Source organism: Micromonospora sp. CPCC 205554 (assembly GCF_036902745.1).
Taxonomy (GTDB): Bacteria; Actinomycetota; Actinomycetes; order Mycobacteriales; family Micromonosporaceae; genus Micromonospora; species Micromonospora tulbaghiae.
The window spans coordinates 55426-241398 of record NZ_JBAKHP010000009.1 but is presented as its reverse complement, the minus strand read 5'-3'; the positions used below and the strand labels follow the sequence as shown (position 1 = coordinate 241398).

Annotated in this window: 174 protein-coding genes, 1 other RNA gene and 1 pseudogene (1 of these 176 only partly in view); 74 read left to right on the top strand and 102 right to left on the bottom strand. The window is 73.1% G+C overall.

What is annotated here, in order from left to right; genetic code table 11:
• Nucleotides 1-889: pseudogene (locus V6U82_RS15605) on the top strand (helix-turn-helix domain-containing protein); the annotation flags it as partial.
• 63 nt (nucleotides 890-952) lie between these two features.
• Complete coding sequence (locus V6U82_RS15600) at nucleotides 953-2035, top strand: polyprenyl synthetase family protein (RefSeq protein ID WP_128138973.1); 1083 nt, start codon at nucleotides 953-955, stop codon at nucleotides 2033-2035.
• 137 nt (nucleotides 2036-2172) lie between these two features.
• On the opposite strand, the gene V6U82_RS15595 is transcribed toward V6U82_RS15600, so the two are convergent.
• The gene (locus V6U82_RS15595; RefSeq protein ID WP_128138972.1) at nucleotides 2173-2553 is read right to left on the bottom strand and encodes an Rv2175c family DNA-binding protein; all 381 of its coding nucleotides are present in this window, start codon (nucleotides 2551-2553) and stop codon (nucleotides 2173-2175) included.
• A gap of 142 nt (nucleotides 2554-2695) precedes the next feature.
• On the opposite strand from V6U82_RS15595, the gene V6U82_RS15590 reads away from it, so the two are divergent.
• Nucleotides 2696-4681 carry a Stk1 family PASTA domain-containing Ser/Thr kinase gene (locus V6U82_RS15590; RefSeq protein ID WP_334461820.1) on the top strand — a complete coding sequence of 662 codons (1986 nt, stop codon included), beginning with the start codon at nucleotides 2696-2698 and terminating at the stop codon, nucleotides 4679-4681.
• Nucleotides 4678-5547, top strand: a complete 870-nt coding sequence (locus tag V6U82_RS15585) for a deoxyribonuclease IV (RefSeq protein ID WP_334461818.1) — start codon at nucleotides 4678-4680, stop codon at nucleotides 5545-5547. The genes V6U82_RS15590 and V6U82_RS15585 overlap by 4 nt, the downstream gene beginning before the upstream one ends.
• 106 nt (nucleotides 5548-5653) lie before the next feature.
• Here the strand turns inward: V6U82_RS15585 and V6U82_RS15580 are convergent, their stop codons facing one another.
• From V6U82_RS15580 to V6U82_RS15565, 4 genes are all read right to left on the bottom strand, one after another.
• Complete coding sequence (locus V6U82_RS15580) at nucleotides 5654-6628, bottom strand: threonine aldolase family protein (protein WP_334461843.1); 975 nt, start codon at nucleotides 6626-6628, stop codon at nucleotides 5654-5656.
• A 162-nt stretch (nucleotides 6629-6790) separates the two neighbouring features.
• A complete protein-coding gene (locus V6U82_RS15575) occupies nucleotides 6791-8197 on the bottom strand; it encodes a class II 3-deoxy-7-phosphoheptulonate synthase (protein ID WP_013475760.1) in 1407 nt (468 codons plus the stop codon).
• A gap of 57 nt (nucleotides 8198-8254) precedes the next feature.
• On the bottom strand, nucleotides 8255-8785 hold the full coding sequence (locus tag V6U82_RS15570; protein WP_334461813.1) for a hypothetical protein: 531 nt from the start codon (nucleotides 8783-8785) through the stop codon (nucleotides 8255-8257).
• Nucleotides 8786-8958: 173 nt separating this feature from the next.
• Nucleotides 8959-10593 (bottom strand): glycosyl hydrolase family 18 protein, encoded by a 1635-nt coding sequence (locus V6U82_RS15565; RefSeq protein WP_334461811.1) that lies wholly within the window; start codon nucleotides 10591-10593, stop codon nucleotides 8959-8961.
• Nucleotides 10594-10735: 142 nt separating this feature from the next.
• Here V6U82_RS15565 and V6U82_RS15560 point away from each other — a divergent pair, with 142 nt between their 5' ends.
• Complete coding sequence (locus tag V6U82_RS15560) at nucleotides 10736-11224, top strand: glutathione peroxidase (RefSeq protein WP_121683677.1); 489 nt, start codon at nucleotides 10736-10738, stop codon at nucleotides 11222-11224.
• Between the two features lie 40 nt (nucleotides 11225-11264).
• Here V6U82_RS15560 and V6U82_RS15555 read toward each other — a convergent pair whose 3' ends face one another.
• On the bottom strand, nucleotides 11265-12404 hold the full coding sequence (locus V6U82_RS15555) for a hypothetical protein (RefSeq protein ID WP_334461808.1): 1140 nt from the start codon (nucleotides 12402-12404) through the stop codon (nucleotides 11265-11267).
• Between the two features lie 395 nt (nucleotides 12405-12799).
• Here V6U82_RS15555 and V6U82_RS15550 point away from each other — a divergent pair, with 395 nt between their 5' ends.
• Nucleotides 12800-14407, top strand: coding sequence for a hypothetical protein (locus V6U82_RS15550; protein ID WP_334461805.1), 1608 nt, complete (start codon nucleotides 12800-12802; stop codon nucleotides 14405-14407).
• The gene (locus tag V6U82_RS15545) at nucleotides 14397-14756 is read left to right on the top strand and encodes a hypothetical protein (protein ID WP_128137000.1); all 360 of its coding nucleotides are present in this window, start codon (nucleotides 14397-14399) and stop codon (nucleotides 14754-14756) included. The genes V6U82_RS15550 and V6U82_RS15545 overlap by 11 nt, the downstream gene beginning before the upstream one ends.
• 58 nt (nucleotides 14757-14814) lie before the next feature.
• Here the strand turns inward: V6U82_RS15545 and V6U82_RS15540 are convergent, their stop codons facing one another.
• The 4 genes from V6U82_RS15540 to V6U82_RS15525 all read right to left on the bottom strand — a co-directional run bounded on the left by V6U82_RS15540 (nucleotide 14815) and on the right by V6U82_RS15525 (nucleotide 17174).
• A complete protein-coding gene (locus V6U82_RS15540; RefSeq protein WP_128136999.1) occupies nucleotides 14815-15618 on the bottom strand; it encodes an SGNH/GDSL hydrolase family protein in 804 nt (267 codons plus the stop codon).
• 106 nt (nucleotides 15619-15724) lie between these two features.
• Nucleotides 15725-15871: a hypothetical protein gene (locus V6U82_RS15535; RefSeq protein WP_334461803.1), complete on the bottom strand. Its 147-nt coding sequence runs from the start codon at nucleotides 15869-15871 to the stop codon at nucleotides 15725-15727.
• Nucleotides 15872-15879: 8 nt separating this feature from the next.
• The gene (locus tag V6U82_RS15530) at nucleotides 15880-16230 is read right to left on the bottom strand and encodes a DUF2203 domain-containing protein (protein WP_018785307.1); all 351 of its coding nucleotides are present in this window, start codon (nucleotides 16228-16230) and stop codon (nucleotides 15880-15882) included.
• Nucleotides 16231-16388: 158 nt separating this feature from the next.
• Nucleotides 16389-17174, bottom strand: a complete 786-nt coding sequence (locus V6U82_RS15525) for a maleylpyruvate isomerase family mycothiol-dependent enzyme (protein WP_334461799.1) — start codon at nucleotides 17172-17174, stop codon at nucleotides 16389-16391.
• Nucleotides 17175-17666: 492 nt separating this feature from the next.
• On the opposite strand from V6U82_RS15525, the gene V6U82_RS15520 reads away from it, so the two are divergent.
• Entirely contained in the window at nucleotides 17667-18395 is a 729-nt protein-coding gene (locus V6U82_RS15520; RefSeq protein WP_334461797.1) for a YoaK family protein, read from the top strand.
• A gap of 1 nt (nucleotide 18396) precedes the next feature.
• Here V6U82_RS15520 and proC read toward each other — a convergent pair whose 3' ends face one another.
• The 4 genes from proC to V6U82_RS15500 all read right to left on the bottom strand — a co-directional run bounded on the left by proC (nucleotide 18397) and on the right by V6U82_RS15500 (nucleotide 21567).
• The gene (proC, locus tag V6U82_RS15515; protein WP_334461794.1) at nucleotides 18397-19215 is read right to left on the bottom strand and encodes a pyrroline-5-carboxylate reductase; all 819 of its coding nucleotides are present in this window, start codon (nucleotides 19213-19215) and stop codon (nucleotides 18397-18399) included.
• A gap of 79 nt (nucleotides 19216-19294) precedes the next feature.
• Nucleotides 19295-20323 (bottom strand): 6-phosphofructokinase, encoded by a 1029-nt coding sequence (locus V6U82_RS15510; protein WP_030273929.1) that lies wholly within the window; start codon nucleotides 20321-20323, stop codon nucleotides 19295-19297.
• A 178-nt stretch (nucleotides 20324-20501) separates the two neighbouring features.
• Nucleotides 20502-21005 (bottom strand): pyridoxamine 5'-phosphate oxidase family protein, encoded by a 504-nt coding sequence (locus tag V6U82_RS15505; RefSeq protein WP_121683682.1) that lies wholly within the window; start codon nucleotides 21003-21005, stop codon nucleotides 20502-20504.
• Between the two features lie 58 nt (nucleotides 21006-21063).
• Entirely contained in the window at nucleotides 21064-21567 is a 504-nt protein-coding gene (locus V6U82_RS15500) for a polyadenylate-specific 3'-exoribonuclease AS (RefSeq protein ID WP_334461791.1), read from the bottom strand.
• Between the two features lie 246 nt (nucleotides 21568-21813).
• Here V6U82_RS15500 and V6U82_RS15495 point away from each other — a divergent pair, with 246 nt between their 5' ends.
• Nucleotides 21814-22506: a Crp/Fnr family transcriptional regulator gene (locus V6U82_RS15495; RefSeq protein WP_013287664.1), complete on the top strand. Its 693-nt coding sequence runs from the start codon at nucleotides 21814-21816 to the stop codon at nucleotides 22504-22506.
• Between the two features lie 63 nt (nucleotides 22507-22569).
• Here the strand turns inward: V6U82_RS15495 and V6U82_RS15490 are convergent, their stop codons facing one another.
• The gene (locus V6U82_RS15490; RefSeq protein WP_334461789.1) at nucleotides 22570-22812 is read right to left on the bottom strand and encodes a hypothetical protein; all 243 of its coding nucleotides are present in this window, start codon (nucleotides 22810-22812) and stop codon (nucleotides 22570-22572) included.
• Between the two features lie 139 nt (nucleotides 22813-22951).
• Between V6U82_RS15490 and V6U82_RS15485 the strand changes: the two genes are divergently transcribed.
• Nucleotides 22952-26419 (top strand): ATP-binding protein, encoded by a 3468-nt coding sequence (locus V6U82_RS15485; RefSeq protein WP_334461840.1) that lies wholly within the window; start codon nucleotides 22952-22954, stop codon nucleotides 26417-26419.
• Nucleotides 26420-26422: 3 nt separating this feature from the next.
• Here V6U82_RS15485 and V6U82_RS15480 read toward each other — a convergent pair whose 3' ends face one another.
• The gene (locus tag V6U82_RS15480; protein ID WP_334461787.1) at nucleotides 26423-27118 is read right to left on the bottom strand and encodes a lysophospholipid acyltransferase family protein; all 696 of its coding nucleotides are present in this window, start codon (nucleotides 27116-27118) and stop codon (nucleotides 26423-26425) included.
• Nucleotides 27119-27305: 187 nt separating this feature from the next.
• On the opposite strand from V6U82_RS15480, the gene V6U82_RS15475 reads away from it, so the two are divergent.
• Nucleotides 27306-28145, top strand: a complete 840-nt coding sequence (locus V6U82_RS15475) for a DUF308 domain-containing protein (protein ID WP_334461786.1) — start codon at nucleotides 27306-27308, stop codon at nucleotides 28143-28145.
• Between the two features lie 175 nt (nucleotides 28146-28320).
• The gene (locus V6U82_RS15470) at nucleotides 28321-29739 is read left to right on the top strand and encodes an alpha,alpha-trehalose-phosphate synthase (UDP-forming) (protein ID WP_128138811.1); all 1419 of its coding nucleotides are present in this window, start codon (nucleotides 28321-28323) and stop codon (nucleotides 29737-29739) included.
• A gap of 15 nt (nucleotides 29740-29754) precedes the next feature.
• On the opposite strand, the gene V6U82_RS15465 is transcribed toward V6U82_RS15470, so the two are convergent.
• The 6 genes from V6U82_RS15465 to V6U82_RS15440 all read right to left on the bottom strand — a co-directional run bounded on the left by V6U82_RS15465 (nucleotide 29755) and on the right by V6U82_RS15440 (nucleotide 35326).
• On the bottom strand, nucleotides 29755-30579 hold the full coding sequence (locus tag V6U82_RS15465; RefSeq protein WP_334461783.1) for an alpha/beta hydrolase: 825 nt from the start codon (nucleotides 30577-30579) through the stop codon (nucleotides 29755-29757).
• Nucleotides 30580-30693: 114 nt separating this feature from the next.
• A complete protein-coding gene (locus V6U82_RS15460) occupies nucleotides 30694-32100 on the bottom strand; it encodes a flavin-containing monooxygenase (RefSeq protein ID WP_128137295.1) in 1407 nt (468 codons plus the stop codon).
• A gap of 380 nt (nucleotides 32101-32480) precedes the next feature.
• Nucleotides 32481-33179: an endonuclease/exonuclease/phosphatase family protein gene (locus tag V6U82_RS15455; RefSeq protein ID WP_128137294.1), complete on the bottom strand. Its 699-nt coding sequence runs from the start codon at nucleotides 33177-33179 to the stop codon at nucleotides 32481-32483.
• Nucleotide 33180: 1 nt separating this feature from the next.
• Entirely contained in the window at nucleotides 33181-34128 is a 948-nt protein-coding gene (locus tag V6U82_RS15450) for an ROK family glucokinase (RefSeq protein WP_026267860.1), read from the bottom strand.
• 73 nt (nucleotides 34129-34201) lie between these two features.
• Nucleotides 34202-34828 carry a hypothetical protein gene (locus V6U82_RS15445; RefSeq protein ID WP_334461776.1) on the bottom strand — a complete coding sequence of 209 codons (627 nt, stop codon included), beginning with the start codon at nucleotides 34826-34828 and terminating at the stop codon, nucleotides 34202-34204.
• A 21-nt stretch (nucleotides 34829-34849) separates the two neighbouring features.
• Nucleotides 34850-35326 carry an SRPBCC family protein gene (locus tag V6U82_RS15440; protein WP_091420982.1) on the bottom strand — a complete coding sequence of 159 codons (477 nt, stop codon included), beginning with the start codon at nucleotides 35324-35326 and terminating at the stop codon, nucleotides 34850-34852.
• Between the two features lie 166 nt (nucleotides 35327-35492).
• On the opposite strand from V6U82_RS15440, the gene V6U82_RS15435 reads away from it, so the two are divergent.
• The 5 genes from V6U82_RS15435 to V6U82_RS15415 all read left to right on the top strand — a co-directional run bounded on the left by V6U82_RS15435 (nucleotide 35493) and on the right by V6U82_RS15415 (nucleotide 42445).
• On the top strand, nucleotides 35493-37295 hold the full coding sequence (locus V6U82_RS15435; RefSeq protein WP_334461773.1) for an AMP-dependent synthetase/ligase: 1803 nt from the start codon (nucleotides 35493-35495) through the stop codon (nucleotides 37293-37295).
• Between the two features lie 14 nt (nucleotides 37296-37309).
• Nucleotides 37310-39004: a sensor histidine kinase gene (locus V6U82_RS15430; protein ID WP_334461771.1), complete on the top strand. Its 1695-nt coding sequence runs from the start codon at nucleotides 37310-37312 to the stop codon at nucleotides 39002-39004.
• 7 nt (nucleotides 39005-39011) lie between these two features.
• Nucleotides 39012-39680 (top strand): response regulator transcription factor, encoded by a 669-nt coding sequence (locus tag V6U82_RS15425; RefSeq protein ID WP_013287678.1) that lies wholly within the window; start codon nucleotides 39012-39014, stop codon nucleotides 39678-39680.
• 199 nt (nucleotides 39681-39879) lie between these two features.
• Complete coding sequence (locus V6U82_RS15420; RefSeq protein WP_334461762.1) at nucleotides 39880-40692, top strand: SAM-dependent methyltransferase; 813 nt, start codon at nucleotides 39880-39882, stop codon at nucleotides 40690-40692.
• Nucleotides 40693-40768: 76 nt separating this feature from the next.
• Nucleotides 40769-42445 carry a putative bifunctional diguanylate cyclase/phosphodiesterase gene (locus tag V6U82_RS15415; protein WP_334461838.1) on the top strand — a complete coding sequence of 559 codons (1677 nt, stop codon included), beginning with the start codon at nucleotides 40769-40771 and terminating at the stop codon, nucleotides 42443-42445.
• A gap of 16 nt (nucleotides 42446-42461) precedes the next feature.
• Here V6U82_RS15415 and V6U82_RS15410 read toward each other — a convergent pair whose 3' ends face one another.
• From V6U82_RS15410 to V6U82_RS15395, 4 genes are all read right to left on the bottom strand, one after another.
• Nucleotides 42462-43586, bottom strand: coding sequence for a glycosyltransferase family 4 protein (locus tag V6U82_RS15410; RefSeq protein WP_334461760.1), 1125 nt, complete (start codon nucleotides 43584-43586; stop codon nucleotides 42462-42464).
• Entirely contained in the window at nucleotides 43583-44842 is a 1260-nt protein-coding gene (locus V6U82_RS15405) for a M48 family metallopeptidase (protein WP_334461758.1), read from the bottom strand. The genes V6U82_RS15410 and V6U82_RS15405 overlap by 4 nt, the downstream gene beginning before the upstream one ends.
• Before the next feature lie 449 nt (nucleotides 44843-45291).
• Complete coding sequence (locus tag V6U82_RS15400) at nucleotides 45292-45516, bottom strand: hypothetical protein (protein ID WP_128139224.1); 225 nt, start codon at nucleotides 45514-45516, stop codon at nucleotides 45292-45294.
• A 217-nt stretch (nucleotides 45517-45733) separates the two neighbouring features.
• Nucleotides 45734-47131 (bottom strand): NYN domain-containing protein, encoded by a 1398-nt coding sequence (locus V6U82_RS15395; RefSeq protein WP_334461755.1) that lies wholly within the window; start codon nucleotides 47129-47131, stop codon nucleotides 45734-45736.
• A 127-nt stretch (nucleotides 47132-47258) separates the two neighbouring features.
• On the opposite strand from V6U82_RS15395, the gene V6U82_RS15390 reads away from it, so the two are divergent.
• The 5 genes from V6U82_RS15390 to V6U82_RS15370 all read left to right on the top strand — a co-directional run bounded on the left by V6U82_RS15390 (nucleotide 47259) and on the right by V6U82_RS15370 (nucleotide 52709).
• A complete protein-coding gene (locus tag V6U82_RS15390) occupies nucleotides 47259-49013 on the top strand; it encodes a DEDD exonuclease domain-containing protein (RefSeq protein ID WP_334461754.1) in 1755 nt (584 codons plus the stop codon).
• A 129-nt stretch (nucleotides 49014-49142) separates the two neighbouring features.
• Nucleotides 49143-50930 carry a RelA/SpoT family protein gene (locus tag V6U82_RS15385; RefSeq protein ID WP_128137062.1) on the top strand — a complete coding sequence of 596 codons (1788 nt, stop codon included), beginning with the start codon at nucleotides 49143-49145 and terminating at the stop codon, nucleotides 50928-50930.
• Between the two features lie 39 nt (nucleotides 50931-50969).
• Nucleotides 50970-51497 carry an NUDIX hydrolase gene (locus tag V6U82_RS15380; protein WP_128137056.1) on the top strand — a complete coding sequence of 176 codons (528 nt, stop codon included), beginning with the start codon at nucleotides 50970-50972 and terminating at the stop codon, nucleotides 51495-51497.
• Nucleotides 51494-52369 carry a nucleotidyltransferase family protein gene (locus tag V6U82_RS15375; RefSeq protein WP_334461751.1) on the top strand — a complete coding sequence of 292 codons (876 nt, stop codon included), beginning with the start codon at nucleotides 51494-51496 and terminating at the stop codon, nucleotides 52367-52369. Before V6U82_RS15380 ends, V6U82_RS15375 begins: the two co-directional genes overlap by 4 nt.
• A 52-nt stretch (nucleotides 52370-52421) precedes the next feature.
• Nucleotides 52422-52709: an Lrp/AsnC family transcriptional regulator gene (locus tag V6U82_RS15370; protein ID WP_013287689.1), complete on the top strand. Its 288-nt coding sequence runs from the start codon at nucleotides 52422-52424 to the stop codon at nucleotides 52707-52709.
• 60 nt (nucleotides 52710-52769) lie between these two features.
• On the opposite strand, the gene V6U82_RS15365 is transcribed toward V6U82_RS15370, so the two are convergent.
• From V6U82_RS15365 to ctaE, 5 genes are all read right to left on the bottom strand, one after another.
• Nucleotides 52770-53438, bottom strand: coding sequence for a DUF4142 domain-containing protein (locus V6U82_RS15365; protein ID WP_128137057.1), 669 nt, complete (start codon nucleotides 53436-53438; stop codon nucleotides 52770-52772).
• Between the two features lie 211 nt (nucleotides 53439-53649).
• A complete protein-coding gene (gene qcrB / locus V6U82_RS15360; RefSeq protein WP_334461745.1) occupies nucleotides 53650-55281 on the bottom strand; it encodes a cytochrome bc1 complex cytochrome b subunit in 1632 nt (543 codons plus the stop codon).
• Nucleotides 55278-56366: a cytochrome bc1 complex Rieske iron-sulfur subunit gene (qcrA, locus tag V6U82_RS15355; RefSeq protein ID WP_120568760.1), complete on the bottom strand. Its 1089-nt coding sequence runs from the start codon at nucleotides 56364-56366 to the stop codon at nucleotides 55278-55280. Before qcrA ends, qcrB begins: the two co-directional genes overlap by 4 nt.
• Before the next feature lie 67 nt (nucleotides 56367-56433).
• Complete coding sequence (gene qcrC / locus V6U82_RS15350; protein ID WP_091421029.1) at nucleotides 56434-57267, bottom strand: cytochrome bc1 complex diheme cytochrome c subunit; 834 nt, start codon at nucleotides 57265-57267, stop codon at nucleotides 56434-56436.
• Between the two features lie 72 nt (nucleotides 57268-57339).
• On the bottom strand, nucleotides 57340-57939 hold the full coding sequence (gene ctaE / locus V6U82_RS15345; RefSeq protein WP_120568759.1) for an aa3-type cytochrome oxidase subunit III: 600 nt from the start codon (nucleotides 57937-57939) through the stop codon (nucleotides 57340-57342).
• A 108-nt stretch (nucleotides 57940-58047) separates the two neighbouring features.
• Between ctaE and V6U82_RS15340 the strand changes: the two genes are divergently transcribed.
• From V6U82_RS15340 to V6U82_RS15325, 4 genes are all read left to right on the top strand, one after another.
• Nucleotides 58048-59001: a cytochrome c oxidase assembly protein gene (locus V6U82_RS15340; RefSeq protein ID WP_091421037.1), complete on the top strand. Its 954-nt coding sequence runs from the start codon at nucleotides 58048-58050 to the stop codon at nucleotides 58999-59001.
• A gap of 102 nt (nucleotides 59002-59103) precedes the next feature.
• Complete coding sequence (locus V6U82_RS15335; RefSeq protein WP_334461739.1) at nucleotides 59104-59502, top strand: hypothetical protein; 399 nt, start codon at nucleotides 59104-59106, stop codon at nucleotides 59500-59502.
• A gap of 80 nt (nucleotides 59503-59582) precedes the next feature.
• Nucleotides 59583-60629, top strand: a complete 1047-nt coding sequence (trpD, locus tag V6U82_RS15330; RefSeq protein ID WP_334461736.1) for an anthranilate phosphoribosyltransferase — start codon at nucleotides 59583-59585, stop codon at nucleotides 60627-60629.
• 161 nt (nucleotides 60630-60790) lie between these two features.
• Nucleotides 60791-60997, top strand: a complete 207-nt coding sequence (locus V6U82_RS15325; RefSeq protein ID WP_151499889.1) for a hypothetical protein — start codon at nucleotides 60791-60793, stop codon at nucleotides 60995-60997.
• A 660-nt stretch (nucleotides 60998-61657) separates the two neighbouring features.
• On the opposite strand, the gene V6U82_RS15320 is transcribed toward V6U82_RS15325, so the two are convergent.
• Nucleotides 61658-62086, bottom strand: coding sequence for a cytochrome c oxidase subunit 4 (locus V6U82_RS15320; protein WP_120568755.1), 429 nt, complete (start codon nucleotides 62084-62086; stop codon nucleotides 61658-61660).
• Nucleotides 62087-62096: 10 nt separating this feature from the next.
• Entirely contained in the window at nucleotides 62097-63068 is a 972-nt protein-coding gene (gene ctaC / locus V6U82_RS15315; RefSeq protein ID WP_128137061.1) for an aa3-type cytochrome oxidase subunit II, read from the bottom strand.
• A 171-nt stretch (nucleotides 63069-63239) separates the two neighbouring features.
• Here ctaC and V6U82_RS15310 point away from each other — a divergent pair, with 171 nt between their 5' ends.
• Both V6U82_RS15310 and V6U82_RS15305 read left to right on the top strand, forming a co-directional pair.
• On the top strand, nucleotides 63240-64391 hold the full coding sequence (locus V6U82_RS15310; protein ID WP_334461729.1) for a cysteine desulfurase family protein: 1152 nt from the start codon (nucleotides 63240-63242) through the stop codon (nucleotides 64389-64391).
• Complete coding sequence (locus V6U82_RS15305; RefSeq protein ID WP_121686073.1) at nucleotides 64388-64612, top strand: sulfurtransferase TusA family protein; 225 nt, start codon at nucleotides 64388-64390, stop codon at nucleotides 64610-64612. Before V6U82_RS15310 ends, V6U82_RS15305 begins: the two co-directional genes overlap by 4 nt.
• Here V6U82_RS15305 and V6U82_RS15300 read toward each other — a convergent pair.
• The 4 genes from V6U82_RS15300 to V6U82_RS15285 all read right to left on the bottom strand — a co-directional run bounded on the left by V6U82_RS15300 (nucleotide 64609) and on the right by V6U82_RS15285 (nucleotide 67979).
• The gene (locus V6U82_RS15300; protein ID WP_334461727.1) at nucleotides 64609-65160 is read right to left on the bottom strand and encodes an AAA family ATPase; all 552 of its coding nucleotides are present in this window, start codon (nucleotides 65158-65160) and stop codon (nucleotides 64609-64611) included. The genes V6U82_RS15305 and V6U82_RS15300 overlap by 4 nt on opposite strands.
• A complete protein-coding gene (locus V6U82_RS15295) occupies nucleotides 65157-66131 on the bottom strand; it encodes a carbohydrate kinase family protein (RefSeq protein ID WP_128139100.1) in 975 nt (324 codons plus the stop codon). The genes V6U82_RS15300 and V6U82_RS15295 overlap by 4 nt, the downstream gene beginning before the upstream one ends.
• 178 nt (nucleotides 66132-66309) lie before the next feature.
• Entirely contained in the window at nucleotides 66310-66678 is a 369-nt protein-coding gene (gene erpA, locus V6U82_RS15290; protein ID WP_282310691.1) for an iron-sulfur cluster insertion protein ErpA, read from the bottom strand.
• A gap of 140 nt (nucleotides 66679-66818) precedes the next feature.
• Nucleotides 66819-67979 carry a glycerate kinase family protein gene (locus V6U82_RS15285; RefSeq protein ID WP_334461723.1) on the bottom strand — a complete coding sequence of 387 codons (1161 nt, stop codon included), beginning with the start codon at nucleotides 67977-67979 and terminating at the stop codon, nucleotides 66819-66821.
• 43 nt (nucleotides 67980-68022) lie between these two features.
• On the opposite strand from V6U82_RS15285, the gene nadA reads away from it, so the two are divergent.
• From nadA to V6U82_RS15270, 3 genes are all read left to right on the top strand, one after another.
• Nucleotides 68023-69198, top strand: a complete 1176-nt coding sequence (gene nadA, locus V6U82_RS15280; protein WP_181726748.1) for a quinolinate synthase NadA — start codon at nucleotides 68023-68025, stop codon at nucleotides 69196-69198.
• 214 nt (nucleotides 69199-69412) lie between these two features.
• A complete protein-coding gene (gene murA / locus V6U82_RS15275; protein WP_120568748.1) occupies nucleotides 69413-70768 on the top strand; it encodes a UDP-N-acetylglucosamine 1-carboxyvinyltransferase in 1356 nt (451 codons plus the stop codon).
• A 79-nt stretch (nucleotides 70769-70847) separates the two neighbouring features.
• A complete protein-coding gene (locus V6U82_RS15270) occupies nucleotides 70848-71456 on the top strand; it encodes a DUF3043 domain-containing protein (protein ID WP_334461721.1) in 609 nt (202 codons plus the stop codon).
• Nucleotides 71457-71574: 118 nt separating this feature from the next.
• Here the strand turns inward: V6U82_RS15270 and V6U82_RS15265 are convergent, their stop codons facing one another.
• The gene (locus tag V6U82_RS15265; RefSeq protein ID WP_334461719.1) at nucleotides 71575-71883 is read right to left on the bottom strand and encodes an AzlD domain-containing protein; all 309 of its coding nucleotides are present in this window, start codon (nucleotides 71881-71883) and stop codon (nucleotides 71575-71577) included.
• The gene (locus tag V6U82_RS15260) at nucleotides 71877-72722 is read right to left on the bottom strand and encodes an AzlC family ABC transporter permease (protein WP_334461718.1); all 846 of its coding nucleotides are present in this window, start codon (nucleotides 72720-72722) and stop codon (nucleotides 71877-71879) included. The genes V6U82_RS15265 and V6U82_RS15260 overlap by 7 nt, the downstream gene beginning before the upstream one ends.
• A gap of 67 nt (nucleotides 72723-72789) precedes the next feature.
• Between V6U82_RS15260 and V6U82_RS15255 the strand changes: the two genes are divergently transcribed.
• Nucleotides 72790-73350: a helix-turn-helix domain-containing protein gene (locus V6U82_RS15255; RefSeq protein ID WP_334461716.1), complete on the top strand. Its 561-nt coding sequence runs from the start codon at nucleotides 72790-72792 to the stop codon at nucleotides 73348-73350.
• Here the strand turns inward: V6U82_RS15255 and V6U82_RS15250 are convergent.
• From V6U82_RS15250 to V6U82_RS15230, 5 genes are all read right to left on the bottom strand, one after another.
• Nucleotides 73334-74326 carry an ABC transporter ATP-binding protein gene (locus V6U82_RS15250; protein WP_334461714.1) on the bottom strand — a complete coding sequence of 331 codons (993 nt, stop codon included), beginning with the start codon at nucleotides 74324-74326 and terminating at the stop codon, nucleotides 73334-73336. The two genes, V6U82_RS15255 and V6U82_RS15250, sit on opposite strands and share 17 nt — an antisense overlap.
• Nucleotides 74323-75123 (bottom strand): ABC transporter permease, encoded by an 801-nt coding sequence (locus V6U82_RS15245; protein WP_334461835.1) that lies wholly within the window; start codon nucleotides 75121-75123, stop codon nucleotides 74323-74325. Before V6U82_RS15245 ends, V6U82_RS15250 begins: the two co-directional genes overlap by 4 nt.
• A 1-nt stretch (nucleotide 75124) precedes the next feature.
• Nucleotides 75125-75976, bottom strand: a complete 852-nt coding sequence (locus tag V6U82_RS15240; RefSeq protein ID WP_334461713.1) for an ABC transporter permease — start codon at nucleotides 75974-75976, stop codon at nucleotides 75125-75127.
• 1158 nt (nucleotides 75977-77134) lie between these two features.
• The gene (locus tag V6U82_RS15235) at nucleotides 77135-77833 is read right to left on the bottom strand and encodes a hypothetical protein (RefSeq protein ID WP_334461711.1); all 699 of its coding nucleotides are present in this window, start codon (nucleotides 77831-77833) and stop codon (nucleotides 77135-77137) included.
• Between the two features lie 407 nt (nucleotides 77834-78240).
• Nucleotides 78241-78546: a hypothetical protein gene (locus V6U82_RS15230; RefSeq protein ID WP_334461710.1), complete on the bottom strand. Its 306-nt coding sequence runs from the start codon at nucleotides 78544-78546 to the stop codon at nucleotides 78241-78243.
• A gap of 1396 nt (nucleotides 78547-79942) precedes the next feature.
• On the opposite strand from V6U82_RS15230, the gene V6U82_RS15225 reads away from it, so the two are divergent.
• Nucleotides 79943-82039 (top strand): WG repeat-containing protein, encoded by a 2097-nt coding sequence (locus tag V6U82_RS15225; RefSeq protein ID WP_442933440.1) that lies wholly within the window; start codon nucleotides 79943-79945, stop codon nucleotides 82037-82039.
• Nucleotides 82040-82105: 66 nt separating this feature from the next.
• On the opposite strand, the gene V6U82_RS15220 is transcribed toward V6U82_RS15225, so the two are convergent.
• Entirely contained in the window at nucleotides 82106-82585 is a 480-nt protein-coding gene (locus V6U82_RS15220; protein WP_334461707.1) for a cupin domain-containing protein, read from the bottom strand.
• A 79-nt stretch (nucleotides 82586-82664) separates the two neighbouring features.
• Between V6U82_RS15220 and V6U82_RS15215 the strand changes: the two genes are divergently transcribed.
• Entirely contained in the window at nucleotides 82665-83324 is a 660-nt protein-coding gene (locus tag V6U82_RS15215) for a TetR/AcrR family transcriptional regulator (protein ID WP_334461705.1), read from the top strand.
• 44 nt (nucleotides 83325-83368) lie between these two features.
• The gene (locus V6U82_RS15210; RefSeq protein WP_128138699.1) at nucleotides 83369-84367 is read left to right on the top strand and encodes an aldo/keto reductase family protein; all 999 of its coding nucleotides are present in this window, start codon (nucleotides 83369-83371) and stop codon (nucleotides 84365-84367) included.
• Between the two features lie 51 nt (nucleotides 84368-84418).
• On the opposite strand, the gene V6U82_RS15205 is transcribed toward V6U82_RS15210, so the two are convergent.
• On the bottom strand, nucleotides 84419-85213 hold the full coding sequence (locus V6U82_RS15205) for a site-2 protease family protein (protein WP_128138698.1): 795 nt from the start codon (nucleotides 85211-85213) through the stop codon (nucleotides 84419-84421).
• On the bottom strand, nucleotides 85210-85410 hold the full coding sequence (locus V6U82_RS15200; RefSeq protein ID WP_120568738.1) for a hypothetical protein: 201 nt from the start codon (nucleotides 85408-85410) through the stop codon (nucleotides 85210-85212). Before V6U82_RS15200 ends, V6U82_RS15205 begins: the two co-directional genes overlap by 4 nt.
• A gap of 269 nt (nucleotides 85411-85679) precedes the next feature.
• On the opposite strand from V6U82_RS15200, the gene V6U82_RS15195 reads away from it, so the two are divergent.
• From V6U82_RS15195 to V6U82_RS15185, 3 genes are all read left to right on the top strand, one after another.
• Nucleotides 85680-87701: a bifunctional adenosylcobinamide kinase/adenosylcobinamide-phosphate guanylyltransferase gene (locus V6U82_RS15195; RefSeq protein ID WP_334461702.1), complete on the top strand. Its 2022-nt coding sequence runs from the start codon at nucleotides 85680-85682 to the stop codon at nucleotides 87699-87701.
• A complete protein-coding gene (gene cobS / locus V6U82_RS15190; RefSeq protein ID WP_334461700.1) occupies nucleotides 87691-88464 on the top strand; it encodes an adenosylcobinamide-GDP ribazoletransferase in 774 nt (257 codons plus the stop codon). Before V6U82_RS15195 ends, cobS begins: the two co-directional genes overlap by 11 nt.
• A 63-nt stretch (nucleotides 88465-88527) precedes the next feature.
• Nucleotides 88528-89817, top strand: coding sequence for a DUF2314 domain-containing protein (locus tag V6U82_RS15185; protein ID WP_334461699.1), 1290 nt, complete (start codon nucleotides 88528-88530; stop codon nucleotides 89815-89817).
• Nucleotides 89818-89827: 10 nt separating this feature from the next.
• Here the strand turns inward: V6U82_RS15185 and gcvT are convergent, their stop codons facing one another.
• On the bottom strand, nucleotides 89828-90952 hold the full coding sequence (gene gcvT, locus V6U82_RS15180) for a glycine cleavage system aminomethyltransferase GcvT (protein ID WP_334461698.1): 1125 nt from the start codon (nucleotides 90950-90952) through the stop codon (nucleotides 89828-89830).
• 166 nt (nucleotides 90953-91118) lie between these two features.
• Here gcvT and V6U82_RS15175 point away from each other — a divergent pair, with 166 nt between their 5' ends.
• Nucleotides 91119-92687, top strand: a complete 1569-nt coding sequence (locus V6U82_RS15175) for a leucyl aminopeptidase (protein ID WP_334461696.1) — start codon at nucleotides 91119-91121, stop codon at nucleotides 92685-92687.
• Nucleotides 92688-92742: 55 nt separating this feature from the next.
• On the opposite strand, the gene V6U82_RS15170 is transcribed toward V6U82_RS15175, so the two are convergent.
• Nucleotides 92743-93072 (bottom strand): hypothetical protein, encoded by a 330-nt coding sequence (locus tag V6U82_RS15170; RefSeq protein ID WP_064448299.1) that lies wholly within the window; start codon nucleotides 93070-93072, stop codon nucleotides 92743-92745.
• Between the two features lie 178 nt (nucleotides 93073-93250).
• On the opposite strand from V6U82_RS15170, the gene lpdA reads away from it, so the two are divergent.
• Together lpdA and sucB are read left to right on the top strand one after the other, a co-directional pair.
• Entirely contained in the window at nucleotides 93251-94642 is a 1392-nt protein-coding gene (gene lpdA, locus V6U82_RS15165; protein WP_334461688.1) for a dihydrolipoyl dehydrogenase, read from the top strand.
• Between the two features lie 66 nt (nucleotides 94643-94708).
• The gene (sucB, locus tag V6U82_RS15160; protein WP_334461686.1) at nucleotides 94709-96571 is read left to right on the top strand and encodes a 2-oxoglutarate dehydrogenase, E2 component, dihydrolipoamide succinyltransferase; all 1863 of its coding nucleotides are present in this window, start codon (nucleotides 94709-94711) and stop codon (nucleotides 96569-96571) included.
• A gap of 63 nt (nucleotides 96572-96634) precedes the next feature.
• On the opposite strand, the gene V6U82_RS15155 is transcribed toward sucB, so the two are convergent.
• Entirely contained in the window at nucleotides 96635-97579 is a 945-nt protein-coding gene (locus V6U82_RS15155; protein ID WP_334461684.1) for an SDR family NAD(P)-dependent oxidoreductase, read from the bottom strand.
• 148 nt (nucleotides 97580-97727) lie between these two features.
• Here V6U82_RS15155 and V6U82_RS15150 point away from each other — a divergent pair, with 148 nt between their 5' ends.
• The 5 genes from V6U82_RS15150 (at nucleotide 97728) to V6U82_RS15130 (ending at nucleotide 102748) form a co-directional block, all read left to right on the top strand.
• On the top strand, nucleotides 97728-98294 hold the full coding sequence (locus V6U82_RS15150) for a TetR/AcrR family transcriptional regulator (protein ID WP_334461682.1): 567 nt from the start codon (nucleotides 97728-97730) through the stop codon (nucleotides 98292-98294).
• A 45-nt stretch (nucleotides 98295-98339) separates the two neighbouring features.
• Nucleotides 98340-99674 (top strand): low temperature requirement protein A, encoded by a 1335-nt coding sequence (locus tag V6U82_RS15145; RefSeq protein WP_334461680.1) that lies wholly within the window; start codon nucleotides 98340-98342, stop codon nucleotides 99672-99674.
• Between the two features lie 134 nt (nucleotides 99675-99808).
• Entirely contained in the window at nucleotides 99809-100756 is a 948-nt protein-coding gene (locus tag V6U82_RS15140; protein ID WP_334461678.1) for an LLM class flavin-dependent oxidoreductase, read from the top strand.
• 11 nt (nucleotides 100757-100767) lie between these two features.
• Nucleotides 100768-101778: an aldo/keto reductase gene (locus tag V6U82_RS15135; protein WP_334461676.1), complete on the top strand. Its 1011-nt coding sequence runs from the start codon at nucleotides 100768-100770 to the stop codon at nucleotides 101776-101778.
• A gap of 70 nt (nucleotides 101779-101848) precedes the next feature.
• Nucleotides 101849-102748, top strand: a complete 900-nt coding sequence (locus V6U82_RS15130; protein ID WP_128137772.1) for a TIGR01777 family oxidoreductase — start codon at nucleotides 101849-101851, stop codon at nucleotides 102746-102748.
• A 24-nt stretch (nucleotides 102749-102772) separates the two neighbouring features.
• Here V6U82_RS15130 and V6U82_RS15125 read toward each other — a convergent pair whose 3' ends face one another.
• Nucleotides 102773-104008 (bottom strand): extracellular catalytic domain type 1 short-chain-length polyhydroxyalkanoate depolymerase, encoded by a 1236-nt coding sequence (locus V6U82_RS15125; protein WP_334461673.1) that lies wholly within the window; start codon nucleotides 104006-104008, stop codon nucleotides 102773-102775.
• Nucleotides 104009-104181: 173 nt separating this feature from the next.
• Here V6U82_RS15125 and V6U82_RS15120 point away from each other — a divergent pair, with 173 nt between their 5' ends.
• The 3 genes from V6U82_RS15120 (at nucleotide 104182) to V6U82_RS15110 (ending at nucleotide 107103) form a co-directional block, all read left to right on the top strand.
• A complete protein-coding gene (locus V6U82_RS15120) occupies nucleotides 104182-105993 on the top strand; it encodes a DUF2079 domain-containing protein (protein ID WP_334461671.1) in 1812 nt (603 codons plus the stop codon).
• A 70-nt stretch (nucleotides 105994-106063) separates the two neighbouring features.
• Nucleotides 106064-106705, top strand: coding sequence for a lipoyl(octanoyl) transferase LipB (gene lipB, locus V6U82_RS15115; protein WP_334461669.1), 642 nt, complete (start codon nucleotides 106064-106066; stop codon nucleotides 106703-106705).
• Nucleotides 106706-106710: 5 nt separating this feature from the next.
• The gene (locus V6U82_RS15110; protein ID WP_269704789.1) at nucleotides 106711-107103 is read left to right on the top strand and encodes a VOC family protein; all 393 of its coding nucleotides are present in this window, start codon (nucleotides 106711-106713) and stop codon (nucleotides 107101-107103) included.
• A 494-nt stretch (nucleotides 107104-107597) separates the two neighbouring features.
• Here V6U82_RS15110 and aspS read toward each other — a convergent pair whose 3' ends face one another.
• Nucleotides 107598-108884 carry an aspartate--tRNA(Asn) ligase gene (aspS, locus tag V6U82_RS15105; RefSeq protein ID WP_128137080.1) on the bottom strand — a complete coding sequence of 429 codons (1287 nt, stop codon included), beginning with the start codon at nucleotides 108882-108884 and terminating at the stop codon, nucleotides 107598-107600.
• 412 nt (nucleotides 108885-109296) lie between these two features.
• Here aspS and lipA point away from each other — a divergent pair, with 412 nt between their 5' ends.
• Nucleotides 109297-110286 carry a lipoyl synthase gene (gene lipA, locus V6U82_RS15100; protein WP_013287743.1) on the top strand — a complete coding sequence of 330 codons (990 nt, stop codon included), beginning with the start codon at nucleotides 109297-109299 and terminating at the stop codon, nucleotides 110284-110286.
• A gap of 60 nt (nucleotides 110287-110346) precedes the next feature.
• Nucleotides 110347-111939, top strand: a complete 1593-nt coding sequence (locus V6U82_RS15095; RefSeq protein ID WP_334461665.1) for a DUF423 domain-containing protein — start codon at nucleotides 110347-110349, stop codon at nucleotides 111937-111939.
• Here the strand turns inward: V6U82_RS15095 and V6U82_RS15090 are convergent.
• Together V6U82_RS15090 and V6U82_RS15085 are read right to left on the bottom strand one after the other, a co-directional pair.
• On the bottom strand, nucleotides 111899-114907 hold the full coding sequence (locus V6U82_RS15090; protein ID WP_334461662.1) for an ATP-binding protein: 3009 nt from the start codon (nucleotides 114905-114907) through the stop codon (nucleotides 111899-111901). The genes V6U82_RS15095 and V6U82_RS15090 overlap by 41 nt on opposite strands.
• 140 nt (nucleotides 114908-115047) lie before the next feature.
• The gene (locus V6U82_RS15085; RefSeq protein ID WP_175438738.1) at nucleotides 115048-115218 is read right to left on the bottom strand and encodes a hypothetical protein; all 171 of its coding nucleotides are present in this window, start codon (nucleotides 115216-115218) and stop codon (nucleotides 115048-115050) included.
• A gap of 215 nt (nucleotides 115219-115433) precedes the next feature.
• On the opposite strand from V6U82_RS15085, the gene V6U82_RS15080 reads away from it, so the two are divergent.
• Nucleotides 115434-116123, top strand: a complete 690-nt coding sequence (locus V6U82_RS15080; RefSeq protein WP_334461658.1) for a DUF4191 domain-containing protein — start codon at nucleotides 115434-115436, stop codon at nucleotides 116121-116123.
• A gap of 61 nt (nucleotides 116124-116184) precedes the next feature.
• Here the strand turns inward: V6U82_RS15080 and V6U82_RS15075 are convergent, their stop codons facing one another.
• The gene (locus tag V6U82_RS15075; protein ID WP_334461656.1) at nucleotides 116185-116640 is read right to left on the bottom strand and encodes an RDD family protein; all 456 of its coding nucleotides are present in this window, start codon (nucleotides 116638-116640) and stop codon (nucleotides 116185-116187) included.
• Nucleotides 116641-116768: 128 nt separating this feature from the next.
• On the opposite strand from V6U82_RS15075, the gene glnA (V6U82_RS15070) reads away from it, so the two are divergent.
• Complete coding sequence (gene glnA / locus V6U82_RS15070) at nucleotides 116769-118193, top strand: type I glutamate--ammonia ligase (RefSeq protein WP_013287749.1); 1425 nt, start codon at nucleotides 116769-116771, stop codon at nucleotides 118191-118193.
• A gap of 57 nt (nucleotides 118194-118250) precedes the next feature.
• Here the strand turns inward: glnA (V6U82_RS15070) and mptB (V6U82_RS15065) are convergent, their stop codons facing one another.
• Nucleotides 118251-119738: a polyprenol phosphomannose-dependent alpha 1,6 mannosyltransferase MptB gene (gene mptB, locus V6U82_RS15065; protein WP_334461651.1), complete on the bottom strand. Its 1488-nt coding sequence runs from the start codon at nucleotides 119736-119738 to the stop codon at nucleotides 118251-118253.
• Nucleotides 119739-119749: 11 nt separating this feature from the next.
• Nucleotides 119750-121162 carry a polyprenol phosphomannose-dependent alpha 1,6 mannosyltransferase MptB gene (gene mptB, locus V6U82_RS15060; RefSeq protein WP_435126595.1) on the bottom strand — a complete coding sequence of 471 codons (1413 nt, stop codon included), beginning with the start codon at nucleotides 121160-121162 and terminating at the stop codon, nucleotides 119750-119752.
• Between the two features lie 36 nt (nucleotides 121163-121198).
• Here mptB (V6U82_RS15060) and V6U82_RS15055 point away from each other — a divergent pair, with 36 nt between their 5' ends.
• Nucleotides 121199-122845, top strand: coding sequence for a hypothetical protein (locus V6U82_RS15055; RefSeq protein WP_334461647.1), 1647 nt, complete (start codon nucleotides 121199-121201; stop codon nucleotides 122843-122845).
• A gap of 297 nt (nucleotides 122846-123142) precedes the next feature.
• Here V6U82_RS15055 and V6U82_RS15050 read toward each other — a convergent pair whose 3' ends face one another.
• Both V6U82_RS15050 and V6U82_RS15045 read right to left on the bottom strand, forming a co-directional pair.
• Nucleotides 123143-126166, bottom strand: coding sequence for a bifunctional [glutamine synthetase] adenylyltransferase/[glutamine synthetase]-adenylyl-L-tyrosine phosphorylase (locus V6U82_RS15050; protein ID WP_334461644.1), 3024 nt, complete (start codon nucleotides 126164-126166; stop codon nucleotides 123143-123145).
• Nucleotides 126167-126168: 2 nt separating this feature from the next.
• Entirely contained in the window at nucleotides 126169-126936 is a 768-nt protein-coding gene (locus tag V6U82_RS15045) for a type 1 glutamine amidotransferase (RefSeq protein WP_334461641.1), read from the bottom strand.
• A 112-nt stretch (nucleotides 126937-127048) separates the two neighbouring features.
• Here V6U82_RS15045 and V6U82_RS15040 point away from each other — a divergent pair, with 112 nt between their 5' ends.
• A complete protein-coding gene (locus tag V6U82_RS15040; RefSeq protein ID WP_435126604.1) occupies nucleotides 127049-127924 on the top strand; it encodes a S66 peptidase family protein in 876 nt (291 codons plus the stop codon).
• Between the two features lie 160 nt (nucleotides 127925-128084).
• On the opposite strand, the gene V6U82_RS15035 is transcribed toward V6U82_RS15040, so the two are convergent.
• Nucleotides 128085-128969, bottom strand: coding sequence for a Vgb family protein (locus tag V6U82_RS15035; RefSeq protein ID WP_334461639.1), 885 nt, complete (start codon nucleotides 128967-128969; stop codon nucleotides 128085-128087).
• 181 nt (nucleotides 128970-129150) lie between these two features.
• Here V6U82_RS15035 and V6U82_RS15030 point away from each other — a divergent pair, with 181 nt between their 5' ends.
• Nucleotides 129151-129699 (top strand): hypothetical protein, encoded by a 549-nt coding sequence (locus V6U82_RS15030; protein ID WP_334461636.1) that lies wholly within the window; start codon nucleotides 129151-129153, stop codon nucleotides 129697-129699.
• A gap of 154 nt (nucleotides 129700-129853) precedes the next feature.
• Here the strand turns inward: V6U82_RS15030 and V6U82_RS15025 are convergent, their stop codons facing one another.
• From V6U82_RS15025 to glnA (V6U82_RS15010), 4 genes are all read right to left on the bottom strand, one after another.
• A complete protein-coding gene (locus V6U82_RS15025; protein ID WP_128139057.1) occupies nucleotides 129854-130219 on the bottom strand; it encodes a VOC family protein in 366 nt (121 codons plus the stop codon).
• Between the two features lie 95 nt (nucleotides 130220-130314).
• The gene (locus tag V6U82_RS15020; protein WP_334461634.1) at nucleotides 130315-131007 is read right to left on the bottom strand and encodes a helix-turn-helix transcriptional regulator; all 693 of its coding nucleotides are present in this window, start codon (nucleotides 131005-131007) and stop codon (nucleotides 130315-130317) included.
• Nucleotides 131008-131039: 32 nt separating this feature from the next.
• Nucleotides 131040-131465 carry a DUF350 domain-containing protein gene (locus V6U82_RS15015; protein WP_128138053.1) on the bottom strand — a complete coding sequence of 142 codons (426 nt, stop codon included), beginning with the start codon at nucleotides 131463-131465 and terminating at the stop codon, nucleotides 131040-131042.
• 80 nt (nucleotides 131466-131545) lie between these two features.
• Nucleotides 131546-132895: a type I glutamate--ammonia ligase gene (glnA, locus tag V6U82_RS15010; RefSeq protein WP_121683520.1), complete on the bottom strand. Its 1350-nt coding sequence runs from the start codon at nucleotides 132893-132895 to the stop codon at nucleotides 131546-131548.
• A 205-nt stretch (nucleotides 132896-133100) separates the two neighbouring features.
• Here glnA (V6U82_RS15010) and V6U82_RS15005 point away from each other — a divergent pair, with 205 nt between their 5' ends.
• The gene (locus tag V6U82_RS15005) at nucleotides 133101-134861 is read left to right on the top strand and encodes an NAD+ synthase (RefSeq protein ID WP_334461629.1); all 1761 of its coding nucleotides are present in this window, start codon (nucleotides 133101-133103) and stop codon (nucleotides 134859-134861) included.
• 119 nt (nucleotides 134862-134980) lie between these two features.
• Entirely contained in the window at nucleotides 134981-135826 is an 846-nt protein-coding gene (gene panB, locus V6U82_RS15000; RefSeq protein ID WP_334461628.1) for a 3-methyl-2-oxobutanoate hydroxymethyltransferase, read from the top strand.
• Between the two features lie 46 nt (nucleotides 135827-135872).
• Here the strand turns inward: panB and npdG are convergent, their stop codons facing one another.
• The 4 genes from npdG to V6U82_RS14980 form a co-directional block, all read right to left on the bottom strand.
• Nucleotides 135873-136571, bottom strand: a complete 699-nt coding sequence (gene npdG / locus V6U82_RS14995) for an NADPH-dependent F420 reductase (protein ID WP_128138056.1) — start codon at nucleotides 136569-136571, stop codon at nucleotides 135873-135875.
• A 66-nt stretch (nucleotides 136572-136637) separates the two neighbouring features.
• Entirely contained in the window at nucleotides 136638-138074 is a 1437-nt protein-coding gene (locus tag V6U82_RS14990; RefSeq protein ID WP_334461627.1) for an RNB domain-containing ribonuclease, read from the bottom strand.
• 62 nt (nucleotides 138075-138136) lie between these two features.
• The gene (locus V6U82_RS14985) at nucleotides 138137-138883 is read right to left on the bottom strand and encodes a histone (protein WP_334461626.1); all 747 of its coding nucleotides are present in this window, start codon (nucleotides 138881-138883) and stop codon (nucleotides 138137-138139) included.
• A gap of 78 nt (nucleotides 138884-138961) precedes the next feature.
• Nucleotides 138962-139165, bottom strand: coding sequence for a hypothetical protein (locus V6U82_RS14980; protein ID WP_030273123.1), 204 nt, complete (start codon nucleotides 139163-139165; stop codon nucleotides 138962-138964).
• Between the two features lie 165 nt (nucleotides 139166-139330).
• Between V6U82_RS14980 and V6U82_RS14975 the strand changes: the two genes are divergently transcribed.
• The gene (locus V6U82_RS14975; protein ID WP_334461620.1) at nucleotides 139331-139531 is read left to right on the top strand and encodes a hypothetical protein; all 201 of its coding nucleotides are present in this window, start codon (nucleotides 139331-139333) and stop codon (nucleotides 139529-139531) included.
• A gap of 3 nt (nucleotides 139532-139534) precedes the next feature.
• Here the strand turns inward: V6U82_RS14975 and V6U82_RS14970 are convergent, their stop codons facing one another.
• Both V6U82_RS14970 and V6U82_RS14965 read right to left on the bottom strand, forming a co-directional pair.
• The gene (locus V6U82_RS14970) at nucleotides 139535-140500 is read right to left on the bottom strand and encodes a hypothetical protein (protein ID WP_334461618.1); all 966 of its coding nucleotides are present in this window, start codon (nucleotides 140498-140500) and stop codon (nucleotides 139535-139537) included.
• Nucleotides 140494-140817 carry a PadR family transcriptional regulator gene (locus tag V6U82_RS14965; protein ID WP_334461615.1) on the bottom strand — a complete coding sequence of 108 codons (324 nt, stop codon included), beginning with the start codon at nucleotides 140815-140817 and terminating at the stop codon, nucleotides 140494-140496. The genes V6U82_RS14970 and V6U82_RS14965 overlap by 7 nt, the downstream gene beginning before the upstream one ends.
• Nucleotides 140818-141056: 239 nt before the next feature.
• On the opposite strand from V6U82_RS14965, the gene V6U82_RS14960 reads away from it, so the two are divergent.
• Nucleotides 141057-141428, top strand: a complete 372-nt coding sequence (locus V6U82_RS14960) for a hypothetical protein (RefSeq protein WP_013287772.1) — start codon at nucleotides 141057-141059, stop codon at nucleotides 141426-141428.
• Nucleotides 141425-141910: a roadblock/LC7 domain-containing protein gene (locus V6U82_RS14955; protein WP_128137435.1), complete on the top strand. Its 486-nt coding sequence runs from the start codon at nucleotides 141425-141427 to the stop codon at nucleotides 141908-141910. The genes V6U82_RS14960 and V6U82_RS14955 overlap by 4 nt, the downstream gene beginning before the upstream one ends.
• A 146-nt stretch (nucleotides 141911-142056) precedes the next feature.
• On the opposite strand, the gene V6U82_RS14950 is transcribed toward V6U82_RS14955, so the two are convergent.
• Nucleotides 142057-143013, bottom strand: a complete 957-nt coding sequence (locus V6U82_RS14950) for a threonine/serine dehydratase (protein WP_334461608.1) — start codon at nucleotides 143011-143013, stop codon at nucleotides 142057-142059.
• 173 nt (nucleotides 143014-143186) lie between these two features.
• Nucleotides 143187-143582 (bottom strand): VOC family protein, encoded by a 396-nt coding sequence (locus V6U82_RS14945; protein ID WP_334461606.1) that lies wholly within the window; start codon nucleotides 143580-143582, stop codon nucleotides 143187-143189.
• A gap of 219 nt (nucleotides 143583-143801) precedes the next feature.
• On the opposite strand from V6U82_RS14945, the gene V6U82_RS14940 reads away from it, so the two are divergent.
• Together V6U82_RS14940 and V6U82_RS14935 are read left to right on the top strand one after the other, a co-directional pair.
• The gene (locus V6U82_RS14940; RefSeq protein ID WP_128137440.1) at nucleotides 143802-144299 is read left to right on the top strand and encodes an HAD domain-containing protein; all 498 of its coding nucleotides are present in this window, start codon (nucleotides 143802-143804) and stop codon (nucleotides 144297-144299) included.
• Between the two features lie 142 nt (nucleotides 144300-144441).
• Nucleotides 144442-144858 (top strand): ADP-ribosylation/crystallin J1, encoded by a 417-nt coding sequence (locus V6U82_RS14935; protein WP_442933439.1) that lies wholly within the window; start codon nucleotides 144442-144444, stop codon nucleotides 144856-144858.
• Between the two features lie 823 nt (nucleotides 144859-145681).
• On the opposite strand, the gene V6U82_RS14930 is transcribed toward V6U82_RS14935, so the two are convergent.
• From V6U82_RS14930 to V6U82_RS14890, 9 genes are all read right to left on the bottom strand, one after another.
• Nucleotides 145682-146461, bottom strand: a complete 780-nt coding sequence (locus V6U82_RS14930) for a DUF6082 family protein (RefSeq protein WP_334461603.1) — start codon at nucleotides 146459-146461, stop codon at nucleotides 145682-145684.
• 22 nt (nucleotides 146462-146483) lie between these two features.
• Nucleotides 146484-147671, bottom strand: a complete 1188-nt coding sequence (locus V6U82_RS14925) for a tyrosine-type recombinase/integrase (protein ID WP_334461600.1) — start codon at nucleotides 147669-147671, stop codon at nucleotides 146484-146486.
• A complete protein-coding gene (locus V6U82_RS14920) occupies nucleotides 147671-147850 on the bottom strand; it encodes a helix-turn-helix transcriptional regulator (RefSeq protein WP_334461598.1) in 180 nt (59 codons plus the stop codon). Before V6U82_RS14920 ends, V6U82_RS14925 begins: the two co-directional genes overlap by 1 nt.
• A 2-nt stretch (nucleotides 147851-147852) precedes the next feature.
• On the bottom strand, nucleotides 147853-149613 hold the full coding sequence (locus tag V6U82_RS14915; protein ID WP_334461596.1) for a replication initiator: 1761 nt from the start codon (nucleotides 149611-149613) through the stop codon (nucleotides 147853-147855).
• Nucleotides 149610-150146, bottom strand: a complete 537-nt coding sequence (locus V6U82_RS14910) for a DUF2637 domain-containing protein (RefSeq protein WP_334461594.1) — start codon at nucleotides 150144-150146, stop codon at nucleotides 149610-149612. Before V6U82_RS14910 ends, V6U82_RS14915 begins: the two co-directional genes overlap by 4 nt.
• Nucleotides 150143-150331: a hypothetical protein gene (locus V6U82_RS14905; RefSeq protein ID WP_334461592.1), complete on the bottom strand. Its 189-nt coding sequence runs from the start codon at nucleotides 150329-150331 to the stop codon at nucleotides 150143-150145. Before V6U82_RS14905 ends, V6U82_RS14910 begins: the two co-directional genes overlap by 4 nt.
• Before the next feature lie 3 nt (nucleotides 150332-150334).
• Nucleotides 150335-150589, bottom strand: a complete 255-nt coding sequence (locus V6U82_RS14900) for a hypothetical protein (protein ID WP_334461590.1) — start codon at nucleotides 150587-150589, stop codon at nucleotides 150335-150337.
• On the bottom strand, nucleotides 150586-152181 hold the full coding sequence (locus V6U82_RS14895; protein ID WP_334461588.1) for an FtsK/SpoIIIE domain-containing protein: 1596 nt from the start codon (nucleotides 152179-152181) through the stop codon (nucleotides 150586-150588). The genes V6U82_RS14900 and V6U82_RS14895 overlap by 4 nt, the downstream gene beginning before the upstream one ends.
• Before the next feature lie 181 nt (nucleotides 152182-152362).
• Nucleotides 152363-152758 (bottom strand): transcriptional regulator, encoded by a 396-nt coding sequence (locus tag V6U82_RS14890; RefSeq protein ID WP_209963292.1) that lies wholly within the window; start codon nucleotides 152756-152758, stop codon nucleotides 152363-152365.
• 552 nt (nucleotides 152759-153310) lie between these two features.
• Here V6U82_RS14890 and V6U82_RS14885 point away from each other — a divergent pair.
• Nucleotides 153311-153760 (top strand): hypothetical protein, encoded by a 450-nt coding sequence (locus tag V6U82_RS14885; RefSeq protein ID WP_334461583.1) that lies wholly within the window; start codon nucleotides 153311-153313, stop codon nucleotides 153758-153760.
• On the opposite strand, the gene V6U82_RS14880 is transcribed toward V6U82_RS14885, so the two are convergent.
• From V6U82_RS14880 to V6U82_RS14865, 4 genes are read right to left on the bottom strand one after another with little or no spacing between them, the layout of a single operon-like run.
• The gene (locus tag V6U82_RS14880) at nucleotides 153741-154520 is read right to left on the bottom strand and encodes a glycosyltransferase family 2 protein (RefSeq protein WP_334461581.1); all 780 of its coding nucleotides are present in this window, start codon (nucleotides 154518-154520) and stop codon (nucleotides 153741-153743) included. The genes V6U82_RS14885 and V6U82_RS14880 overlap by 20 nt on opposite strands.
• On the bottom strand, nucleotides 154508-155473 hold the full coding sequence (locus tag V6U82_RS14875; RefSeq protein ID WP_334461579.1) for a GntR family transcriptional regulator: 966 nt from the start codon (nucleotides 155471-155473) through the stop codon (nucleotides 154508-154510). The genes V6U82_RS14880 and V6U82_RS14875 overlap by 13 nt, the downstream gene beginning before the upstream one ends.
• Complete coding sequence (locus tag V6U82_RS14870) at nucleotides 155460-155792, bottom strand: hypothetical protein (protein ID WP_334461577.1); 333 nt, start codon at nucleotides 155790-155792, stop codon at nucleotides 155460-155462. The genes V6U82_RS14875 and V6U82_RS14870 overlap by 14 nt, the downstream gene beginning before the upstream one ends.
• Nucleotides 155785-156123, bottom strand: coding sequence for a hypothetical protein (locus V6U82_RS14865; protein ID WP_334461575.1), 339 nt, complete (start codon nucleotides 156121-156123; stop codon nucleotides 155785-155787). The genes V6U82_RS14870 and V6U82_RS14865 overlap by 8 nt, the downstream gene beginning before the upstream one ends.
• 532 nt (nucleotides 156124-156655) lie before the next feature.
• Between V6U82_RS14865 and V6U82_RS14860 the strand changes: the two genes are divergently transcribed.
• From V6U82_RS14860 to V6U82_RS14850, 4 genes are all read left to right on the top strand, one after another.
• Complete coding sequence (locus V6U82_RS14860; protein ID WP_334461573.1) at nucleotides 156656-157096, top strand: GntR family transcriptional regulator; 441 nt, start codon at nucleotides 156656-156658, stop codon at nucleotides 157094-157096.
• A gap of 205 nt (nucleotides 157097-157301) precedes the next feature.
• Nucleotides 157302-158489, top strand: a complete 1188-nt coding sequence (locus tag V6U82_RS14855; RefSeq protein ID WP_334461571.1) for an ABC-three component system protein — start codon at nucleotides 157302-157304, stop codon at nucleotides 158487-158489.
• The gene (locus tag V6U82_RS31555) at nucleotides 158489-159007 is read left to right on the top strand and encodes a three component ABC system middle component (protein WP_357147969.1); all 519 of its coding nucleotides are present in this window, start codon (nucleotides 158489-158491) and stop codon (nucleotides 159005-159007) included. The genes V6U82_RS14855 and V6U82_RS31555 overlap by 1 nt, the downstream gene beginning before the upstream one ends.
• The gene (locus V6U82_RS14850; protein WP_334461569.1) at nucleotides 159004-160971 is read left to right on the top strand and encodes a DUF3732 domain-containing protein; all 1968 of its coding nucleotides are present in this window, start codon (nucleotides 159004-159006) and stop codon (nucleotides 160969-160971) included. The genes V6U82_RS31555 and V6U82_RS14850 overlap by 4 nt, the downstream gene beginning before the upstream one ends.
• Nucleotides 160972-161846: 875 nt before the next feature.
• On the opposite strand, the gene rnpB is transcribed toward V6U82_RS14850, so the two are convergent.
• Nucleotides 161847-162255: RNase P RNA component class A (gene rnpB / locus V6U82_RS14845), an RNA gene on the bottom strand.
• Between the two features lie 207 nt (nucleotides 162256-162462).
• Here rnpB and V6U82_RS14840 point away from each other — a divergent pair.
• Nucleotides 162463-163224: a sulfite exporter TauE/SafE family protein gene (locus V6U82_RS14840; RefSeq protein ID WP_334461566.1), complete on the top strand. Its 762-nt coding sequence runs from the start codon at nucleotides 162463-162465 to the stop codon at nucleotides 163222-163224.
• Nucleotides 163225-163256: 32 nt separating this feature from the next.
• On the opposite strand, the gene V6U82_RS14835 is transcribed toward V6U82_RS14840, so the two are convergent.
• Nucleotides 163257-164480, bottom strand: coding sequence for an MFS transporter (locus V6U82_RS14835; RefSeq protein ID WP_334461564.1), 1224 nt, complete (start codon nucleotides 164478-164480; stop codon nucleotides 163257-163259).
• Between the two features lie 56 nt (nucleotides 164481-164536).
• Here V6U82_RS14835 and V6U82_RS14830 point away from each other — a divergent pair, with 56 nt between their 5' ends.
• A complete protein-coding gene (locus V6U82_RS14830) occupies nucleotides 164537-165004 on the top strand; it encodes a MarR family winged helix-turn-helix transcriptional regulator (protein WP_121683530.1) in 468 nt (155 codons plus the stop codon).
• Nucleotides 165005-165048: 44 nt separating this feature from the next.
• Here V6U82_RS14830 and mctP read toward each other — a convergent pair whose 3' ends face one another.
• From mctP to V6U82_RS14795, 7 genes are all read right to left on the bottom strand, one after another.
• Nucleotides 165049-166704 carry a monocarboxylate uptake permease MctP gene (gene mctP / locus V6U82_RS14825; protein ID WP_334461560.1) on the bottom strand — a complete coding sequence of 552 codons (1656 nt, stop codon included), beginning with the start codon at nucleotides 166702-166704 and terminating at the stop codon, nucleotides 165049-165051.
• Between the two features lie 58 nt (nucleotides 166705-166762).
• On the bottom strand, nucleotides 166763-167005 hold the full coding sequence (locus V6U82_RS14820) for a DUF3311 domain-containing protein (protein WP_334461558.1): 243 nt from the start codon (nucleotides 167003-167005) through the stop codon (nucleotides 166763-166765).
• A gap of 127 nt (nucleotides 167006-167132) precedes the next feature.
• Complete coding sequence (locus tag V6U82_RS14815) at nucleotides 167133-168284, bottom strand: bifunctional RNase H/acid phosphatase (RefSeq protein ID WP_334461556.1); 1152 nt, start codon at nucleotides 168282-168284, stop codon at nucleotides 167133-167135.
• A 5-nt stretch (nucleotides 168285-168289) separates the two neighbouring features.
• Nucleotides 168290-169027, bottom strand: a complete 738-nt coding sequence (locus V6U82_RS14810; protein WP_128138452.1) for a zinc ribbon domain-containing protein — start codon at nucleotides 169025-169027, stop codon at nucleotides 168290-168292.
• A complete protein-coding gene (locus V6U82_RS14805; RefSeq protein ID WP_334461551.1) occupies nucleotides 169017-169874 on the bottom strand; it encodes a Nif3-like dinuclear metal center hexameric protein in 858 nt (285 codons plus the stop codon). Before V6U82_RS14805 ends, V6U82_RS14810 begins: the two co-directional genes overlap by 11 nt.
• A 92-nt stretch (nucleotides 169875-169966) precedes the next feature.
• Nucleotides 169967-170548 (bottom strand): flavoprotein, encoded by a 582-nt coding sequence (locus tag V6U82_RS14800; RefSeq protein WP_334461549.1) that lies wholly within the window; start codon nucleotides 170546-170548, stop codon nucleotides 169967-169969.
• Nucleotides 170545-171774 (bottom strand): helix-turn-helix domain-containing protein, encoded by a 1230-nt coding sequence (locus V6U82_RS14795; RefSeq protein ID WP_128138453.1) that lies wholly within the window; start codon nucleotides 171772-171774, stop codon nucleotides 170545-170547. Before V6U82_RS14795 ends, V6U82_RS14800 begins: the two co-directional genes overlap by 4 nt.
• A 281-nt stretch (nucleotides 171775-172055) precedes the next feature.
• On the opposite strand from V6U82_RS14795, the gene V6U82_RS14790 reads away from it, so the two are divergent.
• Nucleotides 172056-172727 carry a bifunctional DNA primase/polymerase gene (locus V6U82_RS14790; RefSeq protein ID WP_334461547.1) on the top strand — a complete coding sequence of 224 codons (672 nt, stop codon included), beginning with the start codon at nucleotides 172056-172058 and terminating at the stop codon, nucleotides 172725-172727.
• Nucleotides 172728-173210: 483 nt separating this feature from the next.
• Here the strand turns inward: V6U82_RS14790 and V6U82_RS14785 are convergent, their stop codons facing one another.
• The 5 genes from V6U82_RS14785 to V6U82_RS14765 all read right to left on the bottom strand — a co-directional run bounded on the left by V6U82_RS14785 (nucleotide 173211) and on the right by V6U82_RS14765 (nucleotide 179485).
• Entirely contained in the window at nucleotides 173211-173933 is a 723-nt protein-coding gene (locus V6U82_RS14785) for an FAD:protein FMN transferase (RefSeq protein WP_334461826.1), read from the bottom strand.
• A gap of 92 nt (nucleotides 173934-174025) precedes the next feature.
• Nucleotides 174026-174622, bottom strand: a complete 597-nt coding sequence (locus V6U82_RS14780; RefSeq protein WP_120568670.1) for an FMN-binding protein — start codon at nucleotides 174620-174622, stop codon at nucleotides 174026-174028.
• A 14-nt stretch (nucleotides 174623-174636) separates the two neighbouring features.
• Nucleotides 174637-176052: a ferredoxin reductase family protein gene (locus V6U82_RS14775; protein ID WP_334461545.1), complete on the bottom strand. Its 1416-nt coding sequence runs from the start codon at nucleotides 176050-176052 to the stop codon at nucleotides 174637-174639.
• Nucleotides 176049-177422 (bottom strand): DUF1501 domain-containing protein, encoded by a 1374-nt coding sequence (locus V6U82_RS14770; protein WP_258545431.1) that lies wholly within the window; start codon nucleotides 177420-177422, stop codon nucleotides 176049-176051. The genes V6U82_RS14775 and V6U82_RS14770 overlap by 4 nt, the downstream gene beginning before the upstream one ends.
• A gap of 14 nt (nucleotides 177423-177436) precedes the next feature.
• Nucleotides 177437-179485 carry a DUF1800 domain-containing protein gene (locus tag V6U82_RS14765; RefSeq protein WP_334461543.1) on the bottom strand — a complete coding sequence of 683 codons (2049 nt, stop codon included), beginning with the start codon at nucleotides 179483-179485 and terminating at the stop codon, nucleotides 177437-177439.
• 457 nt (nucleotides 179486-179942) lie between these two features.
• Between V6U82_RS14765 and V6U82_RS14760 the strand changes: the two genes are divergently transcribed.
• Nucleotides 179943-180200 (top strand): DUF3040 domain-containing protein, encoded by a 258-nt coding sequence (locus tag V6U82_RS14760; RefSeq protein WP_128139332.1) that lies wholly within the window; start codon nucleotides 179943-179945, stop codon nucleotides 180198-180200.
• A gap of 12 nt (nucleotides 180201-180212) precedes the next feature.
• Here the strand turns inward: V6U82_RS14760 and V6U82_RS14755 are convergent, their stop codons facing one another.
• Complete coding sequence (locus V6U82_RS14755) at nucleotides 180213-181178, bottom strand: SWIM zinc finger family protein (RefSeq protein WP_334461541.1); 966 nt, start codon at nucleotides 181176-181178, stop codon at nucleotides 180213-180215.
• Nucleotides 181175-184408, bottom strand: coding sequence for a DEAD/DEAH box helicase (locus V6U82_RS14750; RefSeq protein WP_334461540.1), 3234 nt, complete (start codon nucleotides 184406-184408; stop codon nucleotides 181175-181177). Before V6U82_RS14750 ends, V6U82_RS14755 begins: the two co-directional genes overlap by 4 nt.
• Nucleotides 184409-184492: 84 nt before the next feature.
• Between V6U82_RS14750 and V6U82_RS14745 the strand changes: the two genes are divergently transcribed.
• Nucleotides 184493-185353, top strand: a complete 861-nt coding sequence (locus tag V6U82_RS14745; protein ID WP_334461539.1) for a carbohydrate kinase family protein — start codon at nucleotides 184493-184495, stop codon at nucleotides 185351-185353.
• Between the two features lie 4 nt (nucleotides 185354-185357).
• On the opposite strand, the gene V6U82_RS14740 is transcribed toward V6U82_RS14745, so the two are convergent.
• Complete coding sequence (locus V6U82_RS14740) at nucleotides 185358-185879, bottom strand: DinB family protein (protein ID WP_334461538.1); 522 nt, start codon at nucleotides 185877-185879, stop codon at nucleotides 185358-185360.
• An 85-nt stretch (nucleotides 185880-185964) separates the two neighbouring features.
• Here V6U82_RS14740 and V6U82_RS14735 point away from each other — a divergent pair, with 85 nt between their 5' ends.
• Nucleotides 185965-185973: the beginning of a hypothetical protein gene (locus V6U82_RS14735; RefSeq protein WP_128138808.1), read on the top strand. Its footprint extends 198 nt past the window's final position; 9 of the gene's 207 nt are visible here — the first part of the coding sequence; it begins with the start codon at nucleotides 185965-185967; its stop codon lies off the right edge, out of view.

Genomic DNA, 185973 nt, shown 5'->3' with positions numbered 1-185973 from the left:
GGTGCCGCGCCCCACGCGGCGGCGCGGGGCCGACCTGGTCGGCGGCGGCGCCCCCGCCGGGCACGGCGGCCGCCGGCCGCGGCGGGCGGTCCGCGGCTACCGGCGCGCCGGGCCCGCCGGCCGGCGGGCGATGCTGCCCGCGCTCGCCGAGTCGGCGCAGCTCGCCGGCTGGCTGGCCGCCGACGCGGGCGACCACGGCGGAGGGCTGGTCGCGTACCGGCTGGCGCTGCGGGCGGCGGTGGCCGCCGGACAGCCGCCGCTGGCCGGGTACGTGCTCGCGTCGGCCAGTCACCTGCTGGCCGACGCCGGCGACCCGGCCGGCGCGCTGGTCCTGGCCCGGATCGGGTACGCCGCCGGCCGCGCCGGCGCCTCACCCGGCCTGCGGGCGCTGCTGCTGCACCGGGTGGCGCTCGCCGCCGCGCTCGCCGGGCGTCCCCGCGCCGCCGGGCAGGCGCTGGCCGGGGCCGATCGGGCCGGCACACCGGAGCCCGGCCGGGAGCCGCCCTGGCTCTACTGGCTCGACGCGGACGAACTGGCCGCGATGACCGGGCGCACGCTCGTCGCGCTGGGCCGTCCGGCCGCCGCCGTGCCGCTGCTGACCCCCGTGGTGGGCGCGCGGGGCCGCCCGCGCCGCTCGGCCGTGTACGGCGCCTGGCTGGCCCGCGGTCACCTGGGCCTGGGCGCGGTGCCCGAGGCGTGCGCGGTGGCCGGCGAGGCGCTGCTCGACGCCGTCCGGTCCGGGTCCCCGCGGGCTGTCGGCCAGCTCACCGCGTTCCGCCGCGGCCTGGCGCACGCGCCGCCCGGTCCGGCCACCCGGGGGTACGCGCGCACGCTCACCGCGGCCCGCCCGTACCTGCCGCGCCACCTGCACGGCCGTCCGTCCCGGTGAGCCACGAGGCACGCCGGGACGCCGGGCACGACGAGACCGGGCGCGAACCGCTAGCGTCGTGGCGTGACCCACGCTGCTCCCGTATCCCCCGTCGACCGCGCCGGCCTGCGCCAGCGGATCGACAAGGCGCTCACCGAGTTCCTCGCCGGCCAGCGTGGCTGGCTGACCGCCGTCGACGACGGCCTGCTGCCCGTCGCCGAGGCGATCGAGGTGTTCGTGCTGGGCGGCGGCAAGCGGCTGCGCCCGGCGTTCGGCTACTGGGGTTACCGGGGTGCCGGCGGGGTCGACTCCGACCAGGTCGTCGCCACCCTGGCCGCGCTGGAGTTCGTGCAGGCCAGCGCGCTGATCCACGATGACCTGATGGACCGGTCGGACACCCGGCGCGGCGAGCCGGCGATGCACAGGCGGTTCGCCGCCCGGCACCGTGCGGCCGGCTGGGGCGGCGACGCGGACTCCTTCGGCGACGCCGCGGCGATCCTGCTGGGCGACCTGTGCCTGGTCTGGTCCGACGAGCTGCTGCACTCCTCCGGCCTGCCGCCGGCCACCGTGGCCCGGGCCCGGCCGGTCTTCGACGAGATGCGCACCGAGGTGACCGTCGGGCAGTACCTGGACGTGCTGACCCAGGCCACCGGGGACACCTCGCTGGACCGGGCCGCCAAGGTGGCCCGGTACAAGTCGGCGAAGTACACGGTCGAGCGTCCGCTGCTGCTCGGCGCCGCGCTGGCCGGCGCGCCGCCGGAGGTGCACGCCGCGTACTCGGCGTACGGGCTGCCGCTGGGTGAGGCGTTCCAGCTCCGCGACGACGTGCTGGGGGTGTTCGGCGACCCGGAGCGCACCGGCAAGCCGGCCGGTGACGACCTGCGCGAGGGCAAGCGGACGTACCTGGTGGCGGCGGCCCTGGAGACGCTCGACCCGTCCGGCCGGGAGGCGCTGCTGGCCGGGCTCGGCGTACCGGACCTGGACGCGGCCGGGGTGGACCGGCTGCGCGAGCTGATCACCACCAGCGGCGCGCTGGATCGGGCCGAGCGGCACATCGCCGCGCTCACCGAGAGCGCCCTGGCCGCGCTCACCGCTGTCGACCTGGACACCGAGGCCCGCCAGGCCCTGGTCGACCTGGCCATAGCCGCCACCCGCCGCCCCGCCTGACGGCCACTGTCCCGCCTCGCCCGCCTCCGAAGCGGTCGATCATGAAGTTGGCGGCACTTTCGGAGATCGACTTCGCCGCCAACTTCATGATCGACGCGAACGGGCGGGGGCGGGGGGCGGGGGGCGGGGGGTGCGGGCTAGAAGGCGACGGCCTGGGCTCGGCGTTTGACCTCCCGGGCCAGGTCGCCGCCGAGGGCCACGGCGGGGGTACCGGGAAGAGTGGGGTCCTCCCGGTAGAGCCAGCGCAGCGCCTCCTCGTCGTCGTACCCGGCGTCGGCGAGCAGATTGAGCACGCCGGGCAGATGCTTGAGCACGGTGCGGTTGGCCACCAGGTCGGCCGGGATCCGGCGGACGCCGTCGCGGCGCACCGCGATCAGCTCGCGGTCACGGATCATCTGGTGCACCTTGCTGATCGACAGGTCCAGGCGCTCGGCCACGTCGGGCAGCGTCAGCCAGCCGGCCGGGTCGGCCGGTCCGGCCAGGTCGGGGCCGGTCTCGGCGGGTACGGAATCGGTCACCCGACCACCCTGCCACGTGCCCGCCGGGCCCGGTGCACGGCACCCCGCACCGCCGCCGGGAGCGCGGCGGTCCCCCGGTGTCGCAACCCGGCGGTAGCATCCTGTTCTACCTTCATCCTTCCGACACATAGACTGCCTGCCGATGGACACACAGGTCGCCGACACGTTGCTGGGCTCGCTGATCGAGGGGCGCTACCGCATCCGCGGGCGCGTCGCCCGTGGCGGCATGGCGACCGTGTACACCGCCACCGACGAGCGCCTGGAGCGCACCGTGGCGGTCAAGATCATTCACCCGACCCAGGCGCCGCAGGCCAAGGCCCGGATGGCCGGCTTCGTCGAACGCTTCACCGACGAGGCCAAGACGATCGCCCGGCTCACCCACCCGAACGTGGTGGCGGTCTACGACCAGGGCATCCACGCCGGCCTGCCGTACCTGGTGATGGAGTACGTCCGCGGCCGCACGCTGCGCGACGTGCTCGCCGAGCGCCGCCGGCTGAACCCGGACGAGGCGCTCGCGATCACCGAGCAGATGCTCGCCGCGCTCGCCGCCGCGCACCGGGCCGGCCTGGTGCACCGCGACGTCAAGCCGGAGAACGTGCTCGTCGCCGAGGTGCCCACCGGCGGCAGCCGCAACCTGGTCGACAGCGTGGTCAAGGTGGCCGACTTCGGGCTGGCCCGGGCCGTCGAGGCCAGCGCCGAGGACGAGAACGGCAACCAGCTCATGGCGACGGTGGCGTACGTGGCGCCGGAGCTGGTCACCCAGGGCCACGCGGACCCGCGCACCGACGTCTACTCGGCCGGCATCGTGCTGTTCGAGATGCTCACCGGCCGGGTGCCCTACGACGGCGACCGTCCGGTGGAGGTCGCGTGGCAGCACGTCGACCGGGACGTACCGGCGCCGTCGACGCTGGTGCCGGCGCTGCCCCCGGCTCTCGACGCGCTCGTCGCCCGGGCCACCCGGCGCGATCCGGCCGGCCGCCCGGCCGACGCCGCGGCGCTGCTGAGCGAGGTGCAGGCGGCCCGCGAGGAGCTGGGCAACCCGCACGCGCACACCACTGTGCTGCCGCAGCTCAGCGACGACACCGCGGTCCTGAGCCAGCCGACCCAGATGGTGGCCGCGCTCCAGCCGGTCGAGCGCCCGGCGTGGGCCCGGCTGCCCGAGAGCGGCGCCGCGCCGCGCCCGCACCGGCGGCGCGCGGTCGAGGACGAGGGCACGGGGACCGGGTTCGCCGCCCTGCGTACCCGGATCATGGGCTCGCCGCGCGGACGGCTGGCCGTCGCCGCGGTGGTCGTGGTGCTCGGCCTGGTCGCCGCCGGGGGCGGCTGGTGGTTCGGCGTGGGCCGTTACACGGTCGCCCCGCAGCTGGTGAGCCTGACCAAGGCCGACGCGGAGGCGCAGGCCCAGCGCGGCGGCTTCACGCTGAAGTACGCCACCCCGCGTCACGACGAGCAGGTCCCCAAGGACACCGTGCTCGGGCAGTCTCCCGGCTCGGCCGCGCGGATCGTCAAGGGCGGCACGATCACGCTGACCCTGTCACTCGGTCCGGAGCGGCTGCCGGTGCCGGACGTGGTGGGCAAGGACTACGCGCTGGCCCAGGCCGAGCTGGAGAGCGCCAACCTGGTCGTGGCCAAGGGCTCCTCCCGGTACGACGACACGCTCCCCGCGGGTGTGGTGCTGGCCACCGACCCGAAGGTGGGCAGCGTGGTCAAGCCCGGGGCGAAGGTGACCGTGATCCTCAGCAAGGGTCGCGCCCCGGTGACGGTGCCCAACCTGGTCGGCAAGAGCCTCACCGAGGCGCGCACCATCCTCGCGCAGCTCGGGCTGAAGCCGGTGGAGAACGTCAAGGACTCCGACAAGCCGAAGGACGAGATCCTCGGCCAGAGTCCGGCCGACGGCACCGGCGTGGAGAAGGGCGCCCAGGTCAAGCTGGAGATCAGCAAGGGCCCGCCGCAGGTGGCCGTCCCCCGGGTGGTCGACATGCCCTGCCAGCAGGCCAAGCAGACGCTGGAGAGCCAGGGCTTCCCGGTCAACGTCCAGCTCAACCCGAACGGCATCGTCCGGATCCAGAACCCGGCCGAGAACACGCCGGTGCCGCCGGGCACGACGATCACCGTGACGTGCCTGTGAGCGGGTGTGACGGGCGCCGGCGGGTGGGGTCGCACACCCCCACCTCCGGCGGCCTGGCCCGGGCGGCCCTGCCGTACGCGGACGCGGCCGAGTCCGAGGTGGTGCAGGTCTACGTCTCGAACTCGCGCGGCTGGGCGCTGCCGGCCGGTGATCCGGCGCAGGACACGTTGTTCCGCGACGGCTGCGGCGAGCGCGGGCTGCCCGTGTTCATCCACGCGTCGCTGCTGGTCAACCTCGGCTCCCCCACCCCGGCGACGGTGACCCGGTCGACGGAGACGCTGGCCCACGCGCTGCGGCGGGGCCGGGCGATCGGCGCCGAGGGCGTGGTGTTCCACGCCGGCAGTTCGGTCGACGCCGGTCACGACGAGGCGGCCCTGCGGCAGGTCCGGGAGGCGCTGCTCCCGCTGCTCGACGAGGTCGCGGCCACCGGCGGGCCGATGCTGCTGGTCGAGCCGAGCGCCGGCGGCGGGCGGTCACTGGCGTCCCGGGTCGAGCACCTCGGCCCCTACCTGGACGCGGTCGACCGGCACCCGATGCTCGGGGTCTGCTTCGACACCTGTCACGCCTGGGCGGCCGGTCACGACCTGGCCGCCGAGGGCGGCATGACCGCAACCCTCGACACGCTGGTCGCCGTTGTGGGCGCGGACCGGCTGCGGCTGGTGCACGCGAACGACTCGAAGGACCTGTGCGGCTCCACCCGCGACCGGCACGAGAACATCGGCAAGGGCACCATCGGCGAGCCCGCGTTCGCCGAGCTGATGCGGCATCCGGCGACCGCCGGCGTGCCCGTGCTGGTGGAGACCCCCACGGAGAAGCACATCGGCCACGCCGCCGACATCGCCACCCTCAAGCGCCTCCACCCTTGACGGGGTTCGCTCCCCTCCCCGCATCACTCCAGTGATCAAGGAGTTCGTGTCCCGCTCCGGCGCGGATTCGGACACGAACTCCTTGATCACCCAGACCCGGAGTGGGTCAGGCGCGCAGGGCGGTGTTCAGGATGGTGGCGGCGCGGTCGATCTGCGCGTCGGTGACGTCCAGGTGGGTGACCAGCCGGGCGGTACGCGGGCCGAGCACCGAGATCAGCAGCCCCTCCGCCCGCGCGGCCGCCGCCAGCGCGTGCGCGTCCAGCGGGTGCTTGGTCAGGTCCAGCGGCACGATGTTGGTCCGCACCACCGACGCGAGCACCCCGTGCGGGGCGACCGCCTCGGCCAGCCGGGCCGCCTTGACGTGGTCGTCGGCCAGCCGCTCGACGTGGTGCGCCAGCGCGTACCGGCCCGCGGCGGCGAGGATGCCGACCTGCCGCATGCCGCCGCCCATCCGCTTGCGCAGGAACCGCGCCCGGGCGATCTTCTCCGCGCTGCCCACGATCAGCGAGCCGACCGGCGCGCCGAGGCCCTTGGAGAGGCAGACCGAGAGCGTGTCGAACAGCACGCCGTACCCGGCCAGCGGCACCCCGTCGGCCACGTGCGCGTGCCAGATCCGCGCGCCGTCGCAGTGCAGGGCCACCCCGTGCTCGTCGGCGACCGCACGCATCCGGCGCAGCGTCGGCAGCGGGATCACCCCACCGCCGCCCCGGTTGTGGGTCTGCTCCACGGCGATCGCCCGCGTGGGCACCGCGAAGTAGCCGTCCGGCCGGATCATCCCGGCGACCACGTCGGGGTCCAGCTCCGCGCCCACCGCGGGCCAGGTCCGCGAGGAGATCCCCCCGTACGCGGCGGCGGCGCCGACCTCGTACGTGACCACGTGCGCGTCGGCGTCGCAGAGCAACTCGTCGCCGGGCGGTACGTGCAACTGGAGCGCGATCTGGTTGGCCATCGAGCCGCTCGGGGCGAACAGCGCCGCCTCGTGGCCGAACAGCGCGGCCACCTCGGTCTCCAGCGCGGTGACCGTCGGGTCCTCGCCGTAGACGTCGTCGCCCACCTCGGCGGCGGCCATCGCCTCCCGCATCCCCGGCGTCGGCCGGGTCACGGTGTCCGTCCGCAGATCGATGACCTCACCCACGGAGCCTCCTCCGGCTGCCGACTGCGGGGCTCGCAAGCTCACTCCTCGCGTCAGCCACTGTGATTCTTTCGGCCGCCGACTGCGGGGCTCGCAAGCTCACTCCTCGCGTCAGCCACGGAGCATCTCCGCCACCAGGAACGCCAACTCCAGCGACTGCTGGGTGTTCAGCCGGGGGTCGCAGGCCGTCTCGTACCGGTCGGGCAGGTCGAGGTCCTCGATGCCCTGGGCGCCGCCGAGGCACTCGGTGACGTCCTCGCCGGTCAGCTCGACGTGCAGGCCACCCGGGTGGGTGTCCAGGCCGCGGTGCACCTCGAAGTAGCCGAGCACCTCGTCGACGATCCGGTCGAAGTGCCGGGTCTTGTAGCCGTTGGAGGACTCGTGCGTGTTGCCGTGCATCGGGTCGCACTGCCAGACGACCTTCGCCCCGGCGGCGGTGACCTTGGCGACGATCGGCGGCAGCGCGTCCCGGACCCGGTGGTTGCCCATCCGGCTGATCAGCGTGAGCCGGCCGGGGATGTTGTCCGGGTTGAGCTTCTCGCAGAGCTCGATCGCCTCGTCCGGGGTGGTCGTCGGGCCGAGCTTGACGCCGATCGGGTTGGCGATGCGGGAGATGAAGTCGATGTGCGCGCCGTCGATCTGCCGGGTCCGCTCGCCGATCCAGAGGAAGTGCCCGGACAGGCCGTACGCCTTGCCGTTGGAGATCCGGGTCAGCGCCCGGTCGTACTCCAGCGCCAGCGCCTCGTGCGAGCAGTGCAGCGTGACGGTGCGCAGCGCCTCGTCGTCGGTCATCCCGCAGGCCCGGATGAAGGCCAGCGCCCGGTCGATCTCGCGGGCGATCGCGTCGTAGCGCTCGCCGGCCGGGGACCGCCGGACGAAGTCCTTGTTCCAGTCGTGCACGGCGTGCAGGTCGGCCAGCCCGCCGGCCAGGTACGCCCGGAGCATGTTCATCGCGGCGGCCGAGTTGGCGTACGCCCGGATCATGCGCTGCGGGTCGGCGACCCGCGCCTCCGGCGTGGCCTCCAGGGAGTTGATCATGTCGCCGCGGTAGGCGGGCAGGCCGCGGGCGTCGGTCGGCAGGGACCGGGGCTTGGTGTACTGGCCGGCGACCCGGGCGACCTTGACCACCGGCAGCGACGCGCCGTAGGTGAGCACGATGGCCATCTGGAGCAGCGTGCGGGCGTTGGCGAGCAGGTGGCTCTCGGTGTTGTCGGCGAAGGTCTCCGCGCAGTCGCCGCCCTGGAGCAGGAACGCCTTGCCCTCGCAGACCAGCGCGAGCCGCTGCCGCAACTGGTCGACCTCGTAGGGCGCGACCACGGAGGGCACCGTGTCCAGCACCCGGCAGACCTCGGCGACCTGGGCCGGGTCGTCCCAGGGCGGGGTCTGCGCGCGCGGCAGCTCCCGCCAGCGGTCGAGGCCGAGGGCCGCGTCCTCGGCGGAGTCGGCGGTCGGTCGGCTGGTCTGCAGACCAGGGCTACCCACGGCGGGGTGACTCAGCTGATGCCACTCATGGCGCATGAAGGAAAGCGTACGGCGACCGTCGCGATCACTCACCGCCGAGGGGGATGGTTCCGGTCACTGGGAGGACACCGGTGAGGGCGCCGTCGCCGGCGGCGGCGGTCCCGCCGGGTCGGCGGTCGGCTCGACCGCGCGCTCGCCGGGCGCCTCGCCGGAGATGCACCAGTCCGCGCCGTTGCGGGTGACGGTGAACAGCAGCGACCGGGCGGCCTTGCGCGAGCCGGCGGCAACCGTGATCGAGGCGCTGACCTCCTGGCCGTTCGGGCCGGAGCGGACCTCGGTGATCGTCGCCTCGGGCACCGTGAAGTGGTCGGCGAAGTCGCCGTTCGGGCCGGTGGCGGCGGAGTCGAAGGCGGCGTGCATGGGCGCGCAGAGCTGGCTGCGGCCGGCGGCGGCGTCGCGGGCGGTCAGCGCGTCCAGGTACGCCTGCACGCGTTCCCGGCTCTTGACCGCCGCCTCCTCGGCCGGCGCCTTCCCGCTGGGCGGGGTGTCGCCGCCCTGGCCGCCCGAGCCGCAGGCGGCCAGGGCCGCCGGCAGGAGCGCGAGGAGGGCGAGCCCGGTGAACCGGCCCCGGTGGCTGCGACCCATCTGTCCTCCCGTCGCGTGGACTCGTCGAGCGGCGAGTGTGCCACATCCGGCCCGGGCGGCCGGGTGACTCCCCATCCTGACCCGGATCGGCGCGCTCGGCCAGGACGGCACGCGGGCGGGGAGGGGCCGGTGCGGCCCCTCCCCGCCGGGTGGGTGGTGCGTCGGCCCTCGGCTCAGCCGAGACCGCCCTTGATGGCGCCGATCAGCTCACCGTTGCTGGTGTCACCGGAGAGCTCCCAGAAGAACGCGCCACCGAGGCCCTGGCTGTTGGCGTAGCTCATCTTCCCGCCGATGGTCGACGGGGTGTCGTAGCTCCACCAGTTGCTGCCGCACTTGGCGTACGCCGTGCCGGCGACGGTGCCGGTGGCCGGGCAGCCGTTCTTGAGCACCTTGTAGTCCTCGATGCCCGCCTCGTAGGTGCCCGGGGCCGCGCCGGTGGCGCTGCCGCCGGGTGCGGCCTGGGTCACGCCGGTCCAGCCGCGTCCGTAGAACCCGACGCCGAGCAGCAGCTTGCTGGACGGTACGCCCTTGGACTTGAGTTTCTGGATCGCCGCGTCCGACCAGAAGCCCTGCTGCGGGATGCCCGCGTAGGAGTAGAGCGGCGAGTGCGGCGCGGTCGGTCCCTGCGCGTTGAAGGCGCCGAAGTAGTCGTACGTCATCGGCATCAGCCAGTTGAGGTTGTTCGCGGCGCCGGCGTAGTCGGTGGCGTCGATCTTGCCGCCGTTGCTGCCGTCGGCGGTGATCGCCGCGGTGACCAGGAAGCTGGAGCCGAACTTGCCCCGCAACGCCGAGATCACGTTCTTGAACGCGTTCGGGCCGCTGCTGTCGCACTGGAGGCCGCAGGCGTTCGGATACTCCCAGTCGATGTCGATGCCGTCGAAGACGTCCGCCCAGCGCGGGTCCTTGACCAGGGAGTAGCAGGAGTCGGCGAACGCGGCCGGGTTCTGCGCGGCCTGGGTGAAGCCGCCGGACCAGGTCCAGCCGCCGAAGGACCAGAGCACCTTCAGGTTCGGGTACATCTTCTTCAGCTTGCGCAGCTGGTTGAAGCTGCCGCGCAGCGGCTGGTCCCAGGTGTCGGCGACGCCGTCGACGCTGTCCGCCGCGGTGTACGCCTTCTCGTAGTCGGCGTAGCTGTCCCCGATGCTGCACCGGCCGCCCGTGGTGTTGCCGAAGGCGTACAGGATGTGGGTCAGCTTCGCGGCCGAGCCGCTCGTGTGGATGTTCTTGACGTGGTAGTTGCGGGCGTAGACGCCCCACTCGGCGAAGTAGCCGACGATCTTCTTGCCACCGGGCGGTGGCGTGGTGGGCGGCTGCGTGGTCGGCGGAGCGGTCGTCGGCGGCGCGGTCGTCGGCGGCGCCGTGGTGGGCGGCGCCGTGGTCGGCGCGGTGGTCGTCGGCGTGCCGCCGCCGGTGCAGGAGCCACCGTTGATCGTGCAGCTCACCGGCGCCTTGTACGCGCCGGTGCCGTTGTAGCCCCAGCTGAAGCTGGCGCCGGGGGCGAGCGTCGCGGCCCAGCTCTTGTTGACCGCCACGTAGCGGTCACCGCTGCGGGTGATGTCGGCGTCCCAGGAGCTGCTGATCGAGGTGCCGGAGGGCAGCGTGAACTCGATGCGCCAGCCGTTGACGGTGGAACTGGTGCCGTTGGTGACTGTCACCCGCCCCTCGTGGCCGGTGCCCCAGTCCTGCACCTTGGCGAACGTGGCGGTGACGCTGCCGGCGGCCGACGCGGTGGTCATGGGCACCGCGGCGACCGCGAGCGCGACCACGGCGCCGGTGGCCCACAGGGCCCGGCGGAGCGATCTCTTCATACGGCGTCCCTCCAATAGTTAGGAAACTTTCCAAATTGATTGCTGAGACGCTACTCACGGCGTCACCACTTCGTCAAGATGTAGATGCATCGATTTCACGGGTGACGCGGGACGGTGGGCACGAGGGCCGTAGCCTCGTCCCATGACCGTTTTCGACGTCCAGATCGACGCCCTCACCGGCGGCCCGGCCGACCTCGGCCGCTACCGCGGCCGTGCCCTGCTCGTGGTCAATGTGGCCTCCCGCTGCGGCCTCACCCCGCAGTACGCGGGCCTTCAGGAACTCGCCGACACGTACGCCGGACGCGGGCTGACGGTGCTCGGCGTGCCGTGCAACCAGTTCGCCGGCCAGGAGCCGGGCAGCGCCGCCGAGATCGAGGAGTTCTGCCAGGTCAACTACGGCGTGACGTTCCCGCTGACGGAGAAGGTCGACGTCAACGGGCCGGACCGGCACCCGCTCTACGCGGAGCTGGTGTCCACGCCGGACGCCGAGGGACACACCGGCGACGTGCGCTGGAACTTCGAGAAGTTCCTCGTCGCGCCGGACGGCACGCCGGCCGCGCGATTCGGCCCGCAGGTCACGCCCGAGGACCCCGAGCTGCGCGCGGCGATCGAGAAGGTCCTGCCGGCCTGACGGTCGCGCCGGGGCCGCGCCCGGCCCCGGCGCCGCCGGGCTACGCCGCGCAGGGCCGTGACGGAACGACCGACCTGCTCCGCAGGATCCGGTACGCCCCGGACGCGCTGCCCGAGAGTTCGTAGCGGACCTGCCACAGAGTGCAGGTCTCCTGCGGGCGGTTCTTCGGCCCGTAGCCGGGATCCTGGGTGCTCCGGAAGGTCACCACGGCCGCGACCACTCCCGGGCCGGCGTCGGTCAGCGAGCGCAGCACCACCTCGGAGTCGTGCGTGGTGACGAGCTGGCGCCCGAACCGCTCCACGGCTCCGTCGTCGGCCGGGTCCAGGACGTCGCCGGCGGGGTCGAACATGGCGGCGGCCGCCGGGAAGTCGCGATCGTTGACGGCGCCGAAGTAGGTGTCGAAGGTACGGGCGACAGCAGTCGCCCGCGCGTCCGTCACGTCCGTCTCGACGGTGACGAGGCCGACCACCGTCGGCGACTCCGAAGGGGACGGCGTCAGTTCCGTCGGATCGGCGCTCGCCGGGTCGGTCACGGGCGGATCGGTGGCGGGCGGAGCGGTGGCGGTGGCCGCCGGGTCGCCGGTCCCGGCCGGGGACGCCTGACCCGGCGGCTCGGCGACCACCGGCACCCCGGCCCCGTCGTCCCGGGTCGCCCACAGGACGCCGCCGGCACCGAGGGCGACCACAGCGGTGACGGCGGCGGCCACCAGCATGGCGCGCACGAATGCCTGCCGCGACGGCTCCGGGAACCGCACCCCGGGATCGTCCACAGCCGGCCCGCCGTCCAGGACGGGACCGACGTCCGGGTCGGCGTCGACCTCCGGGGCGGCGTCGACCTCCGGGGCGGCGTCGACCTCCGGGGCGGCGTCGACCTCCGGGGCGGCGTCGACCTCCGGGGCGGCGTCGACCTCCGGGGCGGCGTCGACCTCCGGGGCGGCGTCGACCTCCGGGTCGGCCGGAACGGGGCCCGCCACCGGTTCCGGGTCGGCGCTCGCCACCGGCCCGTACTCGCCGGGCCAGGCCGGCACGACGACGTCACCCGGGGCCGCCGCGGGCTCACCCTGGCCCACCGGCGCGAACTCGTCGCTTTCCGTCGGGGCGAAAGGCGCGGCGCACACCGGGCAGAGCGACGTGCCGGGCGGAACGACCGAACCGCATTCCGCGCATTCTCGAACAGACATCAGCGACTCCCCGCGCACTCGGGAGAAAGAATTCGTCCGAGTGAATCGGAAACGGTTGTCGTCGCGCAACACCGAATCGTGCCGGCGGCTCGACTGTGTCCTGTTCGGTCGCAACTCCGTCCGGCCGTACGAGTGGACCGGCCCGTCGATCCCGACGAGCGGTACCTACGGCCGGTTTCCGGCGGCGGTCGCGAGCTCATAACGTGGCTGGCCCCGGAACATCGTCATCGATTGGTGGTCACATGACGAGCACGATCGACGGTGACAGGAACCCGACAGAAATGACGCGGTTCTTCACGCATAATCCGCCTCGGGAGCGACGACCGAGGACGATGTCGCCGACCACCCGCTATTTGTGCGGCGCGGCGTACCGCAGTGAACGATTCGCCGACGGAGTGATCTCCGAATTGGTCGACGACGGCCATCGGGCCGTGGTGCCGACCGTCGGGTACGACCTGGAACCGGTCCTGCGCCACTGCTACCACGCACGACATCTCTGGCTCCTCCAGAACGCGCTCATCTCGGCGATCCTGCTGATCGGTTTCTTCGCGGCGACCTGGTCGACCGTCCTGCTGGCGGGCATCGCGTTCCTGGCGAACCTCCTCAGCCCGTCGGCCGAACGGGCGGACCGGTCGACGGCACGCCTCATGCTCGGCGGCGTCGCGCTGGCCGCGGTGGTGTGGGTGTTCGGTCCGCCGGTGCTGGTCCTGATCGGGCTGTGGAGCGAAACACCGTCCGACACATCGGCGCCGCCGGACCTCACCACGTCGTACTGGCCCGTGCTCTGGTGGCTGATCGGGCTGGGCCTGCCAGTCCTGGCCGTCATCGCCCTCACCCGCGCGACCGTCCTGCGGACCTTCACCCGGGATCTGGCGCCCGGCGCGCGGCGCGATCCGCCGGAGGTGAGCAACCCGGCGATCCTCCACCGGATGAAGACCGTCGCGGCCGCGCAGCACGGCAACGTCGTACTCCATTCGGGTTACGACCCCTTCCTCGGCGGCGGCCACGTGGTCCGCGCCTGGTCGGTGGCGATGGAGCTGAAGCGGGATTCAGGGCCCGACGAGCACCGGCCGGGCGCCACCGGCCCGGTCGCGGTTGACCCGGTGGCGTTGAACCGGCACGTCAAACGACGCCTGGCCGCGCTCGCCTCAGCGGAGCTGCCGGCGCACGAACGCATGACCGGCCTGGTGCTGCGGGACCAGGTCGTGGCCTCGGGCGCGCAGTGGCGGAACTATCCCCTCATCGACACAGGGCTCCGGCAGCCCTTCTCGCACGCCTCGCCTCAGGCTGTCGAGGCGATCATCCGCGCGCCGCAACCGAGCGTCCGTCACTTCCTGCGGGCGAGCGTCGGCGCCGAGAACCGTGAGGCGACCGGAACCGCCGGGGACGTCATCATGCCGGCCGAGTACCAGAACGTCGTGGTCTCGACCTTCACGCACATCGCCGTCGAGGGCGGGATGCTCTACGTGGAGAGCGTCTCGACGGTCCTCGGCCCGATCCGGGACGAGTTCCTCGACCTGGACCAGCACGTCGCGGGTGACCACGCCGGATGGGAGCCGGTCCGCGAGGCCCTGCAGCTGTTCGGCGCGGCCACACTGTCCGCCCCGGTGCGGCTGGTGCGCACCGCCGTCCGCGCCGCCGGTGCCGGCCGCCGGATGACCCGGGCGGACCGGGAGACCGAACGGCTTCCCCGGTACGACTTCGGCGCGCGGGCCGAGGTCCGGCAGCTCGCCTCGGCCGGCCGCCCGGTGACGTATCTGCAACGGCTGGACGCGGAGAAGTACAGCAAGCTGATGGAGCGGCGGGTCAGTGAGGCGGTGCTCGGCTACCTCGCCGACCAGGGCATCGACACCTCCGAGTACGAGACCCGGATGAACGTCTTCAACAACCACGGCGTCTTCATCCGCGGCGACAACCACGGGCCCGCAGCCGCCGGCCCCGGAGCCACGGCGCTGCTGAACGACGGCGGCGGCAAGCGAAAGGACAAGAGCAGTGACGCATGACGGTAACCACGGTGTGGTCATCCACGGGTCGTCCAGCGGGCCGGTGGCGGCCGGACCGCACGCCACGGCGAATCAGATCAACCACATGGGTGAGGCGTCGCTGCGGGAGATCCTGGAGCAGTTGCGGTCGACCCGGCAGTGGATCGAGGGGAACCGGTCGCAGCTGGTCGAACCGGAGCTGGCTCTGGAGGAGGTCGACGACATCACCGATCTGATCCAGCAGGACCGGCCGGACCGTACGCGGATCATGGCCAAGGTCGACCGGCTGGTCAACCGGCTCAGCGCGGTCGGCGGCATCGCCGGGGGCGCCTGGGGGTTGAGCCAGCTCATCAACCAGTTCCTGCGCTGACAGTGCGGCGGCTGTGCCCCGCCCTCGGTGAGGGCGGGGCACAGCGGTCGGGCCGAGGTCAGCCGGCGGCGGCCCGGAAGACCGGGTAGTAGCCACCGGACTGCCCGGCCGCCGTCGGGTGGTACGACTTGCTCAGGCTCAGCACGTTGAGCGCGTGCAGCCACTTCGTCCCGTAGCTGCACAGCTGGTGACCGACGAAGATGGAACGCACGTCGGCGAAGGTGAAGCCGGCCGAGACGGCGGCCGTGCGGGTGATGTCGTCGAGCAGGTTGATGCCCTCGTTGATCTTCGCCCGGGACGTCGCGCTGAGGCCGACGCAGGTGGTGCCGAGCTGGTAGAAGACCGGGTAGCCGACCACCACGACGCGGGCCGAGGGCGCGCGGCTCTTGATGCCGTTGTAGACGTTGGCGAGCCGGCCCGGCATCGAGGTGCGGGCCACGTTCATGGCGGACTCCACAGCCGCCACGCACTGGGTCTCCCCCTGGAGCACGCAGGTGCTCATGATGTTGGCGAAGCCGACGTCGTTGCCGCCCACGGTGACGCTGACCAGGGTGGTCGTCGAGGAGAGCGCGGAGAGCTGGCTGTTGATGACGTCCGTCGTGGTGGCGCCGGAGCAGGCGACCGACCGGTACGACGCGGGCTTGATGTTGGTGTTGTAGAGCGCCGGGTAGGCGTTCGTGCTGCGTAGACAGTTACCGCTCTCGGATGTGTAGCTGTCGGCGCCGACGCCGGAGGCGTACGAGTCGCCGAGCGCGACGTAGCGGTCGGACGGGGCCGCCTGGGCGGGGGCGGCCAGAGACAGGGTGACCCCGACCGAGGCGGCCAGGGTCAGGGCGAGGGTGGCAAGACGGGATCTCCGCACGTCGCACTCCTGGGGGCGTGAAGTGGTGGTGAGAGATAGATATCAATAAGATCACAGCGCATGGAAGATCACCGATTTGCGGCCGGGCGCGCATAGCGACTTACGCCTACAAATCGTTGCCGGTTTCGCGGAGCGGGATGAAGGATTGTTCCGCCGGAAACGTCAGGCGCATCGCCGGGTCGGCGAGCATCAGCCCGCGCAGCCGGACCAGTTCGTCGGCGTCGGACGGCACCGCCCGGCGCGCGTCACCCACGGGCCGGCTCAGACCGGACGGCGGCCGGCGAACCCGCACTCGACCCGGTGGTACCACCGGATGTCGGTGTCCCCCTCCAGCCAGCACCAGAGCACCGCGCGGCCGTCGCGCTCACCGGGGAAGTCGAGCAGCACCGGGGCGATCCCCTTGACCGCGATGTCGTGCTGGTGGAACTCGTCCACCACCACGTGCAGCCGCGCCTCCAGCGCCTTCACCTCGGCGAGCCCGCCGAGCGCACTGACGCCGTGGTCGGCCAGGTCGACCCGCAGCTCGGCCAGGTCGGCCCGCAGCCGAATCAGCTCGTCGACGCGCGGCCGCAGCGTGGCCACCAGGTGTCGCGCCTGGGCGAGAGTGAACACCGGGCCAGTATGCGGCACGACCCGTGTCGTCCGGGTCACCGCCCGGCCGCACGTCACGAGCGAGGGCGCGGACCTGACTGCCCGGGAGGGCTGGACACATCTGTTGTCCTGCGGGGTGGCCACCGAGAGTTGCGTGCTGACATCAGCGGTGGACGCGGTTACACGGACGGATCCCAGGCCGCGAGCTGGTCGAAGACGCGACTGTCGCCCTCGAAGGCCAGGGCGTCCAGCGGTATGCGGCCGTAGAAGAACAGGACCAGGTCGCTGGCTGTGCCCCGGGCGGAGACGTCGGCCGTGTCCGGGGTCTCGCCGGCAGCGGGAGTGAGGTGGGCGACCTGCGCCCCGTCGGCGGACAGCCGGAGGCGCCAGGAGCGGCCCTCGGTGGCGTGGTAGTCGACGACGGCGGGCTGGTGCGGCCAGGCGACAGTCGTCGCGCAGAGGGTGAACTGGCAGTCGTCGAAACCGTCGAGGGCGACCTCCTCCGACAGCGGCTGCGGGGCGCCCACCGTGAGCTGGACGTCGTAGGTGTGCACCGCGATCTCGGGAACCTGGCGCCGTGCCCAGGCACCAGCGGTCTGCGGTGACGGCGAGTCGTCCCACCACGTCCAGCAACCGCGATCCGGGCCGGCCTCACGCAGCGTGCTCGTCAACTGCTCGACGGACTCGGTCCACCAGGCCAGCAGAGCCTCGCGTTCCCGGGGCGCACCCACTCCGTCCTCCCAGGCCGACTTCTCCGGCGGCCCGTCCGCGGGCCCCGCGGCGACGATCGCGGCTGCTTTGCGGCGGCCCGTGCCCACGTGCTGGACGAGATCGAACAGCGTCCGCTGCGGATGGGTCGGAACCTTCATGTCGAGGCTGGGCGCCGCGGCGACGGCGGCGCGGAAGGCGGTCGACCGTTCGTCGACGAGCCGCAGATGATCGGAGAACGTCAACGTCTTGTGCACTTCGGCTTTCTACCAGTGCACCCGGCAACCGGACAGCGGTTTTCGCCGGCGGTGGTCGACCGTCTGTCAGGATTGGACGCGTTCCGCCTCCTGCACGAACGTGGCGCTCCGGCGGGCGCCCAGCCGGTCCAGCTCGTCCAGCACCGCGCACACCCCGTCCGCGCCGCTTGTCGAATTCCTTCGGCATGAGATGCACGTCGCGACCCTTCACGCACTTTCGGCTATGTCGTCACATCAAGAGGGGTTTGCGGGGAAAACAGGCTTTCAGCAAGATCTCGGGACTCAGCGTGCGCCCGCTTGCGCCGGGCATAGCCGGCGACCCGCATCTGCTGGATCTGCTGCTCGCCGCCACCTCCACCTCGACGGTGGGCGACCGCCCACCGAAACGTACGAAAACCTACATATGCGACATATAGTAGGTTCGCCGCAGCGGTCCGACGGCGAAACCTCCGGACGTCGCCGGGGCCGCTCCTGGACACGGACGGGGGAAGGGTGAACCGGTCGGCGCCGTACGGCTCCGCGGACTCCTACCGCGAGTTCCGCTACCCGCTGGCGGCGCTCGTGCTCGCCGTCGTCACCGCCGGCGCGCTGGACGCGTTCGCGTTCCTTCGGTACGGCGCGTTCGTCGCCAACCAGTCCGGCAACGCCGTCTTCCTCGGCATGGGACCGGCCGGCGGGCATCCCACGTGGCCGGTCTCGGCGGCCTCGATCGTCGCGTTCGCCACCGCCGCCGGACTGGTGAACCTGCTCCGCCGCCGGACCCGGCCGACGGCGGCGCCACTGGTGGACATCGCCGTCACCGAGGCCGCCATGGTCGTCTGGACGGTGCTCGACCTGGCGCTCGCGTACGGCCGGCACGGCACGGCCGCGCGTGTGCTGCTCGCCGCGGCCGGCGCGATCGCCATGGGCAGCCTGACCACCGTGGCGACCCGTACCGCGGGCATCGCGACGCCGATCACCTACCAGTCGGACACCACGACGCAGACCGGTGAGCGGGCCGTCCGCTGGCTGTTCGGCCCCGCCGCCGGCCGGGGCCGGGCCCGGCGGGGCGCCCTGCTCGGGCTGCTCGCCCTGGTCAGCTACAGCGCCGGCGGCGCGGTCGGCACGCTCGCCCAGCACCGGCCCCGCTGGGTGCCGCTGTGGGGGACGATCGCCCTGGCCGTACTGATCCTGCTGCTCCGCCGGCACCGGCCGCCGGGGCCGGCGTCGCGGCCCGGCTGAGTCAGTCGGCCTGGGCTGCGAGTTCCCGGGCCCGGTCCCGGGCCGCCTCCAGCGCCGCCAGCATGGCCGCGCGTACGCCGTGGTTCTCCAGCTCGCGGATCGCGGAGATGGTGGTGCCCGCGGGCGAGGTCACCGCCTCGCGCAGCTTCACCGGGTGTTCGCCGGAGTCGCGCAGCATCACGGCCGAGCCGATCGCGGTCTGCACGATCAGCTCGTGCGCCACCTGACGCGGCAGGCCGAGCAGGATGCCCGCGTCGATCATCGCCTCGACCAGCAGGTAGAAGTAGGCCGGACCGGAGCCGGAGAGCGCGGTGACCGCGTCCTGCTGCGACTCGGGCACCCGGACGGTGGCACCGAGCGGGGAGAACATCTCCTCCGCCAGGGCCAGATGCTCGCCGGTGGCGTACGCGCCCGCCGAGATCGCGCTCATCGCCTCGTCGACAAGCGCCGGGGTGTTGGTCATGACCCGGACCACGGGGGTGCCCTCTGGTAGCCGGCGGTTGAAGAAGGATGTCGGCAGGCCGGCGCAGAGCGAGATCACCAGCTTGTCGGCCGGCACCTTCGGGCCGATCTCGTCCAGCAGCGCGGCGGCGTCCTGCGGCTTGACCGACACGGCCAGCACCTCGGCCTCGGTCACGGCGGTGAGGTTGTCCACCACCCGTACGCCGTAGCGGTCGGCCAGCTCCCGCGCCCGCGCCGGCCGCCGCGCGGTGGCGAGCAGCCGCTCCACCGGCCAGCCGGAACGCAGCAGCCCGGAGAGCATCAGCTCACCGATCTTGCCGGCGCCGATCACCGCGACCGTGTGCACCTCGCGTGCCATCAGCCGTACCCCTTCCCGGGTCACGTGGGCACGGCGTGGCGGGCCGGGTCGCCGGCCCGCCACGCCCGTGCGCCGTCGATCAGCTGCCGAAGAAGACCTCGGCCTCGGCGTACCGCTCCAGCGGCACGGTCTTCAGCTCGCGGGTGGCGTCGGCGAGCGGGACGCGGACGATGTCCGTGCTCTGCATCGCGACCATCTTGCCCCAGTCGCCCTCGTGCGCGGCGTCGATCGCGTGGAGGCCGAGCCGGGTGGCCAGCACCCGGTCGAACGCGGTCGGGGTGCCGCCGCGCTGGATGTGGCCGAGCACCACGGTGCGGGCCTCCTTGCCGGTCTTCGCCTCCAACTGCTCGGCCAGCCACTGGCCGATGCCGCCGAGACGGACGTGGCCGAACGCGTCCAGCTCCTGGTTGTGCAGGACCATCTGGCCGTCCAGCGGCTGGGCGCCCTCGGCGACCACGACGATCGGGGCGTACTGGTGCTGGAAGCGCTTCTCGACGTAGCCGGCGACCTGCTCGACGTCGAACTGCCGCTCCGGCAGCAGGATCACATTGGCACCGCCGGCGAGGCCGGCGTGCAGGGCGATCCAGCCGGCGTGCCGGCCCATGACCTCGACCACGAGCGTGCGGTGGTGGCTCTCCGCGGTGGTGTGCAGCCGGTCGATCGCCTCCATGGCGATGTTGACGGCGGTGTCGAAGCCGAACGTGTAGTCGGTCGCACCGAGGTCGTTGTCGATCGTCTTCGGCACACCGATGACGTTCACGCCCAGCTCGTGCAGCTTGGTGGCGACGCCGAGGGTGTCCTCGCCGCCGATCGCGATCAGCGCGTCCACGCCCTGGGCGGCGAGGTTGTCCTTGATCCGCTCCACGCCGTTCTCGATCTTGAACGGGTTGGTACGGGACGAGCCGAGGATGGTGCCGCCGCGGGGCAGGATGCCGCGCACCTCGGCGATGCCGAGCGGCTTGGTCAGGCCCTCGAGCGGGCCCTTCCAGCCGTCGCGGAAGCCCACGAACTCGTGACCGTAGGTGGCGACGCCCTTGCGGACCACCGCCCGAATCACCGCGTTGAGACCTGGGCAGTCGCCGCCGCCGGTGAGCACGCCGATACGCATGATCTGCTCATCCTCCTGGAGCATCAGGTGAAGCCCGGATAAGCCCCAGGATATGTGTCAGATCAGACCATCGGCGCCGTTGCCGGCCCGGGGCGGGCCGTCACTGCGCACTGTAGTCGGCGCAGGTGTACGCCGACACCGCACCCCGGGCCGTTCCGGACGGCGGACGGGCTACCCGTCAGTAGCTGACCTCGTGGTTCTCCCCCGCCTTCGGCGGCTTGCCGGTCACCGCCGCCTTGGCGAAGCCGAGCAGGTTGACCACGGTGCTGCCGGGCGAGTCCCAGTACTCAGCCGACCCGGCGTGCACCTTGATCAACGTGATCCCCGGCGTGTCCAGCCCGTCGGGGAACCACACCTTCAGCACCGGGCTCCACAGCTCCTTCGCCCGCTCGGGGTCCCACTCCTCGGTGGCGGTGCCGGCGACCGACACCCAGGCGTGGTGCCGCTGGTCGGAGAAACCGACGTTCACCTGCGGGTTCACCCGGATCTGCCGCACCTTCGCCGAGTCGGCGTAGGCGAAGAACCACAGGTCGCCGTCGAACTCCGCCTCCTGCAACCCCATCGGGCGGCTCACCAGACGCCCGTCCACGCCGGTGGTGGTGAGCAGGCAGATCCGGGCGTCCCGGATCAGCTCGGTGACCCGGCGGCGGGCGTCCGCGGCGCTGGTCGGCTCATGGCTCATGGGGCACTCCTGTCTCGGATCGGCGTAGATGCCGCTCCCGTGCCCTGGGCGGAACCGGTCAAACGTCCCGCGCCGTCATCGCCCGCCACCGCGCCAGGTTGTGCCGGGCGTCGACGAGCGCGTCGTGCCGGTCGGCCTCGGCGTCCGGCAGCCGGGGACGGCCCCGGTCGTCCCAGAGCTGGCGCAGCTCCTTGGTGAAGCGGGGGATCTCCCGGGGCAGCGCCGGCATCGCGCCCCACAGCTGGGCCAGCACGACGTGGTCGTACGCGGCGTACCAGGCCCACAGCTCCAGCTGCTCGCCCGGCCGGTCCCGCACCGGCTCCATCAGGAACTCGTGCAGGTCGTCGCGGATGCGCTCCCGGGAGCGCCAGGCCCGGTCGGCCGGCGAGGGGAGCTTGTCCAGCACGTTGCGCCGCACCCAGGGCACCGCCCGGGAGTCGTCGAACTCGGTGGAGACCGCGTAGAACTCGCGGCCGTACTCGTCGACGACGCCGATCGACACCAGGTCGACGATGCGGCCGTCCTCGATGAATTCGCAGTCGTAGAAATAGCGGTAAACCATCGCCCTCATCCTCGCCCATCACCGGCACGGGCCGTCGCCGGGGCGTCCGCCGAGGTCGGCGGCCGTGCCGGCGCCGGCCGGGCATGGTCACGGAAGTGTTTCCGGGGGTGTACAGCACGCGACGAGAGCGTCATGATCTGATGTGTACCGCCGTCGGGCGCCGAACCGGTTGAGCTGCCTCGTACCGGGACTGACAGCTTCACCCGGTGTGCGAGTCGTGACTTCTGACCGGGGAGGGGTTGAGCCGTGGAGTCTCGCCTGCCGGAGCCGGGTGACGCGCTCACGGGTGTGGAGATGTTCGCCGGGCTCGAGCCGGAGGTGCGGCAGCGTGTCATCGCCGCAGCCGTACCGCGCACGTACCGCAAGGGCCAGCTGCTCTTCGTCGAGAACGACCCCGGCGAGTCGCTGATCGTGCTGCGCCGCGGCGCGGTGGCGGTGTTCCGCACCGCACCGACCGGCGAACGCGCGGTGCTGTCGGTGATCCGACCCCCGGACGTGCTCGGCGAGGTGTCCCTGTTGGACGCCTCCACCCGCTCGGCGTCGGCCGAGGCGATCGAGGACTGCGCCGCGCTCGCGCTGTCCCGGCCCGCGTTCATGGAGCTGGTGCACTCCAACCCGCGCATCCTGGACGCGGTGATGCGCTCGCTGGGCCAGCTGATCCGCCGGCTCACCGAACAGAACGCCGACCACGTCTTCCTCGACCTGCCCGGCCGGGTGGCAAAGACGCTGGTCCGGCTGGCCGGCGAGAGCCAGGCCCCGATGATCACGATCGAGTTGAACCAGAGCCAGCTCGCCGAGATGGCCGGCGGTTCCCGGCAGAGCGTCAACCAGGCCATCGGCTCGTTCGCCAGCCGGGGCTGGCTGCGGACCGAGGGGCGCCGCATCGTGGTCACCGACGTGGCCGCGCTGCGCCGCCGGGCCGGCATGAACGACCGCTGACACGACGACGGCGGGGGCCGGCGGTCCTCCCGCCGGCCCCCGCCGCGTTCGTCGTACGCCCGGTCAGTCGTTCTCGGTGTCGGCCGGGGGCGCGCTCGGACCCGGGCCGATCTTCGACGGGTCGGTCTTCTTCGGCGGGGTCGTCGTGGTGGTCGTGGTCTCGGTCGATCCGCTACCCGCGGGCTGCTCCACCATGCCTTTTTCCTCCAGTTCGGCGAGGGTGACAGCGTCCACGTCGACCGTGTCACCGACGGCCCACACCGTCCCCCGTGGATCGGTCCATGAGGCGGACAGCCGGACGTGCACGGCAAACTCCCTGTCGACGGGACTTCCTGCTAGGGGAGACTAGACCCGGCCGAACAGCCGTGACGTCCCGCCGACCCGTCGGGTACCCGACTGCACGGCCGCGCGGGACACTGGGGACCTCACGCGTACGGAGCCGGACATCGACCTCACCTGTGGACACTGCGCCCGGACCGCCGGGCCGGACGACCGTTTCTGCGGTGGGTGCGGCCGTCCGCTGGCGGCGGCCTGCCCGTCCTGCGGCCACGCCAACGACACCGGCGCCAACTTCTGCACCAACTGCGGTCAGCCGCTGCGCGACCACGCGGTCACGGTGCAGGAGGACCGCCGCCAGGTGAGCGTGCTCTTCATCGACATCGTCGACTTCACGACATACGCCGAGCGGGCCGACCCGGAGCAGGCCCGGGGCCTGCAACAGGCCTACTTCGCCACGGTTCGCCGGCTGGTGCACCAGTACGGCGGCGTGGTGGAGAAGTACATCGGCGACGCCGTCATGGCGTTGTTCGGCGCGCCGGTGGCCACCGACAACGACGCGCTGCGCTGCGTACGCGCCGGGCTGGAGCTGCAACGCAGCCTGGCCCGGCAGCCGGCCGGACCGCATCCGCCGCTCGGGTTCCGGGTCGGCATCGCCACCGGCGAGGCCCTGGTCGACCTGTCCGCGGCGCGCGACGGCGGCCAGGCGTTCGTCACCGGCGACGTGGTGAACACCGCCAGCCGGTTGCAGGGGCTCGCCCCGGTCGGCGGCGTGGTGGTCGACGAGAGCACCTGGGCGGCCACCCGACGCGAGATGGAGTACGACGACCAGCCGCCGGTGACGTTGCGCGGCCGCTCGGCGGTGAGCCGGATCTGGCTGGCCGTACGGGCGCGGCCCCGGCGCGACGGGCAGACCGCCGAGCTGACCCCGATGGTCGACCGGGACCACGAGCGGGGCCTGCTGGTCAGCGCGTTGCACCGCACGCTGACCGAGCGCACCTCGCAGCTGCTCACCGTCTTCGGCCCGGCCGGGGTCGGCAAGAGCCGGCTGCTGCGCGAGCTGGCCCGGCACGCCGCCAGCCTGCCCGGCACCCGGGTCACCTGGCTGACCGGCCAGTGCCCGCCGTTCGGCGAGAACGTCACCTACGCCGCGCTGGCCGACATCGTCCGGAGCTGGGCCGGGCTGACCGGCGCCGACGACCCGGCCACCATCCGGGACCGGTTGCGCGAGCGGCTGGGCCACCTCGCCGACCCGCACGCGGTACGGCTGGCCGAGGCGCTGGGCCCGCTCGTCGGCGTCTCCGGCGAACGGCTCACCTCGGCCGAGACCGAGGCGGCGTGGCGGCGCTTCCTGCTCACCCTGGCCGCGACCGGTCCCACTGTGCTCGTCTTCGAGGACATGCACTGGGCCGACGAGGCGATGCTGTCCTTCGTCGAGCAGCTCGGCGCGGCGGCCCGCAACGTGCCGCTGCTCGTCGTCGCGACCGCCCGGCCGGAGCTGCGCGAGCGGCACCCGGCCTGGACCGGCACGATCAGCGGGGCGATGTCCATCTCGGTGCCGCCGATGCACGACGGGGACATCGACACCCTCTACTCGCTGCTGCTCGGCCAGGCCACGCTGCCGCAGGACGCGCGGGCGCCGCTGATCGAGTTCGCCGACGGCAACCCGCTCTACGCCCAGGAGTACGCGCGGATGCTGCTCGACGGCGGGCTGGCCGAGCGGACCGCCGCGCTCGCGCTCGTCGACCCGGCCGGGGGTGCCGGGATGCCGCGTACCGTGCAGGCGGTCATCGCCAACCGGCTGGACCTGCTCGACCCGGCCGACCGCGCGGTGCTCCAGGCCGCCTCGGTGGTCGGCGTGCAGTTCTGGGCGGCGCCGGTGGCGCTGGCGCTCGGCCGCCCGACGGAGTGGGTCGAACGGGCGCTGCACCACCTCCAGCGCCGTGACCTCGTCTACGAGCTGCCCGTCTCGACCATGCCCGGTCAGGCGGAGTACCGGTTCCGGCACGTGCTGGTCCGGGACGTCTGCTACCAGCGGCTGCCCCGGGCCGAGCGGGTCGCCCGGCACCAGCGCACCGCCGACTGGCTGGAGCAACTCGCCGACGGCCGGCTGCACGACCTGGCCGAGGTGCTGGCCAACCATCGCTGGGCGGCGCACGAGATCGCCCGTACGGTCGGGCTGGACCAGGCCCCGCACGCCGCCGCCACCCGCTCCGCGCTGCACCGGGCCGCACGCCGGGCGTACGACCTGCACGCGCTGGAGACGGCCGCCACGCTGGTGGACCGCGCGTTGAGCGTGGAGTGCGGCCCGGACCCGGCGCTCGAGCTGTTCCAGGCCGAGCTGGCGTTCTACCGGGACCGGGACGGCTTCCTCGACGGTGGCGGGACGGCGCTGCTCACCACGCTGGCGGGCCGGCTGGCCGACGCCGGTGACCGCCCCGGTGCGGCGAAGGCGTGGCGGCTGCTGGCCACGGCGGCCTTCGCGCGGGCCGACCGCTCGGAGTTGATGCGCTGCCTGGACCGGGCGATCGGGCTGCACGCCACGCTGCCGGACAGCGAGGACAAGGTGGGCGTGCTGCTGGAGCTGGCCCGGGCGCACATGCTCGACGCGGAGACCGAGCCGGCGTGCGTGGCCGCGCGCACCGCCGCCGAGCTGGCCGAGCGGCTGGAGCTGCGGGAGGCGCGGGCCAACGCCCGCATCACCCTCGCGGTGGTCCGTTACCAGGCCGGCGCCGAGGAGGCGTACGCCGAGCTGGCCGACGTGACCGAGGAGTGCCGGGTGGAGCGGCTGACCAGCCGCCGCCGCGCGGTGCACAACCTGGCCTGGGTGCTCCAGGAGGAGGGCGACCTGGCCGGCTCGGCCCGGCTGATCGACGAGCAGCGCTCGCTGGACCTGGCCGGCGAGCACGCGCTGACGGTGAGCTTCAGCGACCAGTGGGCCCGGTCGTACTACAGCGGGGACTGGACGGCGGCGCTGCGGATGGCCGAGGGGTCGACCCGGCGCCCGACCGACGAGTGGGACCTGCACATCGTGGCGGTGTCCGGCTGGATCCGGGCGCTCGGCGACGACCCCGCCGGCCCGGACGCCGGCGAGGACCTGGTGGACCAGGCGCTCGTCGCGGCCCGGCGCAGCGGCTTCCAGCGCGTGCTGCGCTCCACGCTGGCGCACGCCGCGCTCTGCCGCGCGGTACAGGGCCGCCGGGACGAGGCGGTGGCGCTGCTGACCGAGCTGGACGAGGACTGGCGGCAGACCACGATGATCCCGTTCGCCGAGTGGGTGCCGGCGGTCGGTCACGTCGCCGCGCTGCTCGGCGGCGACGCCGCGGTGCTGGTGCGCGACCTGCTGGCCCACGCGCCACGGGTGACCCGCTGGGCGCGGGAGGCCGGGCGGTCGGCCGAGGCGGCGCTGGCCCGGGGCGACGGGGACGCCGCGCGGGCGGGCCGGCTGCTCACCGCCGCGGCCGGGGGATACGCGGAGATGACCGACGTGACCGACCAGATGATCGCGTCCGCGCTGGCGGTCGGGCCGCTGACCGAGGCGGACCCGCCGGCCGCCGCGGCGACGCTGGCCCGGGTACGCGCGTTCGCCGGCCGGCACGCAGCCGGCGGGCTGCTGCGGATCGCCGGGGCCGGCTGAGGGTCAGGCCGGGAGGGGCTGCCGTGCCGCGACGCTCTTGGCCTTCTGGGCGTACGTGTCGACGTACTCGCGGCCGGACAGCTCCATCAGCTCGTACATGATCTCGTCGGTGACCGCCCGTTCGACGAACCGGTCGCCGGCCATCCCGGCGTAGCGGGAGAAGTCCAGCGGCGGCCCGAAGCGGATCCGGACCCGGCCGAGGTTCGGGATGATCTGGCCGGTGGGCTGGATCGCGTCGGAGTTGAGCATGGCCATCGGGACGACCGGGGCGCCGCTCTCCAGCGCCAGCCGCGCCACGCCGGTCTTGCCCCGGTAGAGCCGGCCGTCCGGCGACCGGGTGCCCTCGGGGTAGATCCCGGCGATGCCACCGGCGCGCAGCACCGAGAGCTGGGTGTCGAGGGCGGCCCGGGCGGCCCGCCCGCCGGAGCGGTCGACCGGGATCGTGCCGGAGCCGACGAAGAACATCTTGGTGAGCCGGCCCTTGAGTCCCTTACCGGTGAAGTATTCGGCTTTCGCGATGAAGGTGACTTTTCGCTTGACGATCAGCGGTGTGAAGATCGAATCCGAGAAGGAGAGGTGGTTGCTGGCCAGGATCACCGGGCCGGTCTCCGGAACGTGCTCCAGTCCTTCGACCTGCGGGCGGAAGATCAACCTCAGCAGCGGGCCGAGAACGACGTACTTCAGCAGCCAGTACAGCACCGGCGTCCTTCCCGTGTCGGTGGCGGCGGACGGGTCGCCGCGTGGCTCCGCAGACGCCGGCGGCGCCCGCGGGAGTCCGGGAAGAGGGTACGAACGACGAGCGGCACGCCACAACGCACTCCCGGAACCGGGTGCCGACGTGTCACGATTCAGGGCACGGGCAGGGATCGGCGAAGGGGGTGTCCGCGTGTCAGGGGGCGGGCCCCGTCGGGGACGACGGGACAACGGGCTCGACGCGGCCGAGTACGCGGTCGCGGGCGACGTCGATCCACGCGTCGGCGAGCACCTGCTCGACGTGCTCGCCGCCGGTGGCATCGCGGCCTACCTCCAGCCCTCGGCCGACCTGAACCCGGTGACCCGCACCACCACCGTCCCGGCCCGCCCGGTCGACCGGCTCTACGTCGACAGGTCGCATCTGACCACCGCCCGCGACTACCTGACCCAGCTCGCCGACGAGAGCGCGGGCGACCCGCCGCGCGCCGACGAGCCGGACATCGAGGCCGAGTGGGCCAAGATCGTCGCCGGCTTCCACACCGCGCCGAGCGCCGGCAGCCACCCCTGGCCCGCCGCCGAGGACGTGGACGACCCGCCCGCGCCGGGCACCGCCGCCGGCAGCCGGGCCGAGGAGCCCGCCGGCCCGACCGCCACCGACGTGCGCCGGCTGCCGTACGCCGCCGACGTCTCGGGCGTCTCGCTGAGCCGGGACCGGCACGACGAGCCCTCGCTGCTCGACGGTCTGGACACGTTCGGCGCGAACCTGCCCGACGAGGCGTCGGACGAGGAGCACTACACCCCGCCCCCGCCGCCCCCGCTGCCCCGCTTCTCCAAGTACGCGGTGCTCGGCGTGGCCTGCATCGTGCTCGGCTTCCTGCTGTTCCTGTCCCCCACCGTGGTGACGCTGGTCGACCCGTCGGTGGTCACGCTGCTCGGCTTCACCGGCATCCTGGCCGGCTTCGTGATGCTGATCTGGCGGCTGCGTCCGGGCGACCGGGACGACCACGACCCGGACGACGGCGCCGTCGTCTGACGCCGCAGCAACCGGGTGCCGCCCGGATCGCGGGACGCCGCCCGCCCTGGGCGGGGGCGTAACAAGCGTGTAACTTACAGTCAGTAGGAATAGGCTGAACGTCACGTCCCGCACCGGCTGTCCGGCTTGCGTCTCCTTCCGGGTCGCCGGTCCCCTGCTGAGCGGAATGCCCGAGATGCGACAGAGCCCCCTCGTGGTGGTGGCCAACCGCCTCCCCATCGACGACAGCGTGGCGCCGGACGGCGCCTTCGAGTGGCGCCGCAGCCCCGGCGGCCTGGTGAGCGCCCTGCACCCGCTGCTGCGGCACACACCCGCGACCTGGGTGGGCTGGGCCGGCGGCACCGGTCCCGCGCCCGAACTGCCGGACGTGGACGGCGTCCGGATGCACACCGTCCCGCTGAGCGCCGAGGACTTCCGCGACCACTACGAGGGCTTCGCCAACGCCACCCTCTGGCCGCTCTACCACGACGCCGTCGAGCAGCCGGAGTACCACCGCCGCTGGTGGGAGGCGTACCAGCGGGTCAACCAGCGGTTCGCCGAGGCCGCGGCCCAGGTGGCCGAGCCGGGCGGCCTGGTCTGGGTGCAGGACTACCACCTGCAGCTGGTGCCGGGCCTGCTCCGCGAGCTGCGCCCGGACCTGCGCATCGGGTTCTTCCTGCACGTGCCGTTCCCGCCGCCGGAACTGTTCATGCAGCTGCCCCGCCGGGCCGAGCTGCTGCGCGGCATGCTCGGCGCCGACCTGGTCGGCTTCCAGCGGGCCCAGGCCGCGCACAACTTCGCCCAGCTCGCCACCAAGGTGCTCGGCCTGCCCGCCACCGACCGGCGGATCGGCGTGGACGGCCGGGTGGTGCGCATCGGCGCCTTCCCGGTCGCCATCGACACCGCCGAGATGTCCGCGCTCGCCGCCCGTCCCGAGGTCGCCGACCGGGCGCACCGGCTGCGGCAGGACCTCGGCCGGCCCGAGCAGGTCATCCTCAGCGTCGACCGGATGGACTACACCAAGGGCATCGAGCAGCGCCTCAAGGCGTACCGGGAGCTGCTCGCCAACGGCGACATCAAGGTCCGCGACACGGTGCTGGTCCAGGTGGCGGTGCCCAGCCGTGACCGGGTGGCGCAGTACCAGATCCTGCGCGACCGGGTGGAGCACCAGGTCGGCCGGATCAACGGCGAGTTCGGCCGGGTCGGCGAGCCGGCGATCCACTACCTCACCCAGCCGTTCGACCGCGCCGAACTGGTCGCGCTCTACCGGGTCGCGGACGTGATGGCGGTGACGCCGCTGCGCGACGGCATGAACCTGGTCGCGAAGGAGTACGTGGCGGCCCGGGTCGACGGCACCGGCGCGCTGCTGCTGAGCGAGTTCGCCGGCGCGGCCTCCGAGCTGGAGCAGGCGTACCTGGTCAACCCGCACGACCTCGACGGCCTCAAGCAGGGGTTGCTGGCCGCGCTGCGCGCCGGCCCGGAGGACGTCGCGGCCCGGATGCGCGCGATGCGTGAACACCTGGCCCACAACGACATCCACGCCTGGGCGGCGTCCTACCTCAGCGCGCTGGAGGAGAGCGGAACGCTCGTCGGCCGGCGTCCCGCAACCCGGTGACCGGCGCCCCGACGCTCACCCGAGGGCGGGCGCCGGGTCCTTGTCCAGCCAGTCCAGGATCGCGTCGATCGGCTCGCGCCAGCGGGCGTCGAGCATCAGGTCGTGCCCCATGCCGGGGAACAGCAGCGGCGCCGAGGCGTACCGCCGGGCCGCCCCGGTCAGCGCCGTGGCCGGCACCACCCGGTCGTCCGGGCTGCCGAGCACCAGCACCGGTGGGCGGCCCACCGCCGGCTCCGGCGACCGGCCGGTCAGCAACTGCCACTGCGCCCGCCGCCCGGCCCGGCCCAGCCGGGCCAGGTGCCGCCGCGCGTCGGCGTCCGGCAACTCCCGGCTGAACAGCTGCCGCCGGTTGAGCCGCAGCCCGGCGCCGAAGACCGCCGGCACCGTGCCGACCGGGTTGCGCCGCAACGCCGTCCCGAACGTCCCCCAGCCGCCGAGCACCGGCGCCACCAGCACCGCGGCCCGCGCCGGGTAGCGGGCCAGCGCGTGCGCCACGACCCGGGCGCCGGCGCCGTGCCCCACCAGCACCGCCTGCCGCGGCAGGCTCGCCGCCACCTGCGTCACGTCATGGGTGTACGACCGCAGCGTCGCCTCCGGCGCCGGCTCACTGCCGCCGTGCCCGCGCAGGCTCAGCGCGTACGCCGGGAAGCCGCGACCGGCGGCGTGCCCCAGCCAGTGCTCGGCGAACGCCCACGCGCCGTGCCCGAACCCGGGCACGAACAGCAGCGGCGGCTTCGCCTCCTCCCGCTCCGGTACGGCGGCGAGCACCTCGCGACGGGCGGGCCGCTCCGGCCGGGCCCACTCCCAGGACCGGACCACCCGCACCCGCTCGGCCGTCACCGTGCCCGCCTCTCGTTCGCGACTGCGGGACTCCGCTGCGCTGCGTTCCTCGCGCTCACCGGGCCTGCCTTTCGTTCGCGACTGCGGGACTCCGCTGCGCTGCGTTCCTCGCGCTCACCTGGTGCCCTCCAGCTCGTGCAGCGCCCGCTGGAGCGCGCGCAGGTAGTCGGCGTGCCCGACCTCGAACCAGTGCCGGGTGCTGTCCTTGACCTTCGCCGAGTACCGCTCGCCGAGGCCGGCCCGCACCTTGCGGTCGAACGCGGCGGCCCGCTCCGGACGGGTGGCGCGCAGCGTGAGCAGCCGGGCGAACAGCACGCTCTGCCAGTGCGAGATCGGGAAGATGCCGGAGTCCGGCTGCACCAGGCCGACCACGGCGAGCGTGGGATGACCGGCGGTGAACGCGTTGAGCCACAGCCGGGGCCGCCCGGAGCCGTCCTCGTCGCCCAGCACCCGGCCCTTGAGGAACTCGAAGCGCGGCAGGTAGCCGGTGGCGAAGACGACCAGCTCCGGGTCGATCCGCCGGCCGTCGGTCAGCTCCACCGCGCGGTCGTCGAACCGGGACACGTCCGGCACCGGGGTGATCTCGCCGTGGCCGACGTAGTAGACGAGCTGGCTGTTGGCGATCGGGTGCGTCTCGTAGACGCGGTGGTCCGGCTTCGGCATGCCGAACCGGGTCAGGTCGCCGACGGTCAGCCGCAGCGTCCAGTGGTAGAGCCACTGCCGTACGCGCAGCGGCACCCGCAGCGCCAGCAGCGTGTCGTTCACCTGGTCGGCGGGGCGGCCCAGGACGTACTTCGGGGCGTACCAGTAGCCGCGGCGGGTGGAGTGCCAGCAGTGAGACGCCTGCTGGGCCGCCTCGACAGCGATGTCGCAGCCGGTGTTGCCGGCGCCGACCACGAGTACCCGCTTGCCGCGCAACTGTGCCGGGTCCTTGTAGGACGAGGCGTGCATGACCTCGCCGCGGAACTCCTCCAGCCCTTCGTAGCGGGGCAGCTTGGGCGACCAGTTGTGGCCGTTGGCGAGCACCACTGCGGCGTACCGGGAGGTGCGCTCGGGGCCGTAGCCGCCGGTGCTGCGCGTGGTCACGTCCCAGCGGTCCCCCTCGACCGGCTCGACCCGGACCACCTCGGTGCCGAACCAGACGTGCTGGCGCAGGTCGAAGTGGTCGGCGTACCGCTCGAAGTAGGACAGCAGCTGGCTGTGGTGCGGGTAGTCCGGCCAGTCGTCCGGCATCGGGAAGTCGGGGAACTGGGTGAACGGCCGGGACGAGATCAGGTGCGTGCTGCCGTACACCGGGCTGCGGTCGTGCCGCCAGTTCCAGGCGCCGCCGACGCCGGTCTCCCGCTCGTAGCAGTCGACGCCGAAGCCGGCCTCGCGCAGGTTCTTCACGGCGGTCAGGCCGCTGGCGCCGGCGCCGATGACGCAGACCGTGTCGCCCCGGTCGGAGACCGGGCGGTCGTCGCGGACCGGGACGTCCGTCCGGTCCGGATCGGGGCGGCCGGGGTCGGTGGAGGAGGACACCGCGAATTCTCCTTTGTGCGGCACGCGTGCCGGGTCGGAGCGAAATCCTGCCGAGAATGCCCGCCGTTGTCCAGCCGCCGGATCCGGCACCGCCCACCCGCCCGGCTCCCCTGACACCACGTCACCACGGAGCCGGTGACCGAGCGTGAGTGGAGCGGCCGCGCCGGAGGCGTACCCTCGTGCGCCCTTTGCTCTGCCGCCACGGACGCAGCACCGCCGCGAGCTGCGCGAACTTCCCGCGGCCGTCGGCCGGGACGCGGCCCGCCGGTCACGGCGGGTAGCTGGTGCGCATATGGCGGCAGAGCAAAGGCGGCGAAGCGGTGGTCCTGGCGGCCGCCGGGCCCCTGACCGTGCGTCACTCCCCCGGCGGTCCGCGCCGGTCAGGCGGTGGGCAGCAGCAGGTCGACCAGGACCGGGAAGTGGTCGCTGGCCCGGCGGGCCGCCGGCGTGTCCACCACGTCGTAGTCGACCACCGTGATCCGGGGGTCGACGAACAGCGCGTCGATGCGGCGGCGCGGGTCGGCGCAGGAGAACGTGAGCCGATCGGCCCGGTCGGCGGCGAGCGCCGTGTCGGTGAGCCCCTCGGCGAGCGTCTGCCAGGCCGGCCCGTCCGGGCCCTCGTTGATGTCCGCGCCGGCCACCACGGGCAGCGTGGACGCGGCCAGCTCCCGCTTGAACGCCGCCGCCTGGGCCGGCCGCTCGGCCGGGTCGGTGGACAGGTGCGAGCCGGCCAGCAGCACGTCGACGCCACCGACGCGGCAGTGCGCGTACGCGGCGCCGCGCATGTGCCGTCCCGGCGTCAGCGGGTACCGCTGGCACCTGGTGCCGACGACCCGCACCCGCAGGCTGGTCAGCAGCACGTTGCCCAGCGACGGCAGGCCACCGGCCGCCACCACCGTGCCGAACGACTCGGCCAGCGCGGCGGTCTTCTGCCGCCACCGGAACCGGCGCGGTCCCTCCTGGACGATCACCACGTCCGGTGCCGCCGTCCGGACCACCTCGGCCAGCGCGGCGGTGTCGTCGCGCTGGCTGTGGATGTTGTACGACAGGACCCGCAGCGGCACACCCGCATCCGTCATGTCAGATCCGCCGGGCCAGGTCGGCGGCGCCGATCACACCCGCGGTGTTGCCCAGCTCGGCCGGGCGCACCTCGGCGACGGGCAGGCGGCTGCGCTGGGCCAGCGCGTCGGCGAACGACCGCCGGGTCGGGCCGAGCAGCAGGTCACCGGCGTCGATCACGCCGCCGCCCACCACCAGCACCTGCGGGTCGAGGATCTGCGCCATGTCGGCGAGGCTGGTGCCGAGCCAGCGGCCGACCTGGGCGAACGCCTCGGTGGAGACCGGGTCGCCGCCCTTCGCGGCGGCGGTCACCATCGGGCCGGTGATCGTCTCGGCCTCGCCGCCGGCCAGCTCCAGCAACGCGGTCGCGCGGTGCGGCTCCTGCCGGGCGGCGGCGCGGGCGAAGCGGACCAGGGCGCTGCCGCTGGCGTACTGCTCGATGCAGCCCAGCCGGCCGCAGCCGCACTGGTGGCCGTCCGGCACGGTGAGCATGTGGCCCAGCTCGGCGGCGATGCCGTTGGCACCGCGGACCAGGCCACCGCCGAGCACGATGCCGCCGCCGACGCCGGTGCCGATGGTGAACATGACCATCGAGTCGTCGGCGTCGCGGGCCGCGCCGTAGCGGAACTCCGCCCAGGCGGCCACGTTCCCGTCGTTCTCCACGATCACCGGCAGGCCGGTGGCGTCGCCGACGTACGTGCGCAGCGGCTCGTCCCGCCAGGCCAGGTTCGGGGCGAACAGCACGGTGGAGCGGGAGGCGTCGATCCAGCCGGCGGCGCCGATGCCGACCGCCTCCACGGCGTGACCGGCGGCCAGTTCGGTGACCACCTCGATGATGACGTCGCGGGTCTTGGCCACGTCGTCGGCGGGGGTGTCCCGTCGCGTCTGCACGAGTACCGTGCCGGCGTCGTCCACGACACCGCCGGCCACCTTCGTGCCACCGACGTCGACTCCGATGGTCAGCGTCACCGCTGCCACTCCCCTCTGCTGTGCTGCCCGGGGACCGGCCGAACCGGCCGTACGGTCCCGGGATGTCCGGTGGTCAGGCCCCGTCGCCTGGTGCGTCCGCGCCCACCTCTCCGGACGCCCGCGAGGCGGGCACCACGGGACGGCCGGCCGGTGGCCGGCTCGTCGCCGGCTCCGGCGGCCCGGCGGCGGCACCCGAATCGGCCGCGCTCTCCCCCCGGGTGGCGGCGGACCACACGTCCTGCTCGGGTGCCGGCTGAGAATCATGCCCGGTACGGGTCGCCTCGCGCCACACGTGGTCCCCCGATCCGGCCGGCGCGGCGGCGCCGTCGTCGGCGGGGCGCTCCGGTTCGGCCGGGGTGAACGCGCGCAGCAGGCTGGCCACCCCGGCCGCCAGGTCCCCGGCGCCGGTGGCGAGCCGCTCGGCGAATTCCGGACTCGGGTCGCGCAACGCGGCGATACCGCGACAGACGGGGCAGACACAGCATTCCGGCGAGCCGGTGGCGAAACCGGCGGGCGCGGGCGTCTCCCGTGCGGGGCCGGCGCCGGGCGGGGTGTGACCGAGGACACCGGAGAGAATCCCACCGAGCGGACCCCAGGCACCGGAGCCCGGTGCGGCGGCGGCCATCTTCGCGCCGGCGAGCAGTGTGGCGACGAGGCGCTCGGCCTCTTCCCGGGCCGAACCCGGATCAGTGGTGCCCATGGTTCGGCTCCTCCAGCGTGACTACCGGGACGACGGTCGGGTCTCCTGCGCCGCACCGGGTGCTTCTACCCGGCGCTTGAGCTGCTTCAACGCCGCGTCCATGATCATTTTCTCGGCCTTGCGGCGGAACATGCCGAGCATCGCCACGGACAGCTCCACCTCCAGCGTGTAGGTCACCGTGGTCGTCCCGTCCGGGTTGCCCGCCAGGTCGTACGACCCGCGCTGGGAGCGCTGCATCTTCGACGGGGCGACCAGGTGCCACTCGATCCGGGAGATGTCCTCGGCGTACTCGTAGGCCAGCACGTACTCGTCCGCCATCACGCCCGCGTCGAGGGTGAACCGGACCTGGCTGGCGTAGCCGTCCTCGTACTCCTCGATCACCTCGGCCCGGCGTACCGCCTCGGCCCACTCGGGATAACTCGGGAAGTCGCAGATGACGGCCGCCACCCGGTCCGGTGACGCGCCGATGATGATCGACTGGGTGGAGGAGTCCGCCATGTGGGGAGGCTACCCGGCCGCCCACCGGCCGGTCCCGCTCCACCCGCCGGACGGCGTCCCACCAGCCGGGCGGGCAACCTCCCTGGCCGACCCCCCGGGGTGTGCGGGTAGGTTTCGACAGAGCCGACCAGGCCGGCCCCCGCCGGTAGAGCACGAGGGAGTGCAGGTGCGCGAGTTCTCCGTCCCGCCGATCGTCACCGTCGGCGACGCGGCCAACCTGACCGACCCGGTCTGGGAAAACGCCGAGGTCGCCCCGGACACCGTGCAGTTCGTCCGCCCCGGCGCGGGGACGGACGCGCGCGAGGAGGTCACCTGCCGCCAGTTCCGCGACGAGGTCGTGGCGGTGGCGCAGGGCCTGATCGCCGCCGGCGTCTCCCCCGGCGACCGGGTCGGGCTGATGAGCCGCACCCGCTACGAGTGGACGCTGCTCGACTACGCGATCTGGGCGGCCGGCGCGGTGACCGTGCCGATCTACGAGACCTCCAGCGCCGAGCAGGCCGCCTGGATCCTCGGCGACTCCGGCGCCGTCGCCGTGGTGGTGGAGAGCACCGCGCACGCCACCCTGGTCGCCGGCGTCCGCGACCGGCTGCCCGAGCTGCGCGAGGTCTGGCAGATCGAGCTGGGCGCGGTCGACGACCTGGTCGCCGCCGGCGCGTCGGTGGACCGGGCCGAGGTGGAGACCCGCCGCTCCCTGTCGAAGGCCGACGACGTCGCCACGATCATCTACACCAGCGGCACCACCGGCCGGCCCAAGGGCTGCGTGCTGACCCACCGCAACATCTACTCCGACATCGCCAACGCGGTGCCGGTCCTGCCGAACCTGTTCCGCCAGGGCGCCTCCACGCTGCTGTTCCTGCCGCTCGCGCACGCCTTCGCCCGGCTCATCCAGGTCGGCGTGGTGCACGCCCGGGCCACGATGGCCCACTGCGCGGACACCAAGAACCTGGTCGCCGAGCTCCAGGACTTCAAGCCCACGTTCGTGCTCTCCGTACCCCGGGTCTTCGAGAAGGTCTACAACGGCGCGCGGCAGAAGGCCGAGGCCGAGGGGAAGGGCAAGATCTTCGACCGCGCGGAGAAGGTCGCCATCGCGTGGAGCGAGGCCCAGGAACTGCCCGGCGGCCCCGGCCTGGGGCTGCGCGCGCAGCACGCCCTCTTCGACAAGCTGGTCTACCGCAAGCTGCGGGCGGCGATGGGCGGCCGGTGCCGCGACGCCATCTCCGGCGGCGCGCCGCTGGGCGCGCGGCTCGGGCACTTCTTCCGCGGCGTCGGGGTGACCATCTGCGAGGGGTACGGCCTCACCGAGACCTCGCCGGCCGCCGCCGCCAACCTGCCCACCGGCACCCGGATCGGCACCGTCGGCCGCCCGCTGCCCGGCGTCACCATCCGGATCGACGACGACGGCGAGGTCCTGATCGCCGGTGACATCGTCTTCCAGGGCTACTGGCACAACGACGCGGCCACCGCCGAGGCGATCACCACCGACGGCTGGTTCCGCACCGGTGACCTCGGGCAGCTCGACGAGGACGGCTACCTGAGCATCACCGGCCGGAAGAAGGAGATCATCGTGACCGCCGGCGGCAAGAACGTCGCCCCGGCGGTGCTGGAGGACCAGGTACGGGCGCACCCGCTGATCAGCCAGTGCGTGGTGGTCGGCGACCGGCAGCCGTTCATCGCCGCGCTGGTCACCATCGACGAGGAGGCGCTGCCGAAGTGGCTGGCCGGGCAGGGGCGCCCGGAGACCACGAGCATCGCCGAGCTGCGCGAGGACGCGGCGCTGCGCGCCGAGGTGCAGTCCGCGATCGACCAGGCCAACCAGGCGGTCTCCAAGGCCGAGGCGATCAAGGTGTTCCGGATCCTGCCGCAGGACTTCACCGAGACCACCGGCGAGCTGACCCCGTCGCTGAAGGTGAAGCGTCAGGTCGTGCACAAGACGTACGCCTCGGAGATCGCCGAGATCTACCGGGGCTGACTACCATCCGTCACGTGCCCGCCTCCACATCCCGCCAGCCGTCGACGCAGCCCCTCGCGGCGGCGGCTCGCGCGGTCCTCCTCGCGCTGGTCGCCGCCCTGACCCTGTTCGCCACCCGCGACGCCACCCAGCTCTGGTGGATCGCACTGCTGGGCGTCGCCGGCCTGCCCGCCGTGCTCGCCCCCCAACACCGGCTGCTCGCCCCGATCAGCCGCTTCGCCGAGGTGGTGGTGCTCGGGCTGGCCGCCAGCCAGGTCGCCGCCGACACCCATCTGTCCGGCGTGACCGGCGGGCTGGGCGCCTCGGCGGTGCTGCCGTACCTCGCCGTGCCGGTCACCGTGACCGCGCTGAGCCGCCGGTTCCGCGAGGGCGCCGCGCTGCTCGCCGTGGCGGCGGCGACGCTGCTGGCCAGCGCCGCGTTCACGCAGGTCGACGGCGGGCCGCAGCTCGGCCAGGTCGGCTACCTCGCGGTCTGCGCCCAGTGGCTGATCCTGGCCGGTCTCGGCCTCTACACCGCGGGCACGCTCCAGCGCGTCATGCGGGTGCGCGGCGAGGGCAAACCCCAGCCGTACGCCGAGGCGACCCGCCTGCTCACCCAGCTGCGTACGGTCGCCCGTCAGCTGCCCGGCGCCACCCTGGACCCGGGCGGCATCTCCGAGCACCTGCTGGAGGAGCTGCGGGTGGTGGCCAAGACCGACCGGGGCGCGGTGCTGTCCGCCAGCGGCGGCGGCCGGCTCGTGGTGCTCGCGCAGATCGGCGCGGACCGGGTCGACTGGGAGACCACGCTCGACGCCGACTCGGCCATCGCCGACGCCTGGGCCACCCAGCAGCCGACCGTCTCGGCCCGCTCGCAGGCCCGGTCCCGGCACTCCGGCGAGGTCTCCGCGCTGATCGTCCCGCTGGTGGCGGGCGTGCGCACGGTCGGCCTGGTGGTGATCGAGGCGGACACCGCCGCCGCGTACCCGCCGCCGGTGGTGTCCCGGGTGACGGCGCTGACCGGCCCGGCGGCGCTGCGGCTGGAGGCCGCGCTGCTCTTCGACGAGGTGCGCTCGCTGGCGACGAACGAGGAACGGCAGCGGCTGGCCCGGGAGATCCACGACGGGGTCGCCCAGGAACTGGTCATGGTCGGGTACGGCATCGACAACGCGCTGGCCACCGTCCACGAGGACGCGGACGAGACCGCCGACTCGCTGCGTACGCTGCGCCAGGAGGTCACCCGGGTGATCACCGAGCTGCGGCTGAGCCTGTTCGAGCTGCGCAGCGAGGTGGACCGGCACGGTGGCCTGGCCGCCGCCATCGCCGAGTACGCCCGCACCGTGGGCGCCTCCGGTGGTCTGCGGGTGCACCTGTCGCTGGACGAGTCCACCGCCCGGCTGCCGGCCGCCACCGAGGCCGAGTTGCTGCGCATCGCGCAGGAGGCGGTGACCAACGCGCGCAAGCACGCCGGCGCGTCGAACCTGTGGGTCACGTGCGAGGTGGATCCCCCGTACACCCGAATCGAAGTGTCGGATGACGGTCACGGCATCGGTGACCAGCGCCCGGACGGGCACTATGGCCTTGCGATCATGGCCGAGAGGGCGGAACGTATCCGAGGCCGGTTGGAGATCAGGCCGCGGCAGCCGAGTGGGACGACTGTGGCGGTGGTGCTCGGTTCGTCGCCCCGGCGCGATAAGGTGCGCGGCAGCGCCGCAGCAGCAGAAGGGGAGTAACCCGAGGATGACCAGCAGTCCGACACCGGCCACCCGTACCAAGGTTCTCCTGGTCGACGATCACGACCTCATCCGCAAGGGGCTGCGTCACGCGTTCGAGCGCGACCGCCAGTTCGAGGTCGTGGGCGAGGCGGCCACCGCGGCGGAGGGTGTGCGCCAGGCCGGCGCGCTCCAGCCCGACGTGGTGATCATGGACCTCCGCCTGCCCGACGGCAGCGGCCTGGAGGCCACCCGCGCCCTGCGTAAGTCCAGCGCGTCCATGGGCATCGTCGTGCTGACCATGTACGCCGGCGACGACCAGCTCTTCGGCGCCCTGGAGGCGGGCGCGAGCGCGTTCGTGCCGAAGACCGCCCCGGCCGACGAGGTGGTGGCCGCCGCCCGGCACGCCGCCTCCTCCCCCAGCGCGTTCACCGCGGCCGACCTGGCCGAGGCGATGAAGCGCCGGCTGGCGCCGTCCGGCCCGCAGCTGTCCCCGCGTGAGGGCCAGGTGCTGCGGCTGCTCGCCGACGGCATGAGCGTGGCCGGCATCGCCAAGCAGCTGTTCGTCAGCGAGTCGACCGCCAAGACCCACATCTCGAAGCTCTACGAGAAGCTGGGCGCGGCCAACCGGGCGCAGGCGCTGATGACCGCGCTGCGGCTGGGGCTGCTGGAGGCCCCCGACGCCCCGAAGTTCTGACAGGCGTACCGCCGGAAGAGGCCCCGTCCGTCACGGACGCGGGCCTCTCGGCGTTCCCGGCCACGGGGTGGTCGCGGACGGTGAGCGCCCGGACGCACAGCGACGGCGGTCTTTGCACCGCGACGGCGGAGGGGCAGAATACCCGGGTGATCCGCGCGGCGGTGACGACCGCGTGTCGCCGACATCCGAGGGGCAGGACATGCAGCGGCCGGACTGGGCACCCGAGACGATCGACATCGAGCGCCCCAGCGTCGCCCGCATGTACGACTACTACCTCGGCGGCTCGCACAACTTCGCCGCCGACCGGGCGGCCGCCCGCGCGATGGTGGAGGCGGTGCCGGAGGCACCGCTGATGGCTCAGGCCAACCGCGCGTTCCTGCGCCGGGCGGTGCAGTACCTCGCCCAGGCCGGCGTCCGCCAGTTCCTGGACATCGGCTCCGGCATCCCGACCGTCGGCAACGTGCACGAGATCGCCCAGCGGATCGATCCGGAGTCGCGGGTGGTCTACGTCGACGTGGATCCGGTGGCGGTGGCGCACAGCCAGGAGATCCTGGCCGGCAACGAGCACGCCGCGGTGCTCCGGGAGGACCTGCGCAACCCCGAGGCGATCCTGGCCCACCCGGAGGTCACCCGGCTGCTGGACTTCTCCCGGCCGGTCGCCGTGATGATCGTGGCGGTGCTGCACTTCGTCCCGGACGCCGACCGCCCCGAGGAGATCCTCCGGACGCTGCGCGGGGCGCTGGCGCCCGGCAGCCACCTGGTGCTCTCCCAGGCCAGCGAGGAGGGCCGCGACGGCACCGGCGAGCGGGCCGAGGCGGAGCGGGTCTACCGGCGTACCGACAGCCAGCTCTGGATCCGCAGCCGGGCCGAGCTGACCGCGCTGTTCGACGGCTTCGAGCTGGTCGACCCGGGTGTGGTGTGGGTGCCGCAGTGGCGGCCGGACTCCCCCGACCAGGCGGAGAACGCCGAACGGGCCGTCTTCATGGGCGGGGTCGGGCGGCTCGGTGGGTGACGACGCTGCCCGCTGCCGGCCCGGCGTGTTCGCCCGGGCCTGGGCCAAGGCGGTGTCCGGCACCAGCTACCTGCCGATGACGCAGTCGCAGCTGGAGGAGATGCTGCAACGGCTCACCGAGCGGCTGGCCCAGGCGCTGCGCGCCGAGCCGTTCGACCTGCGGATCGGCCAGCAGGTCGGCGCGGAGCTGGTGCAGGCGCACATCGCGTCCGCGGAAGGGCTGGGCCGCACCGTCGAGGTGATCCAGTTGCGCCTGGTCCGCGACCTCGACCTGGTCGTCGACGACGTCGAGGACCGGATGGCGCGGCTGCTCGCCACCGTCGCCACCGGGTACGCCCGCGCCCTGCGCGACCGCACGCTGGACGAGCAGGAGTCCATCCGCCGCGCCGCCATGATGGCCCGTGCGCAGGCGGAACGGGCGCTCCGCGACAGCGAGGCCCGGTTCCGGCACCAGGCCACCCACGACCCGCTCACCGGGCTGCCGAACCGCACGCTGTTCACCGAACGGCTGACCGCCGCGATCACCGCGCCGGGGCGGGGCGCCGACCGGGTCGGTGTGTGTTTCCTCGACCTGGACCGGTTCAAGGTGGTCAACGACTCCCTGGGCCACCAGGTCGGCGACTCGCTGCTGGTGACTGTGGCGCAACGCCTGCACCGGGCGCTCGGCGAGCACCTGGTGGCCCGGCTCGGCGGTGACGAGTTCGTGATCCTGGTCGAGCGCACCGCCGGTACCGACGACGCGGTCAAGGTCGCCGAGGCGGCGCTCGCGGCGGTACGCGAGCCGGCCCTCGTCGACGGCCACGAGCTGACCGTGTCCGCGAGCATCGGCATCGTGGAACGCCCGGTCGCGGGCACCTCGCCGATGGACCTCATGCGCGCGGCCGACAGCACGCTGCACTGGGCCAAGGCCGCCGGCGGGGCCCGCTGGTCGCTGTTCGACGCCGACCGCAACCGCCGCGAGCTGGCCCGGTACGCGCTGTCCGCGGCGATCCCCGCCGCGCTGGACCGCGGCGAGTTCTATCTCGACTACCAGCCGCTGACGTCGCTGCGCGACGGGCGGGTGCTCGGCATGGAGGCGCTGGTGCGCTGGCGCCACCCGGAGCTGGGTGTGCTGCGGCCGGACAGCTTCATCCCGCTGGCCGAGGAGACCGGGTTGATCGTCCGGCTCGGTAGCTGGGTGCTGGCCGAGGCGTGCCGCGAGGCGGGCACCTGGCCGGGCGCGGACGGCGACGCGCCGTTCGTCAGCGTCAACCTCGCCGTCCGGCAGTTGCACCGCACCGATCTGGTGACCGAGGTACGCGGTGTGCTCGGGCGCACCGGCCTGCCGCCGCACCGGCTGCAACTGGAGATCACCGAGAGCACCATGATGAGCACTGTGGTCGAGCCGGTGCGGGCCCTGCGGGTGCTCGGTGACCTCGGTGTCCGGGTCGCCATCGACGACTTCGGCACCGGCTACTGCAACCTCGCATACCTGCGGGACCTGCCGGTCGACGAGCTGAAGGTGGCGGGCGAGTTCGTGACCGGCCTGCGGGCGCCGGGTAGCGGCACCGACGAGCGGATCCTCGCCTCGCTGGTGTCGCTGGCGCACGCGCTGGATCTCACAGTCACCGCCGAGGGCGTGGAGACGGCCGACCAGGCGGACCGGCTGCGCGCGATCGGCTGCGACGCCGGGCAGGGCTGGCACTTCGGCCGTCCCGGCCCGGCCGCGCCGCACCTGGGCCGGGTGCCCGCCCACGTCGACGCGGCCTCCTGACGCGGCCGGTGCGCGGTCAGCCGGCCAGCAGGGCGGCCATGCGCTGCGCCTGCGTCTCCCAGCGCCACTCGCGCTCCACCCAGGCGCGGCCGGCGGCGCCGAACTGCCGGGCCAGGTCCCGGTCGGCGAGCAGCGTCGCCACCCGGTCGGCGAGCCGGGCCACGTCGCGGCCGCCGACCACGTACCCGGTCTCCCCCTCGCGGACCGCGTCCGGGGCGCCGCCGGAGTCACCGGCCACCACCGGCAGCCCGGTCGCGCTCGCCTCCAGGTAGACGATCCCGAGGCCCTCCACGTCCAGACCACGGTTGCGGGTGCGGCAGGGCATCGCGTAGACGTCGCCCGCCGCGTAGTGGGCGGGCAGCTCGGCCGAGGGCACCGAGCCGGTGAAGACCACGTCGCGTTCCAGGCCGGTCTGCCGGGCCAGCTTCTCCAGCGTCGAGCGGTACGGGCCGCCGCCGACCACGAGCAGCGCGGCGTCGGGCACCCGGCGGCGGATCTCCGGCAGCGCGCGGATCAGCATGTCCTGGCCCTTGCGGGGCACCAGCCGCGACACGCACACCACCACCGGCCGGTCGGCCAGCCCGAGCCGCGACCGGACCCGTCCGCCGTCGACCTCCGGGTGGTAGGTGTCCACGTCCACGCCGGGCGCGAGCCGCCGCAGCTCGGTCAGCCCGTCCAGCACGCGGGCCAGCCGCGCCCTGGTGTACTCGCCGAGGTAGGTGGTCACGTCCACGCCCCGGCCGATCCGGCGCAGCGCCGACCGGGCGCCGGGGAGCGCCGCCCAGCCGACCTCGTGCCCGTGGGTCAGCGCCACCGCCCGGCGGATCCCGGCCCGCCGTCGCAGACCCGCGGCGAGCAGCCCCAGCGGGGCCGCCGCGCCGAACCACACGGTGTCGCAGTCGTACGCGCGGGCCAGCCGCGCCGCCCGCCGGGCGATCAGCGGGGTGGGCAGCAGCACCCGGGTCCGCTCCCGGACCACCTCGAAGGGCTGGTCGGCGTCGAACTTCTCCGCCCCGCGCCAGCTCGACGCGTACACCACCACCGAGCCGGGCTGCTGGCGCACCGCGAGGTTGTGCACGAACGACTGGATGCCGCCGGGGCGCGGCGGGAAGTCGTTGGTGATCAGCAAGGTGCGGCTCATCGGCCGGACTCCCTGGCGTAGGCGCGGGCGGCGGCCATCCGCTCCACGGTGGACGGGTGGGTCGCCGACCAGAGGCGCTCCCAGCGCGGCGGGTCGGGGTCGGCCAGGTTGACCCCGGCGAGCCGCCGCTGCATCGCCTCGAATGTCGCCGGGTCGCCGGTGAGCGCCAGCGCGTGGGCGTCGGCGCGGGCCTCGATCCGGCGCGAGACGAGCGCCTGCGCCGGGGTGGCGAGCAGCCCGGCGACCGTGACCAGCGCGATCAGCAGCGGGAACGCCCGGGGCTGGGCGATCGAGTCGACGCCGGCCAGCCGCAGCAGCGGCGTCCAGGAGCCGATCAGGTAGAGCGCCACCACCGCGGCGGCGGCGCCGAGCGCGCCGAGCACCGTGCCGGTCCACACGTCCCGGTCCTTGGCGTGCCCCAGCTCGTGGGCGACCACGCTGGTCACCTCGGCCGGTTCCGCCTCGCGCAGCAGCGTGTCGTAGACGACCACCCGCCGCGTCGGGCCGAGCCCGGAGACGTACGCGTTGACCGCGCTGGTACGCCGCGACGCGTCGGCGACGAGTACGTCGCGCACCGGTACGCCGTCCCGGGCGGCCATCGCGGTCAACTCACTGCGCAGCGGGCCCGGCTCCATCGGGGTGAACCGGTTGAACACCGGCTCGACCAGCACCGGCAGCACGAACGACAGCACCACCACCAGGGCCGCCGCGCCGGCCGCGCCGAACGCCCACCACCAGCGCGGGGCGAGCCGGACCACGGTGTAGAAGCCGAGCAGGACCAGCGCGCCGATCACCGCGCTGACCGCGTACGACTTGAGCAGGTCGACCGCCCAGCCGCCCCAGCTCTGGGTGCTCAGCCCGTAGCGCACCAGCACGGTGCGGCGCCAGGCCGCGAACGGCAGGGTGAGCAGGTCGGCGAGGAACATGACGGCCAGCCCGCCGAGCACGGCCTGCGCGATCCAGTGCCCGCCGAAGGGCCGGCCGACCAGGTCGACCAGGCGCCCGCCCAGCGGGGTCAGCCCGAGCAGCACCGCCACCACCAGCCCGACCGCCAGCGCCGACCAGGCCGCCGGGCGCAGCGCGCCGTGGAACGCCCGGCCCCGGCTCACCTGCTCGGCCGGGAGATCCCGCAGCGCCGCGAGCTGGTCGGCGCGGGGTGCCGGCGGCCGGCTCCACGGCACCAGCAGCGCCACCGCCACGAGCAGCGCCACCACCAGGCCGCCCAGGGTCAGCAGCGCCCAGGCGCGCGGGGTCACCGGCCCACCCCGCCGTCGTGCCCCGTCCGCGTCATGCCGCCCCCTCCCGCCGTGACCGCTCATCCTATTGCCCGGCCGCGCAAGGGACCGCCGTGCCCGCCTCGCCGCCCCGACCGCTCTGCCCTCACCCGGCTCTCCCACACGGCCCCTACGCGGCTTCGGCTCGGCCGACCGCGCCGATCTTGGAGTTGTGACACCCTGCAAAGCTCACCAAAGCGGCATCCTGGGCGCCACAACTCCAAGATCGACGGCCTTTGCCGGGACCGGGGCGAGGAGGAGGCCGACGCGGCATACGGCGGCGCTGGGCCGATCGGCACGCGGTGGACGGGATACCCGACAGCCGCCTTGAGCACCCCGGGGGCGGCGCTCCTTCAGCGGCAGGCAGAAGCCGACAGGCAGGAGTGAGCGGCGGCGGGCGGCGGGCGGCGGGCGGCGGGCGGCGGGCGGCGTCAGGCAACCCGGCGGCGACGGCCGGGGCGGCGGGGCATCGGCGCCGGCGCCTCGGCAGGTGCCGGCGGCAGCACGTCCACCTCGAACCCGGCCCGCGCGAACACCTCGATCGCCCGGTGCTCGGCCGGGCCCAGGTCGGCCGGGTCGGAGTCGAGCAGTGCGGTGACCAGGCAGCCGGAGCAGCCGGCACCGCGGTTGCCGCAGGTGTCGCAGTCGATCAGCATCAACGCCTCCTGACGGGTCGCCGGTGGCGGCCGGGGAAGGGGCCACCACCGTCGGTCACCACGACGCTAACGCTCGGGTACGACAGAACCGGACAACGAGGCAGCAGCCGCCGCGAAAACGAACCAGTACGCCGAAGTGGCGCGATCAGCACGCGCGCGATCCCGCCACGTCGCCGAAACGGGGTCGATCAAGCGGCGGGAGGCGACGCGGAGAAGCTCAGGAACGCGCCAGGCGCCGCAGCAGCGAGTCGGCGCCCAGCGGGTACGCGCCGTGCCGGCGTACCCCGTCGGCGACCTCGCGGTCGGAGGAGACGACGACCACCGGCCGCCCGGCCGGCTCCGCGCGGACCAGCCGGCGGATCAGCTCGTCGGCGGTCTCCCCCTTGCGGGAGAACAGCACCCGCACGCCGCGCGGCGCCGGGGGCAGGCCGTGGATCCGCTCGGCGCCGTCGAAGACGACAGTGACCTCGTCCCCGGTCTGCGCGGCGATCCCGCCGAGCCCGGTGATCAGCCGCTTACGCTGCTGCTCCAGCGACATCTCGCCGAAGCCGCGCTTGGTCACGTTGTAGCCGTCCACCACCAGATGCGCCCGCGGCAGCGCGAGCAGCTGGTCGAGGCGGGCCGGGTCGTCGGTGTCGCGGGCCCGCGTCGACGGACCGGCCGGTGCGGCGCCCGGCTGCTCGGCGAACGCGTCGGCGACGAAGTCGGCCGGGAGCTTGTCCACCGGGTCGAGCGCCAGCTCGCGGCGCAGCCCCACGGCGGCCTGGCCGATCGTCTCCAGCAGCAGCCACAGCCGCGCGTCGTCGACCGAACGGGCCTCCTTGGCGCTGGCCCGGGCCACCCCGGCGGCGGCCTCCGCCTCGGCCAGCCGGGCCCGGGCGCGGCGCAGCTCGGCGTCCGCGTCGGCCGCGGCGCGGGCCGCCCGCCCCCGCTCGGTGGCGAGCATCTCGGTGGCCTTGCGCTCGCGGGCCTGGGTCTCCCGCAGGGTACGGGTCAGCTGGCGGGCCTCCTCACGGAGCTGACCCAGCTCCTCGCGGACCCGGGCCAGCTCGTCGCGCAGCTTCTCCGCCTCGACCCGGGCCACCGCCCGGTCGTGCTCGGCGCGGGCGGCCCGCTGCTCGGCCTCGCGTACCAGTTCGGCCACGACCGCGCTGTCGGCCTCGGCGCGTACCGCCTCGCCGCTGGCGTCGATGAGTTCCCGCCAGCCCCGGGGCCGGGCCAGGTAGGCCAGGGCGGCCACCTCGACCGGGTCGGCGGCGGCGGGCGCGGTGCCCTCGACCACCGCCGCGCCCAGGTCGCCGGCGTCGGCGAGCACCCGGGCGGTGATCCGCTGCCGGAACAGCGGGTCGGCGGTGAGCTGGGCGGCGATCGCGGGAGCGCCGAGGCGGGCGCGACGGTTGGGGGCGAACTTGGCGACCCGCCGCAGCGGCACCGGCACCTCGTCGGCGGGCAGGCCGGGCAGCACGGCGGCGGTCAGCGTGACGATCCGCTGCCGGACCGGCTCGGGCAGCACGGGCTCGGGCTCGATCGCGGTCGGCGCGTCCTCATCGGCGGGCACGCCGACCACCGGCTCCTCCACGGAGGAGTGGTCGTCGTACGGCTCGCTGAGGGGCATGAGGCAAGTCTCCCACCCCGAACGGGCCCACCGCCCGGTGAGTGAGCCGATCTCTCATCGTACCCCCGTGGTATCTCCTGGGGCCGCAGTGACGGGAGTGTCGGACCGTGCCGCTAGCGTCCCGCGGGTGACACGAGCGGAGTACGTCCAGGAGTCGCTGGCCGGCCTGGACCCGGCGGGCAGCGGCGTCGACCCGGCGCTGCCGCTCTACGCGACCACCTTCGTGGTGGTCGACCTGGAGACCACCGGCGGCGCTCCCGACGGCGGCGGGATCACCGAGATCGGCGCGGTGAAGGTGCGCGGCGGTGAGGAGCTGGGCGTGCTCGCCACGCTCGTCAACCCGGGCGTGCCGATCCCGCCGTTCATCACCGTGCTCACCGGCATCACCCAGGCCATGCTGCTGCCCGCCCCGCCGATCGAGCAGGTGCTCCCGAGTTTTCTGGAGTTCGTCAGCGACGCCGTGCTCGTCGCCCACAACGCGCCGTACGACGTGGGTTTCCTCAAGGCCGCCTGCGCGAAGCACGGCTACCGCTGGCCCAACCCCCGGGTGCTGGACACGGCCGCGCTGGCCCGCCGGGTGCTGACCCGCGACGAGGTGCCCAACCGCAAGCTGGGCACGCTGGCCGCCTACTTCCGCACCGCGACCCAGCCCACCCACCGGGCGCTCGACGACGCCAAGGCCACGGTCGACGTGCTGCACGGTCTGATCGGCCGCCTCGGCGGGCACCGGGTCGGCACGGTCGGCGAGGCGATCGAGTTCGCCCGTGCGGTCACCCCCACCCAGCGCCGCAAGCGGCACCTCGCCGACGGGCTGCCGAAGGTACCGGGCGTCTACATCTTCCGGGCCGCCGACGACCGGCCGCTCTACGTCGGCACGTCCGGCGACATCGCCACCCGGGTCCGCAGCTACTTCACCGCCGCGGAGAAGCGGGCCCGGATCTCCGAGATGCTCGCCGCGGCCGAGCGGGTGGAGGCGGTCGAGTGCGCCCACTCGCTGGAGGCCGAGGTCCGCGAGCTGCGGCTGATCGCGGCGCACGCGCCGCCGTACAACCGCCGGTCGAAGTATCCGGAGCGCCAGGTCTGGCTGAAGCTCACCGACGAGGCGTACCCCCGGTTGTCGATCGTGCGTGCCCTCGCGCCGACCGACACGGCCTACCTGGGGCCGTTCCGGTCCCGGCAGGCGGCGGAGCTGGCCGCCGCCGGCTTCCACGACGCGGTGCCGCTGCGGCAGTGCACGCACCGGCTCTCCCGGCGCACCACCATGCCGGCCTGCGCGCTGGCCGAGCTGGGCCGCTGCCCGGCGCCCTGCGAGCACAGGATCACCCCCGAGGAGTACGACGACCGCGCGGCGACGCCGTTCCGCACCGCCACCAGCGACGACCCCGGGGTGGTGGTGGACGCGCTGCTCGCCCGCATCGAGGTGCTGTCGGCCGCCGAGCGGTACGAGGAGGCGGCCGTGGTCCGGGGCCGGCTGGTCGCGGTGCTGCGCGCGGCGGTCCGGATGCAGCGGCTGGCCGCGTTGACCGGCATCGCCGAGCTGGCCGCCGCCCGTCCGGCCGCCCGGGGCGGCTGGGAGCTGGCGCTGATCCGGCACGGCCGGCTCGCCGGGGCCGGGGTGTCCCCGCCGGGTGTCCACCCGCGACCCACGATCGCCGCGATCCGGGCCACCGCGGAGACGGTGCTGCCCGGGCACGGTCCGGTGCCGGCCGCGACCGCGGAGGAGACCGAGCGGATCCTGTCCTGGTTGGAACGACCGGAGACCCGGCTGGTCGAGTCGACCGCCGGTTGGGCCTCGCCGGTGGCCGGCGCGGGGCGTTTCCGCGACCTGCTGGCGAAGGCGGAGAACGGCGGATCCGCCAAACTCTCGACCGAACGCTCATGACCAACTGACCGATCGGACTACCTCGACTCCCTTAGTCTGTTAAAGGAGTGCAGACCTGCCCGATTCGCGGGCTCTGCTCCCGGCCGCCGGTTCCCGGTGGCCGAGGGCCGGGGTGAGGAGGTGTCCCAGGTGGACGTCGACGCCGGACACGGCGCCGCCCTGGGTGGCGCGCTTCCCGCCCAGGGCGAGTTACCGCTCACCCGCCGCCTGCGTTCCCTGCTCACCTGGCCCACGGCCGACGGCGACCCGGTCACCACACTGGTCCGGGCCCATCGCGGCATCCACGCGAACGCCGACGCCTCGGTGCTGCGCCGGGCCTACACGATCGCCGAGAACATGCACCGCGGCCAGTTCCGCAAGAGCGGCGAGCCGTACATCACCCACCCGCTGGCGGTGGCGCAGATCTGCGCCGACCTCGGCATGGACACCATCACGCTGGTCGCCGCCCTGCTGCACGACACGGTGGAGGACACCCGCTACACGCTCCAGGCCCTCCAGGAGGACTTCGGCCGCGAGGTCGCCCACCTGGTCGACGGCGTGACCAAGTTCGACAAGGCGTTCTACGGCAAGGCCGCCGAGGCGGAGACCGTCCGCAAGATGATCGTGGCGGCCGGCAAGGACGTCCGGGTGCTGGTGATCAAGCTGGCCGACCGGCTGCACAACATGCGTACGCTCGGCGTCCGCTCGGCCGCCTCCCGGGAGCGGATCGCCCGCAAGACCCAGGAGGTGCTGGTACCGCTCTGCGACCGGCTGGGCATCCAGACGCTCAAACGCGAGCTGGACGACGTGGTGCTGCTGCACCTGCGGCCGGAGGAGCACGCGCGGATCGCCCGGTTCGTGCACGACCGGCCGGGCTGGGACGCCTACCTCGCCGACGTGGTGGCCCGCACCCGGGTGGCGCTGCGCCGCAACCGGGTCGACGCCGACGTCTCCCCCCGCCCCCGGCACCTCTACTCGATCTGGAAGGACACCGTCGCCGGCGACCACGCCGCCCCATACGACCTGCCCCGCATCGCGATCGTGGTGGACGGTCCGGCGACCGACTGCTACGCCGCGCTGGGCGCCGTGCACGGGCTCTGGCGGCCGGTGCCGGGCCGGTTCAAGGACTTCATCGCCTCCCCGAAGAACAACCTCTACCGGTCCCTGCACACGAGCGTCTGCGGCCCGCAGGACCGCACGGTCGAGGTGCTGATCCGCACCACCGAGATGCACCGCTCCGCGGAGTACGGCGTGGCCGCCCACTACCGCTTCCCGCGGGCCGCGGGCCGGGCCGCCGACCGGGCGGACGAGCTGGCCTGGCTGCGCCGGGTGCTCGACTGGGAACAGGAGACGGTCGACCCGACCCAGTTCATGGAGTCGCTGCGCTGCGACCTGTCCGAGGCGCAGATCCAGGTGGTCGCCGACGGGCGGCAGGTGGTGCTGCCGGCCGGGGCGACCCCTGTCGACCTCGCGTACGAGCTGGGCACCGAGCGCGGCGACCACTGCCTGGCCGCCCGGATCAACGGCCGGCTCGCGCCGCTCTCCTCCGAACTGGAGGAGGGCGACGTCGTGGAGATCTTCACCGAGAACGACGCGGAGAGCGGCTTCGAGGCGGACGTGGCCCCGCGCGGCCCGCGCCGGGAGTGGCTGGGCTTCGTGAAGTCCCCGCACGCCCAGATGCAGATCAACCGCTGGTTCGCCGAGCACACCGAGCCGGGCATCTCGATCGCCGACAAGGTCCGGCTCGGCCGGGCCTCGATCGGTCTGGCGTTGCGCAAGCACAACCGGGGCCTGGCCAGCGACCTGCCGCTGCTGCGGCTGTCCGAGGAGCTGGGCTACCCCGACCTGGAGACGCTGCTGGTGGCGGTCTTCGACCGCACTGTCGAGCCGGACACCGTGGTCCAGCAGTTGATCGATCTGGTCGACCACCGGCAGTAGACGGAGCCGGTCCCCGCCGGGACCACTAGCCTGGACGGCATGATCCCCCGCGCACGCGCCACCGGACGGGCCCTCGGCTACCAGATCTTCTACCGGCTTCCGGTCCCGCTGCGGCGGCGGCTGGTCCGGCTGGCCGTACCGAAGTACGTCGTCGGCGCGGTCACGCTGGTCAAGGACGCGGAGGCCACCGGCGCGGGCCGGATCCTGCTGCTGCGCCAGCCGCCCGGGTACAGCTGGACGCTGCCCGCCGGGCTGCTGCAACGCGGCGAGGCCCCGGTGGTGGGCGCCGCCCGCGAGCTGTACGAGGAGTCCGGCGTCCGCCTCTCCCCCGACGCGCTGCGCCCGGCCGTGCCGAACGCGGTGGTGCACGCCAAGGGCTGGGTCGACGTGGTCTTCGAGGCGGAGGTGCCGGCGTCGACCACCGAGCTGAAGGTGGACGGCGCCGAGGTCTTCGAGGCCGCCTTCCACCCGCTCGACGACCTGCCCCGGCTCAGCCGCGCCACCGCCAACCTGCTCGGGTACTACGGCATCGGCCCGCGCGCCGGCGAGCACCCACCGGCCGCGTGAGCACCTCGTACGCGGGCGCTGCCGCACCGGAGGTGGAGGTGTGCGCGGTGGTGCTGGCCGCGGGCGAGGGCACCCGGCTGCGCCCGCTCACCGAGCGGGTGCCGAAGGCGCTCTGCCCGGTCGGGAACGTCCCGCTGCTGGACCGGGCGCTGGCCCGCCTGGCCGGGCTCGGCCTGACCGGCCCCGAGCGGGTCGCCGTGAACGCCTGCTACCTGGGCGACCAGGTGGTCGCGCGGGTGGGCGGACGGGCCCACCTGTCGGTCGAGCCGGACGCTCCGCTGGGCACCGCCGGGGGCGTGGGCCGGCTGCGGGACTGGATCGGCGGACGGGGCGTGCTCGTGGGCAACGCCGACGCGTACCTGGCCGACCCGCAGGCCCCGCCCGGTCCGGACGTCGCCGCGCTGCTGGACGGGTGGGACGGGCACGGCGTACGCCTGCTCGGCCGGCCCGCCGACGACCCGGACGCCCCCGGCACCTTCGACGGCCACGAGTTCGTGGGTTTCTCGTTGCTGCCCTGGCGGCTGGTCCGCGACCTGCCCGCCACGTTCGGCGACCTGGTCCGGGCGGTGTGGCGGCCGGCGGAGGCGGCCGCGGCGCTCACTGTGGTGCCCTACCGCGGCACGTTCTACGACACCGGCACCCCCGCCGACTACCTGGCCGCCAACCTGCACGCGGCCGGACCGGACGGACTGGTGGACCCGGCGGCGACGGTGACCGGCCGGGTGACCGGCTCGGTGGTCGGCGCCGGCGCCCGCGTGCACGGCGACGTCGACCGGTCCGTGGTGTGGCCGGGCGCGACAGTCGCGGCCGGGGAACGCCTGCGTGAGGTGATCCGGGCCGGGGACGACCTGACCGTCCCGGCGGCGCGGTGAGGGGCGCGGGCTCTAGCATGGGCCTCGTCGCCGACGAACGGAGAACCGTCCCGTGATCACCGCGATCGTGCTGATCGACTGCGCCACCGACTCCATCCCCGAGGTGGCCGAGACCCTGGCCAACCTGCCCGGCGTCAGCGAGGTCTACTCGGTGGCCGGGCACGTCGACCTGATCGCCATGGTCCGGGTCCGGGAGTTCGAGCAGATCGCCCAGGTCATCGCCGGCAGCATCTCGAAGGTGCCGGGCGTGCTCAACACCGAGTCGCACATCGCGTTCCGCGCCTACTCGCAGCACGACCTGGAGGAGGCGTTCGCGATCGGGCTGGCGAACGCCGACTGACACGAGCCGGTGACCGGCCCCCCTCGCGGGCGGACCGGCCACCGTCGGCCGTGCGGTACGTCAGCTCTGGCCGGGCACCGGGGTCTCCGTGGTGCCCGGAGCGGGCTCCTCGGTCTCGGTGCCGCCCGGAGCCGGCGACTCGGTGCCACCCGGGGACGTGGTGCCGCCCGGGCTGGGCGTGCCGCTGGCGCTGGTCTGCGGAACCGGGACACCCAGCGTCTGAGCCAGGGCCACCAGCGCGTCGTAGTGCGCCTGGAGGACCGGCAGCGCGTCCTGGGCGATCTGCACCACCGACTGCTCCGAGCCCTGCGAGATCTCGGTCTGGGTGGCCTGGATCGCCTGGACGTGACCGGCGAGCTGCGCGGTCACCCACGCCTTGTCGAACTCGGCGCCGCTGAGGTTGTTCAGCTTGTCCAGGACCTTCTGCTGGTCGGCGGTCGGGTCGGCCGGCAACTGCACGTTGAGCTGCTGCGCGGTCGACTGCACCGTCTGGTCCAGCTGGGTGTGGTCCGTGACGAACATCTTGCCCAGGTCCTTGACCTGCTGGTTCTGACCCTTCTGCTGGGCCAGGTTACCGGCGGTGATCTCGAACAGGTTGACCTGGTGCACCGCCTGCAGGTACTGCGTGTCCTGCGTCGACGGCTGCGCCGCAGCCTGCGACGCGGCGGCGGGCGCCAGCCCCACGACCACCAGCGCGGCCAGCAGGCCCAGGCGTTTGATTCCCAACATTCGTTCCTCCCCCATGAGACGTCGGACCGCACGGATACCCGGCTGACCGGGGTTATTCCTGCGATTCCACCCGTCCGTGTCGGGGGCGACGGCCGTCCGCGCACCGGCCGCCCGGCGTAGGTGGGAGACAACGGGACGGCAGGGGCGGAAACGGCAGTGGCGCCCGCCGGAAGGATCCGGCGGGCGCCACTGTCAGTCGTACCGGGGAGGGTCAGCGACGGCTCTCGCCGCTGCCGATCTCCTCCCGCTCCGGCCGGGCCTCGACCGGCGGGTGTCCCGGCGAGACCGGCGCCTCGGCCGGCTTCTCGATCGGGTAGAAGAAGCCCCGGATCGCCGGGCCGAGGGCACCGAGCCGGTTCATCTTCTTCGGCACCACCCAGCCGACGTAGTCCAGCGCCGGCGGGTGACCGTCGTGGCCCTCGGCCGAGGTGAGCGGCTGGTGGACCTCGACGAACCGGCCGTCGGGCAGCCGCTTGATGATGCCGGTCTCCACGCCGTGGGCCAGCACCTCCCGGTCGTGCTGCTGCAGACCCAGGCAGATCCGGTACGTGACGTAGTACGCGATCGGCGGGAGGATCAGCAGGCCGATCCGGCCTCCCCAGGTCATCGCGTTCAGGCTGATGTGGAACTTGTCCGCGATGACGTCGTTGGCGCCGGAGAGGGTCAGCACGACGTAGAAGGCGAGCGCCATGGCGCCCACGGCGGTCCGGGCCGGAACGTCCCGGGGCCGCTGGAGCAGGTTGTGGTGCTTGTAGTCCTTGAGGCGGCGCGCCTCCAGGAACGGGTACATCGTCGACAGGCCGACCAGGATTCCGGGCAGCACCACCGTGGGCCAGAACAACGGTGGAATGACGTACCCGTTGCCGATCGGGATGCTGATCTCCCAGCCCGGCATGAGGCGGGTCGAGCCGTCGAGGAACATGACGTACCAGTCGGGCTGGCTGGCCGCCGAGACCACCCACGCCTCGTACGGGCCGAACAGCCAGATCGGGTTGATCTGGAACAGGCCACCCATCAGCGCGACCACGCCGAAGACGACCATGAAGAAGCCGCCCTGCTTGAGCGCGTAGCGCGGGAACATCCGCTCGCCGACCACGTTCTCGTTGGTCCGGCCGGGGCCGGGCCACTGGGTGTGCTTCTGCTTGAACACCAGGCCGAGGTGCACGCTGATCAGCGCCACCAGCAGGCCCGGGATGAGCAGCACGTGGGCGATGAAGAAGCGGCTGATGATGATGGTGCCGGGGAACTCCCCACCGAAGATCGACGAGCTGACCCAGGAACCGATCACCGGGATCGACAGGATGATCGCGGAGGCGATCCGCAGACCGGTGCCGGACAGACCGTCGTCCGGCAGCGAGTAGCCGGTGAAGCCGGCCAGGAAGCCGACCCAGAACAGCAGCGAACCGATGATCCAGTTGGTCTCACGCGGCTTGCGGAACGCGCCGGTGAAGAAGACCCGCAGCATGTGGACCACGATCGCGGCCATGAACAGCAGGGCCGACCAGTGGTGCATCTGCCGCATGATCAGACCACCACGGACATCGAACGAGATGTCCAGGCTGGAGGCGTAGGCGGCCGACATCGGGGTGCCCCGCAGCGGCGCGTAGCTGCCGTTGTAGATGACCTCGGTCATCGCCGGCTCGAAGAAGAACGTCAGGAAGACGCCGGTGAGCAGCAGGACGACGAACGAGAACAGCGCGATCTCGCCGAGCAGGAACGACCAGTGGTCGGGGAAGACCTTGTTCAGCAGCTTGCGCAGGGGCGTGGCCACCTGGAAGCGGTCGTCCACCGCCCGCGCGCTCTTGGCCGGCAGCGCGGCCGCATCAAACTTTCGGCGCTTCATGGCCGCTCCCAGAAGTCGGGACCGATGGTCTCGGTGTAGTCGGACTTCGCCACGAAGAAGCCCTCCTCGTCCACCTCGATCGGCAGCTGCGGCAGCGGCCGGTTCGCCGGGCCGAAGATCGGCTTGGCGTTGTCGGTGATGAGGAACTGCGACTGGTGGCAGGGGCAGAGCAGGCGGTTGGTCTGCTGCTCGTAGAGGCTGGCCGGGCAGCCGGCGTGCGTGCAGATCTTGGAGAACGCGACGTAGTTGCCCCACATGTAGTCGCCGTGGCCCTTGCGCTCGTTCGCGGCGCGCGACTTCTGCGCGTCGTCCTCCCGCAGGTGGATGAGCAGGGTGGGCGAGTCGGCGTGCAGGTTGCTGACGCCGCCGTCGATGCCCGGGAACACGGTGAGCTGGCCGCCGACGCTGACGTCGGCCGGGCGGATCGGGCGGCCGTCCTCACGGATGAGCCGGATCTTCTTGCCGCCCTCGGCCGGCTGGAAGCCGGTGGTGAACATCTGGTTGTTCTTGTGCGGCTGCTCGATCAGGCCACCGATCAGCGGGGCCGCGGCCACCGCGCCCACCGGCGCGAGGCCGGCGAGCAGCGAGATGCCGAGCAGCGGCCGGCGGCGTACGCCCATCTCGTCGGCCAGGTAGAGCATGGTCTCGCCGGTGATCTTGCGACCCTCCGGGTCCTCGGCCTGGTCGTGCCGGTCCTGGATCGAGACCTCCTTGGGCAGCAGCTTCTTGCCCCAGGTCAGGATGCCGAAGCCGATGCCCAGCAGCGCCAGGCCCAGCGTCACACCGAGCAGCGGCGTGTAGAGCTTGTCGCCACCGGTACCCGGCTCCCACTGCCACGGCCACCAGATGTAGACCACCAGGAAGGCGGTCGCGAAGACGCCGGTCAGCAGGAACATCAGGGCGACCGTACGGGTCAGCCGGCGCTCGGCCTTGCTGCCCGGGACCACCTGCGGCTCGTAGTGGACGATCTCGATGTCGTCCCGCCGCGCGCCCTCCTGGACGATGTCGAACCGGGAGAGCCGGGGGTCGTTCACGTCGAGCGGCTCCGGGCCCTGCTGGGCCTGGTGCTCGGTGTGGGTGCTCATGCCGTCACCTCGCTACGGGTGACGCCGGGGGTCGGCGCCACAGCACTGGAAGCATTGATCCGTCCGGTCACGACTTGCCCGCGATCCACAGGCTCGCGAAGACCAGCGCGACGATGCCGACCAGGAAGATCGCGAGACCCTCGGTCGACGGGCCGTAGCGGCCCAGGTTGAAGCCGCCCGGGTCGCCGTCGTGCTTCAGCGTCTCCTGGATGTAGGCGATGATGTCCGCCTTCTCCTCGGGCGTGATCTGGTTGTCGCCGAACACCGGCATGTTCTGCGGGCCGCTCAGCATCGCGGCGTAGATCTGCCGGTCGCTGGCCGGCGCCAGGCTCGGCGCGTACTTGCCGGAGGACAGCGCGCCGCCGCCGCCGCTGAAGGCGTGGCACTGCGAGCAGTTGATCCGGAACAGCTCACCACCGGTGGACAGGTTGGCGCCCTCACGCAGGTCCCCGTTGGGCACCTCCGGGCCGCCGCCGAGCTCCTGGATGTACTGCCCGAGCTGGCGCACCTGCTCGTCGGTGAACTGCGGCGGCTTGCGCATGGCCTGGGCCTCCTGCCGGGCCATCGGCATGCGACCGCTGCTGACCTGGAACTCGACCGAGGCCGCTCCGACGCCGATCAGGCTCGGACCGCGGCCCTCGACGCCCTGGGCGTTGCGACCGTGACAGGTCACACAGCTCACGTCGAACAGCGCCTTGCCCTCGTTGCCTGCGGCGGTCAACGGAGGGTTGTCCTGCGCCTGCACGCCGGGGGCGAAGACGGTGTAGGCACCGCCGGCCAGCATCAGCGCGGCGAACAGCCGGACCGCGGCGCCCAGCCGGCGGCGGCCCCTGCTGCGCACTACGGGCCGCCCGCGCAGCCGCGCGAGCAGACCGCGTCGGCGGTCGTTGTCAGAAGTCATGACCTGTGTCCTTAACCGGTTGGACCTTGTCTCAGGGGACGGAGCAGCGGCGCGGTTCGTGACGCGCCAAGATCACTGGAGCCAGTAGATCATGGCGTACAGCGCGATCCACACGACGTCCACGAAGTGCCAGTAGTAGGACACGACGATCGCCGAGGTCGCCTGGGCGGGGGTGAACCGGCCCATCGTGGTACGGATCATGAAGATCACGAAGGCGATGAGGCCGCCGGTCACGTGCAGACCGTGGAAGCCGGTGGTGAGGTAGAACATCGACCCGTAACCGTCTTCGTTGATCTTGACACCCTCGTGCACGAGGGTCCGGTACTCGTTCAGCTGACCGAGCACGAAGATCAGACCCATCACGAAGGTGATCGTGAACCACCGGCGCAGAGCGTGGACGTCACCGCGCTCGGCCGCGAACACGCCGATCTGGCAGGTGATCGAGGAGAGCACCAGGATCACCGTGAACGTGGTCGCGTACGGGATGTTCAGCACCTCGGTGTGCTTCTCCCACTGCTCCGGCGCAGCCGCGCGGATGGAGAAGTACATCGCGAACAGCGCCGCGAAGAACATGAGTTCGCTGGAGAGCCACACGATCGTCCCGACGCTGACCATGTTGGGTCGGGTCAGGGAGTGGATCCGGCTCTTGTCAATGGCTGGGGCCGCAGTCACGCGGTCATTATTGCCCCTGACCGGGACCGACGATCAGCGGGGTGCCAAACCGCGCCCTTCCGTGGCCCGATAGTGGAGGTCCGCTTCGCCTGACCTACCCTGAAAAGCGTGCTGCACGTCGATCAGATCCGCGCCGTCACCTCGGCTGTTCCGGCGACGCTGGCGGCGGGAGGCGAGGGCGCCCCGCCGCCGTTCACCGTGGCCCGGGTCCTCACCGAGACCCGGCTGGACAGCTGGCTCACGCTGGGCATCGTCCTGGCCGCCGGCCTCTACCTCTACGGGGTGCACCGGCTGCGGCTGCGCGGCGACCGCTGGCCGGTCATCCGTACCGTGTCGTTCCTCGGCCCCGGCCTCGGCGGCATCGCCCTGGTCACGCTCACCGGCCTCGGCGCGTACGACACCGCCCTGCTCTCGGTGCACATGGTGCAGCACATGGTGCTGTCGATGATCGCGCCGATCTTCCTGGCGCTCGGCGCCCCGGTGACGCTGGCGCTGCGCACGCTGCCGGTCCGCCCGCGCAAGCGGCTGCTCGCGATCGTGCACAGCAAGGTGATCCGGATCTACAGCTTCCCGCTTGTGGCGTTCGCCATCTTCGTGGTGAACCCGTTCGCGCTGTACTTCACCGACCTCTACGAGTTCACGCTGCGCCACGAGTGGGCGCACGAGCTGGTCCACGCGCACTTCATCGCCACCGGCTGCGTCTTCTTCTGGCCGCTGCTCGGCCTGGACCCGCTGCCCGGCCGCTGGCCGTACCCGGGGCGCGCGCTGCTCATGCTGCTCTCGGTGCCGTTCCACACCGTCCTCGGCCTGACCATCATGCAGAGCACCACGCTGTTCGGCGGCGACTGGTACCCGTCGCTCAACCTGTCCTGGTCCGACCCCTGGAACGACCAGGTGGTGGCCGGCGGCATCCTGTGGGCCGGCGGCGAGTTCGTCAGCGTCACGATGCTCGCCGTCCTGGTCGTCCAGTGGGTCAAGCAGTCCGAGCGCGAGGCCCGCCGGCTCGACCGCGAGCTGGACCGCCAGGAGGCCCGCGAGCGCGCCGCGGAGGCGAGCGCCTGAGCCCGTTCCGGGTACGCCCCGAGCCCGCCCGGGCGGGGCGACAGGCCGGATGTGACGCCCGCTACGATCAGCGGGCAGCTACGAGGTGGGAGCCACGTCACGATGAGCGATCGTCTTTGCACCGTCCTGCTCTACAGCGACGACCCGAAGGTCCGCGACCGCATGCGGCTCGCCGTGGGCACCCGGCCGGCGCCCGGCATCGAGATCGAGTTCGTCGAGGCCGACGACTACAACGCCTGCGTCCGGCTGGTCGACGACTACGAGATCGACCTGCTCCTGCTCGACGGCGAGGCGACCCCGGGCGGCGGCATCGGCATCGCCCGCCAGATCAAGGACGACCGGGACGACGCGCCGCCAACCTGCGTGGTGCTGGCCCGCGCCGCCGACCGCTGGCTGGCCGCGTACGCCGAGGTCGACGCCACGCTGACCCACCCGCTGGACCCGGTGGTCGCCGGCAGCACCGTGGCGGAGCTGCTGCGCCGCACCCACGCCGCGGCCTGATCCCCCGGCCTTCGCGCGCCACGGCGACGCGGCCGTGGCGCGCCCCAACCGCTTTCCTCACGCCGCTCGGGAGGCCCGCCATGGGCGAACGGACCTGGCCGCTTCTGCTCAACGCGCTGCTGCGCGGCGAGGAGCTCTCCACCGCCGACACCGCGTGGGCGATGGGCGAGATCATGGCCGGCTCGGCCACCCCGGCGCAGATCGCCGGGTTCGCCGTGGCGCTGCGCACCAAGGGTGAGACCCCCGCCGAGCTGGGCGGCCTGGTCGAGGCCATGCTGACCCGCGCGGTGCCGGTGCACCTGCCCGAGGACGTACGCGCGACCGCGCTGGACGTGGTCGGCACCGGCGGCGACCTCGCCCACACGGTGAACATCTCCACCATGGCGGCGCTGGTGGTCGCCGGGGCCGGGGTCCGCGTGGTCAAGCACGGCAACCGGGCCGCCTCCTCCTCCTGCGGCACCGCCGACGTGCTGGAGCAGCTCGGCGTACCCCTCGACCTGGCGCCCGAGCAGGTGGCCCGCTGCGTCACGGAGGCCGGCATCGGCTTCTGCTTCGCCGCCCGCTTCCACCCCGGCATGCGCCACACCGGCCCGGTCCGGCGCGAGATCGGCGTACCCACCGCGTTCAACTTCCTCGGCCCGCTGACCAACCCGGCGCGGCCCCGCGCGGGCGCGGTGGGCTGCTTCGACAAGCGGATGGCCCCGGTGATGGCCGCCGTCTTCGCGGCCCGGGGCGACTCCGCGATCGTGGTACGCGGCGAGGACGGCCTGGACGAGTTCAGCACCGGCGCTCCCACCCGGGTGTGGGTGGCGCAGCAGGGCACCGTCACGGAGGCCGTGCTGGACGCGACGGAGCTCGGCGTACCCCGGGCCACCCTGGCCGACCTGCGCGGCGGGGACGCGGTCTACAACGCCGACGTGGTCCGCCGGCTGCTGGCGGGCGAGACCGGCCCGGTGCGGGACGCGGTACTGGTCAACGCCGCTGTGGCACTGGCCACCCAGGGCCCGCTCGACGGCGACCTGTACGAGGTGCTGCGGGCCAACCTGGCCCGGGCCGCCGAGGCGGTCGACTCGGGTGCCGCCGCGGCCGCGCTGGAGCGCTGGCTCGAGGTGGCGCGCGCCGCCTGACGGCGGCCTGGCGCGGGTGTTGTCGTACCCGCGTGCCAAACTACACGGGAGTTATTTTCCGTTTTCGGTCTTTCCGATTTCGGTCTTACCGATTTCGGTCTCTGGTCCGCCGGCCGGCGGCTTCCCGCCTCGGCCGGTGCCCGGAGCGAGAGGAGCCACCCGTGTCTGACCGCGAGCTGCACTGTGACACCTGCGAGGGCGTCGTGCTGTTCGAGGCGCCGCCGTGCGGCGACGGGCACGGCGCCGACTGCCCGGAGCTGATCTGCACCGGTTGCGGCGCGGCCGTGGTGATCGCCACGTTCACCTTCCGCGAGACCCGCCTGTCCGGCCGCCGCGCCCGCCGCCCCTCCCACCCCCAGGCAGCCTGACCCTCCACTCCCTTCCGGCGCCCTTCTTCGCCCTTCCGCGCCGCACCGCACCCTTCCCGCGCCGCGCCCTTCCCGTGCACCGCGCTGCGCCTGCCCGGCCTCTTTACGCCTCCGCGCCGCACGCGGCCGCCACCCTTCCATCCCCGCCACGCCCGACGGCCCAACCGTCCGCCGCCCGTGATCAAGGAGTTGGTGTCCCCCGCGGCCGTCCAGGCGGACACAAACTCCTTGATCACCGCCCGGTGACCGGCAGGTGGTGGTGGTGCTCCCCCGGCCCAAAGCGATGATCAAGGGGTTTGTGTCACCGGCGGTGCGCGAAATTGCCCCGAACTCCTTGATCAACGAGGCGGGGCGGGTGCCGGGAGCGCATCGGGCGCTGGGCTCGGGCGGGAGTGTCGGGGGTGACCCGTGACAGCACCCGCGTCTCGGGAGCGGACCGCGGTTCCGCCCACCGGGCCAAGCCGCGGCGCCTGGTGAGGGCAACTGACCACGCCGGGCGGTGATCATGAGGTTGGCGGGGACAAAAAGGACCGCCGGCGCCGTCAACTTCATGATCGACGCAGGCAGCCCGCAGGGGACGGCGCGTGCGGCAGTCGGGAGGGGAAAAGCCGCAGGCCCGCGGCCCCGGTACGGGGGCGCGGGCCTGCGGGGTGCTTCGGGTCAGTGCTCGGCGGTGCGGCGGGTGCCCGAGTAGTACTCGAACAGCAGCCCGCAGGTGGCGAAGACGACCGCCACCAGACCCAGGCCCAGCAGCCAGAACTGCCAGAACACCAGGCCGAGTCCGGCGATCGCGGCGGCCAGCGCCAGACCGAACGGCCAGTAGCTGCCCGGGCTGAAGAAGCCGACCTCACCGGCGCCGTCGGCGATCTCGCCGTCCGGCCGGTCCTCGGGGCGCAGGTCGATACGGCGGGAGACGAACCAGAAGAAGCCGCCGCACATCGCGCAGAGCAGGAAGGACAGCAGCAGCGCCACAGTGCCGATCCACTCGATGCGGCCGTCGCTGTCGGCGTACGTCCAGGCGCCGTAGAGAATCGTCGCGCCGAGGAGGAACGTGGCGATGGTCAGGAAGATCTTCCACTCGGTCTTCATGCCGGACCCCTCAGCTTCCCGCGCCGGCCGTCGCGTCGGACGGGTTGAAGTTGTTCACGTCGCGCCGGGTGTCGAACGGCTTGGTCTCGGTGGCGTACTCCGGCTCGCCGATCGCGCCGAGCGCCTCCTGGGTCGACTTGCCGGCCTTCTTGGCCGCCAGGAACTGGTCGTACTTCTCCGGCGAGACGACCCGCAGCTCGAAGTTCATGAAGGCGTGGTAGCTGCCGCACAGCTCGGCGCAGCGGCCGACGAACGCGCCCTCCTGGTCGATGCTGGAGACCTCGAACGTGTTGCGCACGTTGCCCGGCATGACGTCGCGCTTGAACAGCAGCTCCGGCACCCAGAACGAGTGGATGACGTCGCGGCTGGTCTCCTCGAAGCGGATCGAGCGGCCGCTGGGCAGCACCAGCACCGGGATGACCTCGCTGGTGCCGAGCACCGAGGCGACGGTGTTGGCGTCGCGGCCCTGGCCGTCGCGGTAGTTGAACTGCCAGTTCCACTTGAACGCCACGACCTCGACGGTGACGTCCGGGTTCTTCGACTCCTTCACCACGTCGGTCTGCACGACCGCGGTGTAGTAGAAGAGCACGGAGACCACGAGGATCGGCGCGATGGTGTAGAGGAACTCCATCGGCAGGTTGTAGCGGGTCTGCACCGGCAGCTCGTTGCCGCGCTTGCGGTAGCGGACCACGCACCAGAAGATCAGGCCCCACACGAACACACCGACGGCGAGCGCCGCGATGCAGGACGCGATCCACAGGTCGTACATGCGGTGCGACTCGGGCGTGATGCCGCCCTGCGGCCAGCCGAACCCGCCGAACGTCTTGCCGACGTCACAGCCGGTGAGCGAGACCAGCAGCGCCGCCGCGCCGAGACCGAGCCCGGCGATTCGACCAGCACCACGCCGCCGGCGTCCACCGGCCCCCGGGGAAGCGCTGTGCCGTACGGCCGAGCGCCGTACCTCCGAACTCCTTGCGACCACCTGGTCCTGCCTCCCTAGCGCGCCGCGGCGGTTGTTCTCCTTGACACCGACGGCAAAGGCGTCACCGACGGTCGCAGATTACTCGACCATGACCGGCCAGGCCGTCTTGGGGTCGCTGTCCACCCCCATCGGGGGGATCTTGGGCGTAACCGGGCGATAGCGTGGAACGTCATGAGCGTCTCCCCGGTCTACCTGGACGCCGCCAGCGCGGCGCCGCTGCATCCGGTCGCGCGGCAGGCGATGCTGGCCGCCCTGGACGACGGCTGGGCGGACCCGGCCCGGCTGTACGCGCCGGCCCGCCGGGCCCGCCGGCTTCTCGACGCCGCGCGGGAGGCCGCCGCGCAGACGCTCGGCGTCCGCGCCGACGAGCTGTCCTTCACCCCCAGCGGTACGGCGGCGGCGCACGCCGCCGTGCTCGGGGGCCTGGCCGGGCGGCGGCGGGCCGGGGCGACGCTGGTGCACTCGGCGATCGAGCACTCGGCGGTGCTGCACGCCGCGCAGCGGCACACGGCCGCCGGCGGCGCTGCGGTGTCCGTACCCGTGGACCGGCTGGGCCGGCTGGACCTGGACGCCTGGGCGGCGGCGGTGGCCGCGCCCGGCGTGGCTCTCGCCGCGCTGATCGGGGCCAGTCACGAGGTGGGCACGGTGCAGCCGGTGCCCGCGGCGGCGGAGCTGTGCGCCGAGGCGGGCGTGCCGCTGTACGTGGACGCGGCGCAGCTGGCCGGCCGGGCGCCGCTGCCGCCGGGCTGGTCGGTGCTGACCGCCAGCGCGCACAAGTGGGGTGGGCCGCCCGGCGTCGGGCTGCTCGTGGTGCGCAAGGGCACCCGCTGGGAGTCGCCGTACCCGGCCGACGAGCGGGAGTCGGGGCGTACCCCGGGGGTGGTGAACCTGCCGGCGGTGGTCGCGGCGGCGGCGAGCCTGCGCGCGGCGGCGGCCGACGCGGCGGCCGAGGCGGCCCGGCTGCGCCCGCTGGTGGACCGGATCCGGGCCCGGGTGGCGGCGGAGGTGCCGGACGTGGAGGTGGTCGGCGACCCGGTGGACCGGTTGCCGCACCTTGTGACGTTCTCCTGCCTGTACGTCGACGGCGAGGCGTTGCTGCACGCGCTGGACCGGCGCGGGTTCGCGGTGTCCTCCGGCTCGTCGTGCACGTCGTCGACGTTGCGTCCGTCACACGTGCTGGAGGCGATGGGGGTGCTGTCGCACGGCAACGTGCGGGTGTCGTTGCACCGGGAGACCACCGAGGCGGACGTGGAGCGGTTCCTGGCCGAACTGCCCGGGATCGTGGCGGACCTGCGGGCCGAGGCGGGGGTGACCGGCCTGTGAGCGAGCCGGACGAGGTGCTGGACTGCCGGGGGCAGCGCTGTCCCCTACCAGTGATCAATCTCGCCCGGCTGGTGCCCGGCCTGCCGGCCGGGGCCGTGGTGCGGGTGCTCGCCGACGACCCGGCCGCGGCGGTGGACATCCCGGCGTGGTGCCGGATGCGCGGCCACGAGTTCCTCGCCGAGCGCCCGGGGCCCGCCTACGACGTCCGGGTGAGCGGCTAGCGCAGGTAGGCGAGGATGCCCGGCAGCGGGTCGGCCGCGACGGCGGTGTCGACCACCAGGCGCGGGCCGATCAGCGGTTCGTACTCGGCCCGGCGGCGCAGCGTCTGCTCCCAGGTGCCGTGTTCCTCGGGCGGGCGGGCCTCGACCCGGCGGCGGTGCTCCGCCTCGTCGCCGCAGTGCACCTCGATCACCCGCAGCGGCACGCCGGCCCGTTCGGCCACGTCGTGCCAGAGGCCCCGGGCGCTGGCGACCGGGTTCACCGCGTCGACGACCACGCTGAGCCCGAGGCCGAGCTGCACCTCGGCCAGCCCGGCGACCGCGCCGTAGGCGGCCATGCCGGGTACGTCGCCGGTGAGGCCGTAGTGGTGCAGGGCCCGCTCGACCGGGTCGACCGGCAGGACCGGGGCGCGCAGGGCGGCGCCGACCCGGGCGGCGAGCGTGGTCTTGCCCACGCCCGGCAGCCCGGCGAACGCGACGAGTACCGGACCGCCGGAGCCGGGACGGACCTCCGGGTCCACCCCGCCGCCCGGCACCGCGGGGCCGGTCACAGCAGGTGCGGCCGGACGTCCTCGGCGGCCGCGTCACCGTACGACTCGGCGAGTCGCTTCACGAACAGGTCCCGGCGGACCTCGTACTCCTGGCCGCCGAAGTTCTCCAGCACGAGCGTGGCCAGCAGGCAGCCGACCTGGGCCGCCCGCTCCAGGCCGACGCCCCAGTCGAGCGCGGCGAAGAAACCGGCCCGGAAGCCGTCGCCGACACCGGTCGGGTCGACCGCCTGGATCTCCCGCGCGATCGGCACCCGGATCGTGCCGATCTCTCGGCCGGCGATCTCCACGCCCTGCTTGCCCAGCGTGGTGACCCGCACCTTGACCCGGTCCAGCAGCTGCTCGTCGGTCAGTCCGGCCTTGCTCTGCAGCAGCGACTTCTCGTACTCGTTGGTCATCAGGTAGTCGGCGCCGTCGACCAGGCCGAGCACGTCCTCGCCGTCCATCCGGGCGAGCTGCTGCGACGGGTCGGCGACGAAGGAGTAGCCGCGGTCCCGGCACTCCCCGGAGTGCCGGATCATCGCGGCCGGGTCGTTGGCGCTGACCAGCACCAGGTCCAGACCGCCGAGGCGCTGTGCCACCGGGGCCAGCTCGATGTTGCGGGCCTCGCTCATCGCCCCGGCGTAGAAGGAGGCGATCTGACACATGTCGGTGTCGGTGGTGCAGACGAAGCGTGCCGTGTGCGCGACCTCGCTGACGTGCACCGAGTCGCAGTCGACGCCGTGGCGCTCCAGCCAGGAGCGGTAGTCGGCGAAGTCGGCGCCGACCGCGCCGAGCAGCACCGGGCGCAGCCCGAGCTGGGCCATGCCGAAGGCGATGTTCGCCGCGGTGCCGCCGCGCCGGAGCACCAGTTCGTCGACGAGGAAGGACAGCGAGACCTTGTCGAGCTGGTCGGCGAGGAGCTGGTCCGCGAAGCGGCCGGGGAAGCTCATCAGGTGGTCGGTCGCGATCGAGCCGGTCACGGCGATCTTCATGTCAACCCTCGGGGTCGGGAGCACGGCGCGGTCAGCCTACCGGCCCCCGGACCGGCCGGACGGCGGTCGGTCGTCAACCGGTCGATCGGCGCACATCCGGGCGTCACACCCATGGGGTAGACGAAGCGGCGGGCCGCCCCACTCGGGGACGGCCCGCCGCTGCCGGTCGGTCGTCGACTCAGCTGAAGGAGTCGCCGCAGGCGCAGGAGTTGCCCGCGTTCGGGTTGTCGATGGTGAAGCCCTGGGCGTCGATCCGGTCGGCGAAGTCGATGGTGGCGCCGGCCAGGTAGGGGGCGCTCATCCGGTCGACGACGACCTCGACACCGTCGTAGTCGGTGACGACGTCACCGTCGAGCGAGCGCTCGTCGAAGAACAGCTGGTACCGCAGGCCGGAGCAGCCACCCGGCTGCACGGCGACCCGGAGCCGCAGGTCGTCGCGGCCCTCCTGCTCGATCAGGGCCTTGACCTTCTGCGCCGCGACGTCGGTGAGGACGACGGTGCTGGGGGCCTTGGCCTCGGTCGACTCGGTCTGCGCTGGCGTGGTCACGTGGAAGTCTCCCTGCGCGGTATGAGGTCCGGACGTCCTGGCCAACGCCGCACGTCCGCCAGTGATTCCCGGTGTGGTCCGTCTTTCGATCGTACGCCGCCTCCGGCGTCGCCACCCGGCGGCGTGACCAGCGGAACCGGTCAGCGGCTCCACTGCCGCGCCAGGCGGGCGCCGAGCGCGCGCAGCCCCTCGGCCGGACGGGTCATCGCCGCGTCCACTCCCCCGTGCTCCTCGCCGCCGAAGTGCTCCACCAGGCTGTGCGCCTCGGTGACACCGGCCGCCGCCGCCTCCCGCCGCCCGGTGCTCACCCGTCCCGCCAGCACCACGCAGGGCACGCCCCGGTCCCGGGCCGCACCGGCCACACCGGCGACCACCTTGCCGCGCAGCGACTGGTGGTCGAACGAGCCCTCGCCGGTGATCACCAGGTCGGCCGCGTCGAGCGCGGCGTCCAGCTCCACCGCGCGGGTGACCAGCCCGATGCCGGACTCGCACCGGCCACCGAGCGCCAGCACGGCCGCGCCGAGGCCGCCTGCGGCGCCGCCGCCGGGCAGCGCGCCCAGCCCGGACGGGCAGCCGGGCAGCCCCGTGCTCAGCACCTCCGCCCAGCGGGTGAGCGCGGCGTCGAGCAGCAGCACGTCGCCCCGGTCGGCGCCCTTCTGCGGACCGAAGACGCTGCTCGCGCCGTGCAGCCCGAGCAGCGGGTTGTCCACGTCGGTGGCGGCGACGAGCGGCACGCCGCGCAGCCGGGGCTCGCCGTCGAGCGCGGCCACCCCGGCGAGCGCCGCGCCGCCGTACGGCAGGGCCCGGCCGGCCTCGTCCAGCGGCGTGACGCCCAGCGGGACGAGCATCCCGGCGCCGCCGTCGTTGGTGGCCGAGCCGCCCAGCCCCACTACCACCGTCCGCGCGCCCGCCTCGACCGCGGCGGCGACGAGCAGGCCCAGCCCGTACGAGGTGGTCGCCTTCGGGTCGCGTTCGGCGGTGGTGAGCAGGTGCAGCCCGCACGCCTGCGCGCTCTCCAGGTAGGCCGTGCCGTCGTCGGTGAGCAGGATCTCACCGGCGGTCGGGCGGCCCAGCGGGTCGACGGTGGGCACCGGCACCCGCCGCCCGCCGAGCGCTCCGGCGAGCACGTCGACGAATCCCGGCCCGCCGTCGGCGAGGGGCCGGACCAGCAGGTCGTCGCCGGGTGCGACGTCACGCCAGCCGTCGGCCACCGCGGCGGCCACGTCGGGGGCCGGCAGCGTGCCGGCGAACTTGTCCGGGCAGAGCAGCACGCGCATGCGCAGCAGTGTGGCAGGCCACATCGGGGACGGCTGCGCGGTGGTCGCGCTGTGGGACCATGGGGACGTGACTTCGACCTGGGTTGAGCCGTCCAACACCGCCACGGCGCTGCTGCTCCTCGGCCGCGGCAGCGACCCCGCCACCGAGCGTGGCGTGGAGTGTCCGGGTGATCTCCCCGCGCCGAGCGACCCCGGCCTGGTGGCCCGCGCCGCCGCCGCGAAGGCCGCGCTCGGCACGAAGGTGTTCGTCCTGGGCCACCACTACCAGCGCGACGAGGTGATCCAGTTCGCCGACGTGACCGGCGACTCGTTCAAGCTGGCCCGGGAGGCGGCCGCCCGCCCGGACGCGGAGTACATCGTCTTCTGCGGCGTGCACTTCATGGCCGAGAGCGCGGACATCCTGACCTCGGACGCGCAGAAGGTGATCCTGCCCGACCTCGCCGCCGGCTGCTCGATGGCCGACATGGCGGTGCTGTCGCAGGTCGAGGCCGCGTGGGACACGCTCACCGACCTGGGCATCGCGGCCGACACCGTGCCGGTGACGTACATGAACTCCTCGGCCGACATCAAGGGCTTCGTCGGCCGCAACGGCGGTGTGGTCTGCACCTCGTCGAACGCCAAGCGGGCCCTGGACTGGGCCTTCGAGCAGGGCCGCAAGGTGTTGTTCCTGCCCGACCAGCACCTCGGCCGCAACACCGCGGTGCTGGAGATGGGCTTCTCGCTCGACGACTGCGTGCTCTACGACCCGCACAAGCCGAACGGCGGGCTGACCCCGGAGCAGCTGCGCGACGCGAAGATGATCCTGTGGCGCGGTCACTGCTCGGTGCACGGCCGCTTCACGCTCGACAGCGTCGACGACGTACGCGAGCGGGTGCCGGGCGTGAACGTGCTCGTGCACCCGGAGTGCCGCCACGAGGTAGTGAACGCCGCCGACCTGGTCGGCTCGACCGAGTTCATCATCAAGACCATCGAGGCGGCCCCGGCCGGCTCGGCGTGGGCGGTGGGCACCGAGCTGAACCTGGTACGCCGGCTCGCACTGGCCCACCCCGACAAGCAGATCATGTTCCTCGACCGGGCGGTCTGCTACTGCTCGACGATGAACCGGATCGACCTGCCGCACCTGGTCTGGGCGCTGGAGGAGCTGGTCGCCGGGCGCGTGGTCAACCAGATCACCGTCGACCCGGACACCGCCCGACACGCCCGGTCCGCGCTGGACCAGATGCTCGCCCTTCCGGGAGCCTGATCACCGTCGGTGACCCCGCTGGCACGGAAACGCACCGGACACCCCGGTTCGTGCCCTCGCTGGCGATGTGACCGATTCCATTCCCGTCACGGAGGGCTATGCTGCCGGGGCGACGACACACGCGGCCCGTTTTCTCATGACCGCGTTCCGGGTAGCGATGAACTTCGTGCACCCATCACTAGACACGGCAGCACCCAACGCGCTGGAGGTTGCGTTGACCGACGACGTCCTGGTCGTACACGGAGGCACTCCGCTTGAAGGGCGGATCCGCGTGCGCGGCGCGAAGAACCTGGTGTCCAAGGCGATGGTGGCCGCCCTGCTGGGCGACACACCCAGCCGGCTGTTCGACGTGCCGCGTATCCGTGACGTCGAGGTGGTCCGCGGTCTGCTCGGCCTGCACGGCGTCAAGGTCAGCGACGGCGACGAGGAGGGCGAGCTCGTCTTCGACCCCACCAACGTCGAGAGCGCCAGCACCGACCAGATCAACGTGCACGCCGGGTCCAGCCGGATCCCGATCCTGTTCTGCGGCCCGCTGCTGCACCGGCTCGGCCACGCCTTCATCCCCGACCTGGGCGGCTGCCACATCGGCCCGCGCCCGATCGACTTCCACCTCCAGGCGCTGCGCGAGTTCGGCGCCACCGTCGAGAAGACCCCGGAGGGGCTGCACCTGTCCGCCCCGAACGGGCTGCACGGCACGAAGTTCGCGCTGCCGTACCCGAGCGTGGGCGCCACCGAGCAGGTGCTGCTCACCGCGGTGATGGCCGAGGGCGTCACCGAGCTGCGCAACGCGGCGGTCGAGCCGGAGATCATCGACCTCATCTGCGTGCTGCAGAAGATGGGCGCGATCATCAAGGTGCACACCGACCGGGTGATCGAGATCCAGGGCGTCAAGAAGCTGCACGGCTACACGCACCGGCCGATCCCGGACCGGATCGAGGCGGCCAGCTGGGCGGCGGCGGCGCTGGCGACCCGTGGTCACGTCGAGGTGCTGGGTGCCCAGCAGGCCGACATGATGACGTTCCTGAACATCTTCCGGTCGGTCGGCGGCGAGTACGAGGTCACCGACCTGCGCCCGCCGCGCGGCGGCAGCCCCGGCCAGGAGGGCGGCATCCGGTTCTGGCACCCGGGCGGCGAGCTGAACGCGGTGGCGCTGGAGACCGACGTGCACCCCGGTTTCATGACCGACTGGCAGCAGCCGCTGGTGGTCGCGCTCACCCAGGCCCGGGGCCTGTCGATCGTCCACGAGACGGTCTACGAGCAGCGGCTCGGCTACACCGAGGCGCTGAACACGATGGGCGCCAACATCCAGGTCTACCGGGACTGCCTCGGCGGCACCCCGTGCCGCTTCGGCCGGCGCAACTTCAAGCACTCGGCGGTGATCGCCGGGCCGAGCAAGCTGCACGCGGCCGACCTGGTCATCCCGGACCTGCGGGCCGGGTTCAGCCACCTGATCGCGGCGCTCGCCGCCGAGGGCACCTCCAGGGTGTACGGCGTGGACCTGATCAACCGCGGCTACGAGGACTTCGAGGCCAAGCTGGCCGACCTCGGCGCGCACGTCGAGCGTCCCTGACCGTCCCGTTCACTCGTCCGGCCGCGCCCGGTGCACCCGTGATGTGCACCGGGCGCGGCCGGTTGGCTACCCTTGCCGCGTGCCGTCGCTGTTTCGCCGCAAGTCCGCCGACCTCGTCGAGGAGTCCGTCACCACTGTGACGGCCGACGAGGAGTCCGCCGCCGCCCGCCCCCGGGGCTACACGCCCAGCAAGAAGGAACTCGGGCACGTCACGCCGAAGCGCCCGGTCGCCGGTCGCCGGCCGACCGCGCCTGCGAAGCCGCTGACCAAGGAGGAGGCCCGCGCGCAGCGCCGCGCCGCCCGCGCCGAGGCCGCCGCCGAGTTCCGCCGCGAGGGCGGCCCGCGTGACCGGGGCCCGGAGCGGCTGCTGGCCCGCAACGTGGTCGACTCCCGGCGAACGATCGGCACCTGGTTCTTCGGCGGTGCGCTGATCGTGCTGTTCGGCTCCAACCAGGCCATGCCGCCGATCGTGCGGCTGCTGTCGAACGTGCTCTGGGGCGCGCTGGCGCTCGGCGTGCTGATCGACTCGGTGCTGATCTCCCGGAAGATCAAGCGGCTGGTCCGCGAGCGCTTCCCGAAGAGCACCGAGAAGCTCGGCTCGCTCTACTTCTACGCGATCATGCGGTCGATCACGTTCCGCCGGATGCGCGCGCCCGCGCCCCGGGTGAACATCGGCGACAAGGTCTGACCGGACCGGCCCTGAACCGGCCCCTCCCCGCCCCGGCGGTGAGGGGCCGTTCTCGTGCGGGCGGCCGATGCCACGCCGGGAGCGGACCGAGCCGCGCGGCGAGCGGTCCGATCCGCGTTCAGGCCACGCCGAGCAGGCGCAGCACCGCGGTGGTGGCCGCCGCCGCGACCACGACCAGCACGAACGGCGCCCGGCGCCAGGCCAGCAGCAGGCCGACGAGCACACCGGCGGGCCGGGCGTAGCCGGCGAAGCCGCCGGCCTCGGTGAGCGCCGCGGTGGCGGCGAGCGCGGCCAGCAACGTCGCGGCGCCCACCGGCAGCAGGTGACGGGACCACTCCGGCAGGTCGAGCCGGTCCCGCAGCAGCACCCCGGCGACCCGGAACCCGTAGGTGCCGGCGGCCAGCGCGAGGATCACCGCGATCAGCACGAGACCTCCCCGGCCCGCGCACTCCGCCGGGCCGCGCCGTCGTCCACCGGTCCGTCGCCGGCCGCCTCCGGCGCGGCGTCCGGCGCGGCGTCCGGCGCGGCGTCCGGGCCGGACGGCACGCCGGACCGGCCGGCGGACGCGGGGTTCGGGTCGGGCGGCGCGGCGGGTGGGCGGCGGCGGGCCGGCAGGGGCAGGGCCAGCGCGGCGAGCGCGAGCAGCACCGGCAGTCCGGCCGGCAGCAGCGGGGTCGCCAGCACTGCCAGACCGGCGCCGAGGAGCGCCACCCGGCGCGTCTCCCGGTCGCGCAGGCTGGGCAGCAGCAGGGCGGCCAGCCCGGCGGGGAACGCGGCGTCGAGTCCCAGGGCGGCCGGGTCACCGGCCGCGCCGCCGGCGAGCACGCCGAGCGCGGTGCCGGCGTTCCAGGCCAGGAACAGCAGCACCCCGGCGAGCCAGAACGCCCGGCGCCGCTGCGGCCCGGCCGGGCGGGCCAGCGCGAACGCGGTCGCCTCGTCGGTCATCAGGTGGCTGCCGAGCAGCCGCTGCGCGCGCCGGGTGCCGAGCGCACCGCCGAGGGCCAGGCCGAACGGCAGGTGCCGGGCGTTGAGCAGCAGGCCGGCGAGGACCGCCGCGAGCGGACTGCCGGCCGCGACGAGGCCGACGGCCATGAACTGGGCGCCGCCGGCGTAGACGAGCGCGGACATGGCGAGCGTGGCCCAGACGGGCAGGCCGGCGGCCACCGCCACGGCACCGAACGACGCGCCCACGGCGAGCATCGCCGCACCGATGGCGGCGACGTCGCGGAGCACCCGGGCGTCGCCCGTTCGGTATGCCGTACGCATGTCCATTATCCTGAACGGCAGTACGCTGGTTCGTCAAACCGAACAGAACGACCGATGGAGCGAACACATGGCCACCGACCCCGCTCCCCCACTCGCCACCATCGCCGCCGCGCTGCGCCGCGAACGCGAGCGGGCGGGCCTGTCGCTCACCGAACTGGCCCGCCGCGCCGGGATCGCCAAGTCCACCCTGTCCCAGTTGGAGTCCGGGTCCGGCAATCCCAGCGTGGAGACGCTCTGGGCGCTCGGCGTGGCGCTGGACGTACCGTTCAGCCGCCTGGTCGAACCGCCCACCGCCGCCGTCCGGGTGGTCCGGGCCGGGCAGGGCCCCCGGATCCGGTCCGAACACGCCGACTTCTCGGCCACCCTGCTCGCCGCCGGAGCGCCGCACGCCCGGCGGGACGTCTACGTGATGGAGCTGGAACCCGGCGCGGTACGGCTCGCCGAGGCGCACACCCCGCGCAGCGTCGAGCACGTCGTGGTCGCCGCCGGGCGGATGCGCGTCGGCCCCGGGACCGACCTGGTCGAGCTGGAGCCGGGCGACTACGCCACCTTCCCGGGCGACACCCCGCACCGGTACGAGGCACTGGCCCCCGGCACCTTCGCCGTACTCGTCATGGAGCACCCGTGACCGCTGATGCCGCGCCCCCGGTCGGCGCCCGGTAGAGCCGGGTCACCACCTCCTCGATGTCCGGCTCCACGATCGAGATGTCCCGCAGCGTGGTCAGGCCGGCCAGCCCGGCCACCACCTCGGCGACGCTCGCCCGTTCCAACGCGAAGACCAGCCGCCGCCCGTCCGCCTCCACCCGCTGCACCGGCGCGCCGGGCAGCACCGGCGGCTCGGGCAGCGCCGCGTCCAGCTCGGCGACCACCATCCGGCGCGAGCCGTACCGGCGGTGCAGCTCGGCGATCGACCCGTCGTGCACCACCCGCCCGTGGTCGATCACCACGAGCCGCCGGCACAGCCGCTCGATGTCGGCCAGGTCGTGCGTGGTGAGCACGAGCGTGGTGTCACCGGCCCGGCCCAGCTCGGCCAGGAAACCACGCACCGCCTGCTTGCTCACCACGTCCAGGCCGATCGTCGGCTCGTCCAGGAACAGCACCTCCGGGCCGTGCAGCAGCGCCGCGGTCAGCTCCCCGCGCATCCGCTGACCCAGCGAGAGCTGCCGTACCGGCGTGTCCAGGAACCCGTCCAGGTCGAGCAGGTCCCGGCAGCGGGCCAGCCGGGCCGCGTGCGCGCCGGCCGGCACCCGGTAGACGTGCCGCAACAGGTCGAACGAGTCCCGCAGCGGCAGGTCCCACCAGAGCTGCGAGCGCTGCCCGAACACCACCCCGATCCGCAGCGCCAGCCGGGTCCGGTCGGCCACCGGGCGCAGCCCGCACACCCGGGCCCGCCCCGCCGACGGCGTCAGCACGCCGGTGAGCATCTTCAGCGTGGTCGACTTCCCGGCGCCGTTCGGGCCGATGTAGCCGAGCATCTCGCCGCGCTCCACCCGCAGGTCGACCCCGTCGACGGCGGTCACCGTCCGCTTCTCGCGCCGCAGCGGCCCGGCCTTCACCCGTACCGTGAACTCCTTGCGCAGCCCGTCCATCTCGATGACGCTCATGACCCCGTACTCCGGTAGTGACGGACCCCGACGCGCCACGCCAGGGCGGCCAGCGCCGCCGCGACCACCGCGACGCCCGGCGCGGCCCAGCCCGCCCAGGACGGCAGGCCGAGCGGGTCGGCGCGGCCCAGCAGCGCCAGCGCCGGGTGATAGCTGACGAAGGCGAACCCCATCCCGTACGCGAACAGCGCGCGGAACCAGCCGCCGTAGACGGTGACCGGGTACGAGGTGAAGTCGCGCCCGCCGTAGGTGACCGCGTTCGCCAGCTCGCCCGAGTCGACCCAGTAGAACGACACTGTGGCGGTCAGCACGAAGACCGAGCCGAAGAAGACCACGGCGGCCGCCGGGGCGACCACCGCCAGCGCGATCCGCCCCGGCGTCCAGTGGATGCCGGCCGAGACGAGCGCGAACAGCAGCACGGCGAGCCCGAACACGGCCCGGGACAGCTTGCGCAGCGGCAGGTCCATCAGCAGCAGTTGCGGCAGCGCCCCGAGCGGGCGTACCAGCACGGCGTCGAAGAGGCCGGTGCGCACGTACCGGGGAAGCCGTTCGATGTTGCCGACCAGCAGGTCGGCGGTGGCGAAGCCGCACGACGACAGGCCGACCACGACGAGCGTCTCGCGCAGCGTGAAACCGCCCAGCTCCCGCGTCACGCCGAAGATCACCAGGACGGTGACCACGTCGAACACGGTGGCGCCCACGTTGCCGACCAGGTCCACCACGAACGAGGTGCGGTACGCCGCCTGCGAGCGCGCCTGCGCACCGAGCAGCGCCCGGTACGCCCGTAGTTCAGCCAGATCAACCACCCTGGACCACCAGACGGCGCTCGGCGCGGCGCTGCACCAGCCGGCACAGCGCCAGCAGCAGCACCGCCCAGCCGGCCTGCACCCCGACCAGGACGAGACCGACGGACATCGGCTCCCGCTCGACGAGCACGTCCAGCGGCACCTGCAGGATGCTGGGGAACGGGGTGGCGTACCGCAGGACCGCCTCCAGCGGGCCGGGCAGGAACCCGAGCGGGAAGTAGAGTCCGGCCAGCACGCCGGAGCCGAGCGTCCAGAGGATCATCGGGCCCCGGACGTCCTGCAGCCAGTACGCGGTGGCGTTGACCAGGTAGCGGCAGCCGAAGCAGACCACCACCGCGAGTAGCGCGGAGAGCAGGAACAGCGGCACCGTGGCCCAGTGCCGGGGCACGTACACGGCGAAGAATAACGGCCCGACCACCAGCGGCGGCACCAGCCGGGCCAGCGACGCGAACCCGGCCCGGCCCAGGTCGGTGGCGAGGTAGCTGGTCACCGGGTGCACCGGCCGCAGCAGGTCGGCGGCCACCTCGCCGGTACGGATCCGGTCGGCCAGATCGGTCCAGCCCCAGATCGCGATCACCGCGAGCAGACCCTGGCCGGCCCAGACGAACGTGGCGAGCTGCGCCCGGTCGTAGCCGGCCACGGTGCCCGCCGCGCCCGTCGCCGCGAGGAAGATGTAGCAGCGCAGGAAGCCGAACACGGTGTTGGTGCACAACCCCGCCACGGCGGCCTGACGGTAGGTCGCGTGCCGCCGGAACCCGGCCGCCGCGATCGCGCCGAATGTCCGAAACCATGGGGTAACGTGTGCGCCGGTGGGTGGTGCCACAGTGGCGGTGACCGAGCCCACGCCGTTACCCTCCTTCCGCAGCCACGACGTGCTGGACCGGGCGACTGTACCGGCACGTCCGGCGCCCCAGCGCGAGAATTTCCAATGAGGTGACACCGCCGTGAGCGAGCGACGCGAGCCGGCCCCGGGGCCGTCCCGCGCGAGCGGCGGGAGGGGTTGCCGATGAGTGGCTGGGGCAGCTGGCGCGAGCCGGCCGAACCGGCCTGGGCCGCCGAGCCCACCCACGAGTGGCAGCCGCAGTTCCCCGGGCAGCGCTACCCCGGCGACATCGGCATCGAGAACCTGACGCCGCGTCCTCGCACCGTGGTCGGCCGGGCCGAGGTGCGCCCGGTCAGCCCCGCGCCCGACGTGGACACGTACCCGGTGAGCCCCGCCGGTTCCCGGCCCCCGGCGCACGAGGGCGGGCGCCCGGTGAGTCCGGCGGGTCCACGCGAGGCGCATCCGACCAGTCCCGCCGGTCCACGCTGGGCGGACCCGGTCAGCCCGGCCGGTCCACACGGCGCATACCCGACCAGCCCGGCGGTCCCACGCGAGGCGTACCCGATCAGCCCCGCGGTCCCGCCTGGCGTGCACCCGACCAGCCCCGCCGGGCCACACGGCGCGCACCCGGACGGAACGGCAGGGCCACGCGGCGCTTATCCGGACGGCCCGCCAGGGCCACGCGGCGCGTACACAGCAGGGTCGGCCGGGCCACGCGACAGGTACCCGGCCGGACCGGCCGGCTCGCGCGGGGCGTACCCGATGGGTGCCGCCGGTCCCGGCGGACAGCGCCCCGCCGGGCCGGACGAGCGGCGCGGGCATCCCGACGGCCCCGGCGCGGACGGCCGCCGGGATCTTCCGCCCGGCCGGGACGGCGGCGAGCGCGGACCGGCCGGCCGCTCCGGCCCGCCGGAGCGACTCGACCAACGCTGGGTACGCCCCGATGCCGCACCGCGCCGGGCCGTCCAGCCGGGCTGGATGCCGGAGCCGAACGAGACCCCGCACCCCGGTGGGCGTCGGACCGACCGCCCGGCGGACGGCAGGCGCACCCCGGCCGACGGTCGTCCGGCGGCTTCCGGTGAACGATGGGGCACGCCGCCCGACGCCCGCCGGGACCACTCCCCCGGCGGGCGTCGCGAACCCCTGCCCGACGGCCGCCGTGGCCCCTTCCCGGAGCCGTCACCGGACGATCCCGGCCGTGGTCGGCGCGGTCCCGGCGTCGACCGGCGCGACGATGCCGTGCCACCGCCGGAGCGGAGCGCGGCCGGATGGAGCGAGCCGGGCCGACGTGAACCGGGTCGGGGCGAGCCCGGCCGGCGCGAACCCGGCTGGGGCGGGCCGGGCGGCGACGGCCGGCGTGAACCCGGCCGTGACGGCTGGCGCGAGCCCGGCGCACGTCCCCCGGCGGACCGGGGCGAGCCGGCGGGTGGCCGGTGGGACGACCGCGCGCCGCACCGTGAGGCCGCCGCGTACCCGGACACCCGGCGCCGCGCGCCGGAGAACGGGCGGCCCGCGCCGCAGGGCGAGTCCGACCGGTACGGCGCACCGGGGCACCGTCCGGCTGACCCGCAAGCCACCGCCCCCGCACGGCCGGGCGCCGACCAGCGTTGGCAGCGCCCGCCGACCGACCGGCCCCGCCCGCACCAGGGCGAGTGGCCCGTCGTCGAGCCGCGCCCCCGGCCGGAACCCGACGCGCACCGGCCCGACGAGCGGCACCGCCCGCCCGTTGATCGGCCGGTACCGTCCCGGCACCCGATGCCGCCCGCCGACGGCCCGCGCCGCCCCCAGCAGGACGGCTCCGTCCGCCCGGACCCGCGCGACGCCCGGCCGGCCGGTCCGGGCGCCCAGCCCGACGGTGCCGGTCCGCGTACGCAGCACCACGCCACCCGGCCGCCCGCAGTCCCGTCCCGCCCGGACACCGCCCCGCGCCGTCCCGAGGCCGGCCGGACGCAGCCGGAGCAGGACCGTCGCCGGCCGGACGAGCGCGGAACGCCACCGGACACGCCGAGGACGGCGCGGCCTGAGCAGTGGCCCGACGCTCATCGGGTCCGGGACGCCGACAGCCGGAACGCGGCCCCGGCCGAGTCGACCGGCCACCCGCGCGCCGACGACCGTCCCCGTCCCGCCCCGGCGGCGCCGGATCCGATGTCGGCACCGCGCGCGCCCGCGCGCCCCGGCGCCGATTCGCCGTCGGCCGGCAAGGCCCCGCCGCGGCCGGTGCCGCCTGTCGATGCGGGCGAGCAACAGCGGATGCCGGCACCGGACCCGCGCGACGCGCCTTCCGGTCACACGTCCCGCGTACCCGCGGACCCGACGGCCGGCACGCCGTCGGGTTCCACATCCGGCGTGCCGTCGGGTTCCACATCCGGCGTGCCCGCTTCCGCGAACCCGGCGACCAGCGCACCCGGCTCGGGTGTGCCGGATTCCCGCAGGCCCGTATCCGGCCCGCCCGTATCCGGCATGCCGCTTGCCGGCGCACCGGTCTCCGGCCCGCCCGCCTCCCGCATGCCACTTGCCGGCGCACCGGTCTCCGGCCCGGCCACGCCGGTTGTCGGCACGCCCGGCGGCGATACGCAGGCTCCGACCGGCACCGGACGAGCAGAGCAGAGCGCGGAGCCCGCTCGCTCCACGCCGTCGCAGGGCCGGCCCGAGGAACGTCAAGGCCCGCCTCCAGCCGATCCGACCCGGGCCGCGTCGGCCCGTCCCGCGCCGCCCGCCTATCCCGGCCCCGTCCCTGCCCGGCCGACCGCGCCGATCGCGCCGATCGAACCGGCGGAGCGACCCGCCGGTCCGGAAGCGCAGGCCGTGCAGCGGTCCGCCGTCGAGCCGCAGGCGGGTACGCCCGGCCGCCCCGGGGCCGACACGGGTGCCGGGACCGTGCCAGCCGCCGGAACCCGACCCGTCCCGGGCCCGGATGCCGACCGTCGCGACGCCGGCGCCGAAGCGACATCGCGGACGAGCACCCGGCCTACGCCGGACAAGGACGCCAGCCGTCCCGAAGCCGACGTGACCACCCGCCCCACCCAGGCAACGGACCGTCCCGATGCCGCTGCGACCGCCAACCGGAGCGACGAGCAGTCGGTGAACGGCCGCGCGGCGGAGAAGACACCTCCGCCCTCCTCCGGTGCCGAGGCGTGGTTCCGCCCCGCCCAGCCCGCAGAAGCGCCGAAGCCGCCGGAGATCTTGGAAGATTCCGGCCCCTCTGGGGGCCGTTTCGTACCAAGATCTCTGCCCGGCCACGATCCGATCGAGCGGTCGGGTGACGGCAGCGTGCCGCCGTACGGCGGTACCTCGGCGGCTCCACCCGGCACACCGTTGCCGACCATGCGCACCGTCGACGACGAACCGTCAGTCGTGGTGGCGGCTCCGGAAGCCGTGGCGGAGACGCCGGGCATTGCGGAGACGCCGAGCGTGGCGGAGACGCCGGGCGCGACGGCGGCGCCGGGCGTAGCGGAGACGCCGGGCGCGACGGCGGCGCCGGGACTCGATGTCGCAGTGCCGCCGGCAGGTGCTCCCGTGCCGGGACCGAGCGCCGGTCCGACACGAACGTCCACTGCCGACTCTGCCGTACCCCTTCCCGGCATCGCACCGTCCCCGGCAACTGCGCCGTCCCCCGCCACCCCACCGGGCGACGCCGCCCTGCCGCTCCCGGCCGCCCGGTCAACCGAGGACGCCACCCGGCCGGCCGACTCCGCCCCGCCACTCGACGGCGGCGTCACAAGCGGCACGCCAGCCGTGTCGGACGCCGGCACCGCCCTCGCCACGGACTCGACCACACCCGCACCCGCCGGCTCCGGCGAACCCGCGAGCAGCCTCGACACACCGCCGGCCCCAGTACCGGCACCGGCACCGGCACCGGCAACCGCGCCGGCACCCGCAACCGCAACCGCGCCGGCATCGGCATCGGCATCGGCATCGATCGTCACCGCGTCCGCCGACGGCGCATCGGCCGATGCGGCAACGACCACCGGCTCACCGGCGGCGTCCGTGGCCCCGCCGATCCTCCCGGCAGTCGAGCGGGCGACCGCAGCGGCCGGCACCCCCGCCACCGAAACCGGCAGGTCGGCCGCTGATCCCGAGCCGCACGTCGCGGTGGCTGCGGCATCCGGCCCGACCGTCCCCGGTCCGGGCCGCACGCCGAACGATGTCGCCTCCTCCGGAGCCGCCGATGTCGGTCCGGACGGCGCGGCACCGGAGACCGCCGCCGGTGGCACGGCACAGGAGACCATCGCCGGTGGGACGGCACAGGAGACCATCGCCGGTGGGACGGCACAGGAGACCATCGCCGAGGAAACGGCCGAGGAACCGACGGCGATCGACGGCACCGCCGGTGCCCAGCACACCGGGTCCGCACCGTCCGCTCCGCAGCAGGCCGACACCCCGGCCGGCGCCGTCGACGCCACGCCCACGCAACCTTCGCCCACCGCTGACGGGATCGACAGCACACCCACCGCGCACGTCGGCACCCCGACCGACACCAAGGGCAGCGGCACCCAGCCGGCCGAACAGCCGCACGCCGGCACCGACCACGACGCCACCGCCGACGGCGGACCAGGGCACGCCGGCACCGACCACGACGCCACCGCCGACGGCGGACCAGGGCACGCCGCCCACCACCAACACGCGCAACAGGGACCGGCGCAGGCGCCGACCCGCACCGACGACGGCAGACCGAACCCGGCCGGCGCAGACGACGCGCCGGATCCGCGTACCCCGGAGCAAGCCGGAACCGACGACGGCGCGGAACCGGCGGCGGACGCCGAGCCGCCGCCTCCGGTGGACCCGGAGCAGGCGCTGGCCGCGGTCGGCTGGGAGCTGGATCCGCGTACGCTGCGCGAGCAGGCCCCGGACCCGGCGCAGTTGCGGGTCATCCGGGACGGGCTGACCGGCAAGCTGGACACCACGCTCGACAACCGCAGCCGGGCCCGGCTGCTGAGCCTGCGCGCGGTGGCGTCCCGGATCCTCGGTGACCTGGACGACGCGCTCGGGGACGCGCGGCTGGCCGTCACGTCCGCGGAGGCCACGGGCGAGTTCCGGCGGACCGCGCTGGCCCGCGCGCGCCTCGCCGAGGCGCTGCGGTGGCGGGGTGACCACGCGGAGGCGGACCGGCTCTTCGCCGAGGCGAACTCGCCGGAGCTGCCGGACCGGCTGCGCGCGCTGCTGCACGAGCACGCCGGGCGGTGCTGCTACGACCAGGGCCGGCTGACCGAGGCGTGCCTGCACTTCGAGCGGGCGCTGGACCTGCGTCACGGCGAGGACGCGCAGCTGAACGCGCGGGTCGAGGTCGCGCTGGACGCGGTCGCGGAGCGGGCCGCCGCGGACGGTTTCGGTCCCCCGCCGCGCCGCCCGGAGGAGGTGCTCGGCACGCCTCGTCCGCCGGTGGCGACGTTCGACGAGGAGCAGCAGCTCTGGGGGTACGCGGACGCCGACGGCGAGATGGTCATCGCGCACCGGTACGCCGAGGCGCAGCCGTTCCACGAGGGACTGGCCTGGGTACGACGGCCGGAGGCGTCCCGGTGGGCGCTCATCGACACGTCGGGCGCGGCGCTGATCGAGGCGAACAACGGCTACCGGTCGGTGGTGCCCTTCTCGGACGGGCTGTCCTGGGTGTCGATGGACGGCAAGGGCCGGTGGATGGCCGTCGACCGGATGAACATCGTGAAGATCCCGCCCGGGTACGAGGAGGCCCGGCCGTTCCGCAACGGCCTGGCGGCGGTACGGCAGAACGGCGGCTGGGGCGCGGTGGATCTGACCGGCGAGGTGGTGGTGCCGACCCGCTACCACCGTCTCGGCACGCCGCTGGCCGACGGGCGGGAGGTCGACGGGTTCACCGCCGACGGGCTGGCGGTGGTGGAGCTGGCCGGCCGCCGGGGCGTGGTGGACCGGGCCGGCCGGGTGGTGGTGACGCCCGCGTACCCGACGGTGGTGGTGCATCCGGTGGCGTTCCTGGTCGCGACCGAGTCGGGCCGTTGGGGCGCGCTGGACCGGCGCGGTGAGCCGCTCATCGACCCGGTGCACCCGGGCCGCGCGGCCGTGGTCGCGGAGATCGACCGGCTGCTCGCCGACGCCAGCCCGGTGCTCTGACCCGCGCCCGGCACGCCACCGGGACCGCCATTCCACCCGGACCGGCGGCGAACCCGCGCCGGCCGCTCACGCCGCCGGTGGAGGGCCGAGCAGTTCGATGCCGTTGCGGGCGGCGGCGTGCCCGAGCGCGGCCGGGTCGACCGGCGCCGGGTCGGGCAGGCGGCGGTGCGGCGCCGGTACGCCGGCCTCGGCGGCGAACCGCTCGAACCCGGCCGGCGTGGTGATCTGGAGCGCGCGCAACGGCTCGTCCGGGCCGACCACGAAGGTGTGCGCCAGGCCCACCGGCAGCAGGACGAAGTCACCGGGACCGGCGGTGAGCGTCTCGCCGTCGCAGTGGAACCGGGCGGTGCCGGAGAGCAGGTAGAACATCTCGTCCTCGACCTGGTGGCGGTGCAGTGGCGGGGCGAAGCCGGGCGGGTTCACGAACTCGGCGACGGTGAGGCGGTCCCGGGTGTGCCGGCCTCCGGCCTTCAGCGTGCACAGGTTGCCGAGGAACCAGTACGCCTCGCCGTCGTCGGGGCCGAGCAGGTAGGGGCGGACGGACATGGCGGCCTCCGATTTCGGTGATTGCGAGAACATTCGATAGCCAGGAGTCTAGTGAATAGATTGTTAGTATCGCGAGGTCATGGCTGGAGTCAAGGACGGCAAACCGACGCGCCCCTACCGCTCGGCGGTGCGTGAGGAGAACGCCCGGCGCACCCGGCGGGCGGTGGTGCGGGCGGCGACGGACCTGTTCGTCACGCGCGGCTACGCGGCGACGTCGCTGGCCGACGTGGCCGCCGAGGCGGGCGTCGCCCGGCCCACCGTGTTCGCCGCGTTCGGCTCCAAGGCCGCCCTGCTGCGCCACGTGCTCGACGAGGCGCTCGCCGGTGACGACGAGCCGGTGCCGGTGGCGCGCCGCCCCTGGTTCCAGCCCGTCTGGGAGGCGCCCGACCAGGGCGCGGTTCTCGACGCGTACGCCGGGGTCTGCACGCTGATCGGCCACCGCGCGGCCGGCGCCTTCGAGACGGTGCGCCGCGCGGCGGACGAGGCGCCCGAGGTGGCCGACCTGTGGGAGACGCTGCTGCGCAACCGTCGCGCGGGCGCCGCCATGGTGGTCGACCGGCTGCTCACCCTGGACGGCCCGCTCCGGCCGGGGGCGGGCGCCGAGCGCGCGGTCGACACGCTGTGGTTCTACAACGACCCGGCGCACTACGCGGCGCTGGTGCAACGGTGCGGGTGGGCGGAGGAGAGCTTCCGGCAGTGGCTCGCCGCCCGGATGCGAGACGCGCTGCTGGCGGGGTGAGCGCCGGACGGCGTCCGGAACCGGGCGGGTCTAGGGTCGGGAGCATGGAATTCCGTCACCTGGGCCGCTCCGGCCTGATGGTCAGCGAGATCTCGTACGGCAACTGGATCACCCACGGCTCGCAGGTCGAGGAGGACGCGGCGGTCGCGTGCGTCCGCGCCGCCCTCGACAGCGGCATCACCACGTTCGACACCGCCGACGTGTACGCGGGCACCCGCGCCGAGTCGGTGCTCGGCCGCGCGCTCAAGGGCGAGCGTCGCGAAGGGCTGGAGATCTTCACCAAGGTCTACTGGCCGACCGGTCCCGGCCGCAACGACCGGGGGCTGTCCCGCAAACACATCATGGAGTCGATCGACGGCTCGCTGCGCCGCCTCCAGACCGACCACGTGGACCTCTACCAGGCCCACCGCTACGACTACAGCACTCCGCTGGAGGAGACGATGGAGGCCTTCGCCGACGTCGTACGCTCCGGCAAGGCGCACTACATCGGCGTCTCCGAGTGGAAGGCGTCCCAGCTGCGCGAGGCGCACGCGCTCGCCCGCGAGCTGCGCATCCCGCTGATCTCGAACCAGCCGCAGTACTCGATGCTGTGGCGGGTCATCGAGACCGAGGTGATCCCCACCAGCGAGGAGCTGGGCATCGGCCAGATCGTCTGGTCGCCGATGGCCCAGGGCGTGCTGTCCGGCAAGTACCTGCCGGGCCGGCCGCCGCCCGCCGGCTCCCGTGCCACCGACGAGAAGTCCGGCGCCGGGTTCATCGCGCGGTTCATGACCGACGACGTGCTCACCCGGGTGCAGCGGCTCAAGCCGCTGGCCGAGCAGGCCGGGCTGACCATGGCGCAGCTCGCCGTCGCCTGGGTGCTCCAGAACCCGAACGTCTCCTCGGCGATCGTCGGCGCGTCCCGGCCGGAGCAGGTGCACGACAACGTGAAGGCGGCGGGCGTGAAGCTCGACGCCGACCTGCTCAAGGCGATCGACGAGATCGTCGAGCCGGTCACCGAGCGGGATCCGGCGAAGACCGAGAGCCCGGCTCAGCGCCCGTGACGTCGCGTCGTTCCCGGGCCGGCTCGCACCGGCCCGGGAACGACCCGTCGGCTACTCCCAGAAGCGGATCAGGGCGTAACCGATCTGGTACAGCTCGCGCGGCAGGCCGAGCGCGTCGCCGACGGCGAAGACCGCGCCGAAGAACGCCCGGTTGATCTGCGGGCTCCACAGCAGCGCGAAGAGCAGGATGAAGCCGTACGGGGCGAACAGGTCGTACATCCGCCGGTAGGCGGGACTGAGCCAGGGCTGGAGCATGTTGCCGCCGTCCAGGCCCGGCACCGGCAGCAGGTTGAGCACGCTGGCGGTGAGCTGGAGGAACGCGAGCAGCCCGACGCCGGCCCAGAACTCCAGCGGCCCGCCCAGTTCCGGCCCCCACGCCACCGCTGCCACCAGCACCAGCGTGAACAGCACGTTCGTGGCCGGCCCGGCCAGGCTGACGAGCGTGTGCCGCAGCCGGCCGGGGATGGCGTGCCGGTCCACCCAGACCGCGCCGCCGGGCAGGCCGATGCCGCCGAGCAGCACCACGACCACCGGCAGCACGATCGACAGCAGCGGGCTGGTGTACTTCAGCGGGTTGAGCGTGAGATAGCCCCGGTGCGCGATGTCCCGGTCACCGGCCCGGTACGCGACCACGGCGTGCGCGTACTCGTGCAGGCACAGCGAGACCAGCCAGCCGGACACGACGAAGAGGAACACGTCGAAGCCGACGTTGCCGTACCGGTTCCAGGTCATCACCCCGGAGGCGACGAAGAGCGCCACCAGGGCCAGGAAGATCGGGCTCGGCCGGAACGCCGCCCGGGGCACGCCGAGGACCAGCGGCTCGCCCGGGCGGTCGTAGCCGGTCATTCGGCCGGGGGTTGCAGGCTCATCCGGTAGTCCACCCGGTCGTCCTCGACCAGCACGACTGTGGTGACGCCGGATGCCGCGAGCTCCCGCCAGGTCTGGCCGATCCACGACTCGGCGTCCGCCTGGCTCGTGAACGATTCGGCGGGTCCGTCGACCGCGTCGCCGTTCGTGCCCTCGTACCGCCAGCTCCACGCCATGCCGCGTCTCCCCTCGCCGCCGTCGTCCCGTGGGACGCCAAACCTCCGCAAGCCTAGTCGGCCCCGCCGACGACGGCCCGCCACCACATGGATCATGCCGACCCCCGCCACCGGGCCGCACGCGCGATCTTGCGGTTATCGCCCCGACAGAGCGGTCATTCCCGGCATCCCGGGGGCCGCAACCGCAAGATCGGCGCGGCGACGGGACGGGGAGAGGGCGAGGAGGGGCGAGCTGCCCGGAACGGGGGCGGGCGAACTAAGGTACGGGCATGTCCGTTGACGGGTGGCACACCCTCCTGGTGCTCGGCGGTATCCGCTCCGGCAAGTCCGAGTTCGCCGAGTCACTGGTCGCCGACGCGCCCACGGTCCGGTACGTGGCCACCGCCCCGTCCGGGGATCCGGAGGACACCGAGTGGGCGATCCGCCTCGCGGCGCACCGCGCCCGGCGGCCGGGGAGCTGGAGCACCGAGGAGACCGCCGCGGACCCGGGCCGGCTGGTCGAGGTGATCGCCGCCGCCGGGCCGAACGAGACGCTGCTCGTGGACGACCTGGGCGGCTGGGTGACGGTCCTGCTCGACCCGGCCCACCAGCCGGCCGACGACACCGCGACGATCGCCGAGCTGGCCGCGGCGGTGCGCTCCAGCGCGGCCCGGCTGGTGCTGGTCAGCCCCGAGGTGGGCCTGTCCCTGGTGCCCACCACACCGCTGGGCCGGGCGTTCACCGACGCGCTCGGTGCGACCAACCGCGCGGTCGCCGACGCCTGCGACGCGGTCGCGCTCGTGGTGGCCGGGCAGACCGCGTGGCTCAAGCCGGCCAGCCCGGCCCCCGCGCACGCCGTACCGCCCGCGGCCACGTCGCCCGAGGCCGTGCCGAGCCGCGCCGTGCCGCCCCGGACCGCAGCGCCCCGAGCCGCGGAACCCTGGGCCACCGCGTCCCGGCCCGCCGGGGACCGGACCCCGCCGGCCCGGGCCGTACCGGCCGACCTCGGCGCCGGGGACGTGACGCTGCCCGAGGTGCTCACCCCGGCCGCCGCACCGGTGCCCGCCCCGGCCACGCCCGGCGAGCCCGGTACGGGCGACTGGGCCGCCCCCACGATGGCGCTACCGATGATCGCCACCGGTCTGGTGATCCAGCCGGGCATGGAACTGCCGATGCCCGACGACTACACCGGACCGCAGGCCGTCGACCGGCTCGCCACCCTCGACATCCCCGGCGCCGGTCTCGGCGTGCTGGAGCAGGTGGTCGGCTTCGCCGCCGCCACCCAGGGCACCTCGACGCCACGTCCGTGGGACTCGGTGCGCGTACTGCTGATCCGGGGCGACCACGAGGGCGGCGCGTCGGCCGGCGCTACGCCCGGCGAGTCGGCCCGCCGCGCCCGGCAGGCCCGCGCCGGCCGGGGTGCGCTGGCCCGGCTGGCCGCCGAGAACCGGGCCGGCCTCCAGATCGTCGAGGCGCCCTCCTCGGCGGCGATGGAGGAGCGCCCGGCCCTGTCCGTGGACGAGGTCGAGGCGGCGCTGCGCTACGGCTGGCGGCTCGCCGAGCAGGCAGCCGACGCGGGCGTGCAGCTGCTGGTGCTCGCCGCGTGCGGCGCGGGTGCCGAGGCCGCCGCCGCCGCGGTGCTCGCGGCCACCGCGGGCGCGGAACCGCCGACGGTGCTCGGCCGGGTGGTCACCGAGCAGGGCGAGATCGACGACGCCGCCTGGATGGTCCGCTGCGCGGCGGTGCGGGACGCGCTGCACCGCACCCGGCGCTCCGCCCGGGAGGCCAAGGACGTGCTGGCCGAGCTGGGCGGCGGCGACATCGCGCTGGCCACCGGCGTACTGCTTGGCGCCACCGCCCGCAAGGTGCCGGTGCTGCTGGACGGGCCGGTCGGCACCGCCGCCGCCATGGTCAGCCGCGACCTGGCCGGCCAGGCCCGGCACTGGTGCCTGCTGCCCGACCACGGCGGCCGTCCGGGCGTGCGGCTCGCCGCCGACGTGCTCGGCCTGACCCCCTTGGTGGATCTGCGGCTCGACCTGGGCGAGGGGGCGACCGCGCTGGCCGCGCTGCCGCTGCTGCGCTCCGCGCTGACGCTCGCCGCCACGCTGCCGGTGCACCCGTCGCTGGGCGGCCCCGACGACGAGGGCGACACCGGCGAGCGCACCGGCACCGGCGACCACATCGGCGACGAGGGCAGCGACCACGGCCGGACCGAGGACGAACCGGACTTCGCCGAGCCGGAGCCGGCCGGTCCGGGACCGACCACGGTCGGTGCCGACGAGCCGGTCTCCCCCGGCCGACGTGCCGACTGAGGCGCGGCTCGCCGACGGCATCCGGCTGGCGCTCACCACGTTCACCACCCTCCCGGTACGCGCCGGCCGGGTCGACCGGGCCGCCGCCGGCACCGCGATGGCCCTCGCCCCGCTGGTCGGCGCGCTGCTCGGCGCCGTACTCGGCGGGATGCTGCTGCTCACCGGCGCGCTCGCGCCGCCGTTCGTCGCCGCGGTGGTCACCGTGGGGCTGGGCGCGCTGCTCACCCGGGGCCTGCACCTGGACGGGCTGGCCGACACCGTGGACGCGCTCGGCTCGTACCGGCGTGGTCCGGCCGCGCTGGAGATCATGAAGCAGCCGGACGTCGGCCCGTTCGGGGTGGTCGCGCTCGTGGTCGTACTCCTGCTCCAGAGCGGGGTGCTCGCGGAGCTGGCCGGCCGGGACGCCCTCGCCGCGTTCGCCGCCGTGGTCGCGGCCACCGCGGCCGGGCGGCTCGCCGTCGGCCTGGCCTGCCGGCGCGGCGTGCCGGCGGCCCGGCCGGAAGGGCTGGGCGCGCTCGTCGCCGGCACTGTGGGGTGGGCCGCCCTGACGGTTGGCGCGGTCGCCGTCGCGCTGGCGGCCGTTCCCGCGGTGCCGGACCGTCCGTGGCAGGGGCCGCTCGCCGTGCTCGGCGCGCTCGCCGTCGCGGCCGGGCTCCTCCGGCACCTGGTACGCCGCTTCGGCGGCATCACCGGCGACGTGCTCGGGGCGCTCGTGGAGATCGTCACCACGCTGTCCTACCTGGGACTGGTGCTGACCGGCTGAGCGTCACCGGTCCGGGCGGGTAGCGTTCGGGGCGAGTGCACCGGCGCGGTCGAGGGGGACGGCATGCTCATCACGGACGACTTCCTGCCGGTACCGGTGCCCGAGTCGCTCGACGCGACGTACCTGGTGCCGATCACCGGGCTGCCGAAGGTGAGCCCGAAGACCGCCGTGGAAGGGCTGGCCGGCCGGCTCGCCGAACCGGTGCACGGGCTGGCCCGGCAGATGCTCGACAGCCCGCTGATGACGGTGGACACCCGTACCGTCGACGAGTTCCCCGAGCTGCCGCCGGACCTGCTCACCGCGTTCGGCGCCACCGAGGAGCAACTGGCCCGGCTGGCCGCCGCCACCCATCTGGTGGTGGTGCAGGCCGAGTACCGGCCGGGCTGGCCGCCCGCGCACGAGTGGGCCGCCCGCGCGGTGGCCGCCGCGGTCGCCGAGACGGTCGGCGGGGACGTGGTGGACGTCTTCGGGCTCCAGTTCCTCGACCCGGCGGCGGCGCTGCGCTCACTGCCGGACGAGCAGGGCCGGATCCGGCTGGTCGACTGGGTGCTGGTGCCCTACTCCTCGGACTCCGACGGGCTCTGGTTCACCACGAAGGGGCTGCGCCGGTTCGGGCTGCTGGAGTTGCAGGCCCAGGGCGTGCCGGACCACCTGACCCGGGCGTGGGGCGCGGTGATGACCGGCGCGGCCCGGCGGCTGCTGCGGGACTGGACCGACGGGCTGGCCGGCGAGGAGGTGCCGGCGTTCGTGCAGCTTCCGGTGCTGGCCACGGTGACCGGGCACGACATCGCCGTGGCGTACGGCAATCCGGAGCAGCACGGCGCGACCGCGCCGGTGCTGCTGCGGCTGGAGCTGGATCCGGCCACCGACCCGGACGCCGACTCGTTCCTGAGCCTGAACCCGCCGCCCGGGCACCCGGGTCCGCCCGGCCGCTACTTCGCCGCCGCCTGCGCGACGTTGTTCAACGGCATCCAGCCGGACGTGCGCTACACCCGCACCGACGACGCGATGAGCCGCGCGGTGGAGACCGCCCGCGCCGCGCTCGGCGACATCCGGGCCCGGTTCCTGGCCGGGCGGCTGCCCGAGGAGAGCCAGCTCGTGGTCAAGTACGGCCTGCCCGGCGACGACGGCCCCGAGTACGTCTGGGCCGGGGTCACCTCGTGGGACACGCCGGAACGGATCGTCGGCGCCAGCGCCAGCGACGCCAACACCGACCCGAGCGTGCGGATCGGCTCGCCGGTGGTGGTGGAGGCGTCGGACGTGGTCGACTGGGCCGTGCTGGACGGCACCGGCGTGCTGGAGGGCGGCTGGACGCAGGCAGTGCTCGACGCCGGGGAGCGCGGCGAGCACTGACCCGCGCGGCTCAGCGCACCGAGGGCTTGACGAACGGCGGCCTGGTCAGGCGCATCCGGGCACGGCGGCCACGGATGTCCACCTCCAGCTCCTCGCCGTCGGGCAGCTTCGGGTCGGTGTCGACCAGCGCCAGCGCGACGCCCTGCTTGAGCGTCGGGCTGAACGTGCCGCTGGTGATCGTGCCGACCTGCCGGTCGCCCGCGTACACGGCCATGCCGGGGCGCGGGATGGCCCGGTCGACGGCGGTGAGGCCGCGCAGCGTACGGGCCGGGCCGGTGGCCTTCTCGGCGCGCAGCGCGTCCCGGCCCCAGAACGCCGCCTTGTCCCAGCCCACCGCCCAGCCGGAGCGGCCCTGCACCGGGGTGATCTCCGGGGACAGGTCCTGCCCGTGCAGCGGGTAGCCCATCTCGGTGCGCAGCGTGTCCCGGGCGGCCAGGCCGCAGGCGCGCACGTCGTCGGCCGCGGCGAAGATCGCGTCCCAGACGGCGACCGCGTGCTCGGACGCGACGACCAGCTCGTAGCCCAGCTCGCCGGTGTAGCCGGTGCGGCACACGGTCAGCTCCACCCCGTCGAGCGTGGCGGTGGAGAAGCTCATGTAGTCGTGCCCGGTGGGCAGGCCGAGCCCACCCAGCAGCTCCGCCGAGCGCGGGCCCTGGACCGCGAGCACCGCGTACGCCTCGTGCCCGTCGGTGACTGTGACGCCCGCGGGCGCGGCGGCGCGCAGCCGGCGGGCGACCTCGGCGGTGTTGGCCGCGTTGGGCACCAGGAAGACGTGGTCGTCGCCGTGCAGGTAGGCGATGATGTCGTCCACCACGCCGCCGGTGGCGTCGTCGCAGCAGAGCGTGTACTGCGCCTGGCCGGGCGCGATCCGGCCGAGGTCGTTGGTGAGGCAGGCGTTGACGAAGTCCGCCGCGCCCGGCCCGGTGACCCGGATCTTGCCCAGGTGCGAGACGTCGAACACGCCGACGCCCTCGCGGACGGCCGTGTGCTCCTTGAGCACGCCGCCACCGGCGTACTCCAGCGGCATCTGCCAGCCCCCGAAGGGGGCGAACTTCGCGCCGAGCGCGGTGTGCCGCTCGTGCAGCGGGGAGCGGCGCAGCCGGGTCTCGGCAGCGTCGGAGGTCACCTCGGTCATGGGTGGCAACTTACCGGCCCGGACCGCTGTGGTTAGCATCGGCGGGATCCCACCGGCACGCATCGGCGGGACAGCCACGCCTCCCGGCGGGTAGGTTGCCGCCGGAGACACCTTCATCGCCGGTACGCGACGACGCGGCCGGCCCGGCCCGCCCGGAGTAGCTTTCGTGACATCGCCCCGCACCACCCTCAGCCTGGTCGACACCGACCCCGCCGAACTCGCCGTCGACGCGATCGTGATCGGCGTGCACAGCCAGACCACCGAGCCGGGCAGCGGCGCACCCGACCACGCCCTGCTGCTGGCCACCGGCGGGGAGAGCATCGCCGCCGCGTTCGACGGAAAGCTGACCGAGACGCTGGCCCTGCTCGGCGCGACCGGTGGCCCGGGCGAGGTGATCAAGCTGGCCACGCTGGGCACCGTGACCGCGCCGCTGGTCGTGGCCGTCGGCCTCGGCCCGGAGCCTTCGGGCGCCGCTCCGGCCCCGGAGTCGCTGCGCCGGGCCGCCGGCGCCGCGGTGCGGGCGCTGGCCGGCGCCCCGCGCGTCGCCCTGGCCCTGCCGCTGCCCGACGACGCCGACGCCCCGGCCGCGCTGCGCGCGGTCGCCGAGGGCGCGCTGCTGGGCGGCTACCGGTTCGCCGGCTACAAGACCAAGCCGCAGCCGGGCCGGCGTGAGCCGGTGGCCGAGGTGCTGGTGGCGGTGCCGGACGCGGCCGACGCGACCGCCCGGTCCGAGATCGCGCGGGCGCAGGCGGTGGCCGGTGCGGTGCGGACCAGCCGGGACTGGGTCAACACGGCGCCGAACGAGCTGCGTCCCCCGGCGTTCGCCGACGTCGTCTCCGCCGCCGCCCGCGAGGCGGGGCTGGAGGTCGAGGTGCTGGACGAGGCGGCGCTGGCGGCCGGTGGCTACGGCGGCATCCTCGCCGTCGGCCAGGGCTCCGAGGCCCCGCCGCGGCTGGTGAAGCTCACCTACACGCCGGACGGTGGCGGCAACGGCAAGCGGGTCGCGCTGGTCGGCAAGGGCATCACGTTCGACACCGGCGGCATCTCGATCAAGCCGGCGCAGGGCATGTGGGAGATGAAGTCGGACATGGCCGGCGCGGCGGCGGTCGGCGCGGCCATGCTGGCGGTCGCGGCGCTCAAGCCGTCGGTGTCCGTCACCGGTTACCTGCCGATGGCGGAGAACATGCCGTCGGGCACCAGCTACCGGCCGGGCGACGTGATCAGCATGTACAACGGCAAGAAGGTGGAGGTGCTCAACACCGACGCCGAGGGCCGGATGGTGCTGGCCGACGCCCTCGCCCGGGCCTGCGAGGACGGCGCGGACTACCTGTTCGAGACCTCCACGCTGACCGGCGGGCAGGTGATCGCGCTGGGCAAGCGGATCGCCGGTGTGATGGGCACCCCGGAGCTGTGCGAGCGGGTGCGGGTGGCCGGTGACGCGACCGGCGAGCCGGCGTGGCCGATGCCGCTGCCGGACGACGTGCGCAAGGGCATGGAGTCCGACGTCGCGGACATCTCGCAGGTCAACGCCGGGATGGACCGGGCCGGGCACATGCTCCAGGGCGGGGTGTTCCTGCGCGAGTTCGTCACCGACGACGTGGCGTGGGCGCACATCGACATCGCCGGTCCGGGCTACCACTCGGGCGAGGCGACCGGCTACTGGACCAAGGGCGGCACCGGCGTGCCGGTGCGTACGCTCGTGCACCTGGTCGAGGACGTCGCCGCCAACGGCTGACCGACGCGTACGACGAGGGGCCTCCGGCGTCGCCGGAGGCCCCTTTCGCGTGGTCTCAGTACAGCTCGGGGCGGCGCTTGCGGCGCTCGTTGTAGTCGCGCATCCGCTGGGGGTAGCCCATCAGCCGCACGTCGTAGATCGGGATGGCGATCCGGTGCGCCCAGCGGCGGGCCTCGTCCGGCCCGCCGACGCGCCGCCGGGTCCACTCGCCGTCGTCGGCGATCAGCATGATCGTGGTCTCGGTGACAGTCGTGCGGGGCTCGATGTACGCCTCGACGCCCTTGCGGGTCCGGACGAAGTTCTCCAGATGGTCCAGATCGGCACGGTCGGCGGCGCGGTCGCGGCTCGCCGGGGCCGCCCGCTTGCGTCGTCGGAACAGGCCCACCGAATCCACTCCTCCCCACCGCGGTCATCGAGAACGGTGCCAAGGGTACGTGTCACCGACGTGTCGTTGGGCACCTCGGTACGCGCCCGGTCCGTGGTGGTGACAAGATGACCGAGGTGGGGTGTGCCTGTTACTCCGCCGTAACCCCCGATGCAGTGACGCGACCTGGGAGTTGGATGTGAGCGAGCCGAACGACACGACCTTCGACATCGTCATCCTCGGAGGTGGTAGCGGCGGCTACGCGGCGGCGCTGCGTGCCGCCCAGCTGGACCTCTCCGTCGCGCTCATCGAGAAGGGCAAGCTGGGCGGGACCTGCCTGCACAACGGGTGCATCCCGACCAAGGCGCTGCTGCACGCCGCCGAGATCGCCGACCAGACCCGCGAGTCCGAGCAGTTCGGCGTGAAGGCCGAACTGGTCGGCATCGACATCACGGCGGTCAACTCGTACAAGGACGGCGTGATCTCCCGCCTGTACAAGGGCCTCCAGGGCCTGGTGGGCAGCAGCAAGAAGATCACCTTCGTGGCGGGCGCCGGCAAGCTGGTCGGCAAGAACGTCGTCGAGGTGGACGGCAAGCGCTACACCGGCCGCAACGTCGTGCTGGCCTCCGGGTCGTACGCCAAGAGCCTGCCCGGCCTGGACGTCGACGGCGAGCGGATCATCACCAGCGACCACGCGCTGACGCTGGACCGGATCCCGTCGTCGGCCATCGTGCTCGGCGGCGGCGTGATCGGCGTCGAGTTCGCCAGCGTCTGGAAGTCCTTCGGCGTGGACGTGACCATCGTCGAGGCGCTGCCCCGCCTGGTCGCCGCCGAGGACGAGGAGTCGTCGAAGGCGCTGGAGCGGGCGTTCCGCAAGCGGAAGATCAACTTCAAGGTCGGCAAGCCGTTCGAGAACGTCGAGAAGACCGACAAGGGCGTGAAGCTGACCATCTCCGGCGGCGACACGGTCGAGGCCGAGCTGCTGCTGGTCGCCGTGGGCCGCGGCCCGAACACCGCCGGCCTCGGCTACGAGGAGCAGGGCGTCAAGATGGACCGCGGCTACGTGCTGACCGACGAGCGGCTGCGCACCAGCGTGCCGAACGTCTACGCGGTCGGCGACATCGTGCCCGGCCTCCAGCTCGCGCACCGCGGCTTCCAGCAGGGCATCTTCGTCGCCGAGGAGATCGCCGGGAAGACCCCGGCCGTGATCGACGAGGCCGGCATCCCGCGCGTCACCTACTGCGATCCGGAGCTGGCGTCGGTCGGCCTGACCGAGGCGAAGGCCAAGGAGCAGTACGGCGCCGACAAGATCAAGACCTACAACTACAACCTGGGCGGCAACGGCAAGAGCCAGATCCTCAAGACCGCCGGCCACGTGAAGCTGGTCCGGGTGGACGACGGCCCGGTGGTCGGCGTGCACATGGTCGGCGCCCGGGTCGGTGAGCTGATCGGCGAGGCGCAGCTCATCTACAACTGGGAGGCGTACCCGGCCGAGGTGGCGCAGCTCGTGCACGCCCACCCGACGCAGAACGAGGCTCTGGGCGAGGCGCACCTGGCCCTGGCCGGCAAGCCGCTGCACGCGCACGCCTGACACGACAACCGCGGCGTCCGGCGACGGGCGATGATCCCACCAGGGGAATGAAGGAGTCTGGAGAACATGCCGGTATCGGTCACCATGCCCCGGCTCGGCGAGAGCGTCACCGAGGGCACCGTCACCCGCTGGCTCAAGCAGGAGGGTGACACCGTCGAGGTCGACGAGCCCCTGCTCGAGGTGTCGACCGACAAGGTTGACACCGAGATCCCGTCCCCCGCGGCGGGCGTGCTGAGCCGGATCGTGGTCGGCGAGGACGAGACCGCCGAGGTCGGCAGCGAGCTGGCGGTCATCGCCGGCGAGGGCGAGGACGCGGGCGCGGCTCCCACCGAGGAGGCCGAGCCGGCCACCGAGCCGACGGCCGCCGCCGAGGGCACCGGCCCCGAGCCGGAGCAGCAGGCCGAGCAGGCCGCCGCCGAGCCGGGCGCCGAGGCCGAGCAGCCGGCCGTCGAGGAGCCGGCCCAGCCCGCCGCGCCGTCGGGCGAGGGCACGCCGGTGACCATGCCGGCCCTGGGCGAGAGCGTCACCGAGGGCACCGTCACCCGCTGGCTCAAGCAGGTCGGCGAGACCGTCGAGGTGGACGAGCCCCTGCTGGAGGTCTCCACCGACAAGGTCGACACCGAGATCCCGTCGCCGGTCGCCGGGACGCTGCAGGAGATCAAGGTCGCCGAGGACGAGACCGCCGACGTCGGCGCCGTGCTGGCGATCGTCGGGGTGGCCGGCGCCGCGCCCGCGAAGGCGGAGCCGAAGCCCGAGCCCAAGCCGGAGCCGAAGCCCGAGCCCAAGCCGGAGCCCAAGGCCGAGGCCAAGCCCGAGCCGAAGCCGGAGCCGAAGGTCGAGGAGCCCACGCCGGGCGCGTCCTACAACGAGCCGGCCGCCGAGGCGGAGCAGGCCGCGCAGCCGGCCAAGGCCGAGGCGGCGGCCCAGCCGGCCGCGCCGGCCGCCACGCAGCGCCCGAGCGTCCCGGCCGAGTACGGCGAGGACGCCGCCGGGTACGTGACGCCGCTGGTCCGCAAGCTCGCCGCCGAGCACGGCGTGGACCTGGGCTCGATCAAGGGCACCGGCGTGGGTGGCCGCATCCGCAAGCAGGACGTGCTGGAGGCGGCCGAGAAGGCGAAGGCCGCCAAGCCTGCGCCGGCCGCCGCCGCGCCGGCCGCCAAGGCCGAGGCCCCGGCCAAGCCGGCCGCCAAGCCGGAGCCGAGCGCCAAGCGGGGCACCACGGAGAAGCTGCCGCGGATCCGGGCCACCATCGCCAAGCGGATGCAGCAGTCGCTGCACGAGACGGCGCAGCTGACCACCGTCGTCGAGGTCGACGTCACCAAGGTCGCCAAGCTGCGGGCGCGGGCCAAGGACTCGTTCCAGGCCAAGCACGGCGTGAAGCTGTCCTTCCTGCCGTTCTTCGCGCTGGCCGCGATCGAGGCGCTCCAGACGTACCCGATCATCCAGGCCAGCATGGACCTGGACGGCGGGACGATCACCTACCCGGCCGCCGAGCACCTCGGCATCGCGGTGGACACCGAGCGCGGGCTGCTCGTGCCGGTCATCCACAACGCCGGTGACCTCAACATGGGCGGCATCGCCAAGCGGATCGCCGACCTGGCCGAGCGCACCCGGGCCAACAAGATCACCCCGGACGAGATGGCCGGGGCGACGTTCACGCTCACCAACACCGGCAGCCGGGGCGCGCTGTTCGACACCCCGATCGTGCCGTCGCCGCAGTCGGCGATGCTCGGCACGGGTGCCGTGGTGAAGCGCCCGGTCGTGGTCAACGACCCGGAGCTGGGTGAGGTCGTCGCGATCCGGTCGATGGTCTACCTGGCCATGTCGTACGACCACCGGCTGATCGACGGCGCCGACGCGGCCCGCTTCCTCACCGCGGTGAAGGAGCGGCTGGAGGGCGGCAACTTCGAGGCCGAGCTGGGTCTGTAGATCCGAGACGGCGAGGGGGCGCGCGGCGACATGCCGCGCGCCCCCTTCGTCGTTTCCGCGGGATCAGCCGCGCAGGTGCTCCTCGGATACGGTCCAGAGCTGCTCGGCGGCCTCCGGATCGCAGGCGTACGAGGCCCAGCCGGTGCGCGTACCCGGCTGGTTCGGGCCGGCCTCCTGGCAGTCCTCGAAGTACCGGCCGCCGATCCCGTCGAGCAGCGGTGAGGTGGCGACCAGCACCGAGGTCGCCGCGCCCTGCTCCGGGGTCTTGAACGAGGCCGCGCCGCCGCCGCTCTGCGCGCGCATCCGGTCCAGCTCCTCCTCGGTGATGTAGCGCTGGAGGTTGGTCCGGATCGCGCCGGGCATCAGCGCGTTGCTGTAGATGCCGTCGTCGGCCCAGCGGCGGGTCGCCTCCACCGCGAACAGCACGTTCGCGGTCTTGGACTGCCCGTACGCCAGCCACGGGTCGTACGGCCGCTGCCGGAAGTGGATGTCGGAGAACACCACCGGTGAGCGCAGGTGGGCGGCCGAGCTGACCGAGACGATCCGCGCGCCGTCGGCCGCGGCCAGCGCCGGGCGCAGCCCGGTGGCGAGCGCGAAGTGCCCGAGGTGGTTGGTCGCGAACTGCATCTCCCAGCCCTGCTCGGTGCGCATCTCGGGCGAGGCCATGATGCCGGCGTTGTCGACGAGCATGTGCAGCGGCCCGTCCCAGGTACGGACGAACGCGGCCACCGAGGCGAGGTCGGCGAGGTCGAGCGGGGCGACCAGGATCCGGTCGTTGCCGGTGGTGCCGGTGATGTCGTCGGCGGCGCGCTGCCCGGCCTCGGTGTTGCGTACGGCGAGGGTGACGTCCGTTCCGGCGGCGGCGAGCGCGCGGGCGGTCTCCACGCCGATCCCGGAGGCGCCGCCGGTGACGACGGCCCGCCGGCCGGTCAGGTCCAGGTCGCGGACCACCTCCAGGGCTGTGGTCTCGGCGGAGAACGGGGTGGTGACTGGTGTCGGGGTTGTCATGGTCCATCCTTGTCGACGGCGACGCGGACCGATGTCCGCCCGCTACGATGAGAAGCGGAGGATCCTCCGTTACTCCACCAGCATAACCGGAGGAGGCTCCGGTTACCACGGGTGCCGGACCGGCGACCCGGCCGAGGGAGGAGGACCCGTGCCCGACCGACCGCTGCGCGCGGACGCGCTGCGCAACCGGCAGCGGCTGCTGGACGCCGCGGTCCAGGCGTTTTCCCAGGACGGCCCGGAGGTAACGCTGGACCGGGTCGCCAAGGAGGCCGGCGTCGGCATCGGCACGCTCTACCGCCACTTCCCCAGCCGGGAGGCGCTGATCGAGGCGGCGTACCGCAACGAGCTGGAGAAGCTCTGCGACGCCGCCCCGGCGCTGCTCGCGGCCCAGCCCGCCGACGCGGCGCTGCGCTCGTGGATGGACCGGTTCGTCGACTACCTCGCCACCAAGCGCGGCATGGCCGACGCGCTGCGGCTGGTCATCGCCTCCGGCGCCAACCCGTACGCGCAGAGCCGCGACCGCCTGCTCGCCGCGCTCGGCGAGCTGCTCGCGGCGGGCGCCGCCGCAGGCGTCGTACGCACCGACGTGGCCGCCGCCGACGTGCTCGCCAGCCTCAGCGGGGTCTCCCTGGTGGCGGGCGAGCCGGACCAGCGTGCCCAGGCCGGACGCCTGCTCGACCTGCTGATGGACGGGTTGCGTCACCGGCCCGGCTGACCGGAATCGGCCCGCGGCCCGGACCGGCGCTGACAGACTCGGCCGGTGGGCTCGTACGGGTGGCGGGGACGCCTGGGGCCGGCCGTGCCGGTGGCCCCGGGCGCCCGGGTCGACCGGTTCGAGATCTTCTTCGACCTGGTCTTCGTCTTCTCGTTCTTCATCATCACCCGGGCCACCGCCCTCCAGGTGACCGGCGGGGCGCTGCTGCACGCGCTGCTGGTCCTCGCCGTGCTCTGGTGGTCGTGGGTGGTGCACAGCGTGGTCGCCACCCGGGTACGCCTCGGCGAGGGCTTCGTCCCGGTGCTCATGACAGTCGGCATGGCAGCGCTGTTCACGTTCGCGCTGTCCCTGCCGCACGCGTTCCGCGACCCGCGCGGCAACGAGGCCGGGCCGATGGTCGCGGCGCTCAGCTACACCGTCCTGCGGCTGGTGCACCTGCTGCTCTACCGGCACGCCGTCCGGGACAGCCCGAACGAGCGCCGGCAACTGATCCGGTTCGCCCCCGAGGTGATCGGCAGCACCGCGCTGCTGCTGGTCGCCGCGCTGCTGCCGCCGAGGATCGACGATTTGTTCTCGGCCTCGGTGCTCCGCGACGTGCTCTGGGCCGGCGTCATCCTGCTCCAGTACGGCACCGGCATACTCGCCGGCACCTGGGGCTGGGGCGTCTCGTCCGCCGAACACTGGACCGAGCGGTACGACCTCATCCTGATCATCGCGCTGGGCGAGTCGGTCATCTCCGTCGGCGTGGGCAGCAACCTGCTCGGCCAGCCGCCCACCTGGCCGGCCGTGGCGGCGGCGGTGCTCGGCATCTTCTTCACCGCCGCGCTCTGGTGGGCGCACTACGACATGGTCGGGCCGGCCGCCCGCATCGCCCTGCACGCCGCCCAGGACGGCCCGCGGGTGGCGATGGCCCGGGACGCGTACGCGTACCTGTTCCTGCCGATGATCGCGGGCATCATCCTGTTCGCACTCGGCGCCGAGACGATCGTGCACGGGATCGCCGACCCGAACGTGCCGCCGAGCGAACCGGCACACGGCCCGGGCGTGCCGCTGCTGTTCGGCGGCGTCATCTGCTACCTCTGCGGCAACATGCTGTTCCAGCTCCGCACGCTGCGCACGGTGAGCTGGACCCGGGTCGGCGCGGTGCTGCTGCTCGGCGTGACCATCCCGGTCGCGGAGCGGGTGCCGGGGCTGGCCGCGCTGGGCATCCTGACCACGATCACCGTCGGTATGGTGGCCGCCGAGGTGATCGTCTTCGCGGAGGGCCGGCAGGCGCTGCGCAAGCTGGTCTTCGAGGAGCGCACCAGCCACGAGGCGCACGAGGCGGCCTGGCGGGCCCGCTGGCACGAGCAGCCCGAGGACCGCGGCGAGAACGGGTGAACCACCTGCCCGCCGCCACGCTGCGCCGCTCCCCCGCCGACCTGGCCCGCCTCGACGTGACGTGACGTTCGGCCGTCGGCAGAATCGGCGCGTACGGGGTGGCCCACCGCTGCGTGCGCGCCGATGCTGGGCCGATGGCGACCTTCTCCGTACAGGCCCAACCCACCGACGCGGCGAGCTGGACCGAGCTGGCCCGTACCGTCGAGGCGGCCGGCTTCGACGCGCTGTTCGCGGCCGACCACCCCGGCGACTGCGCGTCACCGTTCGTCGCGCTGGCCGCCGCGGCGGCCGTGACCAGCACGCTGGGCCTCGGCTCGTACGTCTCCAACGCCGGCGTCCGTGAGCCGATCCTGCTCGCCGCCGACGTGGCCACCCTCGACGTGGTCTCCGGCGGGCGGGCCCGGTTCGGCGTCGGCGCGGGCCACACGCCGGCCGAGTGGCGGGCCGTCGGGCGCGAGCGCCCGGACGTCGCCGGCCGGGTCCGCCGCTGCGTCGCGGTGACCGAGGCGGTACGGGCGCTGCTGGCCGGCGACGAGGTCACTGTGGACACCGGGGAGCTGACCTCGCACGCCGCCCGCCTCAAGGCACCCCGGCCGGTCCAGGACCGGATCCCGCTGACCGTGGGCACGTCCAACTCGACGTTGCTGCGCTGGGCCGGGAGGCACGCCGACGTGGTCGGCCTGGCCGGCCTGGGCCGTACCCTGCCCGACGGCCACCAGCACACCGTCCGGTGGCGGGCCGACCAGATCGAGGCGCAGCTCGCGTGCGTGGCGGCCGGCGCCGCCGGCCGGGACACCCCGCCGGTCCTGGAGGCGCTCGTCCAGCACGTCGCGGTCTCCGACGACGCGGAGGCGGCCGCCGCCGGGACGGCCGCCGAGACCGGGCTCACCCCGGCGGAGGTGCTGGCCACCCCGTTCGTGCTGGCCGGGACGCCCGACGAGATCGTCGCGGCGGTGGCCGGGCACGAGCGCCGCTGGGGCGTCACCCGCTTCGTGGTACGCGCCGGGGCCGTCGACGCGCTCGCCCCGCTCCTGCCCCGGCTGGCGGGAAAAGAGCTGGACTTCGAGCACACTCGAAAGTGAACACTGTGCGCATGACGACGACACGACGGCTGGGCCGCAGCGGCATCGAGGTCAGCGCGATCGGCATGGGCTGCTGGGCGATCGGCGGACCGCTCTGGGACGGCGCCCAACCGCTCGGCTGGGGCGAGGTGGACGACGACGAGTCGGTGCGTACCGTCCACCGGGCCCTGGAGCTGGGCGCGACGCTGTTCGACACCTCCAGCAACTACGGCGCCGGGCACAGCGAGCGGGTGCTCGGGCGCGCGCTGGCCGGCCGCCGCGACGCGGCGGTCATCGCCACCAAGTTCGGCTACCCCACTGACGAGGCGACCCGGCAGGCCCTGGGCGAGGACGCCACGACGGACTACGCCCGGCGCAGCCTGGAGGGTTCGCTTCGCCGGCTCGGCACCGACCACGTCGACCTGTACCAGCTCCACCTGGGCGGCCTGCCGGTGCCGCAGGCACTGGACCTCCTCGGCACGCTGGAGGACCTGGTCGCCCAGGGCAAGATCCGGGCGTACGGCTGGAGCACCGACGACCCCGCCTCGGCGCGCGCCTTCGCCGAGGCCGGAACGCACTGCGCGGCGATCCAGCACGACCAGTCGGTGCTGCGGGACAACGCGGCCATGCTCGCGGTCTGCGCGGAGTTCGACCTGGCCGCCCTGAACCGGGGGCCGCTGGCGATGGGCCTGCTCACCGCGAAGTACCAGGACGCACCGGCCGCCCGGGGCGACGACGACGTGCGCGGTGCGGCCCCGGAGTGGCTGGACTGGTTCGCCGGCGGTGTACCGCGCGCCGAGTGGGCGCAGCGGGTGGCCCGGGTCCGCGAGGCGCTGACCGCCGACGGCCGCACCCTCGCCCAGGGCGCGCTGGGCTGGCTGCTCGCCCGCAGTCCGCACACCCTGCCCATCCCCGGCTGCCGGACCGTCGCGCAGGCCGAGGAGAACCTCGGCGCGCTGGCGTACGGGCCGCTGCCGCAGGACGCGTTCGCCGAGGTGGAACGCCTGCTCGCCGATCTGCGTACCGCCCCGGCCGACGCCTGACCGGGGGCGTGACGAGTGAGTGATTTCGCTCAAGGCATCCGAATCGCGTTCCGTACTCGAAGATGTGAGCATGCGGATCCTCATGGCCGGCGCGTCCGGTTTCCTCGGCACCCGACTGGTCGACTGCCTCACCGCGGACGGCCACCAGGTCACCCGCCTGGTCCGCCGTCCGCCGCGCACTCCCGTCGAACGGCAGTGGAACCCGTCCGCCGCGCAGCTCGACCCGCAGTGCGTCGCCGACGCCGACGTGGTGGTGAACCTGGCCGGTGCCGGGGTGGGCGACAAGCGCTGGAACGACGAGTACCGGAAGCTGATCCGGACCAGCCGGGTGGACAGCACCACCACGCTCGCCATCACGATCGCCGGCCTGCCCGCCGCCGACCGGCCCGCGGCGCTGCTGAACTCCTCCGCCGTCGGCTGGTACGGCAACACCGGCGACCGGACGGTGACCGAGGAGGCGCCGGCCGGTGAGGGGTTCCTCGCCGACGTCTGCCGGGTCTGGGAGGCCGCGACCCGCCCGGCCGAGGACGCCGGCGTACGGGTGGTACGCCTGCGTACCGGACTGCCGCTGCACCGCGACGGCGGCCTGCTCAAGCCGCAGCTGCTGCCGTTCCGGCTCGGCGTCGGCGGCAAGCTGGGCAACGGGCGGCAGTGGCTGCCGTGGATCTCGATGCGGGACTGGCTCGACGCCGCGCGGTTCCTGCTGTCCCGCGACGACGTGGCCGGCCCGGTGAACGTGGTCGGTCCGGCTCCGGTCACCAACGCCGAGTTCACCCGGGAGCTGGCCCGGCAACTGCACCGCCCCGCGATCATGCCGATTCCGGCGCTGGCGCTGAAGGTCGCGCTCGGCGGTTTCGCGCAGGAGGCGCTCACCAGCGCGCGGGTGCTGCCCGGTGTGCTCGACAAGGCCGGCTTCTCCTGGACGCACCCGGACCTGCCGGGCGCGCTGCGCGCCGCCCTCGACGAGTGAGCGAGGGCGGCGCGACGCGGCGGATCAGCAGCCGATCACCCAGTACGCGGGCCCGGTCTGCTTCAGCGTGCTCGTGTAGAAGGTGTTGTAGAGGCCCATCCGCTGCCCGCTGCCGAGCGCGTAGGCGTACCCGCCGGACTGGTAGGCCCGCCCGGCCACCACGTGCGCGTAGTTGCTGGCGGTGACGCAGACCGGCGCGCCGGTCGGCGAGGGCGAGGCGGTCGGCGACGCGGTCGGGGTGGGCGACGCGGTCGCCGTCGGGGTCGGGCTCGGCGAGGCGCCGCCACCGCCGAGCCCGAAGAAGACCGCGTCCCGGTACGTCGAACAGATGGTGTCGAGGAAGTACGCCCCGGCGGTGCCGCACTGGTCCGCGCCGGAACCCGGGTCGACGGGGGTGCCGTGGCCCATCCCGGAGACCCGGTAGAGGCGGACCTGGTCGCTGCCGTATACCTCCAGGCTCGTCCCGGCCGGCAGCGTGGACGTGCTGGTCGGGGTGGTCGAGACGCCCAGCACGTTGGTCCACTGGTCCCGCGACTCGACGGCGTTCGCGGTCGCCACCGTGGTGTCGCTGGTGCCGTGCCAGATCGCGACCCGCGGGCGCTTGCCGGAGTAGCCGGCGTACGCGCCGCGGACCAGGTCGCCCCACTGCGCCGGGGTCTTGTCCACGCCCGGGTTCATGCAGCTGAACGCGGTGACCGTGCTGGTGGCGCAGCGGTACGGGATGCCGGCGATGATCGAGCCGGCGGCGAAGACGTCCGGGTAGGCGGCGAGCATGGCCGCGCTCATCGCCCCGCCGGCGGAGAGGCCGCTGACGTAGACGCGGGCGCCGTCGGTGCCGTAGGTGTTCTTGGCGTAGTCGACCATCTGCTTGATCGACAGCGCCTCGCCCTGGCCGCGGGCGGTGTCGCCGGTCTCGAACCAGTTGAAGCAGGAGTTGGCGTTGTTGCCGCTGGGCTGCTGCGGCGCGATGAGCGTGAACTTCCACTGGTCGGCGTACTTCTGCCAGCCGGAGTTGGCGACGTACGTCGAGGCGTTCTGCACGCAGCCGTGCAGCAGCACCACGGCGGGCGCGCCGGCGGGCAGGCCGTCCGGGCGGTACGCGTACATGGCCAGGTTGCCGGGGTTGGAGCCGAACCCGGTGACCTGGGTCAGCGAGGCGGCCTGGGCGGGAAGGGCGGCGACCAGCGCGGTGGCCGCGGCCAGCACGACCCCGGCCGCCGCCCCGGCGACGCGGGCGATGAGGGATGAGGAGCGGGGCACGGGAACCTCCCGATCGTGGAATGTGAACTGAGTCACCTTCGGGTTGCCGCGACGTTACGGCCGCGTTTCGTCACACCGGAATGGCCGCCACTCACACATTCACGACCACCGAAGTGTGCGGCGAGTTCCGTGTCCGGGCGGTCTGCCCAGGTCCGGTTGGTAACGTCCGCTGCGTGCCCTCCTCCCCGTCCCCGGCCGCCGGCCCGGCGCCGACGCGCGTCCGCGACCGGCGCGCCGACCTGCTGGTCACGCTCGCCGCGCTGGCCCTGGCCCTCTGGGTGACGAGTGGCCTGTGGCGGGATCCCAACAGCCGCGCGATCACCGTCAACTCCAGCGACCAGGCGCTGTTCGAGTGGCTGCTGGCGTTCGGCGGGCACGCGCTGACGCACGGGCAGAACCCGCTGTTCACCACGTTGATCAACGTCCCGGACGGGGTGAACCTCGCGGTCAACACCTCGATCACCGTGTACGCGGCGGTCTTCGCGCCGCTGACGTACCTGATCGGGCCGCCCGCGACGTTCCTGGTGATCCTCACGCTGAACCTGGCCGCGACGGCGGTGGCCTGGTACTGGCTGCTCAGCCGGCACCTGGTGCGCAGCCGGCTGGCCGCCGGTGTGGGGGCGTTGTTCATCGCCTTCTGCCCGGCGATGGTGTCGCATGCGAACGCGCACCTGAACTGGACCGCCGGATGGCTGGTGCCGCTGCTGATCTGGGGCGTGTTCCGGCTGCGCCGCCCGGGCCGGGCGGTCACCGGCGGGATCGTGCTCGGCCTGCTGGTCGCTGTCGCGTTCTCGATCGCCGCCGAGGGGCTCTTCTTCACCGCGCTGGCGCTCGGTGTGTTCCTCGCGGTGTGGGCGCTGCACCCGGCCCGCCGGTCCGAGGTGCGTGCCGCGCTGCCCCGGATGGCGGCCGGGCTGGGCGTGACCGCGCTGGTCGCCGGGGTGCTGCTGGCGTACCCGCTCTGGCTGCACTTCCTCGGGCCGCAACGGTTCCACGGCACCGGGTTCGACCCGCTGATCCACTCCGAGGACATCGCCGCGTACGGGTCGTACCCGCGCCGGTCGCTGGCCGGCTGGGCCGGGTGGGGCACCTCGCTGGCACCAAACCCAACGGAGGAGAACTCGTTCTTCGGCGTACCGCTGCTCCTGCTCGCGGTCGCCTGCTTCGCGCTGCTGTGGTGGCGCGCGGACCGGGCGTTCCGGGCCACGCTCGCGGCGCTCGGGGTGACCGCCGTGGTCTTCTCGGTGCTGTCGTGGGGGCCGACGGTGAAATGGAACGGCCGCCGCTTCGACCAGACGTTGCCGTTCGGGGTGCTGGACAACCTGCCGGTGATCAACGCGGCGCTGCCGTCCCGGCTGGCGCTCGTGGTCGCGCCGGTCGTCGGCCTGCTGCTGGCGTACGCGATCGACACGCTGCGCGCCCGGCCGCCCCGGCACCGGGCGAGCGGGCTCGCCTGGGCGCTCGGCTTCGTCGCCGCGCTGCTGCCACTGGTGCCCACCCCGCTGTTGACCAGCGTCCGCGAGCCGATTCCGCAGTTCATCACCAGTGGCGCCTGGCAGCGCTACGTCCCGCCCGACGGGGTGCTGACCCCGCTGCCGCTGACCGTCGACGTCTACCCGGACGGGCAGCGCTGGCAGGCGTACGCGCTGGCGAACCGGCAGGGCGAGTTCCGGATCCCGTCCGGGTTCTTCCTCGGGCCGGGCGGCCCGGAGGGCCGGGGCCGGATCGGCCCGGTGCCGCGCACCTTCGACTCGCTGATGGACCAGGCCGGCCGGACCGGGCTGGTGCCGATCATCACCGACGGCAGCATCCGCGAGTCCCGGGCGGATCTGCGCTACTGGGGCGTCCAGGCGGTGGTGCTGCCGGACCGGGTGCACGGCGCCAAGTTCGACGTCGACGAGGAGGCGCTGCGGCGCACCGCCACCGCGCTGCTCGGCCCGCCCGAGCGGGTGGAGGACGTCTGGCTGTGGCGGGTGCCGGCCTGATCGTCGCCGGGGCGCGATGGCGACGAGGCTCACGGGTCCGGTTCCCGGAGGGCGGGACTAGGCTGGACGGGTGAGCGTGACGACTTCCGGGCTGACCGCCGTCCGCGCCGGCCTGCTCGACTACCAGGCTGCCTGGGACGAGCAGCGCCGGCTGCACGAGGCGGTGGTGGCCGGCGAGCAGGGCGACACCGTGCTCCTGCTGGAGCATCCCAGCGTCTACACCGCCGGCAAGCGCACCGAGCCGTGGGACCGGCCGATGGACGGCACGCCGGTGGTGGACGTGGACCGCGGCGGCAAGATCACCTGGCACGGCCCGGGGCAGCTCGTCGGCTACCCGATCGTCCGGCTGCCCGACCCGGTCGACGTGGTCGCGTACGTCCGGCGCACCGAGCAGTTGCTGATCGACGTCTGCGCCGAGTTCGGGCTGGACGCCGGGCGGGTCGAGGGACGCAGCGGCGTGTGGGTGCCGGAGGACGACCGGGGCCCGGCCCGCAAGGTGGCCGCCATCGGCATCCGGGTGGCGCGCGGCGTCACGCTGCACGGCTTCTCCGTCAACTGCGACTGCGACCTGGGCTTCTTCGACCGGATCGTGCCCTGCGGCATCCGCGACGCCGGGGTCACCTCGCTGACCGCCGAGCTGGGCCGGACGATCACCGTCGCCGACGTGCTGCCCGTGGTCGAGCGGCACCTGCCGACGCTGACGCGGGTCTGAGGCCGGTGCGGCTCGACCTGGTCACGCTCGTCGTGGCCGAGTACGACCCGGCCATCGCCTTCTTCACCGAGGTGCTCGGATTCGAGCTGGCGGAGGACAGCCCGTCGCTGACCAACGACGGCCGGCCCAAGCGCTGGGTGGTGGTACGCCCGCCGGGCGGCGGCACCGGCCTGCTGCTGGCCCGCGCCGACGGCGAGCACCAGGCCGGCGCGGTGGGCGACCAGACCCACGGCCGGGTGGGCTTCTTCCTTCAGGTCGACGACTTCGAGGCGGTGTATCGGCGGATGGTCGACGCGGGCGTCGAGTTCGTCCGGCCGCCCCGCACCGAGCCGTACGGCCGGGTCGCGGTCTTCCGCGACATCGCCGGCAACCCCTGGGACCTGCTCGGCCCGGCCTGACTGCTCACCTCCCCCCCTCCCCCTCGCCCCCGCCCCTTACCTCTCGCCTCTCGCCCCTCGCCCCGCTGCCCGAGCCGCCCGCCTGGCCCGTCCGCGTGGTCCGGCACCCGGCCACCGCGCATCCACTCGGCGCGCGGTGGCCGACCGGTCCGGATCGCCGCCCGCCCAGGACCGCCTCACCATTTGTCACGGTGAGTGACAAGCACGCGTCCACGGCATGTGACCTCCCGCCGACTTTGCTCTGCAGCCGGATCCGCAACGGTTACTACCGGTCGAACGTTGCGTCATTGGCTGCAGAGCAAAGTGCGCGGACACCCTTCCCTACCGCCCGACGGCCGTTCGCCATAATCCCTGCTCAGCAAGGTTCCTCGGCGCCAAGGGCATCTCAGCGACCCCGGACACTACCTCACCGAGCGTGACCGCGGACCTGCGCGCCCTCTCATCACTCTCAGTGGTCACCCGAGTCGGTTGCGGAGGGCCGCGGCTCGCCGCCGTCAGGGCGTGAGGCGGTGCAGGTCGCGCGGGAAGGCGGTCACCTCCCGGACGTTCGCCGCGCCGGTCAGCCGCGCGACGAACCGCTCCAGCCCGATGGCGAAACCGCCGTGCGGCGGCATGCCGTGCCGGAACGCGTCCACGTACCCGGCGTACGGCTCGACCGGCTCGCCCCGCGCCGCCAGGGCGGCCAGGTAGTCGGCGTGCCGGTGCAGCCGCTGTCCGCCGGTCACCAGCTCCACGCCCCGGAACAGCAGGTCGAAACCGTTCGAGTACGCGGGCCGGGCCGGGTCCGGATGGGTGTAGAAGGGGCGCTTCGCCATCGGGTAGCCGGTCACGAAGAGGAAGTCGCTGCCGTGCTCGCGGAGCGCCCACTCCCCCAGCGCCCGCTCGTGCGCCGGTGCCAGGTCGGGTTCGTCGGCCGGTGCCCCGGCGATCTTCAGCGCGTCGGTGAAGTGCACCGCCGGGATCTCGGCCGGCACCGCCGGCGCTGTCACGCCGAGCGTGGCCAGCGCGCCGCCGGTCCGGTCGGCGACGGTCGCCACCATCCCGGCCAGGGTGCCCCGCAGCACCGCCATCACGTCCCGGTGGTCGGCCACGAATCCCAGCTCGACGTCGAGCGACGTGTACTGGGCCAGGTGACGCGCCGTGTCGTGCGGCTCGGCGCGGAACACCGGCCCCACCTCGTAGACCCGCTCGAAGACACCGACCATGAGCTGCTTGTAGAACTGCGGCGACTGGGCCAGGTAGGCGGGCCGCCCGAACCAGTCCAGCGCGAACACGTTCGCCCCGCTCTCGGTGGACGACGCGACCACCTTCGGCGTGTGCACCTCGACGAAGCCCTGCCCGTCGAGCGTGGCCCGGAAGCCGGACACGGCCGCCGCCGAGATCCGCAGCGCGGCGGATCGGCTCGGGTGCCGCAGTGCCGTCGGCGCGTTGTCGAGCTGAGTGGGCAGGCCGGCGGTGAGCACCGGCCGGTACAGGTCGAACGGGGGCGGGACGGCGGGCGGCCCGAGCGGACGTACCGTCGGCTCGACGACCTCGACCCCGGCGGGCGCGGCGGGGTTCGCCACCACCGTGCCGACCACCTCGACGACCGTCTCCTCGGTGAGCGCCTCGACCTGCTCCCGCACAGCGGGCGCGGCGACCACCACCTGGGCGAGCCCGGCGGCGTCGCGGACGATGAGGAAGGCCACCGACTTGAGCAGGCGGCGGCGGTGGACCCAGCCGGCGAGTCGCACGGTGGCGCCCACACGGGCGGGGAGTTCTGCGGACAGGATGCGTTGCACGACGACTACCTCCTTGACCAATCGCAACGCGATCCCCAGGGAGGTGTGGGCGAGCGGGAACCTCGCGGTGCCACCACACCTTCGCCCCCGCCGGGGCGGGAGCCTCGTTCGTCGCCTTTTCACCGGGGCCGGCCGGGCGGGCTCTACTGGGCGCGAGGCGCTGTTCTTCCCGCAGCTCGGGAGGGTCTTCGCGGGCCGGCGCCAGACCGCCTCGCAGCAACCGGCGGCTCTCTCGACTGGCGGATCGGACCGTTACTCGGCTCCGTCACAGCTCTGCCCGGCACGCTAGCACCGCGCCCGCCACACTGTGACCGGGTTTTTTCACCCCTGGTGTCCGGTGTCACAGCGATTCCGGCGTGACGGCCGTCGCCCACGTTCATCGACCGGCGCCGACCGGCGTACGCTCGGTTTTGTGACGATCGAGCAATCCGCGCCGACGACTGAGCAGCCAGCGCGCACCGCGACCGTCGCCCCGGAGGGGCGGCGGATGCTGCGGATCGAGGCGCGCAACGCCGAGACGCCGATCGAGCGCAAGCCGCCGTGGATCAAGGTGAAGGCCAAGATGGGCCCGGAGTACACCCAGTTGCGCGGGCTCGTCTCGCGCGAAGGGCTGCACACCGTGTGCCAGGAGGCCGGCTGCCCCAACATCTACGAGTGCTGGGAGGACCGGGAGGCCACGTTCCTCATCGGTGGTGACCAGTGCACCCGGCGCTGCGACTTCTGCCAGATCGACACCGGCAAGCCGGCCGAGTTCGACGCCGACGAGCCGCGGCGCGTCGCCGAGTCGGTCGCCGCGATGGGTCTGCGCTACGCGACCATCACCGGTGTCGCCCGCGACGACCTGCCCGACGGCGGTGCCTGGCTCTACGCCGAGACGGTCCGGCAGATCCACGCGCTTCAGTCCGGCTGCGGTGTCGAGCTGCTCATCCCCGACTTCAACGCCGTACCCGAGCAGCTCGCCGAGGTCTTCGGCTCGCGGCCCGAGGTGCTGGCCCACAACGTGGAGACCGTGCCGCGCATCTTCAAGCGGATCCGCCCGGCGTTCCGCTACGAGCGTTCGCTGGACGTGATCCGCCAGGCGCGGGCCGACGGCCTGGTCACCAAGAGCAACCTGATCCTCGGCATGGGCGAGGAGCGCGCCGAGGTGTCGCAGGCGCTGCGCGACCTGCACGAGGCGGGCTGCGAGCTGATCACCATCACGCAGTACCTGCGCCCCTCCCCCCGGCACCACCCGGTGACCCGCTGGGTCAAGCCGGAGGAGTTCGTCGAGCTGCGCGAGGAGGCCGAGGAGATCGGCTTCGCGGGCGTGATGAGTGGTCCGCTGGTCCGCTCGTCGTACCGCGCGGGCCGCCTCTACCAGCAGGCGCTCGACGCCCGCCGGGAGGTCACCGTCGCCGGCTGAGGCCGGCCGACCACCGCGTCACCCGCCGCCGGCCACCCGCCGGATGCCATGATCACAGGCATGACCGCCGGGGTACGCGAGGAGCCACGCGAATCGGTGCGCCCTCGTACGCCCCGGCGGCTGCCGTTGCCGACCCTGCTCGCCCTGCTCGTCGGGTTCGCCGGGGTGGGCTACCGGCTGGCGCTGCTGTTCGCCGACGTGCCGCCCACGAACAGCGACGAGGCGACGATGGGGCTGGCGGCCCTGCACATCGCCCGCGGCGACGGCTTCCCGGTCTGGTTCTACGGCCAGGCGTACATGGGCACGCTGGAGGCGTACCTGGCCGCACCGCTGGTCGCGCTCGCCGGGCCGTCGGTGCTCGTGCTGCGGCTGCCCACGCTGGCGCTGTACGCGTTGTTCCTGCTCCTGTCGTGGCGGCTGACCCGGCGGCTCGGCGGTGACCGCTGGTACGCCCTGCTCGTCGTCGCCGTGCTGGCGCTCGGCGCGGACCGGGTGGTGAAGAACCAGCTCATCGCCGGTGGCGGCTATCCGGAGCTGAACCCGGCCGGTGCGGCGCTGGCGCTGCTCACGGTCGGGCTCTGCGTGACCGGGCCGGGCGCGCGGCTGCCCCGCTGGGCGGCCTGGGGGCTGGTCTCCGGGGTGCTGCTCTGGGTGGACCCGCTGATCCTGCCGTACGTGCTGACGCTCGGCGCGCTGCTCGTGGCCCGGCGCCGGCGGGAGCTGGCCGGCCGGGCCGGGGTGGTGCTGGCCGGCGCGCTGCTGCTGGGTGCGGCGCCGATGCTCACCGACAGCATCCGGCACGGCCGCAACCCGGTGGCCGCGGTGCTGGCCGCGGGTGGCTCCGGTGCTCCCGCGGACTGGGCGGACCGGCTGCACGGCGCGCTGGTCCTCGGGCCGCCGCTGGCGATGGGCTTCTGCTCGCCCGGCCGGTGTGCCACCTGGCAGCTCTGGTGGGCCGTCGCGTTCCCGGTGCTGCTGGTGCTCGCCGCGCTCACCGCGTGGCACGCCCTACGCCGCGCTCCCGGCGGTCCGGGCTCGGCCGAGCGGGTGTCCGCCGGGGTGCGGCTGGCACTGCTCGGCGGCGCGGCGGGGGTGCTGGCCGCGTACGCGGTGAGCAACGCGGCCGGGCAGACGCCGACCGAGAGCAGCCGTTACCTGTCGTGCCTGGCGGTCGCCGTGCCCGCCCTGCTCTGGCCACTGTGGCGGGCCGCCCGCCGGCCGACGACCCGGGTGGCGGGGATCGCGGCGGCGACGGTGCTCGCGGGCGTGCTCGGCACCGGCGCGATGGCCACAGTGGACGTGATCCGGGCGGCGCCCGACGTGCACGCCGAGGCCGACCGGCACCGGTCGCTCGTGGACACGCTCGGCGCGCTCGACGTCCGGCACGTACGAGGCGGCTACTGGACGTGCAACCGGCTCACCTACGCGACGGGCGAGAACGTGGTCTGCGCCGTGGTCGACGACGACCTGAGCCCGGGTTTCGACAGGCTCCCGGCGTACCGGCGGGAGGTGGCGGCCGACCCGGGCGCGGCGTGGGTGGCACCGGCCGGCTCGCCGCTGGCCGCGCGGCTGGACGAACGCCTCGGCACCGAATCCGGCGCGCTCGACGTCGTCACGGTGGCCGGCTGGCGGATCTACCTGCCGCGCCGCTGACGCAGACGCGGCGCGCCACCGGGCCCGACGCTGTGCCGGCGCGCCACCGGGCGCGGCGCTGTGCCGGGGCGGGCGGCGAAGCGTCGAGCAGGCCGAGGCGGTGGGCCAGCGCGGCGGCCTCGACCCGGTTGGTCACGTCGAGCTTGGCGATGATCCGGGACACGTGCACACTCGCCGTCTTCGGCGAGATGAACAGGCGCTCGGCGATCCGGCTGTTGCTGTGCCCCTCGGCGACCAGCCGCAGCACCTCCTGCTCCCGGCTGGTGAGCAGGTCCGGCCCGGGTCGCCCGGTGCCCCGCAGTCCCACCCGGCGGGCCAGCGTCGCCGCCTGCTCGCCCAGCGGGGTGGCGCCCAGCCGGGCGGCCAGCTCGGCCGTCTCCCGTACCGCGGCGGCGACCTCGTCCCGCTCGCCCGCCGCCGCGGCCGCCTCGGCCAGCCCGAGCAGCGCCCGGCCCAGCGGGTACGGCTGCCCGGCCGCCCGCCACGCCGACACGGCCTCCCGCCACGCGGCGAGCGCCTCGGCGGGAGCGGCGGACCCGGGCCCGATCAGGACGGCGGTGACGTGCGCCGCGTGGGCGTGCTCGGCCGGGTGCCGGGCGGGCAGCGCGGCGGCCACCGCCGACACCTCGGCGGCGAGCGTCGCGTCCCCGGTCGTCGCGGCGGTACGCGCCAGCGCGTTCAGCAGCGGCCAGCCCTCACGCGGCAGGTCGGCCAGGTGCGCGTCGGCCAGGGCGGCGCGCGCCGCGCGTACCGCCTCCAGCTTGTCGTCGGCGGCGAGCGCGGCCTCCACGCGCAGCTCGTGCAGCGGCAGCCGGTGGTTGGGCCACAGGTAGGGGCGGCTGAGGAACGCCAGCGCCCGCCCGACGACCTCGTCGGCGGCGGGATGGGCGCGGGCCAGGTGGAGCCCGGCGCGCAGTTGCAGCCAGTGCAGCCCGGAGACGCCGGGCGGGTCGATGCGGGCCGCCTCGGCGCAGGTCGCGTCCGCCTCGTCCCAGCGGCCCAGCGCGATCAGCGCCTCGGCCCGGTTCGACAGCAGGTACGCCCCGATCGAGCGGCTGATCCCGACCCGGCGCGCCTCGGTCACCCCGGCCGCGGCCGCCTGTTCGGACTCGTCGTAGCGGCCCAGCTCGTAGAGCACGTCGGAGAGGAAGACCAGCGCGCTGACCAGGGCCCACGAGTCACCGGCGGCGCGGGCCCGCGCCTCGACCCGGCGCAGCTCGGCCAGCCCGCGCTCCGGCGTGCCGTCGAGGCGGTGCAGCAGGGCGATCCGGGTTGGCAGCAGCACCAGGTCGGTGCCGACCTCGGACGCGCCGGCCGCGGCCTCGGCGGCGACCGAGGCGGCCTCGCGCGGGTCGACCTTCATCAGGTGCGACGCGATGTCGGCCAGCACGGCGAACCGTTCCGGGCCGTCGGGGGCGCCGGCCGCCAGCCGGTACGCCTCGCGCAGCTCGGCCGCGCCGTCGCTCTTGCCGAGCAGCGCGAACAGCCGGCCCCGGTGGTCGAGCAGGCGAGCGGCGCGCAGCGGCTCGGCGTCGGAGTCGACCTCGGCCAGCGCGGCCCGGGTGAGCGTGAGCGCCCGGCTGAGGTCACCGGCGGTGACCGCGGCGGTGAGCGTGTCCTCCAGCACCCGCAGGTGGTCCATGCCGAGCCGGTCGGCGGCGTCGGGCACCTGCTCCCACAGTTCGAGGACGCGCTCCAGCAGCCGGCTCTGCTCGGCGTACGCGTACCGTTCGGCGGCCGCCTCGGCGGCGAGGCGGGCGGCGGTGAGCGCACGTGGGTGGTCGTGTGCCGCGTACCAGTGGTGGGCGATCTCGGCCGGGGCGCGACCGGCGGCGACCAGGTGGGGCTGGGCCTCGATCGCGGCGGCGTACCGGGCGTGCAGCCGCGCGTGCTCGCCCGGCAGCAGATCGTCGTGCACGGCCTCGCGGACCAGCGCGTGGCGGAACTCGTAGTCGCCGTCCGGGTCGGCCACCACGAGCTGCCCGGCGACGGCGGCGCGCAGCGCGTCCTCCAGTTCGGCCTCGGGCAGGCCGGCCACCTCGGCGAGGAGCTGGTGGGCGAAGCGGGTGCCACCGGCGGCGGCGATCCGCAGCACCCGCTGGGCCGGCTCGGGCAGCCGGTCGACGCGGGCCAGCAGCAGGTCGCGCAGCGTCTCCGGGATGGCCGCGCAGCCGACCGGGCCTCCGGCGGCGGCCAGTTCCTCGATGAAGAACGGGTTGCCCTGGGTGCGTTCGTGCACGTCGTCCACGGTCCGGGCGAACTGCTCGGTGCCGAGCAGGTCGGCCAGCACGGCGGCGGTGCCGTCGCGGTCGAGCCGGCCCAGCTCGATCCGGTCCACGCCACGGACCCGGTCCAGCTCGGCGAGGAACGGCCGCAGCGGGTGGCCGCGGTGCAGCTCGTCGGTGCGGTACGTGCAGACCACCAGCAGGCGGGTGGCGCGGGCGGCCCGCACCAGGAAGCCGATCAGATCCCGGGTGGACCGGTCGGCCCAGTGCAGGTCCTCGATCACCAGCACCAGCGGGCGTTCCTCCGCGATCCGCCGGAACAGGTCGGCGACCAGGTCGAACAGGTAGCCGCGCGGGGTGTCGGCGAGGGCCGGCCCGGCGGGCGCGGCGACGCCTGCGGGCATCCGGGCCAGCTCCGGCAGCAGCCGGGCGAACTCCGCCTCGTAGCCGGCGAAGGCGGCCGGCCCGTCGTGGCGCAGCACGTCGCGCAGCGCGGCGGCGAACGGGGCGAACGGCAGGCCGGCCTCGCCCAGCTCCAGGCACTGGCCGACGAGCAGGCGCGCGCCGGCGGCGTCCACCTGCGTGCCGAACTCCTCCAGCAGCCGGGTCTTGCCGACACCCGCCTCGCCGCCGACGAGCACCGTCGCCGCCTCGCCGGACCGGGACCGGGTCAGCGCGTCGCCGAGCGCGGTCAGCTCGGTCCGGCGGCCGACGAGGACGGTGCTGGCGGCGCGTACGGTCACGCCGTCGAGCATGCCACGCGCCCCCGACGGCCCGACCGGGCCGATCGGGCCGCGCGTAGCCGCCGGTCCGGCCGCCCCCGTGGCGGCCGGACCAGCGGCACCGGCCGCGCCGACGAACCCGGCGACGGCCGCCGGTGTGCTCACCGGCGGGCGTCGGTGGTGCGGGCGCTGTGCTGCCGGCGGCTCAGCCACCCGCGCGGGTGCCGGCGTGGCAGCGACCGGGCGAGCCGGTCCTGCGCGGCGTCCGCCTGCAACTCGGCGGCGTGGCTGCGGTGGATGCTGAGGATGAAGTCCGCGTCGTTGCCGAACATCTCGATCTCCCTTGTCGTGCGGTGTCGTTCCCTGTCGAGATCGACTCTCCGCCCGAAGGTGCCCCCGGGGCATGGGTACGCCGCCTGATCTTCTCCCCGCCGGCCTCCTTACCGGCGGGCCGGTTCGGGCCGGCGCGGCCGTAAGGTACTCAGCCCTCGGCGCAAGGGGCGGCCACGGATCAACGTGACGTGCGCCGACCACTAGACTCTGCGGCATGGCAAAGCCCCAGGAGAAGGTCTCGTTCGGCCAGCGGCTGAAGCAGATCGGGATGGTGTTCCGGTTCACCGCCAAGCAGGACAAGTGGTTCGCGCCGCTGACGGCGGCGGCGGTGCTGATCCCGCTCGCGCTCACCGTGGTCGCGGTGATCGCCTGGGGCTGGATCTGGCTGCCGATCGGCATCCTGTTCGCCCTGCTCGCCGTGCTGATCGTGCTCAACCTGCGCTCCAACAAGGCGATGATGAACGCCGCCGAGGGACAGCCGGGCGCGGCGGCGCAGATCATGGAGAGCATGCGCGGCGACTGGCGGGTCACCCCGGCGGTCAGCTCCACCACCCAGATGGACATGGTGCACCTGGTGGTGGGCCGGCAGGGCGTGATCCTGCTGGCCGAGGGCAACCCGCAGCGGGTACGCGGCCTGCTCGGCCAGGAGAAGCGCCGCCTCGCGAAGGTGATCGGCACCGCCCCGCTGCACGACTACGTGATCGGGCAGGGCGAGGGTGAGCTGCCGGTCCGCAAGCTGCGGATGACGCTGATGCGGCTGCCCCGCGCCCTGTCCCCGAAGGACGTCAACGCGCTCGACAAGCGGCTCAAGGCGCTCACCGCCCGGCCGCAGATGCCCAAGGGCGCGATCCCGAAGAACATGCGGCCGCCGCGTGGCGCGTTCCGGCAGACCCGGGGTCGCTGACCTTCCGCGTACGCGAAAAGGAGCCGGTCCCCGTGCGGGGCCGGCTCCTTCGTCGTGCGGGTCAGCGGCGCGGGGCGTCGGTGACGACCGACCCGGAGAGCCGGTCGTGCAGGCCACGCCGGTGTTCGTCCATCAGCAGGGCCGGCACCACGAGGGCCAGCAGGAGCCCGCGCAGCAGTCCCCGGAGCAGCCCGATCCGGCCGCCGTCGGCCCAGGACACGCAGCGCAGCCGGGTCAGGTACATGCCGGGGGTCTGGGCGAACAGGCCGATGAAGAAGCCGTACTCCAGGATCAGCACCAGGACCGGCGGCCAGCCGTCGCGAACCGGGTCGGAGAAGGCCCGGGCGACCATCAGGCACAGCACCCAGTCGATGATCAGGGCGCCGAAGCGGCGGCCGAGGCTGGGCGGGGTGAAGGCGGGGTCGGCGGCGGGCGGCACCGGTGTGGCGGCGGTATCGGTCACAGCGGTCAGGGTAGCGCCGCCGCGACCCCTGACGAAAAATACGACATTCGGCATCAGAGTGTGCCGGGATGACGCTCCGCAAGCGACGTAACACGGCGGAAACAGACGAGACACGGCCGGGCAACCCCCCGGCCATAGCGTCGCCAGTAGCCAGCTACGGAGTGGACCTGCCAGGAGGACGTGTGTTCGCCAATTCCGAGGAACTCCTGCGATACCTCGCCAACGAGGACGTGAAGTTCGTCGACGTACGTTTCTGTGACCTGCCCGGCGTGATGCAGCACTTCAACCTGCCGGTCGAGTCGTTCGACGACAGCGTCTTCACCGACGGCCTCGCCTTCGACGGATCCTCGATCCGCGGCTTCCAGGCCATCCACGAGTCCGACATGCTCCTGCTGCCGGACGTCGCCACCGCCTTCATCGACCCGTTCCGGGCCCAGAAGACGCTCGCGCTCAACTTCTTCATCCACGACCCGTTCACCCGCGAGGCGTACTCCCGCGACCCGCGCAACGTGGCGAAGAAGGCCGAGGCGTACCTCGCCGCCAGCGGGATCGCGGACACCGCGTACTTCGGTGCGGAGGCGGAGTTCTACATCTTCGACTCCATCCGCCACGAGACCTCGGCGCACCAGTCGTTCTACTACATCGACTCGATCGAGGGCGCCTGGAACAGCGGCCGGATCGAGGAGGGCGGCAACCGCGGCTACAAGACCGCGTACAAGGGCGGCTACTTCCCGGTGCCCCCGGTCGACCACTACGCCGACCTGCGCGACCGGATCGTGCGGCGCCTCGTCGACGGCGGCTTCACCGTCGAGCGGTCGCACCACGAGGTCGGCACCGCCGGCCAGTCGGAGATCAACTACAAGTTCTCCACCCTGCTGCACGCCGCCGACCAGCTCCAGCTGTTCAAGTACATCGTCAAGAACGAGACCTGGGCCGCCGGCAAGACCGCCACGTTCATGCCCAAGCCGCTGTTCGGTGACAACGGCTCCGGCATGCACACCCACCAGAGCCTCTGGCGCGGCGGCGAGCCGTTGTTCTACGACGAGACCGGCTACGCCGGCCTGTCCGACACCGCCCGCTGGTACATCGGCGGCCTGCTGCACCACGCCCCGTCGCTGCTGGCCTTCACCAACCCGACGGTGAACTCCTACCGCCGTCTGGTGCCGGGCTTCGAGGCGCCGGTGAACCTGGTCTACTCCCAGCGCAACCGCTCGGCCTGCACCCGCATCCCGGTCACCGGCAGCAACCCGAAGGCCAAGCGCGTCGAGTTCCGGGTGCCGGACCCGTCGAGCAACCCGTACCTGGCGTTCTCGGCCATGATGATGGCAGGTCTCGACGGCATCAAGAACAAGATCGAGCCGCCGGCCCCGATCGACAAGGACCTCTACGACCTCCCGCCGGAGGAGTGGGGCGACGTCAAGCAGGTCCCGGGTTCGCTGCCGGAGGTGCTCAACGCGCTGGAGGCCGACCACGACTACCTGCTCGACGGCGGCGTGTTCACGCCGGACCTGATCTCCACCTGGGTCGACTGGAAGCGGGCCAACGAGGTCGACCCGGTGCGCCTGCGCCCGACCCCGCACGAGTTCGCGATGTACTTCGACTGCTGAGCACGTTCGTCAGCACCGGCCGGGCCGGCTCCGCGACGGCGGAGCCGGCCCGGCCGTTCACGCAGCGCGGCGGCGCAGTGCGGCCCGCACGCCGGCCACCGCGACGACCACCACCAGCACCGTCATCAGCACCGCGCCCGGCGCCTTGCTGAACCGGGCCAGGTTGGATCCGTCCGGCAGGGTGAGCGCCGAGGCCACCGCGCAGGGCGCCACGAACCAGACCTGCCGGGCCAGCGGCACCGCCGCGACCGCGAGGACTGTCAGCGGCCAGATCGCGTACCAGGGGTGGAAGACCGGGGCGAGCAGCACCGTCGCGGTGAGCGCCAGCCCCGCGCCGAGCAGCGCCACCCGGGGGCGGGCCGGCGTCAGCCGGGCCACCCGCTGCCGGGCGTCGTTGAGCCGCCGCAGCGCCGTCCACGCCTGCCACCAGAGCGCGACGAGCGTCCCGGCCAGCAGCACCAGCGCGAACGCCCGGACCGCCGGAACCGCCTGCGGCCGTAGGCCGGCCAGCTCACCGGCGTAGTCGATGACGAAACCGACGGCCGTGGGCGGGGACGTCCACTGCTGCGAGTCGCCGCTGTGGCCGAGCCCTCCCACCCAGCCCAGCCCGAGGCCGGTGGCGAGCGAGACGACCAGCAGCGTGCCGAGCACCGACGCGGCCAGTTGACCGCCGTCGCGCAGCAGCGCCCGCCAGGTGTAGCGGCCGAGCACGGCGGCCAGCGCCGCGAACGGCAGCGCCACCACCGCGACCGCCTTCACCGCCACGGCCAGGCCCAGCAGCACCCCGGCCACCAGCAGCGCGCGCGGTCTGCCCGGCAGGCGGACCAGCACCAGCAGGCCGAGCAGGAGCAGCCCGAGCGCGAGCGCGTCGTTGTGCGCGCCCGCCACCAGGTGGATGCCGACCAGCGGGCAGGCGAGCACGAGCCAGGCGGCGCGCCGGGTGGGCACCCCGGCGGCGCGGGCCAGGCCGGGCAGGCAGAGCGCGGCCAGCAGCACCCCGGCCACCGCGACCAGCCGCAGTGCCACGATCGTCCCGATCAGGCCGCCACCGGCGAGGACGGCGAGCCCGGCCAGCAGGACGAAGAACGGCCCGTACGGCGCCGGGGTGTCCCGCCAGATCGGTGACACCGAGTCGGTCCACGGGCAGCCGGCCGCGGCGACGCCCACCCGGTACGGGCTGAGGCCCTGCGTCCAGGTCCAGCCCTGGCAGGCGTACGAGTAGACGTCGCGGCTGCCGATCGGCGGCGCGGCGAGCAGCGGCAGCGACCAGAGCCCGGCGGTCAGGTACGCCCACCGGCCGGACGGGGCGCCCCACCGCAGCGACCACCAGGCGCCCACCAGCAGCAGTGTCCCGGCCAGCCAGCAGCCGAGCGTGACCGGCCCGTGCGGCGCGTGCCAGATCGCGGCGAGCGTGCCGCGCGGGGGCGTGCCGGGCAGCGCGCCGCCGAGCCAGCCGGCGACGGTGAGCAGCACGGCCCCGGCGAGACCGGTGTAGCGGGCGAGACCGGCGGCGATCGGCCGGACGGGTCCGTCGGGCTCGCTCACCGGCACACTCCTCAGTCCACGGGAACCGGCTGCCGACCCTTGCGAGCCGACCGTACCAACCACACGACCAGCCCGATCACGAACAGGGTCATCAGCGGCGCACCGGGCATCTTGGAGTACCGGGCCAGCCCGGTGCCGTCGGCCAGCACCAGGAACGACGACACCACCGTGACGATCGAGAACCAGAGCGTGCGGTGCGCGGTGGCGGCGAGCACCGCCAGCGGCCACAACCAGTACCAGGGGTGGAACAACGGGGAGAGCGCGACGGTGGCGGTCAGCGCCAGCCCGGCGTGCCAGAACGGCTCACCGCGACGGAACGAGCGGAACCACAGCCAGATCAGCACGGCGACCAGCACGACCATGCCGATCGCCCGGGTCACCGGCAACGCGTCCACGTGCACGCCGAACGGCGCCAGCAGGTAGCCGACGGTCTGCCCCACCGCCGTCGGCGGCGAGGTCCACGCCACCACCAGCCCGCCCTGTTCCAGCCCGCTGACGAACCCCAGCCCCAGGCCGGAGGCGACGGTCACCGCGGCGAGCGCCGCGAGCGAGCCGCCGACCACCCACCCGCCGTCGCGCACGAGTGTCCTGATCCGGTACGCCCCGGCGATCGCGGCCAGCGCGGCGAACGGCATCACGACCAGCGCGGTGACCTTCACGGCGGCGGCGAGGCCGAGCAGCGCCCCACCGGCGAGCAGCGGTCCGGGCCGGCCCGGACGGGCCGCCACGACCGCCAGCCCGGCGACCAGTAAGCCGATCATCAGCGCGTCGTTGTGCGCGCCGGAGACCAGGTGCACGGGCACCAGCGGGCTCGCCAGCGCCAGCCAGAGCGCCCGCCGCGGCGGCACCCCGCAGCGGCGGGCCAGCACCGGCAGCGCCCACGCGGTGAGCGCCACCCCGGCGACGGCGAGCACCCGGAACAGCGCGACGGCGGCGAGCAGCGAACCGGTGGCCTCCACCACCGCGCCCGCGAGCAGCACGAACAGCGGCCCGTACGGCGCCGGGGTGTCGCGCCAGATGTAGGAGATGGTGTCCAGCCAGGGGCAGGGCAGCGCCGACACGCCCTGCTCGTACGGGTTGATCCCGGCCGAGAAGCTGGCGCCCTGGCAGGCGTACGCGTACACGTCGCGGCTGCCCAGCGGCGGCGCGACCAGCATCGGCAGCAGCCAGAGCGCGACGGTGACCAGCACCCAGCGGGCCGACGGCACCCGGTCCCGCAGCGACCACCAGGCCCACGCCAGCAGCGCGGTGCCGACCAGCCACAACCCGATGATCAGCGGCCCGTTCGGGCCCTGCCAGATGCTGACCGGGGTGGGACGCAACTCGCCGTCGGGCAGGGCGCCGCCGAGGTACGCGGCCACGGCGAGCAGCACCGAACCCGCCAGGCCGATCCAGCGCGAGAGGTGGTGAGGCACGTCCGACATGCTGCCAGTACGGTGGTTCGCGATCAGGAGGTGGGCATGCGGGGCGGTCGGGTGGTGGCGGTCTCCGCCGTGTCGGCGCTCGTCCTCGCCGTGCTCCACCTCACCCTGCCGGCGACCGGCTCGGACCTGTCCGCGCAGGTCGCCCGCGCCGGCTTCTTCGCCGAGCACGGGGCCGCCCTGGTCGACCTGCGCTGGTACGGCGGCGTGCACCCGTGGGGCTACAGCCTCGTCTCGCCGCCGCTGATGGCACTGCTCGGGGTACGCCTCACCGGCGCGCTCGCCCTGCTCGCCTCCGCCACCGCGTTCGCCGCACTGCTGGTGCGGACCCGGGTGCCCCGCCCGCTGCTGGGCAGCCTGGTCGGCGTGGTCACGATCGCCGGCAACCTGGTGTCCGGCCGGGTCACGTACGCCCTCGGTGTCGCGTTCGGCCTGGCCGCGCTGCTCGCGCTCACCGTCCCCGCGCGCCGTACCCGCCTCGCCGCCGGTGCTGCCGCCGGTGTCGCTGCCGCGCCGGTCGGGCCCGGCGCTCCCGGTGGCGGCCGGATCGTCTGGGCGGCCGTCGCCGCCGCTGCCGCGCTGCTCGCCTCGGCGGCCAGCCCGGTGGCCGGGCTGTTCGTCGGGCTCGCCGGCGTCGCGCTGCTGCTGACCCGCCGGTACGCCGACGGACTGCTGCTCGCCCTACCGGCCGCCGCGCCGCTCGCCGTGACCGGGCTGCTGTTCGGCGAGGGCGGCTGGATGAACATCAGCACGGCCGACACCGTGCACGCCGTGGTGACGAGCCTGGTGGTGGCGGCGCTCGTGGCGTACCGGCCGGTGCGGGTGGGGGCGCTGCTGTCCGCGGCCGGGGTGCTCGCGTCGGCGCTGCTGCACACGCCCGTCGGGCTGAACGCCACCCGTCTGGTGGTGATGTTCGCGCTGCCGGTGCTGGCCGCCGCCGCGACGCTTCCCGCCCCGCTCACCGATCGGCTCCGCGCCGCCGGTCGGCGCTCCCGGATCGTCGGCGCGGTCGGGCTGGCCGCTCTGCTGGCGGTGGTCTGCTGGTGGCAGCCGCCGGTGGTCACCGCCGACCTGCGCAGCGCCGACGACCCGACGGCCGACCCGGCGTACTTCGCCCCGCTGCGGGCGGAACTGGCCCGCCGCGGCCTGACCGGGCGGGTGGAGGTGCCGCCGACCCGCAACTACTGGGAGGCGGCCCACATGGGCGACGTGCCGCTGGCCCGGGGCTGGCTGCGGCAGGCCGACATCGACCGCAATCCGCTGTTCTTCACCACCGTGCCCGGCGCGGACGGCACCGGCATCCCGCTGACCCCGATCACCTACCGGGACTGGCTGGCCGACAACGCGGTGCAGTACGTGGCGGTGCCCGACGCCGAGTTCTCCTGGGTGGGGTCGTCGGAGGCGAAGCTGGTGGAGGCGGGCCAGCCGTACCTGACCGAGGTCTGGTCGGACCGGCACTGGAAGCTGTACGCGGTAGCCGAGCCCACCCCGATCGTCGGCGCACCGGGTGAGCTGGTCCGCCAGGACGGCGCCTCGATCACCTTCCGCGCACCCGCCGCCGGCCCGATCCCGATCCAGGTCCGCCACACCCGCTGGCTCACCGCGAACGGCGCCACAGTCACCCCGAACGGCAAGTGGACAACGGTGACGGTCCCCCGACCCGGCACCTACACCCTCGCCAGCTGATCCACCGTCCCCTCCCCCGGTCCCGGTCCCGGTCCCGCCGAGATCTTGGTAGGAAACGGCCCCTACGAGGGCCATTTCCTACCAAGATCTCCACGCCATTCCGGTGCGTGGAACTCATATCTCACCCTCCGGGATGGGCATTCAGGGGCGCGGCGTGAGCGCGGCGATCTTGCGCTTTCTGCCCCGGCAAATCGGGCCTATCCGGCCTGCGCGGGCCCGCAACTGCAAGATCGCCGCGCGGGGCGGCGTGCGGGGGCGCGGAGGGCGGGGTGGGAGGGCGCGGCGGAAGGGGAGGGGCTAGAGGGGGGACTCCAGGATTCGCTGGACGACTGTGCGGGAGTGGCGGCCGGTGCGCAGGTACTCGTCGAGGAACTCGCCCTGATCCTCGCGCCCCAGCAGCCGCACCACCCCGGCCAGCTCCACGCCGTGCCGGGGCAACTGGTCCCCGGCCCGGCCGCGCACCAGCATCAGCGCGTCCCGCACCTCGGCGGCGAGCGTCCAGCCGGCCGCCAGCTCGGCGGCGTCGGACGGGTCGAGCAGCCCGGCGTCACGGGCGGCGGCGAGGGCGTCGAGCGTACGGGTGCCGCGCAGGGCGGGCACCTGACCGGCGTACCGGAGCTGGAGCAACTGCACCGCCCACTCGACGTCGGCGAGACCGCCCCGGCCCAGCTTGGTGTGGGTCGCCGGGTCGGCGCCGCGGGGCAGCCGCTCGGTCTCCACCCGCGCCTTGATCCGGCGAATCTCGACCACCTGCTCGCGGCTCAGCCCTTCGGCCGGATAGCGCACCGGCTCGATCATGGCCTCGAACTCGGCGCCCAGGTCGGCGTCGCCGCAGACGTACCGTGCCCGCAGCAGCGCCTGCGCCTCCCACACCCGGGACCAGCGCGCGTAGTACTGGGCGTACGCGGCGAGGCTGCGCACCAGCGGGCCCTGCCGGCCCTCGGGGCGCAGGTCGGCGTCGACGCCGAGCGGCGGGTCGGGGGCGGGCGCGGACAGCAGCCGGCGCAGCTCCTCGGCGATGGCCTGCGCGGCGGTGCTCGCCGCGCTCTCCTCCACCCCGGGCGGCGGGTCGTAGACGAACAGCACGTCGGCGTCGGAGAGGTAGTTCGACTCGTACCCGCCGAGCCGGCCCATCCCGATCACCGCGAAGCGCAGGCCGGGCGGCCCGGGGTGGACGGTACGGGCGGCGCGCAGCGCGGCGGCCAGCGTGGCGTCGGCGACGTGCGACAACGCCGTGCCGACCGCGGTCACGTCCACCACCGTGGGCCGGCGTTCCCCGCCGCCGACCGGGCGCGGGGTGAGCGGTGCGAGCGAACCGGCGTGGCTGAGCACGTCGGCGGCGGCGATCCGGACCAGCTCCCGGCGGCGCAGCGCGCGGACCGCCCGGATCGCCTCGACCGGGTCGTCGTGGCGGGCGGCAGCGGCGGCGAAGCCCTCGACGAGCGTCTCCCGTGGGCGCGGGGTCAGCTCGCTGTCCTCGGCGAGCAGCCGCAGCGCCTCCGGTTCGCGGGCCAGCATGTCGGCCGCGTACCGGGACGAGGACAGCACCCGGGCCAGCCGGCGCGCGACCGGGCCGGAGTCGCGCAGCAGGCGCAGGTACCAGGGGGTGCTGCCGAGCTTGTCGGAGACCTGCCGGTAGTTGAGCAGGCCGCGGTCCGGCTCGGGGGCGTCGGCGAACTCGTCGAGCAGCACCGGCAGCAGCGTGCGCTGGATGGCGGCGGTACGGCTGACCCCGCCGGTGAGCGCCTGGAGGTGCCGCAGGGCGCCGGCCGGGTCGGCGAAGCCGAGCACCTCCAGCCGGTGCCGGGCCGCCTCGGGCGTGAGGCGCAGCCCCTCGGCCGGCACCCGGGCCACGGATTCCAGCAGCGGCCGGTAGAGCAGTTTGGCGTGCAGCCGGCGTACCTCGGTGGCGTGGGTGACCCACTCGGCGCGGAACTCCTCGACGGCGCTGCGGCCCGGCGTGGCCACGTAGCCGAGCGCGGCGGCGAGCCAGCGCAGCGCGGCCGGTTCGGTCGGCACGGTGTGGGTGCGGCGCAGCGCCTGGAGCTGGAGCCGGTGCTCGACGGCGCGCAGGAACCGGTAGCCGCGCAGCAGCGCCTCCCCGTCGGCGCGGCCCACGTAGCCGCCGGCGACGAGCGCGCGCAGCGCCGGTACGGTGCCGGGCACCCGCAACGACTCGTCGCCCCGGCCGTGCACGAGCTGGAGGAGCTGGACGGCGAACTCGATGTCGCGCAGGCCGCCCGGACCGCGCTTGATCTCGCGTTCCAGCTCCTTCGGCGGCACGTTGTCGAGGATCTTGCGGCGCATGGACCGGACGTCCTCGACCGCCTCGGGGCGTTCGGCGGCGGTCCACACGAGCGGGGCGAGCGCGTCGATCCACTCCTTGGCCAGCTCCAGGTCGCCGGCCGCCGGGCGGGCCTTGAGCAGCGCCTGGAACTCCCAGGTGCGGGCCCAGCGCTTGTAGTAGGCGAGGTGGCTGGCGAGCGTGCGCACCAGCGGCCCCCGGTTGCCCTCCGGTCGCAGCGCCGCGTCGACCGGCCAGGCGACCAGCCCGCAGATCTGGATCAGCCGGGTGGCGATCTGGGTCGCGGCGGGCAGGTCGTCGTCGGTGGCGGAGACGAAGATGACGTCGACGTCGGAGACGTAGTTCAGCTCGTCGCCGCCGCACTTGCCCATCGCCACCACTGCCAGCCGGGGGCGCGGCGTGCCGTCGGGCAGCTCGTCGGCGGCGATGTCGTAGGCGGCGGCCAGCGTCGCGTCGGCCAGCCCGGACAGCGCCGCCATGGTCTGCTCCAGGCCGCGCCCGCCGGTCAGGTCGGCCGCCGCGATCCGCAGCAGCGCGAGCCGGTACGCCTGCCGCAGCAGCGGGACCGCACCGGTGACTGTGGTGAGCCGGGCGGCGACGCTCAGGTCGAGCCGGCCGTCCGCGGTGGGGGCGAGCCCGTCCGGCTCGGTCGCCAGCACCGCCCACTGCCCGGGGTTGGCGACCAGGTGGTCGCCGAGCGCGGAGGAGGCGCCGAGCACCGCGATCAGCCGGCGGCGCAGCCCGGGGTCGGCGGCCAGGGCGTCGCGTACGGCCACCTCGTCGCCGGAGCGGCGCTCGGACTCGACCAGCCGGTGCAGCTGACGGAGGGCCAGGTCCGGGTCGGCGGCGCGGGACAGCGCACTGAGCAGCTCGGCGGCGCGTTCGTCGGCCGGTTCCTGGGTGTCGGGCCGCCACAGGGCGAGCCCGTCCGGGCCGAGCAGGTCGGCGGCGCGGGTGGCGCCGTCGCCCTCGGCGAATCCGTAGCGGGCCAGGCGCCCGCGGGCCGGCCGGGTCACTGTCAGGCCCCGAGCAGCGGCAGGCTACGGCGCGGGTTGTCGTCGCCGAGGTCGCCGAGCGCGAGCGCGGCGAACCGGATCGCGAACGGCTGCCACGCCTCCTCGACGTCGGCCATCACCCGGTCGCAGGCGGCCACCACCAGTTCCGGGTCGTAACCCAGCTCGGCCAGCACGGCCGAGTCGCGGGACCATTCGGCGATCATCGCGGTGTCGCACTCGATGTGGAACTGCAGGCCCCAGGCCCGGTCACCGAGGCGGAACGCCTGGTGGGGGTAGCGGGTGGACGCGGCGAGCAGCGTCGCGCCGTGCGGCAGCTCGGTGATCTCGTCGGCGTGCCACTGGAGCACGTCGGGCATCAGCGGCACGTACCGGAACAGGGGGTCGTCCTCGGCGGCGTCGCGCCGGCCCACGAGCGCCGGCCCGACCTCCGGGCCGGACGGGCTGCGCTCGACCCGGCCGGCGTGCGCGGTGGCCAGCAGTTGCGCGCCGAGGCAGACGGCGAGCGTGGGCACCCGCCCACGGACCGCCTTGCGCAGCAGCCCTTCGAGCGCCGGGAACCAGGGCGCGCCGGGGCCGCCGTCGGACAGCGGGTATGCCTGCTGGTCGCCGCCGAGCACCACGAGCGCGGCGTATCCCTCCAGGTCGGCGGGGAGCGCGTCACCCGCGTGCGGACGCAGCACGCGCAGCTCAAGGCCCCCTTCGGTGAGCCACTCCCCCAGGCGGCGGAGGTCGTCGGTCGGGTCGTTCTCGATCACCAGCGCGGTCGCCACGACGTCGAGGCTAACCGGTGCGGCCGACAGGGCACGGCCCGGCAGGCCCTAGGCTCCGATCGTGCCTGACGACTGCCTGCGCCCACCGGCCCTGCGTCCCGGCGACGCGGTGATGCTGGTGTCCCCGTCCGGGCCGACCCGTCCCGAGCGGGTGGCCCGCGGCATCGAACTGCTCACCGGGTGGGGGCTGCGGCCGGTGCCCGCGCCGAACGCGTACGCCAGGCGGGGTTACCTGGCCGGCGACGACGCGCTGCGGGCCGCGGACCTGAACGCGGCGTTCGCCGACCCGGAGATCCGCGGGGTGATCTGCACCCGGGGCGGCTACGGCGCGCAGCGGGTGGTCGACCTGATCGACATGGCGGCGGTACGCCGGGATCCGAAGGTGGTGGCCGGGTTCTCCGACATCACCGCGCTGCAGTTCGCGCTGTGGCGGGGCGCCCGGCTGGCCGGTGTGCACGGGCCGGGCGCCGCCTGGCGGGACGAGCGCACGCCGATCCGCTCGGCGGAGTCGCTGCACGCCGCGCTGACCAGCACCGAGCCGGTGACGGTGGCGGCGGTGGAGGCGGAGGAGACGTACCCGGTGCGGGTGCCCGGGCGGGCCGAGGGCCGGCTGCTCGGCGGCAACCTGTGCCTGATCACCGCGTCGATCGGCACCCCGGACATGCCCGACCTGACCGGGGCGATCCTGCTGGTCGAGGAGGTGCAGGAGCCGCCGTACAAGATCGACCGGATGCTCACCCACCTGCGCCGCTGCGGCGCGCTGGACGGGATCGCCGGGGTGGCGGTCGGCCAGTTCACCGAGTGCGCGGACGGCTGGGACACCACAGTCGTGGACGTGCTCACCGACCGCTTGGGCGACCTCGGTGTGCCGGTACTCGGCGGCCTGCCCGTCGGCCACGGCCCGGGCCAGCTCACCGTCCCGGTGAACACCCCCGCCACCCTGGACGCCACCACCGGCACCCTGACGGTCACGTCCGCCGTCCGCTGACCCCCACCCCCCCCGGCCCTGGTCCCGGCCGGCCCCGCCCGTCGATCATGAAGTTGGCGGCGGTTTGGAGATCCACAACTGCCGCCAACTTCATGATCGACGCGGCGGGGGCGGGGCTGCGGCGGGGTGGGCGGCGTGATCAGTGCGGCGGGGGTGGCGATCAGGGGGTGAGGTGGGCCACGGCGCCGATTTCCAGGGCCGCCCAGACCGTGCCGTCGGGCGTGGCCGTCAGGCCGTGGGGTTCCGAGGCGGGCGTCGGCAGGGCGTGGGCGGTGACGTGGCCGTCGGGGTCGACGTGGCCGATGCGGTTGGCGCCCCACTCGGTGAACCAGCAGCCGCCGGCCGGGTCGGCGACGATCGCGTGGGGGCGCGCCGCCCGGTCCGGCAACGGGATCTCGTCGATCCGCCCGTCCGGCGTGATCCGGCCGATCTGCCCGGCGACGATCTCGACGAACCAGAGCGCGCCGTCGCCGCCCCGGGTGATGCCGACCGGTCCGGCCGCCTCGGTGGGCAGCGGATGCACCGTCACCGAGCCGTCCAGGCCGACCCGGGCGATCGCGTTCGCCTGGTTGAGCGTGAGCCAGAGCGCGTCGTCCGGCCCGGCCGCCAGCATCGACGGGAAGCCCTTCTCGACCGGCAGCGGGAAGGACGTGACCTCGCCGTCGACGCTCACCCGGCCGACCGTGTCGTCGCTCATGCCGGCGTACCAGAGCGCGCCGTCCGCGCCCACCGCCAGCCCGCACGGGCCGCAGCCGGGCGGCAGCGCCACCGAGCCGGTCTCGCCGTCGACAGTGATCCGGCCGAGCCGGTCGTCGCCGGAGCGGGTGTACCAGAGCGCACCGTCGGGGCCGCCGACGATGATCAGCGGACGGCTGCCGGGCGGGTCGTCGCGGTAGGTCCGTACCTCGCCGTCGAGGCCGAGCCGGGCGACGCCGCCGGAGCCGGCCAGTGTCAGCCAGAGCGCGCCGTCGGGCCCGGCCGTGATCGAGTACGGCCCGGAGCCCGGCCCGGTGAGCGGGATCTCGCGGATGGCGGGCTGTGTCATCGAGTGGCCTTTCGTCGGGTTTCACCCAGCCTTGCGGGCGTTCCCACGCCTCGGCAACACGAATAAAAAGGGCTTTCCGGGCGGGATTGCCAGCTCGCTGACAGGTTCGCCACGGGTTGCCCTCAGTTCCGGCGACCACTGTCGGTGACGTCATCGCACCACCACCGAACAGGAGAATCGCATGATCCGCACGATGTCGAAGAAGCACCTGCTGGCCGGCCTGGCCGCCGCCGGTGTGCTCGGCGTCGGGATCGCCGCCCCGACGGTGGCGCTCGCCGACGACAAGAGCCCGAACCCGTCTTCGAGCGCCAGCAGCACCACCGACCAGGGTGACGACCGCCGCCAGAAGCACGCCGACCGGCAGGCCGAGTTCGCCGAGGCGCTCGCCGAGGAGCTGGGCGTCTCGACCGACAAGGTCACCGCGGCGCTGGAGAAGCTGCACGAGCAGCGCCAGGGCGACCGCCCGGAGCGGCCGGAGCGGCCGTCGGCCGAGGACCGGCAGGCCGCGCTGAAGGAGCGGCTGGACCAGGCCGTCACCGACGGCAAGCTGACCCAGGAGCAGGCCGACGCGGTGCTCAAGGCCGCCGAGGCGGGTGTGTTCCCGGGCCCGGGCAAGGGCGGCCACGACGGCCGGCCCGGCCACCACGCCAAGGGCGGCGACAAGGCCGGTCCGGAGGGCAAGGCCGACAAGGGCGCCGAGGCCGAGCAGGAGGGCCAGGGCGGCAAGTGACGTGGTGGCCCCGCCGCCCCTCACCGGCCGTTCCCTCCTCCTGGCCGGAGCCGAGCGGGGCCACCCCCGGTGGCGGTGCCCGAACGGGCACCGCCACCGAGCCCTTCCCGGTGCGGTCCTCGCAGTCCCGGCAACGACCGCACCCGACACACCGTCAGCCCTCGGCGGGCGGGGTGAAGACGCCGAGCAGGTTGCCCGACGGGTCGCGCAGCGTGGCGCGGACCAGGCCGGTCGGCGTGGTCACCGGCGCCGTCAGAACGGTGCCGCCGGTCGCCTCCGCCCGGCGGCAGGTCTCCGCGACGTCCGCCACCTCGGCGTAGAAGATCGCGTAGTTGCCGGTGTCGGTGTCCCGGATCGCGCCGCCGATCCCCCGCTCACCGCCGGCGGTCGTCTGCCGGTACGACCCACGCGGGCCACCCTGCTCGTCGAAACTCCAGCCGAACAGCTCGGAGTAGAACCGCTGCGCCTCGTCCGGGCGGTCGGAGCCGATCTCGAACCAGGTCACGGGCGTGCTGGACATGCTTCCTCCTCGTTCGCGCCGGCGGTCGGCCGGCGTCGTCAGGATTCAGCCTCGTATCGGGCCACGACAGCGTCCTGTCGGTGTTTCCACCCGGATCAGACCAGGGTGAGCGGGCGGACCCGGTCGACCGGCACGTCGAGGTCACCGGGACGCAGCTCCCGGGTCACCGGCTCGGCCAGCGGGTGCACCGACACGATCCGGTCCGTGCGGAAACAGCGCAGACCGTCGCGCAGACGGCACCAGGCGACCAGGTACCAGTGCACCGAGTTGCCCAGGTAGGCCAGCGGCTCCACGTCGCGCGCCGAAGCCGTGCCGCCGCGGTCGGCGTACCGCAGGCGCAGCACCCGCCCGGCGGCGACCGCGTCGGCGACGGCGGCCGGGACGGGCGTGCCCGGCCCGTCGCCGACCAGGTGCACCCGGCCGGCGAGCCGGTGCGCCTCGGCCACCGCCGCCGGCGGCATCACCGCGACCAGCTTGCGCAGCGCGGCGCCGGCCGCCGGGGCGAACGGGGAACCGCCGAGCCGGTGCAGCGCGACGGCCATCGCCACCGCCTCGGCCGGGGTCAGGTTGACCGGCGGCAACGTGCGCGCCCGGTCGACCACGTAGCCGCCGGTGCGGCCCGGCTCGGCCCAGATCGGCACCCCGGCGCCCTGCAACGCGGAGATGTCGCGCTCGACGGTGCGGGTGCTGACCTCGAAGCGGCGGGCCAGCCAGCTCGCGCTGCGCGGGCGTGGCGAGACCGCCCGCAGCTCCTCGACCAGGGCGTAGAGGCGGTCGGTGCGGTTCACCCCCGGACGCTAACCCGGGGGTACGACACCCTTCAGGCGATGCAGGCGCAGACGATCAGCGCGGCGCCGAAGTGGGTGGCGGCGCTGACCCGGGCGGCCGGGTGCGGCTCGTCGGCGGCGATGACGTCGCCCAGCTTGCCCGGGGTGAGCAGGTCCAGCACCAGAAAGGCCAGCGCCATCACCAGCAGGCCGACCAGTCCGAACACCACTGTGGACGCGAGCCCCTTGGTGAACGAGCTGTAGCTGGTCAGCACGGCGGTGAAGACGATGCCGGCGATGCCGAGCTGGTTGGCGGCGAGCAGCAGCGCGGCGTTGCCGTTGCGGCGTACCCAGATCAGCTCCCGCAGCTTGCCCGGGGTGAGCAGGTCGACGAGCAGGAATCCGGCGGCCATCAGGGCGACCCCGACGATCCCGAACACGATGCTCTGCCACGCCCCGTCGAGCAGATCTCCCAGCACCAACGCCTCCCCGGCTCACGCCGCCCGGCGGAGGTGCCGGGGCGGTGCCGCAGACGATAGCGGCACCGCGCCAGCGTGATCTAGAGCGACAGGTAGCGCTGCCGCTCGTACGGGGTGACCTCGCGGCGGTACTGCTCCCACTCGGAGCGCTTGTTGCGCAGGAAGAAGTCGAAGACGTGCTCGCCGAGCACCTCGGCGACCAGCTCGGAACCGGCCATCACGTCGATCGCCTCGGCCAGGTTCTCCGGCAGCGCCTCGTACCCCATGGCGCGGCGCTCGGCGCTGCTCAGCGACCAGACGTCGTCCTCGGCGCCCGGCGGCAGCTCGTACCCCTCCTCGATGCCCTTGAGGCCGGCGCCGAGCATCACCGCGAACGCCAGGTAGGGGTTGGTCGCGGAGTCCAGCGAGCGGACCTCGACCCGGGCCGAGTTCGGCTTGCCGTACGCGGGCACCCGGACCAGCGCGGACCGGTTCAGGTGACCCCAGCAGACGTACGCCGGGCTCTCGGTGATCCGGTCCGGCAGCGCCTGCGGGAACAGCCGCTTGTACGAGTTGACCCACTGGTTGGTGACGGCGGTGTACTCGCGGGCGTGGGTGAGCAGCCCGGCGATGAACGACTTGGCGACCTTGGACAGCTTCATCGGGTCGCCGGCGTCGTGGAACGCGTTGCGCTCCCCCTCGAACAGCGACAGGTGGGTGTGCATGCCGTTGCCGGGCTGGTCGGTGAACGGCTTCGGCATGAAGCTGGCCTGCACGCCGGTGGAGAGCGCCACCTCCTTGACCACGTGCCGGAACGTCATGATGTTGTCGGCGGTGGTGAGCGCGTCGGCGTAGCGCAGGTCGATCTCCTGCTGGCCGGGGGCGACCTCGTGGTGGCTGTACTCCACCGAGATGCCGATCCGCTCCAGCGCCAGCACGGCCTGGCGGCGGAAGTCCCGCGCCACGGCGTGCGTGGTGTGCTCGAAGTAGCCGCCGGTGTCCACCGGGATCGGCACCGAGCCGTCCTGCGGGCCGTTCTCCAGCAGGAAGAACTCGATCTCCGGGTGGGTGTAGAAGGTGAAGCCCTTGTCGGCGGCCCGGGAGAGCATCCGGCGCAGCACGTGCCGCGGGTCGGCCCAGGACGGGCTGCCGTCGGGCAGCGAGATGTCGCAGAACATCCGGGCGCTCTCGCCGCTGACCCCGCCCTCGAACGGGAAGACCTGGAACGTGGTCGGGTCCGGCATCGCCACCATGTCCGACTCGAAGACCCGGGCGAAGCCCTCGATCGCGGAGCCGTCGAAACCGATGCCCTCGTCGAAGGCCGCCTCCAGTTCCGCGGGGGCCACCGAGACGCTCTTGAGCGTGCCGAGCACATCGGTGAACCACAGCCGGACGAAACGGATGTCCCGCTCTTCCAGCGTACGGAGGACGAACTCCTGCTGACGGTCCACTTCCACCCCTCGTGACACGTACGTCCGCACCGGTCGGGCCGGCCCGGCCTGACCGCCCAGTCTCCACCGGGCTCGTTACGCCGACGTTACGCCCTCCCCGGCCGGCCGTCCCGCCGTGTCCACCGGGCTGGGACACGCGGGGCCGCGGTACCCGTCTGCCGCAACCGGTCGGATTCGGCCGGGACGCCTGGGGGAAGATGAGGACATGCCCACCCTGCGTCTCGCCCTGTGCCAGGTCAACCCGACGGTAGGCGACCTCGCCGGCAACGCCGGCCTGGTCCGCGCGTGGACCCGTCAGGCCGCCGACGCCGGCGCCCAGCTCGTCCTGTTCCCCGAGCTGATGCTCACCGGCTACCCGGTCGAGGACCTGGTGTTCCGCCGCTCGTTCGTCGCCGCGTCCCGCGCCGCGCTGCACCGGCTCGCCGCCGACCTGGCCGCCGACGGCCTCGGTGACCTGCCGGTCCTGGTCGGCTACCTGGACGCGGACGGCCCTCCGCAGGTCAGCTCCGACGCGGAGCCGGGCAGGGGCGCCCGCAACGCGGCGGCGGTGCTGCACCGGGGCGAGGTGGTGGCCACCTACTTCAAGCACCACCTGCCCAACTACGGCGTCTTCGACGAGGACCGCTACTTCGTCCCCGGCGACACGCTCACCGTGGTGCGCGTGGGCGGGGTCGACGTGGCGCTGACCATCTGCGAGGACCTGTGGCAGGCCGGCGGCCCGTTCGCGGTGGCCCGGGAGGCCGGCGTCGGGCTGGTGCTGAGCATCAACGGCTCGCCGTACGAGCTGAACAAGGACGACGTGCGGCTGCCGCTGGTGCGCCGGCGCGCCGCCGAGGCCGGGGCCGCCATCGCGTACGTGAACATGGTCGGCGGCCAGGACGAGCTGGTCTACGACGGCGACTCGATGATCGTCGCCGCGGACGGCGAACTGCTGACCCGGGCGCCGCAGTTCGTCGAGCACCTGCTGGTGCACGACCTGGAGCTGCCGGCGGCGGCCGGGGCGCCGGGCGAGGCCGGCGCGCTGACCGACGGGATGCGCGTGGTCCGCCACGACATCCCGGCGATCCCGGCCGCACCGGCCGGCGCGGTGGCCGACGGCGGAATCATCGAGCCGGTCGCCGACGAGGCCGAGGTGTGGCACGCGCTGGTGCTGGGCCTGCGCGACTACGTCGACAAGAACCGTTTCCCCTCCGTGGTGCTCGGCCTGTCCGGCGGCATCGACTCGGCGGTGGCGGCGGCCATCGCGGTGGACGCGGTCGGCCCGGAACGGGTGGTCGGTGTCTCGATGCCCAGCCAGCACTCCTCGGAGCACTCCCGCACCGACGCCGAGGACCTGGCGAAGCGGACCGGCCTGGACTACCGGGTCGAGCCGATCCAGCCGATGGTGGACACGTTCCTGGCGAACATGTCGCTGTCCGGGGTGGCGGTGGAGAACCTCCAGGCCCGGGTACGCGGCGTGATCCTCATGGCGCTGTCGAACCAGGAGGGCCACCTGGTGCTCACCACCGGCAACAAGAGCGAGCTGGCGGTGGGTTACTCGACGCTCTACGGCGACTCGGTGGGCGGCTACAACCCGGTCAAGGACGTGTGGAAGACGCTCGTGTGGCGGCTGGCGAAGTGGCGCAACGCCGACGCGGTACGGCGCCGGCAGACGCCGCCGATCCCGGAGAACTCGATCGGCAAGCCGCCGTCGGCCGAGCTGAGCCCGGGCCAGCTCGACAGCGACACGCTGCCCGACTACGACGTGCTCGACCCGATCCTGATCGGCTACGTCGACGGCGACCTGGGCCGGGACGGCCTGGTCGAGTCCGGCCACGACCCGGCGGTGGTGGACAAGGTGCTGCGGATGGTGGATACCGCCGAGTACAAGCGACGGCAGTCGGCGCCCGGCACCAAGATCTCCATGAAGGCGTTCGGGCGGGACCGGCGGCTGCCGATCACCAACCGGTGGCGCGAGGACGGCTGACAGCTCCCCCGGCCGGGGAGTGACATCCTCCACTCCGACCTGCCCGCGGCCCGCCGCCCGGTGCGACGATCGCGGGGAACCCGGGGACCGCGTGCGCGGCCTCGAGGAAGGAGATTGTCATGGTGGAGTCCACCCCGGCCGAGGTGACCGCGCTCTACGGCGGGCCGGCCACCCGGCGGGTACGCACCCGCGACCTGATCGCCGCCAAGGAGCGCGGCGAGCGGTGGGCGATGCTGACCTCGTACGACCAGTACACGGCCTCGATCTTCGACCGGGCGGGGATCCCGGTGCTGCTGGTCGGCGACTCGGCGGCGAACAACGTCTTCGGCTACGAGACCACGCTGCCGGTGACCGCCGAGGAGCTGCTTCCGCTGGTGCGTGCCGTGGTGCGGGCCACGAAGCACTCGCTGATCGTCGGCGACCTGCCGTTCGGCTCGTACGAGGAGGGGCCGGCGCAGGCGCTGCGCACCGCGGTGCGGTTCATGAAGGAGGGCGGCTGCCACGCGGTGAAGCTGGAGGGCGGGCGGCGCTGCGCCGCCCAGATCGAGGCGATCACCGGCGCCGGCATCCCGGTGATGGCGCACATCGGCTTCACCCCGCAGAGCGAGCACACGCTCGGCGGCTACCGGGTGCAGGGCCGGGGCGAGGCGGCCGAGGAGGTGCTCGCCGACGCGCGGGCGGTGGCCGAGGCGGGCGCGTTCGCGGTGGTGCTGGAGATGGTGCCGGGCGAGGTGGCCAAGCGGGTCACCGCCGAGCTGACCATTCCCACCGTCGGCATCGGGGCCGGCCCGGACACCGACGGTCAGGTGCTGGTCTGGCAGGACATGGCCGGGCTGCGTACCGGCCGGGCGCCGCGCTTCGTCAAGCGCTACGCCGACCTGGCCGGCGCGCTCACCGACGCCACCCGCCGGTTCGCCGACGAGGTGCGCGGCGGCGAGTTCCCGGCGGCCGAGCACACGTTCTGACGCGGGTACGGCGGGAGCCGGCGCCGGCCCGCTCCCGCCGCGCCCATCAGAGGTCGGTGACCCGGATGCCGGCGTGCGCCTTGTAGCGCTTGTTGATCGCGATCAGGTTCGCGGTGAACGCCTCGATCTGGTGGGCGTTGCGCAGCCGCCCGGCGTAGATGCCCCGCATGCCGGGGATCCGCGCGGCCAGCGCGCCGACCACACCCACCAGTTCCCGGTCCTCGGTGCAGATCAGCACGTCCAGGTCGATCCGGTCGATCTCGGGGTCGGCCAGCAGCGGCGCGCTGACGTGGTTGAACGCGGCGCACACGCGGGACTCGGGCAGCAGCGCGGCGGCCTGCTGCACGGCGCTGCCCTCGGCGACGTCGAGCGCGTACGGGCCCTGCTTGTCGAAGCCGAGCGGGTTGACGCAGTCCACCACGATCTTGCCGGCCAGCGGTCCGGCGAGCGCGGCGACGGTGGCCGCGTGCCCGTCCCACGGCACCGCCACGATCACCACGTCGCTGCGCCGCGCGACGTCCTCGTTGTCGCCGCCGGAGACGACGGCGCCCTCCGGTACGTGCGGCAGGGCGGCGATCTCGGCGGCGGCCCGGGTGGCCCGCTCCGCGGTGCGGGAGCCGATCAGCACGGCCTGCCCGGCGCGGGCGAACCGGTAGGCGAGACCCCGTCCCTGGTCGCCGGTGCCACCGATGATGCCGACGGTCAGCCCGGAGACGTCGGGCAGCGTGGTCGCGTCGTAAGCCATGGGCTCATCCTCGCAAAGCGGGGGCGGGTGCGGTGCATCCCGATGCTGTGACAATGGCCGCGCTGGTCACGCCCGTTCGAAGGCGACCCGGCGCTGGGCCGGGTCGGCGACGGTGAGGCGTACCCGGACGCGTTCGCCCAGCGGCAGCTCGCCGGTGCAGCGGGCGCGCACCGGCGGCTCGTCGAGCGCGATGGTGCCGCCGGGCGGGCGGCCGGGGCGGCCGTTGCCCGCCGGGCGCGGTTCGTCCACGTCGAGCACCGCCGCCTCGAACGTCTCCCCCACCCGGTGCGCGAGCAGCACCGCCTCGGCCAGTTCCACAGCACCCCGGGTGGCCGCGCCCGCGGTCCGGTCGGTCACGGCCATCACCTCGGGCAGCTTCGGCAGCGCGGCCCGGACCTGCTCGGGCACCTCCCGGCCCTCGTGCAGCGCCAGGCAGACCTCGGTGGCGTAACGGTCGGCCAGCCGGCGCAGCGGCGCCGTGACGTGCGCGTACGCGGCCGCCACCCCGCCGTGCCCGGGCTGCTCGGGCACCTCGCCGTCGAAGGCGGTGTACGCGGCGCCGCGCATCAGCTCGGCGGCCTGGTCGACGAAGGCGGCCACCCGGGGGTGGGAGGTGTCCAGCCCGTCGAGCACCCGACCCACCGGTGTGCCGTCCGGCCAGGGCACGCCGAGCGGACCGGCGGCGAGCCGCAGCCGCTCGACCGCCTCCGGGCGGGGTCGGGGCATGGTGCGCAGCAGCCCGATCCGGCCGGCCAGCATGATGTCGGCCGCGGCCATCCCGGTCAGCAGCGAGATCTGCGCGTTGTGCTCCTCCATCGGGCCGGGGCCGCGCAGCACCAGCCGCCAGCCGTCGCCGTCGGGCTCGACGTCCTGCTCGGGCAGCGGCAGGTTGATCGCGCCCCGGCTCAGTCCCCGGGCGGTGAGCAGCGCCCCGATCTCGGGCAGCAGGGCGATCGGCTCGGGCAGGCGGCCGGCGTCGGCGTCGCGCTGCACGCCGCCGTAGTCGAGCTTGGCCCGGCTGCGCACCAGCGCCCGCTCCAGCGTGACCGCGACGGTGCCGCCGTCGGCGTCCAGGTCGACGGTCCAGAGCACGGCGGCCCGGTCGGCGTCGGGCAGCAGACTGGCCGCTCCCTCGCTGAGCGTGTGCGGGTGCAACGGCACGTTGCCGTCGGGCAGGTAGACCGTCTGCCCCCGGCGCCACGTCTCGGCCTCCAGGTCACCGCCGAGGCGTACGTGGGTCAGGACGTCCGCGATCGCGTACCGGACGCGGTAGCCGCCGCCGGGACGGCGGGTGAGGTGCATGGCCTGGTCGAGGTCGCGCGAGGTCGCCGGGTCGACGGTGACGAACGGGATGTCGGTCCGGTCGGCGACCGCCGGCGGCGGCGCGGCGGCGGCCGTGTCGGCTTCGCGCTGCGCCGCGGCCGGGAAGCTCTCGGGCAGTCCCAGCTCGCGGCGCAGCGCGCCGAAGTCGATACGGGGCGCCAGTACGCGTCGGATCACCACGCGGTCAATCCTGACAGCGCCCCGCACGTTCCGCTCCCCGGGAGGGAGCGGTGTCCGCGGCGTCAGGCGCGGCGGGCCGGCGCCTTACGTGCGGTGGTGCTCTTCGCGGCGGTGCTCTTGCGGGCCGGCGCCTTCTTCGCGGCGGTGGTCTTCTTCGCCGTGGTGGTGGTCTTGCGCGCGGTCGTGGTCTTGCGCGCGGGCGCCTTCTTCGCCGCCGCCTTGCGCGCCGTGGGACGCGTCGAGGCGGTGGTCTTCTTCGCCGGCGCCTTCTTCGCCGCCGTGGTCTTCTTGGCGGCGGTGGTCTTCGTCGCCGCCGAGGTGACCTTCCGCGCGCCGGTGGTCTTCTTGGCCGCCGTCGTCTTCTTCGCCGCCGTCGTCTTGCGGGCCGGCGCCTTCTTCGCGGTGGCGGTGGTCCGGGCCGTCGTGGTCTTCCGGGCCGCTGTGGTCTTCTTCGCCGCCGCCGTCTTCTTGGCCGCCGTGGTCTTCTTCGCGGCTGTCTTCTTCGCCGTGGTCTTCTTGGCCGGCGCGCTCTTGGCGGTGGCCCGGCCGGCCGGCGCCGTCCGGCCCGCGGTCTTCTTCGCCGCCGTCCTGCTGGTGGTGGCCTTGGTGGCGGGCGCCTTGCGAGCCGCCGACACGACCTTCCTGGCGGCTGCCTTCTTGGCCACCGCCTTCTTCGCCGGTGTCCGTCCGGCGCCGGCGCCCGAGGCGTTCGGCGACGCCTTGGTGACCGTCGTCGTCCTGCCCGCGGCGGTCCTCTTCGCGGTCGTCCGTTTCGCGGCCGGGCGGGTGGCCTGCTGTGCTTCGGCCATCTCGGTTCCCTTTCCTGGGGACGTGCTCCCGCCCTCGCGGGAGCACGGATCACCTCGACGCGGGCCCTCCCGCGCCGTCTAGCGGCCCTCCCCGGCCCAACGGGCGTCCTCGGCGTCCCACGCGTCGTTCCGCTCCCGCACCGTCTGCAGGGCGTTGTCCGCGTCGGCGGCTGAGGCGTACGGTCCGAGAACGTGCTTGGCGGGGCACACGTCGGCATCGGTCTCGACCCGGTGGTGTCGCGTGCACCAGTAGTAGTGCCCACCACTTCCGTCGTCGCTCATGCGATCACTGTGCACCGGGAACCGCCCGGCCGCCACCGGAACGGCACAAATAGTCACGTCCTTCTCCACATTAGACCTGGTCGGGGCGGTTGCGGCGGGGAACGGCGGAAGACCCGGAGATGCCCGTCCTCGTCCGAACGGCCGGTACCGGCGCGGGTGGGAACCGTGGAACGCCAGCTCACCGTCCGGGAGGACACCTCGCTGTTCGCCACCCACCCGCCGACCGGCCTGCGGCACCGGATGCTCGGCGCGCGGCCGTGGCAGGACCCGGCGGTGACGCTCACCGAGGAGCGGGCCGCGCGGATCGACGCCGAGCTGGCCGGGCACTACGAGCGGGCCGGGCGGGCGCTGAGCTGGAACGCCTGACGGTCAGGCGGGGGCCGGGACGGGCTCCGGACCGGGTACGGCGGCAGGCGCCGGCCGGGCCGCCGCGATCGCGTACGCCAGGGCGTAGGGCGTGCTGGCCAGGTGGAACATCGGCTCGACGAGCACCCGGTCGGTGATGAGGAACCGTTCCCACTCCGTCGGCCGGGGCAGCCCGAGCGACGAGTCGGTCCAGCAGGTGAACAGCCAGAGCGGCGCGGAGATCCGGTCCACCGAGTCCGGCGGCAGGCCGTCCGCCACGGGCGCGGTGGCCGGGATCGAGGTGACCACCGCGAGCACCACGGCAGCGTCGGCCGCCACCAGCGCGCCGAGCAGCCCGGCCAGCCACGCGGCCCGGACCCGGCCCCGGCGCGCCAGCGCCCCGGCGGCCCAGAGCGCCGCCGTCAGCAGCGCCAGCCAGAGCAGCAGCCCCGGCACCGGCTCCCAGACCCGGCTCTCGCCCCGGGCGGCGAACAGCGCCAGCGTGGCGGTCACCGTCGCGGCGATCGGCAGCACCACGCCGAGCGCGGTGGGCAGCGCCCCCACGCGTACGGTCCGGCGCGCGGCCCGGCCGACGACGATCGCGAGCACCACGCCGAGCAGCGCGGTGAGCGCCGACCAGGTCGGCAGCTGCGCGGCAGCGGCCCACGGCACGCGCATCTCCAGCCACCCGTGGGTCAGGCCCATCACCGCTGCCGCGAGCGCGAGGACCGCGACGCAGGCCGGCGGCGCGAGCAGCAGCACCCCTGCGGTACGCCCCAGCCGCCGCGCCCCGGCCCGCCCGGTCAGTGGCGTGGCCGCCCGGCGCGCCGCCAGGCTCGCGGCGAACCGGACCATCCCCCACCGCTGCCCGGTGCGGGCCAGCTCGTGCAGCTCGGCCGCCCACTCGCGGGCCAGGCCGGCACGCAGTTCCGCCGGCCACCGGCGCACCGCGACCCGCAGCAGCAGCGCCGCCACCCGCCGGGTCACCACGCCGGCGCCCCGGCCGGGTCCGCGCCGGCACGTTCGACGGGTACGAGGGCACGCAGCTCGGCCAGTGCCAGCCGGGCCGACCGGATGCCCTCGCCGGTGAGGCGGTAGTAGCGGCGGGCCGGGCGGCCGGCGGCGACCGGGTCGACGTCCTCCCAGTCGGCGGCGAGCCAGCCGGCATCCTGGAGACGGTGCAGCACCGGGTAGAGCGTCCCGCTGGGCAGGCCGGTGAGTCGCATCAGGTCGAGGCCGTAGCGCGGCGCCTCGGGCTCGGTGAGCAGCGCCGAGAGCACCTTCGCCACCGGAACGGTCAGTCGCACATGCGTACTCTATCGGAACTCTACATAGGGTGGGAGCACCGTCGTAGCAGGACAGACGGTGATCGGCAATGGGACGGCGCGGTCCCTTTGCCGGGACCGGTGGCCGGTCCGGCGGGGACCGCTCAGGTGGATCACCAGCGGCCCGGATGCAGGCCGGGACTCCATATGCGAGCCTCGACGGACCTGATCCGCTGCCCGCCCGCTCCGGCGGGCAGCGGCCCGAGCTGGGGAGAGAAATCGTGGGCAACCTTGACATCGCGCTGAAGAACGCGATGAACATCGACGGCGCGATCGGGGCCGCGCTCGTCGACTACACCAGTGGCATGACACTCGGCGTCGCCGGGGGCACCGGCGAGATCGACCTGACGGTCGCCGCCGCCGGCAACACCGACGTCGTACGCGCCAAGCTGCGCACCATCGAGATGCTCAAGCTCGACGACGAGATCGAGGACATCCTGATCACGCTCGGCAGCCAGTACCACCTGATCCGCCCGCTGAGCAACCGCACCGGCAAGGGCCTGTTCCTCTACCTGATGGTCAGCAAGAGCCGGGCCAACCTCGCGATGGCGCGGCACCAACTGCGCACGATCGAGGAGAGCCTGGAACTGTGAGCCGGGTGGACGACCTCCCCCGCCGTACGCGCGCCCACACCGGCACCCTGCCGCCACCGCGGGCGCTCCCACAGTCGCTGGCCGGAAACCCGGCGCTGCCCTATCCGGCCATCGCCCAGGAGCTTTCCGCGCTGCGGTTGCAGATCCCCGGCGTGCACGGATGCGTCCTCGGCGGCGTCGACGGCCTGCTCGTCACGCACAACCTGCAGAACGGCGCCGACCCGGACGACCTGGCCGCGCTCGCCGCCACCATGTACGGGCTCGGCCGCCAGGTCGGGTCGCGCTTGGGACAGGGCGACTTCCAGCAGTCCACGGTGCGCAACGCGGGCGGCTACCTCAGCGTGTACGCCGTCAACGGGCAGGCGCTGCTCGCCGTGATCGGCACGGACAGCATCAACGTGGCGCGGCTGCACCTGCACGCCCCGACCACGGCGGCCCGGCTCGCCGAACTGCTCGACGGGGTCAGCCCGGCCACGTCCTGACGTACGCCGGTCGTCCCGGTCCCACCCGTCCGGACCGGAGGCGGCCGGCGTACCCCCGGGTTCTGTGGCGCGGCGGTCGCGCGCCTTGTGCGGTGGCCGCCCGGCGCGGTCGCGCGCTCGGCGCGGCGGTCGCCTGGTGCGGTGGGTCAGACGCCGAAGCGGCCGGCCCACGCGGTCACGTCGGCGACAGTGGCGTTGCCGCCGCAGACCACCAGGCCCAGCCGGACGTCATCCCCCACCCGCTCGATCACCCGGCGGGCGGCGGGCAGCAGGCACCCGGCGGCCGGTTCGGCCCACACCTTGGCGTGCTCGGCCAGCTCCAGTGTGCCCCGCACCGCCTCGGCGTCGGAGACCACGAGAACGTCGCTGACCAGCGCCGTCACATGGTCGTAGGTGAGCTGCGAGACGCTCGGCGCGCTGAGCGTGGTGACGATCGACGACAGCGGCACCTCGACCGGGCCGCCCTTCGCGATCGCCTGCGACATCGCCTGCGCGCCCTCGGTCTCCACGCCCCAGACGCGTACCCCCGGCCGCCGCGCCCGCAGCGCCGCCGCCACGCCCGAGATCAGCGCGCCCCCGCCGATGCTGACCAGCACGTCGGTCAGCTCACCGGCGTCGTCGGCGAACTCCAGCCCGACAGTCCCCTGCCCGGCGAGCACAATCGGGTCGTCGAACGGGTGCAGCAGCGTCACACCCTCGTCCCGCAGCCGGTTCATCAGCGCGAACGCGCCGGTCATGTCCTCGGTCAGCCGCACGTCCGCCCCGGCCGCACGCGCCACCTCGACCGCACGGGCGGGTGCGCTGCTGGGCATCACCACTGTCGCCGCCACCCCGAGGGCGCCCGCCATCACCGCGACCGCGATGCCGTGGTTGCCGCCGCTGACCGCTACCACCCCGGCCGCCCGCTCCGCGTCGTCCAGCGCGAGCAGCTTCGCCGCCGCACCCCGGGCCTTGAACGATCCGGTACGTTGCAGCAACTCCAGCTTGGCGGTGACCGGCACGCCGAGCAGCTCGGTCAGTCCCGGGCTGGGCACGGTCGGGGTGTGCACGACGACGTCGGCGATCCGGTCGACGGCCGCCTGGATGTCCGCAAGCTCGATCACCACCGCAGCGTGCCACACCAGCCCGCACACCCCGCGCCGTCCCCGCCGCCCACGCGCCGCCCGCGCTCGTCGATCTTGGAGTTGTGGCGCCCAGAAGGCCCCATCCGCGAAGTTCGAGAGGTGCCACAACTCCAAGATCGATGACTGGAGTTGGGGCGGCCGTTCGATCGCGGTCACGATCGGGTGGCGGCCACCTCGGCGTCGCTGCGGAGGATGCAGAACTCGTTGCCCTCCGGGTCGGCGAGCACCACCCAGCCGGTGCCGTCGGAGTTGCGCCGGTCGGCCACCACTGCCGCGCCCAGCCCAATCAGCCGGGCCAGTTCCTCGTCGCGCGTTCCCTCGACCGGGCGCAGGTCGAGGTGGATACGGTTCTTGACCTGCTTCGCGTCCGGCACCTCGATGAACAGCAGGCGGTGCCGCCCGTCCCGCGAGTAGATCATGCACTCCTCGTGGCCCGGCTCGTTCGGGTCGTCCGGGTCCTCGCGGTAGTCGAGGACGGACGCCCACCAGCGGGAGAGGGTGTAGGCGTCGGCACAGTCCACGGTGGTGTGGGACACGTAGGAGGTCATCACCGGATCATCGCAAGGTCTGGCGGGAGATGTTCCACCGCGCCGAGGGCGCGGTCCTCCTGATCCTGCGACCGAGGTCCGCAGAACTGTTCTGGGAGGGCATGCGGGAGGTGGCAGCCGGTGCGGCCCGGCACCAGGACGACGACCTGGTACCGGGCAATCGTCAAGATCGGTCACGGACGAGCCGACCTGCACGCCGGACTCCGTACCGTGGCAGTCATGTCACGCGGTCTGCCTCTCCTCCTGCTCGACGTCGACGGGGTTCTCAACCCGTTCGGGACGGACCAGTGTCCATCCGGCTACGAAGAGTTCGACTTCTTCCCGGACGAGGAGCCGGTACGACTGTGCCGCGCTCACGCGGCGTGGCTTCGGGATCTCGGTGACCGGTTCGACATGGTCTGGGCGACCGGGTGGGGCGACGAGGCGAACCAATTCCTCGCGCCGGTGCTGCAGCTTCCAGAGCTACCCGTAATCGGCTTTCCTCCGATCCCGTTCGAACCACGGGAGAAGGTGCCTGCCATCGCCAGCTTTGTCGGCTCACGGCCTGCGGTGTGGATCGACGACGCGTTGACGCCGGAGGCGCATGCCTGGGCCGAGGGGCGCAAGGCAGCGACGCTGCTGGTCGACGTCGACCCCGCAGAGGGGCTGACACTAGCTGTAGTCCGCCGGGCGCTTTCGTGGGCTGAGGACTTGCTTGGCGGCGAGCGGAGTTGGTGACAGCAGCATTTGAGCATGTCGATTGAGCGAGGCAGCGCCATGCGGGCCGCCCGCGACCCTGGCCGAGAAACGACAGCCGGAGGCGGGGCGGCCGAGGCGGTCATCTTCATACCTCAAGTTGAATCGGCAAGAAATGCTGCGAATGTTCGATCCGGCGGTACTGTCCGATATCACGACCGACCACGGCAGCGAGAGCGACGTGAGCAGCGACGTGAGCAGCGACGTAACGACAGCGCTGTGGCGCCCCATCAGACAGCAGGAACTCCGCCTCGTCCGCGAGGCAGGCGGGCGCAGGTGGCCGGCGCTCCGGCCAGACCAAACCCACTTCTTCCCGATGCTCGAAGAGGACTTCGCGATCAGGGCTGCGCAGAACTGGAACGTGTTCGGACCCGTGCGCTACGTGGCCCGCTTCCACGTCGAGACAGGTTTCCTAGGCCGCTACTCGACACGGTCCTTCGGCGGATCCGCCGCTCCGATGCTGTGGGTTGCAGCCGAGGAACTCGACGAGTTCAACGCGCACATCGTCGGTTCGATCGAGGTCGTCCACGAGTTCCGATAGGGAAGACGGCCGTCGGATGATCCCGACGACGTGCGGCCAGTTGGGCTGGACGCCGCGCGGAGGCAAGCCGAAGTTGACCAACGACGACCGTTGACGCCTGGACATAGAACCAGCTCCGGCACTCACTCGTCCCACCTCATCCACGAATGGGACCACCAAGACCACTACGGAAGCCAGCGGCTCGGCCAGGTCGCGGGTCAGGGCTTCCGGTGCGGCGCCAGTCCAACCCCGGGACTGCTCGGTGGAACGTCGTGGGTGTCTCCTGAGCGTTATGGCACCCGTGGCGTTCCAGTCGGCGTGGATGACGTCGGTGGGTGGAGCGCTATAGGTGTCTCCCGAGGGTTATGGCACCCGTGGCGTTCCAGTCGGCGTGCGTGACGTCGGTGGGTGGAGCGGGATGGCTGTCTTCTGAGCGTTGTGGCACCCGTGGTGTTCCGGCGGGCTTGCCACCGGATCACCGGGTCGCGGCACCAGTTCCACCGCCAGGACGTGCCCGGCCCTCCCCCACAGCCGCCAGCCCCCACTCCGGAACCATCGACCGGCGGCCCCTCAGACGCCCACGGCGGCACAACCAGCCCGACCCGAGAAGAGGTCAACTAAGTCGGCGCTCAGGGCGTCGGACGCCGCCCAATGTTGGCATGAACGACCGTCGACGCCCGAACATAGAACCAGCTCAGAGCCTTGATCAGGTCTCTGAGCTGGTGGGCGACGGACGAGTCGACCTGTACGCCGGATTGTGATCACCGCATCCCCGTTGACCAGGGGCGGAGCGTGGCGAAGGCCGCCGTAGGCCGTCGCCAGGCCGTCTCGGCGCTCAGGCCCTTTATCTCGCCCGGGCACGCCGCCGATCGCGGTGACTCGCCCTCAACAAAATCGCCGCCATTGCCGCACCTCCCGCCATGCCAGCAAGGAGAGGAACGGCCGGCCCGGTCGGGGGCGCGGGACGGTCGGGGCGAGGCCTGTCGGACGTACGGTTCGGTGCAGTAGAGGGCGAAAGAAGCCTGCTGGCCCGCGCCTGCTCAAGCTCCTCCGTCAAGATCGCCATGAACCGCCTATCGCGACGGCTCGGGCGCTTGATCCAACCCGGCCCTACTTCAGCCCAGTATCGCTGGGATACATCGCTGCGGAAAAATCCCTTGGCGGTGCCACGAAGAGTCTCATCATCGATCTCGCCGACCCTCCAGAGCACCAGCCAATGAGTGGTCAGCAAATTACAGAAGCTACGGAGCCCGTACCCTTCTTCGGCACCGTCTTCTCCCCAGCTGCGAGAATAGACAGGGTTCTCTAGGGTGAACCGCACAAGCTCGAAATGCCGTTGCGATATGTTGTAGAGCAGCGACGAGCGGTGATCTCTGTACTGAAGGATCAGGGACGCCGCAATGCCACAGAGAGCCGCTGCGGACAGGATCGCCGAGACACCCCCATACGCCTGCCCAACATCGCTGAGCTCGCCCCAGTCGTCGCTCAAGCGAAGCAGAACCTGCATCAGCAACGGCGACAGCAGGACGGCCACGACGAGGCCCAACGCGACACCAGCGATGATCAACCACTTCGATGACCAACGATACATACCTGACAAGTAGCAAACCGTCGCAAGACTCACCTTGGCGCCCTCCGGACCCCGACTAGGTGAAGAGCTCGTCGATCGCGCGCCGCGTGCGCTCCTCACTCGCAGGCATCAGGTGGGTGTAGACCCGGAGTGTGAAGCCCGGGTCGGAGTGCCCGAGGTACGAGGCGAGCGCCTTGATGCTCTCCCCCGCGTCGAGCAGTGCCGAGGCGTAGAAGTGGCGCAACGCGTGCATCCCGGTCGCCCGGGTCGGGACGATGCCGGCCGCTTCCACGGCTGGACGCCAACTCTTCCCGTCGAAGGTGGCCCGCTTGATCGCACCTCGCCGGGTGGTGGTGAAGATCAGTGGCACGGTCACCCGCTCGTCGCTGAACGGGTCCTCCCACGGCAGAGTGATCGAGAGCGGGTCGTACTTCTTGGTGTGCTCCTTGAGCGACCGCGCCACCGAGTCGGGGAGCGGCACCCGGCGATCCCGGTCGTTCTTGGGCAGGCCGAAGACCAAGCGCGAGCGGACGACCTTGACTTGCCGAACGACGTGGACCCAGCCCGAGTCGAAGTCGACATCATCGACGCCGAGCCCAAAGATCTCTCCCTGCCGCAGCCCGCAGCCGGCGCCCAGGTCGACCATCGGGCGGTACCGCTCAGCGAGACCGCCGCGGATTGCCGAAACCTCGTCGGCCCGCCACGGGACGACGCGACGTTGCACAGGCCGGGGCGGTTTGACCGAGGCCGCCGAGCACGGGTTCTTGGCAATGCGCTCGTCGTCGACGGCCGCACCGAGGATGGTCCGCAGGTGGGCGAAGACGACGGCGCGAGTCGCCGGAGCCAGCTTGCCGACCATCGCGGCGTCCCACTCTCGTACGTGACCCGGCTTGATCGACGCCAGTTGCCGAGAGCCGAAGAACGGCACCAGGTGCTTCCGTACCCGAAACTCCGTGCTCTCCCGCGTTGACTCGTCGAAGGAGCGCGTCCGCAACCAACTCTCGGCGTACTCGGCGAAGGTGATCCGGCCGGCGGACGGGTCGACGTACGAGCCCCGGAGCTTGTCCGTCTCGGTGGAGACGAGGAAGGCGTCAGCTTCACGCTTGGCCCGGTCCGGGAAGGACTGGCTACGTTCGCGGCCGTCCGGGCCGATGTACCGGACTCGGTAGCGCATCCCCTTACCGAACAGGTCCGACTTGACCCGCTCCTTCCGGCCGCCGGGGTGCCGGATCACCTTGTACCAACGGTCTTCTACGTGTCCCATCAGGCTGCCGCCTGCTCACGAACCCACGCCCGGACCGCTTCCGGCTCGTACCGCAGGTGCCGGCCGACCCGAGCCGCCGGCGGACCGTACTTGACCTTGCGCCAGCGGTACAGCGTCTCGGTCGGCACCCGCAGGTACGCTGCCACATCCCGGATGGTCCAGAGTTCATCGTTCGCCACCGTCACAGTCCCTCCCCCGTAGTGCCGTCTGCTCGCGTCGTTGATTCGTCCGCCGGCGACTGGGCGGCCCGGTCCTTGGCGGCTAGCAGTTCGGACCGCCAGCGGGCGCGCTCGCTGATCGAGCGCATGAGCCGGTAGGCCATCGGCCCCACGTCCGGGTCATCGGGCCGGGCAAGCTCCCAGGCGTGACGCACCCGTTCGGCGGTGTCGCCCTGGTCATCGACGAGCTGCCCGACGGTGGCGGTGTCGGTGGTGACGCCGAGCAGTGCGCGAACCCAGGCCCGGACGTCGTGCTTGTGGTCGGCGAGAGTCTTGCCGGACCAGTCGCGCGAGATGAGGATGCGCCGGCCGCCGATGCCGAGGGTGTCCCGCTGATGGACCTTGCCCTTGCACCGGCCGGGCTTGAGCTTGGCGTGCGCCTTCTTCGGCTGGACGCCGTAGAGCAGCCAGTTCGCGCAGCGATCAGTGCACGGGGTGATCCGGAGTTCCTGCCAGAGCCGGTCGAGGTGAGCGCGTTGCCGATCAGTGACGATCTTGTGGCAGTCGCCGGTGTGCTTGGTGATGTACTTCGTGACGTACCGGATGGTCCGTTCGGCGTCCTCGGTGCCGGGCATGACGCCGCGGGCGTCGACCTGGGTGCCGAAGCGGACGACGTGCACCGGTTCGGCGTCGGGGTCCTCGTCGATGGCGTCGAGGGCTTCCGTCCAGGTGGTCAGCAACTTCCGGGTGTCGGGGTCGACCCACGCCGCCGCCTGCTCGTCCCAGACGGGGAGCCGATCGAGGGTGTACCGCTGGACGTCAACCGACGGCCACCACACCTGGTGATAGGTGGCCGCCGCCACGGTGCGGAGGACGTCCCGGGGGATGGTGCCTCGGATGGCGAAGTGAGCGTGTGGGGCGAGTCGGCGTTGCGGCTCGACGCAGCCGGCGTACTGGACGTTCCAGCCCTCGCAGCGGCGCAGGTTCTGCCAGAACCGGTCGAGGAGCCGGGGGAAGTGCACGGCGTCCCAGGCGGCGCGGCGGTAGTCGTACCGGCCTGGGTTGACCGGGGTGCCGTCGGGGCGGACCGGGCCGTACGAGTCGAGGGTGAGCGTGAGCCACATCGACGGCCGGTAGGTGGCACCGTCCGGAGCGGTGTAGGTCTTGCCGACGGTGCGCCGCTCGACCTTGCGCCGGGGCAGTTCTGGGGCATCCTGGCGCCGGCGGGTGGAGCGCTTGCGCCGGCGGCCGGGCTCCTCGTCCTGATCCTCGTCGACGCCCGCGTGGGGTGGGCCGACGCGCCCCCGCAGGCCCTCCGCCGCGATGGCCTCTTCCACCTCCCGGATCGCCTCGTCGAGGTCGGTCACCTGGTCCCACTGGGCGGCGCGGACCGCTTCGTCGCGGGAGAACTCCAGGTGCGCCCGGAAGAGGATCAGGGACTTTTGCGCCTCGGTCGCGGGTTCCGGGCCGGGTAGGGGTTCGTCGTCGCGGTGCCAGCCCTCGCGGATCTGGGCCTGACGCAGCCGGCGGTTCTTCTTCGCGCACGGCGGGCACTTGTCCTCGCGGGTCGCGCCGCATGGCAAGTCGATGACCTCGGTCAGGCCGGTGTCCAGGTCGGTGCGGCGCATCGCAAGGGGGCGGACGCAGACGCCGTACTCGATCGCGATCTGCTTGAGCACGTCGACCGCGCGGGGCAGCGCCATGCGGGCCGCCCGCGACCCCGGACGAGGAGCAACCGGGGTCGGGGCGGCGGGGGCGAGGCCGGGCAGGGTCGGTGCGGTCATCGGATGATCCCCACGACCTGCGGCCGGTTGGGCTGGCCGACGCCGAGCGGAGGCAGCACCGCGGCCGATGCCGGCGGCATCACCGGAGCCGGCGGGATGGGTTCGACCTGCTGCGGCTCGTCGTACCAGTCGGCTTGCGGCTGCTCTGGCTCAGGGGCCGGCGGTACGGCCGGTGCGCTGGACAGGACGACCTTGACCAGGGCGAGGAAGGCCAGCGACGGCACGGCGGCGACGATCCAGCCCCACACGGACGGTTCGGCTTCCGCGACCTGGGCGGCGAGGGACAGCAGGGCGAACGCGACCAGGAGCACGCCGACCATGCCGACCGGGCGGCCGACGCGACGTCGGGCGCGGATCTCCAGCCCGAGGTAGATAGCCATCAGCTCGACGGCCACGGCGTTGGCCCAGCCGATCCAGTCGGGCTGCCCGTGGGCGACGGTCAGGTCGTGGACGTGGGTGAAGGCGGCGGCGCCGGCCATGATGCCGACGGTGAGCAGGATCAGCAGCCGGGCGGCCGGCTCGGCGCGCATCATCGGCGGCCCCCGTGATCGCGGATGGTCAGGGTGATGTGGATGCGCTGCCCGTGCAGGTCGCGGCGGCGGTCGACGAAGTGCGCCAGGCCGTGCAGGGCGGCGGCGAGCCGGTCCGGGGAGTCGTTCAGCTCGATGTGCAGCGGCTTGATGCGGTGGGTGCCGAGGAAGAAGCGCTTGAGGGACATCGGTTACCTCCGGGCCGGGGCGACGCGGGTACGGATGTGCTCGGGCGGTTCGCCGAGGGAGGCGACCGCTTCGGAGAGGCAGCGCCACAGCGCCCACGCCTCGTCGGGGGTCAGGTGCATGCGGCGCCGGCCGGCGCCGACGGCGAGATAGACCGGGTACGGGTCGGGCCGTTCCGTGTCGACGCGGACGGACACGGCGGTGCTGCTCGCGCCATCCGGGTTCGGGGCGCGCAGCCGGTAGAAGGCGGGAGCGGTCACCGCGGCTCTCCCCCGTCGGCGTCGCGGTCGAGGAAGGTCAGCAGCGAGTCGGGCAGCAGCGGCCCGCGACGCGGCCGAGGCAGCGACGGCCGGGCCGGTTCGTCGGCGGTCTCTCGGCGCACCTGGGCGAGGATGTCCGCCGCGTCGGCCGGGGCTGGGTACTCAGTGGCTAGTTCGCGGATGTGGTCGTCGGAGAGGTACGAGAACCGCACCCGGGCCGGCTCCGGGATGCCGTCGAGGATCACGTACCCGACGCCCTTGGCCCACCGGGGCATCTGGTCAGCCAGGGCGCCCCGGTTGCGGGCACCGTCGCCCAACACCAGGTCGACCTGAGCGGCCTCGGTCAGGCCGAGCGCGATACGGGTCGGGAACAGGTCCCGGAACGGCAGCACCTCCTTGCGGGGGTCCTGCAACGCGGCCACCACCAGGACGCCGACGCCGGCCCCCTGCGACAGCAGCAGCCCCAGTGAGGACGCGATGCGCTTGCGCAGGTCGACATCCTGGAGGTACGCGGTCAGCGCCGCCATCTCGTCGATGACGACCACGACCAGGGGGTCGGCCTCGGTCGGGGTGTGCACCCGCACCGCGCCGGCCAACCGGGTCTGCCGCTCCCGCATCACCGTCACGGCCTCGTCGAGCAGGTCCGCCATGGCCTCGAAGGACTTGCAGGCGAACCGGGCGAACAACGGCCGACCCATGGCGAACTCCATCCCACCCTTGGGATCGATCACCCACAGCCGCACCAGCCCGGAGGTGATCCCACCGGCGAGGGCCCGCACCAGCGACCACAGCACCGAGCCCTTGCCGGAGCGGGTGGCACCCCCGATCAGCACGTGGGTGGCGAGCAGGTGCAGGCACCAGTGCCGCAGATCCTCGCGCCGGGCCAGCGGCAGCGCGGTGAAGTCCGGCACCGACGGCACGTCGAACGGCTTCACCACGGTCCGCAGCGCATCAGTGCGGACCACCACTAGGTAGACCAGCGAGGGCCGGTCCCGGTACCGAAGCCGGTCCACCCAACCGAGCACCAGCGCCCAATAGCCGGCACGGACCGGCGGCTCCCCCGGGCGCTCGGAGTAGACCCGGGCGTGCCGGCGGCCGAACGCGTACGCCAGGTTCGCGGTGACTCGTTGGAACTCCTCCGGCGTCTGGCCCCGCACCATGCGGATGGTCAGCACGTCGAGCGCCTGATCCGAGCGCACCCGCAGCAACTGCGGCAGAACAACCCGATGGTCATACGTGCGGGTCAGTCCGCACAGCGTCATGGCCTCCCGCCACGCCCGCCGGTAGACGAAGACCTGACGGATGCGACCCAGCACCGGGCCGGCGCACCAGGCCCACCAGGACGCCTCGTGCTTCCACCGCCACACCGCCGACACGAAGCCCGCCAGGACCAGCGGCACGATCAGCCCCGAGCGACCGAACTCCCGATACAGCAGCACCGCGGCCACCACCAGGCCGACGGTGACCGGGTGGCGAAGGCACCACCACAGACCGCGCCACAGCCACCGCAGCACCAAGCCCAGCGCGATCAGCCAGACCGGCAGTTCCAGCCGACGCGGTCGGATCACCATCAGGTCCCCGGCCGTGGTCATCACGACCTCACCACGCGGCCGGCGGATCATCGCGCACCCCGCACGACCGCCACCAGCACCCACCCGAGGGCAGGCATACCCTTGGTCATGTCACTACCTCTCTCGCCAGAGCAGGGGGAAGAGACAGAGGGCGGGGCTGCCGTCCGCCAAGACCTGACAGCCCCGCCCCCACCTGATGCGGCTACGCCGCCGCCTTCTTGGTCACGCCCGCCGGCGCCCGCAGCCCGGTCGCACGCAGCGAGTACGCCATCCGGCCGTTGTTGCTCACGTACGGCGTGACCGTCATCCCGTCGAACTCCACCGCCTCGAACGGCGCACCCGTCGGCGGCACCGGCTGGTAGTCGGCAGAGATCTTCACCGTCGTCTCCCGCGACCGCTTCCCCAGTTCGGGATCGAGGTCCATCACCCGGACCTGCCACACCCGCTGGCCGGTCACCTTGTCCTTCGCCGGGCTGCGCCGGCCGGTCTTCTCGTCGTAGTCCTCGACCTCACCCATCGACTCGGGCACCAACGCGCACCCCGCCGGGAACACGTCCTCGAACCGCACGGCGAACCGGGTTCCGCCTCGCAGAGCCATCGCTCAACCTCCAGGTTGTTAACTTGTCTGCCAAGTTGTGGTCCAAGGTAGACGGCACTTGGCAGACAAGTCAACAAGTTCCTCAGCTCAGCCCCGAGCCGCTGCGGCCGAAGCAAGCCACCGAGCCGCGCGACGCAGAAACTAGACCAATCTATTAATAGACTCCGGATGCCAATTACTGCACCCTGAAAGCAGCACCTCAAAATCTTTGGCAAAAACAATCCATCTATTCTTGACAAATTGACAGAAGCCGTGATAGGTGCTACGTTTCTTGCAGCTCAAGAGCCGGTGGCAAACGAGCCGAATGTTGCCAATTTTTAACCCTTAAGAAAGGTAGAGACAGTTTGTTTAGATTCAATTTCAAGTCAGACTTCTCGATGAGAGTTTCCAGAAGCGACTTGGCGTGGGCGGCTGCCATGGCGCTGGTGGTTCTGCGAATTCACCTGCTCCTGTAGCTCGACAACGGTTAGGGGGTTGCTGCTCGCCAGCAACCCCCGCCGGGCCGCCCCCCTGCCAGGTGTCGGAGCCCTCTCTGGTGGGTAACGGCGAGCGATGGGAACCAGCGAAGACAGATCAGTCGATCAGGAGCACTGCAGGCCGACAGGAGTTGACAACAAGACCGTTGAGGCACTTGGTGAGCTGAGCAAGGCGTTGGAAACGGTTCACCGGGTTCGTGGACACCTTTACTCGGCCCATCAATTGGTCGGTGGAGCAGATCTAACCCTCGACACAGTGGTCGGGCTGATGCGCGAGGCAGGCCATGACGAGGTGGCCGACCGCGTGGAACGCGAACTGCTGGGGCGGAACCTGATCCCCGGACGTTGGACCTTCCAGATTATGGAGGAGTTCGATGACGGCTACTACGCCGCGTTCCGGGAGATCGAGCGCGATGCCCGAGAGAAGCTAGCTGGCGGCCGGCGGCACATCTACGAGGCCGAGATGAAGCAGCGGCGCCGTACCCATGGCATGCCCGGGCATGAAGCTACGCCGGCGGAGGCGTGAGCGGCAGCCCGTTGGGCAGCATCGAGGTCAGGGCTTCGGCTCTGGCCTCGATGATTTTCATGCGTCCCTGGTACTCGGTGGGTTCCCGGTGCGCGGCTTGGCTGGTCACCTGGCCGGGCCACTTCCGGTACAGCAGGCCGTATTCGCGGGTGAAGTAGCCGTCGCTGACCGCGTTGGCGGCGAGGAGGAGGCCGGTGTCCTCGGAGGCGGGCAACGCCATCCAGCCGCCCAGGGCGAAGACGAGGTCGCGCCGCAGGCAGAGCGTTGCCGGGTGCACAGACGCCCGGTAGCCGTTGGCCTGCCAGAAGGACAAGACGGAGCCGCGGGCGACGAGGCCGCCGGCCGGGTCCTTATCCCAGCCGGCGGTAGACCCGTCGGGAAGCAAATCGAGTACTCGCGAGGTGGTCCAGCCGATCTGCGGGTGCACGTCGAACGCGGCGATGTCCCGGGCGAGCGCTCCGGGCGTTAGCTGGTCGTCGGCGTCCAGGACCTTGATGAGGTCCCCGGAGACTCGCGACAGCGCCAGGGTACGAGCGACGCCAGGCCCACCCGATCGACCGGTGCCGAGGCTGATTCGGGGGTCGTCGGGCAGCGCGTCGACCAGGGCGCCGCTCTGGCCGTCCTCCTGGACCAGCCACTGCCAGTCCCACCCGTCGGGCATATCCTGCTTGGCCAACGAGGCGTAGGCGCCAGCGAGGTGCTCGATGCTGGGCGCGTGGACGGGCGTGATGACCGAGACGATCTGCGTCAAGTTTTCCACCGCTGGAGTTTGTGGGAGTAGACAAGCTCGGTCCGGTCCCCGGGCATCACCACATCCGCGACCTCGACGACGCGGCCCTTGGTGTCGATCGAGGTCTTGCGGACGGTGAGCACCGAGACACCCGGGTCGATGTCCAACAGCTCGGCCTCGTCCGGCGACGGCGGGCGGGCACGGATCACGTCGTCGATCCGGTCCACCTCGACGCCGAGGGTGTGAAGCTGATGCTGAGTCCCGCCCGGCCACGGCTCCTTGCCAGCGTCGAGCAGGTCTGGGTTAGCGCCCACCAGGTCGTAAGGCAGGTACGAGTACGACATGGTCAGCGGCGCGTTCTCGTGCCGGGAGGACGTCCAGTAGACCCGGCGCAGCAGCGGCGTACCCGGCTCGACCCGAAGGGCCGCCGCCATATCCTCATCCGCTTCCACGCGGGTGTACTCGGCGTGGAACTTGAGGTCGTCGACCGTCAGGCCGGTGTCGTGTTCGATGGCCCCGGTCTTCAACCGCTCGGCCTCGTCGAGCAGGACCCGATCCTTCTCCCACTGGTACCGCTCGGCGTTGCGCCGGCGTACGCGCTGGCGGGGCGCCCGCACGTAGGTGCCGCGCCCCTGCTCTGCGCGGACCAGGCCCCATTCACGGAGCTGCCGGATGGCGTTGCGCACGCTGGTGCGGGACAGGCCCGACGTGTCGGCCAACTCGGTCTCGCTCGGCATCAGCGTGCCGGGGGCCAGTTCGCCGCGCGTGATCTTCGCCCGCAACTCTTCCGCGAGTTGCAGGTAGCGAGGGCGCCAGTCCCGGGCTTGCACACCGGCCACCGTACCCCCTAGACGTTCCAACGTCTGCCAGGTGGTCCCGCCGGCGGGCCGCTCAGGTATCGGAGCGATGGCCGCCGGCGGTCTCTTCGTCTGCTGCTTGGGTGCAGGTATGCGCCTGGCAAGTCGAGGGTCAGTGGCGCTCATCGTGTCCCTCCACCGGTTGTCCCTTGGTCATCATCATTAGCCGGGCGTAGGCCAGCTCGTAGATGAGCCGATCCAACTGCGCCAGGGAGAACAAGACGGTCTGAGTGGCGCCGCTACGGGTGGCATCAAGCTTCACCGCCAGGCCGCGCCGCTCGAAGCGGTCGAGCAGCAGTTGGGTACTAATCCAGCCCGAGTCCTCCCGCCCGACGGTGGCGAGGAAGCCCCGGTGCATCGGATCGTTCGGCCCGCAGCCCCGACACCACTTCGGACATGCGCTCGACGACTCGTCGGGCTCGACCTCGGTTGCGTGTTCAGTCATCGTCACTCCCGGCACTGCCGGCCTGCGCCACCAGAGCGCCAAGTCGCTCGACCAACTGGGCCGCCTGACTCACCGACAACTCCGCCCAGCCGTTCCCTGCCCTCGACGTGGCGTGCACAGCGATCATGGGCGACCGGGCCTCCGCACCGATGAGGTACGTGACGACCATGCCGCTCCCCCGGGTCTCGCCGACGCGGAGCATCTCGCCGCGGTGCCGGCGGGCCATGTGCGTCATCACGGGCGGCACCAGGTGACCGCAGCGGGCCGGGTCGCACCAGTCCGGGTGCGAGACAGTGACGGTCGGTTTGCCGGTACGGGTCACCGCGGCCACCGCCCACCGTTGCCCCGGTAGGTCTGGGCCAGCGTCATCAACGGCGCGTAAGGCAAGGTGGGCACCTCTCGGGTCGGTCCGACCGACCACCAGGGCGTAGGCGGGATGACTGCCGAGCGGGGAACTGGAATGCGGCCAGCGGTCGCCGCCGGCGGGCGCTTCGGGCGCCACCGCAAGGAGAACCATCCGCGCCGACGATGAGATCCAGACATCGCACCTCCACGGGTAGACGGGAGCCGGTGGCCAGCCACGGGGGAATGCAGCCGGCCACCGGCCCGGATGAGGGCGCGGCGCACCGTCCGACACAGACGGGTCGGGTATCGCCGAGCCAACTTCCGCGCGGCTACCGCAACCGGTCCGACAGGACGCCGCGCATCAGGTGCGGCCAGGGCCGGCGTGACACCACCCCGGATACGAACCGTCACTCCGGCCGCACCAAAAAAACGTATCTACAAGTGGACGAGTTGTCTAGACGTCGAAACGGGTCGTTTGGTTGGCACTTGGTAAGACAAGTGCCAGGTACGGTGAGCAGGTGCCCACCCCGCACTACGGCAAGCCCCGCTACCGCCTGATCGCCGACAAGATCAGGGAACGCATCGAAAGCGGCGACATCCCGCCCGGCTCTCTCTTGCCGGCCGAGAGCGCCCTCACCGCCGAGTTTCGGGCAGCCCGCGGCACAATTCGTCAGGCCATAGCCCTACTGCGCGAGGCAGGCTTGGTGACCACCGAACACGGCCGCGGCACCTACGCACACGCGCGCCGGCACCCGAGAGGGCAGGATCAGGCTGCCGAGCCTGAGACACGCCAGCGCCAGCGCCAGCGCCAAGTGGCCGCTGACCGCGAGCTTGCTGCCCTGTTCGCTGTCGAGGTAGGCACAACGCTCATCGAAGATGAAGAGATCGTATGGACGGATGGCACCGTCGGAGAAGTTGTCAGGATCTACCGGCTACTCGGACTGGGTAGCAGCAGCTAGGCCGCCACGCCCCCTGCCGATTCTCGCTACCTCAGGTCGTCCTTGCTGACGCAAGACACCGCCGGCCGGGTACCACCGAGCGACCAGCCAATGTTACAGACGGTAAGGGTCTTGCCACACGCCAAACAGATGCCTAGTGTGCTGGTACATCTCCTCAGGGACCGCTAGAGCTGAAGCCTGGCGCACACAGTTACAGGGAGCAGGCGTGACAGCCAACCCATTCGAGGCCACTGCTTCCGCACTTGGGTATGCGTATCAGTTCTGCTACTCCCTAGCTCGTGCCCTCGAACTCTTCAAGGAAGGCCCGGATTGGCAGGTTGCTATTGAGTCGGCAGACGATGTAGAGGAGTTGGTTGCCTCCGGCCGTGATCTGACTCAATTGAAGCAACGGGCTCCTGGAACGAGACTTACCGACGCGAGCGTCGACCTCTGGAAGACGCTCCGCATCTGGTCTAAAGGAATAAGAGCGGGAGCATTCGATCCTGCAACAACACGCCTCTTCCTCGTCACAACCGCCGAGGTAGCCGACGGCTCAGCAGCCAGCTTCCTTCTATCCGGACATTCCCGTGATACGCAGCGTGCGCTTTCACTCCTTCGGGCGACGGCCGAGAAATCGCGAAATGAAACCAACCTCAAAGCTTATAGCGACTTTACTCTACTTACACCCGAAGAAGGACTCACATTATGTGGCCTAATCGAGGTCGTCCCAGATTCTCCTAACATCTTCGACATTAAGAAGAAAATTGAAGAGACTGCCGCGTTGGTCGTGCGGCGCAACCACGTTAAAGGCTTCACTGAACGGCTCCACGGCTGGTGGTTCGAGCGCTGCCTGGATGTCCTTGGCCGACCCGGGACGATGATCTTAGGTGCAGACTTTGACGAATTCTACAACCGACTGCGAGATGGATTTCGTCCCGACCAATTACACATTGATCCTGACATCCTTGACCTCGACGCAGAGGTGACCGACTTCGAAGACCGCGTCTTCGTGCGGCAGTTAGAGCTGGCAAGAATCCATTCGCGCCGGATAGCATTAGCTATCCGGGAATACTTACGAGCCTCGACACAACGCTCGCGGTGGGTCCGAGATCAGGCCATGGTGGTCGGAGAACTTAATGCATATGACCGCCGAATGCACGGGGAATGGGAAATTCATTTCCTCCGCATGTTAGATGACCTTGGCGACGCATGCAGCGACGAAGAGAAGATCTCGGCTGCTAGGGCATTGTACGCATGGGTAGAGACCGGAATGCATCCGGCCGTCCGACTGGGATGCAACGAGCCCTTCGTCGCAAGAGGAACGCTGCATCACCTAGCGGACCAAAAGCACGTTGGATGGCATCCCGACTTCGAGCAACTGATTGAGGTTGCCCGAAGGGCGGCCACAGAATAATGACGAGCGATACCCAACCTAACGAATTCGGGATTTCCTACACGACCTTCGAAGAGGAGGCTCTCTTTAATCCGGCATTCATCGCATTGCTTTACGCACGTGTAGTTCAGGGCTGGCAACAAGAGGGTCACGGGGAAGAAGGCGCCCCTGCACACCTCTCATCGCTCGCAGTAACGATGGCCTTACACAGTCCGACTCGACTATTGGCGCCGAAAACCATCCGCACCAGTTTCGTTGATTGGGTTCAACAGAATCCCGACATCAACGCATTTTTCCCGCGGGCCGCACTTGGACTTACCCCGCTCGTGAAAGATGGCCTTATCTTCGCTCTTGTGAACGATGTTTGCCGCTGGACGAGTCCTGCAAGCATCATGCTTGGTCAGAGACTGAGCAAGACGATCCGAGGCGACACGCCTGACTTTCTTTCGTGCCAACGGGGGGCTGTCTTTTTCGGGAGATGGCTTTCTCGCAGTGGACGCCCCTCATCCATTTTCGCCCTGCTTGGAGTTCGGCCGTGACTTTTCAAATCTCCGCCATCTATCTCTTCGGAGTTAACCAGCGTGTGCGGGAGATTGGATTCGAGACAGGGGCGATCAACATCATCACTGGCCGGTCCCAGCGGGGCAAAAGTTCCATCATCAATATCATCGACTACTGCCTGGCCAGCAACTCTTTCACTGTGCCAGCTGGAATCATTAGGCAGGTGGTTCGAGGATACGGTCTGCGTCTAGTAGGCCGCGATGGAGAGGCCTTGCTAGTCCGCCCGGCACCGGAGCCTGGCAGATCCACGTCCGGTCGGTTTCATGTGAGCTTCGGCCAACTGCCCGCAGGTGCCCCAGATTACGACTCCTTAGACTTCAACTCCACGATTAGCGGTGCGCGCGACTTTCTGAATAGGTTTAGCGGCATCGAGGAAAACCTAAATGTTCCGGTGACGGGAACCAGGGACCCGCTCGCAGCAACTATCCGCCACGCCCTATTTTTCGTTTTCCAAGCCCAGGATGAAATTGCTAGCCGGAATGTTCTTTTCCACTCTCAAGCGGATGAGTTCCGACCCCAAGCGATCCGTGACTCGCTACCATACTTTCTCGGGGCGCAGGACCACGAGTTCGTCTACAAGCGAAACCGGCTGAACGAGCTTCGCCGCGAGTTGCGTTCCATAGACCGGAAGTTGGACGAGCGTAATGCTATCCAAATGGCCTCCGGCCAGGCGCGTGCGCTACTTCGCGAGGCTATCCAAGTCGGGCTTATAGACGATCAACCAAGCATCACAGCTCAAGAGGAAGTGGTTTCGCTTCTTCGCAGCGTCGTCGATGACCCGCGGGAACCTCAGGGCGATCAGCGAGACACCGATACGTATGACGAGCTGGCCGCTGACAGAGAACGCTTGCGTGCACGCTTCAGCTGGCTTCGATCAGAAATCTTTAGTCTTCGGCAAGCTCAGCTTGAACGCAGAGAGTATTCCGCAGAAATCTCTGAGCAGCGGGCACGGCTGCAATCGATCGGGTTGCTCAACGTATCGCAGGACGAAGAAGCACGAATCTGCCCCTTGTGTGACTCCCCACTTAGCCGACCGGTGGCTGGTGCTGATGAGTTGCGGCAAACTCTAACCCGCATCAATAGTGAAATTGTAGCTGTTCAAGCTGCGGAGCCCGAGCTCTCGATCTTAGAACGCCGCTATCAGGATGAGCTACAGTCACTCCGCGAGCAACTGCGGACCAACCAAGAGCAGCTAGATGAAATATCAGCATCCCGGCGCCAACTGGCGGCAGCCCGAGATGACGCGGTGAGAGCTGCGGTGGTCCAAGGCAGGATCGGACTCTATTTAGATAGCCAGGCTTTCGTTGCCCTGCCGGAAGTGCCTGGCGGCCGTCGGGCAGGCCTTATAGAAGAGATTGCGCGGCTCGAAGACGACCTTGATGCATCGAACATGCAAGACCGGCTTGAGAGCATCCTTTCGCGAGTCAGCCAGTCGCTAGAGGCCAAAGCGAGATCTATCGGACTTGAGCACTCTTCCAACCCCCTTCGTCTTGACGTACGGCGGCTTACGCTAGTATCAGACACTTCTGACGGCCCCATCACCTTGGCGCAAATCGGTAGTGGTGAGAACTGGCTTGGATATCACGTCTGCCTCTTTGCAGCCCTGCATCAGTGGTTCGTCGAACAGAGCCGGCCCGTCCCACGCTTTCTGATTCTAGATCAGCCCTCACAGGTGTATTTTCCCCCAGACGTTGCACCTGATGATACGGAACTGCGCGACGACGATCGCGAATCACTAGGGCGGATTCTAGAGATCGTGCTGCGTTTGGTAGAGGATCTGGCACCCGAATTGCAAGTCTTCATCATGGACCACGCAGACCTGGATGAAGAGTGGTTCCAAAAAGCGGTTACTCAGCGATGGCGGGGGGTAGGTGAGGAGGATGCGCTTATCCCCTCGTCATGGCTGTCCGATCCGGATTCTGGCAGTACGGGCGACACGTAAGAGCTGCTTACTCTGAGCGTTCGGCGATCCGGCTCACACGCCACGGCATAGTTCCGTCCGGAGGGCTAATGGCTTGGCAACCAGCCGTGCTGTTGCCGATTTCTTCTTTTCTGTATCAAGGCACCGCGCTCCGCGCGGTGCGGGGCGGCAAGCCCGGCCGGCGGCAAGCCGCCCCGGCCGCCTACGGCGCCGGGGCGGTGAGCCGCCGACAGCCGCCGGGACACCGCCCCACGGTGGGATCTCAGCTCAGCGCGAGTTCGTCCGGTAAGCGCTCGTAAAGCGCGGCAACGGCATGCTCCAGGCAGTAGCCGAGGCTGTGGCCGTCGACCCTGATCGACGCTCCATCGAGCCGTTGTCCCGAGATCACCTACGTCCAGGGCTTGCGCTCCCGCTCCCCGTCAACCTTGACCAGCCCGACCAGGCCCATCTCCCCCAGATGCTCCAACAGCTCCGACACGCACTCATCCCACCTCATCCTGGAATGGGATCACCGAGGCCGCTACGGAAGCCAGCGGGTCGGCCTGGTCGTGCGTCGGGGCTTCCGGCTGCCGCGCCAGTCCAACCCCGGGACTGGCTTGCCACCGGGTCGCCGGGTTGCGGCACCATCTCCACCGCCAGGACGTGCCCGGCCCTCCCCCGCAGCCGCCGGCTCGACTCCCGGAACCATCGAGTGCCGGTCGACCGAGAGATGGCCGCGACGACACAGCGACCGGACCCAGGACGAGGTCAACTAACCCAGCACTCAGGCCGTCTCCAGGCCGTCTCAGGCCGTGGTCAGGCCGTCAAACACCACCCAACGATGACCAAGGTCAACCAAAGGCACCAGATACACGACCAGCTCAGAGCCTTGATCAGGTCTCTGAGCTGGTGGGCGACGGACGAGTCGACCTGTACGCCGGATTCTGTGACCGATGCGCCCGCAGGCGCACCGGCGGCGGCCATCCATCTCGGCCTGCCGTTGCCGGCAGGCTCCAGCGGCCTACCCGCAGACATCGGGCGGGCAGCCCTCAAGCGTCTGCGCGGGTCGTCATCTTGCGGTGACGGCCCTTTCTTGGCCTTGCTCCGGGTGGGGTTTACCGAGCCACCCCGGTCACCCGGGGTGCTGGTGGGCTCTTACCCCACCGTTTCACCCTTACCGTCCCGTTACGGGTCGGCGGTCTGTTTTCTGTGGCACTGTCCCGCGGGTCACCCCGGGTTGCCGTTAGCAACCACCCTGCCCTGTGGAGTCCGGACGTTCCTCGGCGACGGGCCGGAGCCCGTCGACGCGACCGCCCGGTCGACTCGTCCGTCGCGCCCTCATCCTAACGACGCACCCGCCGCGCCCATTTCCACCCCGGCCACCGGGGCTCGCCCGCCACTTCGGGGAGGTGGAGGCATCGACCGGCCCTCGATACAGCCACTTCCCCGAGCTGGCGGAACCGACCAGCCCACCCACCTGCCCGCCCGGCCACTACCCGGCCGGGAACCCGGACCGACTAGCCTCGGGGGACCATGGATCTCTCCGACGCCGCGCTCCTGATCGCCGCCGGTCTCGCCGCGGGCACTGTGAACGCGGTGGCCGGTGGCGGCTCGCTGATCACCTTCCCGGCGATGATCGCCACCGGCCTGCCGCCGGTGGCGGCGAACGTCTCGAACTCGGTGTCGGTCTTCCCGGGGTACGTGGCGAGCGTGGCGGGCAGCCGGGTGGACCTGCCGCGCGGGCGGGAGCTGTGGTCGCTGCTGCCCACGGCCGTGCTCGGCACGATCGCCGGGTGCGCGCTGCTGCTGGCCACCCCGGCTCGGGCGTTCGAGCTGGTGGTGCCGTTCCTCGTGCTGGGCGCGACCGCCGTACTGGCGTTCCAGGGGCCGCTGCGCCGCCTGGTCGGTCATCCGGAGCGGTTGGGCGCGCGCCGCCGTACCGTCACGGTGCAGGCCATGGTCGCGGTCGGCACGGTGTACGGCGGCTACTTCGGTGCGGCCCTCGGGGTGATGCTCGTGGCCGGGCTGGCGCTGGTGCTGGACGCGACGCTGGCCCGGGTGTCGGCGGTGAAGAACCTGCTCTCCGCAGTGGTGGGCCTGACCACGCTGGTGGTGTTCGCCCTGTTCGGCCCGGTGAACTGGGCGGCCGTCGCGGTGGTCGCGCCGGCCACCCTGTTCGGCGGGTACGCGGGCGCGCGGCTGGCCCGCCGGCTTCCGCAGGTGGTGCTGAAGACGGTGATCGTGGTGTTCGGCACCGCCATCGGCTTCTACCTGCTGTGGCGGGCGCTGACCTGACGCCGACAGGCCAGGGCCAGAGCCAGGGCTGATCAGTACGCCTCCCCCACCGGCTCCTCCGGTGCGTGTTCGGCGCGGCGGGCAGCCCGGTTCCAGATGACCCGTTCGCCGTAGCCGGCCGCCATCAGGTGACCGAACGCGAGGTAGGCGAGCACACCGGCGGCGAGCACCCCGAAGCCGACCCAGAACGGCAGCGCCAGGCTGTGCTCGGCGAGCTTGCCGGAGATGATCGGCGCGGGCGCGGCGGCGCCCCAGCGGACCAGGTTGAACGCGCCGGTGGCGACGCGCCGGTCGGCGGAGCCGAGCCCGAGCGCCAGGTCGGTCAGGTTGGCGTTCGCCAGGCCCATGAACAGGCCGGCCACGACCAGGACGACGAGCGACATGGCGGTGCCGGTGGAGGTGGCGAACAGGACCATGCAGACCAGCAGGCCGAGCAGCGCGACGCCGACGGTCTGCACCGCGCCGATGCGGTGGGCGAGCCGGTGCCCGATCAGCAGGATGCCGGCGGCCAGGCCGAGGCCCCAGCCGGTGAACGCCAGGCCCAGCGGGATGACGTCGAGGCGCAGGAACAGCGGCGTGTAGCCGAGCACGACGAAGAAGACGAAGTTGTATGCGGCGGTGACCACGCACAGCGTCACGAACGCGGGCTTGCGGTAGGTGGCAAAGATCTGGCCGAGACGTACCGGTGGTTGCTTGTGGGCGGGTTCGCGCAGCTTGCGCGCGGCGACGCCGAGCGCCAGCACCATGAACACGCCGCAGACGAAGAACGGCAGCCGCCAGCTCACCTCGCCGAGCAGGCCGCCGATCAGCGGGCCGACGGCGAAGCCGAGCCCGAGCGCGGTCTCGAACAGGCCGACCACCCACTCGCGGTCGTGGGCCAGGTTGACCAGGACCACCATGGCGGTGGCGAAGAACATCGCGTTGCCCAGGCCCCAGACGCCGCGCAGCACGGAGAGCTGCACGATGTCGTTGCTGAACGAGGCTCCGATCGCGGCCAGGCCGACGACGGAGACGCCGGTGACGAGCACCGGCTTGAACCCGAACCGCCCGCTGGCGAGCGTCGCCGGGATCATGCCGACGGCCATGACCGCGATGTACGCGGTGAAGAGCAGCTCGACCTGCCAGGCGGTGACGCCGATGGCCTCGCCGATGGCGGGCAGGATCGGGTCGACCACGGCGATGCCGGCGATGGCGAGGAACGCCACGAGCGTGGTGGCGTAGATGGCACTGCGGTTGGGCTCGGATCGGCGATCCACTCCGCAACCTCCCATATAGCTGTATCGTACAGGTATTTTTCTTGTATCATACAGCTATGAGCGAGGACGTCCACGCCGCCGAGGTCACCCTGGGCCGGATCGAAACGGAGGTCGCGCTGCTGATGCGCCTGGGCGAGGCCACCCGCCGGGGCACCGGCACGATGGAGCACCGGCTGCTCGACCGCGCCGCGTACGTGATCCTGCGGCACCTCGACGCCGCCGGCCCGCAGAACGTCTCGGCGCTGGCCGCACGGCTGAACCTGGACGGCTCCACTGTCACCCGGCAGGTCTCCGCGCTCCAGCGCGACGGGCTGATCTCCCGTACCCCCGACCCGGCCGACGGGCGCGGCACGGTGATCTCCGCGACGGCGGCCGGGCTCCAGCGGATGGCCGCCGTCCGGGCGGCCCGCACCCGGCTGTACGGCGACATCCTCGCCGCCTGGCCCGAGGCGGACCGGGAGACGCTGGCGGACATGTTGCACCGCCTCAACGAGGCGCTCGACGCGCGCAACCGCCGCCGCTGAGGCGCGTTGCGGGCCCCCGCCCGGCGGACGGGGGCCCGCCTCCCCTACGCCACCGGCTCGCGCGCGGAGTCCGCGTCGCGGTCGGCGCCGGGCGTGACGCGCGGGTCGCCCTCGTCGGCGAAGTAGTCGTCGGGCGCGGTGCCGTCCGGCCCGTCGGCCACCTTCGCGGCGCGCAGCACCAGCGTGAGCAACGCGGCCACCACCAGGTTCACCAGCACCGCCACGATGCCCACGTAGATGGTCTTCGGCGTGTCGAAGCCGAACTTCTCCAGCGGGAACGCCGACCCGGCGAAGTGCTTCTTCCCGGTCGCCGGGTTGCCGATCTGGTAGAGCATCCACATGCCCAGGCCCATGCCGGCCGCCCAGCCGGCGATCAGCGCGCCCCTGTGGAACCAGCGGGTGTAGAGGCCCAGCGCCACCGCCGGCAGCGTCTGGAGGATGATCACGCCGCCGATGAGCTGGAGGTCGATGGAGAACTGCGGGTCGAGGAAGACGATGCAGGCCACCGCGCCGACCTTCACCACCAGCGAGGTGATCTTCGAGACGTTCGCCTCCTGCGCCGGGGTGGCGTCCCGCTTCAGGTACTCCTTGTAGATGTTGCGGGTGAACAGGTTCGCCGCCGCGATCGACATGATCGCCGCCGGCACCAGCGCGCCGATGCCGATGGCCGCGTACGCGACCCCGGCGAACCAGTCCGGGAACTGCTGGTCGAACAGCAGCGGCACCACAGTGTTGCCGTCGGTCGTGCCCTCCTTCGCACCGGGCAGCGGCTTCACGTTCGCCGCGATGGCCATGTAACCGAGCAGCGCGATCAACCCCAGCAGCAGGCTGTACGCGGGCAGCGCGGACATGTTCCGCTTGATCACGTCGCGGTTCCGGCTGGCCAGCACGCCGGTGATGCTGTGCGGGTAGAGGAACAGTGCCAGTGCCGAGCCGAACGCCAGCGTCACGTACTGGATCTGGTTGTTCTGGTTCAGCAGGATGCCGTCGCCGGGCGCTGGTGACGCCTGGAACTTCGCGTCGGCGGCGTCGAAGATGGCGCCCCAGCCGCCGAGCTTGTACGGCAGCCAGATCACCGCGACCAGGATCACGATGTAGATCAGCGAGTCCTTGACGAACGCGATCAGCGCCGGGGCGCGCAGCCCGGACTGGTAGGTGTACGCGGCCAGGATCGCGAACGCGATGATGATCGGCAGGTGCCGGGCCAGCGCGCTGTCGCCGGTGACGCCCATGGTCTTGAGCACCGCCTCGATGCCGACCAGTTGCAGCGCGATGTACGGCATGGTGGCGACGATGCCGGTGATCGCGACCAGCAGCGCCAGGATCGGCGAGCCGAACCGGTTGCGCACGAAGTCGGCAGGGGTGACGAACCCGTGCCGGTGCGAGACCGACCAGAGCCGGCACAGCACCAGGAACACCAGCGGGTAGATGACGATCGTGTACGGCACCGCGAAGAAGCCCGCCGCGCCGGCCCCGAAGATCAGCGCCGGCACCGCCACGAACGTGTACGCGGTGTAGAGGTCACCGCCGACCAGGAACCAGGTGATCCAGCCGCCGAAGCTGCGACCGCCCAGTCCCCACTCGTCCAGGTGGGCCATGTCCCTCGGTCTGCGCCACCGGGCCGCCACGAAACCCATGGCGCTGACCAGAAGGAACAGCAGCGTGAAGACGATGATCTCGGTGAGGTGGTCCCGCCACATCACTGTGCCCCCTTCGTTCGCGACTGCGGGGCTCGCAGGCCCGGCTCACTCCTCGCGCTCACCGGCCACCCCGCTTCTTGGTCATCTGGTAGACCAGCGTGGTGGTGCCGACGCCGAGCAGGATCCAGGCCAGTTGCAGCCAGTAGAAGCGCGGGAAGCCGAACAGCCGGGGCGAGTCGGCGTTGAACAGTGCCGGGATCAGCGGCACCACGATCGGGATGAAGAGCAACCAGTTCCAGGGACTCTTGTCCTTCGCCCTGGATCGCGCCGTGTCGAGCGCCTCCGGTTCCGGTGCGGCCATGTGACACCCCTCCGGGCATTCGTAGCGGGCCATGTGACGGCCGGAGGCTACGACCCTGTGACGGGGGTCACGTCCGATCGGAGGATGCCGATGCGCCGAACGGCCGCCGGCATGCGCCGAGCGGCCGTCAGACGTCCGTGAGGTGCGAGGTGTCGTTGACCGAGCGGACCGCGACGCCGCCGTCCGGGTACAGGTCCAGCACCGAGATGCCCGCCGTGTCCAGGTAGAGCCGGTGCAGGAACGCGTCGCCTGCGGCGAGCGCGTCGCGCAGCACCAGCTTGATCGGCGAGACGTGGGAGACCACCACGAGCGTCTCCCCCGGGTACGCCGACCGCAGCCGGTCGACCGCCCGCCCGGTCCGCTCGGCGACTGTCACGAACGACTCGCCCTTCGGCGGCGCGACCCGGGTGGAGGCGAGCCAGGCGTCCAGCTCGGCCGCCCAGCCCTCACGTACCTCGGCGAACGTGTGCCCCTCCCAGACCCCGAAGTCGCACTCGATCAGGTCGTCGTCGGTGCGTACCGGCGGGTTGCCGACCTGCGCGGCGACCGCCTCGGCGGTGGCCGTACATCGGGACAACGGGGAACTGACCACGGCGGCGACGGACGGCGCCAGCGCGGCCACCCGGGCGGCGGTGGCCCGGGCCTGGGCCCGGCCGCGCTCGGTGAGCGGCACGTCGCCCCGGCCGGAGTAGCGCTTCTGCACGGTGCGTTCGGTCTCGCCGTGCCGCACCAGGATCAGCCGGGTGGCCTCCTCGGTCGGGCGCGGCTCCCAGGAGGCGGGCGTGGTGGCCGGGTCGGTGCCGGTGGCCCGGACCACCGTCGCCTCCCGCGCCGCGGCCTTCCCGGCGCCCGCCGGGGCGGCACCCGATGCGGCGGCGTCCATCGCCGCGTTGGCCAGGGCGTCGGCGTGGCGGTTGCGCTCCCGGGGCACCCAGGTGAACCGTACGGCGGTGAAGCGGCTGACCAGCCCGGCCGCCTGGGCGGCGAGCGGACGCAGCCCGGGGTGCTTGATCTGCCAGCGGCCGCACATCTGCTCGACCACCAGCTTGGAGTCCATCCGCGCCTCGACCTCGGCCGCGCCCAGCTCGGCGGCGGCCTCCAGCCCGGCGATCAGGCCCCGGTACTCGGCCACGTTGTTCGTCGCCGTACCGATCGACTCCGACCGTTCGGCCAGCACCTCGCCGGTCTCCGGATCCCGGACCACAGCACCGTAGCCGGCCGGGCCGGGGTTGCCCCGGGAGCCGCCGTCGGCCTCGATCACGACCGCGCGCACCGCCACGGCGGCTACAGTCCCGACTCGTTCGTCCGGACCATGATCCGCCGGCACTCCTCGCAGCGGACCACGTCGTCCGGGTCGGCCTTGCGGATGCGGGCCAGGTCGGCGCCGGACATCTCCAGCCGGCAGCCGCCGCAGCGGCCACCGGTGAGCAGCGCGGCGCCCATGCCGGTGTCCTCGCGGATCTTGTCGTAGAGGCCGACCAGGTCGGCCGGGAGGTCACCGGCGAGCGGCTGGCGGGCCGTGCGCTTGAACTCCTCCTCCCTGGTGATCTCCGCCAGGGTCTCGTCGCGGCGCTGCTCGGTCGCGGCGCGCCGCTCGCGGGCCTCGGCGATCCGGCTCTCGACACCGTCGAGCACGCCCTGCGCGGTCTCCCGCTGCTCCATCAGCTCCAGCTCGGCGTCCTCCAGGTCGCTCTGCCGGCGGTTCAGCGAGACCAGCTCGTGCTGGATCGCCTCCAGCTCCCGGGCCGGGCCGCTGCCCGAGGCCAGCCGGGCCTCGTCCTTGCTCTTGCGCGCCCGCACCTGGTCGACGTCCTTCTCGATCCGGGCGATGTCCCGGTCCAGGTCGTCGACTGCCACCTGGGCGCGGACCCGCTCGTCCTCCAGCGCGGACAGCTCGCGCGCCAGGGCCTCCAGCTCGGCGCGCTCCGGCAGGCTGCGGCGGCGGTGCGCGAGCTGCGCCAGCGCGGTGTCGATCGCCTGGAGGTCGAGCAGGCGGCGCTGCACCTTCGGGTCAGCCTTCACGTCGGGGCTCCTTGTCGTCCGGCCGGGGCGCGGCGGCGTGCACGGTCCACGGGTCGGTGTCCAGGTCGGACACCACGGTCTCGACGTCCAGCTCGGCGGCCAGGTAGGCGGCCAGGTCGTCCAGCCAGGGTCGCTCCGTCGCCCAGTGGGCGGCGTCCAGCAGCGCCGGGCCGCCGGCGGCGAGGTGTTCCCCGGCCGGATGGTGGCGCAGGTCCGCGGTGAGGAACGCGTCCACCCCGGCCGCGGTCGCCTCGGCGAGGAAGCCGTCCCCCGAGCCGCCGCTGACGGCGAGGGTACGAACCATACGCCCGGGATCCCCCGCGGCGCGAACTCCCCAGGCGGTGACCGGGAGCACGGCGGCGGCCAGCCGGGTCAGCTCGGCGAGCGTCATCGGGGTGGGCAGCTCACCGATGCGGCCGATGCCCCGGCCGGGCCCGGCGGCGGGCGAGCCGGGGCGGGGCGGGTGCAGCGGGCGCAGCCCGGTCAGCCCGAACCGGGCGGCGAGCGCGTCGGACACCCCCGGGTCGGCCACGTCGGCGTTGGTGTGCGCCACGTGCAGCGCGACGTCCGCCTTGATCAACCGGTGCACGATCCGGCCCTTGTACGTGGTGGCGGCCACCGAGGAGACGCCGCGCAACAGCAGCGGATGGTGCGCGACGATCATGTCCGCGCCGGCGTCGAGCGCCTCGTCCACGGTCTCCGGGACCACGTCCACCACGCAGGCGACCCGGCGCACCGGGTGGCCGGGCTCGCCCAGCACCAGGCCGACGCGGTCCCACTCCTCGGCCCAGGCCGGCGGGTAGCGACGGTCCAGGGCGGCCACGACGTCGGCGACGGTTGTGCTCACGGGCGGCCAGCTTACCGGCGTCCGGGCCGGTACACGCCGACCGCCGCCGGGCGCGGCCCCCGGCGTCCGCCGGGGGCCGTGGCCATCGCGGGTCAGCCGACCGGGGCGACCGGCCGGTCCGCGCCGCGCAGGGCGGCCAGGCCGGCGTCCCAGGGGAAGGCGTCCGCGCGCCGCTCCCCCGTGCCGGGCGGGTGCAGGCGTACGACGTGATCGCCGAAGACCACCCGGACGCCCCACTGCCCCAGCCGGTCGAGGCTGGCCCGGAACGCCGGGTGCGCGGCCATCGCCTCGTTCGTGTACGGCACGGCAGCGATCGGCACCCCCATTCCCTGCGCCTCGACCAGCAGGCCGAGCGCCAGGGTGTCGGTGATGCCGACCGCCCACTTGTTGATCGTGTTGACGGTGGCCGGGCACACCAGCAGGGCGTCGGCCGGGGGCAGCACGTCCGGGTCACCCGGGTTCTTGTAGTGCGTACGGACCGGATGGCCCGTCTGCCGGGCCAGCTCCGTCCGGTCGACGAACTTCGCGCCGTCCGGCGTGGTGACCACGCAGACCGTCCAGCCCTCCCGCTGGGCGAGGTCGACCAGCCGGCCGACGTGACGGGCCAGCGGCGAACCGCAGGCGATGACGTAGAGCACCCGCCGGTGCCCGTTGGCGGTCTCCGGACCGCTCATACTCCGACTCCCATGTGCTCAGCCAACTCCGCGATCGGCGGAGGCGGCGCACCACGTGTGCGACGGAGAATCTCGGACATCAGTTCGTGCGCTATCGGCCGGCACCGGATCTCGGAGGGCGCGAGCCGGTCGCCGCGCAGCAGCATGTCCCCGGCGTTGGCGACGTCACCGATCTGGGAGTAGCCCCGGGCCAGGTCGAGCAGGTGGTGCGCGCGCCGCTCCGGCAGCAGCGCGTTGAACGCGGGCTCGGCCAGCCGCATGTGGGTCTCCACCGCCCGGCCGCCGTCGCCCAGCTCGACCGCCGCCGCCGCGCGGTGCAACTCCAGGTTGGTCGGGCCGAACGAGGTCCAGTAGTGGTTGTGGTCGCCGCCGAGCAGCTTGGCCGCCTCGTCGGCGCCGGCGAGCAGGTCGTCAACGGTCGCCGAGTCGCCGATCCGGGCGGCGGCCATCGCGCCCTGGAGCAGCAGCATGCCGTACACGGAGAGCCGTTCCGGCTTGACGTCGTTGTCGCCGCCGGGCGCGAGCCGGCCCGCGATGCGGACGTTCAGCTCCAGCGCCGGGCGGGGGCGGCCCATCGCGACGAGCGCGTTGCACACCCTGGTGGTGGCGATGCCGGCCAGCAGCGGGTCGTCGGCCCGCTGGGCCACCGCCATCGACCGGTCGGCGGCGAGCCAGGCGAGGTCGCACTCGCCGAGCTTGCGCAGCACGGAGGAGGCGATCTGGTAGACCTGCCCGAGCAGGTGGGCGGCCTCGCGTACCTGGTCGTCGGCGGCGTAGCCGGCGTCCGCCGCCTGGGCGTCGCGCAGCAGCTTGGGCAGCGCGCGGGTGAGCATGCCGTACCGGCCGTACTGGTAGGTGAGCCAGGCGTGGTTCACGGCCTTGCGCATGTCGGCCAGCGGCGGGGGGTAGGGCGCCGCGTCGAAGTAGGCGCTCATCGAGTCGTACCGCTCCAGGGCGGTGCGGATCTCCTCGACCTCGACCTGGTCGATGCAGTTGAGCGCGTCGGTACGCCGTTCCGGGTCCTTGCCGTGCAGCAACTGCACGTCGATCTGGAGGATGTCGGCGATCTCGTAGAGCACGGAGAACTTGTCCAGCCGGCGGACGCCGCGCTCCACCTTGTCCACCCAGCTCTTCGACTTGCCGAGCCGGTCGGCGAAGACCTGCTGCGACATCTTGCGGCGACTCCGCCAGTACGCCACCCGCCGGCCTATGGGCAGTTCGTCCATTCCCGCTCCCTCCCCCTCACGGCGCCGGCCGGTCCCCCCACGTCCCTCAGGCTCGCGCCGATCGCACAGGTTGTGCGTCCACCGTCCAGCCAGTTCTCGTAGTTTTCGTGCAAGTTGCACCGACCGTTAGTCACCTAAACGAGCGTGGGTTACGGCAGTGACGGCTTTCGACGTGTGGCTTGTGGACGGTTTCGGTCTGTGGACGGTCCGGCTTGCGGACGGTCTGCTCGTGGGCGGTCCGCTTGTGGACGGTCCGGCGGGACCAGAGGGGGACGACAGACATGTGGAGGAACGTCGGACCGCGCGTCGCTCACCTGTCGCCGCTGGAACGGGTCCGGCTGCGCCGGATCGCGATGCGGTACGCGCTGCACGGCTGGCCGGTCACCCCCGGCGCCTGCCTGGCCAACAGCCGGTTCGTCTGCGGCCGGGCCGGCTGTCCCACGGTGGGCTGCCACCCGGCGCTGGAGGACTGGGAACACGCCGCCAGCGCCGACCCGGCCCGGGTGGCCACCTGGTGGCGCAGCCGCCCGCACGGCATCCTGCTGCCCACCGGCCGCGCCTTCGACGTCCTGGAGGTCGCCGCCCACCTGGGCCGGCAGGTCCTGGACGCGGTCGCCACCCATCCGGCCGGTTTCGGCGTACGCGGGCCGGCGCTGGTCACCCCGACCGGCCGCTGGATGTTCCTGGTCCGCCCCGGCGACCCGCTGCGACCCGAGCTGGAGCACTGCTTCCACGTGGTACGCCACGGACCCGGCTCGTGGATCCCGGCCCCGCCGACCCGGCTGCCCGAGGGCACGGTGCGCTGGGTGGTCGCACCGGAGCAGGCCCGCTGGCAGCTACCCGACTCCTACCTGGTGCAGAACGCGCTGATCGCCGCGTTACGGGCGGCCGGGGTGACGCTCGGCGCCGACCTGTTCCCCGGCCATCTCCCGCTGCCCCGCCGGGGCCGCTGACCTCCCGACACCCGGCCGGTGGTGCCGGCGTAGCGCGTGCCCGACGCCGGGCGTCCTCCCTGGTCAAGGCGGGTCCGGTTACCCGGACGGGTGGCCGACAGCGACCTCCCCGGCACCGGACTCGTTGACCCTGGCGAAGGCGCGTGTGCGCCAGAGCGGGGGTTTGACCATGTCCAGGGACGACGCTGCCCGCCACACCGGCGGTACCGAGCCGGCGCGGCCCCGCCGCCGCGTGCACCCGTGGGCCTTCACCCGCCCCCTGGGCGTCCGCCCCGGCCGCCCCCGCCCCACGGGTTCCCGCCCCGCCATCCTCCACCGCCCCCTCCGCTGACCCCGCCTCTCCCCTCCCCGCCCTCCCCACCCCGCCCGTCCCCCGCTGTTGATCATGAAGTTGGCGGTGCGACACGCCGGGCGGCGGTGCCGCCAACTTCATGATCGACGGGGCAAGAGGCGGGGCGGAGGGCGAGGGGGGCGAGGGGCGGGTCAGGAAGGCGGGAGGGTGCGGGAGTGGTGCAGGTGGGCTTCCTCCGTCACCACGGCGTGCTGCCACGGGGACGGTAGGCGGTCCAGCCACGCCAGGCCGGGTTCGCCCATCGCCACCGCGGCCGTCGCGTACGCGTCCGCCACGCCCAGGTCCGGGCCCACCACCGTCACCGAACGCAGACCGGTCGCCGGTACGCCCCGGCGCGGGTCCAGCACGTGGTGGCCGCGCTCGTACACGCCCGAGGTGGCGACCGCGATGTCGGTGCCGGTCAGCACCAGGCAGGTCGCCGCCGCGTCCCAGGGATGACGCACCCCGATCCGCCACGGCTCCCCGGCCGCGTCGTGGCCGCGTACCCGCACGTCGCCGCCCGCGTTCACGCAGTGGTTCGGTGCGCCCGCGGCCACCAGCCGGTCCGAGGCGACCTGCGCCGCCCAGCCCTTCACGTAGCCGGACGGGTCGAGCCGGCCCGTCGCGTACGCGTCGAAGAACCCGTCGGTGGCGGTCCACAGGTCGGCGCAGGCGGCCAGCACGGCCCGCAGGTCGGCGGAGGCGTCGGCGGCCCGCAGCTCGCCCCGGTCCAGCCGGCACACCTCGCTGTCGTCCCGGTACGTGCTGAACCGCGCGTCCACCTCGCGCAGCCAGCCGAACGTGTCCTCGGCCAGCTCGTGCAGGGTCTCCGAGGGCAGGTCGTCGGCCAGGTCGAGGCTGATCGCCGTACCCATGATCTGTTCGACCCGGCGCAGGCCGGGCCGGGCGGACGGACCGGGACCGACGACGACGGCACCGGCACCGGCACCGGCGTGAGCCGGGACGGTCACGCCTTGTCCAGCGCGGCCTGCAACGACTGCTTGTACGCGGTGCTGGTGTAGGTGGCCCCGGACACGGTGCTCAGGTTGGCGCTCTGCCGGGCCACCACCTCACCGGAGGTGCCGCTGTAGCGGGCCTGCACGTCGTCGCTGCGCTGCCCGGACTGCCCGCCCAGCGGCAGTCCGATCCCTGTGGCGTCGACGATCCGGCTGCCGCTGAGCGTGATCCGGACCTGGAGCGAGCCGTACTCGTAGGTGACCGACGGCCCGGTCACCGTGCGGGTGGTGACCTTCGGCGCGCTGGTGGTGGTCCGCGGCGCGGCCGGTGTGGTGCGGGTGCGGGTGCCGCCGCGGCTGGCCGCGCTGCGGTCGGCGGACGGCTTCGGGGTGGGCTTCGACGAGGCGCGCGGCGACGGGGTGACGCCGCCGGGCGCGGAGCCGGTGGGCGACGGTGGCTCGGGCGCGGCCGAACCGCCGGGCACGACCGGGGCCAGCGCGGCCGGTACGTCCGGCGTGGCCTGCCCGGCGCCCGGCGCACCCTTGAGCACCACCAGCGCGGTGGTGCCGGCGGCCAGGCCGGTGATCGCGAGCAGCGCGCGACGCATGGGCGGTGCCTCTCCTACAGCTCGAACGCGGTCAGGTGGATCTGGCGGCGGGGCACGCCGGCCGCCCGCAGCGCGGCGACCGCCTCGTCGACGAGGCCGCCGGGGCCACACAGGTAGACGTCGCGGCGGGTCAGGTCGGGCACGAGCCGGCGCAGGCCCTCGGGGTTCATCACCTGGCGGGGGCCGGGATCGTCGCGGCGTCCGACGACGTACCAGACGGAGGTCTGCCGGGCCTGCGCGAGCCAGTCCAGCTCCTGGTGCAGCAGGACGTCGGCGGGGGTACGCGCCCGGTAGATCAGCGCCGCGCCGGGCGGCAGTTCCTCCAGCATCGCCCGCAGCGGCGCGATGCCGCTGCCCCCGGCGATGAGCAGCGCCCGTTCCCGGGTGCGGTGCGCGGCGGTGAACGTGCCGGAGGGGCCCTGCGCCCAGACCCGGGTGCCGGGCGTGAGGTCGCGCAGCTCGGCGGTGTACCCGCCGACCACCTTCACGGTGATCCGCAGCCAGCGGTCGTTGGCGGCGGCGGAGACGGAGAACGGGTGCGACTGCCACCAGCAGCCGGGGTTGAGGAAGCGCCAGCGGAAGAACTGCCCGCCGAGCAGGTCGATCTGGTTGAGCCGCTGCCCGGTCAGGTAGACCGAGACGGTGTCCGGGCTCTCCGCCACCACGTCGGCGACGCGCAGCCGGTGCCGCAGGTTGAACGCCAGCGGCGCGAGCACCCGGCCCCACACCAGCGCGGCCACGACCAGCAGGTACGCGGCGATCCAGCCGGTACGCACCGGGCCGGGCTCGTAGAGCTGCGCGCCGTTGCTGAACTGGTGCGCGTACCCGAGCAGCAGCGTGAGGTAGCTGGCGGCGTGCAGCAGGTGCCACAGCTCGTACGGCAGACGGCGGCGCACGGCCCGTACCGCGGTGAACGCGACAGCGACCAGGATGCCCGCGGCGACGAACGCGGAGACCATGTCCTCGTAGTCGGTCAGCAGCGCGCCGACCTCGCCGAGCACCGTCTTGCGTTCCTGGCGGGAGTAGCCGACCACCAGCAGCGACATGTGCGCGAGCACCGTCACGAGCAGCGTCGCGCCGAGGTCCCGGTGCAGCCGGGAGATCCGTTCGCCGCCGAGCGCGCGTTCCAGCACGCCGAGCCGGCTCATCATCAGCACCTGCACCAGCAGCAGGTAGCCGGCGATCAGCCCGGTGATCCGGCCGCCCGCGGTGAGCAGGTCGGCGGTGTCCGTGAGCGATCCGGCCGGGGTGTCCAGCCACCACGGCAGGACCGCCGCGACCAGGCCCAGCCAGAAGACGGCGGCGAGGGCACGCCGGCCGCCGGGTCCGCGGCGCGGACGACCCGGGGGTACGGGGGCAGCCGGACGGCCGCCGTACGGGGCGGGATGCCCGGTACGGCGGCCGGCGGCGCGGGTGTCCTGGTACGTCACGCGTAGATCTTGACCGGGGTGAACTTCTGCCGGGGGAAGACCTTGTCCACCTGGGCGGTGGTCAGGCCGAAGCGGCCCTGCGCGACGGATCCGTAGACGTTGAACATGTTGTTGTATTCCGGCACGTCGCCGCTGTCCAGCTTGTCCAGTCCGTTCCAGGTGCCGAGCAGCGAGTTCGCGAGCTTGCGGCCGGACAGCACGGTGACCACGCCGCCGTGCCCGTGGTCGGTGCCGCCGCCGTTGGAGCCGACCCGGCGGCCGAACTCGCTGGACACCATGATGGTCACGTCCGCCGACCGGTCGCCCAGGTCGGTGAAGAACGCGGCCATGGCGTTGGCGAGTTCGTTGAGCCGCCGCCAGAGCTGTCCGCCCTCGCGGGTGCCCTGGTTCTCGTGGGTGTCGTAGCCGCCCATGCCGACGGTGGCCACCCGCACGTTCGCGCCGCCCTTGATGAGCTGGGCGAGCTGCTTGAACGCGTTCCCGACGCCCTGGTACTCGACGCCCTCGGCGGCGGCGTACGGCTTGGCGGCGAGCTTCTGGGCGGTGGCGAGCGCGCCCATGCCCTCGATGACCGCCTCCTCGACCGGGTGGTTGATGCCGGTGAACAGGCCGCGGATCGCCTTCTCGGTGGCCGCGCGGTACTTGTCGTCGCCGTTGAGCCGCAGGTCGCCGACGCTGTTGAGGGAGATCGCGCCGTTCACGCCGACGAGCGAGCGGGGCAGTGTGCTGCCGATGCCGACGCTGCGGAACGCGGTGCCCTTGCCGAGCGAGTCGACCAGGCTGTCCAGCCAGCCCCGGCCGCCGGTCTCACCGGGCAGGCCGCCCAGGTTGCAGGCGTCGGCGGCCTGGAAGTGGCTGCGGGACAGCCGCGGGTCGGACACGGCCGGCACGAAGCCGAGCTGACCGGCCTTGAGCCACTTCTCCAGCGGCGCGAACGCGCTGGTGAGCTTGAAGCCGCGGGCCAGCGCCAGCGAGTCCTCACCGAGCAGCAGGTCGGGGCGGGCCTTGGCGAGCACCGGGTCGTTCGCCGGTGCGACCAGGCTCAGCCCGTCCAGCCCGCCGTAGAGGAAGACGTGGATCAGCGTGCCGGTCTTGGTCGCGGCGAACGACGCCGACGTGGTGACGAACTGCGCGGTCGCGAGCGCGGTCGCGGTCGCGGCGGCGCCGGCCACGAAGGTACGCCGGGTGACGCCCCGGCCGTCCTGCTGCGCCTCCTCGACCTCCTCCAGCCGGCGGTACCGGTCGGCCTCGGCCGCGTTCTCGGCCGCGACGATGTCCGCCTCCGCGCGCAGCAGCGCCTCGGCCGGGTTGTCGGCCAGCCGCCGCAGGTCGGGGCATTCGGGGTGCAGGGGGTACGGGTTCACGGTCATCTCCATCGAATGCCTCACCGGAGGTGGTGCTGGGGGGACGCGAGGATCGTCCGCGCGACAGCGGCGATGGCCCCGTTGAAGGTGGCGTCGACCTTGGCGCTCTCGGACACACCGGCCACGGCGAGCACCAGCTTCTTCTCCTTGGCGCTGAGCTTCTGCTGCACCAGCCGCTGGGCCAGCGCGTCCACGTACGCCCCGGCGGTGGCCGGCGGCTTCGCCACCAGCTTCTCCGGCTTGACGAAGGTGAACTGCTTGCGGTAGCCGGCGATCAGGTCGCCCGCCTCGTTCCAGCCGTCGATCATGGTGCCGGCCGAGGTCCAGGCCAGGTAGACGTCGGCGTAGCCGTCCGGGGTGGGCTTGCCCATCGGGTACTGGCCGAGTTCGCGCATCTTGTCCTGGATCTGCCGCAGCCCCTGCGCGTACGGGGTGCGCCGGTTGTCGCCGGAGAAGCCGGGGGCCGCGTCCGGCGAGACGCCGAGCGCCCGGTACGTGGCGACCAGGTACTCCATCGGACGGCGTACCTTCTGGCCGATCGCGGCCCAGAACTCCGAGGAGCTGAACAGCGTCGCCAGCACCGGGCGGATCTGCCCCTTGTTGGTGGTGTACGCCTTGGCCAGCCGGTCCACCACGGACTTCGGCGGGGTGTCGGAGACGAACCGGGTGGCGAGGTTCTGTGCCACGTACCGCGCGGTCGACGGGTGCATCGCGATGTAGCGGATGTACGAGTCGATGACCTTGTCGGCGGCCACCGGGTCGTCGGAGTTGTTGGCGTGGCTGAACCCGAGGATCTTCACCTTGCCGAGGTAGTGCCGCTCGGCGAAGAACTTGTACTTGCCGTCGGCGACGCCGCGTCCGGTCTGGAGCAACGCGGCCTGGCGGACGTCCTTCTCGGTGTAGCCGCCGTCGACGCCGACCGAGTACAGCTCCAGGTTCTCCCGGGCCAGGTTCTCGTTGACCGCGTCCTTACGCGAGTCGACCTGGTTCAGGTAGAGCAGCAGCGCCGGGTGCTTGTTCGCGGCGACGAGCATCTCCGGGTAGCTGCCGAGCGCGTGCTTGCGGATGACGTCCCGGTCGAACGCGTTGCGGTAGTTCTCCCCGCCGTCGAAGTCGGCGGCGACGTGCAGGAAGTCGTTCCAGAAGTCGACCATCACCTCGAACAGCTGCCGGTCGGACCAGATCTGCCGGGCGATGGTGGCGTCCACCGTCTCCCGGGCCGGGTCGACGCCCTTCTCGTTGAGCTGCTCGCGCTGGTCGCGCAGCTGCGTCGGGCTGAGCTTCAGCGACTGCAGCTCGGCCAGCTTCAGCTCGGCCTTCGTCGGGGCGATCTTCTCCGGTTCGAGCTGCTGGCGCAGCCAGTCGTCGATGCCGAGCCGCTTGATGTCGGCCATCATCTTCGGCGTCGGACCGAAGGTGGTCCGGCTCAACAGGTGCCGGATCGGGTCCTTGGCGAGGACCGTCTTCACCGTCACCTTGGTCGCCGCGGCGGCCTCGGCCGGGCTGCCGTAGAGCCGGCCACCGGACGGCGCGTTGCGCTTGAGCGCCTCACCGGCCCGGGAGCCCATGTAGCTCTCGTTCTGCTCGGTGTAGGTCCGTACCGTGCTGGGCTGCTGCCCGCTGGGCCGGGCCGCGTTGCCGTCGGTGGTGACCGTGCCGGTGGCGTCACCGGCCGGCGCGTCGCTGAACAGGCCGCGCACCTGCGGGGACATGGCCAGGGCGGCGCCACCGGCGACCACCACGGCGCCGCCGAGGGTGGCGAGCGCCCGGCGGCGGCCACGCTTCGGGGCCTCGTCGCCGTCGTCGTCCAGGTCGGGCAGTCCGCCGCCGGGCGGCGGGCCGTACCCGCCAACGGGCTGGGCGTAGCCGCCGGGCTGGGGGTAGCCGCCGAGGGCCGGCGCGGCGGGGGCGAAGCCGTTCGGCCCGACCCACTGCGGGCCCGGGGCGGGGTGACCGCCGGCGTACGGCGCGGCGTGCGGGTCGCGGTACCCGTCCGGATGGGGGTGCTGGTATCCGTCCCAGCCGCGGTCGTCCCGGGGTCGACGCGGTGGCACGTTCAGGTCGGCCATGTACCTATCCCGTTTTCTTCGAGCGCCGGCACGCCTGCCACCCGGGGGGTCGGGTGGCGCAGGGGCGGCGACGGTTGCCGGAGAGTTTGCCTACGGGAAAGTAACCATGCCGTCCCGGCCGCTCAAGGCGCGCCGATCGCGCTCGTGAGCGCACTTAAGACGGTGCTCATACCCGTCGGCGAGGGTCCGTCGCGACGGCGGGGCCGCGGCGGCCTCCGGAGCAGGGCCGACCCGGGCGGGCACGGCCCGGATGCGAGGTTTCGCACCCCGGCGACGCCGCCGGGCGCGTTCACCACCTCACCGAAACTTAAGGTACGGATAAGTGTGCGCTGAGGTCTGCGCGTGTGTGCGTCCGCGCCTGTCCGGTCCGGCGAAACAGCAGCAGCGACGGCGCGTGACCGGCCTCCGATCCGGGTATGCCGCCGAACCGCTGAAGCCGTGAGGGGAAGGCACCGCCATGCTCAGCCAAGAGGATCAGCGCAGGTTCGAACAGATCACCCGCCAACTGCGGGAGAGTGATCCGCGGTTCTTCGCCCGGTTGGACAACCGGATCAAGGGCCGCCGGGGCCGGTACATGATGCTGTTGACGATCGTGCTGTGGGCCTCGCTGCCGGCGATGACAGTGCTCGTCGGGCGGCTGGCCGGGGCGATCTGCGCGGTGGTGCTCGTCGCCAACGCCGCGGTGATGTGGCGCTTCCGCCGCCGGTTGCTGTAGCGGCGGGGACGTTCACCGTTCCCCGTCGTCGGCCTCGCTGGGGGGCGCGGCTTCGCCGCGACTGAACTCCCTGGGGGGCGCGGCTTCGCCGCGACTGAACTCCCGGTACGCCCGGCGCAGCCGTTCGGCCAGACCCGGCCCGCCGACCGCGGCCCCGGGTGGTCCGAGCTGGCGCAGCAGCAGCTCCGGGCCGGTGGCGAGCGTGGGCGGCCGATCCGGCAGCGCCACCGGCACCAGCCAGAACCGGTCCAGCTCGGCATCCGGCTCGACCGCCGGCAGCCCGGCCAGGGCGCGCGCCGCGCCGGCCACCGGCACGCCGTTCGTCGCGCCCGGCTCCGGTCCGGCGTCCACGGCCGACTCCGGCCCGGCATCCGGGCCGCCCGGGTGGGCGCCGCGCAGCGTACGCAGCCGGTCGAGCAGCTCGGCGCGGGACCGGCCACGCCAGTGCAGCAGGTGGAACGGGTCGGCGTCGAACGCCTCGGCGAGCAGGTAGAACGTGGCCGCCAGATGTTTGCACGGCACCGCGAAGTCGGGGCAGCCGCAGTTCTGGTCCAGCTCGTCGATCGCGGCCGGGAACAGCGGCGCGCCCGCCTCGGTGAACAGCTCCTCCAGTTCGGCCGGCAGGTCACCGGCGAGCAGCCGGGCGCTGAAGAAAGCCTGCCCGGCCAGCTCGGCCTCGATCCGCCGCCAGGTCTCCTCCGGGTACGCGGCCAGCCCGATCCGTACCGGGTAGGGCCGCGGCCGGGATCCCTGGACCTCGGCGGTGACCGTTCCAGGCGACACGTCCAGCCGGAGCACCTGCCCCCGGCGCGCGTACGCCCGGCCGCGGGTGAGCCGGGAGCCGAGCGCGAACGACTCCAGCACCTCCACGAAGCGCCGGGACCACCAGGACTGCCCGATCGCGCCCCTGGCGCTGCGCGCCCGCAGGCCGCCCTCGACGCGCAGCGGCGGACCGTAGTCGTCAAAACCGGGGCTCACTCGACCACCGCCCCGGACTCCAGCCGGAACAGGTCGCGCAGCGTGTCGGTGGACAGCTCGGTGACCCACTGCTCGCCGCTGCCCACCACCGACCGGGCCAGGCTGCGCTTGTCGGCGATCATCGCGGCCACCTTCTCCTCGACGGTGCCGGCGCAGACGAACTTGCGGACCTGGACCCGGCGGCGCTGTCCGATGCGGAACGCCCGGTCGGTGGCCTGGTCCTCGACGGCCGGGTTCCACCACCGGTCCACGTGCACCACGTGGTTGGCGGCGGTCAGGGTGAGCCCGGTGCCGCCGGCCTTGAGCGACAGGACGAACAGCGGCGGCCCCTGCGGCGACTGGAACCGGGTCACCATGGCGTCCCGTTCGGCCTTGCCGACGCCGCCGTGCAACAGCAGCACCTCCCGGCCGGTACGCGCCGACAGGTGCCCGCGCAGCATGCCGCCGAACTCGGCGTACTGGGTGAACAGCAGCGCCTTCTCCTCCGCCGCGAGCACCTCGTCGACGATCTCGTCGAGGCGTTCCAGCTTGCCGGACCGGCCGTCCAGCGTGGAGCCGTCGTGCAGGAGCTGGGCCGGGTGGTTGCAGACCTGCTTGAGCCGGGTCATGGTGGCCAGCACCAGCCCGCGCCGTTCGATCCCGTCGCTGGACTCGATCTTCGCCATCATGTCGTCGACCACTGCGCGGTAGAGGGCGGCCTGCTCGGCGGTGAGGTTGCAGACCACCTCCATCTCCAGCTTCTCCGGCAGGTCGGTGATGATCGTCGGGTCGGTCTTGAGGCGGCGCAGCACGAACGGGCCGGTGATCCGGCGCAGCCGCTCGGCCACCTCGGCGTCGCCGTGCCGCTCGATCGGTTCGGCGAAGCGCTTGCGGAACGTCGCGGCCGGTCCGAGCAGCCCCGGATTCGCGAACTGCATGATCGACCAGAGGTCGGCGAGCCGGTTCTCCACCGGCGTACCGGTGACCGCGACCCGGTGCCGCGCGGGCAGCGACCGGACGGCCTCGGCCTGCCGGGTCGCGGCGTTCTTGATCGCCTGCGCCTCGTCCACCACCACTCGGTGCCAGTCGACACCGGCCAGCTCGAACGCGTCGCGGGCGGCCACCGAGTACGTGGTGAGCACCAGGTCCGCCTCCTGCACGGCGGCGGCGAAGCCCTCGCCCCGGGCACGTTCGGCGCCGTGGTGCACGTGCACGCGCAGCCCGGGCGCGAACTTCGCCGCCTCCCGCTGCCAGTTGCCGACGAGCGACATCGGGCAGACCAGCAGTGTCGGCCCGGCCTCCGGCGGGTCACCGGCGAGCAGCGCGAGCAGTTGCACGGTCTTGCCCAGGCCCATGTCGTCGGCGAGGATCCCGCCGAGCCCGAGCGACTGGAGGAACGCCAGCCAGGCCAGCCCGCGCCGCTGGTACGGCCGCAGCGTCCCGGTGAAGCCCGGCGGCGGGTCGGCCGGGGTGAGCCGCCGCTCCGCCTCACCGGCGAGCAGTTCGCCCAGTGCCCCGTCGGCGACCACGTCCAGCACCGGCAGTTCACCGGCACCGTCGTCACCGGACAGTCCCATCCGGAGCAGGTCGGCCACCGTCAGCTCGCCGGAGGACCGCAGCAGCTTCAGCCCGGCCTCCAGCCGCTGCGGGTCCAGCTCGACCCACCGGCCGCGCAGCCGGACCAGCGGCGACTTCAGGTCGGCCAGCGACGCCAGTTCCTCGGCGGTCAGCGGCTGGTCACCGAGCGCCAGCTCCCAGCGGTAGTCGACGAGCGCGTCCAGCCCCAGCTTCCCGGCGGTGGTGGCCACCGCGCCCGGCGCGGTACGGCTGCGCGCCCGCAGCCGCGCCCCCAGCCGGGACGAGGACCGCCGCCACCACGACGGCAGCAGCACCCCGAAACCGGCCGCGTGCAGCACCGGCGCGCCCTCGCGCAGGAACCGGTGCGCGCCGTCGGCGTCCAGCTCCATGCCTTCGGGCACGGCGGTGCGCAGCGCGGCGTCCACCTCGGGCCACAGCCGGCTGGCCCGGCCCAGCTCCGCCAGGAGCGTCTCCTGTGGCTCCACGCCACGGGCGGCGAGCGCCGGCGCGGGTCGCTGCCAGATGTGCGCGGCGTCCACCACGAGCCCCGGCTCGTCGGCCGGGTGCAGGCCGAACTCGACCCGCCAGACGGCGTCCTCGACCAGTTCGGCGACCGGGTCGACGGTCGGCTCGACGAGGCGGAACGTGGCCCGTACCGCGCCGCCCGCGGCGTCGCGCTGCCACGCGTCCAGTTCCTCGCGCAGCGTGGCCAGCGCGGCCGGCTCGGCCGGGAAGGCGCGTGCCGGGCCGGTCAGCGCGGCCAGCCAGCGCGGCACCGCGCCGACCGGGCGCATCCCCCGGTGCAGCCGGGTGCCGGCGAGCGCCACCCGGGCGGCGGCGTCGACCAGTCCGTCCAGCGCCTCCGCGACCAGCTCACCGGCTCCGATGTCGTCGGCCCGCCCGGCCCACGCGTCGTCCGCCGGAACGCCCGCACCGCCGCTGTCCCGCCATTCCCGGGCGGCGCGGGCCGCCGGTGGCAACGCCAGCGCCAGGTCACGCGCCCAGGTCGCGTCGGTGCCGGTGAGCAGCGGCCGCCAGAGCGCCAACCCGGTCGCCACGTCGTCCGCGCCCACGACTCGCAACCGCCGCCCGGACCCCGCGGCGCCCGGGGCCGCACCCGCCACGCCCGAGCCGGCCGCTCCCGAGGCTGCCGGCGCCCGCCGCGCCGAGGTCCGCCCGCCGGTCGCGGCCGACCCGCCGTCGGGCACACCACGGGGGTACGCCTCCAGCGCGACCGGAAGCAGACGGCCGCGTACGACCAGATCGGCGGCGAAGTCGGCCAGCTCGCACAGGTGACGCAGGCTCGCCCCGACCGGGCCCGGCATCGGCGCGCGCAGCAGCGCGTACGCGTCGTCCGGGGCGTACGCCAGGGCGGGAGCCCGCCATCCGGCGCGGGTGACCGGGCCGCGGACCGGTTCCCCGACGGTGGCCCGGACCAGCTCCGGCGAGTCCAGCGGCGAGCCGGCCCGGGTCGGCAGGTCCAGCAGTACGGAGATCGGCTCGCCCGGCACGCCGAGCGCGGCGGCGAGCGTGGCGTGACCGGCGGCGAACGGGTGCGGACGTTCGCGCGGGACGCGGCCGGGACGGCGGGGCGCGCGGGCCGGAAGCGTGCTGTCCTCGGCCCACAGGGCGAGCCCGGCGCCGGGCAGCCACATCCCGTGGATGACCAGCACTGCTCCCCCTCGCCGACGCCGGGGCGCCGAAGACGGCGCCCGGGGAGTCAGAATAGGCCGCCGGGCGTCGCTATCGTCGGCGCCATGGTCGACCTTCTCGTGATCGGCGGGCTCGGCGTGGACGTCCGCGCCCGGGTACCCGCCCTGCCGCCGCCCGTCGCCGACTCGCTGCTGGTGCCGCCGATCGATCTGCGGATCGGCAACACCGGCGCCGGGGTGGCCCTGGCCGCGCACGCGCTCGGCCTGCGGGTGACGCTCGTCGACGTGCTGGGCGCCGACCCGGCCGGTGACGTGGTGCGGGCGGCGCTGGCGCGTACCTCGATCCGGACCACGCTCGCCGACGCGCCGGCCGGCACCCGCCGCTCGGTGAACCTGGTCGACCCGGCGGGGCGGCGGATGTCGCTGCACGACCCGCGTCCGTGGTCGGGGCCGGCGCCGTTCGGCGAGGCGGAGCTTGCCGCGCTCGTCGCCGAGGCGACCCACGTCCACCTTTCGATCATGGATTGGGCCCGGGACTCGCTGGCGGTGCTGCGCGCCGCCACGTCGGTCTCCACCGATCTGCACGACTGGGACGGCGAGAACGACTACCACCGCCCGTTCGCCCGGATCGCGGACCTGGTCTTCGTCAGCGACACGCGGCTCGGCGAGCGGGCCGCGGCGGAGGCGGCCCGGCTGGCGCCGCGCACGGTGCTGGTCACCGGCGGGGCGGCCGGCGCGACGCTGCACACCCCCGGCGCGCCGCCCGCGCACGTGCCCGCCGCCACCCCGCCCGGACCGGTGGTGGACACCAACGGCGCCGGGGACGCCTTCGCGGCCGGGGTGATCGCCGCCCGGCTGCGCGGCGCGGACGTCCTCGACGCGGCCCGGTACGCCGCGCGGGTGGCGGCCGCCGCCTGCACGTACGACGGGATGGAGTACCCGGACGGGCTGCTGCCCCGCGAGTGACCCCTCAGATCGAGCCGGTCTCGCCGTCGGTCAGCTCGCGCAGGATGTCGGCGTGCCCGGCGTGCCGGGCGGTCTCCTCGATCAGGTGCACCAGCACCCAGCGCAGCGACACCTCACCGAGCTGCGGGTGCGGCACCACGTGGCCGAGGTCGAACCGCGCGGCGACCCGGCGGGACCGGTCGCAGGCCGCCTCGTAAGCGGCGGCGAGCGCCTCGACCGTCTCGCCCGGGCGGAGCGTGAAGCTGGCGTCGGCGTCGGCCTGGGAGGTCACGTAGACGTCGCCCGGCTCGGGGGCGAACAGGCAGCGGAACCAGTTCCCCTCGACCAGGGTCAGGTGCTTGAGCAGCCCGGCGAGGGTGGTCAGCGATGGCACCAGACGCCGGGCGGCGTCGGCGTCGGTCAGGCCGCGCGCCTTGCGCAGCACGTTGGCACGGTGGAAGTCGAGGAACGCGTCGAGGATCGCCCGTTCGTCGCCCGTGCGGGCGAGGACCGGACCGAGTGCCGGATCGATCGTCGGGTGCGCCATCTCCGGACCCTAGTACGCGGTGTGCCCGGCCCGCTGCCCCGCGTGATCCCCTGCGCGGTCGGGCCGGCCGGGGCAGGATGGGCGCATGGCTTCC

What these genes read in the sequence shown, in the direction of transcription:
- V6U82_RS15590 (WP_334461820.1), top strand. Translation starts at nt 2,696, where the DNA reads ATGGACACACAGGTCGCCGACACGTTGCTGGGCTCGCTGATCGAGGGG.
- V6U82_RS15580 (WP_334461843.1), bottom strand. Translation starts at nt 6,628, where the DNA reads ATGCGGGAGGCGATGGCCGCCGCCGAGGTGGGCGACGACGTCTACGGC.
- V6U82_RS15575 (WP_013475760.1), bottom strand. Translation starts at nt 8,197, where the DNA reads ATGCGCCATGAGTGGCATCAGCTGAGTCACCCCGCCGTGGGTAGCCCT.
- V6U82_RS15570 (WP_334461813.1), bottom strand. Translation starts at nt 8,785, where the DNA reads ATGGGTCGCAGCCACCGGGGCCGGTTCACCGGGCTCGCCCTCCTCGCG.
- V6U82_RS15565 (WP_334461811.1), bottom strand. Translation starts at nt 10,593, where the DNA reads ATGAAGAGATCGCTCCGCCGGGCCCTGTGGGCCACCGGCGCCGTGGTC.
- V6U82_RS15560 (WP_121683677.1), top strand. Translation starts at nt 10,736, where the DNA reads ATGACCGTTTTCGACGTCCAGATCGACGCCCTCACCGGCGGCCCGGCC.
- V6U82_RS15555 (WP_334461808.1), bottom strand. Translation starts at nt 12,404, where the DNA reads ATGTCTGTTCGAGAATGCGCGGAATGCGGTTCGGTCGTTCCGCCCGGC.
- proC (WP_334461794.1), bottom strand. Translation starts at nt 19,215, where the DNA reads ATGGCACGCGAGGTGCACACGGTCGCGGTGATCGGCGCCGGCAAGATC.
- V6U82_RS15510 (WP_030273929.1), bottom strand. Translation starts at nt 20,323, where the DNA reads ATGCGTATCGGCGTGCTCACCGGCGGCGGCGACTGCCCAGGTCTCAAC.
- V6U82_RS15505 (WP_121683682.1), bottom strand. Translation starts at nt 21,005, where the DNA reads ATGAGCCATGAGCCGACCAGCGCCGCGGACGCCCGCCGCCGGGTCACC.
- V6U82_RS15500 (WP_334461791.1), bottom strand. Translation starts at nt 21,567, where the DNA reads ATGGTTTACCGCTATTTCTACGACTGCGAATTCATCGAGGACGGCCGC.
- V6U82_RS15470 (WP_128138811.1), top strand. Translation starts at nt 28,321, where the DNA reads ATGCGACAGAGCCCCCTCGTGGTGGTGGCCAACCGCCTCCCCATCGAC.
- V6U82_RS15455 (WP_128137294.1), bottom strand. Translation starts at nt 33,179, where the DNA reads ATGACGGATGCGGGTGTGCCGCTGCGGGTCCTGTCGTACAACATCCAC.
- V6U82_RS15445 (WP_334461776.1), bottom strand. Translation starts at nt 34,828, where the DNA reads ATGGGCACCACTGATCCGGGTTCGGCCCGGGAAGAGGCCGAGCGCCTC.
- V6U82_RS15440 (WP_091420982.1), bottom strand. Translation starts at nt 35,326, where the DNA reads ATGGCGGACTCCTCCACCCAGTCGATCATCATCGGCGCGTCACCGGAC.
- V6U82_RS15425 (WP_013287678.1), top strand. Translation starts at nt 39,012, where the DNA reads ATGACCAGCAGTCCGACACCGGCCACCCGTACCAAGGTTCTCCTGGTC.
- V6U82_RS15420 (WP_334461762.1), top strand. Translation starts at nt 39,880, where the DNA reads ATGCAGCGGCCGGACTGGGCACCCGAGACGATCGACATCGAGCGCCCC.
- V6U82_RS15415 (WP_334461838.1), top strand. Translation starts at nt 40,769, where the DNA reads ATGACGCAGTCGCAGCTGGAGGAGATGCTGCAACGGCTCACCGAGCGG.
- V6U82_RS15410 (WP_334461760.1), bottom strand. Translation starts at nt 43,586, where the DNA reads ATGAGCCGCACCTTGCTGATCACCAACGACTTCCCGCCGCGCCCCGGC.
- V6U82_RS15400 (WP_128139224.1), bottom strand. Translation starts at nt 45,516, where the DNA reads ATGCTGATCGACTGCGACACCTGCGGCAACCGCGGTGCCGGCTGCTCC.
- V6U82_RS15395 (WP_334461755.1), bottom strand. Translation starts at nt 47,131, where the DNA reads ATGCCCCTCAGCGAGCCGTACGACGACCACTCCTCCGTGGAGGAGCCG.
- V6U82_RS15380 (WP_128137056.1), top strand. Translation starts at nt 50,970, where the DNA reads ATGATCCCCCGCGCACGCGCCACCGGACGGGCCCTCGGCTACCAGATC.
- V6U82_RS15365 (WP_128137057.1), bottom strand. Translation starts at nt 53,438, where the DNA reads ATGTTGGGAATCAAACGCCTGGGCCTGCTGGCCGCGCTGGTGGTCGTG.
- qcrB (WP_334461745.1), bottom strand. Translation starts at nt 55,281, where the DNA reads ATGAAGCGCCGAAAGTTTGATGCGGCCGCGCTGCCGGCCAAGAGCGCG.
- qcrA (WP_120568760.1), bottom strand. Translation starts at nt 56,366, where the DNA reads ATGAGCACCCACACCGAGCACCAGGCCCAGCAGGGCCCGGAGCCGCTC.
- qcrC (WP_091421029.1), bottom strand. Translation starts at nt 57,267, where the DNA reads ATGACTTCTGACAACGACCGCCGACGCGGTCTGCTCGCGCGGCTGCGC.
- V6U82_RS15335 (WP_334461739.1), top strand. Translation starts at nt 59,104, where the DNA reads ATGAGCGATCGTCTTTGCACCGTCCTGCTCTACAGCGACGACCCGAAG.
- trpD (WP_334461736.1), top strand. Translation starts at nt 59,583, where the DNA reads ATGGGCGAACGGACCTGGCCGCTTCTGCTCAACGCGCTGCTGCGCGGC.
- V6U82_RS15320 (WP_120568755.1), bottom strand. Translation starts at nt 62,086, where the DNA reads ATGAAGACCGAGTGGAAGATCTTCCTGACCATCGCCACGTTCCTCCTC.
- V6U82_RS15310 (WP_334461729.1), top strand. Translation starts at nt 63,240, where the DNA reads ATGAGCGTCTCCCCGGTCTACCTGGACGCCGCCAGCGCGGCGCCGCTG.
- V6U82_RS15295 (WP_128139100.1), bottom strand. Translation starts at nt 66,131, where the DNA reads ATGAAGATCGCCGTGACCGGCTCGATCGCGACCGACCACCTGATGAGC.
- V6U82_RS15285 (WP_334461723.1), bottom strand. Translation starts at nt 67,979, where the DNA reads ATGTGGCCTGCCACACTGCTGCGCATGCGCGTGCTGCTCTGCCCGGAC.
- V6U82_RS15260 (WP_334461718.1), bottom strand. Translation starts at nt 72,722, where the DNA reads ATGCGTACGGCATACCGAACGGGCGACGCCCGGGTGCTCCGCGACGTC.
- V6U82_RS15255 (WP_334461716.1), top strand. Translation starts at nt 72,790, where the DNA reads ATGGCCACCGACCCCGCTCCCCCACTCGCCACCATCGCCGCCGCGCTG.
- V6U82_RS15250 (WP_334461714.1), bottom strand. Translation starts at nt 74,326, where the DNA reads ATGAGCGTCATCGAGATGGACGGGCTGCGCAAGGAGTTCACGGTACGG.
- V6U82_RS15220 (WP_334461707.1), bottom strand. Translation starts at nt 82,585, where the DNA reads ATGTCCGTCCGCCCCTACCTGCTCGGCCCCGACGACGGCGAGGCGTAC.
- V6U82_RS15215 (WP_334461705.1), top strand. Translation starts at nt 82,665, where the DNA reads ATGGCTGGAGTCAAGGACGGCAAACCGACGCGCCCCTACCGCTCGGCG.
- V6U82_RS15210 (WP_128138699.1), top strand. Translation starts at nt 83,369, where the DNA reads ATGGAATTCCGTCACCTGGGCCGCTCCGGCCTGATGGTCAGCGAGATC.
- V6U82_RS15205 (WP_128138698.1), bottom strand. Translation starts at nt 85,213, where the DNA reads ATGACCGGCTACGACCGCCCGGGCGAGCCGCTGGTCCTCGGCGTGCCC.
- V6U82_RS15200 (WP_120568738.1), bottom strand. Translation starts at nt 85,410, where the DNA reads ATGGCGTGGAGCTGGCGGTACGAGGGCACGAACGGCGACGCGGTCGAC.
- V6U82_RS15195 (WP_334461702.1), top strand. Translation starts at nt 85,680, where the DNA reads ATGTCCGTTGACGGGTGGCACACCCTCCTGGTGCTCGGCGGTATCCGC.
- V6U82_RS15185 (WP_334461699.1), top strand. Translation starts at nt 88,528, where the DNA reads ATGCTCATCACGGACGACTTCCTGCCGGTACCGGTGCCCGAGTCGCTC.
- gcvT (WP_334461698.1), bottom strand. Translation starts at nt 90,952, where the DNA reads ATGACCGAGGTGACCTCCGACGCTGCCGAGACCCGGCTGCGCCGCTCC.
- sucB (WP_334461686.1), top strand. Translation starts at nt 94,709, where the DNA reads ATGCCGGTATCGGTCACCATGCCCCGGCTCGGCGAGAGCGTCACCGAG.
- V6U82_RS15155 (WP_334461684.1), bottom strand. Translation starts at nt 97,579, where the DNA reads ATGACAACCCCGACACCAGTCACCACCCCGTTCTCCGCCGAGACCACA.
- V6U82_RS15140 (WP_334461678.1), top strand. Translation starts at nt 99,809, where the DNA reads ATGGCGACCTTCTCCGTACAGGCCCAACCCACCGACGCGGCGAGCTGG.
- V6U82_RS15135 (WP_334461676.1), top strand. Translation starts at nt 100,768, where the DNA reads ATGACGACGACACGACGGCTGGGCCGCAGCGGCATCGAGGTCAGCGCG.
- V6U82_RS15130 (WP_128137772.1), top strand. Translation starts at nt 101,849, where the DNA reads ATGCGGATCCTCATGGCCGGCGCGTCCGGTTTCCTCGGCACCCGACTG.
- V6U82_RS15095 (WP_334461665.1), top strand. Translation starts at nt 110,347, where the DNA reads ATGACCGCCGGGGTACGCGAGGAGCCACGCGAATCGGTGCGCCCTCGT.
- V6U82_RS15085 (WP_175438738.1), bottom strand. Translation starts at nt 115,218, where the DNA reads ATGTTCGGCAACGACGCGGACTTCATCCTCAGCATCCACCGCAGCCAC.
- V6U82_RS15080 (WP_334461658.1), top strand. Translation starts at nt 115,434, where the DNA reads ATGGCAAAGCCCCAGGAGAAGGTCTCGTTCGGCCAGCGGCTGAAGCAG.
- V6U82_RS15075 (WP_334461656.1), bottom strand. Translation starts at nt 116,640, where the DNA reads ATGCCGAATGTCGTATTTTTCGTCAGGGGTCGCGGCGGCGCTACCCTG.
- mptB (WP_435126595.1), bottom strand. Translation starts at nt 121,162, where the DNA reads ATGTCGGACGTGCCTCACCACCTCTCGCGCTGGATCGGCCTGGCGGGT.
- V6U82_RS15055 (WP_334461647.1), top strand. Translation starts at nt 121,199, where the DNA reads ATGCGGGGCGGTCGGGTGGTGGCGGTCTCCGCCGTGTCGGCGCTCGTC.
- V6U82_RS15040 (WP_435126604.1), top strand. Translation starts at nt 127,049, where the DNA reads ATGCTGGTGTCCCCGTCCGGGCCGACCCGTCCCGAGCGGGTGGCCCGC.
- V6U82_RS15035 (WP_334461639.1), bottom strand. Translation starts at nt 128,969, where the DNA reads ATGACACAGCCCGCCATCCGCGAGATCCCGCTCACCGGGCCGGGCTCC.
- V6U82_RS15030 (WP_334461636.1), top strand. Translation starts at nt 129,151, where the DNA reads ATGATCCGCACGATGTCGAAGAAGCACCTGCTGGCCGGCCTGGCCGCC.
- V6U82_RS15025 (WP_128139057.1), bottom strand. Translation starts at nt 130,219, where the DNA reads ATGTCCAGCACGCCCGTGACCTGGTTCGAGATCGGCTCCGACCGCCCG.
- V6U82_RS15005 (WP_334461629.1), top strand. Translation starts at nt 133,101, where the DNA reads ATGCCCACCCTGCGTCTCGCCCTGTGCCAGGTCAACCCGACGGTAGGC.
- panB (WP_334461628.1), top strand. Translation starts at nt 134,981, where the DNA reads ATGGTGGAGTCCACCCCGGCCGAGGTGACCGCGCTCTACGGCGGGCCG.
- npdG (WP_128138056.1), bottom strand. Translation starts at nt 136,571, where the DNA reads ATGGCTTACGACGCGACCACGCTGCCCGACGTCTCCGGGCTGACCGTC.
- V6U82_RS14985 (WP_334461626.1), bottom strand. Translation starts at nt 138,883, where the DNA reads ATGGCCGAAGCACAGCAGGCCACCCGCCCGGCCGCGAAACGGACGACC.
- V6U82_RS14980 (WP_030273123.1), bottom strand. Translation starts at nt 139,165, where the DNA reads ATGAGCGACGACGGAAGTGGTGGGCACTACTACTGGTGCACGCGACAC.
- V6U82_RS14945 (WP_334461606.1), bottom strand. Translation starts at nt 143,582, where the DNA reads ATGACCTCCTACGTGTCCCACACCACCGTGGACTGTGCCGACGCCTAC.
- V6U82_RS14940 (WP_128137440.1), top strand. Translation starts at nt 143,802, where the DNA reads ATGTCACGCGGTCTGCCTCTCCTCCTGCTCGACGTCGACGGGGTTCTC.
- V6U82_RS14935 (WP_442933439.1), top strand. Translation starts at nt 144,442, where the DNA reads ATGTTCGATCCGGCGGTACTGTCCGATATCACGACCGACCACGGCAGC.
- V6U82_RS14925 (WP_334461600.1), bottom strand. Translation starts at nt 147,671, where the DNA reads ATGGGACACGTAGAAGACCGTTGGTACAAGGTGATCCGGCACCCCGGC.
- V6U82_RS14915 (WP_334461596.1), bottom strand. Translation starts at nt 149,613, where the DNA reads ATGACCGCACCGACCCTGCCCGGCCTCGCCCCCGCCGCCCCGACCCCG.
- V6U82_RS14910 (WP_334461594.1), bottom strand. Translation starts at nt 150,146, where the DNA reads ATGATGCGCGCCGAGCCGGCCGCCCGGCTGCTGATCCTGCTCACCGTC.
- V6U82_RS14905 (WP_334461592.1), bottom strand. Translation starts at nt 150,331, where the DNA reads ATGTCCCTCAAGCGCTTCTTCCTCGGCACCCACCGCATCAAGCCGCTG.
- V6U82_RS14895 (WP_334461588.1), bottom strand. Translation starts at nt 152,181, where the DNA reads ATGACCACGGCCGGGGACCTGATGGTGATCCGACCGCGTCGGCTGGAA.
- V6U82_RS14890 (WP_209963292.1), bottom strand. Translation starts at nt 152,758, where the DNA reads ATGGCTCTGCGAGGCGGAACCCGGTTCGCCGTGCGGTTCGAGGACGTG.
- V6U82_RS14885 (WP_334461583.1), top strand. Translation starts at nt 153,311, where the DNA reads ATGGGAACCAGCGAAGACAGATCAGTCGATCAGGAGCACTGCAGGCCG.
- V6U82_RS14875 (WP_334461579.1), bottom strand. Translation starts at nt 155,473, where the DNA reads ATGAGCGCCACTGACCCTCGACTTGCCAGGCGCATACCTGCACCCAAG.
- V6U82_RS14870 (WP_334461577.1), bottom strand. Translation starts at nt 155,792, where the DNA reads ATGACTGAACACGCAACCGAGGTCGAGCCCGACGAGTCGTCGAGCGCA.
- V6U82_RS31555 (WP_357147969.1), top strand. Translation starts at nt 158,489, where the DNA reads ATGACGAGCGATACCCAACCTAACGAATTCGGGATTTCCTACACGACC.
- V6U82_RS14840 (WP_334461566.1), top strand. Translation starts at nt 162,463, where the DNA reads ATGGATCTCTCCGACGCCGCGCTCCTGATCGCCGCCGGTCTCGCCGCG.
- V6U82_RS14830 (WP_121683530.1), top strand. Translation starts at nt 164,537, where the DNA reads ATGAGCGAGGACGTCCACGCCGCCGAGGTCACCCTGGGCCGGATCGAA.
- mctP (WP_334461560.1), bottom strand. Translation starts at nt 166,704, where the DNA reads ATGTGGCGGGACCACCTCACCGAGATCATCGTCTTCACGCTGCTGTTC.
- V6U82_RS14820 (WP_334461558.1), bottom strand. Translation starts at nt 167,005, where the DNA reads ATGGCCGCACCGGAACCGGAGGCGCTCGACACGGCGCGATCCAGGGCG.
- V6U82_RS14800 (WP_334461549.1), bottom strand. Translation starts at nt 170,548, where the DNA reads ATGAGCGGTCCGGAGACCGCCAACGGGCACCGGCGGGTGCTCTACGTC.
- V6U82_RS14795 (WP_128138453.1), bottom strand. Translation starts at nt 171,774, where the DNA reads ATGGACGAACTGCCCATAGGCCGGCGGGTGGCGTACTGGCGGAGTCGC.
- V6U82_RS14790 (WP_334461547.1), top strand. Translation starts at nt 172,056, where the DNA reads ATGTGGAGGAACGTCGGACCGCGCGTCGCTCACCTGTCGCCGCTGGAA.
- V6U82_RS14785 (WP_334461826.1), bottom strand. Translation starts at nt 173,933, where the DNA reads ATGGGTACGGCGATCAGCCTCGACCTGGCCGACGACCTGCCCTCGGAG.
- V6U82_RS14780 (WP_120568670.1), bottom strand. Translation starts at nt 174,622, where the DNA reads ATGCGTCGCGCGCTGCTCGCGATCACCGGCCTGGCCGCCGGCACCACC.
- V6U82_RS14770 (WP_258545431.1), bottom strand. Translation starts at nt 177,422, where the DNA reads ATGACCGTGAACCCGTACCCCCTGCACCCCGAATGCCCCGACCTGCGG.
- V6U82_RS14765 (WP_334461543.1), bottom strand. Translation starts at nt 179,485, where the DNA reads ATGGCCGACCTGAACGTGCCACCGCGTCGACCCCGGGACGACCGCGGC.
- V6U82_RS14760 (WP_128139332.1), top strand. Translation starts at nt 179,943, where the DNA reads ATGCTCAGCCAAGAGGATCAGCGCAGGTTCGAACAGATCACCCGCCAA.
- V6U82_RS14745 (WP_334461539.1), top strand. Translation starts at nt 184,493, where the DNA reads ATGGTCGACCTTCTCGTGATCGGCGGGCTCGGCGTGGACGTCCGCGCC.
- V6U82_RS14740 (WP_334461538.1), bottom strand. Translation starts at nt 185,879, where the DNA reads ATGGCGCACCCGACGATCGATCCGGCACTCGGTCCGGTCCTCGCCCGC.